The 222,807-nt window shown below is 68.0% G+C and carries 207 protein-coding genes, 1 tRNA gene, 1 pseudogene and 1 riboswitch (1 of these 210 only partly in view); of the genes and pseudogenes, 107 read left to right on the top strand and 102 right to left on the bottom strand.

Going from position 1 to position 222,807, the window contains the following annotated elements; all coding sequences use genetic code 11:
- The 10 genes and pseudogenes from PIGHUM_RS01370 to PIGHUM_RS01330 all read left to right on the top strand — a co-directional run.
- Positions 1-686, top strand: the 3' portion of a protein-coding gene (locus PIGHUM_RS01370) for a Rieske 2Fe-2S domain-containing protein (RefSeq protein WP_160142093.1). Its footprint begins 520 nt before the window's first position; 686 of the gene's 1,206 nt are visible here — the last part of the coding sequence; its start codon lies beyond the left edge, outside the window; its stop codon occupies positions 684-686.
- Positions 687-921: 235 nt separating this feature from the next.
- Complete coding sequence (locus tag PIGHUM_RS01365; protein ID WP_124077450.1) at positions 922-1,872, top strand: acetaldehyde dehydrogenase (acetylating); 951 nt, start codon at positions 922-924, stop codon at positions 1,870-1,872.
- Between the two features lie 10 nt (positions 1,873-1,882).
- Positions 1,883-2,890, top strand: coding sequence for a 4-hydroxy-2-oxovalerate aldolase (gene dmpG / locus PIGHUM_RS01360; RefSeq protein WP_124077449.1), 1,008 nt, complete (start codon positions 1,883-1,885; stop codon positions 2,888-2,890).
- A 233-nt stretch (positions 2,891-3,123) separates the two neighbouring features.
- The gene (locus tag PIGHUM_RS01355; RefSeq protein ID WP_187697738.1) at positions 3,124-3,636 is read left to right on the top strand and encodes a sigma-70 family RNA polymerase sigma factor; all 513 of its coding nucleotides are present in this window, start codon (positions 3,124-3,126) and stop codon (positions 3,634-3,636) included.
- A 4-nt stretch (positions 3,637-3,640) separates the two neighbouring features.
- Positions 3,641-3,817: pseudogene (locus PIGHUM_RS24310) on the top strand (FecR/PupR family sigma factor regulator); the annotation flags it as partial.
- A gap of 192 nt (positions 3,818-4,009) precedes the next feature.
- A complete protein-coding gene (locus PIGHUM_RS24110; protein WP_246012879.1) occupies positions 4,010-4,666 on the top strand; it encodes a FecR domain-containing protein in 657 nt (218 codons plus the stop codon).
- A 94-nt stretch (positions 4,667-4,760) separates the two neighbouring features.
- Positions 4,761-7,310, top strand: a complete 2,550-nt coding sequence (locus PIGHUM_RS01345; protein ID WP_124077447.1) for a TonB-dependent siderophore receptor — start codon at positions 4,761-4,763, stop codon at positions 7,308-7,310.
- 11 nt (positions 7,311-7,321) lie between these two features.
- Positions 7,322-8,536, top strand: coding sequence for a PepSY-associated TM helix domain-containing protein (locus PIGHUM_RS01340; protein ID WP_124077446.1), 1,215 nt, complete (start codon positions 7,322-7,324; stop codon positions 8,534-8,536).
- Positions 8,537-8,791: 255 nt separating this feature from the next.
- The gene (locus PIGHUM_RS01335; protein WP_124077445.1) at positions 8,792-9,034 is read left to right on the top strand and encodes a helix-turn-helix domain-containing protein; all 243 of its coding nucleotides are present in this window, start codon (positions 8,792-8,794) and stop codon (positions 9,032-9,034) included.
- Positions 9,035-9,036: 2 nt separating this feature from the next.
- The gene (locus tag PIGHUM_RS01330; protein ID WP_124077444.1) at positions 9,037-10,374 is read left to right on the top strand and encodes a type II toxin-antitoxin system HipA family toxin; all 1,338 of its coding nucleotides are present in this window, start codon (positions 9,037-9,039) and stop codon (positions 10,372-10,374) included.
- A 32-nt stretch (positions 10,375-10,406) separates the two neighbouring features.
- Here the strand turns inward: PIGHUM_RS01330 and PIGHUM_RS01325 are convergent, their stop codons facing one another.
- Together PIGHUM_RS01325 and PIGHUM_RS01320 are read right to left on the bottom strand one after the other, a co-directional pair.
- Complete coding sequence (locus PIGHUM_RS01325) at positions 10,407-10,892, bottom strand: cupin domain-containing protein (RefSeq protein ID WP_124077443.1); 486 nt, start codon at positions 10,890-10,892, stop codon at positions 10,407-10,409.
- Positions 10,893-11,056: 164 nt separating this feature from the next.
- Entirely contained in the window at positions 11,057-11,962 is a 906-nt protein-coding gene (locus PIGHUM_RS01320; RefSeq protein ID WP_246012853.1) for a LysR family transcriptional regulator, read from the bottom strand.
- A 77-nt stretch (positions 11,963-12,039) separates the two neighbouring features.
- Here PIGHUM_RS01320 and PIGHUM_RS01315 point away from each other — a divergent pair, with 77 nt between their 5' ends.
- From PIGHUM_RS01315 to PIGHUM_RS01300, 4 genes are read left to right on the top strand one after another with little or no spacing between them, the layout of a single operon-like run.
- Entirely contained in the window at positions 12,040-12,978 is a 939-nt protein-coding gene (locus PIGHUM_RS01315) for an alpha/beta hydrolase (RefSeq protein ID WP_124077441.1), read from the top strand.
- Complete coding sequence (locus PIGHUM_RS01310; protein ID WP_124077440.1) at positions 12,975-13,583, top strand: cupin domain-containing protein; 609 nt, start codon at positions 12,975-12,977, stop codon at positions 13,581-13,583. The genes PIGHUM_RS01315 and PIGHUM_RS01310 overlap by 4 nt, the downstream gene beginning before the upstream one ends.
- Positions 13,564-14,220, top strand: a complete 657-nt coding sequence (locus PIGHUM_RS01305) for a flavin reductase family protein (protein WP_222929191.1) — start codon at positions 13,564-13,566, stop codon at positions 14,218-14,220. Before PIGHUM_RS01310 ends, PIGHUM_RS01305 begins: the two co-directional genes overlap by 20 nt.
- Positions 14,221-14,249: 29 nt before the next feature.
- Entirely contained in the window at positions 14,250-15,224 is a 975-nt protein-coding gene (locus tag PIGHUM_RS01300) for a Bug family tripartite tricarboxylate transporter substrate binding protein (RefSeq protein WP_124077439.1), read from the top strand.
- A gap of 46 nt (positions 15,225-15,270) precedes the next feature.
- Here the strand turns inward: PIGHUM_RS01300 and PIGHUM_RS01295 are convergent, their stop codons facing one another.
- The 3 genes from PIGHUM_RS01295 to metE form a co-directional block, all read right to left on the bottom strand.
- A complete protein-coding gene (locus PIGHUM_RS01295) occupies positions 15,271-15,939 on the bottom strand; it encodes an epoxyqueuosine reductase QueH (protein ID WP_124077438.1) in 669 nt (222 codons plus the stop codon).
- A 14-nt stretch (positions 15,940-15,953) separates the two neighbouring features.
- Positions 15,954-17,075 carry a 5-methyltetrahydropteroyltriglutamate--homocysteine S-methyltransferase gene (locus PIGHUM_RS01290; protein ID WP_124077437.1) on the bottom strand — a complete coding sequence of 374 codons (1,122 nt, stop codon included), beginning with the start codon at positions 17,073-17,075 and terminating at the stop codon, positions 15,954-15,956.
- A gap of 151 nt (positions 17,076-17,226) precedes the next feature.
- Complete coding sequence (gene metE, locus PIGHUM_RS01285) at positions 17,227-19,521, bottom strand: 5-methyltetrahydropteroyltriglutamate--homocysteine S-methyltransferase (RefSeq protein WP_124077436.1); 2,295 nt, start codon at positions 19,519-19,521, stop codon at positions 17,227-17,229.
- Positions 19,522-19,645: 124 nt separating this feature from the next.
- Here metE and PIGHUM_RS01280 point away from each other — a divergent pair, with 124 nt between their 5' ends.
- Complete coding sequence (locus tag PIGHUM_RS01280) at positions 19,646-20,554, top strand: LysR family transcriptional regulator (protein ID WP_124077435.1); 909 nt, start codon at positions 19,646-19,648, stop codon at positions 20,552-20,554.
- Between the two features lie 45 nt (positions 20,555-20,599).
- On the opposite strand, the gene PIGHUM_RS01275 is transcribed toward PIGHUM_RS01280, so the two are convergent.
- On the bottom strand, positions 20,600-20,866 hold the full coding sequence (locus tag PIGHUM_RS01275) for an accessory factor UbiK family protein (protein ID WP_124077434.1): 267 nt from the start codon (positions 20,864-20,866) through the stop codon (positions 20,600-20,602).
- A 263-nt stretch (positions 20,867-21,129) separates the two neighbouring features.
- Here PIGHUM_RS01275 and PIGHUM_RS01270 point away from each other — a divergent pair, with 263 nt between their 5' ends.
- The 9 genes from PIGHUM_RS01270 (at position 21,130) to PIGHUM_RS01230 (ending at position 29,297) form a co-directional block, all read left to right on the top strand.
- On the top strand, positions 21,130-21,852 hold the full coding sequence (locus PIGHUM_RS01270; protein WP_124077433.1) for a TorF family putative porin: 723 nt from the start codon (positions 21,130-21,132) through the stop codon (positions 21,850-21,852).
- Between the two features lie 57 nt (positions 21,853-21,909).
- A complete protein-coding gene (gene glnK, locus PIGHUM_RS01265; RefSeq protein WP_124077432.1) occupies positions 21,910-22,248 on the top strand; it encodes a P-II family nitrogen regulator in 339 nt (112 codons plus the stop codon).
- A gap of 163 nt (positions 22,249-22,411) precedes the next feature.
- Complete coding sequence (gene amt, locus PIGHUM_RS01260; RefSeq protein WP_246012878.1) at positions 22,412-23,590, top strand: ammonium transporter; 1,179 nt, start codon at positions 22,412-22,414, stop codon at positions 23,588-23,590.
- A 185-nt stretch (positions 23,591-23,775) separates the two neighbouring features.
- Entirely contained in the window at positions 23,776-24,561 is a 786-nt protein-coding gene (locus PIGHUM_RS01255) for a GntR family transcriptional regulator (RefSeq protein ID WP_124077431.1), read from the top strand.
- 99 nt (positions 24,562-24,660) lie between these two features.
- Positions 24,661-25,836 carry an ABC transporter substrate-binding protein gene (locus PIGHUM_RS01250; RefSeq protein ID WP_124077430.1) on the top strand — a complete coding sequence of 392 codons (1,176 nt, stop codon included), beginning with the start codon at positions 24,661-24,663 and terminating at the stop codon, positions 25,834-25,836.
- Between the two features lie 123 nt (positions 25,837-25,959).
- Entirely contained in the window at positions 25,960-26,820 is an 861-nt protein-coding gene (locus PIGHUM_RS01245; RefSeq protein ID WP_124077429.1) for a branched-chain amino acid ABC transporter permease, read from the top strand.
- A 44-nt stretch (positions 26,821-26,864) separates the two neighbouring features.
- Complete coding sequence (locus tag PIGHUM_RS01240) at positions 26,865-27,836, top strand: branched-chain amino acid ABC transporter permease (RefSeq protein WP_425466661.1); 972 nt, start codon at positions 26,865-26,867, stop codon at positions 27,834-27,836.
- Positions 27,833-28,597, top strand: a complete 765-nt coding sequence (locus PIGHUM_RS01235) for an ABC transporter ATP-binding protein (protein WP_124077427.1) — start codon at positions 27,833-27,835, stop codon at positions 28,595-28,597. The genes PIGHUM_RS01240 and PIGHUM_RS01235 overlap by 4 nt, the downstream gene beginning before the upstream one ends.
- Entirely contained in the window at positions 28,590-29,297 is a 708-nt protein-coding gene (locus tag PIGHUM_RS01230; RefSeq protein WP_124077426.1) for an ABC transporter ATP-binding protein, read from the top strand. The genes PIGHUM_RS01235 and PIGHUM_RS01230 overlap by 8 nt, the downstream gene beginning before the upstream one ends.
- Before the next feature lie 84 nt (positions 29,298-29,381).
- Here the strand turns inward: PIGHUM_RS01230 and PIGHUM_RS01225 are convergent, their stop codons facing one another.
- The 3 genes from PIGHUM_RS01225 to PIGHUM_RS01215 are packed head-to-tail and all read right to left on the bottom strand — an operon-like array spanning position 29,382 to position 32,790.
- Entirely contained in the window at positions 29,382-30,122 is a 741-nt protein-coding gene (locus PIGHUM_RS01225) for a GntR family transcriptional regulator (RefSeq protein ID WP_124077425.1), read from the bottom strand.
- Positions 30,123-30,124: 2 nt separating this feature from the next.
- A complete protein-coding gene (locus tag PIGHUM_RS01220) occupies positions 30,125-31,747 on the bottom strand; it encodes an AMP-binding protein (protein ID WP_124077424.1) in 1,623 nt (540 codons plus the stop codon).
- 2 nt (positions 31,748-31,749) lie between these two features.
- On the bottom strand, positions 31,750-32,790 hold the full coding sequence (locus PIGHUM_RS01215) for a cyclase family protein (protein WP_124077423.1): 1,041 nt from the start codon (positions 32,788-32,790) through the stop codon (positions 31,750-31,752).
- 114 nt (positions 32,791-32,904) lie between these two features.
- On the opposite strand from PIGHUM_RS01215, the gene PIGHUM_RS01210 reads away from it, so the two are divergent.
- The gene (locus tag PIGHUM_RS01210) at positions 32,905-33,639 is read left to right on the top strand and encodes an SDR family NAD(P)-dependent oxidoreductase (RefSeq protein WP_124077422.1); all 735 of its coding nucleotides are present in this window, start codon (positions 32,905-32,907) and stop codon (positions 33,637-33,639) included.
- A 31-nt stretch (positions 33,640-33,670) separates the two neighbouring features.
- On the opposite strand, the gene PIGHUM_RS01205 is transcribed toward PIGHUM_RS01210, so the two are convergent.
- From PIGHUM_RS01205 to PIGHUM_RS01195, 3 genes are read right to left on the bottom strand one after another with little or no spacing between them, the layout of a single operon-like run.
- Complete coding sequence (locus tag PIGHUM_RS01205; RefSeq protein ID WP_124077421.1) at positions 33,671-35,251, bottom strand: acetolactate synthase large subunit; 1,581 nt, start codon at positions 35,249-35,251, stop codon at positions 33,671-33,673.
- Between the two features lie 33 nt (positions 35,252-35,284).
- Positions 35,285-36,148 carry an amidohydrolase family protein gene (locus tag PIGHUM_RS01200; protein ID WP_124077420.1) on the bottom strand — a complete coding sequence of 288 codons (864 nt, stop codon included), beginning with the start codon at positions 36,146-36,148 and terminating at the stop codon, positions 35,285-35,287.
- A gap of 56 nt (positions 36,149-36,204) precedes the next feature.
- Entirely contained in the window at positions 36,205-37,200 is a 996-nt protein-coding gene (locus tag PIGHUM_RS01195) for a Bug family tripartite tricarboxylate transporter substrate binding protein (protein WP_124077419.1), read from the bottom strand.
- A 203-nt stretch (positions 37,201-37,403) separates the two neighbouring features.
- On the opposite strand from PIGHUM_RS01195, the gene PIGHUM_RS01190 reads away from it, so the two are divergent.
- Positions 37,404-38,396, top strand: a complete 993-nt coding sequence (locus tag PIGHUM_RS01190; protein WP_246012877.1) for a LysR substrate-binding domain-containing protein — start codon at positions 37,404-37,406, stop codon at positions 38,394-38,396.
- Here the strand turns inward: PIGHUM_RS01190 and PIGHUM_RS01185 are convergent.
- The 3 genes from PIGHUM_RS01185 to PIGHUM_RS01175 all read right to left on the bottom strand — a co-directional run bounded on the left by PIGHUM_RS01185 (position 38,371) and on the right by PIGHUM_RS01175 (position 41,506).
- Positions 38,371-39,504 (bottom strand): CobW family GTP-binding protein, encoded by a 1,134-nt coding sequence (locus tag PIGHUM_RS01185; RefSeq protein WP_124077417.1) that lies wholly within the window; start codon positions 39,502-39,504, stop codon positions 38,371-38,373. The two genes, PIGHUM_RS01190 and PIGHUM_RS01185, sit on opposite strands and share 26 nt — an antisense overlap.
- Entirely contained in the window at positions 39,501-40,463 is a 963-nt protein-coding gene (locus PIGHUM_RS01180; RefSeq protein WP_124077416.1) for a DUF6282 family protein, read from the bottom strand. Before PIGHUM_RS01180 ends, PIGHUM_RS01185 begins: the two co-directional genes overlap by 4 nt.
- A gap of 62 nt (positions 40,464-40,525) precedes the next feature.
- Positions 40,526-41,506 (bottom strand): tripartite tricarboxylate transporter substrate binding protein, encoded by a 981-nt coding sequence (locus tag PIGHUM_RS01175; protein WP_124077415.1) that lies wholly within the window; start codon positions 41,504-41,506, stop codon positions 40,526-40,528.
- A 276-nt stretch (positions 41,507-41,782) separates the two neighbouring features.
- Here PIGHUM_RS01175 and PIGHUM_RS01170 point away from each other — a divergent pair, with 276 nt between their 5' ends.
- Genes PIGHUM_RS01170 through PIGHUM_RS01140 form a run of 7 tightly spaced genes read left to right on the top strand, consistent with a single transcriptional unit; the run spans position 41,783 to position 49,456 of the window.
- The gene (locus PIGHUM_RS01170; RefSeq protein WP_124077414.1) at positions 41,783-42,757 is read left to right on the top strand and encodes a tripartite tricarboxylate transporter substrate binding protein; all 975 of its coding nucleotides are present in this window, start codon (positions 41,783-41,785) and stop codon (positions 42,755-42,757) included.
- Between the two features lie 6 nt (positions 42,758-42,763).
- On the top strand, positions 42,764-43,999 hold the full coding sequence (locus tag PIGHUM_RS01165; protein WP_124077413.1) for a CaiB/BaiF CoA transferase family protein: 1,236 nt from the start codon (positions 42,764-42,766) through the stop codon (positions 43,997-43,999).
- Positions 43,996-44,796 (top strand): enoyl-CoA hydratase/isomerase family protein, encoded by an 801-nt coding sequence (locus tag PIGHUM_RS01160; protein WP_124077412.1) that lies wholly within the window; start codon positions 43,996-43,998, stop codon positions 44,794-44,796. The genes PIGHUM_RS01165 and PIGHUM_RS01160 overlap by 4 nt, the downstream gene beginning before the upstream one ends.
- 10 nt (positions 44,797-44,806) lie before the next feature.
- Positions 44,807-45,901, top strand: a complete 1,095-nt coding sequence (locus tag PIGHUM_RS01155) for a beta/alpha barrel domain-containing protein (protein ID WP_124077411.1) — start codon at positions 44,807-44,809, stop codon at positions 45,899-45,901.
- Between the two features lie 43 nt (positions 45,902-45,944).
- The gene (locus PIGHUM_RS01150; protein ID WP_160142091.1) at positions 45,945-46,769 is read left to right on the top strand and encodes an IclR family transcriptional regulator; all 825 of its coding nucleotides are present in this window, start codon (positions 45,945-45,947) and stop codon (positions 46,767-46,769) included.
- A 34-nt stretch (positions 46,770-46,803) separates the two neighbouring features.
- Entirely contained in the window at positions 46,804-47,667 is an 864-nt protein-coding gene (locus PIGHUM_RS01145) for a class I SAM-dependent methyltransferase (RefSeq protein ID WP_124077409.1), read from the top strand.
- 16 nt (positions 47,668-47,683) lie between these two features.
- The gene (locus PIGHUM_RS01140) at positions 47,684-49,456 is read left to right on the top strand and encodes an ABC transporter ATP-binding protein (protein WP_124077408.1); all 1,773 of its coding nucleotides are present in this window, start codon (positions 47,684-47,686) and stop codon (positions 49,454-49,456) included.
- A gap of 27 nt (positions 49,457-49,483) precedes the next feature.
- Here PIGHUM_RS01140 and PIGHUM_RS01135 read toward each other — a convergent pair whose 3' ends face one another.
- Complete coding sequence (locus tag PIGHUM_RS01135) at positions 49,484-51,205, bottom strand: CocE/NonD family hydrolase (protein ID WP_124077407.1); 1,722 nt, start codon at positions 51,203-51,205, stop codon at positions 49,484-49,486.
- A gap of 47 nt (positions 51,206-51,252) precedes the next feature.
- Positions 51,253-52,242 (bottom strand): Bug family tripartite tricarboxylate transporter substrate binding protein, encoded by a 990-nt coding sequence (locus PIGHUM_RS01130; RefSeq protein WP_124077406.1) that lies wholly within the window; start codon positions 52,240-52,242, stop codon positions 51,253-51,255.
- Between the two features lie 119 nt (positions 52,243-52,361).
- On the opposite strand from PIGHUM_RS01130, the gene PIGHUM_RS01125 reads away from it, so the two are divergent.
- From PIGHUM_RS01125 to PIGHUM_RS01075, 11 genes are all read left to right on the top strand, one after another.
- On the top strand, positions 52,362-53,288 hold the full coding sequence (locus tag PIGHUM_RS01125) for a LysR family transcriptional regulator (protein WP_124077405.1): 927 nt from the start codon (positions 52,362-52,364) through the stop codon (positions 53,286-53,288).
- On the top strand, positions 53,285-54,694 hold the full coding sequence (gene guaD, locus PIGHUM_RS01120; protein ID WP_124077404.1) for a guanine deaminase: 1,410 nt from the start codon (positions 53,285-53,287) through the stop codon (positions 54,692-54,694). Before PIGHUM_RS01125 ends, guaD begins: the two co-directional genes overlap by 4 nt.
- 184 nt (positions 54,695-54,878) lie before the next feature.
- Entirely contained in the window at positions 54,879-55,853 is a 975-nt protein-coding gene (gene gshB, locus PIGHUM_RS01115) for a glutathione synthase (RefSeq protein ID WP_124077403.1), read from the top strand.
- Entirely contained in the window at positions 55,850-56,263 is a 414-nt protein-coding gene (locus tag PIGHUM_RS01110) for a PTS sugar transporter subunit IIA (RefSeq protein WP_124077402.1), read from the top strand. Before gshB ends, PIGHUM_RS01110 begins: the two co-directional genes overlap by 4 nt.
- Before the next feature lie 2 nt (positions 56,264-56,265).
- The gene (locus PIGHUM_RS01105; protein ID WP_124077401.1) at positions 56,266-56,535 is read left to right on the top strand and encodes an HPr family phosphocarrier protein; all 270 of its coding nucleotides are present in this window, start codon (positions 56,266-56,268) and stop codon (positions 56,533-56,535) included.
- Between the two features lie 2 nt (positions 56,536-56,537).
- Positions 56,538-58,274 (top strand): phosphoenolpyruvate--protein phosphotransferase, encoded by a 1,737-nt coding sequence (gene ptsP / locus PIGHUM_RS01100; RefSeq protein ID WP_124077400.1) that lies wholly within the window; start codon positions 56,538-56,540, stop codon positions 58,272-58,274.
- Positions 58,275-58,416: 142 nt separating this feature from the next.
- Complete coding sequence (locus PIGHUM_RS24305) at positions 58,417-59,196, top strand: helix-turn-helix transcriptional regulator (protein WP_281279035.1); 780 nt, start codon at positions 58,417-58,419, stop codon at positions 59,194-59,196.
- A 129-nt stretch (positions 59,197-59,325) separates the two neighbouring features.
- Entirely contained in the window at positions 59,326-60,558 is a 1,233-nt protein-coding gene (gene metX / locus PIGHUM_RS01090; protein ID WP_425466653.1) for a homoserine O-succinyltransferase MetX, read from the top strand.
- Positions 60,555-61,166 (top strand): methionine biosynthesis protein MetW, encoded by a 612-nt coding sequence (metW, locus tag PIGHUM_RS01085; RefSeq protein WP_124077398.1) that lies wholly within the window; start codon positions 60,555-60,557, stop codon positions 61,164-61,166. The genes metX and metW overlap by 4 nt, the downstream gene beginning before the upstream one ends.
- A gap of 117 nt (positions 61,167-61,283) precedes the next feature.
- Positions 61,284-62,438 (top strand): metallophosphoesterase, encoded by a 1,155-nt coding sequence (locus PIGHUM_RS01080; RefSeq protein WP_124077715.1) that lies wholly within the window; start codon positions 61,284-61,286, stop codon positions 62,436-62,438.
- Positions 62,435-62,743: an I78 family peptidase inhibitor gene (locus PIGHUM_RS01075; RefSeq protein WP_222929190.1), complete on the top strand. Its 309-nt coding sequence runs from the start codon at positions 62,435-62,437 to the stop codon at positions 62,741-62,743. Before PIGHUM_RS01080 ends, PIGHUM_RS01075 begins: the two co-directional genes overlap by 4 nt.
- A gap of 87 nt (positions 62,744-62,830) precedes the next feature.
- On the opposite strand, the gene PIGHUM_RS01070 is transcribed toward PIGHUM_RS01075, so the two are convergent.
- Entirely contained in the window at positions 62,831-63,775 is a 945-nt protein-coding gene (locus PIGHUM_RS01070; protein ID WP_124077397.1) for a LysR substrate-binding domain-containing protein, read from the bottom strand.
- 169 nt (positions 63,776-63,944) lie between these two features.
- Here PIGHUM_RS01070 and PIGHUM_RS01065 point away from each other — a divergent pair, with 169 nt between their 5' ends.
- From PIGHUM_RS01065 to PIGHUM_RS01055, 3 genes are all read left to right on the top strand, one after another.
- Positions 63,945-64,910, top strand: a complete 966-nt coding sequence (locus tag PIGHUM_RS01065) for a Bug family tripartite tricarboxylate transporter substrate binding protein (protein WP_160142090.1) — start codon at positions 63,945-63,947, stop codon at positions 64,908-64,910.
- Between the two features lie 143 nt (positions 64,911-65,053).
- Positions 65,054-66,208 carry an iron-containing alcohol dehydrogenase gene (locus PIGHUM_RS01060; RefSeq protein WP_124077395.1) on the top strand — a complete coding sequence of 385 codons (1,155 nt, stop codon included), beginning with the start codon at positions 65,054-65,056 and terminating at the stop codon, positions 66,206-66,208.
- A gap of 10 nt (positions 66,209-66,218) precedes the next feature.
- A complete protein-coding gene (locus PIGHUM_RS01055; RefSeq protein WP_124077394.1) occupies positions 66,219-67,685 on the top strand; it encodes an aldehyde dehydrogenase in 1,467 nt (488 codons plus the stop codon).
- Between the two features lie 19 nt (positions 67,686-67,704).
- Here PIGHUM_RS01055 and PIGHUM_RS01050 read toward each other — a convergent pair whose 3' ends face one another.
- Together PIGHUM_RS01050 and PIGHUM_RS01045 are read right to left on the bottom strand one after the other, a co-directional pair.
- A complete protein-coding gene (locus PIGHUM_RS01050) occupies positions 67,705-68,370 on the bottom strand; it encodes a DUF502 domain-containing protein (protein ID WP_124077393.1) in 666 nt (221 codons plus the stop codon).
- A gap of 129 nt (positions 68,371-68,499) precedes the next feature.
- Positions 68,500-69,558, bottom strand: coding sequence for an MBL fold metallo-hydrolase (locus PIGHUM_RS01045; protein WP_124077392.1), 1,059 nt, complete (start codon positions 69,556-69,558; stop codon positions 68,500-68,502).
- Between the two features lie 237 nt (positions 69,559-69,795).
- Here PIGHUM_RS01045 and PIGHUM_RS01040 point away from each other — a divergent pair, with 237 nt between their 5' ends.
- The 6 genes from PIGHUM_RS01040 to cls all read left to right on the top strand — a co-directional run bounded on the left by PIGHUM_RS01040 (position 69,796) and on the right by cls (position 75,183).
- Complete coding sequence (locus PIGHUM_RS01040) at positions 69,796-70,977, top strand: acetyl-CoA C-acetyltransferase (RefSeq protein WP_124077391.1); 1,182 nt, start codon at positions 69,796-69,798, stop codon at positions 70,975-70,977.
- 10 nt (positions 70,978-70,987) lie between these two features.
- Complete coding sequence (locus tag PIGHUM_RS01035) at positions 70,988-71,848, top strand: IclR family transcriptional regulator (protein ID WP_124077390.1); 861 nt, start codon at positions 70,988-70,990, stop codon at positions 71,846-71,848.
- A gap of 40 nt (positions 71,849-71,888) precedes the next feature.
- A complete protein-coding gene (locus PIGHUM_RS01030) occupies positions 71,889-72,299 on the top strand; it encodes a sirohydrochlorin chelatase (protein ID WP_124077389.1) in 411 nt (136 codons plus the stop codon).
- Positions 72,300-72,354: 55 nt separating this feature from the next.
- Positions 72,355-72,981, top strand: coding sequence for a glutathione S-transferase family protein (locus PIGHUM_RS01025; RefSeq protein ID WP_124077388.1), 627 nt, complete (start codon positions 72,355-72,357; stop codon positions 72,979-72,981).
- 135 nt (positions 72,982-73,116) lie between these two features.
- Positions 73,117-73,650, top strand: coding sequence for a peptide deformylase (gene def, locus PIGHUM_RS01020; protein ID WP_124077387.1), 534 nt, complete (start codon positions 73,117-73,119; stop codon positions 73,648-73,650).
- A 96-nt stretch (positions 73,651-73,746) separates the two neighbouring features.
- A complete protein-coding gene (gene cls, locus PIGHUM_RS01015; RefSeq protein ID WP_124077386.1) occupies positions 73,747-75,183 on the top strand; it encodes a cardiolipin synthase in 1,437 nt (478 codons plus the stop codon).
- Positions 75,184-75,257: 74 nt separating this feature from the next.
- Here the strand turns inward: cls and PIGHUM_RS01010 are convergent, their stop codons facing one another.
- From PIGHUM_RS01010 to PIGHUM_RS00995, 4 genes are all read right to left on the bottom strand, one after another.
- Entirely contained in the window at positions 75,258-75,680 is a 423-nt protein-coding gene (locus PIGHUM_RS01010) for a hypothetical protein (RefSeq protein WP_124077385.1), read from the bottom strand.
- 119 nt (positions 75,681-75,799) lie between these two features.
- The gene (locus PIGHUM_RS01005) at positions 75,800-76,939 is read right to left on the bottom strand and encodes an alpha-hydroxy acid oxidase (RefSeq protein ID WP_124077384.1); all 1,140 of its coding nucleotides are present in this window, start codon (positions 76,937-76,939) and stop codon (positions 75,800-75,802) included.
- A gap of 75 nt (positions 76,940-77,014) precedes the next feature.
- On the bottom strand, positions 77,015-77,347 hold the full coding sequence (locus PIGHUM_RS01000) for a helix-turn-helix domain-containing protein (RefSeq protein WP_124077383.1): 333 nt from the start codon (positions 77,345-77,347) through the stop codon (positions 77,015-77,017).
- Positions 77,328-77,711: a type II toxin-antitoxin system RelE/ParE family toxin gene (locus PIGHUM_RS00995; RefSeq protein WP_124077382.1), complete on the bottom strand. Its 384-nt coding sequence runs from the start codon at positions 77,709-77,711 to the stop codon at positions 77,328-77,330. The genes PIGHUM_RS01000 and PIGHUM_RS00995 overlap by 20 nt, the downstream gene beginning before the upstream one ends.
- A 224-nt stretch (positions 77,712-77,935) precedes the next feature.
- Between PIGHUM_RS00995 and PIGHUM_RS00990 the strand changes: the two genes are divergently transcribed.
- Positions 77,936-78,214 (top strand): hypothetical protein, encoded by a 279-nt coding sequence (locus PIGHUM_RS00990; RefSeq protein WP_124077381.1) that lies wholly within the window; start codon positions 77,936-77,938, stop codon positions 78,212-78,214.
- 63 nt (positions 78,215-78,277) lie between these two features.
- Here PIGHUM_RS00990 and PIGHUM_RS00985 read toward each other — a convergent pair whose 3' ends face one another.
- Both PIGHUM_RS00985 and PIGHUM_RS00980 read right to left on the bottom strand, forming a co-directional pair.
- Positions 78,278-78,502, bottom strand: a complete 225-nt coding sequence (locus PIGHUM_RS00985; RefSeq protein WP_124077380.1) for a hypothetical protein — start codon at positions 78,500-78,502, stop codon at positions 78,278-78,280.
- A gap of 375 nt (positions 78,503-78,877) precedes the next feature.
- On the bottom strand, positions 78,878-79,975 hold the full coding sequence (locus tag PIGHUM_RS00980) for a hypothetical protein (RefSeq protein ID WP_124077379.1): 1,098 nt from the start codon (positions 79,973-79,975) through the stop codon (positions 78,878-78,880).
- A 206-nt stretch (positions 79,976-80,181) separates the two neighbouring features.
- On the opposite strand from PIGHUM_RS00980, the gene PIGHUM_RS00975 reads away from it, so the two are divergent.
- On the top strand, positions 80,182-82,428 hold the full coding sequence (locus PIGHUM_RS00975) for a sensor histidine kinase (protein WP_160142089.1): 2,247 nt from the start codon (positions 80,182-80,184) through the stop codon (positions 82,426-82,428).
- Entirely contained in the window at positions 82,425-83,051 is a 627-nt protein-coding gene (locus PIGHUM_RS00970; protein ID WP_124077377.1) for a response regulator, read from the top strand. The genes PIGHUM_RS00975 and PIGHUM_RS00970 overlap by 4 nt, the downstream gene beginning before the upstream one ends.
- A gap of 114 nt (positions 83,052-83,165) precedes the next feature.
- On the opposite strand, the gene PIGHUM_RS00965 is transcribed toward PIGHUM_RS00970, so the two are convergent.
- From PIGHUM_RS00965 to PIGHUM_RS00955, 3 genes are read right to left on the bottom strand one after another with little or no spacing between them, the layout of a single operon-like run.
- A complete protein-coding gene (locus tag PIGHUM_RS00965; RefSeq protein ID WP_124077376.1) occupies positions 83,166-84,131 on the bottom strand; it encodes a tripartite tricarboxylate transporter substrate binding protein in 966 nt (321 codons plus the stop codon).
- Between the two features lie 52 nt (positions 84,132-84,183).
- Entirely contained in the window at positions 84,184-84,744 is a 561-nt protein-coding gene (locus PIGHUM_RS00960; protein WP_124077375.1) for a VOC family protein, read from the bottom strand.
- 32 nt (positions 84,745-84,776) lie between these two features.
- A complete protein-coding gene (locus PIGHUM_RS00955; protein ID WP_124077374.1) occupies positions 84,777-85,526 on the bottom strand; it encodes an SDR family NAD(P)-dependent oxidoreductase in 750 nt (249 codons plus the stop codon).
- A 202-nt stretch (positions 85,527-85,728) separates the two neighbouring features.
- On the opposite strand from PIGHUM_RS00955, the gene PIGHUM_RS00950 reads away from it, so the two are divergent.
- Positions 85,729-86,526, top strand: a complete 798-nt coding sequence (locus PIGHUM_RS00950; protein ID WP_124077373.1) for an IclR family transcriptional regulator — start codon at positions 85,729-85,731, stop codon at positions 86,524-86,526.
- A 12-nt stretch (positions 86,527-86,538) separates the two neighbouring features.
- Here PIGHUM_RS00950 and PIGHUM_RS00945 read toward each other — a convergent pair whose 3' ends face one another.
- Genes PIGHUM_RS00945 through PIGHUM_RS00930 form a run of 4 tightly spaced genes read right to left on the bottom strand, consistent with a single transcriptional unit; the run spans position 86,539 to position 90,947 of the window.
- Positions 86,539-86,859, bottom strand: coding sequence for a DUF3325 family protein (locus tag PIGHUM_RS00945; protein WP_124077372.1), 321 nt, complete (start codon positions 86,857-86,859; stop codon positions 86,539-86,541).
- Complete coding sequence (locus tag PIGHUM_RS00940; RefSeq protein ID WP_124077371.1) at positions 86,856-88,505, bottom strand: PepSY-associated TM helix domain-containing protein; 1,650 nt, start codon at positions 88,503-88,505, stop codon at positions 86,856-86,858. Before PIGHUM_RS00940 ends, PIGHUM_RS00945 begins: the two co-directional genes overlap by 4 nt.
- Entirely contained in the window at positions 88,502-88,807 is a 306-nt protein-coding gene (locus PIGHUM_RS00935; protein WP_124077370.1) for an iron transporter, read from the bottom strand. The genes PIGHUM_RS00940 and PIGHUM_RS00935 overlap by 4 nt, the downstream gene beginning before the upstream one ends.
- Positions 88,794-90,947 (bottom strand): TonB-dependent receptor domain-containing protein, encoded by a 2,154-nt coding sequence (locus PIGHUM_RS00930; RefSeq protein ID WP_124077369.1) that lies wholly within the window; start codon positions 90,945-90,947, stop codon positions 88,794-88,796. Before PIGHUM_RS00930 ends, PIGHUM_RS00935 begins: the two co-directional genes overlap by 14 nt.
- Positions 90,948-91,189: 242 nt before the next feature.
- Here PIGHUM_RS00930 and PIGHUM_RS00925 point away from each other — a divergent pair, with 242 nt between their 5' ends.
- Positions 91,190-91,900 carry a response regulator transcription factor gene (locus tag PIGHUM_RS00925; RefSeq protein ID WP_246012851.1) on the top strand — a complete coding sequence of 237 codons (711 nt, stop codon included), beginning with the start codon at positions 91,190-91,192 and terminating at the stop codon, positions 91,898-91,900.
- Positions 91,897-93,297 carry an ATP-binding protein gene (locus PIGHUM_RS00920; RefSeq protein ID WP_124077368.1) on the top strand — a complete coding sequence of 467 codons (1,401 nt, stop codon included), beginning with the start codon at positions 91,897-91,899 and terminating at the stop codon, positions 93,295-93,297. Before PIGHUM_RS00925 ends, PIGHUM_RS00920 begins: the two co-directional genes overlap by 4 nt.
- Here the strand turns inward: PIGHUM_RS00920 and PIGHUM_RS00915 are convergent.
- Positions 93,290-94,126 (bottom strand): NAD(P)-dependent oxidoreductase, encoded by an 837-nt coding sequence (locus PIGHUM_RS00915; protein WP_124077367.1) that lies wholly within the window; start codon positions 94,124-94,126, stop codon positions 93,290-93,292. The two genes, PIGHUM_RS00920 and PIGHUM_RS00915, sit on opposite strands and share 8 nt — an antisense overlap.
- 130 nt (positions 94,127-94,256) lie before the next feature.
- Here PIGHUM_RS00915 and PIGHUM_RS00910 point away from each other — a divergent pair, with 130 nt between their 5' ends.
- Positions 94,257-94,754, top strand: coding sequence for an acyl-CoA thioesterase (locus tag PIGHUM_RS00910; RefSeq protein WP_124077366.1), 498 nt, complete (start codon positions 94,257-94,259; stop codon positions 94,752-94,754).
- Between the two features lie 76 nt (positions 94,755-94,830).
- On the top strand, positions 94,831-95,778 hold the full coding sequence (locus PIGHUM_RS00905) for an aldo/keto reductase (protein ID WP_124077365.1): 948 nt from the start codon (positions 94,831-94,833) through the stop codon (positions 95,776-95,778).
- Between the two features lie 127 nt (positions 95,779-95,905).
- Here PIGHUM_RS00905 and PIGHUM_RS00900 read toward each other — a convergent pair whose 3' ends face one another.
- Positions 95,906-97,099, bottom strand: coding sequence for a 3-hydroxybenzoate 6-monooxygenase (locus PIGHUM_RS00900; RefSeq protein WP_124077364.1), 1,194 nt, complete (start codon positions 97,097-97,099; stop codon positions 95,906-95,908).
- A gap of 114 nt (positions 97,100-97,213) precedes the next feature.
- Between PIGHUM_RS00900 and PIGHUM_RS00895 the strand changes: the two genes are divergently transcribed.
- Positions 97,214-98,167, top strand: a complete 954-nt coding sequence (locus PIGHUM_RS00895) for a LysR family transcriptional regulator (protein WP_124077363.1) — start codon at positions 97,214-97,216, stop codon at positions 98,165-98,167.
- Here PIGHUM_RS00895 and PIGHUM_RS00890 read toward each other — a convergent pair.
- Positions 98,127-98,450, bottom strand: coding sequence for a 2Fe-2S iron-sulfur cluster-binding protein (locus PIGHUM_RS00890; RefSeq protein WP_246012850.1), 324 nt, complete (start codon positions 98,448-98,450; stop codon positions 98,127-98,129). The genes PIGHUM_RS00895 and PIGHUM_RS00890 overlap by 41 nt on opposite strands.
- A 152-nt stretch (positions 98,451-98,602) precedes the next feature.
- Here PIGHUM_RS00890 and PIGHUM_RS00885 point away from each other — a divergent pair, with 152 nt between their 5' ends.
- Complete coding sequence (locus PIGHUM_RS00885) at positions 98,603-100,279, top strand: hybrid sensor histidine kinase/response regulator (protein WP_222929189.1); 1,677 nt, start codon at positions 98,603-98,605, stop codon at positions 100,277-100,279.
- On the opposite strand, the gene PIGHUM_RS00880 is transcribed toward PIGHUM_RS00885, so the two are convergent.
- Genes PIGHUM_RS00880 through PIGHUM_RS00860 form a run of 5 tightly spaced genes read right to left on the bottom strand, consistent with a single transcriptional unit; the run spans position 100,276 to position 105,385 of the window.
- Positions 100,276-101,508, bottom strand: a complete 1,233-nt coding sequence (locus PIGHUM_RS00880) for a cystathionine gamma-synthase family protein (RefSeq protein WP_124077361.1) — start codon at positions 101,506-101,508, stop codon at positions 100,276-100,278. The genes PIGHUM_RS00885 and PIGHUM_RS00880 overlap by 4 nt on opposite strands.
- 40 nt (positions 101,509-101,548) lie before the next feature.
- Complete coding sequence (locus PIGHUM_RS00875; RefSeq protein ID WP_124077360.1) at positions 101,549-102,505, bottom strand: LysR family transcriptional regulator; 957 nt, start codon at positions 102,503-102,505, stop codon at positions 101,549-101,551.
- A gap of 37 nt (positions 102,506-102,542) precedes the next feature.
- Positions 102,543-103,319, bottom strand: a complete 777-nt coding sequence (locus PIGHUM_RS00870; RefSeq protein ID WP_246012849.1) for a maleate cis-trans isomerase family protein — start codon at positions 103,317-103,319, stop codon at positions 102,543-102,545.
- A 26-nt stretch (positions 103,320-103,345) separates the two neighbouring features.
- Positions 103,346-104,320, bottom strand: a complete 975-nt coding sequence (locus tag PIGHUM_RS00865) for a Bug family tripartite tricarboxylate transporter substrate binding protein (protein WP_124077358.1) — start codon at positions 104,318-104,320, stop codon at positions 103,346-103,348.
- 27 nt (positions 104,321-104,347) lie between these two features.
- The gene (locus tag PIGHUM_RS00860) at positions 104,348-105,385 is read right to left on the bottom strand and encodes a glutamate cyclase domain-containing protein (protein ID WP_124077357.1); all 1,038 of its coding nucleotides are present in this window, start codon (positions 105,383-105,385) and stop codon (positions 104,348-104,350) included.
- A 149-nt stretch (positions 105,386-105,534) separates the two neighbouring features.
- Between PIGHUM_RS00860 and PIGHUM_RS00855 the strand changes: the two genes are divergently transcribed.
- The 7 genes from PIGHUM_RS00855 to PIGHUM_RS00825 all read left to right on the top strand — a co-directional run bounded on the left by PIGHUM_RS00855 (position 105,535) and on the right by PIGHUM_RS00825 (position 113,650).
- Positions 105,535-106,476 (top strand): LysR substrate-binding domain-containing protein, encoded by a 942-nt coding sequence (locus PIGHUM_RS00855; RefSeq protein WP_124077356.1) that lies wholly within the window; start codon positions 105,535-105,537, stop codon positions 106,474-106,476.
- A gap of 78 nt (positions 106,477-106,554) precedes the next feature.
- Positions 106,555-107,529, top strand: coding sequence for a Bug family tripartite tricarboxylate transporter substrate binding protein (locus tag PIGHUM_RS00850; RefSeq protein ID WP_124077355.1), 975 nt, complete (start codon positions 106,555-106,557; stop codon positions 107,527-107,529).
- A 46-nt stretch (positions 107,530-107,575) separates the two neighbouring features.
- Positions 107,576-108,247, top strand: a complete 672-nt coding sequence (locus PIGHUM_RS00845; RefSeq protein WP_124077354.1) for a dienelactone hydrolase family protein — start codon at positions 107,576-107,578, stop codon at positions 108,245-108,247.
- Complete coding sequence (locus PIGHUM_RS00840; RefSeq protein ID WP_124077353.1) at positions 108,244-109,554, top strand: M28 family peptidase; 1,311 nt, start codon at positions 108,244-108,246, stop codon at positions 109,552-109,554. Before PIGHUM_RS00845 ends, PIGHUM_RS00840 begins: the two co-directional genes overlap by 4 nt.
- Positions 109,551-110,837: an NAD(P)/FAD-dependent oxidoreductase gene (locus tag PIGHUM_RS00835; protein ID WP_160142088.1), complete on the top strand. Its 1,287-nt coding sequence runs from the start codon at positions 109,551-109,553 to the stop codon at positions 110,835-110,837. Before PIGHUM_RS00840 ends, PIGHUM_RS00835 begins: the two co-directional genes overlap by 4 nt.
- A 9-nt stretch (positions 110,838-110,846) precedes the next feature.
- Positions 110,847-111,587 carry a sulfite exporter TauE/SafE family protein gene (locus tag PIGHUM_RS00830; protein ID WP_124077351.1) on the top strand — a complete coding sequence of 247 codons (741 nt, stop codon included), beginning with the start codon at positions 110,847-110,849 and terminating at the stop codon, positions 111,585-111,587.
- A 113-nt stretch (positions 111,588-111,700) separates the two neighbouring features.
- Positions 111,701-113,650, top strand: a complete 1,950-nt coding sequence (locus tag PIGHUM_RS00825; protein WP_124077350.1) for a BCCT family transporter — start codon at positions 111,701-111,703, stop codon at positions 113,648-113,650.
- 45 nt (positions 113,651-113,695) lie between these two features.
- On the opposite strand, the gene PIGHUM_RS00820 is transcribed toward PIGHUM_RS00825, so the two are convergent.
- From PIGHUM_RS00820 to fdnG, 10 genes are all read right to left on the bottom strand, one after another.
- Positions 113,696-115,285 carry a hybrid sensor histidine kinase/response regulator gene (locus PIGHUM_RS00820; protein WP_124077349.1) on the bottom strand — a complete coding sequence of 530 codons (1,590 nt, stop codon included), beginning with the start codon at positions 115,283-115,285 and terminating at the stop codon, positions 113,696-113,698.
- A gap of 109 nt (positions 115,286-115,394) precedes the next feature.
- On the bottom strand, positions 115,395-116,594 hold the full coding sequence (locus PIGHUM_RS00815) for an MFS transporter (protein ID WP_124077348.1): 1,200 nt from the start codon (positions 116,592-116,594) through the stop codon (positions 115,395-115,397).
- Between the two features lie 100 nt (positions 116,595-116,694).
- On the bottom strand, positions 116,695-117,753 hold the full coding sequence (selD, locus tag PIGHUM_RS00810; RefSeq protein ID WP_124077347.1) for a selenide, water dikinase SelD: 1,059 nt from the start codon (positions 117,751-117,753) through the stop codon (positions 116,695-116,697).
- Positions 117,754-117,884: 131 nt separating this feature from the next.
- Positions 117,885-117,977 (bottom strand) — tRNA-Sec (locus PIGHUM_RS00805).
- Positions 117,978-118,041: 64 nt separating this feature from the next.
- A complete protein-coding gene (gene selB / locus PIGHUM_RS00800) occupies positions 118,042-119,931 on the bottom strand; it encodes a selenocysteine-specific translation elongation factor (RefSeq protein ID WP_124077346.1) in 1,890 nt (629 codons plus the stop codon).
- A complete protein-coding gene (selA, locus tag PIGHUM_RS00795) occupies positions 119,928-121,346 on the bottom strand; it encodes an L-seryl-tRNA(Sec) selenium transferase (RefSeq protein ID WP_124077345.1) in 1,419 nt (472 codons plus the stop codon). Before selA ends, selB begins: the two co-directional genes overlap by 4 nt.
- Entirely contained in the window at positions 121,339-122,268 is a 930-nt protein-coding gene (gene fdhE / locus PIGHUM_RS00790) for a formate dehydrogenase accessory protein FdhE (protein WP_124077344.1), read from the bottom strand. The genes selA and fdhE overlap by 8 nt, the downstream gene beginning before the upstream one ends.
- A 478-nt stretch (positions 122,269-122,746) precedes the next feature.
- Complete coding sequence (locus tag PIGHUM_RS00785; RefSeq protein WP_124077343.1) at positions 122,747-123,385, bottom strand: formate dehydrogenase subunit gamma; 639 nt, start codon at positions 123,383-123,385, stop codon at positions 122,747-122,749.
- A complete protein-coding gene (gene fdxH, locus PIGHUM_RS00780; protein ID WP_124077342.1) occupies positions 123,378-124,277 on the bottom strand; it encodes a formate dehydrogenase subunit beta in 900 nt (299 codons plus the stop codon). Before fdxH ends, PIGHUM_RS00785 begins: the two co-directional genes overlap by 8 nt.
- A 10-nt stretch (positions 124,278-124,287) precedes the next feature.
- Complete coding sequence (fdnG, locus tag PIGHUM_RS00775; RefSeq protein ID WP_148087252.1) at positions 124,288-127,356, bottom strand: formate dehydrogenase-N subunit alpha; 3,069 nt, start codon at positions 127,354-127,356, stop codon at positions 124,288-124,290.
- Between the two features lie 207 nt (positions 127,357-127,563).
- Here fdnG and PIGHUM_RS00765 point away from each other — a divergent pair, with 207 nt between their 5' ends.
- From PIGHUM_RS00765 to PIGHUM_RS00740, 6 genes are all read left to right on the top strand, one after another.
- Positions 127,564-128,118, top strand: a complete 555-nt coding sequence (locus tag PIGHUM_RS00765; protein ID WP_124077339.1) for a molybdopterin-binding protein — start codon at positions 127,564-127,566, stop codon at positions 128,116-128,118.
- A gap of 135 nt (positions 128,119-128,253) precedes the next feature.
- Positions 128,254-128,874, top strand: a complete 621-nt coding sequence (locus PIGHUM_RS00760; protein WP_124077338.1) for a hypothetical protein — start codon at positions 128,254-128,256, stop codon at positions 128,872-128,874.
- Complete coding sequence (locus tag PIGHUM_RS00755; protein WP_124077337.1) at positions 128,855-129,460, top strand: hypothetical protein; 606 nt, start codon at positions 128,855-128,857, stop codon at positions 129,458-129,460. Before PIGHUM_RS00760 ends, PIGHUM_RS00755 begins: the two co-directional genes overlap by 20 nt.
- A gap of 182 nt (positions 129,461-129,642) precedes the next feature.
- Entirely contained in the window at positions 129,643-131,871 is a 2,229-nt protein-coding gene (locus tag PIGHUM_RS00750; RefSeq protein ID WP_124077336.1) for an NADP-dependent isocitrate dehydrogenase, read from the top strand.
- 191 nt (positions 131,872-132,062) lie between these two features.
- Positions 132,063-132,680: a glutathione S-transferase family protein gene (locus PIGHUM_RS00745; RefSeq protein ID WP_124077335.1), complete on the top strand. Its 618-nt coding sequence runs from the start codon at positions 132,063-132,065 to the stop codon at positions 132,678-132,680.
- 69 nt (positions 132,681-132,749) lie between these two features.
- On the top strand, positions 132,750-133,514 hold the full coding sequence (locus PIGHUM_RS00740) for an SAM-dependent methyltransferase (protein WP_124077334.1): 765 nt from the start codon (positions 132,750-132,752) through the stop codon (positions 133,512-133,514).
- Between the two features lie 12 nt (positions 133,515-133,526).
- Here PIGHUM_RS00740 and PIGHUM_RS00735 read toward each other — a convergent pair whose 3' ends face one another.
- The 8 genes from PIGHUM_RS00735 to PIGHUM_RS00700 form a co-directional block, all read right to left on the bottom strand.
- A complete protein-coding gene (locus tag PIGHUM_RS00735; protein WP_124077333.1) occupies positions 133,527-135,152 on the bottom strand; it encodes a choice-of-anchor tandem repeat GloVer-containing protein in 1,626 nt (541 codons plus the stop codon).
- A 74-nt stretch (positions 135,153-135,226) separates the two neighbouring features.
- Positions 135,227-137,122: a choice-of-anchor tandem repeat GloVer-containing protein gene (locus tag PIGHUM_RS00730; RefSeq protein WP_124077332.1), complete on the bottom strand. Its 1,896-nt coding sequence runs from the start codon at positions 137,120-137,122 to the stop codon at positions 135,227-135,229.
- A 14-nt stretch (positions 137,123-137,136) separates the two neighbouring features.
- Positions 137,137-139,680: a TonB-dependent receptor gene (locus PIGHUM_RS00725; protein ID WP_124077331.1), complete on the bottom strand. Its 2,544-nt coding sequence runs from the start codon at positions 139,678-139,680 to the stop codon at positions 137,137-137,139.
- Positions 139,681-139,819: 139 nt separating this feature from the next.
- Positions 139,820-140,797, bottom strand: a complete 978-nt coding sequence (locus PIGHUM_RS00720) for a FecR domain-containing protein (RefSeq protein WP_124077330.1) — start codon at positions 140,795-140,797, stop codon at positions 139,820-139,822.
- Positions 140,798-140,810: 13 nt separating this feature from the next.
- Positions 140,811-141,329 carry a sigma-70 family RNA polymerase sigma factor gene (locus PIGHUM_RS00715; protein WP_124077329.1) on the bottom strand — a complete coding sequence of 173 codons (519 nt, stop codon included), beginning with the start codon at positions 141,327-141,329 and terminating at the stop codon, positions 140,811-140,813.
- Positions 141,330-141,425: 96 nt separating this feature from the next.
- Positions 141,426-142,607, bottom strand: coding sequence for a Gfo/Idh/MocA family protein (locus PIGHUM_RS00710; protein ID WP_124077328.1), 1,182 nt, complete (start codon positions 142,605-142,607; stop codon positions 141,426-141,428).
- 61 nt (positions 142,608-142,668) lie between these two features.
- Positions 142,669-143,991 (bottom strand): Rieske 2Fe-2S domain-containing protein, encoded by a 1,323-nt coding sequence (locus PIGHUM_RS00705; RefSeq protein ID WP_124077327.1) that lies wholly within the window; start codon positions 143,989-143,991, stop codon positions 142,669-142,671.
- Between the two features lie 162 nt (positions 143,992-144,153).
- Complete coding sequence (locus tag PIGHUM_RS00700; RefSeq protein ID WP_124077326.1) at positions 144,154-145,155, bottom strand: Bug family tripartite tricarboxylate transporter substrate binding protein; 1,002 nt, start codon at positions 145,153-145,155, stop codon at positions 144,154-144,156.
- A gap of 180 nt (positions 145,156-145,335) precedes the next feature.
- Between PIGHUM_RS00700 and PIGHUM_RS00695 the strand changes: the two genes are divergently transcribed.
- Together PIGHUM_RS00695 and dosP are read left to right on the top strand one after the other, a co-directional pair.
- A complete protein-coding gene (locus PIGHUM_RS00695; protein WP_124077325.1) occupies positions 145,336-145,932 on the top strand; it encodes a MarR family winged helix-turn-helix transcriptional regulator in 597 nt (198 codons plus the stop codon).
- 156 nt (positions 145,933-146,088) lie between these two features.
- Positions 146,089-148,635, top strand: a complete 2,547-nt coding sequence (gene dosP / locus PIGHUM_RS00690; protein ID WP_124077324.1) for an oxygen-sensing cyclic-di-GMP phosphodiesterase DosP — start codon at positions 146,089-146,091, stop codon at positions 148,633-148,635.
- 30 nt (positions 148,636-148,665) lie between these two features.
- Here dosP and infA read toward each other — a convergent pair whose 3' ends face one another.
- Both infA and glmS read right to left on the bottom strand, forming a co-directional pair.
- Positions 148,666-148,935: a translation initiation factor IF-1 gene (gene infA / locus PIGHUM_RS00685; RefSeq protein WP_124077323.1), complete on the bottom strand. Its 270-nt coding sequence runs from the start codon at positions 148,933-148,935 to the stop codon at positions 148,666-148,668.
- Positions 148,936-149,416: 481 nt separating this feature from the next.
- Positions 149,417-151,249, bottom strand: a complete 1,833-nt coding sequence (gene glmS / locus PIGHUM_RS00680) for a glutamine--fructose-6-phosphate transaminase (isomerizing) (RefSeq protein WP_124077322.1) — start codon at positions 151,247-151,249, stop codon at positions 149,417-149,419.
- Between the two features lie 225 nt (positions 151,250-151,474).
- Here glmS and PIGHUM_RS00675 point away from each other — a divergent pair, with 225 nt between their 5' ends.
- Positions 151,475-151,936 (top strand): Lrp/AsnC family transcriptional regulator, encoded by a 462-nt coding sequence (locus PIGHUM_RS00675; protein ID WP_124077321.1) that lies wholly within the window; start codon positions 151,475-151,477, stop codon positions 151,934-151,936.
- 36 nt (positions 151,937-151,972) lie between these two features.
- Here PIGHUM_RS00675 and PIGHUM_RS00670 read toward each other — a convergent pair whose 3' ends face one another.
- Entirely contained in the window at positions 151,973-154,783 is a 2,811-nt protein-coding gene (locus PIGHUM_RS00670) for an HD domain-containing phosphohydrolase (RefSeq protein WP_246012848.1), read from the bottom strand.
- 197 nt (positions 154,784-154,980) lie between these two features.
- The gene (glmU, locus tag PIGHUM_RS00665) at positions 154,981-156,360 is read right to left on the bottom strand and encodes a bifunctional UDP-N-acetylglucosamine diphosphorylase/glucosamine-1-phosphate N-acetyltransferase GlmU (RefSeq protein ID WP_124077319.1); all 1,380 of its coding nucleotides are present in this window, start codon (positions 156,358-156,360) and stop codon (positions 154,981-154,983) included.
- Positions 156,361-156,425: 65 nt separating this feature from the next.
- Between glmU and PIGHUM_RS00660 the strand changes: the two genes are divergently transcribed.
- Positions 156,426-157,355, top strand: a complete 930-nt coding sequence (locus tag PIGHUM_RS00660) for a DUF6279 family lipoprotein (protein ID WP_124077318.1) — start codon at positions 156,426-156,428, stop codon at positions 157,353-157,355.
- A 23-nt stretch (positions 157,356-157,378) separates the two neighbouring features.
- On the opposite strand, the gene PIGHUM_RS00655 is transcribed toward PIGHUM_RS00660, so the two are convergent.
- From PIGHUM_RS00655 to PIGHUM_RS00640, 4 genes are read right to left on the bottom strand one after another with little or no spacing between them, the layout of a single operon-like run.
- Complete coding sequence (locus PIGHUM_RS00655; RefSeq protein WP_124077317.1) at positions 157,379-158,005, bottom strand: glutathione peroxidase; 627 nt, start codon at positions 158,003-158,005, stop codon at positions 157,379-157,381.
- Positions 158,006-158,030: 25 nt separating this feature from the next.
- Positions 158,031-159,215, bottom strand: coding sequence for an FIST signal transduction protein (locus PIGHUM_RS00650; protein ID WP_124077316.1), 1,185 nt, complete (start codon positions 159,213-159,215; stop codon positions 158,031-158,033).
- Complete coding sequence (locus tag PIGHUM_RS00645) at positions 159,212-159,940, bottom strand: PhaM family polyhydroxyalkanoate granule multifunctional regulatory protein (protein WP_124077315.1); 729 nt, start codon at positions 159,938-159,940, stop codon at positions 159,212-159,214. The genes PIGHUM_RS00650 and PIGHUM_RS00645 overlap by 4 nt, the downstream gene beginning before the upstream one ends.
- A gap of 18 nt (positions 159,941-159,958) precedes the next feature.
- Positions 159,959-160,948, bottom strand: a complete 990-nt coding sequence (locus PIGHUM_RS00640; RefSeq protein ID WP_124077314.1) for a fumarylacetoacetate hydrolase family protein — start codon at positions 160,946-160,948, stop codon at positions 159,959-159,961.
- A 203-nt stretch (positions 160,949-161,151) separates the two neighbouring features.
- Here PIGHUM_RS00640 and PIGHUM_RS00635 point away from each other — a divergent pair, with 203 nt between their 5' ends.
- From PIGHUM_RS00635 to PIGHUM_RS00600, 7 genes are all read left to right on the top strand, one after another.
- A complete protein-coding gene (locus PIGHUM_RS00635; RefSeq protein ID WP_124077313.1) occupies positions 161,152-161,889 on the top strand; it encodes a DUF3108 domain-containing protein in 738 nt (245 codons plus the stop codon).
- A gap of 151 nt (positions 161,890-162,040) precedes the next feature.
- On the top strand, positions 162,041-162,319 hold the full coding sequence (locus PIGHUM_RS24100; protein ID WP_124077312.1) for a hypothetical protein: 279 nt from the start codon (positions 162,041-162,043) through the stop codon (positions 162,317-162,319).
- 81 nt (positions 162,320-162,400) lie between these two features.
- Positions 162,401-162,685 carry a helix-turn-helix domain-containing protein gene (locus tag PIGHUM_RS00620; protein ID WP_124077310.1) on the top strand — a complete coding sequence of 95 codons (285 nt, stop codon included), beginning with the start codon at positions 162,401-162,403 and terminating at the stop codon, positions 162,683-162,685.
- A gap of 123 nt (positions 162,686-162,808) precedes the next feature.
- Positions 162,809-163,915: an enoyl-CoA hydratase/isomerase family protein gene (locus PIGHUM_RS00615; RefSeq protein WP_124077309.1), complete on the top strand. Its 1,107-nt coding sequence runs from the start codon at positions 162,809-162,811 to the stop codon at positions 163,913-163,915.
- On the top strand, positions 163,899-166,046 hold the full coding sequence (locus PIGHUM_RS00610; RefSeq protein WP_160142087.1) for an acetate--CoA ligase family protein: 2,148 nt from the start codon (positions 163,899-163,901) through the stop codon (positions 166,044-166,046). The genes PIGHUM_RS00615 and PIGHUM_RS00610 overlap by 17 nt, the downstream gene beginning before the upstream one ends.
- Complete coding sequence (locus PIGHUM_RS00605) at positions 166,043-166,642, top strand: 2-hydroxychromene-2-carboxylate isomerase (protein ID WP_124077307.1); 600 nt, start codon at positions 166,043-166,045, stop codon at positions 166,640-166,642. The genes PIGHUM_RS00610 and PIGHUM_RS00605 overlap by 4 nt, the downstream gene beginning before the upstream one ends.
- A 19-nt stretch (positions 166,643-166,661) precedes the next feature.
- Complete coding sequence (locus tag PIGHUM_RS00600) at positions 166,662-167,645, top strand: Bug family tripartite tricarboxylate transporter substrate binding protein (RefSeq protein ID WP_160142086.1); 984 nt, start codon at positions 166,662-166,664, stop codon at positions 167,643-167,645.
- Between the two features lie 3 nt (positions 167,646-167,648).
- Here PIGHUM_RS00600 and PIGHUM_RS00595 read toward each other — a convergent pair whose 3' ends face one another.
- The 8 genes from PIGHUM_RS00595 to PIGHUM_RS00560 all read right to left on the bottom strand — a co-directional run bounded on the left by PIGHUM_RS00595 (position 167,649) and on the right by PIGHUM_RS00560 (position 173,798).
- Positions 167,649-168,548 carry a LysR family transcriptional regulator gene (locus PIGHUM_RS00595; RefSeq protein WP_124077305.1) on the bottom strand — a complete coding sequence of 300 codons (900 nt, stop codon included), beginning with the start codon at positions 168,546-168,548 and terminating at the stop codon, positions 167,649-167,651.
- A 23-nt stretch (positions 168,549-168,571) separates the two neighbouring features.
- Positions 168,572-169,567 carry an ABC transporter substrate-binding protein gene (locus PIGHUM_RS00590; RefSeq protein ID WP_124077304.1) on the bottom strand — a complete coding sequence of 332 codons (996 nt, stop codon included), beginning with the start codon at positions 169,565-169,567 and terminating at the stop codon, positions 168,572-168,574.
- A gap of 42 nt (positions 169,568-169,609) precedes the next feature.
- Positions 169,610-170,377 carry an ABC transporter permease gene (locus tag PIGHUM_RS00585; protein ID WP_124077303.1) on the bottom strand — a complete coding sequence of 256 codons (768 nt, stop codon included), beginning with the start codon at positions 170,375-170,377 and terminating at the stop codon, positions 169,610-169,612.
- Positions 170,378-170,417: 40 nt separating this feature from the next.
- A complete protein-coding gene (locus tag PIGHUM_RS00580; protein WP_124077302.1) occupies positions 170,418-171,164 on the bottom strand; it encodes an ABC transporter ATP-binding protein in 747 nt (248 codons plus the stop codon).
- Positions 171,161-172,144 (bottom strand): tRNA 2-thiocytidine(32) synthetase TtcA, encoded by a 984-nt coding sequence (ttcA, locus tag PIGHUM_RS00575; protein WP_246012847.1) that lies wholly within the window; start codon positions 172,142-172,144, stop codon positions 171,161-171,163. Before ttcA ends, PIGHUM_RS00580 begins: the two co-directional genes overlap by 4 nt.
- Positions 172,145-172,261: 117 nt before the next feature.
- Complete coding sequence (gene folB / locus PIGHUM_RS00570) at positions 172,262-172,645, bottom strand: dihydroneopterin aldolase (protein WP_124077301.1); 384 nt, start codon at positions 172,643-172,645, stop codon at positions 172,262-172,264.
- Between the two features lie 8 nt (positions 172,646-172,653).
- The gene (locus PIGHUM_RS00565; protein WP_124077300.1) at positions 172,654-173,475 is read right to left on the bottom strand and encodes an SDR family oxidoreductase; all 822 of its coding nucleotides are present in this window, start codon (positions 173,473-173,475) and stop codon (positions 172,654-172,656) included.
- 62 nt (positions 173,476-173,537) lie between these two features.
- Complete coding sequence (locus PIGHUM_RS00560) at positions 173,538-173,798, bottom strand: BrnA antitoxin family protein (RefSeq protein ID WP_222929197.1); 261 nt, start codon at positions 173,796-173,798, stop codon at positions 173,538-173,540.
- Between the two features lie 445 nt (positions 173,799-174,243).
- Between PIGHUM_RS00560 and PIGHUM_RS00550 the strand changes: the two genes are divergently transcribed.
- Positions 174,244-175,401: a class I SAM-dependent methyltransferase gene (locus PIGHUM_RS00550; protein ID WP_124077298.1), complete on the top strand. Its 1,158-nt coding sequence runs from the start codon at positions 174,244-174,246 to the stop codon at positions 175,399-175,401.
- 79 nt (positions 175,402-175,480) lie between these two features.
- Positions 175,481-176,419 (top strand): 2-hydroxyacid dehydrogenase, encoded by a 939-nt coding sequence (locus PIGHUM_RS00545; RefSeq protein ID WP_124077297.1) that lies wholly within the window; start codon positions 175,481-175,483, stop codon positions 176,417-176,419.
- 1 nt (position 176,420) lies between these two features.
- Here PIGHUM_RS00545 and PIGHUM_RS00540 read toward each other — a convergent pair whose 3' ends face one another.
- From PIGHUM_RS00540 to PIGHUM_RS00525, 4 genes are all read right to left on the bottom strand, one after another.
- On the bottom strand, positions 176,421-178,259 hold the full coding sequence (locus PIGHUM_RS00540; RefSeq protein WP_124077296.1) for an ABC transporter ATP-binding protein/permease: 1,839 nt from the start codon (positions 178,257-178,259) through the stop codon (positions 176,421-176,423).
- A gap of 69 nt (positions 178,260-178,328) precedes the next feature.
- Positions 178,329-179,459, bottom strand: coding sequence for a tRNA nucleotidyltransferase/poly(A) polymerase-related protein (locus tag PIGHUM_RS00535; RefSeq protein ID WP_124077710.1), 1,131 nt, complete (start codon positions 179,457-179,459; stop codon positions 178,329-178,331).
- Positions 179,460-179,536: 77 nt separating this feature from the next.
- Entirely contained in the window at positions 179,537-180,496 is a 960-nt protein-coding gene (locus PIGHUM_RS00530; RefSeq protein WP_124077709.1) for a complex I NDUFA9 subunit family protein, read from the bottom strand.
- A gap of 22 nt (positions 180,497-180,518) precedes the next feature.
- Entirely contained in the window at positions 180,519-182,417 is a 1,899-nt protein-coding gene (locus PIGHUM_RS00525) for a lytic transglycosylase domain-containing protein (RefSeq protein ID WP_124077295.1), read from the bottom strand.
- Positions 182,418-182,484: 67 nt separating this feature from the next.
- Here PIGHUM_RS00525 and PIGHUM_RS00520 point away from each other — a divergent pair, with 67 nt between their 5' ends.
- Entirely contained in the window at positions 182,485-183,153 is a 669-nt protein-coding gene (locus tag PIGHUM_RS00520) for a 5-formyltetrahydrofolate cyclo-ligase (protein WP_124077294.1), read from the top strand.
- 85 nt (positions 183,154-183,238) lie between these two features.
- On the opposite strand, the gene metF is transcribed toward PIGHUM_RS00520, so the two are convergent.
- The 6 genes from metF to PIGHUM_RS00490 form a co-directional block, all read right to left on the bottom strand.
- The gene (gene metF / locus PIGHUM_RS00515; protein ID WP_124077293.1) at positions 183,239-184,117 is read right to left on the bottom strand and encodes a methylenetetrahydrofolate reductase [NAD(P)H]; all 879 of its coding nucleotides are present in this window, start codon (positions 184,115-184,117) and stop codon (positions 183,239-183,241) included.
- A gap of 25 nt (positions 184,118-184,142) precedes the next feature.
- Positions 184,143-184,481, bottom strand: a complete 339-nt coding sequence (locus tag PIGHUM_RS00510; protein ID WP_124077292.1) for a phage holin family protein — start codon at positions 184,479-184,481, stop codon at positions 184,143-184,145.
- 63 nt (positions 184,482-184,544) lie between these two features.
- Entirely contained in the window at positions 184,545-185,963 is a 1,419-nt protein-coding gene (gene ahcY / locus PIGHUM_RS00505) for an adenosylhomocysteinase (RefSeq protein ID WP_124077291.1), read from the bottom strand.
- A 76-nt stretch (positions 185,964-186,039) separates the two neighbouring features.
- A riboswitch (S-adenosyl-L-homocysteine riboswitch) is annotated at positions 186,040-186,158 on the bottom strand.
- Positions 186,159-186,257: 99 nt separating this feature from the next.
- On the bottom strand, positions 186,258-187,304 hold the full coding sequence (locus tag PIGHUM_RS00500; protein ID WP_124077290.1) for a glycosyltransferase family 4 protein: 1,047 nt from the start codon (positions 187,302-187,304) through the stop codon (positions 186,258-186,260).
- A gap of 87 nt (positions 187,305-187,391) precedes the next feature.
- Positions 187,392-187,607 carry a DUF1289 domain-containing protein gene (locus PIGHUM_RS00495; protein ID WP_124077289.1) on the bottom strand — a complete coding sequence of 72 codons (216 nt, stop codon included), beginning with the start codon at positions 187,605-187,607 and terminating at the stop codon, positions 187,392-187,394.
- Positions 187,608-187,656: 49 nt separating this feature from the next.
- Positions 187,657-188,586: a LysR substrate-binding domain-containing protein gene (locus PIGHUM_RS00490; RefSeq protein WP_124077288.1), complete on the bottom strand. Its 930-nt coding sequence runs from the start codon at positions 188,584-188,586 to the stop codon at positions 187,657-187,659.
- Between the two features lie 167 nt (positions 188,587-188,753).
- Here PIGHUM_RS00490 and PIGHUM_RS00485 point away from each other — a divergent pair, with 167 nt between their 5' ends.
- Complete coding sequence (locus PIGHUM_RS00485) at positions 188,754-189,785, top strand: aromatic ring-hydroxylating dioxygenase subunit alpha (RefSeq protein ID WP_124077287.1); 1,032 nt, start codon at positions 188,754-188,756, stop codon at positions 189,783-189,785.
- 37 nt (positions 189,786-189,822) lie between these two features.
- Here the strand turns inward: PIGHUM_RS00485 and PIGHUM_RS00480 are convergent, their stop codons facing one another.
- The 3 genes from PIGHUM_RS00480 to PIGHUM_RS00470 form a co-directional block, all read right to left on the bottom strand.
- Complete coding sequence (locus PIGHUM_RS00480; RefSeq protein WP_246012845.1) at positions 189,823-190,635, bottom strand: amidohydrolase family protein; 813 nt, start codon at positions 190,633-190,635, stop codon at positions 189,823-189,825.
- Between the two features lie 14 nt (positions 190,636-190,649).
- Complete coding sequence (locus PIGHUM_RS00475) at positions 190,650-191,648, bottom strand: Bug family tripartite tricarboxylate transporter substrate binding protein (protein ID WP_124077285.1); 999 nt, start codon at positions 191,646-191,648, stop codon at positions 190,650-190,652.
- 114 nt (positions 191,649-191,762) lie between these two features.
- Entirely contained in the window at positions 191,763-192,677 is a 915-nt protein-coding gene (locus PIGHUM_RS00470; RefSeq protein ID WP_160142085.1) for a LysR family transcriptional regulator, read from the bottom strand.
- A 228-nt stretch (positions 192,678-192,905) separates the two neighbouring features.
- Between PIGHUM_RS00470 and PIGHUM_RS00465 the strand changes: the two genes are divergently transcribed.
- Positions 192,906-193,910 carry an aldo/keto reductase gene (locus PIGHUM_RS00465; RefSeq protein ID WP_124077283.1) on the top strand — a complete coding sequence of 335 codons (1,005 nt, stop codon included), beginning with the start codon at positions 192,906-192,908 and terminating at the stop codon, positions 193,908-193,910.
- Between the two features lie 42 nt (positions 193,911-193,952).
- Here PIGHUM_RS00465 and PIGHUM_RS00460 read toward each other — a convergent pair whose 3' ends face one another.
- The 5 genes from PIGHUM_RS00460 to PIGHUM_RS00435 all read right to left on the bottom strand — a co-directional run bounded on the left by PIGHUM_RS00460 (position 193,953) and on the right by PIGHUM_RS00435 (position 198,747).
- Positions 193,953-194,363, bottom strand: coding sequence for an OsmC family protein (locus PIGHUM_RS00460; protein WP_124077282.1), 411 nt, complete (start codon positions 194,361-194,363; stop codon positions 193,953-193,955).
- Positions 194,364-194,421: 58 nt separating this feature from the next.
- Positions 194,422-195,741, bottom strand: a complete 1,320-nt coding sequence (locus PIGHUM_RS00455; RefSeq protein WP_124077281.1) for an LLM class flavin-dependent oxidoreductase — start codon at positions 195,739-195,741, stop codon at positions 194,422-194,424.
- A gap of 8 nt (positions 195,742-195,749) precedes the next feature.
- Complete coding sequence (locus tag PIGHUM_RS00450; RefSeq protein ID WP_246012844.1) at positions 195,750-196,817, bottom strand: tripartite tricarboxylate transporter substrate binding protein; 1,068 nt, start codon at positions 196,815-196,817, stop codon at positions 195,750-195,752.
- A gap of 54 nt (positions 196,818-196,871) precedes the next feature.
- Complete coding sequence (locus PIGHUM_RS00445) at positions 196,872-197,546, bottom strand: LysR substrate-binding domain-containing protein (protein WP_160142084.1); 675 nt, start codon at positions 197,544-197,546, stop codon at positions 196,872-196,874.
- A 244-nt stretch (positions 197,547-197,790) separates the two neighbouring features.
- A complete protein-coding gene (locus tag PIGHUM_RS00435; RefSeq protein ID WP_124077278.1) occupies positions 197,791-198,747 on the bottom strand; it encodes a LysR family transcriptional regulator in 957 nt (318 codons plus the stop codon).
- 88 nt (positions 198,748-198,835) lie between these two features.
- Here PIGHUM_RS00435 and PIGHUM_RS00430 point away from each other — a divergent pair, with 88 nt between their 5' ends.
- Genes PIGHUM_RS00430 through PIGHUM_RS00410 form a run of 5 tightly spaced genes read left to right on the top strand, consistent with a single transcriptional unit; the run spans position 198,836 to position 203,655 of the window.
- Entirely contained in the window at positions 198,836-199,816 is a 981-nt protein-coding gene (locus PIGHUM_RS00430; RefSeq protein ID WP_124077277.1) for a Bug family tripartite tricarboxylate transporter substrate binding protein, read from the top strand.
- The gene (locus PIGHUM_RS00425) at positions 199,813-201,249 is read left to right on the top strand and encodes an MmgE/PrpD family protein (RefSeq protein ID WP_160142083.1); all 1,437 of its coding nucleotides are present in this window, start codon (positions 199,813-199,815) and stop codon (positions 201,247-201,249) included. The genes PIGHUM_RS00430 and PIGHUM_RS00425 overlap by 4 nt, the downstream gene beginning before the upstream one ends.
- On the top strand, positions 201,239-201,928 hold the full coding sequence (locus PIGHUM_RS00420) for a DUF2848 family protein (protein ID WP_124077275.1): 690 nt from the start codon (positions 201,239-201,241) through the stop codon (positions 201,926-201,928). Before PIGHUM_RS00425 ends, PIGHUM_RS00420 begins: the two co-directional genes overlap by 11 nt.
- Positions 201,929-202,315: a cupin domain-containing protein gene (locus PIGHUM_RS00415; protein WP_124077274.1), complete on the top strand. Its 387-nt coding sequence runs from the start codon at positions 201,929-201,931 to the stop codon at positions 202,313-202,315. It abuts the gene before it with no gap.
- Positions 202,316-202,317: 2 nt separating this feature from the next.
- Positions 202,318-203,655 carry an amidase gene (locus PIGHUM_RS00410; protein ID WP_124077273.1) on the top strand — a complete coding sequence of 446 codons (1,338 nt, stop codon included), beginning with the start codon at positions 202,318-202,320 and terminating at the stop codon, positions 203,653-203,655.
- A 39-nt stretch (positions 203,656-203,694) separates the two neighbouring features.
- Here PIGHUM_RS00410 and metK read toward each other — a convergent pair whose 3' ends face one another.
- Positions 203,695-204,861: a methionine adenosyltransferase gene (gene metK, locus PIGHUM_RS00405; RefSeq protein WP_124077272.1), complete on the bottom strand. Its 1,167-nt coding sequence runs from the start codon at positions 204,859-204,861 to the stop codon at positions 203,695-203,697.
- 216 nt (positions 204,862-205,077) lie between these two features.
- On the opposite strand from metK, the gene PIGHUM_RS00400 reads away from it, so the two are divergent.
- The 5 genes from PIGHUM_RS00400 to PIGHUM_RS00380 all read left to right on the top strand — a co-directional run bounded on the left by PIGHUM_RS00400 (position 205,078) and on the right by PIGHUM_RS00380 (position 209,016).
- Positions 205,078-205,923 carry a lysophospholipid acyltransferase family protein gene (locus tag PIGHUM_RS00400; protein ID WP_124077271.1) on the top strand — a complete coding sequence of 282 codons (846 nt, stop codon included), beginning with the start codon at positions 205,078-205,080 and terminating at the stop codon, positions 205,921-205,923.
- Positions 205,924-206,090: 167 nt separating this feature from the next.
- Positions 206,091-207,293, top strand: a complete 1,203-nt coding sequence (locus PIGHUM_RS00395; RefSeq protein WP_124077270.1) for a CaiB/BaiF CoA transferase family protein — start codon at positions 206,091-206,093, stop codon at positions 207,291-207,293.
- On the top strand, positions 207,290-207,739 hold the full coding sequence (locus PIGHUM_RS00390; RefSeq protein ID WP_124077269.1) for a hotdog family protein: 450 nt from the start codon (positions 207,290-207,292) through the stop codon (positions 207,737-207,739). Before PIGHUM_RS00395 ends, PIGHUM_RS00390 begins: the two co-directional genes overlap by 4 nt.
- A 7-nt stretch (positions 207,740-207,746) precedes the next feature.
- Entirely contained in the window at positions 207,747-208,079 is a 333-nt protein-coding gene (locus PIGHUM_RS00385; RefSeq protein WP_124077268.1) for a MaoC family dehydratase, read from the top strand.
- 148 nt (positions 208,080-208,227) lie between these two features.
- The gene (locus tag PIGHUM_RS00380; protein WP_124077267.1) at positions 208,228-209,016 is read left to right on the top strand and encodes a citryl-CoA lyase; all 789 of its coding nucleotides are present in this window, start codon (positions 208,228-208,230) and stop codon (positions 209,014-209,016) included.
- 39 nt (positions 209,017-209,055) lie between these two features.
- On the opposite strand, the gene gcvA is transcribed toward PIGHUM_RS00380, so the two are convergent.
- Positions 209,056-209,985, bottom strand: a complete 930-nt coding sequence (gene gcvA, locus PIGHUM_RS00375) for a transcriptional regulator GcvA (protein ID WP_124077266.1) — start codon at positions 209,983-209,985, stop codon at positions 209,056-209,058.
- A gap of 128 nt (positions 209,986-210,113) precedes the next feature.
- Between gcvA and PIGHUM_RS00370 the strand changes: the two genes are divergently transcribed.
- Complete coding sequence (locus tag PIGHUM_RS00370) at positions 210,114-211,097, top strand: Bug family tripartite tricarboxylate transporter substrate binding protein (protein ID WP_124077265.1); 984 nt, start codon at positions 210,114-210,116, stop codon at positions 211,095-211,097.
- Between the two features lie 20 nt (positions 211,098-211,117).
- On the opposite strand, the gene PIGHUM_RS00365 is transcribed toward PIGHUM_RS00370, so the two are convergent.
- The 7 genes from PIGHUM_RS00365 to PIGHUM_RS00335 form a co-directional block, all read right to left on the bottom strand.
- On the bottom strand, positions 211,118-213,088 hold the full coding sequence (locus PIGHUM_RS00365; RefSeq protein WP_124077264.1) for a hybrid sensor histidine kinase/response regulator: 1,971 nt from the start codon (positions 213,086-213,088) through the stop codon (positions 211,118-211,120).
- Entirely contained in the window at positions 213,081-213,962 is an 882-nt protein-coding gene (locus PIGHUM_RS00360; protein WP_124077263.1) for a sensor histidine kinase, read from the bottom strand. Before PIGHUM_RS00360 ends, PIGHUM_RS00365 begins: the two co-directional genes overlap by 8 nt.
- Complete coding sequence (locus PIGHUM_RS00355; RefSeq protein WP_124077262.1) at positions 213,963-214,961, bottom strand: SpoIIE family protein phosphatase; 999 nt, start codon at positions 214,959-214,961, stop codon at positions 213,963-213,965.
- Between the two features lies 1 nt (position 214,962).
- The gene (locus tag PIGHUM_RS00350; RefSeq protein WP_246012874.1) at positions 214,963-215,343 is read right to left on the bottom strand and encodes an anti-sigma regulatory factor; all 381 of its coding nucleotides are present in this window, start codon (positions 215,341-215,343) and stop codon (positions 214,963-214,965) included.
- A 16-nt stretch (positions 215,344-215,359) separates the two neighbouring features.
- Positions 215,360-215,734: an STAS domain-containing protein gene (locus PIGHUM_RS00345; RefSeq protein ID WP_124077260.1), complete on the bottom strand. Its 375-nt coding sequence runs from the start codon at positions 215,732-215,734 to the stop codon at positions 215,360-215,362.
- A 7-nt stretch (positions 215,735-215,741) separates the two neighbouring features.
- On the bottom strand, positions 215,742-216,596 hold the full coding sequence (locus tag PIGHUM_RS00340; protein WP_124077259.1) for an STAS domain-containing protein: 855 nt from the start codon (positions 216,594-216,596) through the stop codon (positions 215,742-215,744).
- A 149-nt stretch (positions 216,597-216,745) separates the two neighbouring features.
- A complete protein-coding gene (locus PIGHUM_RS00335) occupies positions 216,746-218,392 on the bottom strand; it encodes a DEAD/DEAH box helicase (protein ID WP_124077258.1) in 1,647 nt (548 codons plus the stop codon).
- 75 nt (positions 218,393-218,467) lie between these two features.
- Between PIGHUM_RS00335 and dapF the strand changes: the two genes are divergently transcribed.
- The 4 genes from dapF (at position 218,468) to PIGHUM_RS00315 (ending at position 222,442) form a co-directional block, all read left to right on the top strand.
- A complete protein-coding gene (gene dapF, locus PIGHUM_RS00330; RefSeq protein ID WP_124077257.1) occupies positions 218,468-219,367 on the top strand; it encodes a diaminopimelate epimerase in 900 nt (299 codons plus the stop codon).
- 56 nt (positions 219,368-219,423) lie between these two features.
- The gene (locus PIGHUM_RS00325; RefSeq protein WP_124077256.1) at positions 219,424-220,077 is read left to right on the top strand and encodes a DUF484 family protein; all 654 of its coding nucleotides are present in this window, start codon (positions 219,424-219,426) and stop codon (positions 220,075-220,077) included.
- Positions 220,078-220,199: 122 nt separating this feature from the next.
- Positions 220,200-221,204, top strand: coding sequence for a tyrosine recombinase XerC (locus PIGHUM_RS00320; protein ID WP_124077255.1), 1,005 nt, complete (start codon positions 220,200-220,202; stop codon positions 221,202-221,204).
- A 41-nt stretch (positions 221,205-221,245) separates the two neighbouring features.
- Positions 221,246-222,442, top strand: a complete 1,197-nt coding sequence (locus PIGHUM_RS00315; RefSeq protein WP_124077254.1) for a class I SAM-dependent rRNA methyltransferase — start codon at positions 221,246-221,248, stop codon at positions 222,440-222,442.
- The last annotated feature ends 365 nt before the right edge of the window (positions 222,443-222,807 follow it).

Here is a 222,807-nt window from a genome sequence, read left to right as displayed (position 1 = left end):
GGGATCTCTATCATGCGGCCTGGACCCATCGTACCGGCGGGCTGCACATACCCGTCGATCCCGCGCGCATCACGTTCGAAGAAACCGCCTATGGCGTGGTCATGCGAAGCGTGCGCGAGACCGGGCTGTCTTCCACGTCCGTGTTGCTCCTGCCCGCCGCGATACGTCTGCCGGTGCCTACGCACAATGCGCTTGCGTACAGGAAAGCCGGTCCGGCATGGCGCGATACCTATCTTTTCCACGTGCCGACGGATGACGAAAACCACCTGGTATTCGTCACGCAAGAGGTGCGCATCAGCGACGACGAACTGCCGACATATCGCCGGCACTATGCCGACTACCTGGCCGAGCGCACAGCCATGCCTGTCAAGGAGTACGGGGAGCGCATCGTTTCTGGCGAGCTCTACCTGGCCGACGCGCTGAATCATCCCAATCTCGTCACCCTGGAAGACTACATTGCCCAGGTAGGGCAGGGCAGGATCGTCGATCGCTCGCAAGATCACTTGTCGCGCACCGACAAAGGGGTGATGCTGCTGCGGCAACTATGGCTGAGAGAGTTGCGCGCGCTCAAGGAAGGGAAACCCGTGAAGAATTGGGAACCCATGGGTGAAAGGCCCGACGCGGAAGCGGTCGAGGCGGTGTTGAGGCATGAGGGAACGGGGGTGCGCAAACCCATTGGGGTGTGAGCCGCACGGCAGGCCGGCGGCGCCCGGCACGACCGGAGCTTTGAGCGGCATGGATCCGTCCTCCGCCATGGAAGCCCCTCCTTGCGAAGGGTTTTCTTTTCAATATTCCATGGATTCAGAAAGAATCAACCATTGATCGTAGGTCGGGAGTCAAAAAAAGCAAGGTTATTTCCCGCTACCTGGAAGATACTATCGGTCGAATCCGTATCAGCATCACCACACTCAGGAGCGGCTCATGGGGCGGCAAGACGACAACAAATCCAAAGTGGCGATCATCGGCTCGGGCAATATCGGCACCGACCTGATGATCAAGATCATGCGCTATGGCAAGCACCTGCAAATGGGCGCCATGGTCGGCATCGACCCGAAATCGGACGGCCTGGCGCGCGCCGAGCGCCTGGGCGTGCCCATCACCGCGGGCGGCATCGACGGCCTGCTGGCCATGCCCAACTTCGACGAGATCCGCATCGCCTTCGACGCGACCTCGGCCGGCGCCCACAAGCGCCACAATGAACTGCTGCAGGCCAAGGGCGTGCAGGTCATCGACCTGACCCCCGCCGCCATCGGCCCCTACGTGATCCCGGCGATCAACATCGACGAGCACCTGGATTCGCCCAACATCAACATGGTCACCTGCGGCGGCCAGGCCACCATTCCCATGGTCAACGCCGTGTCGCGCGTGGCCAAGGTGCACTACGGCGAAATCATCGCGTCGATCTCCAGCAAGTCGGCCGGCCCCGGCACGCGCGCCAACATCGACGAATTCACCGAGACCACCTCCAAGGCCATCGAGGTGATCGGCGGCGCCGCGCGCGGCAAGGCCATCATCATCCTGAACCCGGCCGAGCCGCCGCTGATCATGCGCGACACCGTGTTCACGCTGTCGGAAATGGCCGACACCAAGGCCATCGAGCAAAGCATCGCCGACATGGTCGCCAAGGTGCAGAGCTACGTGCCGGGCTACCGCCTGAAGCAGCGCGTGCAGTTCGACGAGATCCCCGCGTCCGCGCCGCTGAACGTGCCGGGCCTGGGCAAGCTGTCCGGCCTGAAGACCTCGGTTTTCCTGGAAGTCGAGGGCGCCGCCCACTACCTGCCCGCCTACGCCGGCAACCTGGACATCATGACTTCCGCCGCGCTGGCGTGCGCCGAGCGCTTCGCGCAGACCCACCTGGTGGAAGCCGCCTGAGGACCGAATCATGAGCAACAAGAAACTCTACATCTCCGACGTCACGCTGCGCGACGGCAGCCACGCCATCCGCCACCAGTACAGCCTGGACAACGTGCGCCAGATCGCCAAGGCGCTCGACGACGCCAAGGTCGACAGCATCGAGGTCGCGCACGGCGACGGCCTGTCGGGCTCCAGCTTCAACTACGGCTTCGGCGCCCACACCGACCTGGAATGGATCTCGGCCGTGGCCGAAACCGTCACGCACGCCAAGGTCGCAACCCTGCTGCTGCCGGGCGTGGGCACCGTGCACGACCTGCGCAGCGCTTATGACGCCGGCGCCCGCATCGTGCGCGTGGCCACGCATTGCACCGAGGCCGACGTTTCCAAGCAGCACATCGAATACGCCCGCGAACTCGGCATGGACACCGTGGGCTTCCTGATGATGAGCCATATGAACACGCCCCAGAAGCTGGCCGAACAGGCCAAGCTGATGGAAAGCTACGGCGCCACCTGCATCTACGTGGTGGACTCGGGCGGCGCGCTCAACATGAACGACGTGCGCGACCGTTTCCGCGCGTTCAAGGACGTTCTCAAGCCCGAGACGAACACCGGCATCCACGCCCACCACAACCTGAGCCTGGGCGTGGCCAACTCCATCGTCGCCGTCGAAGAAGGCTGCGACCGCATCGACGCCAGCCTGGCCGGCATGGGCGCGGGCGCGGGCAACGCGCCGCTGGAAGTGTTCATCGCCGCCGCCGAGCGCCTGGGCTGGAACCACGGCTGCGACCTCTACACCCTGATGGACGCCGCCGACGACATCGTCCGTCCGCTGCAGGACCGCCCCGTGCGCGTCGACCGCGAGACGCTGGCGCTGGGCTACGCCGGCGTGTACTCCAGCTTCCTGCGCCACGCCGAAGCGGCCGCCTCCAAATACGACCTCAAGACCGTCGACATCCTGGTCGAACTGGGCCGCCGCAAGATGGTGGGCGGCCAGGAAGACATGATCGTCGACGTGGCGCTGGACTTGAAGAAGTAATCCGATTTCGCAGTAAGCACGTGGCGCCGCAAGGCGCATTTGCAGGCCCGGAGCATATTCATGCTTCGGGCTTTTTTTCGTACGCGCCGCACGGCATGCCAGAATCGATACGCGAGGCACGCGCCGGCCTGCTTCGCCAGCTTATCCAGCAATCGGTCCGATTGCTTGCGGATTTTTGTTCGAACACCTAAAATGAGATTAATTCTCATTTGATCTTTCCCCTTTTCGCCCTGATGCCCGCCCCGGATCTACCGCTTGCCGATGATTTGACCGGCCTGTACGCCGAGCACAGCACTTGGCTTCAGGGCTGGCTGCGCAGGCGCATCGGCGACACATTTACGGCGGCTGATGTGGCGCAGGACACTTTTCTAAGCCTGCTGGACCGTAAAACCGCGACCGGGGAGATCCGCGAGCCGCGACCGTTCCTGGCGACGGTCGCCAATCGGCTGCTTGCGCACCGGCATCGTCGGCAACTGCTCGAAACCGCCTATTTCGAGGCCATCGCGAGCCTGCCTGAAGAAGTGGCCCCTTCGCCAGAGACGCGACTTATCGCGGTCCAGAGCCTTCAGGAGATCGACCGCGTGCTTGATGGATTGCCTCCCAAGGTGCGGGAAGCTTTTCTGTTGGCACACTTGGCCGAACTGAGCTACGCCGATATCGCCAAGCGGCTGGGGGTCTCGGCCAGCTCGGTCAAGCAGTATCTCGCCAGGGCCAACCGCGAATGCCTGTTCGCAATGACGCTCTGACGCCGTGGCCACCCATAGCGACACGTTGACGCTGCCCAGCGGTCGGGTGATCAGCCGGGCCACTGCGGATGCTGCTGCAGATTGGCTCACCCTGCTGATGTCCGGTGAGGCTGATGAGGAGCAGCAAATACAGTGGAGTCAGTGGCGCCTGGCGCATGCCGACCATGAAGCTGCCTGGCAGCACGTCGAGTCCGTCACGGGTCGAATGAAATCCTTGGGGCCGAGTCCAGCGTACAGGGCTCTGTCATCCTATGGTGCGAGCGGCCGGCCGTCCTCCGTTGCTCGTCGACGGACTACGCAGGCACTCGTGTGGGGCGGTCTGGCCATCGGCGCCGGGCTTCTCGCTTCACGCACCGGTCCCTGGCAAGCCAATATGGCCGACTTCCGGAGCGCTACAGGCGAGCAGCGCAGCTTTGCATTGGAGGACGGCACGCAGCTCATGCTCAACACGGGCAGCGCGGTGAATCTTCGATTCGATGCCAGTGAGCGTCGCATCCTGCTGGTGGCGGGCGAAATCATGGTTGCTACTCGTCATGGGCCGGGTTCGTCCGCTGATTCCCGGCCGCTGCTGGTGCAGACTGCCGAAGGCACCATCCGCTCGCTGGGCACCCGTTTCACCGTACGCCAGCGCCCCGAACGCACCAGTGTGGCGGTTCTGGAGAGCGCCGTTGAGATCTCTTCCCAGGGGGCGCCAGGCAGCACGCGTGTGCTGCACGCTGGCGAGCAGACGCAGTTCAGCCGCGAGACGGTCGAGGCACCCGGCTCGACCGATGAACAGACGGACGCGTGGACGCGGGGCCAGCTCTTGGCTGACGAGCAACGCCTCGACGACTTCCTGGCCGAGTTGGATCGCTACCGGCCGGGCATGCTGCGCGTCGATCCGCGGATCGCGGGTCTGCGCCTGTCAGGCGTCTTCCCGTTGGCGGACACCGATCGCATCCTGGCCACACTGCCCAGCGTGCTGCCGGTACGCGTGCAGTGGCGTACCCGATACTGGGCGACGGTTGTACCTGCGGATCGGGGCCGCTGAAATTTTTTTGCGCATTGACTGCCCGATTGGCGTTCTCGCGGCACCTACCTCATGAGGGACCGGAATTTCCGGGGGTCCGATCAAGAGGAACGACATGTCGAATTTGCAACGCGGCCGCCATTGGGGGGGAGCGCATCCATCCCCTGTCGCGCTCGCCGTCCTGGCTCTGGCCCTGAGCTTTACGGCCGGCGCACCGTCTCTCGCGAGGGCGCAGGGCGCTGCGCAAGCGTCCGGTACGGCCGTCACCGACTTCCGCATACCCGCCGGGCCATTGGCCCCGGCGCTGCGCCAGCTGGCAAGCACGGCCAACATCATGTTGAGCTTCACGGCTGAGCAGAGCGAAGGCAAGCGCACGACCGGCGTGAACGGTCGTTATCCGGTCGCCGGCGCCTTGGGCTTGTTGCTGGCCGGGACCGGCCTTCGGGCCGTGCAATTGGACAACGGCGCATTCGTGCTGCGCGCCGACAGCACTCCCGCCGCCCCGCCGCCGGCTTCGGCTGCCGAAGCGCCCGCGGCCGGCACGCTGCCATTGATCACTGTGACCGGCACGGCTGCCGCCGACAGTACCACCGAGGGCACGCACTCGTACACCACGGGCAGCATGAGCACGGCCACCCGGCTCAACCTGTCGATGCGCGATACGCCGCAGGCCGTCACCGTCATCACCCGCGAGCGAATCCAGGACCAAGGCCTGGCGACGGTCAACGACGTGGTGCAGACCGCTCCCGGCCTGACCTTCCGGCGGTTCGGGCCGGAGCGCGCATCCTTCTATTCGCGCGGCATGTACGTAGACAACATCATGTACGACGGCCTGCCGGTGAGCCTGGACAGCTCCAACCTGTCGCAAGACCTGCTGGCCACCGACATGGCCATCTACGACCGCGTGGAGATTGTGCGTGGCGCCACCGGCCTGGCGCAGGGCGCGGGCAATCCGTCGGCCGCCATCAACCTGGTGCGCAAGCGACCGACCAAGGTTCCGCAAATTTCCGCCGGCGTGAGCGCCGGCAGTTGGGACCGCTATAGGGCAGAGCTGGACGCCTCCGGTCCGCTGTCGGAGGACGGCAGTCTGCGCGGTCGCACGGTGATTGCCACTCAGGACTACGGAAGCTACAAGCGCGGCGAAAGCAGCAACGGCCAGACGCTCTACGGGATTCTGGAAAAGGATCTGGATGCCTCCACCACGGTCACGCTCAGCGCGCTGCACCAGGAGAACCGGCTGCACGGCAACGGCTTCACCGGCCTTCCTGTGGCGAGCGACGGCAGCGATCTGAGACTGCCCCGGTCCACGTCCTACGCCAATGACTGGGAGCATTGGAACAAGACCACCGACTCCGCCTTCGTGGGGCTGGACCACCGGTTCGACAACGGTTGGCGCATGCACCTCTCGGCCTATTACGCGCAGGCCGATGTCGACATGCAGGGCCACTACATCAGTCACAGCGTCACCAACGGCAGCTACAGCCAGCTGGGTGCGCGCAACGCCCACCGGGAAAAGCAGAGCAGCGTAAATCTGTATGCCAACGGCCCCTTCGAACTGTTGGGCCGCAAGCACGAACTCGTACTGGGCGCCAGCTACCGCAACATCGATTTCGACGGCAACAGCCGCCAAGGCTTGGTACTCAACAGCAGCCTCGACCCGTACAACTTCGATCCCGGCGCCGTAGCCGACCCGAACATCCCTTTGCGCGACTGGATGGACGCGAAGATCACCCAGCAAAGCGTGTACGCCACGACGCGCCTGAATCTGGCCGACCGGCTGAAGCTGATACTGGGCGGGCGGGTGGACTGGTTCGACTACAACGACACCGTCAACACGTACCCGAACTTCGCCTCCAATACACCTTCCGTCAGCGCTCATAACCGCTACAGCGTCAACAATCATCTGACGAAGTACGCCGGGCTGGTCTACGACCTGAACGATCAGCATGCCATCTACGCGAGCTATACCGACATCTTCAAGCCCCAGAACTATCGGGATGCCAGCAACAAGCTGCTGGATCCGGTGGTGGGCCGCAACTACGAAATCGGCATCAAGGGCGAATACTTCGACGGCGCGCTGAATGCCTCGGCGGCCGTGTTCCGCATGGACCAGAAAAACCGCGCCTACCGCAGCGCCGACCAGACCCAGTGCGCCGACTACCCGACCGTCACCTGCTATTCGGCTGCCGGCGAGGTTCGAAGCCAGGGCATGGAGTTTGAGGTGCAGGGCGCCATCACGCCCAACTGGCAGGTGGGTGCCGGCTACACGGTGGCCATCGCGCGCTACCGCAAGGATGCGACCGCCAGCAACGTAGGCGCGCTCTTCGACACCGACACGCCACGGCACCTGTTCAAGCTGTCTACCATGTACCGGCTGTCCGGTGACCTGCAGGGCTGGCGCATCGGTGGCTCGGTCTATCGCCAGGGCTTCATCTACAACAAGGGCACCACGAGCGGCGTCCCCTTCAACATTACTCAAAGCGCTTACGTCGTGGTCGACCTGGTGGTGGGCTGGCAGGCCACACCAAAGCTGGACCTGCGGCTCAACATCAACAACGTATTCGACAAGAAGTACTACAACGCGCTGTCCGGCAGCGCGAGTTTCCCCAGCAACGTCTATGGCGAGCCGCGCAACGTGATGCTGTCGGCGCGCTACCGGTTTTGAAGCGCGGCGGCATGCGTGGCGCGCTGGTGGTGCTGCACCGCTGGTGCGGCCTGTTCATCGCCGGTTTCCTGTTCATCGCCGGCTTGACGGGCGCGGTGATCGCCTGGGACCACGAACTCGACGAGTGGGCCAATCCCCGACTGTTCCAGGCCGCCTCCGGTGCGACGGATACGCCGCTTGCGCCCCTGGAACTGGCGCGCCGCGCCGAGGCAGCCGATCCGCGCCTGCGGGTCAGCTTCCTGCCGCTGACGCTGGAGCCCGGGCACACGGCGATGCTGGGCGTGGCCGCGCGCATCGATCCCGCCACCGGCGCGCCATACGCCCTCGGCTTCAACCAGTTGGCGATGGACCCGGCCACCGGCGAGGCCCAGGGCCGCCGGCAATGGGGACGCATATCGCTGTCGCGCGAGAATCTGCTGCCCTTCCTCTATAAGCTGCACTACACCATGCACATTCCCAAAGGCTGGGGCATCGAATTCGGGGTGTGGCTGATGGGGGTTGTGTCGGCGGTGTGGATCGCCGACTGTTTTCTTGCGCTCTGGATTTCCTTTCCCAGTGCGCGCACCTGGCGCAAGTCGCTGAGCTTCCGGCTGCGCCAGGGCGGCGCCAAGCTCAATTTCGATATCCACCGCTCCGGCGGCGTGTGGGTATGGGGTTTGCTGCTGATGCTGGCCGTGACCTCGGTGTCGCTGAACCTGGGGACTCAGGTGATGCGGCCGCTGGTGTCGGTGCTCTCGCCGCTGACGCCCTCGCCATTCCAGTCGCGCCAGGGCAGCCGCGAGCGGGAACTGGCCGACCCGCTGCTGAGCCGGGAACAGGCCATCGCAGTGGCAGAGGCCGAGGGCCGCCGCCGCGGCTGGACCGCTCCCGCGGGATCCATCTTCTATGCCCAGCGCTTCGGCATCTATGGCGTGGCGTTCTTCACGCCCGACAACGACCGGGATGACGACGGCATGGGCAACGAGGTTCTCTACCTGGACGGGGACACGGGCGCGGTCGTCGGTGAAAAGGTGCCGGGTCAAGGCACCGCGGGCGACGTCTTCATGCAGGCCCAGCTGCCGCTTCACTCCGGCCGGCTGCTGGGCACGCCGGGGCGCGTACTGATGTCGTTCATGGGGGTGTTCGTCGCCGCGTTGAGCGTGACAGGCCTGGTGATATGGGTGCGCAAGCGCCGCGGCCGGATGGCGAACAAATTGCGCTCGCAAGCATTGCGCTGCCCGAAGTGAGGCCGGCGACGATGGGCGAACTCGATCGTTTCTATCAGGAGGAAAAATTGACGCGCGGCGGCAGAAGGCTCGGGAAAGCGCTGCGGAGCTAATGGATAAGCTCGGCGTGATGCTGAGGAGCCGGACAAGGGCCACGAAAAGCGGTTTTCCAAATTATCGATAACACCGATATTCATGAATTATCGGCAAAATCGATATTTTTTATTTTATCGATGTTGGCGATAAACTGATTTCATCGGTAATGGCGATGAAATCATGCCTAGAGTCTCTACACCTTCCCAAGTCGGCATCCTGCTGGCTGCCCGGCGCAAAGCCTTGGGACTGTCCCAGGCGGCGGTGGCATCCCGGCTGGGCATCAGCCAGAACCGCCTGTCGGAACTGGAATCCAGGCCGGAGAGCTTCACCCTCGACCGACTGCTGGCATTGGCCGGTTTGCTGGGCCTGGACCTGCTGCTGCAGGACAAGGCCGAGGCACCCGCGTCCAAGAGCGAGTGGTAGCCGTGGGCCGGCGCGCGCATGCCCGTGCTCTGGACGTATGGGCCAACGGCATCCGTGTTGGTCGATGGCGGGTATCGGCCCGGGGCGCAGACGAGTTTTCATACGATCCGGCGTGGGCGGCGTCGCCCTCGGGCCGTCCGCTGTCGCTCTCCCTGCCTATCCCGGTGGATCAGGAAGCGCTGAAAGGCGATTCGGTCCGCAATTTCTTCGACAACTTGCTGCCCGATAGCGACCGGATACGGCAGCGCCTTCAGGCACGCTTTCGCACGCGCGGCACGGACGCCTTCGAATTGCTGGAAGCCATCGGCAGGGATTGTGTGGGCGCGGTCCAATTGTTGCCGGAAGGGGCGCTGCCGCCGGACATTCGCCGCATCGAGGCCGAGCCGTTGGACGAGGCCGGCATCGAACGTATCCTGCAGGGAACCGTGGCGGCGCCCGAGGCGCTCGGCCAATCCGACGGAAATGAAGACTTCAGGATCTCGATCGCCGGCGCACAGGAAAAAACCGCACTGCTCTGGCACGAGGGCCGCTGGTGCCATCCGCTGGGCGCTACCCCCACGACGCATATCTTCAAGCTGCCGCTGGGATTGGTGGGGAATCGCCAGGCGGACATGCGCACTTCGGTGGAAAACGAATGGCTGTGCATCGAATTGCTGCGGGCTTTCGGCTTGCCGGTGGCCCAGTGTCAGATCGCCCGGTTCGGCAGCCAGAAAGTGCTGATCGTCGAGCGTTTCGATCGCCGCCTTGCCCAAGACGGTTACTGGCTGCGCCTGCCGCAGGAGGATTTCTGCCAGGCGCTGGGCGTCGGGCCCGATGCGAAGTATGAGGCGGACGGCGGGCCGGGATTGACGGAGATCGCCGCAATCCTGGCGGGTTCCGAGACGCGCGAGGCGGACCTGCGCACGCTCTTGCAGGCCCAACTGCTGTTCTGGCTGCTGGCCGCCACCGATGGGCACGCCAAGAACTTCTCCATCCATCTGCTGCCGCAAGGCCGGTATCGGCTGACGCCTTTGTACGACGTGTTGTCGGCATGGCCGATCATCGGCAAGGGGGCCAGCCAGCTGGACTACAAGAAGCTGAAGCTGGCCATGGCTCTGCGGGGCAAGAGCAAGCACTACAAGCTGGCGGAAATACAGCGGCGTCATTTCGACAGTACCGCGCGCGAGTGCGGCTATGGGGCGGATATGGAAGAGCTGCTCGAGGAGACCTTGGCGCGGGTCGAAGGCGCGATCGAGGAAACCGGAGGACGACTGCCGGCGGAGTTTCCGGAAGACGTGTTCGCGGCGATTGCCGCAGGTATGCGGACGTCAGCGGAAAAGCTGAGGAGTGCGGCGCGCTGAAAGGGCGCGCCAGCGATCGCGCCGGAAGAACCTCAGAGTAAAGCCGGATCGAGCGCCGCGGGCCGCTCGCCGGCGGACAGGTCGCGCGCCATGGCGAAGTCGGCGAAGTCGAAGCCGGGGCCGACGGTGCAGCCTACCAAAGCATAGTCGCCCAGCGGGCGTGCGGCCTGCCAGGCATCGGCTGGAACGACCCGCGCGGGCAATGCCCCGGGGTGGGCATCGCCGATGGGGCCGAGCAGCCAGGCCTCGGCCTGCGCGGCGCCCGGCAGCAGCACATGCAGGGCAACGGGAGCGCCCTCGTAGTGGTGCCACGCCTCGTCCGCATGCGCCACGCGATGCCAGCAACTGGTCGCGCCGCGCGGCAGCAGGAAGAAGATGGAGGTGAGCGCGCTGCGCGCCAGGCCGTCGGGCTGGCGCAGCACTTGCCGCCCGGAGCGGAAGACCTCGCCGTAATAGCCGCCCTCGGGGTGGGGCTGCAGGCCGAGCTGGGTGATCAACGCTTGGGCGCGCGGGTGCATGTTCGGCTTCTCGTGAAGAAGTGAAGCCCGTAGCTTACCGCTCGGGCGTCGTGCGCACATGATGGCGCATCTGGAAAAACCAGCCTGGGTTGCTGCAGTCCCGTTGCGCGCAGCGGCAATCCCCGGCGGTAGATCCATGATGAACGCCGGCTGATACGCAGCGTTCATTTTCTGGCGAGCTCGCGCGCCGCCTGCTGAAGCATGGTCCGCAGCCAGCGATGCCCCGGATCCTTCTGGCTGCGTTCATGCCAGTAAGCGGCGTAGCGGATGCGCGGAAGGCGCAGGGGGACTTCCAGGAGCTGGAGCGGGTACTGGGCGGCGAATGCCCGGGCGAGCATGCGCGGCAGGGTCGCCAGCATGTCGGTGCGGGACACGATGGCGGGTATGGTCAGGAAGTTCTGCACCAGGAAAGGCCGTTCGAACTTCCGGCCTTCCCGGGCCAAGGCTTCGTCCAGCACGACGGCCGTGGTCGGCCTGCCCGTGCCCAGCGGACGCACGTGCGGGCATCCCAGAAAATCGTCCACCGTGAGGCTGTCTTGAATCGAAGGATGGGCGCGGCTCGCCAGGCAAACGACCTGATCCTGGAACAGGGGCATGGACCGCAGGGTCGGCGTAGGCGCCAGCAGCCAGGCGATGCGCAGGTCCAGGTCGCCCGTTTCCAGTTGCTCGATGGCCCGGGCCGGCTGGGGAGGGCGTACTTCGATGCGGATGTCGGGCGACTCCCGGCGCAGGCGCTCCAGCAGCGGAGGCATCAGCATGTGCTCGGCATACTCGGGGATGGTCACGACGAAACGCCGGCGCGAGGTGGCGGGATCGAAGTGGTCGGCCGGCGAGATCATTCGGTCGTATTCGGCGAGGATCTGCCGCGCGGATCGCTCCAGTTCGCGTGCCCGGTCGGTGGGCACCATGCCGCCGCGCGTGCGGACGAGCAAGGGGTCGTTGAAGTGCTCGCGCAGCTTGCCGAGGGTCTGGCTCAACGCCGGCTGGCCTATTCCCAGGAGGTTTGCCGCGCGGGTCACGTTTTTCTCGGTGACCAGGACGAGCAGGGCGCGCAGCAGCCGGAAATCCATATTATCCATGGACGGTGATTTTAGAGATTAGCGGTTGCCTATGGCAATGGGCCAGTGTGCTGGAGTCTAATCCGGTCGTGATCAACGACTTTCCGGCGACCATGTATCGGACGTTCCAGCAGGCGCAGCAGACACTGGCAGGGCAACGCTCCGGCGATCCCCTGGCCATGTCCATCGAGGATGCCAGGCAGCAGCAGTCGCGCTATTTCCAGGCGCTGAACCGCCTGGTTCCGGACGTGGCCCGGTCGGACGACCACACCGTGTCCGGACCGCATGGGGACATCCCGGTGCGGCTGGTGTCCGCCCGGGTCCAGGAAAACCTGCCGTGCCTGGTTTTTCTGCGGGGAGCGGGCTTCTGGGCCGGCGGCATCGACTCGCACCTGGGCACCATTCACCGCCTGGCCGTCCTGACCGGCTGCGCGATCGCGGCCATCGACTATCGCAGGACGCCGGAACACTGCTATCCCGTCCAGCAGGAGGAAGTGCTGTGCGTGCTGGCATGGCTGGGCCGCCACGGCGCGGAACTGGGGCTGCGGGCGGGCGCATGGGCATTCTTCGGCGAGTCCGCCGGCGCGACGCTGGCGCTTTCGGCCACGCTCGCGCTGCGCGACCAGGGGCAAATGCTGCCGGCCGGCCTCGTGCTGTTCTATCCGAATTGCGGCGGACCCAAGGCCGGGGCCAGGCCCTATTCACTATGGGTCTGGCGCAGCTATCTCGGCGGCGCGGATCCCGAGGCCGTGCCGGGTCCGGTCCCGCTGCGCCAGGATTTGCGGGGACTGCCTTCCGTGTGGCTGGGCTGCGGCGAGGAGGATCCTCTCCTGGCCGATGCCCAGGCGCTCGCCGCGCGCCTGGAGTCCGCGGAGGTGCCTTGCCGGCTCGTGCAATTTCCGGGCATGCCGCACGCATTCGTCATGCATGCGGCCGCGCTGTGGCCGGCGCGCCTTGCCCTGGAGCAGGCGGCGGCGCAAGTGCGGCGCCTGTTCGATTCACCTTCTACGGAAACTTCTCCATCATGAAGCGATACACCCCTACGCAGGAAGAGATGCAAAACCGCATCGCCAGGTTCAAGGACCTGGTCTCCACCAAGGCGCGCATCCAGGAAAAACTGGGCCTGCCTCAAGAGGTCATGGAAATGATCACGGCCAAGGCCACGTTCAACGTTATGTCCCCCGGTCCGCTGCCCGGGCAGATTTCGCCCAAGCCGGCCGTCGAGGGCGGCGACGCCGGCGTCTTCCGGCTGGGCATCGTCACCTGCCCGCCCGGGCAGGGGCCGGGGCTGCACGTGCACTATCACACCCAAGAGACCTTCATGTGCCTGACCGGCCGATGGCTGATCCAGTGGGGCGACCATGGGGAGGAAAGCACGGTGCTGGAGCACCTGGACCTGATCGCGGTGCCGTCCGGCGTCACGCGCCGCTTCGAGAATGCATCGGACCAGGATGCGCACCTGCTCGTGATCGTGCAGGGCGAACGCGACCGGTTCGACGACATCGACCGCGATCCCGCCACGGCGGAGAAGATCGCGTCCCGCTTCGGGCCCGAGACCGTGTCCCGGCTGGAGGCGGCCGGCTGGAAGTTCACGATAGGCAAGGAGACGGCCGATGAACATGCCGGAAGCTGACATGGCCTCCTTCGATCCGGATGCGCTGGACCCCAAGCAGCAGTACAAGCTGATGAGCGGCACCATCATCCCGCGTCCCATCGCGCTGGTGACGACGCTGGGCGCCGACGGCGTGGCCAATGCGGCGCCCTTCAGCCTGTTCAACATGATCGGCGTCGATCCGCCCATGCTGATGTTCTCCCTGACGCCGCGCGCCGGGGAGGTCAAGGACACCGGCCGGAACCTCGAGCGCGTGCCGGAGTTCGTCGTCCATATCGTGGACGAGGGCGTGAAGGAGAAGATGAACGTCTGTTCGGCGGATTTTCCGCCGGACACCAGCGAGATCGACTTCGCCGGGCTGCGCACCGCGCCGTCGGTCAAGGTGCGCCCGCCCCGGCTGGTGGAGTGCCCGGCCCAGTTCGAGTGCCGGCTGATCGACATCATCGAAGTGGGCCGCCGGCCCAACCGTCTCGTGATCGGCGAGGTGGTCATGATGCATTACCGCCAAGGCATCGTGGATCCGGCCAGGTTCTACGTTGATGCCGCGCGGCTGGCCCCGATCGGCCGGCTGGAAGGCGCCGGCATGTACACACGCGTGACCGACCGGTTCCAGATGGGGCGCCCCGACATCCCCGGCGTGCCCGCCACCAGCGGTTGACCGGCCGCCATACGAAGAAAGGAGACAACATGAAGATCCCGAATTGCCTGCGCGGCATCGCGTTCGCCGTCGGCGCGGCCGCGGCCCTGTGTACATCCGCGATGGCGCAGACCTTTCCGGCCAGGCCGGTCAAGCTCGTGGTGCCCTATACGCCGGGCGGCGCGGCGGACATCCTGGGCCGCGTCGTCGCAGACGGCCTCGGACGCCGGCTCGGCCAGCCTGTCGTCGTCGAGAACAAGCCCGGCGCCGGCGGCGCCATCGCCGCCAAGTACGTGGCCGACTCGCCGCCGGATGGCTACACCATGCTGCTGGGCGGCACCACTCCCTTGGTGCTCTATCCCTTGCTTTACGATCGCCAGGTCTATGACGCCCGCAAGGACTTCACCGGCGTCGGCATGCTGGCCTATTCGCCGCTGGTGCTGGTGGTGAACGCCCAGTCGCCGGTCCGTTCGGTGGACGAATTCGTCAAAGCGTCCCGCACAGGTTCGCTGGCCTACGGTTCGGCAGGCAACGGCACCGCCATGAACATTGCCGGGGAGCTGTTCAAGGCCCGCGCGAGCGCGGACCTCATGCACGTGCCCTACAAGGGCAGCCCGCCCGCGCTGAACGCGTTGATAGCCGGCGACATCGCCTCGGTGTTCGACCTGGTTGCCTCGGCCAAGCCCTTCATCGCCGCTGGCAGGCTGAGGCCGCTGGCGGTGCTGAGCGGCCAGCGCAGCGGCATCTTGCCGGAGGTTCCCACCTTGCGGGAACTGGGCTACAAAGACTTCGACTTTTCCGTGCGCTATGCGCTGATCGTGCCTGGCGCGACGCCTTCCGGCGTCGTTCGGCGCCTGAACGACGAACTCAATGCCGTCCTGCGCGAGCCCGCCGTGTCCAGCCAACTGGGTGCGCTGGCCTTGGATGTCATGCCCGGGCCGCCGGAGGCCGTCATGGATTTCGCAAGAAACGAGATCGAGCGGCTGGCGCCGGTGATCAAGGCGAGCGGAGTGCGCCTGGATTGAACGCGGAAGGCGCCTGTCGCATCGCCCTGCGCCGACGCGCTTCCGGCTATTCCCCGTCCCCCTCGGCCGGCCCGTAGTACTGGACCCCGATCCGGATCGGCGCGCGGCCGGTGGCTTTGCGGTGCAGATTGGTGTCGCGCAAGGAGTATGCGCAGCCGCAATACTCCTGCTGATAGAACGCCTCGCGCTTGCTGATTTCAATCATGCGCGCCGAACCGCCGCCCTTGCGCCAGTTGTAGTCCCAATAGGCCAGGCCGGGATAGCGCGCCGCCGCGCGTGCGCCGCAGTCGTTGATCTGCTGCATGTTCTTCCAGCGCGAAATGCCCAGCGAACTGGTTATCACGGGAAAGCCGTGCTCATGCGCGTAGAGCGCGGTGCGCTCGAAACGCATGTCGAAGCACATGGTGCAGCGTATGCCGCGCTCCGGTTCATTCTCCATGCCGCGCGCGCGGGCGAACCAGTTGTCGCGGTCGTAGTCGGCGTCGATGAAGGGGATGCCGGATTTCTCCGCAAAACGAATGTTTTCATCCTTGCGAAGGTCGTATTCCTTGCGCGGATGAATATTCGGGTTGTAGAAGAAGATCGTGTAGTCGACGCCCGACGCGAGCATCGCCTCCATGACTTCGCCCGAGCAGGGGGCGCAGCACGAGTGCAGCAGCACCTTGTTCTGGCCGTCGGGCAGCGGCAGCGGTGCGTGCGTCGGAGTCGTCGGCATGGCCTGTCCTGTCCTCAGGCGTCGCCCCAGACTTCGCGCGCCGTATCCAGGACCAGCTTGAGCTTGTCGCGCTGGGCCGCCACCGCGATGTCGTTGCCGTGCACCGTGCTGGCGAAGCCGCACTGCGGCGACAGGGCGAGCTGTTCGAGGGGGGCGTAGCGGGCAGCCTCGTCGATGCGGCGCTTGAGGTCGTCCTTGGTTTCCAGCTCGCCGAACTTGGTGCTGACCAGGCCCAGCACCGCGATCTTGCCCTTGGGCAGGAAGCGCAGCGGGCGGAAGTCGCCGCTGCGGTCGTCGTCGTATTCGAGGAAGTAGGCGTCGAGGTCCATTTCGGCCAGCAGCGCCTCGGCCACCGGTTCGTAGCCGCCGCTGGCGGCGAAGGTGCTCTTGAAGTTGCCGCGGCACAGATGGATGGCGAGCACCATGCCTTCCGGCTTGTAGGCCGCCACCTTGTTGATGAAACGGGCGTAGCGGTGCGGCAGTTCGTCGGGATCGTCGCCCCGGCTGGTCGCCGCGGCGCGCATTCTGGCGTCGCAGAGATAGGCCAGGTTGGTGTCGTCGAGCTGCACGTAGCGGCAGCCCGCCGCCGCCAGCGATTTCAGTTCGTCGCCGTAGGCGCGGGCGACGTCGTCGTAGAAGTCGGGCTCCAGCTCGGGGTAGTGCTGGGCGCTGATGCCGGCACGGCCGCCGCGGAAGTGCAGCATGGTGGGCGAGGGTATGGCGACCTTGCCGACGCTGCCGGGGGCCAGCTGGCTTTGCAGATATTCGAAGTCGGCGCGCTGGATGTCGGCGACGTGGCGGACCTTGTCCACGACCGTGATGACGGGCGGGGCCAGTTCGGCCTTGCCGTCGGGGCGCTGGACGGCCACCGGTTCGCCGCTGGAGACGCCGCCGAGCTGGCGCAGGAAGTCGACGTGGAAGTAGGTGCGGCGGAATTCGCCGTCGGTGATGCTCTTCAGGCCGACGTCTTCCTGGAATTTGACGATTTCGGCGATGGCGCGGTCTTCGACGCGCCGCAGTTCCTCGGCCGTGATCTCGCCCTTGGCGCGGCGCTCGCGCGCGTCGAGCAGGTAGGCGGGGCGCAGGAAGCTGCCGACGTGGTCGGCACGGAACGGGGGATTCAGGGGCAGGCTCATTTCATGCTTGGAAAAAATCGCGACAATGCGCGCAATCTTCCATTATCGGCAGCCGGCCCCGTGGTGACTACTGATTAGACTTCATGAATCCATTAGCGGTGTTCATGCATCGCGCCCGCCGCCCGAGCGGCAGTCGGCAGGCGCGAGGCTCTTACGCCGCCTGGCCGCGCAGCGTCCTGGCGGCCGCGACCATGTTGGCCAGCGCCGGAATGACTTCCTCCCACTGGCGGGTCTTCAGGCCGCAGTCGGGGTTCACCCACAGGCGCTGCGCCGGTACGCGCTCGGCGGCCTTCTGCATCAACTGCACGATGTGCGCCTCGGTCGGGATGTTGGGCGAGTGGATGTCGTACACGCCCGGTCCGATCTCGTTCGGGTACTTGAAGTCGTCGAAGGCGTCGAGCAGCTCCATGTCCGAGCGCGAAGTCTCGATGGTGATCACGTCGGCATCCATGTCGGCGATGGACTGGATGATGTCGTTGAACTCCGAATAGCACATGTGCGTGTGGATCTGCGTTTCGTCGCGCACGCCGTTGGCGGTGATGCGGAACGATTCGATCGCCCAGTCGAGATACTCCTGCCATTGCGCGCGGCGCAGCGGCAGGCCTTCGCGCAGCGCGGCCTCGTCGATCTGGATCACGCTGATGCCGGCGCGTTCCAGGTCCAGCACTTCTTCGCGGATCGCCAGCGCCAGTTGATGGCACGACACCGAGCGCGGCTGGTCGTCGCGCACGAAAGACCAGTTGAGGATGGTGACCGGGCCGGTCAGCATGCCCTTCATGGGCTTGCCGGTGAGCGACTGCGCGTACTCGATCCACTCGACCGTCATGGCCTTCGGGCGGCTGATGTCGCCGAACAGGATGGGCGGCTTCACGCAGCGCGAGCCGTAGGACTGCACCCAGCCGAACTGGCTGAAGGCATAGCCGTCCAGCTGTTCGCCGAAGTATTCGACCATGTCGTTGCGCTCGGCCTCGCCGTGCACCAGCACGTCCAGCCCCAGCGCTTCCTGTTCGCGTACGCTGCGCGCGATCTCGGCGCGCATCGCCGCCCGGTAGCCGGCCTCGTCCAGCTCGCCCGCCTTGTACTGGCTGCGGGCGCGGCGGATGTCGGCGGTCTGCGGGAACGAGCCGATGGTGGTGGTGGGGAATGCCGGCAGCTTCAGCAGTTCGGCCTGCTTGGCGGCGCGGACCGCGTAGGGTTGCTGGCGCCGGCCTAGGGCGGCGGTGACGGCCTGCACGGCTGCCTTGACCGCCGGGTCGTTCACGCGCGGCGAGGCGCAGCGGGCCTGGATGGCGGCGCGGTTGGCCGACAGTTCGGCCTGGACGGCGTCTCGGCCGTTGCGCAGCGCCTGCGCCAGCACGTTCAGTTCATCGAGCTTTTGCAGCGCGAAGGCGAGCCACGACTTCACTTCGGCGTCGAGCTTCTGTTCGCTGGCCAGGTCCACCGGCACGTGCAGCAGCGAGCACGAGGGGGCGATCCACAGGCGCTCGCCCAGTTGCCGGGCGACGGGCTCGAGCCAGTCCAGCACGCCGTTCAGGTCGGTCTTCCAGATGTTGCGGCCGTTGATCACGCCCAGCGACACGACGCGGTCGGCCGGCAGCTGCGCGACCAGGGCATCGACTTCCTCGCGCGCGTTGACGGCGTCCAGGTGCACGCCCTGCACCGGCAGTTCGCAAACCAGCGGCAGGTTCTCCTGCAATTGGCCGAAGTAGGTGGCCAGCAGCAGCTTGGCCGGCCCGCCGGCCAGGGCGGCATACGCGCTGCGCAGCGCCTCGCGCCATTCCGGCGCGAGTTCGGTGATGAGCACGGGTTCGTCGATCTGCACCCATTCCGCGCCCTGTTCGGCCAGCGTGGCCAGCAGTTGCGCGTAGGCCGGCAGCAGGCGCGGCAGCAGCGCGAGCTTGTCGGAGTCGTCCTTGGACTTGCCTATCCACAGGTAGGTGACCGGGCCGACCAGTACCGGCTTGGCCTTCACGCCCTGGGCGCGGGCTTCGGCCAGTTGCTCGACGTAGCGCGACGCGTCCAGCGTGAACGTCGTGTCGGCGGTGAACTCGGGGACGATGTAGTGGTAGTTGGTGTCGAACCACTTGGTCATCTCGCCGGCGGCCACGCCGCCGCAGCATGCGGCGTGTTCGTCCGCGCCCCGGGCCGAGCGGCCGCGGGCGACGCGGAAATAATTGTCGAGCGGATCGCCGTGGAAGCCTTGCACGCGCGCCGGCAGGTTGCCCAGCGTGAAGCTGATGTCCAGCACCTGGTCGTAGAACGAGAAATCGCCGACCGGCACGAGATCCAGGTTCTGCTGGCTGGCCCAGTTGCGCGCGCGCAGCTGCGCGCCCAGCGCCTTGAGTTCGCCGAGCGAGGATTCGCCTTTCCAGTAGCGTTCGAGACCGAACTTGAGTTCGCGCTTCGCGCCGATGCGCGGGAAGCCTAGGTTGTGGGTCGTGGCCATGGGTGCCGCCATTCAAAAAGAAACAGGAATGGCCACGATGATAGAGAGGTCGATCAATGAAATAAAATGGTCTTATTTCATTGTTCCATTAGATTGGTTCATACAAAGCAGGGAGTGCCGCACCATGCTCGAACGCATACACCTGGTCATCATCCGCGAAGTCCATCGCCAGGGATCGCTGACCGCGGCCGCCGGCGCGCTCTATCTCACCCAGTCGGCGCTGAGCCACACGGTCAAGAAGATCGAACAGCAGCTGGGCACGCCCATCTGGGACCGCGAGGGGCGCAGCCTGCGATTGACCCAGGCCGGGCAGTACCTGCTGTCGCTGGCGGAACGGCTGCTGCCGCAGTTCGAGCATGCCGAGGCGCGCATGAAGCAGTATGCCGAGGGCGAACGCGGCACTTTGCGCATAGGCATGGAGTGCCACCCGTGCTACCAGTGGCTGCTCAAGGTCGTGTCGCCCTACCTGGAGCGCTGGCCCGACGTGGACGTGGACGTCAAGCAGCGGTTCCAGTTCGGCGGCATCGGCGCGCTGTTCGGCTACGACATCGACGTGCTCGTCACGCCGGATCCCCTCAAGCGTCCGGGCCTGCGCTTCGACCCGGTGTTCGACTACGAGCAGGTGCTGGTCGTGGCCGAAGGCCATCCCCTGGCCGGCGCGCGCTACGTCGAGCCGGAGCAGTTGCTGGACGAAACTCTCATCACCTATCCGGTCGAGACCGACCGCCTCGACATCTACAACCAGTTCCTGCGTCCCGCGGGCGTGGCGCCGCGCCGGCACAAGACCATCGAGACGACCGACATCATCCTGCAGATGGTGGCCAGCAACCGCGGGGTGGCGGCGCTGCCGCGCTGGCTCGCCGAGGAATACGCCGACCGTCTGCCCGTGGCCAGCGTCAAGCTCGGCAAGGACGGCATCGCCAAGCAGATCTTCCTGGGCACGCGGGAGGCGGATGCGTCGGTCGATTATCTGGCGTCGTTCGTCGCGTTCGCGCGGGACGGGAACGTGCCGAGCCCGCGCCTGCGGGGTTGAGGCGCAGGCAGCCCCCCGCCGCCTGCAATCTCTCCTTCCCGATGGCTACGGCTGGGAGGCCTTGCCTTCCAGCATGATCAGCCGCGCCTCGAGCGCGATCATCTGCGCTTCCAGCGCGTCCACCTTCGCCCGGGTCCGGGCCAGCAGCTCGGTCTGGATATCGAATTCCTCGCGGGTGATCAGATCCAGCCTGGTGAAGGTCTGTCCCAGGAAGCCTTTGACGTTGCGCTCGATATCGGCCGCCGGGCTGCGGGCGATCAGGTCGGAGATGTTTTTCTGCAGGTCTTCGAACCAGTCGTTGCGGTTGATCATGACGTGTTTCCTTGAAAGCGGCTGCCGTCCTCCAGTGTAGTCCGAGCCGCAAGCGTGCGCGCGCCGCGAGATGGTGCGCGCGCACCGCTTCCCGCACCGAAGTGGGGCCTGGAGGCAGGCCATTGGTGCGCCACGAGGCATTCCGGCCTGGCACGGGAAATGCTCGGTAACAACCGGCAGCCTGTGTATAGGCATTCGGCTCCGCGCCAAGACCCGGCGCGCCCTTCGCGCGCTGGCGGACAACCTCGTATCGGACATGCATCATGAAAAAGACTTTGCTTGCGACTGCCCTGGCTATGTGTGCGAGCTCGACGGCTTTCGCCGCCGACCCGGAACCCGACTACACGTTCAGCGGGAACGCCGGCCTGTTCAGCGACTACCGGTTCCGCGGCTTCAGCCAGACCAATCTGAAGCCGGCTTTCCAGGGCGGCTTCGACTTCGCCCACAAGTCCGGCTTCTACCTGGGCAACTGGAACTCCAACGTCGATAGCGGCCTGTTCAGCGGCGGCAGCCTCGAGATGGATTTCTACGGCGGCTACAAGTTCAATTACGAGGATTTCTCCTTCGACGTGGGCGGCCTGTACTACTACTACCCCGGTTCCAAGCTGAACGGCAGCACCATCGACAACTTCGAGCTGTACGGCGCCGTCGGCTACGGTCCGTTCACCCTGAAGTATTCGCACGGCATGACCGACTTCTTCGGCGCGCCCGACAGCAAGAACAACTTCTACCTGGACCTGGGCGCGGCCTTCGACCTGGGCGACGGCTGGGGCGCCAACGGCCACGTCGGCTACCAGAAGCTCAAGAACGACGCCACGGGCCTGAATCACTACGTCGATTACAAGGTCGGCGTGACCAAGGACCTGGATGGCTGGATCGTCGGCCTGTCGCTGGTCACCACCAGCAAGAAGGACTGGATCGTCACCAACCGGGGCAAGAATGCCGGCCGTTTCGGCGGCGTGCTGAGCTTGAGCAAAGCATTCTGACGGCGGCGGCACGGCCGCCCGTCAGCCATTTCGATTCAACGACATGAGGGGTTCATCATGAAACTCATCACCGCCATCATCAAGCCGTTCAAGCTCGACGAGGTGCGCGAAGCCCTCTCCGGCATCGGCGTCCAGGGCATCACCGTTACCGAGATCAAAGGCTTCGGCCGCCAGAAAGGGCACACGGAGCTCTACCGGGGCGCCGAGTACGTGGTCGATTTCCTGCCCAAGGTCAAGGTGGAGATCGCGCTGGAAGACGACCTGGTCGAGCGCGTGGTCGAAGCCATCGAGGAGTCGGCGCGCACCGGCAAGATCGGCGACGGCAAGATCTTCGTATTCCCGCTCGAACAAGTCATTCGCATCCGGACCGGCGAAACCGGCAAAGACGCCCTCTGATAGGACGGTTCAAATGAAAAACGAATATTCCTCCATGATCAAGGCGCTCGGCGCTGGCGCGGCGCTGGCCGCGTTCGCCGGCCCCGCGCTGGCGGAAGAGGCACCCGCCCTGGTGGGCGCCGACGTAGCCTGGCTGAGCACCTCCACCATCCTGGTGCTGTTGATGGTCGTTCCCGGCCTGGCGCTGTTCTACGGCGGCCTGGTGCGCAGCAAGAACATGCTGTCGGTGCTGATGCAGGTCATGGTCACGTTTTCGCTGATCGTGGTGCTGTGGTTCGTCTACGGCTATTCGCTCGCCTTCACCGACGGCAACGCCTTCTTCGGCGGGCTGGACCGCCTGTTCCTGAAGGGCCTGTTCGATGCCGAGACGGGCGAGTTCCCGCTCTCGGGCACGGTGCCGGAGATGAGCTTCGCCGCCTTCCAGGCCACCTTCGCCGGCATCACTTGCGCGCTGATCGTCGGCGCCTTCGCCGAACGCGCCCGCTTCTCGGCCGTGCTGCTGTTCATGGTGCTGTGGTTCACCTTCGCCTACATTCCCATCGCCCATATGGTGTGGTTCGGCGGCGAAACCCAGGGTTTCCTGTTCGCACGCGGCGCGCTGGACTTCGCCGGCGGCACGGTGGTGCACATCAACGCCGGCGTGGCGGGCCTGGTGGGCGCGTACGTGATCGGCAAGCGCATCGGCTTCGGCAAGGAAGCGCTGTCGCCGCACAACCTGCCGATGACCATGATCGGCGCGTCGCTGCTGTGGGTGGGCTGGTTCGGCTTCAACGCCGGCTCGGCGCTGACCGCCGGCAACGTCGCCGCCCTGGCCTTCATGAACACCCTGGTCGCCACCGCCGCCGCGGTGCTGGCGTGGATCTTCACGGAATGGGCCGTCAAGGGCCGTCCCTCGATGCTGGGCGCCGCTTCGGGCGCCGTCGCCGGCCTGGTGGGCATCACCCCGGCGGCCGGCGTGGTCGGTCCCGTCGGCGCGCTCATCATCGGCCTGATCGCCGGCGTGATCTGCGTGTGGGGCGTCACCGGCCTGAAGCGCATGCTGAAGGTCGACGACTCGCTGGACGTGTTCGGCGTCCACGGCGTGGGCGGCATCGTCGGCGCGCTGCTGACCGGCGTCTTCAACGCCAAGGTCCTGGGCGGCCCGGGCGTGGACGGCATGACCATCCTGTCCCAGCTGTGGGTGCAGGTCGAGGCCGTGGTCATCACCATCGTATGGACCACCATCGTCGCCCTGATCGCCTACAAGATCGCCGACGCGCTGCTGGGCCTGCGGGTGTCCGAGGAAGACGAGCGCGAAGGCCTGGACATCACCAGCCACGGTGAAAGCGCCTATCATTCGTAGACCCCGGAGTTTCCCTAGAGTCGGTGGAAAGCGCTTGTGGTTCTTCGTCGAGTCTGTATACAGTCTGTATCCAGAGTTCGCGGCAAGACGGAGACGATGAGCGATTCCCGCTTTTACCGACCAGGCTGTCCGGCCGGTCGGGTTCATGCATTCTGTATCCCGGCCGTCGGCCGTGGCATGCGGCCATGAGCACCGACCGTTTCAACAGCCTGCGGTCCACGGAGGCCAGGACCAAGCCGGGCGGCGCTCAGACCACCGCCGCTGAACTGGGCCTGCGCGAACTGATCCTCTCCGGCGAACTGACGCCGGGCAACCGGCTGTCAGAGCCCAGCGTGGCCGACCGGCTGGGCATTTCCCGCACCCCCATCCGCGCCGCCATGGCTCGCCTGGAAGATGAAGGCCTGCTCGAGCTCATTCCCTCGGGAGGCTACGCGGTCAAGGCGTTCACCGAGGCGGAGATCCGCGATTCGGTCGAGGTGCGCGGCACCATGGAAGGGCTGGCGGTGCGCATCGCGGCCGAGCGTGGGGTGGCCGCCGGCGATATCGAGGCGATGCGCGATTGCCTGGCCGAGATCGACACGGTGCTGAAGGGATCGGGCCGGAGCGTGGCCGACCTGTCGCGCTACATCGAGCTGAACCGCCGTTTCCACCAGATGCTGCATGCGCTGCCCGGCAGCGCCGTGCTGGAGCGCCAGATCGCGCGCGCCACCAACCTGCCGTTCGCCTCTCCCAACGGTTTCCTGCAGGCCCAGGCCGATAGCGAGGAAGCCTGGCTCAGCCTGATCGTGGCGCAGGACCAGCACTGGATGGTGCTGAGCGCCATCGAGGACCGCGAAGGCGCGCGCGCCGAGGCCATCATGCGCGAGCACGCGCGCATTGCTTTGCGAAATATGCAGTCAGTATTGCGTAATCAGCATATGTTCGAACGGATACCGGGAGCGCGCCTCATCAGAAGACGCATCCTGCGGTAATGTGCAGCGTTTGCGCGATGGCACGACCGCCGCCATGCCGCGCTCGGGCGGTTAGCGCTTTTCAATGACTTCAACCAGGTGAGTACGCAAGGAGACACCATGAACAACAAACGCAGTCTGCTCAAACTTGCCGCCGCGCTGATGCTGGCTGGCACCAGTGCAATGCCGGCCTATGCCCAGAGCGTGGTCAAGGTCGGCCTGATCCTGCCCATGACCGGCCCGTTCGCGTCCACCGGACGCCAGATCGAAGCCGCCGTGCGCCTTTACATGGCCGAACACGGCACGACGGTCGGCGGCAAGAAGATCGAGCTGATCATCAAGGACGACGCCAACGTCGCCGACACCACCAAGCGCCTGGCCCAGGAACTGGTCGTGAACGACAAGGTCGCCGTGCTGGCCGGGTTCGGCCTGACGCCGCTGGCCTTGTCGACCACGCCCATCGCCACCCAGGCCAAGGTTCCCATGGTCGTGATGGCGGCAGCCACCGCGATGATCACCGAGCAGTCGCCCTACGTCGTGCGTTCCGGCTTCACGCTGCCGCAGGCCACCCTGGGCATCGCCCAATGGGCGCCCAAGAACGGCATCAAGAAAGTCGTGACCCTGGTTGCCGACTACGGCCCCGGCATCGACGCTCAGAACTCGTTCAAGAAAGTCTTCACCGCCAACGGCGGCGAAGTCATGCAAGAACTGCGCGTGCCGGTGAACAACCCGGACTTCGCTCCCTTCCTGCAGCGCGTGAGCGACGCCAAGCCGGACGCCGTGTTCGTGTTCGTTCCCTCGGGCATGGGGTCGGTGGTCATGAAGCAATTCGCCGAGCGCGGCCTGGACAAGGCCGGCATCAAGATGATCGGCACCGGCGACGTGGTCGATGACGATCTGTTGAACGACATGGGCAACGTGGCGCTGGGCGTGGTGACGTCCATGCACTACTCCGCCGCGCTGGACAACCCGGCCAACAAGTCCTACGTGGCCGGCATCGCCAAGGCCAACAAGGGCATGCGTCCGAACTTCCACAGCGTCGGCGGCTACGACGGCATGCACCTGATCTACAAGGCGCTCGAAGCCACCAAGGGCGACACCAACGGCGACAAGCTGCTGGCGGCCATGAAGGGCCAGAAGTGGGACAGCCCGCGCGGTCCGGTCATGCTCGACCCGCAGACCCGCGAGATGGTGCAGAACGTCTACATCACCAAGGTGGAACGAGTGAACGGCGGCCTGTACAACGTGCCTTTCGATAAAATCGAAGCCGTCAAAGACCCTGCAAAAATCAAGTAAACGCTTTCTGTAACCCAGAACCGCGATACGGCGCCCGACCCAGGGCACAGCGGATCCGGCTTTGCCGGTCCGCCAGTGCCGCCCCCTGGGGGGCGCGCGTAAGCGCGTAGGGGGGGACTTCCCTTGTTGACTATTCTTTTTGACGGCATTGCCTACGGCATGCTGTTATTCGTGCTGGCCTGCGGGCTGGCGGTGACGCTGGGCCTGATGAATTTCATCAACCTGGCGCACGGGGCGTTCGCGATGGTGGGCGGCTACGTGACCGTTCTGGCCATGCAGCGCCTGAATGTCCCCTTCCTGCTGTGCCTGCCGCTGGCCTTCATCGTGTCGGCGCTGCTGGGCGCGATACTGGAGCGCACGCTGTATAAGCGGGTGTACGGGCAGTCGCACCTGAACCAGGTGCTGTTCTCGATCGGGCTGACCTTCATGGCCATGGCCACGGTCGATTTCTTCATGGGGTCGCAGCAGCAGCTGCTGCACCTGCCGGAGTGGCTCAGCGGCCGCTCCGTAGTGGCCGGCGTCGGCATCGGGCACTACCGCTTGTTCGTGATCGCGATCTGCGTGGTGCTGGTGATCGCGCTGCAACTGATCCTGAGCAAGACCCGGTTCGGCAGCCGCCTGCGCGCGGCGGTGGACGATCCGCGCGCGGCCAGCGGGCTGGGCATCAACATCAACCTGGTGTTTCTGTCGACGTTCGCTTTCGGCTCCGGCCTGGCCGGCCTGGGCGGCGCGCTGGGCGCCGACCTGCTCGGCATGGATCCGACCTTCCCGGTCAAGTTCATGATTTATTTCCTGATCGTGGTGGCGGTGGGCGGCACGTCTTCCATCACCGGTCCGTTGCTGGCCTCGCTGCTCCTGGGCGTGGCCGACGTCGCCGGCAAGTACTACATCCCCACTGTCGGAGCATTCATCATCTATTGCGTCATGATCATCACGCTGATGTGGCGCCCGCAAGGCCTGTTCGCCCGGGCGGGAGGCAAGTAATGAAAGCCACGACCGCAACCCGGGGCGGCGTGTCCGCCCCCGCCATGCCGCTGCGCGCCGCCGGCGCGCGCTGGTCGCGCATCCGGCCCGTCGAGGTCGCTTTCTGGGCGGTGGCCATTGCCGCGGCCTTCGTGCTGCCCAGCGGTTTCCTGCTGCTCAACGAACTGGCCATCCTGGCCTTGTTCGCCGTTTCGCTCGACCTGATCCTCGGCTACGCAGGCATCGTTTCGCTGGGCCATGCCGCCTTCTTCGGACTGGGCGCCTACTGCGCCGCGCTGCTGGCCAAGCATTTCGGCATCGATCCCATCCTGGGGCTGGGCATTTCGGCGGCGCTGAGCGCGCTGCTCGGGCTGGTGACCAGCGTGCTGGTGATGCGCGGCTCGGACCTGACCCGCCTGATGGTGACGCTGGGCGTCGCGCTGATCCTGTACGAAATCGCCAACAAGCTCAACTGGCTGACGGGCGGCGCGGATGGCCTGACGGGCGTGACCATGGTGCCGCTCTTCGGCACTTTCGAGTTCGACCTGTTCGGCCGCACCGCCTATACCTACTCGATCATCGTGCTGGCGGTGCTGTTCTTCATTGCCCGCATCGTCGTGCATTCGCCGTTCGGCATGTCGCTGCAGGTGGTGCGCCAGAACCCGCTGCGCGCCGCGGCCATGGGCGTGGCCGTCAACCGCCGCCGCGCCGCCGTCTATACGCTGGCGGCTGCCTATGCGGGCGTGGCCGGCGCGCTGCTGGCGCAGACCACGGGATTCGCGTCGCTGGACGTGCTGGCCTTCCACCGCTCGGCCGACGTGATGCTGATGCTGGTGATCGGCGGCGTGGGCTATCTCTATGGCGGCATCATCGGCGCCATCATCTTCAAGGTCATGCAGGACTGGTTGTCCGGGATCACGCCGCAATATTGGGAGTTCTGGATCGGCCTGCTGCTGGTCGTCATCATTGTCGTGGGCCATGAAAAGCTGACCCGTCCCTGGACCTGGTTCCGCCGCGGCCAAGGAGCCAAGCCATGACCACGGTACTGCAGACCTTCAACCTGACCAAGCGCTTCGGCGGCCTGGTCGCCACCAACGACGTGTCGCTCACGGTCGAACGCGGCGCCCGCCAGGCGCTGATCGGCCCCAATGGCGCCGGCAAGACCACGCTGATCAACCTGCTCACCGGGGTGCTGACCCCGACGGCCGGCCGCATCGAACTGGAAGGGCACGACATCACCGGCCTGCCGGTGCATGCGCGCGCCCGCCGGGGCCTGGTGCGGACTTTCCAGATCAACCAGCTGTTCGCCGAAATGACGCCGGCCGAGTCGCTCGCCGTGGCCATCTCCGAACGTGAGGGCCAGGGCTGGCGCTTCCTGCGCGCGCTCGGCCGCCATGGCGAGATCATGGACGAATGCGCGCAGCTGCTCGAACAGTGCAACCTGCTGGACGTGATGAACCGCAAGACCGCGGTGCTGCCTTACGGCAAGCAGCGCCTGCTGGAAATCGCGCTGGCGCTGGCCGCCAAGCCGCGCGTGCTGCTGCTGGACGAGCCGGTGGCCGGCGTGCCGGACGGCGAGCGACGCGAGATCCTCAATACCGTGGGCGCCCTGCCCGAGGACGTCACCATCCTGCTGATCGAGCACGACATGGACCTGGTATTTTCCTTCGCCAGCCGCATCTCGGTGCTGGTCAACGGCGGATTGTTCGTCGAAGGCGCCAACGCCGAAATCGCCCGCGATCCGCGCGTCAAGGCGGTCTACCTGGGCGAGGAAGTCATCGGGGGCGCGCATGGCTGACCTGCTCAAACTCGAAGGCATCGTCGCAGGCTACGGCGAGGCCAGGGTGCTGATGGGCGTCGATCTGACCCTGGGCGAAGGCCAGGCCCTGGCCCTGCTGGGCCGCAACGGCACGGGCAAGACCACCCTGATCAACACCATCGTCGGCCACACCCGCCGCTTTGCCGGCCGCATCGAACTGGCGGGCCGGGACATCACCGGGCTGCGCCCCGACCAGCGCGCCCTGGCCGGAATAGGCTGGGTGCCGCAGGAGCGCAACATCTTCAAGTCGCTGACGGTCGAGGAGAACCTCACCGCCATCGCGGTGCGGGGGCCGTGGAACGTGCAGCGGGTGTACGCGATGTTTCCCCGCCTGCAGGAACGCCGAGCCAACATGGGCAACCAGCTCTCGGGCGGCGAACAGCAGATGCTCGCCATCGGCCGCGCGCTGATGCTCAATCCGCGCGTGCTGCTGCTGGACGAGCCGCTGGAGGGTCTGGCGCCCATCATCGTGCAGGAACTGATGGCCGCCTTGCAGCGAATCATCCGGGACGAAGGCATGTCCGCCATTCTGGTGGAGCAGAACGCCCGCAAGGCCCTCGCCATCACGCACGATGCCGTCGTGCTGGAGCGGGGGAGCGTGGTGCACCGGGCATCCGCGCAGGAACTGCTGGCCGACGCGGCGACGCTGGACGGGCTGCTGGGGGTGTCCAAGCACTGAGCCGGCGGCGCGCGAGGCCTGCTGCGCACAGGCCTTGCCGGTCCGCTCCGCGCGGCCTGTCTGCCGGGCGCCTCCCCGGGTCCGTCAATGCGCCAGCAGGTCGAACTCCATGGTCATGTTGTGGAACGGGAATTCGAGTCTGGCGTAATACACGATCCGGTCGCCCAGGCAGGCGCAGCGGCGAAGCTCGACCACCGGGGAGGAAACGGGGATCTGCAGCGCTTCGGCCGACTCTCTGCCTGCTTCGATAATGTTCAGCACCTGGCGCGCTTCCGTCAGGCGCGATCCGTAGAACTGGTCCAGCACCGGCGCCACGGTGCTTTTCTGGATGCGGGCGCGATGCTTGCGAAACAGCCCGCTTTCCAGGTAGACCTCGCTATAGCAGAACGGCGCAGAGGCCGTGGTGTGGACACGGCGCAGGTACTGGAAGCTCGTGCCGCGCCGGGCGTCGCAGCGGACGCCCAGCGCGTCCGGCAGCGGCATATCGGCATCGGACTGCACCAGCGATACCGTGCCCAGCTGATTGCTCAGTTCGACCGTCTCGGCCCAGGTCTTGGGAATTCTCAGGACGGGCTTTTCCGGCAGGGACTCGTTGACGAAGGTGCCCGCTCCGCGCGACCGGCGAATCAGGCCCTCCGCTTCCAGCAGCCCGAGCGCCTGGCGCAGCGTCGCCCGGGATACGCCGTAAGTCGTCATCAAATCTTCGAGCGGCGGAATCCGCTCTCCGGGACACCAGCTGCGGTTGTGTATATTGCCGCGAAAAATCGATGCGGCCTGCAGGTACAGGGGCTGCAGGCTGCGCGAAAAAATCTTATCGGATGACATGGTCAGGGGTCGGGTGCAGGAGAAGAAGCATCTCGCAATATCGCGTCGGCCAGCTCACGCAGCTTGTTTTTCTGTATTTTGACGGAGTTGGCGCTTTGCACCGAGGGGAACCGGTCGAGCACGGCAAAACCGGCGGGGACTTTGAAGCCTGCCATTCTAGTCCGGCATGCCGCATGCCATGCCTGCTCGTCCGCGTCCGATCCCGGCTCCAGCAGGACGAAGGCGAAGGGGACGGTCTTGCCGTGGCGGTTCGCCCCGACCACCTGGCAGGCCCGCACGCCGGGCAGCGCCGCGACCACCGATTCTATTTCCGCGGGATTGACGAGGAATCCCGCCAGTCTCAGCGAGTCGCCCATGCGCGCCTGGAAAACGAACTGGCGGACGCTGACGGTATAGCCCAGATCGCCCGTGCGGAAATAGCCGTCGTGCGTCAGCGCCTTGCGCGTTTCCTCCGGCTGGTCCAGATAGCCGAGCATCAGGCTGGGCGAACGAATCTCGATCTCTCCGGATTGCCCATGAGGCAGCAGCGCCCCGGTTTGCGGATCGCGGGCGCGCACCAAGGCGCGCGGATGCACCAGGACGCCGCCTGGCTGGCGGCGCAGCGTGACGTCGCCCTGCGATGCATCCGCCGGCTGCACGGCCAGCAGGGCCTGCAGTTCGCTCGAACCGTACAGGCCGGCCAGGGGCAGGCCGGCCGCGTCGGCCAGCGCGAACAGTTGCCCGGAGTCTGGCGCGAAGCTGGCGAAGCCGAATAGCCGGGCCGATGCCAGATCTCCCGGCGACGCTGCCTGCAGGATGTGCATCAGCGCCTCGTTATTGGCGTAGGTATGCGTGATGCCGTAGCGGCGGATGGCCTGGACCGAGGAGACGGCGCTGAACACGGGTTCGAGCGCCAGGGGCACGCCGCCGGCCAGGGCGCCCGCCAATGTCGCGAAGCCGAAGGCGCCGCAGAACGGCGCGCTGGCAAGCACGCAGCTGCCGTCGCCGTAGCCTGCCGCATGTCCTACTGCATCGCCGTGCAGCAATAGGGTGCGCTGATCGTGCAGGACGAATTTCGGCAGGGAGGTCGTGCCGGAAGTGGTGAAGCATAGGACGCCGGCGTTGGGCTGTGCAGCCGGCGCGGCGCCGCCGCCCGCCGCCAGGAGCCGGAAGGCGTGCTGCCTATGGCCGCGCCAGGCGGGTGCGAGGGGTTCGCCCGGCTCTGTCCAGGCGACCAGGCCGCGCAGCCGCGCGGTGCTCGCCGACGGCACTTCGTCCAGGATCGCAGGAAAATCGATGCCCTTGAAGGTAGGCCAGAACAACAGCCAGTCGGCCTTGCCCCGGCCGAGGATGTCGGCCACTTCGGCCGAACGGAAGCGGGTGTTGACGGCCAGCACCACGGCGCCCAGCCGCGCGCAGGCGAGGAAGGACACCACCCAGGCCGTGCAATTGGGCAGCCACAATGCCACGCGGTCGCCGGGCCGCATGCCGGCGCCCGCCAGCCCGGCTGCGAGGGCCTGGACCTGGTCCTGCAATTGGCGGAACGAGAGCCGCTGGCCGCGGTCGATCAACGCGCAGGCATCGGGCCGGCTGGCGACGAGGTCTTCCAGCCGCTGCGCGAAAGTATGGTCCGGCGATGCGCCCATGGCTATACGGTGGCGATGGGAGTGACGGGCGAGCCCGCCGCGCCGGGCATGCGCAGCGGCGGGGCGGTGAGCAGGAAGCGGTTGCGGCCGTGCTGGTGCAGCCAGTCGGCCAGCGCCTGCAGATACCACAGCTCGGCGAGCGGCACCCCGAGCTTGAACAGGCAATGGTGGTGCAGCGGCAGCATGGAGTGGCCCGGGCCGGAAGTCCGGGCGGGATAGGCTTCGACCGCGTAGTTGTCGGCGCAGATCGCGGCGATCCCGGATTCGCTGATCCAGTTCAGCAGCAGGGCGTCCGCGCCGTCCAGCACCGCGCCGGTCCGTTCCAGTTCGTGCACGTCGGGCTCGCCCCCCATGGCGACGACGGCCTCGGCAAAACCCGTGCGCAGCACCAGCATGTCGCCCGGCTCGATCTCGACGCCCGTCGCGCGCATGACGGACTGGAGCACGTCATGGCCGACCACGGTGCGTCCCGGCCCCAGATGGCGGGCCAGATCGACCAGCACGCCGCGGCCCTGCATGCCTTTTTCCGCATAGCGCCGTACGCTCAATTTGTGCGCGTACGAGCCGCCGGCTGCGCAGCACCCGGCATGGCCGTCGCCCGCATCCTCGCCGCCGAGCACGTCCACGCCCGCTTCGTAGCCGTTGTAATAGACCCGGCGCAGCACGCCGTCGCCTTGCGTGTCGAACCATGCGCCGACGTGGCACAGGCCGTCCCATTGCGTGGAGTACTGCATGCACAGCGTGACCTGGTCGTCCGACAGCACGTCGATGGCCGATTCCTGCATGCGCGACATGGGAAAGTTCATGTACGGCACGCCGTCGCGCAGCGTCGGCGACAGCACCGGAGGATGGCGGCGCGCGTTCAGCGCGTTTCCTCCCGGCAGGTCGAGCGGCAGCGACAGGCAGAACACCTTGCCGGCGCGCACTTCGGCAACGGCGTCGAGCACCTTCTCTTCCGTCAGCAGGTTCAGCCGGCCCAATTCGTCGTCCTGTCCGAAGTCCCCCCAGGTGGAACCTTCCGGGCGCCGTCTCCATCGAGTCATTCCGCTTGCCTCCATACTGGTGGTTCTCTTCGTAAAAACATAATATACGTATTTACGTACTTTTAAAAGAAAGCGGCCCGCGTTCGAACCGCGCCGGACTACAGGAGCAGCATCGTGAATTCAACTGTTGCAGAGAAACCCGCCGCCCTGGTGACGGGCGCCAGCCGAGGCATAGGGCGCGCCATCGCGGCGCGCCTGATCGACGACGGGTACGAGGTGTTCAACTTCAGCCGGCGCGCGCCGGCGTCGCTGCTGCCGGGCGAAGTCTTCGTGTCTGTCGACCTGGCCGACGGCGACGCCACGCGGCGCGCCGTGGACGGGCTTGCCGCCCGCCGCCAGGTGCTGCATCTGGTGAACAACGCCGGCATGATCGAGGTCAACGAGATCGAACGCATCTCGGCCGATCAGATGGCGCGTACCCTGGCGCTCAACCTCATTGCGCCGCTTGTTCTGCTGCAGGGGCTGCTGCCCGCCATGCGGGCCGCGGGCCGCGGACGCGTCGTCAATATCGGCAGCCGGTCGGCGCTGGGCAAGCCCGGCCGCAGCACGTACAGCGCGTCCAAGGCGGGCATCGTCGGCATGGGGCGCACCTGGGCGCTCGAATTGGCGCCGCATGGCATTACCGTGAACACGGTCGCGCCCGGCCCGGTGGCCACCGAACTGTTCAATGAGGCCAATCCGCCCGGGGACGCCCGCACGCGCAAACTGGAAGCCACCATACCGGTAGGCCGCTTCGGCCGTCCCGACGAAGTCGCCCATGCCGTGGCCATGTTCATGGATCCCCGGGCCGGATACGTGACCGGCCAGGTCCTGTACGTGTGCGGCGGCCTGACTGTCGGCACGGCATGACCCGGGCCGGGCGCCGGCGGGGCCGGCGCGCTTACCCTGGCGCCAGGACGGCTTCGATCAGGAACGGCCCCGGCCGTTTCATCGCCATGCCCAGCACATCGACGAAGGCCTCGACGGTGTCCACGGCGGCGGCTTCGACGCCCAGGCCGTTGGCCAGCTTCACCCAGCCCAGCGCCGGATCGTCCAGGTCGAGCATCCGGCGCGCATTGCGGCCGGCCGTGCCGGCTCCGACTTTGCGCAGTTCGCCGTGCAGGATGGCGTAGCTGCGATTGGAAAGAATGACGGTCACGATATCGAGCCGCTCGCGGGCCTGGGTCCACAGCGCCTGCAAGGTGTACATGCCGCTGCCGTCCGCTTGAAGGCACACCACTTTGCGGCCGGGGCAGGCGACGGCGGCGCCGATGGACAGGGGCAGGCCGAGGCCGATGGCGCCGCCGGTAATGGGCAGGAAATCATGCGGCGGCGCGCCCCGCGTCCAGGCGAACAGGTCGCGGCCCGAGCTTACCGATTCGTCGCACACGATCGCGTGGTCCGGAAGCATGCGGCCCAGCGTGACGATCGTCGACCTGGCCGTCAGCGCGCCCGTGGGCAGGTCCGGCGGCGGCGTGGCGTCCAGCAGGGGCCGGGTCGAGGCCGGTATCGCCAGCTCGTCGGCCAGCCAGTCCAGCGCCTGGACCAGGTCGGTGTCCGGCGACGCCAGCTCGACGATCCGGCATGCGGGCGGCAGCAAGGTGCTGGGCTTGCCGGGATAGGCGAAGAAGGCGACCGGCACCCGGCTGCCTACCAGCACGATCTGCTCGGTTCCCGCCAGGTCGTCGATCGCGGCATCCACGTTGAATGGCACGCGATCGACGATCACCCTGCCGGCGCCGCGCTCCATGCGCCCGTTGGCCTGCTGGGCCAGCAGCCGGGCGCCGCTGGCCTGCGCGATGCGGCTGGCGGTTTCGAGGGGCCGGGCGCGCAATGCGCTGCCGGTTGCCAGGATCACCGTCTTCTTGCCGTTGCGCAGCGCCGCGGCGGCCGCGCGCACGGCGTCGCCGGAAGGCGAGGCGGGGGGAGGGATCTTCGCCTTGGCCACCCTGCCGCCCTTGGTGTCGCCCCAGGAAACGTCGGCGGGCAGGATCAGCGTTGCGATGTGGCCGGGCGCGCTGCACGCGGCGGCGATGGCGTCCGCCGCATCGGACGAGACCGCGTCGCTCGCGGCGATGGTCCTGACCCAATGGGACATCGGCGCGGCAAGCGCTTCGATGTCCGACGTCAGCGGTGCGTCGAACTTCACATGGTAGGTGGCGTGTTCCCCGACGACGTTGACGACGGGGGTCTGGGCACGCCGCGCGTTGTGCAGGTTGGCCAGGCCATTGGCCAGCCCCGGCCCGAGGTGGAGCAGGGTGACGGCAGGCCTGTCGGCCATGCGGGCGTAGCCGTCCGCAGCCCCCGTGACCACGCCTTCGAACAGCCCGAGGATGCAGCGCATCTGCGGCTTGCGGTCCAGGGCCGCGACGAAGTGCATCTCCGATGTGCCGGGGTTGGCAAAACAGACGTCGATGCCGTTGTTCAGCAGGGTGTCGCACAGGGCGTCCGCGCCTGTGGTGGATGAAGGGATCGGTGCCATGCCCGGGAATTCCTCGTGATTGCAGTGCCGTCCTTACTTTCCCGCATTCCTCAAGGCGGGATACAGGGTTTCGGCGGTTCCGCCGAAGATGCGCGCGCGATCGGCGTCCGGCAGGCAGGACAAGGCCCGGACCGCTTCGCCGACCATCTCTTTCAAGCTGCCTTCGGATGCCGGGAAATTCGAACCCCAGGCGATCCGGTCGGCGCCGAAATGCTTCACCAGTTCGGGAAAGAAGGTGTCCGGCGCGGCGGGGGCCGTGCCGGCCTTGCGCACCGAGCTGGTCGTCAGTTTGAGAAAGACGTTCTCGTGCTCGGCCAGGCGGAACAGCACGCCGGCGGCGGCATAGGGAGGGCCGTCGTCCATGGCGACGAACATCAGGTGATCCAGGATCACGCGGACGCCGGGAAAACGTTCGAGCAGGACCTCGAGCTGCGGCACGCCTTCCGGACGCATCTGCACGCAGACCGGGATGCCCAGTTCCGCGGCGCATTCCCATGCGGGAAACGACCGCGCGTCCGCCAGCCAGTCGGCCTGTCCCGACATGGTGCTGCCCGTCGTGAAGAGCCGCAGTCCCGACAGCTTCCGGTCCACCCAGTGGCGGATCTGCCGAGGGGCGTCCTCGGCCAGCACGTCGATGGAGAACACCCCCGTGAAGCGGTCGGGGTGGGCCGCGACCGTATCGGCGACATAGGCGTTGTCGTAGCCGTAGCAGGTGGAAGACTGCACGATGGCGGCGCCTGCCACGCCCGCCTCTTCCATTGCCGCGACCAGCTGTTCGGCGGTGGCCGGTCTTGCGCGGGACCACCCCGATGCGTTGCCGCCCAGCGGCGCCCGCGGATACTTGTCCGTGTCCGGCGAGATGACGTGAGGGTGGATGTCGAGTATGCGCTGTTGCATGAAGTGCTCCATACGGGGGCCGGCGAGGGAGGAAACGGGAGGCTGCCGTGGCGCCGTCACTGCTGCGGGATGCCCGCCTCCATGATGACGGTCCGCCACTTCCCGATCTCCGCCTTCATGTGCTCGCACATTTCATCGGACGTGCTTCCGAGCGGCGTAATGCCGAGTTCTTTGAGCTTTTCCGCGACCGCGGGATCGGCAAGGGCCAGGTTGATCTCTTTGCTCAGGCGGTCGACGATGGGGCGCGGCGTTTGAGCCGGCACCGAAATGCCGTTCCAGGACGACGCCTCGTAACCTTGCACGCCGCTTTCGCTCAGCGTGGGAACCTCGGGCAGCCCCGCAAAGCGCTCCGGAGAGGTAATGGCCAGTGCCCGCATGGTGTGCGCCCGGAGCTGGCTGAGGACGGGCGGCACGATTTCGAACGCGAGGTCGACCTGGCTGCCGCGCACGGCGTTGACCACCTCGGCGGTCGACTTGAACGGCACGACCGGCGCCTGTATGCCGGCCATGGACGTGAAGAGCACTGCGGACAGGAACTGCGTGCTGCCCGCGGTGACGGTGCCGATGTTCAGTTTGCCCGGATTGGCTTTCGCGTACGCGATGATGTCGGCGATCGATTTGAAGCGCGACTGGGCATCGACCAGCACGACGAGGTCGAAGCGTCCCATGGTCGAGACGCAGACGAAGTCTTTTTGTACGTCGTAGGGCAGCGACTTGAATAGCGAAGCGCTGATCGCGCTGCCGTTGCCGTTCAGCAAAAGCGTATATCCGTCGGGCTTGGCGTTCTTCACCGCCACCGACGCCACCGCGCTGGCGGCGCCGGGACGGTTCTCCACCACGACGCTCTGGCCGACGCTCTCGCTGACCTTCTGCGCGACCATGCGCGCGGTGATGTCCGCCACGCCTCCCGGTGCAAGCGGCACGACGAGCGTCAGGGCACGGGACGGAAACGACGCGTGCTCTCTTTCCTGCGCCGAGGCGCTCGCCGCCGTGGCGGCGAACAATGCCAGGGCACTCCAGATCCATGAACGATTGCGTTTCTGCCATTGCATAGCATGTCTCCTCGTTGGTCGTCCGCGTGCCGGACCGGAGTCCGGCCTCGCGGCGCTTCCTTGCGCCCGTCGGGGGGCGTCTTCCGCGCATTATGAGACCGGGGGGGAATGAGTACCCATTGAATAAAACCGTGTTTTTGATAACCTTTTGGTTATCGCCGCCCGCTTCGCGGATCGGTTGGCATACGGGGGATCGGAACTTGGTGCAGCTCGACGCTTACCTACGCACGAATCTGAAGACCCGCCACCTCCGGCTGCTCGTCGCGCTCGACCAGTTCCACGGCATTCGGCTGGTTGCCGACCACCTTCACGTCACCCAGCCCGCCGTGTCGAAGGCGCTGAGCGAGCTGGAAAAAGGGCTCGGCGTCATCCTGTTCGAGCGCACGTCGATGGGGCTGAGCCCCAATGCATACGGGAAATGCCTGATCCGCTATGCAAAGAACATCCTGAAAGAGGTGCACCAGGCCAACGACGAACTGCTCGATCTGGTGCAGGGAACGTCCGGCAGGGTTTCGATCGGCGCGATGCAGGGCGTCATCTCCACGCTGCTGCCCGCGGCGCTGACCAGGATGAAGGCGCTTTCCCCGGCCACCACGGTCAGCATCAAGGAAGGCACCCTCAACGGCCTGATTCCCGATCTGCGCAAGGGGGATCTGGACATGGTCGTCGGCCGGCTGCCCTGGATCCGTTCCGACTACGAGCTGAAAGAAAAAATCCTGATCGAACGGCCCGTCATGCTCGTCGTTCGCCGTACGCATCCGCTGGTCGGCAAGGAGAATCTCGGCTGGCGCGACCTGCAGGGCTATCCCTGGGTCCTGCCGCCGCGGGGAGCCCTGCTGAGGGATCCGCTTGAGCGCGAGCTGGAGCGCCACGGGGTGCCCATGCCCAACGACTACATCGAGACCCTGTCCGTGCATCTGACCCTGGCCTACCTGCAGAGCACCGACGCCATCGCCTGCCTGGCCGGCCACGTCGCCAACACGCCGGCGACGCCCGACCTCGTGGACATCCTTCCCCTGCGCATGCCGGCATTGATCGGCCGGGTGGGCATTACCTGGAACGGCAAGCACACTCTTTCTCCCAGCGCCCGGCTCCTGTTCGAATGCCTCGAAGCCTCGGTGCAAGACGCCGGCAAGGCGGGCGCGCGCAAGCGCCGGGATGCCGCCGGGCCTACTCTTCCCGGCTCGACGACGTGAAGCAGGCATCCGGCAGCGCCTCCGACAGCTCGGCCGGCCCGGGATCCAGGCACCGGGCGAGGCTGTCGAGAATGGCATCTTCCGGAAGATCGCGCCCGATGAATACCAGGCGGCTGCGCCGCGGGCCGGCGCCCCATGGCTGCCCCCGGTCGATGGCGATCGTCAGCTGCACCGCCTGCACGACGACCTGGCGCGCCTCGCCCGCCACCCACAGGACGCCCTTGCAGCGATAGAGGTCGGTGCCCAGTCCTTCGGCCAGGGCCGACAGCAACTGTTCCAGGCGGCCCGCGTCGAAGGGGCGGTCGGTGGCGAAGGCGAAGGAGCCGACGTCGGGCGTGTGTTCCGCGGCCGCCGCGGCCACGGCGTGGCCGTGGGCGCCGTGGCCGTGGTGGCGGCAATCGCCGTGGTCATCGCCATGCAGGCGGTCTTGCGCCGCATGGTCGTGCAACACCGCCGCGGCATCGAAGGCGCCCACGTCGAGCAGGGCGTCGAGGTCGGTCAGGCCCCGGCGCATCCAGGCAATGGGCACGCGCGGATTGATGCGCGCGAGTGCGTCGGCCAGGGGCGGCAGTTCGGCGCCGTCGACCAGGTCCACCTTGGAGACCAGCAGGCGATCGGCATAGCCGACCTGGGCGCGCGCTTCGGGATGGGCGGCCAGGGTGCGCACGCCGTGGCAGGCATCGACGACCGTCAGAATGGCGTCGAGCCGGTAGGCGGACGCTACGCCGGGTTCGAGAAATATCGTCTGGGCCACCGGGCCGGGATCGGCCATGCCGGTAGTCTCGATGACGACGCGTTCGAACCGCAGGCTGCCCTGTTCGCGGCGCCGGGCAAGCTCCTCGAGCGCGCGGGCGAGATCGCCGCGCATCGAGCAGCACAGGCAGCCGTTGCTCATTTCGACGATTTCCTCGCTGGCCTCGCGCACCAGCAGGTCGGTGTCTATGCTTTCCGGTCCGAACTCGTTTTCGATGACCGCGATGCGCTGGCCGTGGCGTTCGGTCAGGATGCGGTTGAGCAGGGTGGTCTTGCCCGAGCCGAGGAAACCCGTCAGGACGGTGACCGGCACGCGCGCCGCGCGCCCTTCGGCCGGCCCGGCGGGCGCGTTCATGCCGCCGCTCCGCGCGCGGGCGGGCCGAGCGGCGCCCTGTCGGTGAGGGCCGCCAGCTCGGTGGGGTTGTCGCGCATCATGCGGTAGATGTCCCCCAGCGATACGTCGTAGCCTTGCAGGCGCTGGCCGAACATGCGGAATTGTTCGTCGGGGAACAGCCCCGAGATCATGCCGCCGCCGTCGGTGGACATGACGCAGCGCGCCGCGCCCACGCGCTTGATGGTCTCGGCCATCAGCTCGTAGTCGTAGCGCAGTTCCTTGCGGTGCCGCGACGGGATGAGCAGCGTCGAGCACAACTCGACGTAGGCGCCCCGCCGGGTGATGTCCTCGGCATAGTCGATGTCGACCCGTGGAAAGTAATAGATGTGGTTGACCAGGACGCGCGCGCCGATCTGCGCGCAGCGGTCGACGATGAGCGAGATCTCGTCGGGGCTGAGGTGGGCGGTGCAGAAGAGGGCGTCGTACTGCTTGACCAGGTCCAGGATGTCGAGGATCTCGGGCGTCAGCCGGCCGTCGGCGCCGAGGACGGTGACGCCGCCCCGCTCGCTGCCCGGCAGCACCATGCCCGGCACGCCCCATTTGCCGAATTCGCCGGTGATGGTGCCGTGGTAGCAGGCGTGGCCGGTCGGCCCCCAGACGATGCGGCCGCCCAGCATGAAGGCCGCTTCGACGGCCGCCGGGTTGACGCCGCCCACGCATTGATTGAGCGTGACGCCGCCGATGACCTGCAGGCCCGGCACCGCCGTCTGGGCGTGGTAGGCGCGCGAGACGGTGTTTTCGTGGTGGCTCTTGAGCGCAATGGCCCGCATGCCGGCGTCGCGCGCCCGCCGTGCCATGTCGAGGTCGTCGCCCAGGCGCGGGAAAAGGCAGGGCGCCGAGTGCACGTGCAGGTCCACGCAGTCGGTAAGATCGAAGGGGCCTTGCACGTAGCGGCCGTGCAGGGTGGAGTCGTCGGTCATGCTTGCCTCCTGGGCGCGGTGTGGTTGGCAGGCGGCCGGACCGGGCCTGGTCCGGCGCGGCGTCAGTTCTGCGGCGGGATCGCGAGCCGCTTGACCAGCGTGCCCTTCTCTTCGTAGTCGCGCATCACGCTGGCGGTGAAAGCCTTGCGGTCCTTATAGACGATCTCGTCGCGCAGCATCTTGACCGCGGATTGCATGACGTCGGTCTCCACGGCCTTCTTGCACGCTCCCTCCAGCTTCGCCAGCACCGGCGCGGGCGTGCCCTTGGGCGCCATCAGGCCGACCAGGGCAGGCTGCAGCGACGGCAGCCCGAGTTCCTTGAGCGTCGGCACGTCGGGCATTTCGGGGTGGCGGCGGTCGCTGATGACGGCCAGTATGCGCACCGGACGCGAGGTGGCCAGGGTGTTGCCCACGGTGACGATGCCGAAATCGAGCCGCGCCGTCTGCAGGTCCAGGAACATCGGGGTCTCGCCACGGTAGGGTACGCCGGTGACCGAGAAGTTGCGGCCTTGTATTGCCGTTTCGAGCGAGAGATGCGTGATGCTGCCCACGCCCAGATGGCCGTAGCTCAGCTTGCCCGGCGAGGCCTGGATGGCGGCGTACAAGTCCTGCAGGGTCTTGTAGGGCGAGTTCTGCGGGACGGCGATCGCGAAGCGGTTCTCGAAGACCTGGCAGACGTACTCGAGCGAGTCCACGCCGTAGGCGGGCTTGCTCATCAGGTGCAGCGCGTTGGTGATGGGCGTGATGGGGCCGAAGTTCAGCACGTAGCCGTCGGGCGGAGCGGACACCGTGGCGGCAGTGCCTATCATGCCGGAGGCGCCGTCGCGGTTCTCCACCACGACCGATTGGCCGAGCTCCTGGCTCATGGCGCGGGCGAAGCCGCGCGCCATGGTGTCGATGCTGCCGCCGGCCGCCCACGAGACGATGATCTGCACCGGCTTGGCGGGGTAGGAACCCTGGGCGAATGCCGCGACGGGCAGGAGCAGGGCGGCGAACAGCGCGGCGGCGTACCGCGGCGCGGACGATAGGGGGTGGCGGTGCATGGTGTCTCCTGTAGATTTTCTGGGAAGAACCTCGGCGCCGGCGCGGACGGAACGGCCGGTCACGGCCTGGCAGGCACGCTGGGGAGATCGGGACTGTAGATCGACAGCCGCCGCCGTGGACCGGATTGGTGCGGTGCAGCGGGTGAAATCACATATGTGATTTCGCGGCGGACGGAGCGGTTTTGCATTGTCCCCGGCGCCGGGGGATTCTTATGATCCGCTCCACGGCAGCGGCGATGCACCGGCCGCGGCGAATCACACGACAGGGAGGCACACATGTTGAAACAGACCTTGGGCGTCATGCTGGCGGGGCTCTCGCTCACGTTCGGCGGCCCGGCGGCCGCCGCGGACGCGGCGGCGGATTTCCCGTCGCGGCCGTTGCGCCTGCTGGTGGGCTCGCCGCCCGGCGCCTCGACCGACACCTATGCGCGCATCATCGCCGAGCCGCTGGGAAAAGTGCTCGGCCAGAACGTGGTGGTGGAGAACCGCACCGGCGCCAGCGGCATCGTGGCCACCAGCGCCATGCTGAATTCGGCGGCCGATGGCTACACGCTGCAGTTCGTCTATACGTCCTACACGCTCGCGCCCAGCCTCTACAAGGATCTGCCCTACGACGCCAACAAGGATGTGGCCGGAGTCTCCATGGTGGTGACCTCGCCGCTCACATTGGTGGTGGGCGCCTCGTCCTCGCTTTCCAGCATCGACGATCTGGTCAAGCTATCGCGCAAGCGGTCGCTGAACTACGGTTCGGCGGGCGTGGGCAGCGGCGGCCACCTGACCGCCGAAATGCTGCGCCTGGCGGCCGGCATGCCGGCCGTGCATGTGCCCTATCGCGGCGCCGCGCCCGCCGCGGCGGCGGTGGCGGCGGGCGACGTCGATTTCGCCTTCGTGGCGCAGGTCACCGCCCGGGAATTGATGCAGGCCGGCAAGCTGCGCCCGCTCGCGGTCACCAGCACGCAGCGCACGCCGATGCTGCCCGATGTGCCCACCATGCAGGAGCTCGGCGTCAAGGACTACGAGTTCTTCAATTGGTTTGGCGTGGTGGCCTCGGCCAAGACGCCGCCGGCCATTCTCGATAAGATCAGCCGCGGCATCGCCCAGGTGCTCAAGAATCCGGACGTGCGCGCGCGCCTGACTTCGGACGGATCGGAAGTGGTCGGCAATACTCCCGCCGAGTTCAATCGCTTCCTCCTGGCGGACATCAGGAAGTCGGGCGAACTGGTGCGGCAGATCGGCATCAAGCAGGAATAGGAAATCATGGAAGCAACGAAGACTGCGGAACAGGGGCCGCTCGCCGGCGTGCGGGTGGTGGACCTGTCGACCGTCGTGGTCGGGCCGGCATGCACGCTGGCGCTGGCCGACCATGGCGCGGAGGTCATCAAGGTCGAGGCGCCGGACGGCGACCTGATGCGCCAGCTCGGCGGCGGCGCGCGCCACCGCGGCATGACCGGCAAGTTCATGAACTTCAACCGCAACAAGCGCTCGGTCTGCATCGATCTCAAGACCGAAGGCGGCCGGGCGGTATTGCGGCGCCTGCTGGAAAGCGCCGACGTGTTCATTACCAACATGAGGGCGAGCGCGCTGGACAAGCTCGGGCTGGACTGGGAATCGCTGCGTGCGGTCAATCCCCGGCTCATCCACTGCCTGGTGCTGGCTTTCGGCCGCAAGGGGCGCTATGCGGGACGCCCCGCCTACGACACCGTCATCCAGAGCGTCTCCGGCGTGGCCGGCGCGTTCGAGGCGTCGAGCGGCGAACCCCGCTTCGTGCCTTTCGTCATGACCGACCACATCACCGGCCAGATCGCCGCGCAGGCCATCGGCTTCGCGCTGTACCGGCGTACGCGGACCGGCGTGGGCGAGTCCATCGAAGTGCCGATGTTCGAAACCATGGCGGCCTTCGTCATGCGCGAGCACATGGGCAATCTGACGTTCGACCCGCCCATCGGCCCGGTCGGCGACGCCCGCATCCTCAATGCCGACAACCGGCCGGTGCCGACCAAGGACGGCTACATCGCCATTTCCCCCAATACCGACGCCCAGGCCTTCGCCTTCTTCGACGCCATCGGACGGCCGGAGCTCAAGACGGATCCGCGCTTTTGCAGCGTGGCCGCGCGCACGGCCAACAGCCTGGACTACTACTCGCTGCGCGCGAGCGCGCTGCGGGACAGGACCTCGGCCGAATGGCTGGAAATCCTCGAGCGCATCGACGTGCCGGCCATGCGCTACAACACGCTGGAAAGCCTGCTCGACGATCCGCACCTGGAGGACGCCGGCTTCGTCTCCCGCGTGGATCATCCCAGCGAGGGGGCGATCCGGCAGATCGGCCTGCCCAATGCCTTCTCCGGCGGCAACCGGCCGGAAACGCGGCCCGCGCCGCGGCTGGGCGAGGACACCGTCGCGGTACTGAGAGAATGCGGCTTCGGCCAGGATGAAATCGATGCGGCCCTGCGCGACGGCATCGTCCATGGCGTCGAACGGGAGGAACGGCAATGAACCAGGTCCATGCCGCCGGCGAGGCGGAATTGGTCGTATCGACCGACGGCCACGTGCGGCTGCTGAGGTTGAACCGCCCCGAACGGCGCAACGCCTTGTCGCGCTCGCTGATGATGGCCGTCATCGAGGCGGTGCTGGACGCGGAGGAAGACGACGAGGTGCGCGTCATCGTGCTGACCGGCACCGGCGATGCGGCGTTCTGCGCCGGCGGCGATCTCAAGGAGATGCGCGGCAACGACGAGGCCGGGGCGCGTTTCCGTTCGCCCATGAACCGGGTCGAGCGCAATGTGTTCGAGGTGGTGCTGGAAGCGAAGAAGCCCACCATCGCGGCGCTCAACGCCAGCGCGGTCGCCGGCGGCTTCGAACTGGCGCTGGCTTGCGATCTGCGCATCTCGCATGCCGGGGCGCGCTTCGGCCTGCCCGAGACCAAGATCGGCATGGGCGCGAATTTCGGCTCGGTGCTGCTGCCCCGGCGGGTGGCGCCGGGCATCGCGCTGGAAATGCTGTTCACCGGCGAATATATCGACGCGGCCGAAGCGCACCGGATCGGGCTGCTCAACCGCGTGGTGGCCGAGAGCGAGGTGCTGCCGGTAGCGCTGGAGATGGCGCGCAAGATCGCCGAGAATGCGCCGATCTCGGTCCGGCGCGTCAAGGCCGTGGCGCTGCGCGGGCTGGAACTGCCGGTGGCGGCGGCGCTGCGCCAGGACCCCGGCGCCAATCCCTACCTGAGCGAGGATCGCAAGGAAGGCATACGCGCGCGCCTGGAGAAGCGCAAGCCGGTATGGCGTAATCGATAGGAGCAGACAGATGAAGACCGCATGGCCCAAGGTGTTGATCACCGACGAAACGCTGCGCGACGGATTGCAGATCGAACGCGAAGGCGTGACCGTCGACGAAAAGCTGGAACTGCTGGAGATGCTGGTCGGCGCCGGCATACGGCGCCTCGTCGTGGGGGCTTTCGTCAATCCCAAGTGGAGTCCGCAGATGGCCGACACGCTGCGCCTGGTCGAGCGGCTGCGGCCGGTGCCGGGCGTGGAGTTCTTCGCGCTGGCGCTGAACGAGCGCGGCCGCGAGGACCGCAAGCGGCATGTCCCCCCGCTGAGCGTGGAGCCCTTGCCGGCCACGCATTTGCACATGTGCGAAGTATTCCTGCAGCGCAATACCAACCAGACCATGGAGGGGCAGGAGCGGATCTGGCGCGCGCCGGTGGAGAAGGCCCGCGCGGCGGGCGCGACGCAGGCGGCGGTCGGGCTGAGCGCCGGCTGGGGATCGAACTGGAGCGGCAAATTCACGCAGTCGGCGCGGCTGGATACGCTGCAGCGCCAGGTCGACGCGTGGCAGGAGGCCGGCATCGAGGTCAGGCGCGTGGATCTGGCCGACCCGATGGCGTGGAACACCCCGCTGGAGGTGGCGGGCGATCTGGAAGCGATCAAGCGGCGCTTTCCCTCCATCGACATCTTCCACCTTCATCTGCACAACGCCCGGGGCATGGCGATGCTGTCCATGTACGAGGCGCTCAAATTGCTCGACGCCAGCGACACCCTGGTGGCGGATACGGCGCTGGGCGGCATAGGCGGGTGCCCGTACTGCGGCAACGGCCAGGCCACCGGCATGATCCCGACCGAGGATTTCGTCCAGTTGCTGCAGGTGCTGGGCGTGGACTCGGGCATCGACCTCGACCGCCTGGTCGATGCGTCGGCGCGGCTGTCCGAGATACTGGGCCGGCCCTTGCATTCGCAGGTGGCGCGCAATGGCCCGCTGCCTTCGGCGGACCGTCTCTACAGCCCGGAGGTCCCGGTGGTCTACACTTTCCAGGAGGCCCAGCATTTCCGGCTGGGGCCCTCGGTCTATGAAGGCAACGCGCGGCCCTGGATCAAACCGGCCGCGCCGGCCGGCAAATAGTGGCCCCGAGCCGCCACGCCGGACGGTACGAGGCGTGGAGACAATGGAAGGGACGATCAAGTCGGCGCGGCGGGTGCTGGAAATCTTCGAGTTCTTCGCTCAGACCCACGCCGCCGCGACGGTCAAGGAACTGTCGCAGTGCCTGGGCTATCCGCAGTCCAGCACCTCGCTGCTGCTCAAGAGCCTGCTGGCGCAGGACTACCTGCGCTACGACCCGTCCACGCGCGCTTACTACCCGACCCTGCGGGTGATGCTGCTGGGTTCATGGGTGCACGACGAGATCTTCGGCAACGGCAGCCTGATCTCATTGCTCGAAGGGCTGCGGCGCGAATTCGGGCATTCGGTGCTGCTGGGCATGCGCCAGGGCATCTACGTGCGCTACATCGTGACGCTGTGCGCCGAAACCACCGGCCTGCCGCCTTATGCGACCGGCATCCTGCGGCCGGTGTGCCGCGCGGCAGTGGGCAAGATACTGTTGGCCGGGCTGCGCAATGCCGAGATCTCGCTGATCGCCCGCCGCGCCAATGCGCAGGAGGCCGATCCCGCTTGCAAGGTGGCGGTGCCCGAACTGCTGGCCGACATCGAGGTTTGCCGCCAGCGGGGTTGGGCCGAAAGCCGGGGGCGGGTCGTGCCCGGGCGCAACGTCATCGCCATGGCCCTGCCGCCGGTGCCGGGCCAGATGGACCTGGCCATCGGGCTGGGCGGCCCTGAAGACGAGATCGTCCGCCAGCGCGACCAACTGGTCGAGCGCCTGCGGCAGATAGGCGTGGCGCTGCAGGGGCGCGCAACGCTCCAGGCCGTCATGGCGCCTGCGCCGCGGCCCGTGCTTGCCGATGGAAACAAGGCGGCGCCGGGCGCGCGGCTATGATGGCCGGAGCCTGCCCATTTCCGGACCGACGACCATGACCGAGCGATTCGACGAGGTTCCCGACAGCACCGCGGCACGCGTGGCGTTGTGGCGGGCCCTGCACGCGCGGGCGGATGCGCCGCCGCACGTGCTCGAGGACGAGATCGGCCTGCAGCTGCTGGCGCCCGACGCGGGCTGGGAGCAGCGCGGCGACATGGATCCTGCGTTCACCCGGCCGTTCCGCGCGTCTATCGTGGCGCGCGCCCGCTACATCGAAGACCTGGTGGCGGAGCAGGCCGGCCAGGGGCGGGTAGACCAGTACGTGATCCTGGGCGCGGGCCTCGATAGCTTCGTCCAGCGCCGGCCGGAGCTGGCCTCGCGCCTGCGGGTGTTCGAGGTCGATCAACCGGGCCCCCAGGCCTGGAAGCGGCGGCGCCTGATCGAACTCGGCTGGGGCGTGCCGGACTGGCTGCGCTTCGTGCCGGTGGATTTCGAGGCTGGCGGTTCCTGGCGCGAGGGCCTGCAGGCCGCGGGTTTCGACGCCGGCAAGCCGGCCGTCGTGGTTTCCACCGGCGTCAGCATGTACCTGACGCGCGAGGCGAACCGGCAGACGCTGCGGCAGGTCGCGGCGCTGGCGCACGGCTCGACCTTCGTCATGACCTTCCTGCTGCCGCTGGACATGGCGGACGACGACGTGCGCCCGGGCCTGGAGATGGCGGAGCGGGGCGCGCGGGCGAGCGGCACGCCCTTCGTCAGTTTCTTCCGGCCGCCGGAGATCCTCGGCCTGGCCCGCGAAGCGGGCTTCGCCGAGGCTCGCCACGTATCGGCGGCGGATCTGGCCCGGCGCTATTTCAAGGACAGGGCCGACGGCCTGCGGCCGCCGAACAACGCCGAAGAATTGCTGGTCGCGTCGATCTAGGCCCCCGAGGCGTTCCATGCACCTCCTGTGGACCTATCTCAAGCCCCATCGCTCCCTGGCCCTGCTGGCCTTGCTGCTGGCCGGCGCCTCGCAGATCCTGGCCCTGGTCGACCCCATCATCTTCGGCCGCATCATCGACGAGTACGCCGTCCATCGCGCCGGCAAGACCGAACACGAACTCGTCACCGGCGTGCTCGCGCTGCTGGGCCTGGCCGTGCTGATCGCCGTGCTGTCCCGCCTGGCGCGTGCCGTGCAGGAATACCTGACCCGCCTCATGGTGCAGAAGCTCGGCACCCAGCTTTTCAACGACGGCCTGCGCCAGGTGCTGCGGCTGCGCTTCCAGGAGTTCGAGGATTTGCGCAGCGGCGAGGTCCTGTCCCTGCTGCAGAAGGTCCGCGCCGATTGCGAGCGCTTCATCAACACCTTCGTCAACACGGTGTTCGCCGCGGTGGTGGGCGTGGGTTTCCTGGTGTGGTATTCGTTCGCCAAGAGCTGGCTATTGGTGCCCGTGTTCCTGGTCGGCGTGCTGGTGCTGGGCGGGCTGACCGGCTTGCTGAGCCGCGAGATCAAGGGCCAGCAGCGCTCCATCGTGCGCGAGACCAACCGCAATTCGGGGTTTATCACCGAATCGCTGCGCAACGTGGAGCTGATCAAGAGCCTGGGGCTGACCTATCCCGAGATCCGCCGCCTGCAGGCGCGGACCATGGCGATCTTCGCGCTGGAGATGGAGAAGGTCAAGCGCATACGGATGCTGTCTTTCCTGCAGGGGATGACGCTGAGCCTCCTGCGGCTGTCCATCCTGTTCGCGCTGCTGTGGCTGATCTTCCGCGACGTGCTGAGCACGGGCGAGTTGATTGCGATGCAGTTCATCTCGGTGGCGATCTTCGCGCCCTTGCAGGAGCTGGGCAACATCATCCTGGCCTACCGGGAGGTCGATGCATCGCTGTCGAACTTCGCCGCCTTGATGGAAAAGCCGGTGGAGCGGCGCGCGCCCGGCGCGGTCGACGTCGGGCCTTTGCACGACGTGCGGTTCGAGGGCGTGAGCTTTCGCCACAACGGCGCCGCGGATTGGGCGCTGGCGGACGTCAGCTTCGGCGTCGAGGTGGGCCGGACCGTCGCGTTCGTGGGGCCGTCGGGTTCCGGCAAGTCCACCCTGGTCAAGCTGCTGGTCGGCCTGTACCACCCGGACCGGGGCACCGTGCGCTACAACGGCCAGCCCACCACGTCGCTGCGCTTCAACCGGGTGCGGCGGCAGATCGGCTTCGTGACGCAGGAAGCGCACATGTTCGCCGGCACGATCCGCGAGAACCTGCAACTGGTCAAGTCCGACGCCTCGGACGAGGAGATGGTGGCCGCGATGGAGCAGGCCTCGTGCGCCTACCTGCTCGAGAAGTCGTCCGCCGGGCTGGACACCACCATAGGCGAGATGGGCATGAAGCTGTCCGGCGGCGAGAAACAGCGCCTGTCGATCGCGCGCGCGCTGATCCGCCAGCCGCGGCTGCTGATCTTCGACGAAGCCACCTCGGCCCTCGATTCGCTGACCGAGGAACAGATCAACGAGACGGTGCGGCGCATCTGCGAGCGCCGCACGCAGATCACGATAATGATCGCGCACCGGCTATCGACGGTGATGCAGGCCGACACCATCTTCGTGCTGGAGAAGGGCCGCATCGTAGAGCAGGGCAGCCATGACGAACTGCTGGCCGGCAAGGGCCTGTACTACGCGATGTGGCGCCAGCAGATCGGCGAGCGGCCGGGGTCTCCCGCCGCGGCATCGAGCGGGCTGTGAGCGGCCGCGGCCTCGCGGCGCCGGCGTTCAGCGTTTCGTGAACGGCAGCACCAGCCTCGATGGATGCAGGGCGTCGCGATAGACCTGGTGCGTGACCGGACGGCCCACCGGCAGGTGGTAGGCATCGGGCGGCAGCAGCGCGTTGTGGTCGTCGATCAGCGGCTCGTCGTTCATCAGCTCCACCACGAGGCGATGGCCCGGCAGCAGGGTCGCGGCGAAGGGGTAGAGGCGCAGTACGTACTCTTCGATCTTGCCCGGCGTCACCGGCACGGCCCGGGTGTGCGGATGATAAGGATTGCCTTCGGTCGTGCGCGGGTCCAGCTCGCGGTGCGACGCCTTCAGGAAGCCCGTGGTGAGGAGCTGGCGCTTGCCGCCCGGCACCTCGTCCCACACGCGCATGATGAGGTTGGTGTCGTCCTGGTCGATCGCCACGAACAGATGCGCGGCGCCCGTGCCTATCATCTCGACCGCCTCGGTGAACGGTTCGGTGCTCCAGGACAGGATCTCGACCTTGTCGGTGACGGTGAGCGGCGCCTGGTGGAAGCCGTCGGGCGTCGCGTGTTCCGGACCCATGAGCTCGGGCTCGGGCGCGAGCTTGCGGCGCGTGCGAAGGTAGAGCGGCTGGTAGTCCACCTCCTTCGGCGGCCATTGCTGCGCGCCGATCACCTGGCGCGAGCCCTCGACATAGACGCTGACATCCGGTTCGTCCATGATGCCGTTGTCCTTGCCCTTGAGCCAGTAGTCGTACCAGCGGAACATCTTGTCGTGCTCCTCGATCCAGGGGCGCGACTGCATGGGCGGGTAGGGGCCGATGTCGAGCTTCTTCGGTCCCTTGAGCACCTCGAACAGTTCGATATGGCCGTCCACCGTCCAGCCGCGCCCCTGGTTGATCTGCAGGTACACCGGGATGTCGATGTTCCTGGCCAGCGTGACGGGGTTGCGTTCCTCGTACCAGGGGCCGTCGAACTGATTCATGACGATGTCGAACCAGAACTCGCGGTTCTTGGGGTACTTGAGGACGTGGAGCAGGTTGGGCCAGGCGGCCACGTCCGGATCCCGCAGCCGAGCATCGACGAGCTTTTTCAGCTCCTCGGGCGAGTACACCTCCTGCATGCGCGACTTGACGTTGGTGTGGGCGATGCCGGAGTCGCCGCCGCGCCCTTCGCGCGCGGCGCGCGGCATGAACCACATGATGCCGCCATGGTAGGTGGTTTCGTAGAAATCGAAATGCCCGCCGCTGACAAATATGGCCTTCAAATGCGGCGGCCGCTCGGCCGCCGCCAGCACCTGCATGGAGCCGAAGTAGGAAATGCCGATCATTCCCACATTGCCGTCGCACCACGGCTGCGCGGCCACCCACTCGACGAGGTCGTAGAGGTCCTGCCCCTGCGAGACGCCGCCGAAGTTGTAGTTCCCGATCATCACGCCGCCGGAGTCGCCCGTGCCGCGCATGTCGCCGATGACGTGGACGTAGTCTTCCTTGACCACGCGTGCGATATCGCCGGCTTCGATGCAGCCGTCCCACATGGGGCTGGGCCGCCGCTGCGGCGGCATGGTCAAGGCCAGCGCCTGCAATTCCTTGCCATAGGCGCTCATCGCGATCAGCGCGGGGCGCGGTTTGTCCTCCACGCCATGGTAGGCGTCGATGGCCAGTTCGACCCCGTCGCGCATCGGCACGCGGATGTCTTTGCGCACGGCGATGGTCAGATCGCCCGCCTGCCGCGTTTCACGTGTTTCTTGTGTGCTCATGTCTAGCTTCAATCGCGTGTCTTCGGTTGGATATTTCGTCGTGAGGTTCAGTCCAGCGTCACGCCCATCTTGCGCACCAGTTCGACCATGCGGACGGATTCCTTCTTCACGAAATCCGCGAATTCCTTGCGCGGCATGGCGGCCAGCATGTAGCCGCGTTCGCTCATGGCCTGGCGGAATTCCGGATTGCCGACGGCGGTGGCCACGATGTCGTGCAGCCTGTCCAGGCGCGCGGCGGGAGTGCCCTTGGGGGCGAACATGCCGTCCCAGGAGAAGATTTCATAGCCCGGCACCGTGTCGGCCAGCGGCGGGGCGTCGGGCAGGGCGGGGACCGGCTGCTTCATCGATACGGCCAGCGCGCGCAGGTTGCCGTCCTTGATCTGCGGCATGAGCGGGGGCGTGACGTCGATCATGAAGGACACCCGGCCCGCCCGTATGTCGACGTAGGCCGCGGATGAGCTGCGGTAGGGAACATGGCTGAGCTCGATGCCGGTCATCTGCTGCAGGAGCGCGCAGGCCAGGTGGGAAACCGTGCCATTGCCGCCGGAAGCGCAGCTCAGCTCGCCCGGATGCTGCCTGGCATGGGCAATGATGTCGGCGGGCTTGCGGAATGGCGAGTCCTTGCTGACGACCAGCGCGAGCGGGGTGCTTCCGAACAGGGCGACGGGTTCGAAGTCGCCGATCGAGAAGCCGGGATTCTTGTAGAGCGCGTGGTTCGTGCCCATCGTGCCCATGGTGCCGAAAACGACCGTGTTGCCGTCCGCCGCGGCGCGGGCCACGGCGGCCGTGCCGATGTTGCCGCCGGCGCCGGGCCGGTTTTCCACGATGAATGGCGTTCCCGTGACCTTGTTGAGTTCATTGCCGAACAGGCGTGTCAGGGAATCCCCGCCGCCGCCGGGCGAGAACGGCGCCACGAAGACGATCGGGCCCTTGGGCCAATCCGCCGGCTGGCTGAAACTGGTCGATGCGGTGGTAGCGGCGGCCAGGGCAAATGCGGCCCGGCCCAGGAAATGCGCGAGAGAAAAACGGCGTTCCATGGTGTGTCTCCGGCAATGTGGTCGAATAGGCCCGCATGGTAGAGAGCGTTTCGATATGAGTCCAACAGATAGTTGTCATATCGGGTATGGTTTGAATTCATGAATGAGCGCGTGTTTCCATGAATCTCGATAACTTCGACCTCAACCTGATCCGGGTGTTCTTGGCCATCGCCAAGCATCGCAACGTCACGGAAGCCAGCAAGCAGCTGCACCTGACGCAATCGAGCGTGAGCCATTCGCTGGCGCGCTTGCGCACGCTGTGCAAGGATGCGTTGTTCGTGCGTTCCAGCGGCGGCATGGTTCCCACGGCGGCGGCGCTGGCGATGGTCGAGCCGCTGGAGCAGGCCCTCAAGACGGTGCGCAGCAGCCTGAGCAGCGCCACGCCCTTCGACGCCGCCACGAGCGAACGCCGCTTCACCCTGTTGCTGACCGACGTCGGACAATTGAGCTATCTGCCGCCCTTGCAGGAGTACCTGAGCACGCATGCCCCGCAGCTCGGCATCGACGTGCTGCACCTGCCGTTCGACGGCTATCCCGAGGCTTTCATCAACGGCGTGGCGGATATGGCCATCGGCTATCTGCCCACGCTGTACAGCGGCTTTCACCACCGTAAACTGTTCGAAGCGCAGCACGTCTGCATGGTGCGCGCGGACCATCCGCACATACGCGATTCCATTTCACTGGAGCAATACCTGGCCGCCACGCACATCGTGGTCGATCCCCCGGGGCGCGGGCCCGGGGTCGTGGAAAAAGCCCTGGCCCGCGCCAGGCTGCAACGCAATGCGGTGATGCGCCTGCCGAACATCTTCGCGGGTCCGCTCATCGTGCGCCGTACCAACCACATCATGTCCGTGCCTGCGCACACGCAATTCCTGCAAGGCGAACTGGCCGGGGTGAAGTTCCTGCCCCTGCCCTTCAAGGCGGAGGTCATGGATATTCGCCTGCTCTGGCACGAGCGCACGCACCATGATCCCGGCAATCAATGGCTGCGCGATACGATCGCCGAAGTGCTGTCCGGCCCGCCGCCGGTCCGAGGATGCCCATGACGCCACGTTCCACCCAGGTCCACGCCAGCACGCCGCCCTTCGGCCCCGGCCGCCACGCGCTGCGCGGCGCGATGCTCAGTTTCCATGCCGATCCGTTCCTGGCGGATCCGCAGTCCTCGTATACGCACTGGCCCGATGCGCTGGTGGTGATCGAGGATGGCCGCATCGCGGAAGCCGGCCCCTATGCGCGGCTGCGCGGCCGGGTGGAGGGGGCGATGCCGCTGGCGCATTATCCCGATGCGCTGATCCTGCCCGGCTTCATCGATACCCACATCCACTATCCGCAGACGCAGATGATCGGCGCGTTCGGCGAGGAATTGCTGGATTGGCTGAACAAGTACACCTATGTGGCCGAGCAGCAGTTCGCCGACCGCGCGCATGCGGAAGCGGTGAGCGGACTGTTCCTGCGCGAGCTGCTGCGGGCGGGAACGACGACGGCGGCGGTGTATTGCACGGTGCATCCGCAGTCGGTGGACGCGTTCTTCGAGGCGTCGGAGCGTTTCGGCACGCGCATGATCGCCGGCAAGGTGATGATGGACCGGAACGCGCCTCCCGCGCTGCTGGACACCGCGCAGAGCGGCTACGAGGAATCCCGGGCTTTGCTCGAGAAATGGCATGGGCGCGGCCGGCAGCTCTATTGCGTCACGCCGCGCTTCGCGGCGACGTCGACGCCGGCTCAGCTGGAAGCGGCGGCGCGGCTCTGGCGCGAGCATCCCGGCACCTATATGCAAACGCACCTGAGCGAAAACCTGGGCGAGGTGGGCTGGGTCGAGGGTCTGTTCCCGGCATGCTGCGACTACTTCGACGTCTACCGCCAGGCCGGGCTGGCGGGGCCGCGCGCGATTTTTGCGCACGGCGTGCACCTGTCGGAAAGCGAATTGTGCGCCTGCCATGCCGACGGCGTGGCGCTGGCGCATTGCCCGACGTCCAACCTGTTCCTGGGCAGCGGGCTGTTCAAGCTGTTCGAGGCCAGGCGGGCCGATCGGCCAGTGCGGGTGGGGCTGGGGACCGACATAGGCGGCGGCACGTCGTTCTCGCCGCTGCAGACGCTGAACGAGGCCTACAAGGTAGCGGCGCTGAACCGCACGCGCCTGACCGCCGCCCACGCCTTCTACCTGGCCACGCGCGGCGGCGCCCACGCCCTGTACCTGGACGACAGGCTGGGGGCGATCGAAGCCGGCTACGAAGCCGACCTGACGGTGCTGGACCTGCACGCCACGCCGCTCTTGAAATTCCGCATGAGCCATTGCGCGGACCTGATGGAGCGCCTGTTCGTGCTGATGACCCTGGGCGACGACCGGGCGGTGCGCGCCACCTACGTCGCCGGCCGCCCCGTCTACGACCGGACCCTCGCCCAGCCGTTCCGCTATGCCGATGGCAGTCAAGACCCGATTCCGCATGACTGAGCCGGCCACATCCAACTCAGAATGCCGTGGATCCAGCCCCCACCCCGGAGGCGGTGGATCCGGTTCCGCCGGTCCACCCGCCTCGCCCCGGGGGGGCGCGCGCCAGCGCGTAGGGGGGACCTTCCTCTTGTTAGAATCGGTGTCTCTTTCCGCATCCGCATTCTGCGGATAGTCAAGGCCATCCATGCACGTACTTTTCATCGTTGATCCGCTCCCCGGCCTGAAGGCCTACAAGGACACTTCCGTGGCCATGATGCGCGCGCTGGTCGCGCGCGGGCACAGCCTGAGCGTGGCGCTGCAGGGCGATCTCTACGTCATCGACGGCGCGGTGCGCACGGCCGCGGTGCCGGTTTCGCTGGTGCCGGGCGCCGACCTGCACGGCCATGCCTGGTGGGAAGAGGGCGCGTCCGGCGACTTCCCGCTCACCGCCTTCGACGCGGTGCTGATGCGCAAGGATCCGCCGTTCGACATGGAATACGTGTACGCCACCCACCTGCTGGAACGCGCCGAGGCGCAAGGCGCCCGCGTGTTCAATTCGGGGGCGGCGATCCGCAACCACCCCGAGAAGCTGGCGATCGCCGAGTTCCCCCACCTGACGGTGCCCACGCTGGTGACGCGCGACCTGGACCGGCTCAAGGCCTTCCATGCCGAGCACCACGACGTCATCGTCAAGCCGCTGGACGGCATGGGGGGAACCGGTATCTTCCGCCTGGCGCCGGCCGAGCGTAACCTGAATGCCATTCTGGAAACCCTGACCGACGACGGTCACCGCAGCATCATGGCGCAGCGCTATATTCCCGAAATCCTGCAGGGCGACAAGCGGGTGCTGCTGATCGCCGGCGAGCCCGTGCCGTATTGCCTGGCGCGCATTCCGCAGGCCGGCGAGACGCGCGGCAACCTGGCGGCCGGCGGCCGGGGCGAGGCGCGGCCGCTGTCCGGACGCGACCTGGCGATCGCGCGCGAGCTGGGGCCGACCCTGGCCGCGCGCGGGCTGCTGCTGGTGGGGCTGGACGTGATCGGCGACTACGTGACCGAGATCAACGTCACCAGTCCGACCACCTTCTGCGAAATTACCGAACAAACGGGATTCGACGTCGGCGCGATGTTCGCCCAGGCGCTGGAGCGCGCGGTAGCCGGGCCGGAGGCGGCTATCGCATGACCGGGGTAGTCATCGTGGCGCATGCACCGCTCGCTTCTTCGCTGCTGTCCTGCGCCACGCATATCTTCGGGGAACTGCCGGGCGTGGTGGCCTATGACGCGCAGAGCGACCTGGATCCCGACCAGTTGTGCCGGGAGGTGCTGGCGCGCATCGAGTCGGCCGAAGGGGAGGGAGGCGTGCTGGTGCTGACCGACGTCGTGGGCGCCACGCCGGCCAACCAGACGGGCCGCGCGGCGCGCGCGGCGGCGCGGCGCGGCGCGGCCGTGACGGTGCTCTCCGGGGTCAACGTCCCGATGCTGCTGCGAACCCTGCCGTACCGACATCTTTCCCTAGACGACCTGGCGCAGCGCGCGCTGGCCGGAGGCACGCAGGGCATCCTGCGTATCGATGGCGAACCTGAAGAATCATGACCATGCCGAGCATCGACATCGCCGTTATCAACAAGCTGGGCCTGCACGCGCGGGCATCGGCCAAGCTGACCCAGCTCGCCAGCAAGTTCCGCAGCGAGATCCACATCGCCCGCGGCGCGCGCCGGGTCAACGCCAAGAGCATCATGGGCGTCATGATGCTGGCGGCCGGCATGGGTAGCAAGGTAACCGTGGACGCGGTCGGCGAAGACGCCCAGGAGGCGCTGGACCAGATCGAGGCGCTGTTCGCGCAGAAATTCGGAGAGGCCGAGTAATCATGGAAACCTCGATGCTGGCCCTGCACGGATTGGGCGTATCGCGCGGCTACGCCATCGGGCGGGCCGTGGTCATCGGCGCGGCGGCGCTCGAGGTTTCGCACTACCGGATCGCCGAAGAGGACGTCGAAGCCGAATGCGCGCGGCTGCGGGCGGCTTTCCGCGCGGCCGCCGATGAACTGGCCTACCTGGAATCCCACTTGCCGGCCGACGTGCCGCGCGAGTTGGGCGCCATCCTGCAGGTGCACGGCATGATCCTGGCGGACGCGATGATCTCGCAGGAGCCGCTCGGCATCATCCGCACCCGCCACTACAACGCCGAATGGGCGCTGACCGCCCAGGGCCAGGCGCTGGCCGAGCAGTTCGCGCAAATGGACGACGAGTACATGCGCGAGCGCGGCAGCGACGTGCGCCAGGTGATCGAGCGCGTGCTGCATGCGCTGGCCGAGGCGGACGGCAAGCCGCGCAGCCTGCGCGCCTCCACCCTGGCCGAGCATGGCGACCCGCTGGTGGTGGTGGCGCACGACATTTCCCCGGCCGACATGCTCAAGCTGCGCGGCGCGCGCTTTGCCGCGTTCGCCACCGACCTGGGCGGGGCGACTTCGCACACGGCGATCGTGGCGCGCAGCATGGGCGTGCCGGCAGTGGTGGCGCTAGGCGTGGCGCGGCCGCTGCTGCGCGACGGCGACGTGGTGATCGTCGACGGCGAGCAGGGCGTGCTGCTGGTCAACCCGCCCGACCGGGTGGTCGACGAGTATCGCGCCCGCCAGGCCGACTACGCGCGCGAGCGCGCCACGCTGGCGGCGCTGCGCGACGTGCCGGCGATCACGCTGGATGGCGTGATGGTCTCGATGCTGGCCAACATCGAGCTGCCGGAAGAGGCCGAGGCGGCCATGCAGGCCGGCGCCGAGGGCATCGGCCTGTTCCGCAGCGAATTCCTGTTCATGGGCCGCAACGACCTGCCTGGAGAGGACGAGCAGTACGAGGCCTATGCCTCGGTAGTGCGCACCATGGCGGGCCGGCCGGTGACGATACGCACGCTGGACATCGGCGCCGACAAAGAACTGGACGGCGAGGCCACGGTGGCGACCAATCCCGCGCTGGGCCTGCGCGGCATCCGCTATTGCCTGGCGCATCCCGAGCTGTTCGCCACGCAGCTGCGCGCCATCCTGCGCGCATCGGCGCACGGCCCGGTCAAGGTGCTGATCCCCATGGTGGCCCACCTGCGCGAGGCGCGCGCGGCCTGCACGGCGCTGGCCGCAGCCAGGCACGAGCTGACCGTGCGCGGCCAGGCCTGCAGCCAGAACATCCAGATCGGCGCCATGGTGGAGGTGCCGGCGGTGGCCATCGCCATCGAACCCTTCGTGGAAGCGTTCGATTTCCTCTCCATCGGCACCAACGACCTGATCCAGTACACGCTGGCCATCGACCGCGCCGATCCCGACGTGGCGGGGCTGTACGAATCGCTGCATCCGGCCGTGCTGAGGCTGGTGGCCAACACCATCAACGCCGGCGCGCGTTCCGGCAAGCCGGTCTCGGTATGCGGCGAAATGGCCGGCGACACCGAATTGACCCGGCTGCTGCTGGGTCTGGGCCTGACCCAGTTCTCGATGCATCCGCAGCAATTGCTGGACGTCAAGCGCGAGATCCTGGGGGCGCATTCCAATGCGCTGCGCACCAGGGTGGCGGCGGCGCTGAACCGTGCCGCGGAAATCGACCTGTCGCTGTTGAACCAGTAAATCCGGGCGTCGGCGGGCGGCGATCCGCGGGCGCATTGGCGGGAAAGCACTCGGACATAATGGGTGCACGCCCGTCAATCGATGGTTTCGCATCCACATTACCTGTCATAGAATGTTACGCGACATCATCACGACAGGCGGCATGGCCAGAACACCGATCGCTTCTCCGCCGCTTTCCCCCGACGCGCCGGTTCCGTCCGGGAACGAGCAGCAAATGGTCGTCGGCGCGCTACGGGCGTTGCGCCCGCTCATGGATGCCTCGTCTTTCCAGGAAGTCGGCCAGGTCGTACGGGATTTCTCGCGGGCTTTCGGCGCGATCCATCATGCGCTCGGCATCGTCGAGCGCGGGCCGGCGCAGAACACAGTGCATAGCCTGTTCGAGGACGAGCAGGGCTGGTGCCGGGCGTTCCGCGACTCGTGCCGGCAATTGCTGCGCCCGCAGGCGCCGGGGGTGGGCGGCGCCATCCGGACCGCCCTGCATACGGTGGACGACTTGCCGAAAGGGCGGGTCCAGGAAGAATTGCGCCGCCTGGACGCCCATTCCCTGCTGCTGCTGGTGGCCGAGATGCGCGAGCCGGGCGATACGGCAGCGTGTTTCGCATTGTTGTTCGAGCGCGGCCGGGGCGCCGCCCGATTGTCCTGGCAGCGCGGCCTGGCGCGCCTGTGCCACCATGCCGCCTCGCTCGTGCTCGACGCCTGTTTGCGCCTGGAGGATCCGCCGCAGGCCAGGACCCGCCTGTCGGCGCGCGAAGCCGAATGCCTGCGCTGGGCCTCGGTGGGCAAGACGAGCTGGGAGACCGCCCACATCATCGGCGTGAGCGAGCGCACGGTGAATTTCCACCTGGGCAACGCCTTTGCCAAGCTCAACGTGAACAACAAGCAGGCCGCGGTGGCGCAGGCCATCCTGCAGGGCTTGCTGTAGCGCAGCCAGGCGCGGGCCCCCGCAGGGCCGGGAGGGCGCGGTGCTACAATTCCAAGACTTTCATTGGCGCCGATTTGCCTGGTCCGCTTGCGGGCGCCCGATAAATCCTGCTAAAGAGTTCCGTCCATCGTGTCTTCCGCCCAGCCCTTCGACGCGGCGCCGTCCGCCGTTATCGATGCTTCTCCCGCAGTGTCTCTTCTTCCCGGTTCCGTAGGCGTCGTCCGTCCGCAGTGCATGGTGTTCGATGAGCCGCTGCAGCTCGCCAGCGGCACCGCCTTCGGGCCGTACCAGTTGACGGTCGAGACCTACGGCACGCTCAATGCCGAGCGTTCCAATGCCGTGCTGGTCTGCCATGCGCTCAATGCCTCGCATCACGTGGCGGGCGTCGCCGCCGACGATCCCTCCGATATCGGCTGGTGGGACAACATGGTGGGCCCGGGGAAGCCGCTGGATACCGACCGCTTCTTCGTGATCGGCGTGAACAACCTGGGTTCGTGCTTCGGCTCCACCGGGCCGGCCAGCATCGACCCGTCCACGCAGCGCCCGTATGGCGCGGCATTCCCGGTGGTCACCGTCGAGGACTGGGTCCATGCCCAGGCGCGCGTGGCCGACCGGCTCGGCATCCGGCGCTTTGCCGCGATCATGGGCGGATCGCTGGGCGGCATGCAGGCATTGAGCTGGGCCGTCACTTATCCCGACCGGCTGGCGCATTGCATCGTCATCGCCAGCACGCCGCGGCTGTCGGCCCAGAACATCGCGTTCAACGAGGTGGCGCGGCGCGCCATCATCACCGACCCGGAATTCCACGGCGGCGATTTCTACGCCCATGGCACGGTGCCGCGCAACGGCCTGTCGGTGGCGCGCATGATCGGCCACATCACCTATCTGTCGGGCGAGGACATGGCCGAGAAATTCGGCCGCGCGCAGCGCGAGCCCTCGGCCGACGGGGCGTTCCGCTATGGCTATGACGTCGAGTTCGAGGTGGAGTCCTACCTGCGCTACCAGGGCGAGAAGTTCTCGCGTTATTTCGACGCCAATACCTATCTGCTGATCACCCGCGCGCTGGATTACTTCGATCCGGCCAAGCGCACCGGCGGCGACCTGGCCAAGGCGCTGGCGCCTGCCCAGGCCGAGTTCCTGCTGGCTTCGTTCACGACCGATTGGCGTTTCCCGCCTTCGTGTTCGCGCGAGATCGTGCAGGCGCTGCTGCGCAACCACCGGCCCGTGACCTACGCCGAGATCGAGGCGCCGCACGGCCACGACGCCTTCCTGCTCGACGACAGCCGCTACCACGCGGTGGTGCGCGGCTACTACGAGCGCATCGCCCGCCAGCTGGGGCTGGGCGAAGGGAGCGCGCCATGACGGCAACGAGGCAGAACCTGCGTCCCGACCTGGCGCGCATCGCCGGCTGGATCGCCGACGGCTCGCGCGTGCTCGACCTGGGCTGCGGCGACGGCACGCTGCTGGCGCACCTGCGCGATGCCCGCCGGGCGCGCACCGTAGGCGTGGAGATCAGCGACCAGCACGTGATCGAATGCGCGCGCAAGGGCGTCAACGTGATCCAGCAGAACCTGGAAGACGGACTGGCGCTGTTCGAGGACGGCCAGTTCGATACCGTGGTGCTGTCGCAGACGCTGCAGGCGGTGCACAACACCGAACGCATCCTGCTGGAGATGGCGCGAGTGGCGCGCGAGGGCATCGTGTCCTTCCCCAATTTCGGCCACTGGACGCACGGCCTGTCGATCCTGCGCGGGCACATGCCGGTGACCGGGCAGATGCCCTACCAGTGGTACAACACGCCCAACATCCATTTGTGCACCATGAAGGATTTCGAGGCGCTGGCCGCCAAGCTGGGGCTGCGCATCCTGACGCGCGTCACGTTCGCGGACGGCCGGGAAGTATCCTGGCTGCCGGGATGGCGCAGCACGCTGGCCGTCTACCGCTTCGCCTCGCCGCGCGAAGCGGCCTGAGCGCGCGCTTGGCTGCGGCGGCGGAGTCGGGGCGATGAGCGCGTTCTCCCCCGGGGAGGAGTCGCGCAGCGACAGGAGGGTCCACCAGTGAGCCAGCGGCGCCGTCTGCATCGCTCCATGTTCTTCGGGCTGATTGGCCTGGTGCATCTGTACGTTGGCGTACGGCTGGTGCCGGCCTTGCTGTCGGCGCCGTGGCTGGCGGGCCTGCTCGGCGCGTTCCTGCTGGCGTCGGTGGTGCTGATGCCGGCCAGCATGCTGCTGCGGCGCCAGTCGGGCAGCGGCCGGGCACGGCTGGCGGTGTGGGCCGGCCTGCTGTGCATGGGCCTGTTCTCTTCCCTGTTCGTGCTGACCCTGGCGCGCGACGTGGCGTTGCTGGCGCGCGCGGGCGTATTCCTGCTTTCGGGCTCGCTGTGGGGCGGACCGGGCCTGGTGCCGGTTTCGGCCTATGCGGTCGTCGCGGCCGCGCTGGCCATGTCCGCCATCGGGTTCTTCATGGCGCGCCGGCCGCCGGCGGTGCTGCGGGTGGACGTGCCCCTGGCGGGGCTGCCGGCCGAACTCCACGGTTTCCGTATCGCCCAGCTCAGCGACGTGCACGTGGGGCCGACGATACGCGCGCGCCAGGTGCGGGCCATGGTGAACGTGGTGAACCGCCTGGAGGCGGACATGGTGGCGCTGACCGGCGACCTGGTCGACGGTTCCGTGGAGGATCTGGCCGACCACGTGCGGCCGCTGGCGCAGCTGGTTTCGCGGCACGGCACGTTTTTCGTCACCGGCAACCACGAGTACTATGCCGGCGCGCAGGCGTGGGTCGACTTCCTGCGCGAAGCGGGGCTGCGCGTGCTGCTCAACGAACACGCGGTGCTGCGCCACGGCGGCGCGCCGCTGGTGGTCGCGGGCATCGCCGACTACGGCGCGCATCACTTCCTGCCGGCGCATCGCAGCGATCCGGCCGCGGCGCTGGCGGGCGCGCCGCCCGGCGCGCCGAAGCTGCTGCTGGCCCACCAGCCGCGCAGCTGCGTGGCCGCCGCCGAGGCCGGCGCCGACCTGCAGCTTTCCGGCCATACGCACGGCGGGCAATTCTTGCCCTGGAATTTTTTCGTGCCGCTGCAGCAGCCTTTCGTCGCGGGCCTGCACCGCGTGGGGCGCATGTGGCTGTACATCAATCGCGGGTCCGGCTATTGGGGGCCGCCGACGCGCTTCGGCGTGCCGTCGGAAATCACCCTGTTGCGGCTGGTGCCGGCCGGACCCGATCAAGGCAAGGAGCAATCATGAAGCACGGAATAGCCATGGCAATCGTGTCGGCGGCGCTGGCCGCCGGCTGCAATACGGTGCCCGCGCCGGCCCCCGCGGCCGACACGCCCGCGCCGGTGGCCGGCGCATGCTCGGCCCAGCCGGCCCAGGTCCTGGTGGGCCAGAAGCTGACCTCGGTGCTCGCGGAAGAAGCCCGCCAGCTTTCCGGCGCCAAGGCGGCGCGCGTGATGCGGCCGGGACAGGCCGCCACCATGGAGTTCAACAGCCAGCGCGTCAACGTCACCGTGAACCGCGCCGACACCGTCACCGCCATCCACTGCGGCTGACGCGGCGAAGCGGGCCGGGTTTTACCCAGGGCGCCGCGGATCCGGCTCCGCCGGTCCGCTGGCGCCGCCCCCTCGAGGGGGCCCGCGTCAGCGGGTAGGGGGTGGGATCGGCCTATAGCCGCGCAGCGCGGCGGCGGCTTCTTCGATGTAGTCGGCCAGCGCGCGCGCCTCGGGGCTCAGCGGCCGTATCGAGGAATAGTAGATCTCGGTCCACAGCTCGATGCGCGGCCGGAAGGGCCGCGTGACGATGTCGGGAAAGATGCCGGTGGACAGCAGCATGGGATTGATCAGGCCGATGCCCACGTTCTGCTGCACCAGCGCGCACACGCCCATCGACGTGCTGGCGACGATGTTCTTGGGCAGGACGACCCCGGCTTCCTGCAGGGTGGCGCGCACCAGGCTGGAGGTGGGCGACTCTTCGGGCAGCGCGATCACCGTGTGATCGACCAGATCCGCGGGGCGGACCACCGACTTGGCCACCAGCGGATGGCGGCGGTGCAGGACCACGACCAGCAGTTCCTCCGAAATGGTGTAGCGCTCGCAGAGATCCACCGCGCTGACGGTATTCGGCGCGGGCGGATTCGTGACGCCCAGGTCCACCTCGTGGTGGGCGACCGACTCCAGCACCTTGGGCGGCCCCTCTACGCGCAGGTGCACGTTGGCATCGGGGTGCGTCTGGCGAAAACGCTGGATGGCGCTGGGCAGGATGGCGATCAGCGGCGGCGCGTGCGCCGCCACGATGACGCTGCGCGCGGAGCCCTGGTCGAGCGTGTAGGCTTCGTCCAGCGCCCATTCCAGGTGCTTGGCGGCCTGCTCGGCGCGCGGCAGCAGGCGGCGGGCCGCGGCGGTGGGTTCCAGCCTGCCGCGCGCCAGCGTGAACAGCGCCACGCCGGTCTCGCGCTCCATCAGGCTCAGGGCCTTGCTCACGGCCGCCTTGGAAATCCCCAGCTTGAGCGCCGCTTCGGCCATGCCGCGGCTATGCATGACGGTAGTGAAGATCTGGAAATGGCGGCTGTTGAGCAGTCGGGACATGGGGGGCAAGCGAGCGAATCGTTAACCTGAGGTTAACAAGAAACCCCATTGTCACATAACGTCGATGCCTACAATTTTCAATATGGACGGGCCGGCCGGCAGGCGGCGCCGGTCCCGAGTCAATCGATCCGATATACCCCTTATCCCAATACCCCCGAGGTTTAGTGTGATGATGCGCAAGCTGCTTCCCGTGCTGGTCCTGTCCGCACTCGTTCCGTCGGTCGCCGCGGCGGCCGACGCCTTCCCGTCCAAGCCGGTCACCATCGTGGTGTCGGTGCCGGCCGGCGGTACCATCGACGCGATCGCGCGCATGGTCGCCAAGGACATGGGCGAATCGCTGGGCCGGCAATTCGTGGTCGAGAACCGCCCGGGCGCCAACGGCAACATCGCCGCCGACTACGTGCGCCGCGCCCCCGCCGACGGCTACACGCTGCTGATGCTGGCGTCGAGCACCCTGACGCTGGGGCCGTACGTGATGCAGAACGTGCCTTTCGATCCGGTCAAGGATTTCGCGCCGGTGGCCATGACCGCCGGCCTGAACATGGTGCTGCTGGCCAACCCCAAGGTCGGCGTGACCGACCTGAAGGGCCTGGTCGCCAAGATGAAGGCCAATCCCGACAAGCTGAACTATTCGTCCACCGGCAACGGCTCGTTCCCGCACGTGGCCGGCGCGCTGCTGAACCTGGACACCGGCACCCACGCCGCCCACGTTCCCTACAAGGGCCTGGCGCCGTCCATCCAGGACCTGCTGGCCGGCCAGGTGGATTTCACCTTCGATTCGGGCAGCGCGGCGCACGTCAAGTCGGGCAAGCTCAACGCGTTGGCCGTGATCGGTCCCAAGCGCTCGAGCGCGCTGCCCGAAGTGCCGACCTTCCGCGAACTGGGCCTGCCCGAGATGGAGAAGGTGACCGGTTGGCACGGCGTGTTCGCCCCGGCCGGCACGCCCGCCGACGTGATCAAGCGCCTGAACGCGGAGTTCAACAAGAGCCTGAAGAAGCCCGAGTCCATCGAGAAGGTCCAGGCCATGGGCTTCGAAAGCGTGGCCACCTCGCCCGAGGAGCTCGGCAGCGCGCTGCGCACCGAGTACAAGAACTTCGGCGAGCTGATCGCCAAGACCAAGATCTCGATCGACTGATCGTGTCCCGAGGGCGGTTGGCGTTGCGCCGGTCCGCCCTCTCTTCGCTTCCCTCGAATCGACTTGCATCACTGCGCGAGCGGTGAGGACGGCGTTCGCCTTTTCCAGCCGCGCCGTGTAGCCCCTGACGGAGCCGATGCCCCATGCCTAGCTTCCAATTCGAAACCACGCCTCGCATCGTTTGCGAGCGCGGGGCCGCGCTCAAGCTGGCCCAGACTCTCCAGGCGGGCGGACAGCGCCGCGCCTTCATCGTGACCGATCCCGGCCTGGTGCGCGCCGGCCTGGTCGAGGCGCCGGCCGCAGCCCTGCGCGCCGCCGGCCTGCACGCTACGGTCTACGACCGCGTCGAGGCCGATCCGCCCGAGCACGTGGTGCTGGAGGCGGCGCAGGCGGCCCGGGACGACGGCGCCGACTGCGTGATCGGCCTGGGCGGCGGCAGTTCGCTCGACACCGCCAAGCTGGTCGCGCTGCTGGCTGCGCGTCCGCAGCGCCTGGAGGACATCTATGGCGTCCAGCGCGCCGCCGGGCCGCGCCTGCCGCTGATCCAGGTCCCGACCACGGCGGGCACCGGCTCGGAGGCGACGCCCACCGCGGTGGTCTCCACCCCCGATCACCAGAAGCGCGGCGTGATCAGCTCGCTGCTGTATCCCGACCTGGCCGTGCTGGACGCGGAACTGACCGCCGCCCTGCCCGCCGGACCCACGGCGATGACCGGGATAGACGCCATGGTCCATGCCATCGAGGCCTATACGACGCGGCACAGGAAGAATCCCATCTCGGACATGTTGGCGGTGCGCGCGCTGCAATTGCTGCATGCCCACCTCGGCCGCGCGGTGGCCGACGGCAGCGACATCGCGGCGCGCGAGGCCATGCTGCTCGGCTCGCTGCTGGCGGGCATGGCCTTCGCCAACGCGCCGGTAGCTGCCATCCACGCTCTGGCACATCCGCTGGGCAGCCACTTCCACGTACCGCACGGATTGGCCAACGCGCTGGTGATGGCGCCCACGCTGGTGTTCAACCTGCCGGCGGCGGGCCATCTGTATGCCGAGCTGGGCCGCGCGCTCGACCCGGCGCTGCGCGATGCCGCCGATGCGGAGGCCGCCCAAGCATTCATCGCGGCCATGCGCGGGCACGTGCAGGGTTCGCCGATTCCGCAGCGCCTGCGCGAGGTGGGGGTGGGCGAAGCCGACCTGCCGGTGCTGGCCGAGGCCGCCATGACCGTGGACCGGCTGCTGATGAACAATCCGCGCGAACTGGCGCAGCGCGACGCGCTCGCCATCTACACCCAGGCATTCTAGGAGCCATTCCATGGAACACATCGAGACTTTCATCGCCGGCGCCTGGCGCAATGCCTCGGGTCCGAAGTACGCCACCGAATACCCGGCCGACGGCAGCCAGGTCGCCACCTTGCACGCGGCCACCGCCGCGGACGTGGACGAGGCCGTCCAGGCCGCCGAGCGGGCGCGCCTGCAGCCCGCCTGGGCCGGGCTCAAGCCGCACGAGCGCGCCGGCATCCTTTACCGCATCGCCGCCGGCATTCGCGCGCGCGCCGAGGAACTGGCCCAGCTGCAGCGCCTGGACAACGGCAAGCCCGTCAACGAGACGCGCGCGCTGGTGGCCAGCGCGGCGGGCACCTTCCAGTTCTTCGCCGCCGCGGCCGAGACCCTGGAGGACAGCATCACGCCTTCGCGCGGCGACTACGTCAGCATGAGCGTGCACGAGCCGCTGGGCGTGGTGGGCGCGATCACGCCCTGGAACTCGCCCATCGCCAGCGAAGCGCAGAAGCTCGCGCCGGCGCTGGCCGCCGGCTGCGCCGTGGTGTTCAAGCCGGCCGAGATCACGCCGCGCATGGCCATCGAGCTGGCCCGCATCGCCCAGCAGGCGGGCGTGCCCGACGGCATCATCAGCGTGCTGCCCGGCAAGGGCTCGGTGGTGGGCGATGCGCTGGTGCGCCATCCGCTGGTCCGCCGCATCGCCTTCACCGGCGGCACCACCGTCGGTTTGGGCATCGCCCGCCTGGCGGCCGAACGCCTGATGCCGGTGTCGCTGGAACTGGGCGGCAAGTCGCCCACCATCGTCTGCGCCGATGCCGACCTCGACCATGCCGTGGCCGGCGTGCTGTTCGGCATCTTCAGTTCCTCGGGCGAATCGTGCATTGCCGGCTCGCGCGCCTTCGTGCATGCCAGCGTTTACGAGGAATTCAAGCGTCGCCTGGTGGCGGCGGTAGGCCAGCTTCGCGTGGGCGACCCGGCCAGCGAACAGACCCAGATGGGTCCGCTGGTCAGCCGCTCGCACCGCGAGTCGGTGGAGCGCTACGTGCAACTGGGCGTGGACGAGGGCGGCAAGGTGCTGGCGGGCGGGCAGCGGCCCGTGGGCGGCATCTACGACCGCGGCAGCTATTACCTGCCGACCATTATCGAGGGGCTGCCCAATCAGGCGCGCATGTGCCAGGAAGAAATCTTCGGCCCGGTGCTGGCGCTGCTGCCCTGGACCGACGAAGCCGACCTGATCGCCCAGTGCAACGACAGCGCCTACGGCCTGGCCTCGGGCATCTGGACCAGCGACTACAAGGCCGCCTGGCGCCTGGGCGCCGCCCTGCAGACCGGCACGGTGTGGATCAACACCTACAAGCTGTTCTCGGTCAGCACGCCGTTCGGCGGCGTGAAGATGAGCGGCGTCGGCCGCGAGAAGGGCCGGCTGGGCATCCTCGAGTACATGAACCAGAAGAGCTATTACTGGGGGACGAACGCTGCGCCGCTGCCGTGGAGCCGCTGAGGGCCGGCCGGAGCGCTCCCTAGGCCCGTCCCTGGTCCTGGGGCGCGGCCGGCGCAGCGGCGGGAGGGGTGTCGTCCACGCTCGCTCCAGGCGCCGGTTCCGTGCGCGCCATCCAGGCGATCAGGGACGACCGCATGGCTTCCTCGACCGACATGTCGATCGGGGTGAGCCAGGAGGAGGGCACGAACACGGTATACCCGCCTATCATGTAGCCCATCGGCAGGTAGACGGCGACCCGGTCGCCGGGCAGAAAGCCTTCGGGCAGCCCCGCCGTGCTGCGGCGGGTGACCAGGCCCACCACTTCCATTTCATTGCCGGGCATGCGCAGGATCACGACCTGCTGCGCGCTTTCCCGCGTCGCGTTGGCCGGCGAGAAATAGTCGGCGAAGCTCTTGAGCGAGGAATAGATGCTCTTGATCACCGGGATGCTGGTGAAAGGCCATTCCACGTAGGACATCAGCCGGCGTACGCGTTCTTTGGACAGCATCATGCCGACCGCGACGATGGCCGCCACGGCCAGCACCAGCCCCATCCCCGGGAAGTAGAAGCTGCCGATGAACGGATGCAGCACGCCCAGCGCCAGGGATTCCATCCAGGCGACGATGACGTAGAGCACGTACAGCGTGAGCACCAGCGGAAGGATGGCGATCAGGCCGCGGAAAAAATACTTGTAGAGGGATTTCATCGGGGACTCCTGCGGCCGGAACGGTGCTGCGGCGCGCGGCGCCAAGCATAGCAGCAGTACCGGGTCGTGGCGCGGCCTGGCGCCGCAACACGGTTGTACAGATGTGAGGGGGCGTATCCCGCCTGGACCCTAGCCCGCCGCGCGGAAGCGGACGATGCCGTCTTCTCCCGTCTCGCGGACCACGTCGCCGCGGTAATAGAGCATGTGCAGATGCGCGATGGCTTCGCCCAGCGCGAAAGTCATCTGGTGCAGGTCGAGCTTGCGCCTGAACAGCACCGGCACGATGTCGTAGCCGGAACGGGGCTGCTCGGCACAGGCCCGCCTGACGCGTTCCAGGTGGTCGGCATGGTGGGCATGCTGCTGGGCGATGCGGGTATGGATGCCGACGAAGGGCCGGCCGTGCGAAGGCAGCACCAGCGCGTCGGCCGGGACGTGGCCATAGCCGCCCAGCGAATCCAGGTAGAGCTGCAGCGGGTTGCTGTCCGGGTCGATGTCGGTGACGCTGACGTTGGTGGAAATGCGCGGCAGCACCATGTCGCCGGAAATCACGATGTTCAGGCCGGGGCTGTACAGCGAGATGTGCTCGGGCGCGTGCCCGTAGCCGGTGATGGCCTGCCAGTCGTGGCCGCCGATGCGCAGCGTGTCGCCGTGGAGGATGCGGCCGAAATGGGCCGGCACCTGCGGCACGAGCTGCGAATAATAGCGGGTGCGGGCGCGCACGCCGGCCAGGCCCTGCGGGTCGGTCATGCCGTTGCGTTCGAAGTGCGCCGCCATGCGCTCGCCGCCCGAGATGGCCCGGCCTTCGACGAACAGGTGGGCGGTCAGGAAGTCGGTCGCGCTCATCTGCAGCGGCGCGTTCCATTTCTCGGTCAGCCAGTGGGCCAGGCCGATGTGGTCGGGATGCATGTGGGTGACGATCACCCGCACCACCGGCAGTCCGTCGAGCTGGGTCGCGAACACCTCTTCCCAGAGCGTCCTGACCTCGTCGCGGGCCACGCCGCAATCGACGATGGTCCAGCCTTCGCGGCCCGCCCAGGTGTCGCGCATCAGCCAGAGGTTGATGTGGTCCAGGGCGAAGGGCAGGGGCATGCGCACCCAGCGTATGCCCGGGGCGACGTCCAAGGCCATGCCGGCCGCCGGCAGGGTGTCGCCCAGCGGGTATTGGAGTTGGTGTTCGAGAGGATTCATGGCTGGTTCGTGATGTCGGGCGCGGCTCGTGCGGCCCGGCTTGCGGCGGACTAAAATGGACGCGCGACTTATTGTTACAGTTGCCTGGCGCGCGGCCCCCGCTCATCCGCCGGACTGCGGGGAAGACGCTCTAGTTTACCCATGTGCCCGGCAAGCGCGTTGCCGCCGTTCCGGACGCGCGATCGGCGGAGCTTTCCGGACGCCGCCAGAAGATCATTCCAGAACCAGGAGTCGAAGATGTCGGATCCCGTAGTCGTTGTATCGGTCGCCCGCACCCCCATGGGTGCCATGCTGGGCGAACTAGCCGGCTTGTCCGCCAATCAATTGGGCGCCGTCGCGATCAAGGCGGCGGTCGAGCGGGCGGGCCTGAAACCCGAACAGGTTCAGGAAGTCATCATGGGCAACGTCCTGCAGGCGGGCCAAGGCCAGGCGCCTGCCCGCCAGGCCGCGCTGGGCGCGGGCCTGCCGCTGAACGTGAGCTGCTCCACCCTCAACAAGATCTGCGGTTCCGGCATGAAGGCGGCGATGCTGGCGCACGACCTGTTGGTCGCCGGCAGCATCGACATCGCCGTGGCCGGCGGCATGGAGAGCATGACCAACGCCCCGTACCTGCTGCCCAAGGCCCGCCAGGGCTATCGCTACGGCCACACCACCATGTACGACCACATGGCGCTGGACGGCCTGGAAGACGCCTACGACCGCGGCCGCGCCATGGGCGTGTTCGCCGAGGATTGCGCCGCCAAGTACAGTTTCACCCGCGAACAGCAGGACGCCTTCTCGCTGGAGTCGCTGCGCCGCGCCAAGGCCGCCATCGAGAGCGGCAGCTTCGAATGGGAAATCGCGCCGGTCACGGTCGCCGACCGCAAGGGCGAAAAGGTCATCGCCCGCGACGAGTCGCCGTTCAAGGCCATGCCCGAGAAGATTCCCTCGCTCAAGCCGGCCTTCAAGAAGGACGGCACCGTCACCGCCGCCAATTCGTCGTCGATTTCCGACGGCGCCGCCGCGCTGGTGCTGATGCGCGCCTCGACCGCCGAGAAGCTCGGCCTGAAGCCGCTGGCCCGCGTCGTCGGCCATGCCCAGCACTCGCAAGAGCCGCAGTGGTTCACCACCGCGCCGGTGGGCGCGATGGCCAATCTGTTCGCCAAGACCGGCTGGAAGCCCGAGGACGTCGATCTCTACGAGATCAACGAAGCCTTCGCCGTGGTGACCATGGCCGCCATGGCCGACCACAAGCTGCCGCACGAGAAGGTCAACGTGAACGGCGGCGCCACCGCGCTGGGCCACCCGATCGGCGCCAGCGGCGCGCGCCTGATCGCCACGCTGATCGGCGCGCTGCGCGCCCGCCAGCTCAAGCGCGGCGTGGCGTCGCTGTGCATCGGCGGCGGCGAGGCCGTGGCCATGGCGTTCGAGCTCGTCTAAGCCCGGCTGCATGACGCAAGCTCCCACGGCCGGCGCCCGTCCGGCGGGCACGGCCGCGGCGGGCCACCCGCCCGCGCGCGCCGGGGCGGACGAAGCCGCCGGCGCGGTCAAGCCCGGCGACGCCTACGTGCAGTCGTTCGCGCGTGGGCTGGCGGTGATCCGCGCCTTCAATGCCGACCGGCCCGCCATGACGCTGACCGAGGTGGCCGAGGCGGCAGGCCTGACCCGCGCCGGCGCCCGCCGCATCCTGCTGACCCTGGTGCAGCTGGGCTACGTGGCGGCCGAGGGGCGCCTGTTCCGGCTGACGCCGCGCATCCTCGAGCTCGGCTTCGCCTACCTGACTTCCATGCCGTTCTGGGACCTGGCCGAGCCCATCATGGAAGACCTCGCCAACGAGGCCCATCAATCCTGCTCGGCCACGGTGCTGGACGGCACCGACATCGTCTACGTGCTGCGCATTCCCACCGGCCGCATCATGTCCATCAACCTGGGCATAGGCAGCCGCTTGCCGGCCTATTGTTCGGCCATGGGAAGGGTGCTGCTGGCCGGGCTGGCCGACGCGGAGATCGACGCGGTGCTGGCGCGCTCGGAGCTGCGCGCGCATACGCCGCTGACCGTCACCGACCCCGTCCAGCTCAAGCGCATCGTGCTCCAGGTGCGCGAACAGGGCTGGTCGCTGGTGGACCGCGAACTGGAAACGGGACTGGTGGCCATCGCCGCGCCCATCCGCGACCGCAGCGGCCGCACGGTGGCGGCCCTGAACCTGAGCGGCCAGGCCCACCGCGTCACGGCCGCGCAGATGCAGCAGGAACTGCTGCCGCTGTTGTGCCGCGCCGCCGAGCGCATCAACGATCTGATGCGGCGCGTGTAAGCTTGGAGGATTCCTGCATGCCCAGCTACCGGGAGGGCCCATGAATCCGTCCTGCGCGCCGTCCGCCCGCGAGGCCCGCCGCGGCGTCGTCCTGTTCGCCCACGGTTCGCGCGACCCGCAGTGGGCGCGTCCCATGGAACACCTGGCCCAGGCGCTGCGCGCGCGCGATCCCGGCACGCCGGTCGCGGCCGCGTTCCTGGAGCTGATGTCGCCCACGCTGCCCGAAGCCATCGCGGGCCTGGCCGGCCAGGGCATGGCCGAGATCGCCGTGCTGCCGGTATTCTGGGCGGCGGGCGCGCATGTGACGCGCGATCTGGCCCGCCTCCTGGACGAGGCGCGGGCGGCGCATCCCGCCGTGCGGTTCGCGGCGCTGCCGGTGCTGTCCGAATTGCCCGGCGTGCTGGATGCCATCGCCGCGGCGGCCCTCCCGCCGACGGCGGACCCGAGTTAGTACCTTCTCTTCCCCTTCATTCGAGTTGCTCGATACGCATACGGAGACTTCCATCATGATGACCATCTGGGGCCGCCTGACTTCCATCAACGTGGCCAAGGCGGTATGGGCGGCCCGCGAGCTGGGCCTGCAGTTCGAACGCATCGACGTCGGCGGCCCGTACGGCGGGCTCGATACGCCCGAGTACGGCGCGCTCAACCCCAACCGCCGCATTCCGACCCTGGACGACGACGGCTACATCCTGTGGGAATCCAACAGCATCGTGCGCTACCTCGCGGCCCGATACGGCGCAGCCGGCACGCTATGGCCCGCCGATCCGCGCGCCCGCGGCCTGTCCGACCGCTGGCTGGACTGGCAGGCCACCTCGTTCGGCCCGGCCATGGGTCCGGCTTTCGTCGGGCTGGTGCGCACGCCCGAGGCGCAGCGCAACCCGCAGGCCATCGCCAGCTCGGTCGAGCAGGTCGGCCGCCTGCTCCTGCTGCTGGAGGGCGTGTTCGCCGATGGCCGCACCTTCATCGCCGGCGAGAGTTTCACGATGGGCGACATTGCCGTCGGCTGCGCGGTGGACCGCTGGTTCCTGCTGCCGGTGGAACGCCCCGAGACGCCGGCCCTGGCGGCGTGGCACCAGCGCGTGGCGAGCCGCCCGGCGGCGCAAGGCATCCTCGGGCAACCGCTGCAATAGAGACCGTCCCCCCTATGCCCCCACAGGGGGCAAAACCGGCGGACTGGCAGGGCCAGATCCGCGGTTTCCTGGGTGCAATACGATGAATGATGGCGCGATGAGTGCCGGAAGAAATCAGCATGAGAGACGCGCGGAATGATTCGTGAAATTTTAAAGATGGGCGATGCCCGGCTGCTGCGCGTGGCGCAGCCGGTGGAGCAGGTGGGGACGTCGGAACTCGATGCGTTGATCGCCGACATGTTCGACACCATGGAGGCGGCCGGCGGCGTGGGGCTGGCCGCGCCGCAGATCGGGGTGGACCTGCAGCTGGTCATCTTCGGCTTCGACAGCAGCGAGCGCTATCCGGACGCCCCGGCCGTACCGCGCACCATATTGCTCAATCCGGTCATCACGCCGCTGTCCGAAGCGCGCGAGGAAGGGTGGGAAGGCTGTCTGTCGGTGCCCGGGCTGCGCGGCGCGGTGCCGCGCTACGTGTCCATCCGCTACCAGGGGCTGGATCCGCAGGGCAATCCGATCGACCGGGTGGCCGAGGGCTTCCACGCGCGGGTCGTGCAGCATGAATGCGACCACCTGATCGGACGGCTGTATCCCTCGCGCATCGAGGACTTCTCCAAGTTCGGCTACACCGAAGTGTTGTTTCCGGGGCTCGATCCCGGCCGCGACGACTAGCCAGGCACGCTTTCCGGGTAAACCCGGGGCAGAAGACGATAAGATTGAGGCCGGGCCAGTTACATTACGGGCGGCATAGGGGGAGGTCGGCCAGGCATGGCGGAAACACTGCTGTCGATCGGTCTGGAAGTCGCGGCGCTGCACGTGCTGGGCATCGTCGCCGCATGCCACGCGATCATGAATACGCGTACCTCGCAGGGGGCGGTGGCGTGGGCCGTGGCGCTGGTTTCCGCTCCCTACCTGACGCTGATTCCCTACCTGTTCCTCGGCCGCAGCCGTTTCGCCGGCTATGTGGACGAGCACCGCTTCAACCAGGCGCGCGCCCAGGTGCGCAGCGATGCAGACCTGAACCGCTCCGACGTCATCGCGGGCTTGCGCCGCGACGCGTCGGCCGTGCCGGAACTGCGCCGCTTCCTGGCCCTGGACCAACTGGTCGGACGCCGCTTCCTGGCCGGCAACGAGGTGCGCCTGCTCAAGGACGGCACGGCCACCTTCGAGGCGATCTTCCGGGCCATCGACGAGGCCAGGCACTACGTGCTGGTGCAGTTCTTCATCGTGCGCGACGACGCGCTGGGGCAGGAACTGCAGCGCCGCTTGCTGGCGCGCGCGGCCGAGGGGGTCAAGGTGTACTTCCTCTACGATGGAATCGGCAGCCATGCGCTGGCGCGCCGGTACGTCGAGACGCTGCGCGCCGGCGGCGTGCAGATCCATGCCTTCGCCATACGCCGCGTCAGCAACCGCTTCCAGCTCAACTTCCGCAATCACCGCAAGATCGTCGTGGTCGATGGCCAGACCGCCTTCGTCGGCGGGCACAACGTCGGCATCGAGTACCTGGGCGACAATCCGCGGCTATCGCCGTGGCGCGACACGCACATCCGGCTCTGCGGGCCCATCGTCGCGCAGGTGCAGCGCGCGTTCGCCGAAGACTGGTACTGGGTGACCGAGTCCATGCCGGCGCTGCGCACGCCGGTATCCGCGCCCGGCGACATGAGCTGCCTGGCCTTGCACAGCGGTCCGGCCGATCTCCAGGAGACCGGATCGCTCATCATCGTGCAGGCCATCCACGCCGCGCAGCGGCGCATCTGGCTGACGTCTCCGTACTTCGTGCCGGATTCGGCGGTGCAGTCCGCGCTGCGGCTGGCGGTGCTGCGCGGCGTGGACGTGCGCGTGCTGCTGCCTTGCCGGCCCGACCATTTCATGGTCTATCAGGCTTCGCTGCTCAATACCTACGATGCGGTGCGCGCCGGGGTCAAGGTCTACCGCTATCAGCCCGGCTTCCAGCACCAGAAGGTGATCCTGATCGACGAGGACGCCGCCGCGGTGGGCAGCGCCAACCTGGACAACCGCTCGTTCCGCCTCAATTTCGAACTGACGGTGCTGACCGTGAGTCCGGCCTTCGCCGCGGACGTGGAGGCGATGCTGCTGGCCGACTTCGCGCAGTCGATCGAAGTCGACCGCGGCGAATGGGGCTCCATCCCGCTGCTGCAACGCGTGGTCATGCACGTGGTGCGGCTGTTCGCACCCGTGCTCTGAGCTCAAAAAGGGCCCCCACGCTTCGCTGCCCCCGAGGGGGCGTTTTGCCTTGGGGCGGCCCGGCGGCAAAAGCCCTAGCGTCCTTCGAAGACTTCGGCGCAGCGCGAGAAGCTGAAGCCCGCCCCCGACGATTCGCGCTGGGTCTGGATGGCGGAGATGCGGCCGCCGGCATCGACGTTGATCTGCAGCTCGCAGAACAGCTCCACCGTGCGCGCCGGAGCGACCATCACCCGGTCGGTCTTCTTGGGATCCTTGTCGCGCGGGACGTCGCGGTACTGCGCGGCATGCTGGATGGACTTCTCGCCGCCGCGCCAGTTGTAGACGGCGCTGCCGTCGGCGAGCTTGTACGAGCGCTGCGGCGGGCCGTATTGGGCAAAGAACACGTCGCTGGGCTGTCCTATCCAGCGCGTCCGTATGGCCGTATTGGTTTCTTCGGTGGTGGCGCAACCGGCCACCAGCAGCAGCGCGGCAGCCAGGCCGGACAACAAAACCTTCATGGGATGCTCCAGAGCGGATGGGAGGCCTCGCAAGCGCCGGCCTTCCCCCGGCCGCGCCTCGAACCGCCGCCATTATCCGGCGCTTTGCCGCCGCAGGGCAACCGTGGCGGGCCTTCCCTTCAGCGGCCGGCCAGGATGTGGGGGCCGATCTCGCCGATGGTTCGGGTGCCGGTCAGCGCCATGCTCACGTCGAGCTCTTTCTGGATGATGTCGAGCGCGGCCGACACGCCGGGCTTGCCCATCGCGCCCAGCCCGTAGAGGAAGGCCCGGCCGATCATCGCGCCGCGCGCGCCCAGCGCCAGCGCCTTGAGCACGTCCTGGCCGCTGCGCACGCCGCCGTCGAACAGCACCTCGGTCTGGTGGCCGACCGCCTCGACCACGGCGGGCAGCGCGGCGATCGAGGACAGCGCGCCGTCCAGCTGGCGGCCGCCGTGGTTGCTCACCACGATGGCGTCGGCGCCGCAGGACGCGGCGATGCTCGCGTCCTCGGCGTCGAGGATGCCCTTCATGATCAGCTTGCCGCCCCATTGTTGGCGGATCCACTCCACGTCCTTCCACGACAGCGTGGGATCGAACTGGCGGGCGGTCCAGCGGCCCAGGCTGTTGATGTCGCTGGCGTCCTTGACGTAGCCCGCCAGGTTGCCGAAGGTCTTGCGTTTGGCGCCCAGCATGCGCAGCGCCCAGCCGGGCTTGCCGGCCACGTCCAGCAGGTTGGCCAGCGTGGGCCGCAGCGGCACGGTCATGCCGTTGCGGATGTCCTTGTGGCGCTGGCCGAGGATCTGCAGGTCCAGGGTCAGCACCAGCGCCGAGCAGCGCGCGGCCTTGGCGCGCTGGATCAGATCGGCGATGAACCCGCGGTCGCGCATCACGTAGAGCTGGAACCAGAACGGCCGGGTGGTGGCCGCCGCGACGTCCTCGATCGAGCAGATGCTCATGGTGGACAGCGTGAACGGGATGCCGAACGCTTCGGCCGCCTGCGCGCCCAGTATCTCGCCGTCGGCCCACTGCATGCCCGCCAGCCCGGTGGGCGAGATCGCCACCGGCATGCTGACTTCCTGCCCCAGCATGGTGGCGCGGGTCGAACGGTCCTCGACATTGATCGCCACGCGCTGGCGCAGCTTGATGGCCGCGAGGTCGTCGGCGTTGGCGCGATAAGTGCACTCCGTGTAGGAACCGCTGTCCGCGTAGTCGTAGAAGGCGCGGGGCACGCGCTTCCTGGCGAGCTGGCGCAGGTCTTCGATGCAGGTAATGGCAGGCATGGGCAATCCGGAAAAACGGGAAAACGGCGGCGGACCGCCAGCCTCTATTTTGCCCGACTCTTTTTGGGCAGCGGCTCAAGAAAGCGCGGCGATTCCCTTGCGCCGGATGATGTTCAGCAGTGCCAGAGCCGGACCTTTGGCCTGCGTTGCACCGCGCTCGAGCTGCGATACATAACCAGCCGTCATGTTGAGATAGCGCGCCAGTGCTGCTTGGCTCAGGCGGGCGTTCTCGCGCACTTCGCGCACCTGTTGGGCCGTGATGGGTTCGGCCGTCGGCAATGCAGCCGTTCCGAGATGGCGAGCGGTGATTTTTTCGTGTGTCGCCTGGTCCATGATTCCCAACCGGCGCTGCGCGTCCGCCATCTCTACGAGCTCATTGGAAAGGCGGCTACGCTTGGTCGTCGTCATCGTCAATCTCCTGCAGGTCGCCATCGCTCAGCGCTTGCCGAATCACCGAGGCTGATGCTGCGAGCCAATTTGCCCCGATGGTGCGCAACGTTTGCAATTCGTCGCCGCTGATGTTTTCGCGGTCATTCTTGGCAAATCCGTACAAAAATACCGCCCGATCGGCTTCGCGGTAGGCCACGACCATACGAAACCCACCGGAGCGGCCTTGTCCGGGACGCGCGACGCGTTGTTTGATGAGTCCGCTACCCAGATCTGCGTCGATAGCGCCTTGGCGAGCCCGTTCGATGGCCAGTCTCAGGCTGGCATCGGTGATGTGTTCACGGCGGGCGAATCGCTTCACACCCTTGGTCTTGAATACCCGCACGACGCCTTTTTATAGTACAGGAAACTATAGTACACAGACATATATTTAAGAACGATCTGCCTCTGCTGGATCGTCGCGCCCTGATTTCACCGCATGCCGGGGGCGGCAAGTGCGTTGCCCGGGATGAAAATGTCACGCTTTCTGGATCGCGCATCTGTGGATGCGCACTGCTGCGCAGGCATGAAAGCTGCTGCCTCGGAGCGCCAATCGAGCAGGAGCCGACCATGAAACCCACTCCAGATCCGAATGCCGGCGCGCCGCGCCCGAAGCATGTTTCCTCCGACGACGCGCCGCGTCCCGACATGGACCATCCCCCCGGCCCGCCGGGCGCCACGACCGAATTCGACCAGGGGACGGCAGAGGCCAGCCGCGAAGCCAGGACCGGGACGCTGCCCGGATCCGACGATTTCACCCCCGCGCAGCGTGGCCAGCAGGGCGCCGACGTGGAAGTGCGCAGCGACGGCGCGGCGGGCAACGAGCGGCGCAACGGGGAAGAAGAATAGGCACGACGGCGCGACCGAACCGCCCCTTTGGGGGCGCGGCTCGGTGCGCAAGGAGGCTGGATGTCAGGCCAGGTCCGGATCGCGTCCCGGATGCGATGGAGGCTTGCCCCCGGGCGGCACTTCACCCGGCATCTTCCTGCCCACGTCGGCAGGCTCAACGCCGGTTTGAGGTTCGACCCGCTCGCGCGGCGGGTCTTCGGACCCGACGCCCAGCCAGTTGGGATCGGCGGGACGTTCGCGTATGACGGTGCCCGGCTTGGCGGCGGGCTCGGACGGGCGGCTGGTCATGGGAAGTCTCCTGAAAATACTTCCCTCAGCAAGACCCGTGCCTCTTACGTGCCTAGTAGCTGCCCGCGGACAAAAAGGCCCCCACGCCAAGCCTCCGGCTACGTTACCCCCGAGCGGCGTTTTTGCCTTGGGGCGGCCCGGCGGTAAAAAAACCCACGCTACGTCTTCGACTACGCTACCCCGAGGGGACACCTTTTGCCGTAGGGCGTCCGAGCAAAAAAAAGCCCAGCCTCCGGGGGATTGCCAGGCCGGGCATAACACTACGCTACGCACGCTTGTGTTCCCCAGGATGCGGTGGATCCGGCTCCGCCGGTCCACCCGCATCGCCCCCTGGGGGGCGCGCGAAGCGCGTAGGGGGGGGCTTACCTCGTGGGCCTACTTCACGCGTTTATAGGTATAGGTGTAGTCGAAGTCGCTGCTCTGGTTGACCGGGAAGCCGTTGACCGTGCCGGACACCGTGATGCTGCCCTTGACCTTCATGACGATGGTGCTGCCCACGCCGCAGCTGCCGCAGCCTTGGTAGCTGCTGCTGCCGAGGTTGTACTTGATGGTCATGTCGGGAGTGGTCACCGTGCCGCCCTGGCCGCCGAACTGCGCGACCGCGCTCTGCGCGCCGTCGACCGAGGTCGGCACCGCGGCGAGTTCGATGTTCTGGATCGTCTGGTTGATCGACTGGCCGCTGGCCGTGCCAGACAGGGTCAGGTCCCAGGTCGATCCGGCCGGGATCGTCGAGGTCGCGCCGCCGGAGCTGCCGCCGCCGGACGTGAACGAGATGCCCGTGGTGTCGATCGTGAAGTTATAGGTGTAGACCGTATCGCCGACCTTGATGGTTTCCGAGCAGGAATTGGTCGAGCAGCTCAGTGAAACCGAGATGCCGTCGAGCACCGCGTCGAAGCCCTTGCCGTTGGCGGAGAAGGCGCTGCCGAAGAAATCGAAGGTCTTGTAGTCGACGCCTTGGGCGGTATAGCTTGCCTGGAAGTTGGCGTTGACCCGCTTGGCGGCAGCGGTGACCGCGTCGGCGGCCAGGCGCGTGCTCTTCCAGCCTTCGAACAGCGCGGCCAGCGGCTTTTTCCCGTTGGCGTCGTGCAGCGCCAGCGTGGTCAGCGGCGTCAGGTTGGCCCGGCCGCCGGCCGAGGCGAACGAGTACAGCGTACCGCTGGCGGTCGTGGTGATCTTGAGCAGGTAGGGGGGAGCGGAGCCTATCGTCAGTTCGTAGTCGCCATTGTCCTTGGTCTTGGCTTCCACGGTGTTGCCGTTGGCGTTGATGGCCACGACGGTGCCGCCCTTGACCGGCGCGCCCGTGGCCGCGGTGCCGGAGAGGGTGACGGTCTCGGCAGAGCCGCCGGAACCGCCGCTGCCGGCGGCGGGGGTGCTCGAACCGTCGCCGCCGCCGCAGGCGCTGACGGCCAGTGCGATACAAGCTGCCGCGGCGTAGCGGGCCAGGCGCGGCAGGTCGAAGGGAATCGTGATCATGGAGGTCCTCGGGTGCTGGGTGGAAGGTAGCCTCGCGCCCTCCTGGTCCGGGGGAGCGCCGGGTGGGCCAATTCTTCCCGCGGCCTGCGGCCCGCACAATCCCGCGAATGCGGGGTTGCCGCGGACGCAGCAATGGCTTGTACTGCGCATCGGCTTTGTTCATCATCGTGCGATACGCTGCCGCGATTCCGCTCCCCAGGCCCTCCATGTTCGCCACCCGTTTCCTGGCTGTTCCCGCCCGTCTCCTGCTGGCAGCGCTGGCACTATGCCTGGGCGCCGCCGGCGCGGCCATCTGGGGCGCGCTGCAGACGCCTTGGCTGGGCGTGGCGTTCACCGTGGCCGAGCCGGGCGGCGCGATCATGGCTGCCGGCCGCTCCGATGCTCCGGCGCAACAGCTCGGACCGGATGCCGCGCGGCTGGCGCTGGCGCGGCCGGACGGCCAGGGACGCGTGGAGATCGAAGCGCAGGACCTGATCGAGGAGCCGGATTTCTTCGACGAGTTCGCCGACATGAATCGCTTCTTCGCGCGCCAGTCCGCGTTGCGCAGTCTGCTCGACGGGCCGGTGCAGGCGAGCTGGCTGGACGCGGACGGCAGCGTCCGCGAGGCGACCTGGACGCCGCAGGCGCGGCCGCTGCCATCGCTGCCGCTGACCTTCTGGTTCCAGCTCGTGGTCAGCTGCACCGGCTGCCTGATCGCGTGCTGGGTCTGGGCGCTGCGGCCGGGCGACCTGGGCGCGGCGATGTTCGCGCTCACGGGCATCGCCTTCCCGGCATTCGCGCTGCCCGCCGCGGTCTACAGCAGCCGCGAGCTGGCGCTCGACGGCGGCCTGTTCCGCGTCCTGTCGGCAATGAACCACGGCGGCGCCTTCCTGTTCGGGTGCGCCTTGCTGGCGGTGTTCCTGAGCTATCCGCGCCGGCTGGTGCCGGCCTGGACGCTGGCGCTGCTGCCGCTGTTCTACGGCGCGCTGTGGGCGGCCGACGCGCTGCAATGGGTGCCCGACCAGAACTGGAGCCGCCTGGGCATCCTGTCCGAGATGGTCGGGGCCATGGTGCTGGCCGGCGTGCAGTGGCGCGCCAGCCGGGGCCGGCCGCTCGACCGCGCCGCGCTGCGCTGGCTGGCGCTGTCCATGCTGGTGGGCAGCGGGCTGTTCGTGTTCTCCACGATCGGCTCCAAGGTCCTGGGCTTCTTCCCGCCGATCGCCCAGGGCTACGCCTTCGGCTATTTCCTGATCATCTACATCGGCCTGGCGTTCGGCCTGCGCCGCTACCGGCTGTTCGATCTCGACCGCTGGGCCTACCGGATCCTGCTGTGGATGGCCGGCGCGCTGGCGGTGGTGCTGATGGACGTGGCGCTGATCGTCTGGATGCGCTGGAACCCGGCGTTTTCGCTGGGCGTGAGCCTGTTGGTGTGCGGCTGGCTGTACTTCCCGTTCCGGCAGTGGCTGTGGCGGCGCCTGACCGGTTCGCGCGAAGCGCGGGTGGAAAGCACCTTGCCGGAGTTGATCCGCATTGCGTTCTCGGCGTCGCGGGGGGAGCAGGAACAACGTTGGGACGCGCTGCTGGCGAGCTTGTTCGATCCGGTGGAAACCCGCCGCGCGGACGGCGCCGCCCCCGGGGATGCCGCGGCCTGCCTGATGGAGTCGGGACAGGCGCTGTGGGTGCCCGCCTGCGGCGGCATGGCGGGCCGCACGCTGCGGCTGGCCGACCGGGGGCGCAGGCTGTTCGCGCCGCGCGACGCCGAGCTGGCCGATTCGCTCGCCAGCCTGATGCACAAATCCAGCGAGGGGCGCGATTCCTACGAGCGCGGCGTACGCGAGGAGCGCCACCGCATCGCCCAGGACATGCACGACGACATCGGCGCGCGGCTGCTCATGCTGATCCACCATGCCTCGCGCGCCGGGGACGGGGTGGCCGCCGACGTGGCGCGGGCCGCCATGGGCGACCTGCGCACCACGCTGTCCGCGCTGGAGGGCCGCAGCCTGCCGCTGGCCGACGCCCTGGCCGACTGGCGTGCGGAGATGGCGGCGCGCTGCGAGGCGGCCGGGGTCGCTTTCGAATGGCAGGGCACGCTGTCCGCCCGTGGCTGGACGGACACGCAGCCGGCCATTCCGGCGCGCATGAAGGCGACGCTGGAGCGCGCCTTGCGCGAGGGCTTGTCCAATGCGCTCAAACACGGCCGGCCGGAACGGGTGTCGGTGCAGGTCCTGGCCGGCGAGCAGGGGCTGGACATCGTCATGCTCGACGACCGCCTGGCCGGCGATCCCGGACAGGCCGCCGTGGTGCCGGACGGCACGGCCGGGGTAGGCCTGGGGCTGACGGGAATGAAGCGGCGCCTGGCCGAGTATCGCGGCAGCGTGGTGCTGGAGCGGACGGGCAGCGGCTGCAGGCTGCACCTGTCGCTGCCGCTTGCGGGCGCGCCGGTCGGCGTGCCGGCACTGGAGGGCGGTGCATGAAGGACGTGCTGATCGTCGAAGACCTGCCCGAGGCGGCGTCGCTGTTGATCGAGGCCGTGGCGATGGCCTTTCCCGAGGCCTGTGTCCGGGTGGCGTGCGACCTGGCGCAGGCCGCGGCGGCGCTGGCCGAGCGGGTGCCCGACCTGGCGCTGGTGGACCTCGGGCTGCCGGACGGCGACGGCACCGAGCTGATCGGCACGCTGACGCTGCGCCACCCGCGCTGCACCGCGGTGGTGTCGAGCATCACCGGGGAGGACAGCAAGCTGTTCGCGGCGCTCCAGGCGGGCGCCCAGGGCTACGTGCTCAAAGAGCACCCGCCGGACCAGCTCGCCGCGCTGCTGACCGGCATCGCCCAGGGTCAGCCGCCGCTCTCGCCGGCGATCGCGCGCCGGCTGCTGGGGCATTTCCGCCAGCAGCCGGCCACCATGATCAGCCCGCTGTCGGCGCGCGAGAACGAGGTGCTGGTGCTGCTGGCGCGCGGCCTGCGGCTCAACGAGATCGGCGTGGAGCTCGGCATTTCGCGCTATACCGTGGGCGACCACGTCAAGCACATCTACGAAAAGCTCAACATCGCCTCGCGCGCCGAGGCGGCGCTGCGGGCGAAATCGCTCGGGCTGATCTAGCCCCACCTGCGCGCTTACGCGCGCCCCCAGGGGGCGGCGCTGGCGGACCGGCGGAGCCGGATCCGCGGCGCCCCTGGATTGTAGGTGGCGCGCAGCGCCATGGAAAACTGAGTTTCAGTCCACCGAGATCTGGCGGGCCTTGATGACGCCGTTCCAGCGTTCGATCTCGGTCCGGACCCGGTCCTGCATCTCGGCCGGCGAGCTGGGCGTGGCCAGGCTGCCCACCCGGCCCAGCGCCTGCTGCACGTCGGCGCTGGCCAGGGCCTTGCGCGTCTCGGCATTCAAGCGCTGCACGATGGGTTCGGGCGTGCCGGCCGGCGCCGCCAGCCCCAGCCACGAGCGCACCTCGAAACCGGGCAGGGTGGCCGAGACCGGCGGCACGCCGGGCATCGAGGGCCATTCGGCCGCGCTGGTCACCGCCAGCGCGCGCAGCTTGCCCGATTCGATGTGCGGCGTGGCCACCGTCAGCGTGTCCGACAGCACGTCGACGTCGCCCGCCAGCACGGCCTGGATGGGCGCGCCGCCGCCGCGATACGGAATATGCTGCAAGGGCACGCCGGCGGAGGCGCCGAGCAGTTCGCCCACCATGTGCTGCGTCGATCCCACGCCCACCGACGAGAAGGTGACTTGGCCCTTCTTGGCGCTGTCCAGCAATTCCTTGAGCGTGCGCGCCGGATGCTCGGCCCGCACCGCCACCACGAAGGGGAAGGACGACACCGTCGAGATGAAGGCGAAGTCCTTGACCGAGTCGTAGGGCAGGTTCTTGCGCAGCGCGCCCGTGACCGTGTGCGCGCCGGTGAGCATGACCAGGGTGTAGCCGTCCGGCGCGGCCTTGGCCGCGTAGTCGGTGGCGATCGCGCCGCCCGCGCCGGTCTTGATCTCGACCACCACGGGCTGGCCCAGGGCCTCCTGAAGTTTGCGCGCCATCAGGCGCGCCACGACGTCGGCGTTGCCGCCGGCGCCGAAGCCGTGCACCAAGGTGATCGGCTTGGCGGGATAGGCCGGCTGGGCGGCCGCGGCAGAGGTCGCCAGCAAGGCGGCTGCGGCCAGGGCCGCGCGGATAAGGGAAGTGGAAGGCATGGTCGTCTCCTATCGTGTTCTGGATGGTGGGGTGAAACCGCGCGGGGCCGTCTCAGGCGTCCTGCCGCGCGTAGCCGGACTGCGCGCCGAATAGTTTTTCCCGCTGCGACCAGTCGTGGGTCTGGTTCCAGAGGGCCAGGACCTGCGGCGCCTCGTCGGCGAAATGCCGGAGCCGCACCGGGTCGAGGCAGGTGCGCACGGTCAGTTCGAGACGATGGCCGGACGGGTCGAAGAAGTAGATCGACGTGATGAAGTCGTCGTGGTTGGTGGGGCCGACCACGTTCAACCCTTTCGCCTGCAGCTCCTGCCTGGCCCGCAGCAGCGTTTCCATGCTGTCGACCTCGAAGGCGAAGTGCTGGACCCAGCCGGGCGTTTTCGGATCGCGTCCGGAGGGCTCGCCCTCGTCCAGCGGGCATTCGAAGAAGGCGATGTGGCTGCCGTCTTCCATTTCGAAGAAGATGTGCACGTGCGGGCTGTACTTGCCGGTGGACGGCACGTGGTCCTCGCCCATGGCGTGCGTGAACTTCAGGCCCAGCACCTCGGTGTAGAACTTGACGGTTTCGGCCGCATCCTTGCAGCGGAAGGCGGCATGGTGGAGTTTCTTGCACAGCATGGCGGGGCTCCTCGAGGGTTGCGGGGACGGGGTCACAGCGTGTGTCCGCCGTCGATGACGATGCGCGTGCCGGTGGCCGTCTTCAGGTGCGTGGCGCAGGCCAGCACCGCCATCGCCACGTCTTGCGGCGTGACGACGCGGCCCAGCGGCGTCTGCGCCGCTTTCTTCTGCAGTTCCTCGCGGCTGCGCCCCGCGACGAATTGCGTGTCCACCGAGGCCGGCGACACGCTCAGGCAGCGCACCTCGGGCCCGAAGGCCCGGGCCATCGAGATGGTGAGCGTGTCCAGCGCGGCCTTGGCGGCGCAGTAGGCGACGTTGCTGCCCGAGCCGGTGAAGGCCGACACCGAGGAGACGTTCACCACCAGGCCGTCGCCGCTCTGGCGCAGCAGCGGCAGGAAGGCGCGGATGATGGAGAACGGGCCGACGGCGTTGGCGTTCAGGATCTCGCCGAAGGCGGCCGCGTCCATGCGGTCGAGGTCGTCGTGGGGAATGCGCCGCGTGTAGCCGGCCGAATTGACCAGGATGTCCACGCGGCCGAGCTCGCGGCCGACCTGCTCGGCGATCCGGCCGTGCTCGTGGATCTCGTCGAGCGCGATCCGGACCGCGAAGTGGCCCTGGCCGGGCAGTTCGGCCAGCAGCGCCTCGGCGCGTTCGCGGCCGGTGTGGTAGCCCACGGCCACGCGCGCGCCTTCGGCCGCGAGCGCTTGCGCGCAGGCGGCGCCGATGCCGCTGCTGCCGCCGGTGACGACGGCGGTTTTTCCATTCAATGCTTTCGAGTTCATGTACTGGCGAGTTCGCGGGGAAAAGAGGTCGAAGCGATGTCCTGGGCCGAACTCTAAAGAGTCCGTGAGGTTTCGTCGCCGGCTTGTCCGTTAATCGGACATGAACTCGCCGCGCCGGGGGTGTTCCGTTGCGTGACGGTTTATCTGCACCGCCGGTTATGGCACGCTTGGGATTTCCCGAATAACTGTTCTTTTAACGGACATGCCTGCTACGTCTTCTTCCGATGCCGGATCCCTCAAGCGGGGCGTATTGATACTCAAGCTGCTGGCCACGGCCGGATCGCGCGGATTGCCGCTGACGGAGATCGCCGCCCATGCCGACCTGCCGCACCCCTCCGTGCACCGCGTCCTGAAACAGCTGGGCGCAGAGCGCCTGGTGGAGCGCCACCCCGAACTCAAGCGCTATCGCCTGGGCCCGCTGGCATTCGAGCTGGGTGTCGCGGGTTCGACGATGCACGACATCCGCGATCTGTGCGGGCCGGCCATGGATACGCTGGCCAGGCTGACCGAAGACACGATCTACCTGGTCATACGCAGCGGCTTCGACGCGGTGTGCATGCACCGGCACGAAGGTTCGTTCCCGATCCGGACGCTGGTGCTGGAGGTGGGCAGCCGGCGGCCGCTCGGGGTCGGCGCCGGCGGGCTGGCGATCCTGGCGGCGCTGGGCGACGAGGAGCGCGCCGAAATCATCGAGCGCGTGGGACCGAACCTGGAGGCGTTCGGCCACCTGAGCGCCGAAGCCCTGGCCGAGGCGTGCGCCGCGACGCGCGAACGCGGCGCGGCAGTGATCGACGGCACGATCAACCTGGGCGTGACCGCCGTCGGCCACCATTTCCGCGACGGCATGGGCCAACCCGTCGGCGCACTGAGCGCGGCAGCCTTGTCGCAGCGAATGACGGCGCCGCGCATCCGCGCCATTGCGGAATTGCTGCGCACCGCCTGCGGCGAGGTGGAGCAGCGCATGCGGGCGCGCAAGCGCGCCGGGTGGCTGGCGGGCTAGGGCCGGCCTGGTTCAGGCCAGCGCCAGGCCGGGCAGTCCGAGCAGCAAACCCGCCAGTCCGGCCCACGGCACCCAGCGGGGCCGGAAGCTGATCAGCAGCGTGCAGCAGAAGGCGGCGAGACCGATCGCGCCCAGCCACAGGGACACGCCGATGGACGGCCCCCATCCCCACACGGCGGGCAGCGCGGCCAGCGCGAGCAGTGCCCATCCGGCCGCGCGCAGCCACGGCGAGGCGGGCCGGCCGCCGGCCATGTCGTGCCGGTAGCGTTCGGACGCCATGGCGAGCAGGCTCACGGCGGCGTAGAGCAGGGCGGCAAGCGCGAACAGTTTCACGATGCGGCCTCCCCGGCGGCGGGGGCAAGCGCCTGCGCGCGCGCAGGCTGGCGCGCGGGTTTGCCGGCACGGGGCTTGCCTATGCGCACGGCCGCCCACGCCAGCAGCAGGCCGGTCAGGAGCGCGGCCAGGTCGAAGCCGGCCACCGCCCACTGCCCGGCCGGGATGCTGGCCGCCAGCCCTTGTCCGCCAGTCCAGGCATTGAGCAGCGGGATCGCCGCGAACAGCGCGGTGGCGGCGCCCAGCTGCTCGCGCCAGGCGCACCGGTCGGGACGCACCGCCGCGTGGGCCAGCGTCAGGGCCCAGACGATGAAAAAGCCGTTGATCTCCCAGTCGGCGCGGCCGGCCAGGCCGGTGGGCAGCAGCCGGTTGAGGAAGAAGTAGGCGGCGGTCGCCACGGCCATGCCGGCGATGGCGGCTACGTTCAGGACCTCGACCAGGCGGTGTCCGGCCGGCGTGCGGCCCAGCTTGGCCCGCTCGGGCAGGCGCTTGGACACCCACAGCATCATGCCGGTGGCGACCATCAGCGTGCCCAGCACGCCAGACAGGAACAGCGCCCAGCGCACGATCGGATCGGCGAAGCGTCCCAGGTGCAGGCTGGCCATGGTGTTGTAGGTGGCGCGCACGGCGCTGACCGCGGGCGTGGCGGGGGATTCCAGTTCGCCGCCGCTGACGCCGTCGAAGCGCAGCCGGCGCGGCTGGCCGCGGTTGGCGAGGCTTTGTCCGTGCTCTTCGCGCAGCTCCAGAATGGGCTGGCTGCCCTGGCGGGTCATGACGATGGCGCCCACCGGCGAACCGTCCCAGCGTGCGTGGGCCTGGGCCAGCAGGGCGGCGACGTCGGCCTGCACCGCTTGCGGCGCGCCGCCGTTCCGACCGGCGCGGCCACCCGCGCCGCCGCCTGCCGGCGCGGCGCTCGCGTTCATGCCGCGCAGCTCGGCGATGAAACGGCCTGCGTTCTCGGTGCCGTACAGCGCCTCCCGCGGCGATGGCATCAGCGTGCCCATCAGCAGCAGCAATCCGCTGAAGGTGATCACCAGGTGGAAGGGCAGCGCGAACACCGCCGTGGCATTGTGCGCGTCCAGCCAGCTGCGCTGTCCCTTGTTGCGGCGGAAGGTGAAGAAGTCCGCGAAGATCTTGCGGTGCGTGATGACGCCGCTGATGATGGCCGCGAACATGAACATGGTCGCCGCGCCGACGATCCAGCGGCCCCAGATGCGCGGCATCCCGTACAGCTCGAAGTGGAACCGGTACAGGAAGTTGCCGGCACGCGTGTCGCGCGTTTCGATGGTGTCGCCGGTCGCGGCATCGAGGTAGGCGCGCTGGATGCCGGCGCGCCCCTGTGCGGCGCCCGGCGGCCGCCAGGAGGCCTGGACCTCGGCCTGGCGCGCGCCCGGCAGCGTCACTGTCCAGGTGCTGGCGTCGGGCGCGAGCCGCTGCATGGCGTCGACGGCCGTCTGGGCCGTGCCGGGGCCGGCCACGGAACGATGCAGCTCGGGCCGCATCCATTGGTTGATCTCGTCGAGGAAGAAGCTCAGGGTGCCGGTCAGGAACACGGCGTAGAGCAGCCAGCCCAGCACCAGGCCCGACCACGTATGGGCCCAGGCCATGGACTGGCGCAGTCCTTCCTGCTTGCCGTCCGGTCTCATTGGAGGATTCCTTCGGCGACTCGGGCGAGCGCCAGGCAAAGGCCGTAGAGCACGGCCGTGACAATGCAAAGCTTGGTGGCGCTGCGGCAGCGGAATGCCCACAAGGCGAGCCAGGCGTAGACCGCAAAGGCCAGCATGGCGGCCGCCAGGACGGCGTCCACCGGCGTCAGCGGCAGCGCGAGCGCCGCCAGCCGCCCGGCCGCCAGCGCCAGGAAATATCCCCCGGCGATGGCGACCGTGCTGCGCAATGCGATGTCCACCCGGTAGCCGGGGGTTACCGCGTTGCGGTTAGAAGTTGACATTCATCCCCACCCACAGGCGGCGGCCGTCCAGGTACAGGTTGGCGACGTCGTAGTCCAGGCGCTTGTCGGCCAGGTTGTAGATCGCCGCGTGCAGCGTGACGGTCTTGTTGACCCGGTACGAGCCGCCCAGGTCCACCTGCACGTATCCCGGCGACATCGTCGGCACCGCGCTGGTGCGGTTCAGCTTCATCTGCCTGTCGTAGGCCCAGACGCGGGTCCAGCCGGTCACGGCCTGGTTCGGCTTCCACTCCAGCGTGCCGCTGAAGATCTGCTTGGGCGTGCCCGCCAGTTGCAGGCCGGTCTGGCCGTTGACCGGATCGTCGGTGATCTTCGAACGCAGGTAGGTATACGTAGTGCGCAGCGAAAGCGTGTCGGTAAGCGCCCACTTCAGGTTGCCTTCGACGCCGCGGATGACGGCCTTGCCCACGTTCACCCGCGAACGGATGGTGGCGCCCGGGAAGTTGGGGTCTTGCACGCCGGGCAGCGTCACTTCGGTGATCTTGTTCTTGAAATCGTTGTTGAACAGCGTCACGCCGCCGCTCAACCGGCCGCCGTCGCCGTATTGCAGGCCGATTTCCTGGTTGATGCTGGTTTCGGGCTGCAGGTCGGGGTTGGAGCGGATCACGATGGAGCCGCCGCCGTTGCCGCCGCCCGAGGACAGCGCGTACCCGGGCAGGATGTCGCGCGCGGAGGGGGCCTTGTAGCCCTTGGAGACGCCGCCCTTGAGCGTCCAGTTGTCGGTCAGGTTGTAGACGGCGTAGGCGCGGGGCGTCCATTCGCGGCCGAAGACTTCGTGGTCGTCCAGGCGCAGGCCGCCGGTCAGGGCGAGCTTGTCGGTGACGCGCCATTCATCTTCGATGAACACCGCTTTCATGACGGTCGAGAGCTTGGCGTCGGCCACGCTGACGGCGCGCCAAGAACTATTGTTGTTGGGCATGCCGGGGAACGGATCGCCGTTGGCGTCGACGCAGCCATAGTACGGGTCGGACGGATTGGTCCGGATGCATTCGCGGCCGACGTAGTTGCTGGCGGTGAAGGCTTCCTTGCGGTATTGGCCGCCCAGGGTGACCAGGTGGTTCTTGACCGGCAGCGTCCACTTGCCGTCCAGCACGGTGTTGCGCAGAACGTTGGGGTCGGCCGGCACCGCGTCGGTTTCGAGGTTGAAGTTGCGGCGGAAGGCCTGCTCGTGGGCCAGGCTGATGGTGGACGTGCCCCACTGGCCCCAGCGGCCGGTATGCGTCAGCGAGACGTTCTCGCGCTCGTTCATGCTGCGCGTGGAGGCGGTGGTGGCGTTGACGGACTGGTCGCGGTGATAAATGCTGTCCTGGCGGCCGCGGCCGAAGTCCAGCACGATGTCGTGGTCGCGGGTCGGCGTCAGCGCCAGGCGGCCGTTGAGGTTGTAGTTGCGGGCGCCGTTGAAGCCGTTGACGATGGCGTCTTCGGATCGGTGGAAATAGCCGCCGTAGATGGCAATTCCCAGCATGTCTTCCTTGATCGGGCCGCTCAGGTAGAAATTGGTGCCGTAGGAATTGCCGGCGCTCGAACGCTCCTGGAGCGTGCCGTCGACCTTGACCGAGCCGCCCCAGCGGGTGGCGACCTTGCGCGTGATGATGTTGATCACGCCGCCCATGGCATCCGAACCGTACAGCGAGGACATCGGGCCGCGGATGACCTCGATGCGGTCGATCGCCTCCAGCGGCGGGATCCAGCCCTGTTCATAGCCGGCGTTGCCGTTGGTGCGGGCCTCGCGGGTGCTCTGGCGCTTGCCGTCGACCAGGATCAGGGTATATGCGCCGGGCATGCCGCGGATGCTGATGTCCTGCCCGCCGCCGCCGGCCTGCGCCGCCGCGCCGGTCACGCTGACGCCCTCCACCGAGCGCAGCGCGTCGGTCAGGTCGCGGAATGCGCCCTGCTCGAGTTCTTCGCGCGTGATGACGCTGATCGAGGCGGGCGCTTCCTTGATGTCCTGCTCGAAGCCCGAGGCGGTCACCACCACGGTGTCCAGGGTTTGCGAGCCGCCGCCGGCGGACTGGGCCGCGGCGTTTGCGGAAAAGCCGGCCGCCAGGGCGGCGCAGAGGGTGGAAAACGCGAATAAGCTGGTGCGGGACATGCGTGCCGCCGGGAAGGAGTCGTGGGTCATGGGAGGTTTGTGGCAAGCTGCCCGGTTTCTGCGCAAGCCAGGATCGGGCATGTATCGAGGGAATGAATGAGAATGATTGCTATTGACTATAATTGCCCGGCGACCACGATCCGGCATCAAGGTTTGGATCTTTGGATTTCTTGACGTTTCTTTGGCTATCTTTGGATAAATAGGGAGGAACTGTGCGGTACAGGCCACATCCAGGCGGACTGCCTTCAGGCGGAACTTTTTCCGCCGACGCCGTGCAGGTCCATGCGCAGCCGGCCGTCCTGCTGGCCGATGACGACGCCGAATTGGCGCAGATGCTGGCCGAATTCTTCGCCGACGAGCCCTTCGACCTGCATTTCTCGCAGGATGGAACGGCAACGGCCGGCCTGCTGGCGCAGCGCGACTTCGACCTGGTCCTGCTGGACGTGATGCTGCCGGGCATGTCCGGGTTCGAGGTGCTCAGGCAGGTGCGGCGCTCGTGCGATACGCCGGTCATCATGATGACTGCGCGCAGCGCGCAGGAAGACCGCATCCAGGGGCTGGAGTCCGGCGCCGACGACTATGTCTGCAAGCCTTTCAGCCCCGCCGAGCTGCTGGCGCGCATGCGCGCCGTCATGCGCCGCTCGGCCGGCCGCGCGCCGCAGGCCGAGGCCGGCCTGGCGATCGGGCCGCTGCGCCTGCTGCCCCAGGTGCAGCAGGCGTTCGTCGATGGCCGGCCGCTGGCGCTGACCTCGGCCGAACTGCGCGTCCTGGAGATACTGATGCGCCATGCCGGCACGGCGGTCACGCGCGAGCACCTGACCGAGGCCGCGCTGGGCCGCCAGCTGGAAGCCTACGACCGCAGTCTCGACACCCATGTCAGCAACCTGCGCCGCAAGCTGCGGCAGGCCGCGGCGGGCGCCGGCGCGCCCGCGATCCGCGGCCTGCGCAACCTCGGCTACATGCTGCTGGCGGGCAAGGCGTGAAGTCCCTGTTCCTGAGGATTTTCCTGTCGTTCTGGATCGCGATGGGGCTGATTCTCGCGGGCGGCATGGCAATCGTCGGGACCGTGCTGGCCTACCACGTCAAGAAGCTCTACGACGTCAATCCCGACGATCTCACGCGCGAGGCGCGCGCCGCGGCGCTCCAGGGCGAGGCGGCCCTGCGCGAATGGGTGCTGCGGCTCCATCGGCGCCATCCGGCGCTGGGCGCGTACATCGTCGACACCCAGGACCGCGAGATCGCGGGGCAGACCCTGTCGGCGCTGAGCGCCGACAGGTTGGGCTTCTACCGCGCCCGCGCCCCCTTGCGCATAGCCCAGGCGCAACAGCGTGCCGAGGCGACCGCCGAGCCGCCGTCCGAAGCGTCGGCCTATCGCCCATCCTGGTGGAACATTCGGCGGATCGTACTGGAGGACGGCACCCGCTACGAGCTTTTGTTCGATCCTTTTGCGCTTTCCGAGCTGGACGTATTCGATCATCCCCAGACTTCGTGGTTCTTACTGCTGTTCTGCTTTGCGGTGAGCGCCCCGATATGCTGGCTGCTCGCGCGCAACATCAGCGGCCCGGTCGGCCTGCTGCGCGACGGCGTGCGCAAGCTGGCCTTCGGCGACCTGGCCGCGAGGGCGGAGCCGGGGCTGGACAGGCGCAGCGACGAACTCGGCATGCTGGCGCGCGATTTCAACACCATGGCCGATCGCATCCATGGGCTGGTGGTGCTCAAAGAGCGGCTGCTGCGCGACGTGTCGCACGAATTGCGTTCGCCGCTGGCCCGGCTGCGCGTCGCGCTCGACCTGGCGCGCCGCGGCGGACCGCGCCAGGCGACGCAGCTCGACCGCATCGAGCGGGAGTGCGAGCGGCTCGACCAGATGATCGGGCAGATTCTGGAGGTCGCCCGGCTGCGCGGCCAGCCGCCGCATGAAATGGAGGACGTCGTGCTGGGCGAGCTGGTGCGCGAAGTGGTGGAAAATGCCCGTTTCGAGGCGCAGGCCAAGCAACTCCGGATCCGGGCTGCCGGCTGCGACAGCGCAGCCGCCGTGCGCGCGGACCGGGCGGAACTGGCGAGCGCGCTCGACAATGTCTTGCGCAACGCGCTGCGTTTTTCGCCGCGGGGAGGCGAGGTGGACGTGACGCTGACGCAAGCCGACGGCACCCTGCGCATCGCCGTGGCCGATCGCGGGCCGGGCGTGCCCGCGGCGGTCTTGCCGCATCTGTTCGAAGCGTTCTTCCGTCTCGGCGATGCGCGCGACCGCGAGAGCGGCGGAACCGGGCTGGGGCTGGCGATCACCGCTGCCGCGATGCGCCGCCATGGCGGACGGGCCGAGGCGGCGCTGCGCCCCGGCGGCGGCCTGCTGGTCAGCCTCCACCTGCCGATGGCTATTTGAGCAGCCGCTCCACCACGCCATCCATGGGCGGCGCCTGCTCCGCATCCTTGTAGGGCTGGAGCCGGGTATAGATGTCCGCCGCCGCGAGGTGGAAGCCGTCCGGCAGCCCGGCCTGACGGAACGTCGCCGCGATTTCTTCCATTTCTCCCACCCAACGCCAGGCTTTTTCGGCCTTCTGCGCGATTTCTTCTGAGCGCGCCACCAGGCCGGGATTGGTCCGTTCCCATTCCGCGAGCAGCGCCTGCTCGGCCCCTTCGTGCCGCGCCAGGGCGCGGATGGCGCCCAGCAGCGCCGTCGAGCCCTTGCTCCATGCGGCAAAGCATATCTTCAGCGCCGATGCGCTGCCCGGCGGCCCGTCCAGCGCGACCGCGTGCAGCAGGCCGCCCTCGAACAGCGCCGCCGTGGCGGCGGCGTCCGGGCCGGCCAGGAACAGCCGGGTGGTGCCCGGTTTGCGCGGCGGCAGGCCGATGATGCCGCCGTCCAGGAAGCGGGCGCCCGCGCCTTCGGCTACGGCGCGGATCTCCTGCGCGGTGGAGGGCGAGACCGCGTTGGCGTCGGCATAGATGCCGCGAAAGCCGAGCCCTGCCACCGTGCGCGCCAGGTCGACGGCATTGTGCGGCGGGCAGATGGAGAACACGATGTCGGCGGCGCGGACCGCCGCTTCCAGGGTGCCCAGGTCTTCCAGCCCGGCGGCCTGGGCGCGCTGCACGGTGGCGGCGCTGCGGCCCGCGCTGGCCCACACCACGCGGCGGCCGGCCGCGCGCAGGCTGGCGCCGACGGCGGCGCCCATGGCGCCGGGATGTAGGATGGCGAGTGTCGGTGACGTCATGATCCTTCCTTGCTGTGGGCACCGGATCCTGCCGGCGCGGGGAGCGCCCCGGAATCCGGGCCGCAGCGGCCCATCTTACGCCATCGCGGCGGCTACAATTTCCGCATCCCATTTCGCGCGCGGGTGCGCCATGAACGATTCCCAGCACCAGCTTTCCATGACCATCCTGATGACGCCCGACATGGCGAACTTTTCGGGCAACGTCCACGGCGGCACCGTTCTCAAGTACCTGGACCAGGTCGCCTACGCCTGTGCCAGCCGGTACGCGGGCCGCTACGTCGTCACGCTGTCGGTGGACCAGGTCATGTTCCGCCAGCCCATCCACGTCGGCGAGCTGGTGACCTTCTATGCATCGGTCAACTACACCGGCCGCACGTCCATGGAGATCGGCATCAAGGTCGTCGCCGAGGACATCCGCAATAAATCCGTGCGCCACGCCAATAGCTGCTACTTCACGATGGTGGCGGTGGACGACGACGGCGTCCCGGCCGCGGTTCCGCCGCTCCAGCCGCGGACCGCGGAAGAGCGCCAGCGCTTCGAGGCGGCGCAGTTGCGGCGCGAACTGCGCCAGGAGATGGAGCGGCGCCAGCAGATGATCAAGGAAATCAAGACGCCGCCCGCCGCATAAGGAAAGCAGGAGACGGGCGAGCGCCCCGCTCCCTGCTATCGTCGGGGTTCTCCACTCTTTTTCCGCAGAGGCAGCCATGACTTATCGACCGCTCGGCACGACCGGGCTGCAGGTGTTTCCCGTCGCCTTCGGCGGCAACGTATTCGGCTGGACCTTGAACGAGGCGGCGTCGTTCCGGATCCTGGATGCGCTGGCCGAGCGCGGCATGAATTTCATCGACACGGCGGACGCCTATTCGCGCTGGGTGCCGGGCAACCAGGGCGGCGAGTCCGAGGCGCTGATCGGCAAATGGCTCAAGCGCTCGGGCAAGCGCGACAGCGTGGTGCTGGCCACCAAGGTCGGGACGCCGGCGCTGGGCAGCCAGGGCGGGCTGGATCCGGCCTATATCGCCAAGTCGGTGGAAGGGTCGCTCAAGCGCCTGCAGACCGACTATATCGACCTCTACCAGGCGCACCGCGACGATCCGGACACGCCGCTGGAAGCCACGCTCGAGGCGTTCGACAAACTGGTCCGCGCGGGCAAGGTGCGCGCCATCGGCGCCTCCAACTATTCGGGCGCGCGGCTGCAGCAGGCGCTCGACGTGAGCCGGGCTAACGGCCTGGCGGCCTACGCCACGCTACAGCCCGAATACAACCTGGTCGAACGCCAGGCTTTCGAGACCGATCTTGCGCCGGTGGTACAGCGGAACGGCCTGGCGGTGATCAATTACTACGCGCTGGCGAGCGGCTTCCTGAGCGGGAAATACCGCACCGCCGCCGACCTGGAAGGCAAGGCCCGCGGCGGCCGCGTGGGCGGCTACCTGAACGAGCGCGGCATGGCCATCCTGGCGGCGCTGGACCAGGTCTCGTCGCGCCTGGGCACGACCCAGGCCGCCGTGGCCCTGGCCTGGCTGCTGCACCAGCCGGCGGTGACGGCGCCCATCGCCAGCGCGACTTCCGAAGCCCAGCTGGACTCCCTCCAAGCCGCCGCCAACCTGAAACTGGACGCGGACGCCCTGTCCCTGCTGGACCACGCCAGCCGCTGAACGAGCGGGCTGGGCAGGAGGACCCCCCCTTCAACGCAGCGCGCATAGCCCCAGAAAACCGCGGATCTGGCTTCGCCAGTCCGCCAGTTTTGCCCCCGGGGCGCGCGCGAAGCGCGTAGGGGGGGGCTTAACTCAAGCAGGTCTCCACCCGCCATCCATACAGCCATTGCATCGCGTCGTAATACTGCTCCTGCGTGCGGCCGACCCATAGCGAGTTGCGCACCAGCCGCTCGACGCCCTTGGCGTGGTACAGCGTGCCCATGGCGCGGGTGGAGAGCACGACGCGGGCGGTGCGGGTGATGCGGGAGTTTTCGTAGAGACGGAAGGCCGCTTCCAGATCGCCCTGGGTGTGGCGCACCGCGGCGCCCAGGGTGGCGGCGTCCTCCAGGGCCATGCAGGCGCCCTGGGCGAGGTATTGGGTCATGGGATGGGCGGCGTCGCCCAGCACGGTGGCGCGGCCCCGGCCCCAGCGCGGCTGCGGATCACGGTCGGCGGTGGCCCAGCGCTTCCACGACGTGGGACGGTGCAGCATCTGGTGCGGGCGAGGGTGGATGCCTTCGAAGTAGGACAGCACTTCTTCCTTGCTGCCTTCGCGCACGCCCCAGACTTCGACGTCGCGGCTGTGGAAAGTGACCACCAGGTTGTATTGATGGCCGCCGCGCAGCGGATAGTGGACCAGGTGGCAGTCGGGGCCGGCCCATACCACCGGGGCGTTGATCTTCAGGTCGTCCGGCATGTCGGCCTCGTCGACCACGGCGCGATAGACCACGTGGCCCGTCACGCGCGCTTCGTCGCCGATCACCGTGTCGCGTATGACCGATTTGACGCCGTCGGCGCCCACCACGGCGTCGGCGGTGTGGCGGCCGCCTCGCTGGTCGATCACGGTGGCCTTGCCGTCGCCCAGTTCCAGCGCGGCCACCCGGGTGGAGGTCTTGAAGCGGATCAGCGGATGGCCTTGCACCGCCTCGAGGATGGACAAGTGGATGTCGGCCCGGTGGATGACCGCGTAGGGATTGCGGAAGCGCTGGCGAAACGCCTCGCCGACCTCGAAGCCGCCGATTTCGGTGGCATCGACCGCATCCATCATGATCAGGCGTTCGGTGAAAACGGCGCGGCGGCGCGCCGCCTCGCCCGCGCCCAGCGCGTCGAGCGCGGCGAAGGCGTTGGGGCCGAGCTGGATGCCCGCGCCGATCTCGCCTATGGTGGGGCTCTGCTCCAGCAGTTCGACGGCCACGCCTTCCCGGGCCAGCGCGAGCGCGGCCGCCAGGCCGCCGATGCCGCCGCCGACCACGATGGCGGTGGGGTGGGTTGGTGTCGTCATGGTATGTCTCCTCCTGAAGCGGGATGGCGGCCATCTTAGTGAGCCCGCGCGCTTGACTCCATGGAACGGCATCGATAGCCTGAATCGATATTTTCGATTCGGGCCGCCAGGAAATTGCAGAACATCGATACCAAACTGTTGCGGGTGTTCGACGAGATCCGCCGCACCGGCAGCGTCTCGGCGGCGGCCGAGCGCATGGGCATGAGCCAGTCCACCATGAGCTTCTTCCTGGCCAGGCTGCGCGCACTGTTCGACGATCCGCTGTTCGTGCGCACGAGCGCGGGCATGGAGCCCACGGCCCGCGCCAGGGAACTGGAGCCGCCGGTGGCCGCCGCGCTCGCGGCCATGCAGGCGCTGATGGCGCCCACTGTCTTCGATCCCGCAACCTCCGCGCGCGTGTTCCGCCTGTGCATGACGGACATCAGCCACATCGTGCTGCTGCCGCGCATCGTCAACCGGCTGCGCGAGGCGGCGCCGGCGGCGCGCATCGAGGTCCAGCGCATCGGCCCCGACACGCCGGCGCGCATGGAGGAAGGCGAGGCCGATCTTTCCATCGGTTTCATGCCGCAGCTCGACGCCGGTTTCTATCGCCAGCGCCTGTTCGAGCAGGATTTCGTGTGCGTGGCCGCGCTGCGCCATCCGCGCATCGGCAAGGTCCTCACCGCCGAGGATTTCGCGCGCGAGGGACATATCGACGTATCGCCGTCCACCACCAGCCAATTGATCGTCGAACAGGCCATCCGCCGGGCCGGGCTGGCGCGCGAGGTGGTGCTGCGCCTGCCCAGCTACCTGGGGCTGGCGGCGGTGCTCGCGCAGACCGACCTGGTCGCCACGGTGCCCGGGCTGCTGGGCGAGATCTGCGCGCGGCAGGAAGGTCTGGCGCTGTATGCGCCGCCGATCGCCATCGAGCGCTACGCGGTCAACCAGTACTGGCACGCGCGCTGGCATCGCGACCCCGGCCATGCCTGGCTGCGCCAGATGCTGGCCGAGCTGTTCCTGCAGGGCGGCGCGCCGGCCGCGGCGGCGGTCAGCCGGCCGCGCCGTCCAGCCGCTCGGCGTGCGGATTGACCATGACGATGGGCGCCGTCGCTACCGCCACGCAGGGCAGGATGAAGCCTTCCGCCTTTTCCTGCGCGCTCAGTCCGGGCCGCTCCACCAGGTAGCGCACGCTGCCGCTTTCCAGGCGCGAGAAGCAGGTGCGGCAGGTGCCGTTGCGGCAAATGGTGGGCAGGCGTATGCCGGCGCGGCGCGCGGCCGCGACCAGGCTTTCCTGGTCGCCTGCGGTGAAGGTCCATTGCTGCGGCAGCAGCGTGACCGCATGGATCGCGGCGGGGGAGGCGGAATCGGTCAAGGCAAGGTGGGTACGGAAAGCGGGGCGGCGCGCCGCGGATGCGATCCTAGCATCTCCTGCGCCGCCGGCTCGACATGCCTTGATACAACTAGGCGGGAATGCTCTCGGTACACTGCCGCTTCCAACGTCGATCCGCAGGAGGAGCATCCGCTATGCAGCCCAGCGAGCCGGCGGCCCCGCGGACCGAATGCCTGATGGCCGACGATGCTTCCGCGGCCCGGATCCTGCAGCGCAGCGAGGACCGCTACCGCTTGTTGTTCGAGTCCACCGACCAGGGTTTCTGCGTCGTGCAGATGCTGTTCGAGCACGGCGAGCCGGTCGATTACCGATTCCTCGAAATCAATCCCGCCTTCGTGGTGCAGGCGGGCTTGCACGATGCGCTGGGCAAGCGCATACGCGAACTGGTGCCCGATCACGAGCGGTACTGGTTCCAGATCTACGGCCAGGTCGCGCTGACCGGCGAGCCGGTGCGCTTCGACCATTGCGCCCAGGCCATGGGCCGTTGGTTCGACGTGTATGCCTGCCGCTGCGGCGATCCACGCGACGCCACGGTGGCCATTCTTTTCAGCGACGTGACGGCGCGCCATGCCATGGAGGCCCAGCGCGAGCAGCTGCTCGAGGCCGAACGCGCCGCGCGCCAGGCGGCGGAAACGGCCACGCGCCTGAAGGACGAATTCCTGGCGACGCTGTCCCATGAACTGCGCACGCCGCTGTCGGTAATCGTCGGCTGGGGCCAGTTGCTGCTCAAACGCGCCGACCCGGACAACGAGGCGCTGCGCAAGGGGCTGTCCACCATTCTGCAAAGCGCGCATACCCAGGCCACGCTGATCTCCGACATGCTGGACATGAGCGCGATCTTCCTGGGCAAGGTCAAGCTCGACCTGGCGCCGGTCAATGGTTTCGCCTACGTCGCCCAGGTCGTGCAGTCGGCCGGCCCGTCCATGCAGGGCAAGGGCATCAGCCTGGCTTTCCAGCCCAGTTTCGAGGTTTGCCTGGTGCGGGCCGACTCCTCGCGGCTGGAGCAGATCCTGTGGAACCTGCTGTCCAACGCGATCAAGTTCACGCCCTCGGGCGGACGTATCGGCGTGTCCGCGCGCCGCGTGGGCGCGCGTTTCGAGATCGAGGTTGCCGACACCGGCGTGGGCATCGATCCTGAGTTCCTGCCCTATCTGTTCGAGCGCTTCCGCCAGGCCGACGGCTCGATCTCGCGCCGCCACGGCGGGCTGGGCCTGGGGCTGTCGATCGTCCAGCAACTGGTGGCGATGCATGGCGGCGAGGTCTGGGCCGAAAGCGAGGGCGAAGGGCTGGGCGCCTGCTTTACGGTGAGCCTGCCCGTTCATGAACATGCCGTCGGCGACATACCCCTGCACGACGAAGCCTGGGGCGAACCGCAGCACGCCGGCTGCCTGGCGGAACTCGGCATCCTGGCGGTGGAAGACCAGCCGGACATGCTCGAACACCTGGTGCGGCTGCTGCAGGAGTATGGCGCCGAGGTGACCGGCGTGACCTCGGCCCATGCCGCGCTCGAAGAACTGGCGCGGGCGCAGCCGGGCCGCTATGCGGTGATGGTGGCCGACGTCGGCATGCCGGACATGGACGGCTACCAGTTGATGGAGACGGTGCGCCGCGACATGGGCCTGGATGCGCAGGCGCTGCGCGCCGTGGCGGTGACGGCCCTGGCGCGCGACGACGATCGGCGCCGCGCGTTGGAAAGCGGCTTCCAGGCGCACGTGAGCAAGCCTTACCGGCCGGTCGCGCTCATTGCCGCGATACGCGGCTGGCAAGGCGTTGCCGGCCAGCCCGTACCGGCATCCGGGACGGGAAGCTAGACCGCGTCGCAGGCCCGGGCGAAGTCGGCCAGCAGGTCTTCGGGCTCCTCGATGCCGACCGAGACGCGGATCAGCGAATCGGCGATGTCCATCTCGCGGCGGCGTTCCGGGCCCATTTCCCAGTAGATGGTCTGCGCCACCGGAATGGCCAGCGTGCGGTTGTCGCCCAGGTGGGTGGCGGAAATGACGACACGCAACTGGTTCTGGAAACGCACCGGATCCAGCCCGTCCTGCAGCTCGAAGCTGAGCAGCGCGCCGCCGCGCTTGAACAGGGCGCGGGCGCGTTCGTGCTGCGGATGGTCAGGCAGGCTCGGGTGATAGACGCGCTTGACCTTGGGATGGGCGGCGAGCTGCGCGGCCAGCGCGTCGGCCGTCGCGCACGCGCGGTCCATGCGCAGGCTGAGGGTCTCGGCGCCGGCCGCGATGCGATGGGCGGCTTCGGATCCCAGGGTCGCGCCCATGTCGCGCAGGCCCTTCTTCTTGATCTGCTGCAGGCCCTGCATGGCCGGCTTGATGCCGCGGTACGACGGGCTGATATTGGGATAGGCGGTCCAGTCGAACAGGCCGGTGTCCGTGACCGCGCCGCCCAGCGCGTTGCCGTGGCCGCAGATGTACTTGGTGAGCGAATTGATGCTCAGGTCGGCCTGCACCGCCTTGGGGCGGAACAGGTAGGGCGAGGTCATGGTGTTGTCGACCACGTACAGCACGCCGCGGGCCTTGCACAGCGCGCCGATCTCGGCCAGCGCGGCCACCTGGGTGCGGGGGTTGGCGATGGTCTCGACGAACACCAGGCGGGTGTTGGGCCGCAGCGCCCGTTCGACGTTGGCGGCGTCGGTGGCGTCGACGAAGTCCACGTCCACGCCCAGGCCGTTCATGGTGGCGAACAGGCTGTTGGTATTGCCGAACAGGAAGCCGCTGGAGACGACGTGGTCGCCCTCGCGCAGCAGCGTGGTCAGCACCGCGGCGATGGCGGCCATGCCGGTCGAGAAGGACACGGTGCCGATGCCGTCTTCCATCTCGGTGAGCTTGGTCTCGAGCGCGGCAGTGGTGGGATTGCCCTGGCGGCCGTACGAATATCCCGGGTTGCGGCCCTGGAACACGTCGACCAGGGTTTGCGCGTCTTCGTAGCCGAAGGCGGACGCGGTGTGCATGGGCTTGTGCAGGGCGCCGTGCTCGACCGAGCCGCGGCGGTCGCTGTGCAGGATACGGGTGGTGAAGCCTTCGGACATGATCTGGACTGGGGTCTATCGAAGAAGAGTGGCCCCCATTTTAAACCTTGCCCGTCCGGCGGCGGCCCGCCGCCTGGGGGATCCGGGTTTCCATCTCCCCCAGTTTGTCCGCGACCACCTGCTTGAGCACGCGGGTGAGTGTGGTGGCGGCGTCCGACCTGGGCACGTTGCGCCGGTAAACGGCCGAGAAATCCAGCGATATCGTGGGCGTGAAGGGCCGGATGGCGACCTTGGGCGTCCGGTGGCCGATGATGGCGATGGGATCGATGACCGCGATCCCGATCGCGCGGCTCACGTAGCCGATTACCGAGGAGGAATGCATGGTCTCGACGCGGATGTTGGGCCGCACCCCGGCCGCCAGCATCGCGTTGTTGAGCTGGATGCGCTGGCGGCTGGCCTGGCCGAGCGCGACGAGATCCTGTCCGTCCAGGTCGTTGACCGCGACCCGCTTCTTGCGCGCGAGCGGGTGGGAGGCCGGCATGACGCAGACCGCCTGGGTAGAGGGAAAGGGGTCGTGCTCCAGTCCGTTCGGGTCGGGCGGAAGCGCGCCGAACACGATGTCCAGCTGCGCGTGCAGCAGCATGGAAACGAGGTTGATCGAACTGTCGGGATGGACGGAAACGACGACGTCGGGATGGCGCTGCAACAGCAGGCCGATGGCTTCCGGCAGGCAGTGCGAGGCCAGGTTCGGCATCGTCCCCACGTGCAGGTAGCCCGTCGTCGACAGCCGGATCGCGCGCGCCGCCTCGCGGATCCGGTCGGCACCCGAGAAGTGCCGCTCCACTTCCCGGTATAGCTGCACCGCCGCCTCGGTCGCGATGATTTGCACGCCCTGGCGCTGGAACAGCACCAGCTTCAATTCGTGCTCGAGGTCGTGGATCAGGCGCGAAACCGCGGGCTGAGAAATGGACATGGCATGTCCGGCGCCCGTCATGCTGCCGGTCAGCATGACGGCGCGGAATGCTTCGAGCTGGCGGAAGTTCAGCGGACGTGCCAAGGTGGCGATGCGATTATCGATGCTCGGATGCCGCCGATCATACTTCGAAGGCGGAGTCGTCGATAGGCGCCAGGCAGTTCTCGAGCAGGCTGCCGTAGCCCGGCACCGCGTCGTTCAGGCCGAGGCGCCTCATGCATGCCCAGAAGCAGGCCTGGTTGCTGGCGATGACGGGCTTGCCGAGGTCGCGCTCCAGCGCCGCGATTACGCCGAGCGAGGCCAGATTGGTGCACGAAATGAAGACGGCGTCCGCCTCGGGCCGGTCGGCCATGCGGGCCAGCCGGTAGATGGCCTCGGGGGGAACCCGTCCGATGCCGCGGCGTTCTTCCTGCGTTTCTCCCATTTGCAGGCCGTGCAGCGACGTTACGCCGAAGCCGTACTCCTCCAGGAATTCCCGCTCGCGCCGGTTGACGAGCTCCACATAGGGCGTCGCGACCGCCACCTTGCGTACGCCCAGCGCCCGCAGCGCCGCGACGACCGCGCCCGAGGCGGCGAGCGCCGGCACGCCGGCGCGCGTCCGCAGGTCCGCCACGAGCTCGGACATCGGGCACATGAACGAGCCGGACGTGCAGCCGTAGGCGACGATGTCGACCTCGGCGGTGCCCAGTTGTTCGGCGGCCGAGCGGGTCGCCTCGGCCATGGCGACGTAGGATTCCTGCGTCATGCTGCCCAACAGCATGGCGCGGGCCGCGAACACGCCGACTCCATCGGGCGCCATGCGCCAGAACTCCGGCTCGTTGATGGTGTTGGTGGACGGGACGATCAGGCCGATCTTCGCCTTCCAGCCGTAGGGCGCGTAGAGGGAAACGGCTTTCATGGACATGCTCCTTCCTGGTTCCTGGATCATTCGAGCCGGATCCCCATGCGGCGGATCAGCTCGCCGTATTTCTTTTCTTCGGTCACCAGGATTTCGCCCAGCTCGGCGGGCGTGCTGCCGACCACTTGCGCGCCGGCGTCCTCGAGGCGCTTGCGGACCTCGGGCAGCTTCAGCGCCGCGACGATCTCGCGATTGAGCTGGTCGATGCGCGCGGCCGGCGTGCCGGCGGGAGCCAGCACGGCGCCCCACGATTCGGCGCGGAATCCGGGGTAACCGGCCTCGGCGACCGTGGGGATGTCGGGGTATTGCGGGAGCCTTTCCGCGCCCGCGGCCAGTATCTTGAGATTGCCCGCGGCCACGTGCGGCTGCACGGCGCCCAGCGTATCGAACACGATCTGCGTGCGGCCGGCGATGAGGTCCATGTGGGCGGCCGCGCTGCCCTTGTAGGGAACGTGGGTCATCTTGAGCCCGGCCAGGTCGGCGAACCATTGGCCGAAGACGTGGACGTTGCTGCCGTTGCCCGCCGAGGCGAAGGCGAGCTGGTTCGGCCGCGCGCGCACGTAGGCCACCAGTTCCGGCACGTTGTTCACCGGCAGCGAAGGCGAGGCCACCAGCACCATCGCCGTGCGCGTCGCCAGCGTGACGGGCGCGAAGTCCTTGATGGGGTCGAACGGCAGGTCGGGGATGAGCGCGCGCCCGAAGACGTGGGAGCTGACGACGTAGACCAGCGTATTGCCGTCGGGCGCGGCCTTGGCGACCTGGGCCGTGCCGATCGCGCCGTTGGCGCCCGGCTTGTTTTCCACCACCACGGGCTGGTGCAGCCGCGCGGTCAGGTGCTCGGACAGCAGGCGGGCGGTGATGTCGGCCAGGCCGCCGGAGGCGTAGGGAACGATGATGCGCAGCGGCCGGCCGGAAGACGCCGGCGCCTGGGCGTGGGCCGCGCCGACGGCGCCGAGCGAAACGAACAGGCAGGCAAATATGCGTCTGAGCGATGCAGACATGTCGGACTCTCCTGAGGTAAGAAAAATCTAGTGGTCGAGGTCGCCGTGGGACAGCCCACGGTCGGGTGAAGCGATGTTGACGCGCACCATGTCGCGCAAGAGCTGGACGATCGCCATCGAGCTTTCGCCTTCGGTGCCGTCCACGATGAAGCGCGAGGTGCAATAGCGCATTTCCCAGCCGCCGGCGTCCAGGCAGGCCCGGATCACCTCGCGTTCGACGGCGGGCGTATGCAGCACGTCGAGCCGGCCGCACAGGAAGGCGAGCATGGCGCTCAGGCCGTAGGCGCCCCAGTTGGATATCGATGCCGGGAAGAAGATGTCCGTGGCGACCGTGGTCGGCACGCCGACGCCGCCCTCGTACTGGCAGCGCCGACCATAGGGATGGAAATCCTTCATGAACGGGAAGATGCGTCCGAAGCCGATCTCGTTGCCGTTGTCGCCGATGCCGATCGACAGGATGCGGCGCCGCGCGGCCAGCTCGAAAAGCGGCGCGAGGTCGATGCAGGCCTCGGGGCGCACGCCGGTGGAGTAATGGATCACCCCGTGCTCGTTGGGTCCCAGCCGCTCGATGGCGACGATGGCGCTCGGCCGGTAGGCGTCGAGCAGGCCGGCGGCCCAGGCCGCCACTTCCTCCTGCCGTTCGGGCGAGACCGCGAGCGCCGCGCCCATCCTGCGGTCGTGGCACAGCGCGTAGTCGCGCACCATGATGCCGGCGGCCTGGCTGCTGGCCACTACCGGCGGGGCATGGCAGGGTTCGGTCACGAAGACCGGCACGGCCCGCAATCCCCAGAACAGCGCATGGGCCAGCGCCGCGGCGCCGGGCGGTCCGTCGCTTTCGCCGTTCGGCGCCTCGGGCGCGTAGCCCGCGCCGGTCACGATCAGGACGCGGTCGCCGGGCCGCACGGCATCGACCAGGGCTTGCGCGGCGCGTGCGCTGATCGGCCTGCCGCCGCCCTCCGCGCGCGCCTGCTCGTAGATCCCGCCGATGATGTTGTGGTTCATTGCGCGATTGCGCATTTCAACGGTGACGAGTCGGTCGACGTACTCGCCGATGATGTCCGGCATCGGATGCTCCGCTGTGGCTCTGGATTAGACTGGGAGCGATTCTGGATCGCGCCGGACTCGATCGCATAATCGAATTCTCGGCGCTACCGATAAGCAAATATTATGAAGAGCGGCGCATCCCGCTCGCCTGCCTGCGGCCCCCGGTTCCCATGACCATTCCTTCCATTCCCGTCCTGCGCGCCTTCATCGAGGTGGCCCGCTGCAACAGCTTTACCCGGGCGGCCGATACGCTGTGCCTGACGCAGAGCGCCGTCAGCAAACAGGTCCAGGCGCTGGAGGAGCAGCTCGGCTGCCGGCTGTTCGTGCGGTCGGGAAAAACGCTGGCGCTCACGCCCGCGGGCCATGCGTATCTCGCGCACGCGAGCGATGCGATGGCCATGCTCCAGGAGGGCCGGGCCATCGCCCAGGAGGTGGCGGGAGAGAAAGTCCCCGCCGCCGCGGTCGAGATTTCCGCGTCGCCGGCCTTCGCCTCGTATTGGCTGATCCCGCGCCTGCCGGGCTTTCGCGAGCGCGCGCCGGGAACGCGCTTGATCCTCCGCCCGCGGCTGCCGGATTTCTCTCCCGTGAGCGAACGCTTCGACCTCGAAGTCCGCGTCGGCGCGGGGCGCTGGCCCGACGCCCGCGCCATGCGCCTGTTGGGGCGGGAGATGGCGCTGGTGGCCAGCCCCGGCTTGTTGGGCGATACGCGCGCCACGCTGCGCCAGCTCCAGGGCCTGCCCGTGCTGCATCGCGCGCAGCGCGGCTATGACTGGCGGGAATGGAGCACGAGCGCCGCGCCGGGGTGGAACCCCCGCGCCGGCAGCGGGCTGCTGTTCGAGGGTTTCTCCGTGCTGATCCCGGCGGTGGTCGCCGGACTGGGCCTGGCGATATGCCCGCTGTTCCTCGTGCTGGACCACCTGGAAAACGGCCGGCTGGTGCGGCCGCTGGGCGAATGCGTGCGCACCCGGTATGCCTACCATGCGGTGCTGCCCACCGGCACCAGCCACGGCGGGCCGCGCGACCGGTTCCTGGACTGGATGCTGGCGGAAGCCGAAACGACGCAGATGCGTATACAAAAACACCTGGATTCGTGGCATTCCATGACGGAATGAGGGTCCGCCAGTTTTCGTTTGACCCTCCCGGGGCCCGAACTTAATGTGGCGCTTCCTATTCTTTCGGGCGTCCAAGACATGCGTGCCTCCTCCCTTCTCCGCCTTTTCCTGGCGGGAGCCGCCTGCGCCGCGGCGGCTTCCGCTCCCGCCCGCGCGGACTCCCCCTATCCTTCGCGCCCCATCGAGTTCGTCGTGCCGTACGCGCCTGGCGGCGCCTCCGACATCGTCGTCAGGGCGCTGGCTCCGGCGCTGCAAAAACAGCTCGGCGTATCGGTCGTCGTCATCAACCGCGCCGGCGCGAATACGGCGATCGCCGCCACGCAGCTGGCGCGCTCCGCGCCCGACGGCTACACCATCATGCTGGCCGACGTGGCCCTGGTGCTCAACGCCGCGGTGCGCCATGCGTCGCCCGGCTACGACGTGGCCAAGGATTTCTCCACCATCGCCCAGGTGGGATCCGCGCCGCTGGTGCTGTTCGTGCCGGCCTCGGGCGCGGCCGACCTGCCGTCGTTCCTCAAGCAGGCGCACGATCGTCCCGTGAATATCGCCAATGCCGGCCCCGGCTCGCTGGGCCACCTGGCCGCCGAACTGCTCCAGCTGCGCACCAAGACCACGCTGGTCAGCGTGCCGTACCGTGGTTCGGGACCCGCCATGAACGAGACCATCGCCGGGCAGGTGGATGCCATCTTCACCAGCACCGCGTCGGGCATGCCCCTGGTCAAGAACGGCCGCCTGCGGCCGCTGGCCGTCGCGTCGCCCGAGCCGCTGAAGGACTTTCCCGAGATTCCCACCTTCGACCGCCTGGGAGTGCAGGGCGTGCACGTCCTGAACTGGTGGGGCGTGATCGCGCCGGCGGGGCTGCCCGCCGATATCTCGGCCCGCATCGCGAAGGCGGTGACGGCCGCCATGCGCGATCCTGCCATCGTGGAGCGCTTCGCGGCGCTGGGCATCTCGCCCTCGACGCGCGACGCGGCGGCCTTCGCCGGCCTGATGAGCAAAGAATTCGCCGCCTGGCGCGACGTGGCCGCGAAAGCCGGTATCAAAGTGGATTGATGAACGGCACCTGCGGGTGCTCGTTCGAACAAGGAGGATATGCAAGATGAGCGGTGAACGGATGCGCCTGACAGCGGCGGACGGTTTCGAATTCGACGGCTATGTGGCCAGGCCGCAGGGCAAGTCCCGGGCGGGCGTGGTCATCCTGCCCGAGATCTTCGGCGTGAACAGCCATATGCGCAGCGTGGCCGACCGGTATGCCGAATGGGGCTATCTGGCCATCGCGCCCAGCGTCTTCGATCGCGTCGAGCCGGGGCTGGACCTGGGGTATGGCGACGACGACGTGCGCAAGGGGCAGGCCTTGATGAAGCTGATCGATTGGGACGGCGCGGTCCTGGACATCGAGGCCGCCGGACGCGCCGTGGCCGAGGCCGGCAAGGTGGGCATCGTCGGCTTTTGCTGGGGCGGCACCGCCGCCTGGGTGACGGCGGCGCGCGGAAAGGGATTCGCGTGCGCGGTCTCTTACTACGGCAACGCCATTCCCACCGTGCTCGAGCCGACGCCGCGCATTCCCATGATGCTGCATTGGGGCGAGCGCGACCATTTGGTGTCCAAGGAGAAAATGCTGGAGCCCGCCCGCGTCGCGCCCGCGACCATCGTCCACTTCTATGCCACCGGACACGGTTTCAATTGCGACCAGCGCGATCTCTACCATGCGGAATCGGCCGCCCTGGCCCAGCAGCGCACGCTGGCTTTCCTCGACGAGCACCTGGCATGACGCGGGACGCTGCCGCGGAGCGCGCGGCGTTCGACGAGCTCGGCCGGCGCCTGCGGAACGACCGGGAACTGTGGACGGATTTCGAGGCCTTGTGCCGGCACGGCGGACGCATGGCGGGTACCGCGAGCGAGCGCGCCGCCCAGGAGTGGTGCGAGCGCCAATTGGCGGCGTTCGGTCCGGTGTCGCGCGAACCGACGGCCTACGCCGGATGGCGGTGCGACCATGCTTCTCTGACGAGCCTGCCCGACGGCAGGCAGCTGGAAGCCGTGCCCCTGCTGGGAACGGCCTTTACGCCGGAAGCGGGCGTCGATCTGCCCGTGCTCGACCTGGGGCGCGGTACGCCGGACATGATCGCCGCGGCGGGCGAGGCCGTCCGCGGCCACGCGGTGATGGTCCGGCATGAATATCCTTTTTCCACCCAGACGGTCCATCGCCGCGTCAAGCTCGGCGCCGCGCATCGGGCGGGCGCCGCCGCTTTTCTGGTGGTCCAGCCCGAGGCCGGCGTCGGCCCGGTATCGGGCTCCTCGGGCCGCGCGGGCGGTCCGGGCATCCCCGCCATGGGCATTTCCGCCGAAGCCGCGCAGGCCTTGCAAAAGGCCGGCGCGCGCGTCCGCCTGACGATCAGGGGGGAAGACCTGCCGCAGGCCCGCACCGACACCCTGGTGCTCGATCTGCCGGGCGGGCAGGCCGAGCGGGCCGAAGAGCGCGTGGTGCTGTCGGCGCACATCGACGGACACCCGCTGGCCGAAAGCGCGCTGGACAACGCCACGGGCGCGGCGGCGGCGATCGCGCTGGCGCGCGCTTTCGCCCCGCGGATGCATGCCATGCGCCGCGGGCTGACGGTGTGCCTGTTCAGCGCGGAGGAGTGGGCGCTGAACGGCTCGCGCGAGTGGCTGGCGGCCATGCCCGAGCCGCGCCGCGCGGCGATGGCGCTGAACGTCAACCTCGATTCGCTGGCGGGGTCTCCGCGCCTGACCGCGCTGACCTCGGGATTCGAACGCCTGGGAGAGTTCGCCCGGGCGGGCGCGGGGCTGGCCGGCAACGACGTCGGCATCCACCTGCCGCTGATGGCGAACAGCGACCATGCGAACTTCGCCGCTTGCGGCATTCCCGCGATGCGCCTGATCGCCGGATTCGACGAGCCCGGCAGCGCCCTGCGCCTGCTGCTGACGCCCGCCGACACCCGAGCGCTGGTGGACGAAGGCCAATTGCGCAATGCGGCCGTCGTGGCCGCGGGGGTGCTGTGGCAGGCCTTGCGCGCCGACAGCCTGGCCGAGTTGCGCGATCGCGCCGCGGAGGCCGCGTGAACGCCGTGCCGGAAAGCGCCGCCGCGCCGCGGCAAGCGGGCAGCCCTTTGCGCGGTTCGGTCGTGGTGCTCGGCGCGGGCTTGGTCGGCCTGGCCTGTGCCCATGCCCTGCAGCGCGACGGGTACGACGTGACGGTGATCGATCGCGGCGAACCCGGGAAAGGCGCGAGCTTCGGCAACGCCGCCCATATCGCCACGGCTTCCATCATTCCGCAGTCGACGCCGGGCATTCTTCGGCAGACGATCCGGCTGCTGCGGGATCCTCAGGGTCCGCTGATCGTGCGGTCCGGATACGTCCTCCGGCACCTGCCCTGGTTCGCCCGCTTCATCGCGCAGGGCACCGGCGAGCGCGCCCACGTGGGCACGCTCGCCATGGCGGCGATGATGGCCCAGGCCTGGGACGCCTGGCGGCCCGTGCTGGCCGACATCGGGGGCGAGGACCTGGCGCGCCAGTCCGGCGCGCTGCACATCTTCGGTTCGGCGGCGGCGTTGCGGGCCGCCGAGGCGGCCTACGCGCTGCGCCGCAGCCTGGGCGTGGCGTGCGAGACCCTGGAGCTCGAGCAGGCGCGAGCCATGGAGCCCGCGCTGACCAAGCACGTCGGCGGCGCCGTCTGGATACCCAGCATGGGCTACGTCACCGACACGCTGGCGCTGGCGCGGCGCCTGGCCGGCCGCATCGAGGCGCGCGGCGGCCGCATCCTTCGCGCCGAGGCGACCGGGATAGACGCCCGGGGCGTGCAGACGAAGGAGGGGCGGCTGCCCGCCGACCGCGTGGTGCTGGCGGCCGGGGCATGGTCGCATCGGCTGGCGCGCGGGTTGGGCGTGGACATCCCACTCGTGGCCGAGCGCGGCTATCACGTCATGCTTGCGCCGGGCAGCAGCCCGCTGCGCACGCCGGTGCTGATGGTGGAGCGCAAGGTCGCCGCGACGCCGATGGCGGCGGGGCTCAGAATGGCCAGCGTCGCGGAATTCACGACGGCGGACGCCAGGGCCGACCATGCGCGGGCGGCGCCGGTCTTCCGCGGACTGGAGCGGTTCGTCCAGGGCCTGGACGCCAAGCCGGTGTCGGAGTGGGTCGGCCCGCGACCGTCGGTGCCCGACAGCCGGCCCATTCTGGGCCAGGCGCCGGGCGCGCCCCATGTTCTGCTCGCCTACGGGCACGGCCACCTGGGGCTCAGCCTGGCGGCGTTGACGGGAAGTGTCATCGCCGACGTGGCGAGCGGCCGCGATCCGCGCATAGACATGCGCGCCGTTGCGCCGCTGTGGAACTCGCGGCTCAGATAACGGAAAGATATGTTGGACGTATTGTTGTTGGTGGCGGCCGCCTTCGGCGCGGGCATGCTCAACGCCGCCGCGGGCGGCGGGAGTTTTCTCACGCTGCCAGCCCTGGTCGGCGTGGGCATGCCCGCGGCGGTGGCCAATGCCACCGGCACCCTGGCGCTGCTGCCCGGATACCTGACGGGCGCCTGGGCCTTGCGGCGCGACATCGCGCAGTCCGAGCCCGGCTCGCTCGCGGTCCTGTCGGGCATCGCGCTGGCGGGCGGGGGCGCGGGGGCGCTGCTGTTGCTGTGGACGTCCGGAGGCGCTTTCCGGTTCGTGGCACCCTGGTTGCTGCTGTTCGCCACTGCCCTGTTCCTGTGCGCGCCCGCCATGCTGCGGATGGCGCGCGGGCGGGTGCTGTCTCCCGGCGCCGCGTCGGCGGGCCTGTTTGTCGTGAGCCTGTACGGCGGCTATTTCAACGGCGGCATGGGCATCATGCTGCTGGCCTTGTTCGGCATGTCGAAACGCAGCGATTTCAGCGCCATCAATGGGCTCAAGAATCTGCTTTCCGGGGTGCTGACCGTCGTGGCGGCCGCGGTATACGTGGCGGGCGGACTGGTCGAGTGGCGCGAGGCGGGCGTCATGGCCATCGGCGCGACGGCAGGCGGTTTTCTCGGGGCGCGGCTGGCGCGGCGCGTACCTGTCGCGGCGATGCGCGCCGTGGTGGTGCTGGTGGGAATCCTGATGAGCGCGTTCATGTTCTTGAAGATCTAGGACGCCGTGGGGCGGGGCGCGCGCCCGTGCGTTTGATCCAGGCCCTATGCGAATGGAACAATACGGTTGTCCGGCCCGCGGTACGCTGGCGGGATCACGCATAGGAGAACAATATGAGAACAACCATAGACCGCCCGGTCTTCTTCACGTCGGCGGCGTTCATCCTGGCGCTGGTCGGATGCGCGATCGCCGTGCCGACGGCCGTGCAGGCCGTCTTCGACGCGGTCCAGCGCTGGATCCTCGTCAACGTGAGCTGGTTCTACATCCTGACGGTCGCCATCATCCTGCTGGCGGTGGTGTTCGTGGCCGTGAGCCGCTATGGCGACATCCGCCTGGGACCGGACCACAGCGAACCGGACTACCGCAACTTCACCTGGTTCGCCATGCTGTTCGCCGCCGGCATGGGCATCGGGCTGATGTTCTTCGGCGTGGCCGAGCCGGTCATGCACCTGATCGCGCCGCCGGTGGGCGAGCCGGGCTCGGTAGTGGCGGCGCGCGAAGCCATGAAGATCACCTTCTTCCACTGGGGGCTGCACGCCTGGTCCATCTATGCCGTGGTGGGCATGATCCTGGCGTATTTCAGCTATCGGCACGGCCTGCCGCTGACCTTGCGCTCGGCGCTCTATCCGCTGATCGGCGAGCGCATCCACGGGCCGATAGGCGCCGCCGTCGACATCTTTGCGATCATCAGCACGGTGTTCGGGGTGGCGACCTCGCTCGGCCTGGGCGTGGCCCAGATCAACAGCGGGCTGAACCACCTGTTCGGCATTCCGGTGGGCACGGTGCCGCAGATCATCCTGATCGCGATCGCCTGCGGGCTGGCCACGCTGTCGGTGGCCAGCGGCCTGGACCGCGGCATCCGCATTCTGTCCGAGGCCAACCTCTACCTGGCCGTGCTGCTGATGGCCTTCGTGTTCGCGGTGGGGCCGACCATCTTCCTGCTGCAGAGCTTCCTGCAGAACGTCGGCGGCTACCTGTCGGACATCGTGGCCAAGACCTTCAATCTCTACGCCTACCAGCCCACCGACTGGATCGGCGGCTGGACGCTGTTCTACTGGGGCTGGTGGATCGCGTGGTCGCCATTCGTCGGGCTGTTCATCGCGCGCATTTCGCGCGGCCGCACGCTGCGCGAATTCGTGATGGGCGTGCTGCTGGTGCCTGCGGGCTTCACGCTGATGTGGATGACCGTGTTCGGCGGCTCCGCCATCCACCTGGTGCTGTTCGATCACCTGGACAGCCTGGCCGAAGCGGTGCGCGGCGACAGTTCGCTGGCGCTGTTCGCCTTCCTGGAGCATTACCCGGGCGGCGCCATCATTTCCCTGTTCGCGGTGGCCATGGTGCTGGTGTTCTTCGTCACCTCGGCCGATTCCGGGGCGCTCGTCATGGATTTGCTGGCCTCCGGCGGCGCGGAGGCGTCGCCTGTCTGGCAGCGCATCTTCTGGTCGGTGCTGACCGGCGTGGTCGCGGTGGCGCTGCTGCTGGCCGATGGCCTGCAGGCGCTGCAGACCGCCACCATCGCCAGCGCGCTGCCGTTTTCGGCGATCCTGCTGGTGGCGTTGTGGGGTATGTTCAAGGCGCTCAAGCTGGACGCGACCAAGCGCCGCATCCGCTACCAGGCGCTGGCGCTGTCGGCACCGCAGGGCCGCGGCGATTCCTGGCAATCGCGGCTGCGCAATATGGTGATGATGCCGCGCCGCGCCCACGTGGCGCGCTATATCGCCGACGTGGTGCGGCCGGCCATGGACGCGGTATGCGAAGAAATGCGCCGGCTCGGCTATACCGCGGAGGTGCGCGACGAGGAGGAGGGCGGCATGATCCTGGAGGTGACGCACCCCGACGCGCTCGATTTTTCCTATGGCGTGCGGCCGCACTCGTACGAGCGGCCCAGCCTGACCGCCGACGAAGCCAACGATACCGAGCGCCGCAAGTACTTCCGCGCCGAAGTCCACCTGCGCGAAGGCGGACAGGACTACGACATCATGGGCTGGAGCCGGGAGGCCGTGATCAGCGACATGCTCGACCAGTACGAGCGCCACCGGCACTACCTGCACGTGGTCGGCTGACGTGGAGGGCGGGCGCGCCCGCCGTGCGCCGGTGAGCGGCGGCGTCTAACCCGGCGCCGCGCCGGCGTGCCGAGCGGATTCCTGGCACGGCTGGGCCGCGGCGGCATCGAGCATCTCGTCGAGCAGGGAGATGTCCAGCGGCTTGACCAGATGCCTGTCGAAGCCGGCCTCTGCGGTGCGTGCCCGGTCGTCCTGTTGACCATAGCCGGTCAGCGCCACGAACATCGTTCCGGCGAGCTGCGGCAGGGCCTTGAACGCCCGCAGGGCGGCGAAGCCGTCCATGACCGGCATGGCCAGGTCGATGAAGACGAGCTGCGGCAGGAACTCGGGCGCCAGTTGCAGCGCCGCTTCGGCATCGTAGAGGGGCCGGGCGTCGTGGCCCTGGATCTCCAGCAGCATGGCCAGGCTGTCGGCCGAATCGCGGTTGTCGTCCAGCACCAGCACGCGCAGGGGTATCCGTTGCACGGCGGCAGTCGGAGCACTGGGGGCGGACAGGCGCTCGGGTTCGGCCAGGGGCAGGTGGATCGTGAACGTGCTGCCCAGGCCGGGTCCGCCGCTCGCGGCGGAAATCGCGCCGCCGTGCATACGCACCAGCGAGCGGCACAGGGTCAATCCGATGCCCAGCCCGCTTTCCGTCGGGTTGAGCTGGGGGCTTTCCTGGGTGAACGGCTGGAAAATGGTTTCCAGCGCATGCGCGGGGATGCCGCGCCCCTGGTCGCGCACCGTTATCACGGCGGAGCGGCGGCGCTGGACCAGCGTGACGTGGATGAGGCTGCCTGCGGAGGAAAACTTCGAGGCATTGTGCAGCACGTTCTGCACGACCTGTACCAGCCGCGTCAGATCTCCCCGCACATGGGTCGGCGCGGTGCCCATGTGGGCAACCAGGCGCTGTCCGCGGGCGTCGGTGTGGAAGCGCACTCCCTCGATGCTGCGCTCGATCGCGTCGCGCAGATCGACCGTTTCCAGCCGTAGTTCGATTTTGCCGGAAGTGATGCGGCCGATGTCCAGCAGGTCGTCCACCAGGCGCGCGAGGTGGCCGACCTGGCGGTCGATCATGTCGCGGCAATGCGCCACGATGGGCGTCGGGGCCGGCTGCAGGCGCAGGATGCCGATGGCGTTGCGCACCGGCGCCAGGGGGTTGCGCAGTTCGTGGCCCAGCGTGGCCAGGAATTCGCTCATGCGCCGGTTGGTCAGTTCCAATTCTTCCAGGCGCTTGCGCTCGCTCATGTCGCGCGTGACCTTGGCGTACCCCTGCAAGACGCCCGCATCGTCGTAGAGCGCGGTAATGACGACGTTGGCCCAGAAGGTGCTGCCGTCCTTGCGCACGCGCCAGCCCTCGTCCTCCAGGCGGCCGCGGGCGGCGGCCTGCTCGAGTTCCTGCTGCGGCCAGTTGCGGGCGATGGCGTCTTCCGGATAGAACACGGAGAAGTGCCGGCCCAGGATTTCATCCGGCGCGTAGCCTTTGATCTTGCGTGCGCCGGCATTCCAGGTGGTGACGTACCCGCCTGGATCCAGCATGAAAATGGCATAGTCCTCGATGCTGTTGACCAGCAGCCGGAAGTCTATGGTGGGAGCGGCGCCGGGCGCGGAAGGCGCGCCCGCATCGGGCTCTTCGACGCGCTTTCTTACGTCCATGGGACGCTCTGGGCAAAGGTGGAAAGGATCCAGGCTCGAGTCTATCCAAGCCTGTTGATGCTTGTTGTAACCAGCGGCGTCGGGTTGTGCGCCGTTGCCGCCTGCGTGTTCAACTGCGTTGGCGAATGGGCTTGCGCGGCAGCCAGCGCCAGAAAACCGCCGCGGCGGCCAAGCCCAGCGATCCGACGGCGGCCACGCCGGCAGCCAGCGAGGCCACGGCGGTGATGGCGGAAAGAATGACCGGCCCCAGACTGTTGCCTACGTCGGCGATCAGGCGCCATATACCGAGGAATTCGGTGCGGCCCTGCTTGGGCGAGGCATCGGCCCCCAGCGTCATCACGATGCCGGAACTGATGCCGTTGGCAAAGCCCAGCACCAGCGAGAAGACCAGGAAGGCGGTCAGGTCATGGGTCAGCGAGATGGCCACCAGCGCCAGGCCCATCAGCAGCACCGAAGGCAGCGCCACCCAGAACCGGCCGTGGCGGTCCATTACCGTGCCTGCCGGGTAGAACACCGACATGTCGACGGCGGCCACCAGTCCGTACACGATGGAGGTGGCCGCGGCGGTCATGCCCAGGTGGTCCGCCCACAGCGGCACCACGACCTGGCGCGATGCGCGCAGCGCGCTCACCAGCAGGATGCCCAGCCCGAGCGTCAGGAAAACCTTGCCATGGCTGCGCGCGATGTCCACCACGCGCGGCTTGGCCTGCGGCTGCGCGGAGCGGTTCGCCTCGCCGAAGTCGGGCGCGCGATGGGCGATCCAGCCGGCGCCCATCATGGCGGCCACGGCCACCCAGTAGCCGCCGTCCAGCCCGGAGTAGTGGATCATCGCGGCCCCCGCGAACGGACCGATGAACGTGCCGATGCGGTTGGTGCCGCCCAGCGTGGACAGGGCCCGCGCGCGCAGGTGCGAGGGCACGGCGTCGATCAGGTAGGTCTGCCGGGCGAGCAGGAACACCGACGCCGCCATGCCGACCAGGAACACGCCCAGCGCGAGCATCCAGGTGTGGATCGAGAAGATGCAGAGCAGCAGCGAGAGCACGCTGAACAGCGCCGCGCCCACCATGGAGCGCCGCTCGCCGTAGCGCGAAGTGAGCAGCGCCGCCGGAATGTTGCTGACCATGGAGCCGATGCCGATCAGCGAGACGATGAAGCCGGCCATCGCCACCGAAGCGCCCAGTTCGCGCGCGCTCAGCGCGATGACGGGGAGGATGGCGCCGTTGGCCACGCCATAGAGCACCGCGGGACCGTAGGCCGGAATGGCGATCGTTCGGAGAAGAAAGGGAGGGTCGCTGCTAGGCGGGGTCATCGGGCGGGAAGGGAAAGGCTGGAGGGGCGACAGTCCGCATTGTCGCGCAAATCGGCTTTCGGGCGGCATGTTCCTGCGGAAGGAACGCCGCCCGCCGCTCTCATTCCACGCGGACTTGCGGCGCGCCTTGCGCCATTTCGCCGACGATGCAGGCCCGGTCGAAGCCTTGTTCACGGAAAATATCCAGGACCTGGCGCGCGGTGTCGGGCGCGCAGGCCACCAGCAGGCCGCCGGAGGTCTGCGGATCGGTGAGCAGCGCGCGGCTGGCGTCGTCCACCCGCGCGCCCAGTTCGACTCCCTCGCCGTACGAGGCCCAGTTGCGTCCGGACGCGCCGGTGACGACGCCCTGGCGCGCGAACTCCCGAACCTGCGCGAGCCAGGGCAGCGCGTCCAGGTCCAGGCGCGCGGCCAGGCCGGCGCCGCGCGCCATTTCCAGCGCGTGGCCCAGCAGGCCGAAGCCCGTGACGTCGGTCATCGCATGGACGCCGTCCAGCTTCGCCAGCGCCGCGCCCGGCCGGTTCAGGAGCGTGGTGGCGGCCAGCATGGCAGCGTAGCCGTCGGCGTCGAGCAGGTTCTTCTTGAGTGCCGCGGACAGCACGCCCACGCCCAGCGGCTTGCCCAGGATGAGCACGTCGCCCGCCTTGGCATCGGCGTTGCGCTTGATGCGGCCGGGATGGACCAGGCCCATGGCGGCCAGGCCGTAGATGGGCTCGACCGAGTCGATGGAGTGGCCGCCGGCCACCGGGATCCCGGCTTCGGCGCAAACCGATTCGCCGCCGCGCAGGATCGCGGCGATGGTCTCGTGCGGCAGCACGTTGATCGGCATGCCGACGATGGCCAGCGCCATGATGGGCGTGCCGCCCATGGCATAGACGTCGGACAGCGCGTTGGTCGCCGCGATGCGCCCGAAATCGTAGGGATCGTCGACGATGGGCATGAAGAAATCGGTGGTGGCGATCAGCGCCTGTTCGTCGTTCAGGCGATAGACCGCGGCATCGTCGGCGGTTTCCGTGCCGACCAGCAGATTGGCGTAAGGCGCCGCCGGCGCGTGGCGCGCCAGCAGCGCCGACAGCACGCCGGGCGCGATCTTGCACCCACAGCCGCCGCCATGCGAGAGCGAAGTCAGGCGCGGAGTTTGTTCGGATGAGGTGTGTGTCATGGCGTCTACTGTATGCAGTACCGAGGAGGAATGCCACCGCCCGACCCAGGGCACAGCGGATCTGGCTCTGCCAGTCCGCCAGTGCCGCCCCCTGGGGGGCGCGCGTAAGCGCGTAGGGGGGGACAATACGGCGGAAGACAGCAGGAGTCGAACCTACCTGGGAACGTCTGACGCCCCCAACTGGGTTTGAAGCCCAGCCGTGCCACCGGGCACGCATGCCTTCCTCTCGAGAGAGGCGCCTATGATAGCCGGACCCGCCGGATGGCGCATGCCGGTTTCATGGACAGGTCACCTCATGAGGTGCAGGTCCCCTTGTCGGCGCGTATAGCCGGTGCGGTCGAAATATTCCAGGATCTGGATCGCGCGCTTGCGGCCCAGGCCGGTGGCGTCGCGAAAATGCGTGGCATGGGCGCCGCCGTGTTCCCGGGCCAGGCGGGCGGCCTGCGCCGCCAGTTCGGCCATGCGTTCCGGGTGATAGAACAGGTCTTGCACCACTTGGACCACGCGCCCTTGGCGCAGCAGCTTGCGCAATACGTGGCGCACGCGTTCTTCGGACGTACCGGTGAGGTGCGCCAGGTCGCGCACCCAGGGCGGATCGTAGCGCCCTTCGGCCAGCAGCGGCAGCAGCCGCGCGGCCAGGTCTTCCTCTCCCGCGTCCAGGCCGACAGCGTGCTGCGGCCGATGCAGCCAGGGGCCGTTGCGGACCGCCAGGCCTTGCGCCAGCAGGCTCTCCACGAGCGCCTGCCATAGCGCCTCGTTCATGGCGGGCGCGCACATGCGGCGCAGCCGGCCCGCCTCCAGGCCCGGTTCGTCGGGGGTCTGCGCGTGGTAGGCGTCGAGCCGGCCGAGCACGTGTTCGCCCAGCTCCCGCCACAGGCGCGCATCGATGAGCGTGCGCGATTGCGCCTGCGCGGCGGGGGCCACCCATCGCGCATCCTCGGGCAGGGAGACGGCCTGCGCCGGCAGGCCGGTCAGGCGTTCCAGCGCCTGTTGGCCCAGGCCCCCGCGCGCCTGCGCCAGCAAGGGGCCGATGCCGCGTCCGGCCAGCCAGTCTTCCATGGCGTCCAGCCAGGCGAGCCGCTGGGGCGAACGCCGTTTGCGGTCGGGCGCGCCGGGGTCCAGCACCCGGCCGCCGCCCACGGTGCGGCTGGCCTGGGCATTGCGGACGATGAAGCGATCGCCCGGCACGGCGCATACCGGCCGTTCGAACACCAGTTGTACCCGGCCGCGCTGGCCGGGCGCGAGCGTGTCGGGCGCCAGCGGTACCGCGTGGACGACGTGGTGGGCCGCGCCCAGGTGCACGTGTAGCGGCGCCCAGCCGCGCAAAGGGCCGTCTGCGCTTTCCAGCCAGGACAGGTCCACGTCCACGCGGGTGGTGGGCAGAAAGCAGCGCGCATCGGCGATCCAGTCGCCGCGCGCGAGGTCGTCCTTGCCGACGCCGGCCAGGTTGAGTGCGCAGCGCTGTCCGGCCACGCCTTCCTGGCTGGGACGGTTCTGCGCATGGATGCCGCGCACGCGGACGGGCGTGCCGGCAGGCATGAGCCGCAGTTCGTCGCCGACCCGCACGCGGCCGGCATGCACGGTGCCCGTGGCCACGGTGCCGTGGCCGGCCAGCGAGAACACCCGGTCCACCGCCAGCCTGAACAAGCCCTCCGCGCGGCGCGCCGGCATGGCCGCGGCGGCCTCGTCCAGATACGCCTTCAGGCGGGCGGTGCCGGGGTCGCCGGGTTCGGTGGCGCGGGTGGCATGGATGGGGGCATCCTGCAGGAAGGTGCCTGCCACGAGGCCGGCGATCTCTTGCTCGACCGCGCGCAGGCGGCCGGCGTCACAGCGATCGGCCTTGGTCAGCGCGATCGCGCCGCGCGCGACGCCCAGCAACTGCAGGATGGCCAGGTGCTCGCGCGTCTGCGGCATCACGCCGTCGTCGGCGGCCACGACCAGCAGCCCGAAATCCACCCCGCTCGCGCCCGCGGCCATGGTGTGCACCAGCTTCTCGTGGCCGGGCACGTCGATGAAGCCCAGTACGTCGCCGCTGGCCAGCGGCGTATAGGCGTAGCCCAGCTCGATGGATATCCCGCGCACCTTCTCTTCCTTGAGGCGGTCGGTATCCACGCCGGTCAGCGCCTTGACCAGCGTCGTCTTGCCATGGTCGATGTGGCCCGCAGTGCCGATGATCATGTCTGGAATTGCGTGGTGAACTCGGCTTCGTCGTGTTCTTCCAGGCAGCGCAGGTCCAGCCACAGGGCGTCGTCGCCCTGCCGTCCGATGACGGGGCGGGGCAGTTCGCGCAGCCGTTGCTCGAGCCGGGCGAGGTGGCGGCCGGGGCGGCCCTTGCCGGCGTGGCGGATGCGCAGGCCGTAGCTGGGCAACTGGTCGGTGGGCATGGCGCCGCTGCCGATCTGGCTGGACATGGGAGCGGCCTGGACGTCGTAGTCCGCACCCGCCGCCTGTTGCACGACCGGACACAGGCGTTCGGCGGCCGCCTGGATGCGCGCCGTCGGGCGGGTGAACAAGCGCAGCGTGGTCAGCCGCTCGGGCAGGAATTCCGGGCTGCGATACAGCGCCAGCACCGGTTCGAGCGCGGCCAGGGTGAGCTTGCCCACGCGCAGCGCGCGTTTGAGGGGATTCTTCTTGATCTTGCGGATTAGGTCGGCGCGGCCCACAAGCAGTCCGGCTTGCGGCCCGCCCAGCAGTTTGTCGCCGCTGAAGGTGACGAGGTCCGCGCCTGCCTCGATGGTTTCGCGCACGGTTTCTTCGCGCGGCAGTCCCCACTGGGTCAGGTCCAGCAGCGTGCCGCTGCCCAGGTCTACGGTCAGGGGCAGGCCGTGCGCGTGGGCGATGGCCGCAACGTCTCTGGCGGCGACGCTTTTGGTGAAGCCGGTGACCGCATAGTTGCTGCAGTGGACTTTCATCAGCATGGCGGTGCGCGGCGTGATGGCCTGTTCGTAGTCCAAGGGGTGGGTGCGGTTGGTGGTGCCCACCTCGACCAGACGCGCCCCGGCGCGCTTCATGATGTCGGGAATGCGGAAGGCGCCGCCGATCTCGACCAGTTCGCCGCGCGAGACGATGGCTTCGCGACGGTCCGCCAGCGCGTTGAGCATGAGCAGGACGGCGGCGGCGTTGTTGTTGACGACGGTGGCGGCTTCGGCGCCGGTCAGTTCGCGCAGCAGGTCTTCGACGAGGTCGTCGCGGTCGCCGCGCGCACCGGTGTCGAGGTCGAATTCCAGGTTGGCCGGCGCGCGCAGCGCGCGCATGACGGATTCCACCGCGGCGTCGGGCAGCAGCGCGCGGCCGAGGTTGGTGTGCAAAATGGTGCCGGTGAGGTTGTAGACCGTCCGCAGCCGCGGCCGGGAGGCCTGGTCGAGAATGCGCCGGGAGGCCTGCGCGATGGCGGATGCGGTCACTTCGCCGGCGGCCAGGGTGCCGGCGCGCGCCTGGGCGCGCAGATCGTCGAGGTGGGCGCGCAGCGTGGCGACGACGCGGGTGCGGCCGTAGGCATCCAGGGCGGGCTGCATGTCGGGGGAGCCGAGCAGCCGGTCCAGGGAGGGGATGTCGCCCGGCGCGGCAGGCGCCGGTACCGCGGACTCAGTCATCGCCGCCTTGCCAGAGCAGGGGGTTGCCGCTGGCGCGCGCATAGCCCGCTTCGCCCATCAGCACGTCCAGCGTGAGGCTGGCGAGGTCGTCGGCCACGGGCTCGACGTACAGGTCTTTTTCCTGGTAGAAAATTTTCCGGTAGGTGTGGCAGTTGTCGCAGGATTCGGCCTTGATGCCCTCCGGTCCGCCGTCGACGTTGTGGTAGGCCACGGTCTTGGTATCTTCGCAGTGGGAACAGGTGACGCGCACCATGTGCCATTCGGTGGAGCACAGTTCGCAGCACAGGTAGCGGTAGCCGGCATATTGGCCGCCGACGCGCACGACGCTGGCGACCGGCAGGCTGCCGCACAGCGGGCACAGGCCGAAGGGGCTGACGACGGGCAGATGCCCGGGCGGGAAGCGGATGGCGAGATCGGTCCAGTAGACCTGCAGCGCGCCCATGACGAAGGGGGCGGCGGCGCCGTCGATGTCCCCGCCGGCGCCCAGGACGGCGTCGGCCAGGCTTTCGATGGCGCCGGTCTCCTGGTCGAGCCGGCGCAGCAGGTCGGCGGCGATGCGGCGGGCCTCTTCGGGCACTTTGTCGTTATGGTCGAGGTGCTGCAGGAGTTCGCGCAGCAGGCCGGTCCAGGAGGGGTCGCGCGGCCAGCCGGCGGCTTGCAGGGGCGGCATGCCGTGGGCCTGGGCGCGTTCGATGAGCTCGGGGACGGCGCCGGGCATGTCGCAGCGGGCGAGCACGGCGTGCTGGGCGTCGACCAGTTCGGCCATGAGGGTGAGGTAGCCGCCTACGGGGTGGCCTTGAGCGAGCTGGCGCAGCCGCGTTGCGCGGGTGGCGAACACGGTTTCGCGGCCGGGCATGCGGACCCGGGGAATGGCGGTGTGGTCCAGCGATTCGATTTCGCCCTTGGAGAGGATGCGCTGCAAGGCTTGGCTCCGGGTGCGCCCTCGACTGTTCGTTCGGGGCGGGGTGTGTCTTGTATCTATATGGGGAAAGGATACCCCAGGCGGGGGGCGTACCGGGTTCTTAAGACCGGTCGCAGCCGGGCCGGCGGCAACTCGGAGCGGAAAAGATATCGTCTGGGAAACCGCAGTCGGGGGATACGCTTGCGTCACGGACAATGACGAAGATTCGCCAGACACTGTCTGGCGAATTGACCAGGTCAGAAAGAACGCCCGCATCTGCTGCAGGTTCTGCTTCGACTCTCACCAACTGGCAGCTTGGCGCACCCGATCATCATCGGTATGAACATAGCGCATGAACACTGCCACGGTAGTGTGGGGTGTGAGCATCACGCCCACCTTGACTGACACCGCCCAAGTCGGCAATGTCGGTCCCCAGATCCAGGAAGCGGTGGATCCGGCTCTGCCGGTCCACCCGCTTCGCCCCCTTGGGGGGCGCGCGTCAGCGCGTAGGGGGGAGCCTCCTAAACCAGGCCCGGTGGTGCTTCCATGCCCAGCCGGGCGACACCGTGCCGCGGGTCATGGCGCGCATCGAGCCCTTGACCCAGATGGCGGCGTAGATGTGCACGATGATGGAGCAGATCAGGACCAGGCCGCACAGCGCATGGAGCACCGAGGCCAGGCGGATCAGCCAGATCGGGAACATGAAGGAGAAGTAGGCGCGCCACATCACGATGCCGGTGAGCAGCAGGCCGATCATGCTCAGGATCAGCACGTAAAACAGCAGCTTCTGGCCGGCGTTGTACTTGCCGACTTCGGGCAGCCTGTCTTCGCGGTTGTTGAGCACGTCGGGCATCTGCCTGAGCCACTGGCGGTCGTTCCGGGTCAGCAAGTTGTCGCGGAACATGTGCATCGCGAAGATCGCGAAGCTGACGAACATCACCACGCCGACGAAGGGGTGCAGGATGCGCGTCCACGGGCCGCCGCCGAACAGGTTGGTCAACCAGTAGAAGGCCGGGTGGAACAGGGCCAGCCCCGACAGGGCCAGCAACACGAAGGTGATGGCGGTGATCCAGTGGTTGGTCCGCTCGTTGGCGGTGTAGCGCTGGATCCAGCCGTATTTGCGGTCATGTTCATTCATGGCGCATCTCCTCTCGGGCCCTGCGTTCGTCTTCCTCGTCCGTTTCGTTCGGGCCGATGCGGATGTAGTGGAAGAAGCCTGCCAGCGCGGTGAAGGCCATCACCGCCACGCCCAGGGGCTTGGCCAGCCCCTTCCACAGCGCGACCATCGGGCTGATCTGCGGGTTTTCCGGCAGGCCGTTGTACAGCGTCGGCTTGTCGGCATGGTGCAGCACGTACATGACGTGGGTGCCGCCGACCCCGGCCGGGTCGTACAGCCCGGCGTTGTCGAAGCCGCGCGATTTCAGGTCGTCGATGCGTTCGGCCGCGTGCTGTTTCATGTCTTCCTTGGTGCCGAACACGATGGCGCCGGTGGGACAGGTCTTGACGCAGGCGGGCTCCTGCCCGACCGCGACGCGGTCGGAACAGAGCGTGCATTTGTAGGCCTTGTGGTCCTTCTGGGAAATGCGCGGGATGTTGAACGGGCACCCGGTGATGCAGTAGCCGCAGCCGATGCAGTGCTCTTCGTGGAAGTCGACGATGCCGTTGTTGTATTGGACGATGGCGCCCGGCGCCGGACAGGCCTTCAGGCAGCCGGGGTCTTCGCAGTGCATGCAGCCGTCCTTGCGGATCAGCCACTCCAGGTCGCCCTTGTCGTTCTCGTACTCCGAGAAGCGCATGACCGTCCACGAGTGCTCGGTCAGGTCGGCGGGGTTGTCGTAGACGCCCACGTTGGTGCCGACTTCGTCGCGCAGGTCGTTCCACTCCATACAGGCCGTCTGGCAGGCCTTGCAGCCTATGCACTTGGAGACGTCGATCAGCTTGGCGACGCCGCCGACGGACGGCTCGCGCACGCCGGGCGGCGGCGTGGTGGTGGCCGAGCGGCGTTTGATGTCCAGGGATTGCAGTGACATGGCCTTGCTCCTATACCTTTTCCACCTTCACCAGGAACGACTTGAATTCCGGTGTCTGGCTGTTGCCGTCGCCCACGAAGGGGGTCAGGGTGTTGGTCAGGAAGCCTGGCTTGGCAATGCCCACGAAACCCCAGTGGATGGGAATGCCGACCTGGTGCACGGTCTTGCCTTCGACCGTGAGGGCCTTGATCCGCTTGGTGACCAGCGCGACGGCCTTGATGTAGCCGCGGTTGGACGAGACCTTGACCTGGGACCCGTTGGCGATGCCCAGCTCCCTGGCCAGCGATTCGCCGATCTCGACGAACTGTTCCGGCTGCAGGATGGCGTTGAGCCGCACGTTCTTGGTCCAGTAGTGGAAGTGCTCGGTCAGGCGGTACGTGGTGGCCACGTACGGGAAATCCTGCACCTTGCCCATGGCTGCCAGGTCGCCCTTGAACACGCGCGCCGCCGGGTTGCTGGTGACGCCTTGGGCCTTCGGGTAGAGCGGGTTGTAGCCCAGCGGGTTCTCGAAGGGTTCGTAGTGTTCGGGGAAGGGGCCTTCGGTCATGCCGCCGCGCGCGAAGAAGCGCGCCACGCCCTCGGGGTTCATGATGAAGGGGCCCATGCCCTTGGCGGGATCCTCGTCGGCCTTGTAGTCGGGCACGTCGGCGCCGGCCCAGGCCTTGCCGTTCCACCAGACCAGCCTGCGCCTGGGGTCGTAAGGCTTGCCTTCGAGGTCGCAGGAGGCGCGGTTGTACAGCACCCGGCGGTTGGCCGGCCAGGCCCAGGCCCAGTTCAGCGTCTGGCCGATGCCGGTCGGATCCGCGTTGTCGCGGCGCGCCATCAGGTTGCCGGTCGGGCCCCAGGCGCCGGCGTAGATCCAGCAGCCGCTGATGGTGGAGCCGTCGTCGCGCAGCTCGCCGAAGCCGGCGAGCGGCGCGCCCGCCTTGCGCAGCATCTTGGTCGGGTCGTTGGGGTCGGCCAGGTCCTGGAGCGCCCTGCCCGAATATTCCTTGGCCAGTTCGGCCGCGGTCGGGCTGGCCGGCGTGGCGTAGGGCCAGGACAGGTTCACGACGGGATCGGGATAGGCGCCGCCTTCCTTGCGGTACTGCTCGCGCAGGCGCAGGAAGAGCCGCGACATGATTTCGATGTCGCTGAGGGCCTCGCCCGGGGGCTCGGCGCCCTTCCAGTGCCATTGCAGCCAGCGCCCGGAGTTGACCAGCGCGCCTTCTTCCTCGGCGAAGCAGGTGGTGGGCAGGCGGAAGACTTCCGTCTGGATCTTGGCGGGATCGACGTCGTTGTGCTCGCCGTAGTTGCGCCAGAATTCCGAGGTCTCGGTGGCCAGCGGGTCCATGATGACGAGGAACTTGAGCTTGGAGAACGCCTCGGTCAGCTTGGCCTTGTTCGGCGCCGCGGCCAGCGGGTTGAAGCCCTGGCAGATGTAGCCGTTCATCTTGCCCTGCTGCATCAGGTCGTAGGCCTGCAGCATGTCGTACAGCTTGTCGAGCTTGGGCAGGTAGTCGTAGCCCCAGTTGTTCTCGGCCGAGACGGCATCGCCCCACCAGGCCTTCATCAGGCTGACGTGGAACTTCTTGTAGTTCTGCCAATAGCTGAGCTGGTTGGGGCGAAGCGGCTTTTGCGTGCGCGCCGCGATGTAGGCGTCGAAGTCCTGTTCCGGCTCGTTGGGCAACGTCAGGTAGCCCGGCAGCAGGTTGGACATCAGCCCCAGATCGGTCAGGCCCTGGATGTTGGAGTGGCCGCGCAGCGCGTTCATGCCGCCGCCGGCCACGCCGATGTTGCCCAGCAGCAGCTGCAGCATCGCGCCGGTGCGGATGATCTGCGAGCCGATCGAATGCTGGGTCCAGCCCAGGGCGTAGAGGATCGTCATCGCGCGGTCGGTGCCGGCGGTGGAGGCCATCATTTCGCACACGCGCAGGAACTTGTCCTTGGGCGTGCCGCAGATGCGTTCGACGGTCTCGGGCGTGTAGCGCGAATAGTGCTTCTTCAGCAGCTGGTAGACAGTGCGCGGGTTCTCCAGCGTGGGGTCGGTGCGGACGTAGCCGTCCTCGCCGCGCTCGTAGTCCCAGCTCGATTTGTCATAGCTGCGCTTCTCGGCGTTGTACCCCGAGTACAGGCCTTCGTCGAACGAGAAGTCTTCGCGCACGATGAACGAGAAGTCCGTGTAGTTCTTCACGTACTCGTGCTGGATCTTGTCGTTCTCCAGCAGGTAGCGGATCACGCCGCCCAGGAAGATGATGTCCGTCCCGGTGCGTATGGGCGCGTAGTAGTCCGCCACGGATGCCGAGCGCGTGAAGCGCGGATCCACGACGATCAGCTTCGCCTTGTTGTGCGCCTTCGCCTCCGTGACCCACTTGAAGCCGCAGGGGTGCGCCTCGGCGGCATTGCCGCCCATGATCAGGACCAGATCCGCGTTCTTGATGTCGACCCAATGGTTCGTCATCGCTCCACGGCCAAACGTCGGGGCAAGACCTGCCACCGTCGGGCCGTGTCAGACACGCGCCTGGTTGTCGAATGCGAGAATGCCGAAGCTGCGGACGACCTTGTGGGTGATGTAGCCGACCTCGTTGCTGCTGGCCGACGCGGCCAGCATGCCGGTGGTCAGCCAGCGGTTGACGGTCTTGCCGTCGGCCGTCTTGGCCACGAAGTTGGCGTCGCGGTCCTGCTTCATCAGCGCGGTGATGCGCGTCAGGGCTTCGTCCCAGGAAATGCGCTGCCACTTGTCGGAGCCGGCTGCGCGATATTCCGGGAACTTCAGGCGGTTGGGGCTGTGGATGAAATCGATCAGCGCAGCCCCCTTCGGACAGAGGGTGCCGCGATTGACCGGGTGGTCGGGGTCGCCTTCGATGTGGACGATGCTCGCCTCGGCATTCTTGGCCCCGTCGCCGAGGCCGTACATCAGAATCCCGCAGGCGACCGAACAGTACGGACAGGTATTGCGCGTTTCGGTCATCCGCGCCAGCTTGTACTGACGGACTTCCGCCAGGGCGATGTCGGGGGCGACCCCCAACAGCGCGAGGCTCGATCCTGCCAGCGTGGCTCCTGTCACCTTGAAGAATTGGCGCCGGTTCATGCTGACCATGAAAGCACTCCTTTCCCGTTGGTGGAGATCCCGTCCGCCTGCCGCCCGGGGGGCGAGGGCAATGCGGGCGGGTTGTCGATTACTAGGGATGAGTATAGGACCCGAAATCAATAGGCACAAACTTTGTGCGGGAATTTCTGCGTTATATTTAATAGAACATAACGAAAGTTGGCTGCACGTTAGGCGCAGTCGGCGCAAGGAACCCGAATGTCCGATTGGCTGGTGAGCAGGGATTCTCCATCTTGGGGCGGCCGGGCGACGGAGAGCGCCCCTTCCGCGGACGGCGGCGCCGGGGAGCGAGGGCTGCGGGGCGGGCATTTCTCGGATTCCCTGGTGGTCGAGGGGCCGGGGTCCACGCTGCGGCTGGACGCCGCCGAACTGGTCCGCCTGGCGGATTTCCAGACCGGCCCGGTGCAAGTGTGCTGTTTCTCGGGCCGGCCGATCCGCGAAATCGGCCGGCTGCGCGGCGTGCCGCTCGCCAAGCTGCTGGACCTGGCCGGCATGGCTGCGCTGCCGCGTTCGCGGTCCAAGCAACTGGTCGTGGCGGCCGAGGCGCGCGATGGCTACGTCTGCCTGTTCAGCTGGCACGAGCTCTACAACACCGCGCTGGGCGCCGGCGCGGTGGTCGCGGTCGAGCAGGACGGCGTGCTGCTGCCCGCCGCCGCCGGCGGACTGCAACTGCTGTCGCTCGGCGACCGGACGCTGGGGCCGCGCCAGGCATCGGCGCTATGGCGGGTGGCGGTGCGCAGCTGGGGCGAATAAGCAGGCCAATTAATTCGCTGCGCCCATATTCTACGGATGAGCTAGCATGCGTGGCGCGCCGCATTGGGGAACCAATGGCATTCATGGGGAATGCTGCTCCGGTGCAATGGCGCAGTTCGGTGACGCTCATCAAATATGAAAAACAGTCGGAATATCCGTAGCTGGTTCGGCAAGTCCATTATTGCCCCGATGTTGGCGGCTGCGGCGCTATTGTCGGGGTGCACGAGCTTCTACGTCGATACGGCAACCAAGGAGGTGCCGGTGACGGCGTTCAAGCGGGTGGAAACTCCCAAGCCTGTCCAATTGGTCTTCGAATTCCAGACCAAAGGCGCGCCCAACAAGGCCGCGACGGAATATCTGAAGACCCAGATCGCCAAACAGGTGGAGGATAGCGGCCTGTTCTCATCGGTGGAGTCGGTTGCGCGGCCGGACCTGGCGATGCTTACCGTGACGATCGACAATGTCGAGGTGACGAAGGACGCAGCGGCGCAGGGCTTCGTGACCGGTCTGACCTTCGGGCTGGCAGGCAGCGCCGTGACTGACGGATATATCTGCACCGCCAGCTACCTCGCACCGGGACAATCGGCTCCCGTGGTCAAGACGGCCCGGCATGCGCTCCACGCTACGATCGGCAACGCGTCGGCCCCTGCTGGTGCGGTCAAGGCGGCCAGCGCGGACGCCGCCATCAGGCAAGTGACGCAGGAGGTGTTGAGCAATGTGCTGAAGGAACTGTCCGATGATCCGGCGTTCAACTGAACGGGAGGCCGGTTGGCGTCGCGCGGTTCGGAGCCTGGGCCTGGCGGCGCTCCTGCTGCTGGCCGGCTGCGCGCAAATGGACATGGGGCAGCCGCAGGTTTCCATGGACAACCAGCTCCTGGTGCGCAACAGCCGCTTGGCTCCCGTCTCTGTGGGGTCATTTGCGGCCGACCCTCGCGCCCGAGCGGAACTGGACGAGGGCGTGAAAATTCGGACCAACGCTCTTCGATCGCCGTTCAACGGTTCGTTGGCCGCGTATCTGCGCGAGACTTTGCTCGTGGAACTCAAGGCGGCGGGCCTGTTCTCCGCCGATTCGCCGCGTACCGTAACGGGCGTGCTGCTGGAAAGCTCGGTCGATTCCCCCGTGGGCGTAGGCAAGGCCACGTTGGCGGGCAGGTTCACCGTGCAGGAAGCGGGGAGAGCGACGTTCGAGCGGACGCTGCGGGCGGAAGCTTCATGGGATTCTCCTTTCGTCGGCGTGGTGGCGATTCCGATCGCGGCCGGCCAATACGAAGCCCTATACCGCAAGCTGATCGGAATGCTGTTGGCCGATCAGGATTTCCGCAAGGCACTGACCGAGGGCTGACGCGCGCTCAGGCGGGATTGGCTCCCGTCTGCGGTGCTAAAATCCCGAGTTGCATTTTGAAAGCCGCGGCTTCGGGCCCCCAGGGCCTCGCCTGCGGCGCACCGCCGGTGCGCCGGCTCACGTCGACGACCCCGAGCAGCTCGAGAGTTTCCGCCAATTTCCAGAGTGAGTATCAAGACAGCATGACTACCGCGTCCAAGATCATCTATACCCTCACCGACGAAGCGCCGGCCCTGGCGACCTACTCGCTGCTGCCCATCGTCCAGGCTTTCACCCGCTCCGCCGGCGTGGCCGTCGAGACCCGCGACATCTCGCTGGCCGGCCGCATCGTTTCGCAGTTCCCCGATTACCTGACCGACGAGCAGAAGATTTCGGACGATCTGGCCTACCTGGGCCAGCTGGCCACCACGCCCGAAGCCAACATCATCAAGCTGCCCAATATCAGCGCCTCGGTCCCGCAGCTCAAGGCCGCGATCAAGGAACTGCAGCAAAAGGGCTACAAGCTGCCGGACTACCCGGACGAAGTCAAGAACGACACCGACAAGGACGTCAAGGCCCGCTACGACAAGGTCAAGGGCAGCGCCGTGAACCCCGTCCTGCGCGAAGGCAACTCCGACCGCCGCGCGCCGCTGTCGGTCAAGAACTACGCCCGCAAGCACCCGCACAAGATGGGCGCCTGGAGCGCCGATTCCAAGTCGCACGTGTCCCATATGGACAATGGCGACTTCTACGGCAGCGAGAAGTCGGCCCTGGTCGAGAACGCCGGCAGCGTGAAGATCGAGCTGGTCGGCAAGGACGGCGCCGCCAAGGTGCTCAAGGAAAAGACCGCGGTCAAGGCCGGCGAGGTTCTCGACGCCTCGGTCATGAGCAAGAACGCGCTGCGCAGCTTCCTGGCCGCGCAGATCGAGGACGCCAAGAAGCAGGGCGTGCTGTTCTCGGTGCACCTGAAGGCCACCATGATGAAGGTCTCCGACCCCATCGTCTTCGGCCACGTGGTCTCGGTGTTCTTCGCCGACGTGCTGGCCAAGCATGCCGACGCGCTCAAGCAGGTCGGCTTCGACCCGAACAACGGCCTGGGCGATCTGTACGCCAAGATCAAGGAACTCCCGGCCGACAAGCAGGCCGAGATCGAAGCCGACATCAAGGCCGAGTACGCCAAGCGCCCCGAACTGGCCATGGTCAACTCCGACAAGGGCATCACCAACCTGCACGTGCCCAGCGACGTGATCATCGACGCCTCGATGCCCGCGATGATCCGCGAATCCGGCAAGATGTGGGGCCCGGACGGCCAGCTGCACGACGCCAAGGCGGTGGTCCCGGACCGCTGCTATGCCGACATCTACCAGGTCGTCATCGAAGACTGCAAGAAGAACGGCCCGTTCGACCCGGTCACGATGGGCACCGTCCCCAACGTCGGCCTGATGGCCCAGGCGGCCGAGGAATACGGTTCGCACGACAAGACCTTCCAGATCCCGGCCGACGGCACCGTGCGCGTGGTCGACGAAGCCGGCAAGGTGCTGCTGGAGCAGCCGGTCGAGGCCGGCGACATCTTCCGCATGTGCCAGACCAAGGACGCCCCGGTGCAGGACTGGGTCAAGCTGGCCGTCAGCCGCGCCCGCGCCACCGGCACGCCCGCCGTGTTCTGGCTGGACAAGAACCGTGCCCACGACGCCCAGATCATCGCCAAGGTCGAGAAGTACCTGAAGGACCACGACACCAGCGGCCTGGACCTGCGCATCCTGTCGCCCGTCGACGCGACCAAGCTGTCGGTCGAGCGCATCCGCAAGGGCGAGGACACCATCTCGGTCACCGGCAACGTGCTGCGCGACTACCTGACCGACCTGTTCCCCATCATGGAACTGGGCACCAGCGCCAAGATGCTGTCCATCGTCCCGCTGATGGCGGGCGGCGGCCTGTTCGAAACCGGCGCGGGCGGTTCTGCGCCCAAGCACGTGCAGCAGTTCCTGGAAGAAGGCTTCCTGCGCTGGGACTCGCTGGGCGAGTTCATGGCGCTGGCCGCTTCGCTGGAACATCTGGCCGACGCCTACAAGAACGGCAAGGCCAAGGTACTGGCCAAGACGCTCGACCAGGCCACCGGCAAGTTCCTCGACACCGACAAGTCGCCCGCCCGCAAGGTCGGCGGCCTGGACAACCGCGGCAGCCACTTCTATCTGGCGCTGTACTGGGCCCAGGCGCTGGCCGAGCAGACCGAGGACAAGGAACTGCAGGCCATCTTCGCGCCCGTCGCCAAGGAAATGTCCGACAACGAAGCCAAGATCGTGGCCGAACTGGGTGCGGTGCAAGGCAAGCCGAACGACATCGGCGGCTACTTCCGTCCCAATGTCGAGGCCACCGGCAAGGCCATGCGTCCCAGCTCCACGCTGAACGCCGCCATCGCCAAGCTGGGCTGAGGCAAGGATGAACCGGGCGCGCCGCAGCGGCGGGCCCGGTTCGTTCTGTCCGAAATACCGGAACGCGCTCGCACGAGCGCGTTTTTTTTCGCCATGAGCGCTCGTCCCTGCGCACATGCCAGCTTTGCCTGCCGGCGCGGGGGCGCCGATATACTGGGGCTTGCCCCGCGCTATCCACTGATGGAAAAAGCATGAAACTGCATTGGTCCACGCGTTCGCCCTACGTGCGCAAAGTCATGATCAGCGCCATCGAGACCGGCCTGGACGGTTCGATCGAGCCGACGCTGTCGATCGTTTCCCAGACCGCCGTCAATCCGGACGTGCTGCGCGACAATCCCCTGGGCAAGATCCCCGCGCTGGTGGCCGACGACGGCCGCTGCCTCTACGACTCGCTGGTCATTTGCGAGTATCTCGACCACCACAGCCGCAAGGCGCGGCTGATCCCCCAGGATTTCCCCGAGCGCCTGGAGGCCATGCGCTGGCACGCGCTGGGCAACGGCCTGACCGACATCCTGATCCTGTGGAACAACGAGCGCCGGCGCGGGCCCGCGCTGCAGTCCGAGCCGCACCTGGCCGCATTCCGCGCCAAGAGCGAGGCGGCGCTGGACGCGCTGGAGGCCGGCGTGGACGTCCTGGCGCAGCGGTCTTTCGACATCGGCCACATCGGCGTCGGCGTGGCGCTCGGCCACGCGGATTTCCGCTTCGGCGACCTCGCCTGGCGCGCCACCCGTCCACGCTTGAGCCGCTGGGCCGACGAGATCGGCGAGCGCGAATCGTTCCGCCGCACCGTCCAGTTCGATCCGCAGTAGGGCGGCGCCCGCGTCCGTCCGGGGCGAGCCGGGCGATACACTTGCCCCACTTCAAGCGATGGAACGGCAATGGCGACACACGGCAAGCTCTATCTGGTCAGCCTGGGCGTAGGCGATGCCGACCACCTGACCTTGCGCGCGGACCGCGTCATGCGCGAGGCGGAACTGGTCCTGGGGCCGGCGGGCGCGCCGGCGCGGTATCCCGCCCAATTGGCCGGCAAGGCGTTCATGGAAGCGGGCCATGGCCTGTATACCCCGATGGCGCGCCGGCGCGCAGCCGATGCCGAGGTCCGGGCGGAAGAGGACGCGCGCAGCCAGGCCATACGCGCCTGCATTGCCGCCGGGGGCAGCGTGGCGGTGCTCAGCTACGGCGACCCGACGCTGTACGGTCCGCAGATCGGCTACCTGGAGGCGTTCCGCGACCTGGCCCCCGAAGTGGTGCCGGGCGTGTCGAGCTTCGCCGCGGCCAATGCGGCGCTGGGCTGCGCCGTGACGGGCGGCGGCGCCAGCCAGTCGGTAATTCTGAGCCTGGGCAAGAACGCCAATGCCGGCTATGCGGGCAGCGACCGCCTGCCGGTGCTGGCGCAAAGCCGCAGCGCGCTGGTGCTGTTCACGATGAAGACCGATCTGGCGCGCGTGGCGGACGAACTGCGCGCGGCCTATCCCGGCGGGACGCCGGCCGCCATCGTCTGCCATGCCGGCGACGCGGCGCGCCAGCAGGTCCTGCACGCCACGCTGGACACGCTGGTGGACGTGGCGGCCCGCCAGGCTTTGCCGTTCGAACACCTGGTCTACGTCGGCGATTTCCTGGCGGGGCCGGCCGGCGACTACTGACCGCCGGCTTTTTTATCCCCTGGCGCGGCGCCGGAAAGGAAGCGCAAGCAGCCCCAGTGCCAGCAGCAGCCAAGCCTGCAAGGCGCCGCCGCCTCCGCCCCCGCCCTGGGAGCCGTTGTCCGGTTCGACCGGCTTCTGGACCAGCACGGTGCGCGAGGCGCTGACGGAGCCGCCCCGCCCGGTGCACGTCAGGGTGAAGTCGAGCCGGCCTTCCGTGGCCGGCGCCGACAGCGTCTCGTCGTGCGTGCCGGCCGAGGCGTCTTTTTCGCCGGCCCAGAGGCCGCCGTTGGCGCCGTCCGCGCTGCACAGTTCGGCGTCGGTCGCCTGCCAGCTCACGGCCAGCGCCGCGCCGGGAACGACGGTGAGGGAGTCGGCGCCGCTGCCGTTGAACTGGAAGCGGGCGATGGTCGGCGCGGCGGGCGCGGCGACGGTCAGCTTGAAGAGGCTGCCCTGGGTCTTGCCGGCGATCTCCGGCGGATCGTAGAAGATTTCGCCGCGTTCGCCGCCGCGAAAAGTCGCGCCGTACAGCGTGGTGCCGGCCGGGTCCGCGATCAGGCCCCAGGGCTCGATGCCTTCGTTGCGGGTGGCCAGGTCGAAGGAGTGGACCTGTTCGTAGACCGGCCGGCTGCCGCGCACGGGATCGAGCACGAGCCTGAATACCGTGCCCTGGTTGGCGGCGCCGCCCGCCCACGTGACGCCGTACAGGCTGTGGTCGGCGCCCAGCGTCAGCCGGCCCGCGGGCTGGCTGCCGTCATCGGCGACGCCGGCGCCGAAGGTGTGCAGCGGGGTGTAGGCCTTGTCGGCGGGCGATAGCTGGAACAGCCCCTTGGCGCTGACGCCGTACAGCATGCCGTCGTGGAACAGCAGGCCGGTGCCGGCGCCGTCGTCGGCCGCAGACAGGGTGTGCAGGACTTCGAACCCGGTGCCATCGGTACGCACGCGCCAGATGGTGCCGGCCGGGGCGTCGCCCGTGCCGCCCGCGCTGCTGATGCCGTAGAACCAGTTGCCGGTGTCGTCCAGTGCGAACCATGCCGGCGACGCGCCTTGCGGCTGCGCGGCGCCGGAGGCGAATTCATAGACTGGCGCGAAGCTCGTCAGGTCGGCCGACAGTTTCCAGATCGAGCCGTTGCCCGTGGCGCCCTGGCCGTCGTTGCGGCTCAGCACGTAGACGTTGCCGGCGGCGTCGGCCAGCAGGTTGCCGGCCAGGGCCAGCCCTTTGTTCTCGGTGACGGCGATGTATTCTGGCGCCAGCGTGGCGCTGTAGCGGAACAGCTTGTTCTGGCGTTCGTTGTTGCCGATGACCACGCTGCCGACGGCCAGCAGCTGGCCGCGCTGGGAGCCTTGCGAGATCTGGTAGTTGGTGCCGGCGAAGCCCACGGCGGGATAAGCCATCGTGTACTTGCCCGTGGCGGCCGCGGGGTCGAAGCGGTAGACGCCGGTGTTGTACGAGTTGCCCCAGAGCACGCCGCCGATCAGGACCGGCGTCTGCATGGGACGGCTGGTCAGGCCGCTTTCCAGTATCGGCGTGTCGAACAGGTGGGTGAATACGGCAGGCGCGACGGTGGCCGCGCCGGCGGCGTTCGCGCCGGCCAGCAGTCCGGCGCAAAGCAGGCTGGCGTGAAGACGGGTGAGCATCATGATCGGGTTTCCTTGGAGAAGGGGAAAAACGGCACTGCCTCGCCGGCCGTCGCCCCGAAGGGCGACTTGGGCGCTTAGTTTCGTGAGCGGGAACGCATGGCGGCGCGCGTGCTCGGCGCCGGCGCGCGGCGGGCGCGCAGCGCCCAGGCCAGCAATGCCAGGCCGGCGAGGGTGGCCAGCCCGGCCGAGCCGCCGCCGTTGCCGAAGCGGGGAACCTCGTCGTCGCCTTCCTGGGGAACCTGCTTGACTTCGATGGTGAGCGTGCGCTGGATTTCTCCCTGCGGGCCGACGCAGCGCAGCGTGTAGGCATACGCGCCGGTGTTGCGCAGAATGAAGATGTAGCGGCCCGAGGTGGGTTTGGGGCCGCTCCATGTCTGGGGCGTTTCGATGGGGTGGGCGCCGTAGCGGCTGCCGTCGCCGCTGGCCAGGCCGCTTGCCGCGTCCGGTTCTACGGTGGTTTCTCCGGTGCACTGGGTGACGCCCAGCGTGCTCCAGTCCACGGCCGCCACGAAGCCCGATTCCAGCCAGACGGTTCCCGCGGGCTGGTCCCAGCTTTCCGCGTACAGGTAGACCAGTCCGCCGGTATTCGACAGGTGCGTGGACATCAGGTTGGCGTCCCAGCGCGCGATCTGCGGCGCCCGCACGTCATCGTCGCCCGGGACGACCCGGTAGACCGTGCCCAATCCCTGCGCGCCGCCGTGCGAGGCCACGCCGAACCATGCGTTGCCGTCGCCCCGCACCAGCGCGCCCTTGGGAAACGCGCCGGTGGCGTTGGGCGTGACGTCGTTGACGGGCACGGCCGCGCCGGTCTGCACCGGCTTCGTATAGGGAAAGGCGTACTTGATTTCCAGGCGTCCGCTGTCGGGCGCGAAGCGGAAGATCGTGCCGTTGGACGCGGCCCCGCCCTGGGTCGCGGTGCCCAGCAGCGTGCCGTCGCCGGCGTCGGCCAGCCCGTCGGGATTGCGGCCTTCGAGATTGGCGTAGGTCGCGTCGTCGTTGCTGCTGACCTTGATCTCGGGGTCGAACGAATGCAGCACCGTGTAGGCGGGCGCCGCGTCGATATCGAGCGCGAGCAGCGCGCCCGTCTGGTGGGCGCCGCCGCTGGCCGTGCCGTAGAAACCGCCGCCCGCGCGAGGCAGCAGGGACGGCGTGCCTATGCCGGTTCCGCCGGCGGGCGGCGCGACGCCGATGGCGCGGATGCCGCCCGTGGGGAACAGCTCGAACGGCGTCGTGCCGGCCAGGCCGATCAGGCGGCCGCGGGAATCGATGTGCAATTGGCGCGGCCGCGACAGGGCGTCGGACACGCCGAAGGTGTGCAGCAGACTGAATGTGCCGCTGGCCAGCTCGAACTTGAACGCGGTGCCGGCGCCCTTGCTGCCGCCCCGGCTCGCCAGCCCGTACAGCACGCCGTCTCGCTCGACCAGGCCGCTGGGATTCAGGCCGGCGCCATTGGGGGCATTGTTGTTGAAATAAGGGTCGGCCTCGGCGGCCGGGAAGGCGTACAGCACACTGACCGCGCCGCTGGCGGGCGCGATCCTGAACAGCATGCCCATGTTGTTGACGGCGGTCGCGGCCGTCTCGGTTCCGGTCAGCGAGGAATAGCCATAGAGATTGCCGTCGCTGCCGGCCACCAGCTCGATGGCCGTGCTGTAGGCGCTGCGGTAGGCATGCTGGAACTGATGCAGGACCTGGTAGTTGCCGCCGTCGCGGTCGATGCGGAACACGGTGCCGAAGTTGGCGCCGTTGCCGCTGGAGCGGCTGCCGGTGCTGCCGTACAGCTTGCCGTCCGGTCCGGCGATGAGCATGGCGGGACGCTCGCCCAGTTCCTGGCCGGCGAAGTCGTGGATGGCTTCGACGCTGGTGGCCGCGGCATGCGCGGTGCCGCTGGCGGCGAAGGCGAGGAGGGCGGCCGCGGCGGCATGGCGCGCGCCGCCGAGCCGGCGCGAAGCGAAGGTCGTGAAGATGGGCATGGGGCGGATCCGGGCTAGAAGTTCATCGTCAGCAGCGCTTTGAACACGCGGCCCGGCCCGGGCACCAGATCGGAGCCGAGCGCGTCGATGTAGTAGGTGTCGCGCAGGTTCTCGATGCTGAATCCGAGCTGGGTGGAGCGGTTCAACTGCACGCTGCCGAACAGGTCGTAGACGGTGTAGGCGGGCCAGAAGGTCTGGACGTTGCCGAAGCCCGCGGAGTCGTCGTTGGCGGCGGCGCGGCGGCCGTCGCGCCGCACGCGCGCGCCCAGCGTGACGGCGCGGTCGAACAGCCGGACGCCCGCGGTGAGCGCCATTTTTTCCTTCGACGGGATGAAGGGCGAACCCATGATGCCGCCGACGTTGTCGCTGCATACGCCCGCCGTGCAGAAGCGCAGCACGCTGAAGTAGGTGTAGCTGGCCTGCAGGAACGCGCTGCCGTTGTCGTAGGACAGCGACCATTCCGTTCCCTGGAAATAGGCGCGGTCCAGGTTGACGAAAGTGGTGTAGGTGCCGAGGTAGTTGCTGACTTCGCCGTAGTCGATGAAGCCGTCCACGCGGTTGGCGAAGTACGCGGCCTTGGCCCGCAGCTTGTCCCTGGCGCTCAGCACGCCGTCGAAGGTGAAGCTGGCGCCCAGCTCGCGGTTGCGCGCGTACTCGGGCTTGAGGTTGGGATTGGGGTTGAACTGCAGCACGTTGCCGTGCGTGCCGCTGAGCATGGCCTCGGCAATGGCCGGCGGGCGGAATCCTTCGTGGTAGGCGGCATAAAGCTGCACGCCCGAGGCGGGCATGACCGCCAGCGTCAGCCGCGGACTGACGTGGGTCTCGCGGTTCTTCAGCGTGAAGAACGCCTTGCCCTGGCCGGATACCGGGCTCATGTAGTAGCCGTCGCCCTGCATGTTGTAGATGTCGCGGCGCAGGCCGCCGGTCACTTCCAGCCAGTCGCCGTGCATCAGCGTAAGCTCGGTGAACAGGCTGCCCACGCGGCGCTTGCCGGAACCGGTCAGTTCGCCGGCCCATGCGTTGATCGCGACATCGGGATTGCGCGTCAGGTCGGTCTTGAGCGACTCGGTGCCGCCGTCGTCCTCGAAGTATTCGGTCCCGTAGGTCAGGCGCGCGCTGCCCAGCACGGGCACGTCGAAGCGGCTGGTGTTGTAGAGCTCCATGCCCCAGCTCGTCGTCTTGTACGCGGTGTCGTACTCGGGGCGCCGCACGTGGGTGGACGAGCGCCACAGGTTGGCGCGCAGGTCTATCCACGGGTTGCCGGCGGGCGTCCACGAGTACTTCGCGGTGTAGGTGGTCGCGCGGGCCTGGTTGTCGCGGCCGCGCGTCTGCATGCGGCCGCGCGGCGGCCCGCCGTCGGTGCCCGTGCGGTCGGGGTCGTTGCTGGCGAGCGCGCGGTTGGCGCCTTGCTGACCATAGGTATTCTCGTAGTAGGTCGCGCCCAGCTTGATCTGGTGTCCGCCGTCGAGCCGCAGGCCGGCCTTGAACAGGCCCGACCACAGGTCTTGCGAGGTGCCGTAGACTTCGTCGCCCGGCCGCACGCGGCTGCGGTCCAGCGTGCCGTCCACGCTGTACAGGCCGGGGTCGCTGGTGCCCGCTTTATAGTCGTCCGAACGGCGCCGGCTGACGGCGGTGGCGAGATCCCAGCGCTCGTCGAGCCGGAACGCCGCGGCGGCGCTGCCGGAGGCGCCGTAGCCGCTGTTGCCGACGGTGCCGCGTACGCGGAAAGCCTGGGTCTGGCCGTCGCGCAGCAAGTCGTCGGCCTCGAGGGTGCGCAGGTCGACCACGCCGCCGATCTGGGCCGCCCCGTGGGCGCCGGAAGTCGGCCCCTTGGCGATCGAAACGTCGGCCAGCAGTTCGGGGTCGACGAACACGAACTGGTTGACGCCGCTGTGGCCGCTGACGATCTGCAAGCCCTGGCGCGCGCCGTCGACCATCATGTTGATGCGGGTGGAGTCCTGCAGGCCGCGGATGTTGACGTTCAGCGACGGGTTCTGGCGTCCGTTCATGACCCACACGCCAGGGGTCTCGGCAAAGATGTCGCGCGCCGACGTGGCCTGGACGCGATCCATCTGTTCGCGCGTGATGACGTGCTCCGATGCCGCCGCATGGTGGGCGTCCTCGGTCTTGTCGCGCAGGCCCACCACCAGCACCGGCGCCAGCGGCGCGGGCGCCGGTACGGGGGGAGGCGGCCTGCGTTGCAGCCGATAGCCGCCTCCGGCGGGCACGGCTTCGAGGCCGCGGTCGGACAGCAGCTTTTCCAGGCCTTCGGCAACGGTGTAGTTTCCGCGCAGGCCGGGGCTGCGCGCATCGAAGGTCAAGGCCGGATCGGCGGCGATCATGACGCCGGCCAGTTCGCCGAAGCGGCCCAGCACTTCGTTCAGGCTGCCGGCTTCGATCGCATAATGGCGCCGGGCCTGGACGTCGGCCTGCGCCCAGGTCGGCGTGCCGGCCGCATGGGCAAGGACCAGCGCGCCCAGGCCGAGGCGAGCGGCAAAAGCGGCGGGGCGCAGGCGTCTGTGTAGGGCTGCGGAAAGAGGGCCGGCGAGGCGGGGCATGTCGAACGCGCTCCTGGATCGGAGGTGGAAAGGGCATGCGCCGCGCACGGCGCTTACCTGTCTTTACGCACGAGGCCGCGGGATCCGCCGTTTCTGTTACAAGTTTTCCGGCGGTCCGCGCCTTGGCGCGGCATTCCGCTCAGGCGGGCAGCACGCGCACCCAATAGCGGGTGTGCCGCGCCAGGCGCAGCGGCAGCGTCTGCGCCAGCAGGGCCAGCGAGGCGTCGGTATCGTCGATGGAGAACGCGCCGACGACGGGCAGCTGCGCGACGGCATCGTCACAGGCCAGGATGCCTGGACGGTAGCGGCCCAGTTCGTGCAGGAACGCCCGCAGCGGCATGCGGTCCGCCACCAGCATGCCGTTGAGCCAGGCGGCGGCCGACCGGCCGAGCGCGACGGACGCATCGATGGCGCGCGCGGAAAAATCGGCCTGCCGGCCCGCCGCGATGCGGACGCTGCCGTGGTCGGGCCGGATATCGACGGCGCCTTCCAGTACGCCGAGCCGGACCGCCCCGCCGTCGTCGAGTTCGCGGACCAGGAAGCGCGTGCCCACCGGCGCCAGCGTCCCTGCGCGCGTCTGCACCCGGAACGGCCGGCCCAGGCGGTCGGCGGCGGTCTGGACGTGGATCTCGCCGGCGCGCAGCACGACCGAACGCTGCGCGTCATCGAAGCGGATGTCGACGGCGCTGCCGGTATTGAGCGCCAGCCGGGTGCCGTCGGGCAGGACGTGGTGCGACCGTTCTCCGGTCGCGGTGCGGTAGTCGGCGAGTTGGACGCGCACCGCCCGTTCGCCGCCGAGCGACCAGGCCAGCGCGCTGGCGCCGGTGATGCCCAGCAGCCGTTTCAGGTTGCGCCGGCGGCCGTCCCGAGCCGTGGCGCGATGCAGGGTGTCGCTGGCCACCGCCGGGTCCATGGGCGTGCCGCGCGCGCTGAACTGGCTGGAAAGCGCGTTCATGCGTTGCCATGCGAGCTCGTGTTCCGGCCGCGCGCGACGCCAGTCCAGACAGGCTTCGAGGGCGGCCGGCGACCGATCCGCCTGCAGCCGCGCCAGCCAGCGCGCCGCTTGGCGGATGGCGGCCAGTTCGGGTTGGCCGTCGGGCGCCGTGCTGTCGTTCATCGGCGAGGCGGGCTCACGCGGCGGACGGGTAGATGGCGAGATAGCAGTGCTCCAGGGCGCGCGCGACCGCCTTTTGCACGGCGTTGGGCGTGATGCCCAGCTGTTGCGCGATCTCGTTGTGCGGCAGGCCGTCGAACTGCGCGAGCAGGAAGATCCGGCGGGTGCGCAGCGGCAGTCCGTCGAGAACGTCCAGGACGGCCAGCAGCGACTGCTGGAATTGCAGCTGCTGTTCGGGTGACGGCGCGATGGCCTCCGGACGGGCCGCGAGCGCTTCCTGGAAGGCCCGGCTCACGGCGGCCCGGCGGAAATGGCTGGCCGCCAGGCGCTGGGCGACCGTGGTGAGGTAAGCACGGGGCGCCGCCACCACCGGACCCAGGTCGGCCCGCATGATGCGTTCGAACGTGTCGTGCGCCAGGTCCGCGGCATGCTCCATGTCGCCCAGCTTGCGGCGCAGCAGCTGCACCAGCCAGGCATGGTGTTCACGGTATAGCCGATGTACGGTGTCCTGGGGATGGGGCTGTGAGGGAGTCATGGATGCCGGCGGCATCGGCCTATGTGTTGATGAAAATGATTCTCACTCAATTATAGGCACAACCTGCCATGCCGCGGCAAGACCGGCGGGGACGGGTCAGGCAGGCTGATGGCGCAACGCCACATCGGCCCGGCGCGCGCCCGAATCCAGCATCGCCAGGCAGATCTCCAGCGTGCCCTTGGCCCACCGGCCATCGTGGCGCGGCGCGACGCCGAGGCGGATGGCGTCCACCCATTCGTCGATCACCTCGTGCCGCGGCACGGCCGGCGCCGACAGCGGGACGCGGCGGCGCTGTTCGTCGCCATAGACCAGGATGCCGTCCGCCATGGGCCGCAGATCGGCCCGTTCGCACGACACGATGATGGGTCCGAAGTGCTGGTAGCGCCGGCGCGCCTCGTCGGCAGCGGGCGCCCGGTAGGCCGGACCGCCATAGGTCGCGGCGGCCTTGGCCCGGGCCTCTTCCTCCGGCGAGGCGGCCGCGGCCAGTTTGCGGCGCGCGCCGCCGTAGTCCTCGGGCGATCTGCGGTTGCCCATCTCGCCGGTCCAGTCCATCCATTCGTCGGAATCGAAATGCCCGTAGCCGCTATAGGAAAGCGAGGCATAGGCGCCGGACTCGAACCACAGCATGGCCGAATAGGCGCCTTCGGTCGGCCGGCGCGGATCCCAGCTGCCCAGCGCCGCGCGCAGCACGGTGGGGCGCGAGCCGGCCAGCAGCCTGACGATGTCCACCTGGTGGGCCGCCTGGCTGAACACCGCGCCGCCGCCCTCGGCCGTATCGAGTTCCTCGGGCCGGCGTGGACGGTACAGGTAGTCGGTGTAGTTCAGCGCGTGGATCATGCGCACCGCGCCGAACTCGCCGCGGTCTATCAACTCGCGCGTTTTGAGGTAGGGCAGGTCGAAGCTGTGACAGTGGCCCACGATCAGGCATACGCCGGCGCGCTCGCACGCGGCGATCATCCGGTCGCATTCGTCCAGGCTCAGCGCCATCGGTTTTTCCACCAGCACGTGCTTGCCGTGGGCGGCGGCAATCTCGGTGTGGCGGGCATGGAACTGGTGCGGGCTGGCAATGTAGATCGCGTCGATGGATGGGTCGGCGGCCAGCGCCTCGACGTCTTCGTGCACCGGCGCGCCGAAGTCGCGCGCGAACTGCTCGCGCGCCGTGGCGCGCGGGTCGCAGGCGGCCGCCAACGCGACGCGGGCGTCGGCCAGGAAGGTGGGCAGCATCAGCGAAAAGGCGCGGCCCAGGCCGGCTATGCCCAGTCGCAGCTGTGGGGGCATGCGGAATCTCCTTGGGAAAGTAGGTGCGCCGGGGAGGGCGCAGCGGCGGGACGCGCCGGTTTCAGCGCATGCCCGTCTGGTAGTTGCTTTCCAGCTGGCGGCCGTCCGGCAGGTCGTCCCAAACGTAGCGGGCGCGGTACGCCCGCCAGTCTATCGATTTGGGCACGATGGCCTGGAAGGAACAGACTTCGGGCGAAACCGTATTGCCGCCCAGCGCGACCGGTTCGGCGCCCGCCGCGAATTCGTCCAGCGCCGACAGCATGCGGCGCCGGAACTCGACGATGGCCAGGTCGCTGGAGCCCAGCCGTTCCTCCGAGCGGTCGGCCAGCGGCCCCATGGTCACCCACATGGCGATGTCCTGGTTGGGAAAGCCGGTGATCCCGGTGAAATTGCCCGCCTTCATCGCTTGGCGGTCCTGCCAGAAGCGATTCTCGTGGTTGCGCCGCGGGCGATAGCGTTCGTCGAGGTCGGCGCCGGTCTGCGCGCCCAGGAAGCGGCGCCAGGTCTCGGTGTCGGGCGTCTTGGCCGGATGGCCCCAGGCCAGGAAATAGAAGGCCGTGGAGGTATCGTCCATCGGCACGTTGACGTTGGCGACGTTGTAGAGGTTGTTGGGCGGCACCAGCACGGTGAAGGGCGCGACGAATACGGTCGAGCGCACGTAGTCCTGGGTGTCGGCGTCTTCGATGGGGCGGCGGATCGCCGCGTAGCGGAAGCCGTAGGAAGTGCGGTCCACCTGCATGCGCGGCGCCTTGTCGGTACTGGGGCGCAGCCAGTTCTTCGCGGTCGCCTCCGCGCCCGCGACCTTGGCCGGCACGAAGTCCGACGAATGCAGGCTGGAGCTGTGCGCCGAGTCGATCGCGCCTTCCAGTATCTGGGCCCAGTTGCAGGGCAGCAGGATCTTGGCGATGGCGACCTTGGTGTCGCGCGTCGGCGCCCATGGCGGAGGGGTGAACGCCGGAGCATCTTCTTCCTTGCCCAGGAAGGTCCATACCATGCCGCCCCATTCCTGTACCGGGTAGGCCGTGGTGCGGACCTTGGACAGCATGGGCGTGGCCGCGGGCTCGGAGGCCATCTCCAGCACCCGGCCCTGCACGTCGATCTTCCAGCCGTGGTAGAGACAGCGCAGGCCGCCTTCCTCGTTGCGCCCGTAGACCAGCGAGACGCGCCGGTGCGGGCATTTCTCGTCCAGCACGCCGACGCGGCCCTCGCTGTCCCGGAACACCACCAGATCCCGGCCGAGCAGGCGCGCATGAACCGGCGCGCCGTCCGGCTCGGCCACTTCCTCGGCCAGGCAAACCGGCAGCCAGAACCGGCGCATCAACGCCCCCATCGGCGCCTCGCCCTCCACGCGGCACAACCGCTCATTCTTCTCGCGCGACAACATACTGCTCTCCTTCTCTACAGCACATTTCTTTTCCCTGCTTCCCAATCCAGCAATCGAATCAACCCACGAAGCGCGTTGAGTCCCCAGGGCACAGCGGATCCGGCTCCGCCGGTCCGCCAGTGCCGCCCCCCGGGGGGCGCGCGTAAGCGCGTAGGGGGGGCCCTATATACCCGCAGCCTTGATCGCACCCACGTAGCGGCGCGTTTCCTCGTCGATGGCCTGCCGGTAGGCGGCCGGCGAACCGCCCACGGGTTCTATGCCCAGGCCCTGCAACTGTTTGACGACCTCCGGCTGCCGGACGGCCTTCGCGACTGCGTCGCTGATCTTCTGCACGATCTGCGGCGGCGTGCCGCTGGGGGCGAGCACGCCGACCGTGACGGCGAAGTTGAAATCGGGAATGACTTCCGAGATGGCCGGCACGTCGGGGGCCAGCGCCGAACGCTTGAGCGAATTGGTGGCCAGGATCTTGGCCTGGCCCTTCTGGGCGAAACCCGAGAGCGAGGGCAGCGCCGCCACCACCAGGTCCACCTGCTTGCCCACCAGCGCCGGAACGGCCTGGCCGGAGCCGCGGAACGGCACGTGGTCCAGGCGCAGGTCGAGCGCGCTGCGCATCGCCTCCATGGTCAGGTGGTGGCTGCTGCCCACGCCCGACGAGCCGTAGGTGATGCGCGAGCCGTCCTTCTTGGCGAGCTCGACGAACTCCTGCAGCGTATTGGCGGGGAAGTCCGGCCGCGCAGCGATGAACAGCGGCGAGGTGGCGACCAGCGATACCGGCATGAAGTCGCGGTTGGGCTCGTAGGACAGGTCTTTGTAGATGGACGGGTTGATCGACATCATCGAGCCGTCCGTCACCAGGAAGGTGTAGCCGTCGTGCGGGCTGCCCATCATGGCCTGCGCCGCGACCACGCCGTTGGCGCCGGGCTTGTTCTCGACCACGAAGGATTTGCCGGTGCTTTCGGTGAGCCGCTGGCCGACGATGCGCGCCACGGTATCGGGCAGGCCGCCGGTGGCGTAGGGGACGATGAAGCGCACGGGGCGCGAAGGATAGTCGGCCAGGTCTTCGGCCGATGCGGGCAGCGATGTACAGGCCAGCAGGCCGGCCGCCGCCGCCGGGGCCAGCGAGGCGAGCGCGCGGCGCAGGCCGCCGTGGATGCAAAAGTTCATGTCGTCTCCTTGGTCGGTGCGCCTGTCCCGGCGCCAGTGCTCGCCGTCGCGGATATCGCCCGGCAATTTAATTAGATCTCTAAGATGAGAGAATATTAAAGCGCTAAGTATTTTTCAAGAGGCGGTCCCATCCGGGCTTACCCGGGTATCATTGGTCTCTGCACCGGCTTTCCCCACACCATGAGTTCCCCCGAAGACACCCGCAAGATCCTGGAGCACTGGCAGAGCGCTGCGCCGGGCGACCGGCTCGCGCATCTCGTCAAGGACGCCACCCGGGCGTTCATCCGCGCCTTGCAGATGCGGCTCAACGAACACCACGTCTCGTTCGGCCACTGGGCGTTCCTGCGCATTCTGTGGGTGCAGGACGGCCTGACTCAGCGCGACCTGAGCGACCAGGCCGGCGTCATGGAGCCCACTACCTACAGCGCGCTCAAGGCGATGGAGGCTCTGGGCTATGTCGAGCGCCGCCACCGGCCGGGCAACAAGAAAAACATCCACGTCTACCTGACCGAGCGAGGCCGCCAGCTCGAGAACGTGCTGATTCCGCTGGCGGAAGAGGTGAACGGCATCGGCGTGCAAGGGCTTGCAGCCGGCGAGATCGAGGTGGCGCGCAAGGTGCTGCTCAGCATCATCGCCAACCTGGCGCAGGACGAGGCGCGCGCCGATGCGCGCAGCCTGCGCATCCCGTCCACCCGCGAACTGTCGCGGCGGGTGTCGGAGCGGGCGGCCAGGCAGGCCGCGCCGGGCCGGATAGCGAGCACGGCCGTGCCGGAATAGCGGCCCATCGCGCTGCTTTCATGTCTATGACGTTACTGACGCAGTCGCTGCTGCAATGTAACGATCGATCGCATTAGAATGCATGCTAGAGCAGGTCGATGTGCACGAGCCAGGGTTTGCCGCCGAACGCCCCACCAGGACCAAAGGAGGCCAGGCATGGAAAAGTTGGGCGTTGCGATCGGAGATACGTTGATAGCCGCGCTGGAACAGTCGACCGTCGCCTCGGTGCTGGTCGGAGAAGCCGGCGAGGTCTTGTTCTTCAATGACGCCGCGGAGCGGCTGTGGGGGTGTGGCCGCGGCGAGATGCTGGGGCAGCCGGCGGGCACGCTGTTTCCCGCCGACATGCCGCTGCTCGAGATCGGAGCCGCCGGCCGGCATGCCGCCAGCGTAGGCAGCGACGTCAGGCTCGAACGCAAGGATGGCCAGCCCGCCTGGGCCAACGTGGCGATGTGGCGTGTTTCGTGTGCGGGCCGGGACTACCGCATCGCCTTCGCCCGCGACGTTTCCGAGGAAATCGCCCAGCGCGAGGAAAAGCGCCTGCTGCAAATGGCGGTCGATTGTTCCGATCGCCCCATTCTGGTGCTCGATGCGCAGCGCCGTATCGTCCGCGTCAACCGCGCCTTTACCGATCTGCTCGGCTACGAAGCCCATGAAATGCTGGGCAAGGAACCCATTCCGCTGCTCAGCGGGCCGATCCTGCACCGAGACGAGCTGGAGCGTTTCGTTGCCCTGCCCTGGGGGCGGGAGCGCGTGCTCGCCGAACAGCGCGCGCGCTGCAAGGACGGGCACGAGATATGGGTGCGCATCTCCAGTTCGCCCATCGCCGACGGCGAGCAGGACAGGCTGAACGGCTATTCGGTGGACGTGCTCTACGACATCACCGAGGAACGCGTGGTGCGCGACCTGGAACGCAACGTACTGGCCGCGCTCAACAGCAGCCTGCCGTTCGCGCAATTGGGCGCGTACCTGTGCCGGCAGGCCCGCGAGGCTGCCCGCGACGTGCTGCCCTCCATTCTGCGGGTCGACCAGGAAGGGAAGCTGCGCTCCTGGGCGGTGGCCTACCTGCCCGCCGGCTACAACGTCCTGGTCGACGGCCTGCCCATCGACGAGGGGGCGGGCAGTTGCGGCACCGCGGCCGTGCGCGGCACGCAGGTGATCGCCGCGGACATCGAGCACGACCCCCTATGGGCGCGCCACGCCGACGTCGCCCTGGCGCACGGCCTGCGGGCATGCTGGTCGTACCCGATCAAACGGCGCGACGGCAGCGTGGCGGGCACGTTCGCTTTCTATGCGACCGAGCCGCGCGAGCCCACGGCGCTGCACGAGCGCATCATCGAAGTCTGCGCGCACCTGTGCGCCCTGGCCATCGAGCGCGAAGAACATCGCTTGAGCACCGAACGGCTGGTGAAGTTCGATTCGCTTACCGGCCTGCCCAATCTCCACAACCTGTCGCGTTACGTCGATGACCTGCTGGCGACCGCGGCGCTCCGTCCCATCGGCTGCTTCGTACTCGGGCTGGACCGCTTCAAGGACATCAACGATGCCCTGGAGCACGCCACGGGGGATTCCGTGCTGGTCACCATGGCCAACCGCCTGCAGGAGATGCTCGAACCGGGAGATTTCCTGAGCCGTACCGAAGGCGACCAGTTCGTGCTCGTGGCGCGCGACTGCAACGCGCGCCGCGCCTCCGTGGTGGCGCAGCGCCTCCTGCAATGCGTGAGCTGCGCGGTCGAGATCGACGGACTCGCGTTGAGCCTGAGCGCCAGCGTGGGAATCAGTCTCTATCCCGAGAACGGGCGCGAGGGCAATGCGCTGCTGGCCAACGCCAAACAGGCCATGCACCGCGCCAAGGAGGCGGGCGGGGCCAGTTACCAGTTCTTCAATCCGGCGATGAACGGCGCCGTGCAAGAGCGGGTATTGCTGACGGCGGCGCTCAAGCGCGCCATTGCGGGGGAAAGGCTGACGCTGGCCTACCAGCCGCAAGTCGGCGTTGCCGATGGGCTGCTGCATGGCATGGAGGCGCTCGCGCGCTGGCAGGACGAGACATTCGGCGTCGTCTCGCCCGCCAAGTTCATCGGCCTGGCCGAGGAATTCGGGTTGATCGAGGATCTCGGGCGCTGGGCATTGCGCGAGGTGTGCCGGCAACTGGCGCAATGGCGCGCCGAGGGGCTGGAGGTGCCGAAGATCTCGGTCAATCTGTCGCCGGTCAATTTTCGCAGCGGCAGTCTGACCGCGTACATCGAGGAACTGCTGCAGGAGTTCGCGCTGCGCGGCGACAGCCTTACCCTGGAGCTTACCGAGAGCACCATGGTGGCGCTCACGCCCGAGATGATGGGCAACATCCATGCGCTGCGCGCGCTCGAGGTGGGATTGTCGGTGGACGATTTCGGCACCGGATTCTCGAGCCTGGCCAACCTGATCAATCTGCCGGTGACCGAACTCAAGGTCGATCGCAGCTTCATCCGCAAATGCCTGGAAGAAAGCCGCCATCAATCCCTGGTGGCAACGGTGATCGGCATGGGACGCAACCTTGGCCTGACCGTGGTGGCCGAGGGTGTGGAGCGTGAAGACCAGCGCCGGTGGCTGGCCAGGCAGGGCTGCCCGGTGATTCAGGGTTATCTGTTCTCGCGGCCGCTCACGCCGCAGGATGCCACCGCATGGCTGGCCGCGGGCGGACCGTTCCAGCCGGCGAGCGTGCACTGAGCGCGCGTTCCGGCTACGGCATGCCGCGGATCAGCGGCGCGAGCGATACCCGCCGGGAGGCGGCGTGCCCGCGCCGCGCTTGTCCAGGTGACGGAAGGTGATGCGGCCCTTGCTCAGGTCGTAGGGCGACATTTCCAGCGAAACATTGTCGCCGGCCAGGATGCGGATGTGGTGCTTGCGCATTTTGCCGCCGGTGTAGGCGACCAGCTCGTGGCCGTTGTCCAGCTTCACGCGAAAGCGCGAATCCGGCAGGACTTCGTTGACGACGCCATGCATTTCAATGAGTTCTTCTTTGGCCATGTGACCATTCTCCTGGGCGCGGTGGGAAAGCGGGACGGCAGGTGCGAACGCGTATCGCCAAGCCGGCGCCCGGACGGTGGCAATGTGGAGCGGCGAAGGCGCGCGGCGCCTTCTGGACTGCCGCGCGGCAGTTCGTGGACATCCCCCCGTAGCCGAGCCTGCCGGCATGGAGGCCAGCCTGGTCTCGTGGCGCGCTCCGCAAGCTCGCTCTTTGCGAGGCCCAGAAGGCCGGAGGAGCGTGGAGGATGCGCCGCCGTGGGGGCGGGAAAGGCACGCGCCCCGGGTACGGGTGGGATGGCTGGATGCTGTGGAAATAGTGTGTCCGCAATAAGGACGACTGTCGTTATTCTACCACTTCCAGCTGTTTTGTGCGATGCACTAACCGGTTGGGGCCAATTTGCAACGCCCTTGCCGCAGGGCCGGATTGCACCGGGGCGGCGGCCGCCCATCGGTGCGAATGTCCGTGCTGCAACGGCTCGCGCTACTCCACCGTCACGCTCTTGGCCAGGTTGCGCGGCTTGTCCACGTCGGTGCCGCGCGCGCATGCGGTGTGGTAAGCCAGCAACTGCATCGGCACCACGTGCAGGATGGGCGAGAGCCAGCCGTAGTGCTCGGGCATGCGGATTACGTGGACGCCCGGTTCGCTGCGGATGTTGCTGCCGGCATCGGCGAATACGTACAACTGGCCGCCGCGCGCGCGAACTTCCTGCATGTTGGACTGCAGCTTCTTGAGCAGCGCGTCCTGGGGCGCCACCGTAATCACGGGCATCTGGTCCGTCACCAGGGCCAGCGGGCCATGCTTGAGTTCGCCGGCGGGGTAGGCCTCGGCGTGGATGTAGCTGATTTCCTTGAGCTTGAGCGCGCCCTCCAGGGCGATCGGATAGTGCATGCCGCGGCCCAGGAACAGGGCGTCTTCCTTGCGCACGAACTCCTCGGCCCAGGAAATGATCTGGGGCTCCAGCGCCAGCACGGCCTGGATCGCCACGGGCAGGTGGCGCAGCGAGCGGATCAGGTCGGCTTCCTGTTCTTCGGGCAGCCGGCCCTTGGTCTTGGCCAGGGTCATGGCCAGCAGGAACAGGCCCACCAGCTGGGTGGTGAAGGCCTTGGTCGAGGCGACGCCGATTTCCACGCCCGCTCGGGTGAGGAAAGCGAGCTTGCATTCGCGCACCATGGCGCTGGTGGCGACGTTGCAGATCGTCAGAGTCTGCTTCATCCCCTGTTTCTGTGCGTGCTTGAGCGCGGCCAGCGTGTCGGCGGTCTCGCCCGACTGCGAAATGGTGACCACCAGCGTGCGCGGGTTGGGTACGCTGGTACGGTAGCGGTACTCGCTGGCGATCTCGACGGCGACCGGAACCTGCGCAATGGCTTCGATCCAGTATTTGGAGGTCAGGCCGGCGTAGTAGCTGGTGCCGCATGCGAGGATCAGCACCGAGTCGATGTCGCCGAAGACGTCTGCGCCCTCTGCGCCGAACAGCTCGGGACCGACCGTTTCGACGTCGAGCAGCGTGTCGCCGATGGCGCGCGGCTGTTCGAAGATCTCTTTCTGCATGTAGTGGCGATAGGGTCCGAGATCGGCCGCGGTGGTGTGGGCCACTACGGAGCGCACGGGCCGGTCGGCCGGCTGGCCGTCCACGTCGACGATCCAGATGCGGTCGATCTGGAGATCGACGACGTCGCCGTCTTCCAGGTAGATGATGTTGCTGGTTGTGCCGGTGAGCGCCATCGCGTCCGAGGCGAGGAAGTTCTCGTTCTCGCCTACGCCGACGATCAGCGGCGAGCCGTGGCGCGCGCCGACCACGCGATGCGGTTCGTCGCGGCAGAAGGCGGCGATGGCATAGGCGCCCTGCAGGCGCTTGACGGTCTGTTGCATGGCGGCGAACAGGTCGCCGTCGTAGAGGTGGTTGAGCAGGTGGGCGATGACTTCGGTGTCGGTCTGGCTCTCGAATTCGTAGCCGGCGGCTTGCAGTTCGGCGCGCAGTTCCTCGTGGTTCTCGATGATGCCGTTGTGTACCAGCGCGACGTGCGCGCGGCCGTTGCGGTCGGGCGAGAAGTGCGGGTGGGCGTTGTTGGTGGCCGGCACGCCATGGGTGGCCCAGCGGGTGTGGGCGATGCCGGTGTAGCCGCCCAGTGTCTCGCTGGCGATCTGCGCTTCCAGCTCGGCTACGCGCGAGGTGCTGCGCGTGCGGCGCAGTTCGCCGTCCAGGTGCACGGCCACGCCGCACGAGTCATAGCCCCGGTATTCCAGGCGCTTGAGGCCTTCGATCAGGACCGGAACGATGTCGCGCTTGGCGACGGCGCCAACAATGCCACACATGATGAGTCTGCCCTATGGAAAAGGAACGGGGGAAACGCCCCCAAAGCTCGCTGCCTGGCGATGCGGTGCCAGGCGGTAAAGAAGATGCGCGAATTTTCGGCTTTTCAGCGTGAAATGTAGAATCTATTTTCGATATGTTTTTGTCTTTTATTTCATAAAAAAACGGTAATGAAATAAAATGACAAAGATAGAGAATATATTTCCACAAATTTCTGATGCGTGAATATGGAAGAGCTGGATGAGATCGATCGGCGCATCCTGGCCATCCTTCAGAACGATGCCACGCTGACCAACCAGGAACTGGCCGGCCGCGTGCATGTGTCCGCGCCCACCTGCCTGCGCCGGGTGCGCCGCCTGGTCGAGGCCGGGGTGATCGAGAAGCAGGTGGCCATTGTTTCGCCGGAGAAGGTGGGCGCGGGGCTGACTGGCATCGTCGAAGTCACTCTCGACGTGCAGGCGGCCGAGCGGCTCGCCGACTTCGAAGCCGCCATGGCGGGCGAGCGCGCCGTTACGCAGTGCTATCGCGTCTCGACCGGACCCGATTTCGTGCTGGTGGTGCAGGTGCCGGACATGGCGGCCTATCACGAGCTCGTGCACCGCGCTTTCACGGCGCAGCGCAACGTGCGCAACGTGCGGACTTTTTTCTCGGTGCACCGGAGCAAATTCGATACCCGGGTCGCGCTCTGACGGCGCGCCGGCGGGATGGCGGCTCCGGGAGCGCGGTCATGACGCAGGCTCCGGCTGCGCGGCGCGGGCGAGCGCCTCGATGTCGACGTCGTCGATCTGGCCCGGATCGATGAACTGCCGGGCATAGTCCAGCCAGACGCGGCTGCGCAGGAAGTACTGGTACAGCTCGGTATCGAGGTGGCGGCCGCGGCACATGGCGGCCATGATGCCGAGCGACTCGGACAAGGTCTTGGGCGGCTTGTAGGGGCGGTCCGCCGCCGTCAGCGCTTCGAAGACATCGACCAGCGCCATGACGCGCTCCGTGACCGGCAGGTCTTCGCCGCGCAGCCGGCGCGGGTAGCCGGTGCCGTCCATTTTCTCGTGATGGTTGGCGGCGATGTCCGGGACCCGCGCCAGGTGCTGCGGCCACGGCATTCCCTTGAGCATGATCAGCGTCTGCACGATATGGTCGTTGACCGCGAAGCGGTCCTCGTCGGTCAGCGTGCCGCGCCGGATGGCGAGATTGTGCAGTTCGCCCATGTGCTGTCGGTGCGCCGGAAGCGTCATGTCGAAGCCATGCACGTTGCGCGGGTCGCCGCGCTCGACGGGCGGCCGGCGCGCCTCTTCCCACTGCACCCTATGTTCCGGCTTGTCGGCCAGCAACTGCTCGGAGGCAGGCAGTTCCGGCGGCATCGGCCGGCTCTGCGCCAGCCGGCTGCTTTCCTGCGCGGACAGGCCGAGGCTGTCGTCGAAGTGGCGCTGCCAGGTTTGCGCACCGATGCGGTGCAGGCGCTCGATGGCCGCGTCCGGCAGGAACTCGCCGCCGATGTTGGACGCGGCGACGAAGCGGAAATCGTCCAGCAGTTCGGCGCGCCGCGCATCGCGGCGCGCCGCCGCGGCCTGTTCGTCCTGGCCGGCCAGCCGCGCTTGCAGGTAGTCTATGTCGGCATCGCGCCACAGCACTTCGAAGCGCATGCGGATCTCGTGGATGCGGTTGTAGATGACTTCCAGCTTGGTCGCCTTGTCCACGATGTGCTCGGGACTGGTGACCTTGCCGCAGTCATGCAGCCATGAACCGAGGTAGAAGGCATAGCGCCCGTCTTCGTCGAGATGGAAGCCGGCATACGGTCCGCTGTTTTCCGCCGCCATGCGGTCGACCAGCATCGTGGCCAGGCGCGGGACGCGTTCGCAGTGGCCGCCGGTGTAGGGACTCTTGGCGTCGATGGCGTCGGCCAGGATGCGGATCATCGCTTCCAGCAGGTTCTGCTGCGCCTCGATCAACTGGCGGGTTTCGATGGCCACGGCGAGCATGCCGGTCAAGCGGTTCGTGAATGCGAGGAACTCCGGCGCGGTGTGTTCCTGGTCCGGCAGGTGCGCCAGTACGAGCACGCCTTCCAGGGTGCCGCGGCGGCCGCGCAGCTCGAATTCGGTGTGGCGCGCGTCGTCCCGGCTGCCCCGGGCGCTTTCGCGCGCCGGATCGGCGGACGCTTGCCGAAGCTCCGGCAGGGTTTCCTGGTCGCCGACGGCAGCCACCCGTGTCAGCGCGTCGCCGCCCGGATGCCGCAGATAGACGGCTCCGCCCAGGCTGCGCGTAGCGCTGACCAGGTGCTCGAGCACCTGGGTGAGCATGGTTTCGATGCGCGGCTCGGCGCCCAGCACGCGGCTGATCGACAGGAACGCCTCCACCGCCCCGGCGACGTTGTCCATTACCCAGTTGAGCGCGTCGATTTCGCTCAGCCTGGACGGCGCCGGCGCCTTGCTGCGGCGGAAATCGAAATGGGACATCGGCTTGGCTTGCGCGGTCAGGCGTTCGAGCGCCTGGCCCACCGCGCTGCCGACTTGCCAGCCCAGCGGGAAGCACAGCAGGATCAAGGCGATGGAGATCAGGACCATGCGCGTGCGAAAGCGCTCCAGGTCGCCCAGGAGCTCGCCGGTGGGCGCCGTCATCAGCAGCCGCAGGTCCATGCCGGCGATGCCGTCGATCGGCTGCACGATCCCGAACCATTCCCTGCCGGCGGCATGGTAGGGCACCGCCTTGCCTTCCTCGGCGACGCCGAGCAGCCGCGAAAGCGGTTCGATCGCCAGCGTTTCCAGCGTTCGCACCCCGAGTTCGCCGGAGCCGGGCTGGCGCACCAGCACCGCGTCCATGTCGTGGTAGCCGACCACCGCGCCTTGCGCGTCCACCAGGGCGAGTTCGGCGCTGGGCGTCATCCGGAGTTCGTCCAGCCTGGTTCCCAGGTCCTTCAAGGTGACGTCCAGCGCCACTACGGCGCGGCCGCCCTGGGCCAGTCTGGACAGGGTGATGCCGACCTCGCCGGTCGAGAAGAAGACATACGGTCCGGACGTGACCGGACTGACCGTATCGATGGCCTTGGCGTACCAGGGCCGCTGCCGAGGATCGATCAGGTAGCCGGGCTCGGCCCGGTGCAGCACCAATTCGTGCCCGTCATCGTAGAAAAAGGCGTCTGCCGTGCGCGTGCCGTCCGGCCCGTGGGTGACGGTCTGTACCATGTAGTCGGCCTGAGGCGGCGCCTGCACGCTCTGCCGGATGTCCCGCCTATCGAGCGGGCTGACTCGCACGTAGTCGCCATTCTCGTAGCCGACGAGGATCGCCGAGACCAGCGGATTGTCGGCCAGCTCGGTCATCAGGACGCCGCGTCGCGCCAGGCGGTCTTCGAGCCGGCTGGCGTCCGTTATCGGGTCGAAAGTGAGCATGCGCAGCGAGGCGGTGCCCGGTCCGAGCATTCTGTGGATGCGCTCCGCGACGATCTGGCCGGTATCGCGCGCCACCACGGCCGCCGTATCCAGCAATACCGTCCGGAAGCCGTATCCGCTCAGCGTGATCAGCGTCACCGCGACGAACATCATCGCCGTTACCGTGATGCCCGCGATAACGACCCGGATCGGCCATGCGCGTGTCGAACCAGCGGGCTGCCGCATCATCAGATTCCCGAAAAAATCCGGTTACATTGTGCAACGGGTTCGGGTGCGGCGCATAGCTTCCCGTGCGGATCGCCGGCCCCCGGAACCAGGGGACGCGGCCTGTCGTCGGATGTCTGCGGCAGCTAGGTCTTTTTCGCCGGACGCTGCCAGGTGTCGAGCGACTTCTGCGGCGCGCGCGACAGCGTCAGCTTGTCGCCCGGCGCATCCTTGGTCAGGGTGGTGCCGGCGCCCAGCGTGGCGCCCGCGCCCACGGTCACCGGGGCGACCAATTGCGTGTCCGAGCCGATGAACACGTCGTCGCCGATGATGGTGCGGTGTTTGTTCACGCCATCGTAGTTGCAGGTAATGGTGCCGGCGCCGATGTTCACGCGCGCGCCTACGGTGGCATCGCCCACGTAGCTCAGGTGGTTGGCCTTGGAGCCCGGGCCGAAGCTGCTGTTCTTGATTTCGACGAAGTTGCCGACGTGAGCGTCGTCGGCCAGCGTGGTGCCGGGCCGCAGCCGCGCGTAGGGGCCGATGCGGCCGTCCGCGCCCACGCTGGCGCCGTCGAGGTGGCTGAAAGCCGCGATCGTCGTGCCCGCGCCTATGCGCACGTCGCGCAGCACGCAGTGGGGGCCCACGCTCACGCCGTCGGCCAGTTCCACCGTTCCCTCGAACACGCAGCCGACGTCGATGAAAACGTCGCGGCCGCAGGCGAGCGTGCCGCGCACGTCGAAGCGCGCCGGATCGGCCAGCGTGACGCCGGCTTCGAGCTGGAGCCCGGCCTGGGCGCGCTGGTAGATGCGTTCCAGTTCCGCCTGCTGGACGCGGCTGTTGACGCCAAGGGTTTCCCAGTCGTGGTCGGGCGCGGCGGACAGCACCGGCGCGCCGTCCGCGACCGCCATGGCGATGATGTCGGTCAGGTAATACTCGCCCTGGGCGTTGTCGTTGCGCAGCGCCGCCAGCCAGCGCTTGAGCGAGGCCGTGGGCACGGCCAGGATGCCGGTGTTGACCTCGCGGATGGCCAGTTCTTCGGCGCTGGCGTCTTTGTGCTCGACCACGCGGACAATGGCACCGCCGGCTTCGCGCACGATGCGGCCGTAGCCGGCGGCGTCGGGCAATTCGACGGTGAGCACCGCCACGGCGTCCGGTTGGGACGCCTGCGCCGCCAGCAGCCGCGCCAGCGTGGCGCCGCCGACCAGCGGCACGTCGCCGTACAGCACCAGGGTGACGTCGTTCCCGCCGCCGCTGGCCAGCTCTGGTACGGCTTGTTGCACAGCGTGGCCCGTGCCGAGCTGGGGTTGTTGTAAAACGAAGCTGAGCGCCGCATCGCCCGCATAGTGGCGCCGGACCGTCTCGGCGCCATGGCCGACCACGACGACCACCCGATCGGGATCCAGAGTCCGGGCGGCGTTCAGCACATGGGTCAGCATGGGGCGTCCGGCCAGGCCGTGCAGCACCTTGGGAAGATCGGACTTCATGCGTTTGCCCAAGCCCGCGGCCAGGATCACGATGTTGAGCATTGCGGAACTACTCCGTCGAGTGGTGTGGAAAGCGTGGCAGTTTAAGGCAGTTGCGAGGCAAACAGATGATTCGAAGTGTACTCATCGTCGTCGTGCTGGGCCTGTTGAGCGCTTGCAGCGCGATCAGGCTGGGCTACGACCATGCCGACAAACTGCTGGCGATGCGCATGGACGACTGGTTCGACCTGGCCGATCCGCTGCGCGCATCCGCCCATGAGCGCATGCACCGGGTGCTGGCCTGGCATCGGCGCGAAGAGCTGCCGCGCTATGCGGCCATCCTGAACGAGGCGGAACGCCGGCTTGCCGATCCGGCGCCGCTGCAGGCCGCCGAGCTGCTGGCCCTGCAGCGGCGCGTCACGCAACGGCTGCTGGTGCTGGGCGGGCAGGTGGCGGACGAGTTCGCCGACGTGCTGGCGCAGGCCGGGCCGGAGCAGCGCAAGCGGCTGCTGGCGCGTATCGCCGAGAGCAACGAAGATTTCCGCGAGGATTTCCTGGACGCTCGGCCGGCGGCGGTGCGCAAGCGCCGTATCGGCCAGACCACCGAACGCTATGAATTCTGGCTGGGCCGGCTGGACGAGGCCCAGCATGCGCGCATCGAGCAATGGGTCGATGCGCGTCCGCTCGACGCGTCCTGGCGGCTGGGCGTCCGGCAGGCACGCCAGCAGGCTTTCGTCGGCATCCTGGAGCAGGCCGCCGGCAACCGGTCCGGGCCGCAGGCGGCCACCCGCCTGAAGGCATTCTTCGCCGACCTGGAAACCCCCGCGGCTCCCGCGTTGCTGGAGCGCCATCGCATGGACGAACAGGCGCGCAGCCAACTGACCGCTGACCTGTTCAACATGGCCAGCCCCGCGCAGCGCGACAAGGCGCGCGCCCGGCTCAAGGGCCTGGCGCGGGATTGCATGGAACTGGCGGCCAAGGCGCCGGCGCGCCAGGCGAACGACGAGGCGGCGCGCGCGCGCCTGGCGCTGGCCGCCGCGATGCTGGCCGGCGAATGACGAGCTAGGGCGGCGCTGGCGGCTCAGCCTGCGAGCAGCTTCTCGATTTCGCGCGTCAGCCGGCCATCGTTGGGCTCGACCGCGCTGGGGAAGGCCGCCACCGGACTGCCGTCGCGGCCGACCAGGTATTTGTGGAAATTCCACTTGGGCGGCTGCCCCGTGCTGCGGGCCAGCGTGGCGAACAGCGGGTTGGCGTCCTTGCCCGACACCGCGGTCTTGGAAAAGATCGGAAACTTCACCCCATAGGTATTGAAGCAAAGCTCGGCGATCTGCTCCTTGGAGCCCGGTTCCTGCGAGAAGTCGTTCGAGGGGAAGGCCAGCACCACCAGGCCGCGGTCGCGGTACTTGGCGTAGAGCTGCTCGAGTCCTTCGTACTGGCGGGTGTAGCCGCAATAGCTGGCGGTATTGACCACCAGCAGGACCTTGCCGCGATACTGGCACAGGTTCTGCGGCGCCTCGTCCTGCAGGCGCGGGAAGCTGACGTCCAGCATGGCGGGGCAGCCGGACGCGGCCGGCCGATCCGGCCCGGCGGCAGCGGCGGGGCGCGTCCAGCCGAGCGCGGCGGCGGTGGCCAGGGCCGCGCCCAGGAGGGCGGCGCGGCGCAGCGCGATGGAATGCGGGACGGCTTGCAGGCGGCTGGCATGCTTCATGGTGCGGCTCCCGGCGGGTGCGGCGTCAGAGAAAGACGGCCAGTACGCCCGCGTACCAATATAAACGGTCCTTGAAGATCTCGCCGTTGGCGTACAGGCCGATCAGCGGCAAGTCGCCGAGCTGCTGCTGGACCAGATGCATCTCGGCCGATGGGCCGCCGAACAGCGTGCCGGTACGGCCCAGACAAGAAATATAGAGCGCGCCGCGCACCCGGTCCATGCCGCCGTGCGCGGATTCGATGGTCTCGCGCAGCGCGGTGCACGCGCGGATCAGGTCGGCCTGGGCCGCGCCGCGGTCGCGGCGGCAGAACACCACGTGGTCCGCCTCTTCGAGGTCGGTGCCGATGGCCAGCGCCCCGGCGCGCGGATCGACGCCGATCAGCGGGCGGATCTGGTAGTCGCCATGCGCGAAAGCCTGGCCGCTGCCCATGCCGACGAACGTGCCTTGCAGCATCTGGATCGCCGCCGAGGGCTGGCCCGGCGCGGCGGCGCGCGCCGGAGGCAGGCCCTCCGGCATGCCCATGTCGTGCAGCAGCACGTCCAGCGCCGGTTCGCCGTCGAGCCGGTTCAAGCGGCGCCCGGACGATTCGGTAATGCGGTGCGCCGGACCGATGGGTCGGCAGCTCTGGCTGACCCGGCTGGCGACGGCGACGTTTTCCGAGAAGACCACGCCGGACAGTCCGCCCGACAGCACCGTGTCGGCGATCATCGCCTGGGGATGGCGGCTGCTCGATACGCCGCCGAACACGGTCGCGCCGGCGAGCTTGCCGCACATGTCTTGGATCAGGTCGGGCAGGTCGGGCGTGGCGGAGTCGGCATGGACCAGCGCGGTCCAGGCCGCGCGCCGGCCGTCGGGCGTGCGCGCCTGCGGGCCGGGCGGCCGCGCCGCGCCGGAAAAGACCTGGAAATCGTCCGGCGCGAAGTCCGCCAGCATCAGCGCCATGGCTGGTTCGTCGATGTATTCGGCCATGCCGGCGGCGATGCCGACGCCGATCGCGCCGGTCCAGTGCGTCACGCCGGTGCGCTCGCGCAGAAAAGCCAGGATTTCGCCGGCCTCGGCGGCATGGTGGTCGGTCAGGTACAGAAAGCCCAGCGTCGCGGCGGCGCCGGCGCCGCTGCGGCTGGCTTGCTCGATCTGGGCCAGGCACAAGGATGCCGACATGCGCCAGTCCGGATGGGTGGCGTGGGCCCAGGGGAACTGCCCGCTCATGACGGGGCCTTGCCCTTGCGCGCGGCAGTAGCTGTTTTGCCGGCGCGCTTGGCCGGGGCCTTGCGGGCGCGCGCAGGCTTGGCCGCTGCCGCCGGCTTGGCGGCAGCGGGGGTGCTGGGCATCGAAGCCGAGGCGGCGGCGGTCATGCGGTTGAACTGGTCCTGCATCATGTTCCACCACAAGGCGGCCGACGGCGCATCGCTGGTCTTGGCGTCTTCGCCGCCTGCCGGGGCGCTGCCGCCGGAGGCGGCGCCAGCCTCGGGCGCGGGTTCGGGCGACGGCGCCGCGGCGGCCTGGGCCGGCTGGGCATCGGCCGGCGCGCGGCGCAGGCCCAGCACGACCTCCAGCGGCGAGGGCGCCGCGTCGCTGCCCGCGCCGACGCCGTAGGCCTGGCTGGCGGTCTGGGCGAACGAGCGCAGCGTGGAAATCGTGGCGCGCTGTACTTCCAGCCCCTGGATGGTTCCGCGCAGCATGGTCAGGTTCAGGTTGAGCCAGTTCTCCACCGCACGCAGGTCGGTGATGCGGCGATCCAGCTCGTCGATGCCGGCGGCGGGGGAAGCCGGCACGGTATGCGACAGCGCGCCCAGGCTGGTCCAGGCCTGCCGCATCATCTCCATGCTTTGCAGCACGGGGTTGGCGATGTTGCCGCTATCGCCGGGAAGCTGCAGGCCCGGGATGCCGAACGGGTTGCCGGAGGCGAAGGGATTGCCGGATTGGGATGCCATGGCGGGTTCCTTGGGACGCTATACGCTGGTGGGAATGGCAACGGCCTGGTCGATGGCGCCGAACAGGCTGGCACCGGATTCGTCGAGCATTTCGATATGGATAGTGTCGCCGAATTTCATGAATCCGGTGCTGGCCGAGCCCGTGGCGATGGTCTCCAGGCAGCGCTTCTCGGCGATGCAGGCATAACCCGCGCCGGCATCCTTGTTGGAGACGGTGCCCGAGCCGACGATGCTGCCGGCGCGGCAATTGCGCGTCTTGCAGAGATGCGAGATCAAGCGGGGGAAGTTGAACACCATGTCGGTGCCGGCGTGCGGGCGGCCCACCACCTGGCCGTTCCAGGTGATCACCAGCGGCAGGTGCACCATGCCGTCGCGCCAGGCCGGGCCCAGTTCGTCGGGCGTGATCGCCACCGGCGAAAAGGCCGTGGCGGGCTTGCTCTGGAAGAAGCCGAAGCCTTTGGCCAGTTCGTTGGGGATCAGGTTGCGCAGCGACACGTCGTTGGCCAGCATCAGCAGCCGTATGCCGTCGGCGGCCTCGGCCGGCGTCGCGCCCATGGGCACGTCGCCGGTGACGACCGCGACTTCGGCTTCGAAGTCGATGCCGAAGGCTTCGCTGCCGCAGACGATGTCGTCGGTGGGGCCGAGGAAGTCGTCGCTGCCGCCCTGGTACATCAGCGGGTCGGTCCAGAAGGTTTCCGGCATCTCGGCACGGCGGGCCTTGCGCACCAGCTCGACGTGGTTGACGTAGGCCGAGCCGTCGGCCCATTGGTAGGCGCGCGGCAGCGGCGCGGCGCATTGCGCGGGCGAGAACTCGAACGGCCGTGCCGCGCGGCCCGCGTTCAAGGCGTCGTACAGGTCCTGCAGCTGCGGCGCGATGAAATTCCAGTCGTCCAGCGCGCGCTGCAGCGTGGGCGCGGCGTCGGTGGCGAAGTGGGCGGTGCGCAGGTCGCGCGAGACGACGATCAACTGGCCGTCGCGCGAGCCGTCGCGGAAGGAGGCGAGTTTCATGGCGGGTGGAAAAATGGGGACTATGGCCGAACAGTAACATGAGCCGTCGGGCCCTCCGGAGCGGTCCGCGTAGCAGTCGCTTACCGACGGTGGCAGGCCGGCCGCCGGCGCTCCGTTACGATAGGGAGATCGTGCCGACCCCTGGCCCTCCGGCTTGTGCGAGGCTTCTTTCAGCGTGAACGGGCCCTGGCGCCATTCCCATCATGAATCCTCCTTTTCTTTCCGCTCGCCGCGCGCTGTTGCGCGGCGGCGCACTGATCGCGTTCGCCGCGGCGGCGCTGCCCCTGCACGCCGCCGACAACATGTCGCCGCCTTCCGCCGCCTTGCTGACCTACAAGCTCGGGGCCCTGGCCAAGGGCTTCAAGATCAACGTCGACAGCACGCTCGACTGGCAGCGCAGCGGCGACGACTACAAGATCGTCAACCGCGGCAGCTTCATGTTTTTCAGCTTCGTCTGGGAAAGCACCGGCACGGTGGGCCCGAACGGCCTGCAGCCGGCGCGCTACCAGGAGACCCGCAACAAGCGCGTCAAGGTGGCCGAATTCGATGCCGCCGCCGGCCGGCTGCGCCTGCCCAGCGGCAACGAAGAGCCTCTGCAGGCCGGCACGCAGGACCGCATGTCGGTGCTGCTGCAGCTGTCGGCCATGGGCCGGGCCGACAGCGGCGCCTTCGCCGACGGCAAGGTGCTGCCATTCCGGGTGGCGGGCTCCAGCCGCTCCGACAACTGGCGCTTCCGCGTCGCCGGCAGGGAGAAACTGTCCACGCCCATGGGCGAACTGGACACCATCCACCTCACCCGCGAGCGCGACCACGACGACGGCCAGAAAATCGAGGTCTGGCTCGCCCCTGGCCAGGACTGGCTGCCGGTGCGGGTGCTGTCCAAGGAAGCGGACGGCGACTACCTGGACCAGGTGATCGCGAAGATCGAGCCTGCGCGCTGAAGGGCCGCCCTTCATGCATACGCTGCAAGTTGGGTGAGTCTTCGAAGATTGCGGTAACTACGTGGGATCTCTCTATCCCGATGCTCATCGCCCGGTGGTTAGGCGAGGGTAAGGTTGGTTCATCTTTGATGGACTAATCCATTGGATTACAATGAGCCACGAGCAAGGTCTGCACAGCATTGCGGAGTTGCCTACGTATATTCGATTGGCCGACAAGCTTTTGAGCAGGGAAGAGCGCCTTGCATTGATTGGCTATCTGGCCGAGCATCCCAAGGCAGGAACAATTCTGGAAGGCGCCGGCGGCGTGCGCAAGCTGCGCTGGCGCCGCGGCGGGCAAGGCAAGAGTGGAGGCGTACGTGTTATCTATTACTACCTACCACGACGACCGTATGCCTTTGTATCTGCTGACACTATTTGCCAAGGGCGATAGAGCCAATCTGACCAAGGCCGAACGCAATGAGTTGGCGGACTTGGTCGCCATCTTGATCGGCATCTGGAAAGGAAGGTCATCATGAACGAGGCATTCGAAGGCATCAAGCAGGGACTGCGGGAAGCCATCGCCCACGCCAAAGGAGATGAGCGCGGCGTGCGTGTGCATCGCCCCCGCGAGATCGACGTAAAAGCCGTGCGCGCCAAGGTGGGCATGACCCAGGAGCAATTTGCCGCGCGCTTCGGTTTTTCGACGGCGACTCTACGACACTGGGAGCGAGGCGACCGTACCCCGCGCGGTCCCGCCCTGGTGCTGCTCAACGTGATTGAACGCAACCCGCAGGCCGTGATCGAGGCCTTGGCCTGATCGGCCGAAGCCGAGGCTTGCCGCACCGTTGCCCCCAGCGGAACGTAGTGTTCCCCCGCGCGCGATTGTTCCGCGTATCCGTCGTCTTCAGAATGGCCGCCATGGTTTTCTCACGGCGGCCGGATGCAATCTCCCTTCGTTCACTTCATTGTTAGCGGCGACGTCGCGATCCTGGGCATCGACCATCCTCCGGTCAATGCTTTGGGAGCCGCGCAGCGGGCGGCGCTCGACCAGGCGCTGTCGCGGGCCGAGCAGGATCGCGGTATTGCCGCCGTCGTGATCGCCGGTTGCGGCCGCATGTTTTCCGGCGGCGGCGACATACGCGAGATCGGCCGGCCCGATGCGCCCGGCACGGTCGGCATGGCGGCGCTCGCGCGCCGCGTCGAGACTTTCTCCAAGCCCGTGGTGGCGGCCTTGCATGGCCGGTGCATAGGCGGCGGCGTGCTGTTGTCCATGGCGTGCCACGCGCGCGTGGGCGCCGGCGACAGTGTATTGATGCTGCCGGAACTGAACCTGGGGCTGGTGCCCGGCGCGGGCGGGACGCAGCGCCTGCCGCGCCTGGTGGGGCTGGAGAACGCGCTCGACATGGTGATCCGGGCCCAGGCCTGGGATGCGCCGACGGCGCGCGAACGAGGGCTGCTCGACGAGATCGCGGCGTCGGGGGAAGGCGAGGACGCGCCGGCCATGCTGGCCGCGTCGCCCGTTGCTGCTGCCTGCCGCCGGGCCCGCGCCATCGCGGCGGGCGTCCTGCCATGGCGGCGCACGGCGCAACTGGCCGTGGCGCCGGCCCGGGACGGCCTGCGCGAGCAGTATTGCCGGGTCGCGGCCGCGTGCTTTCCGGAGCGGCAGGCCGGCGGGGAGGCCGTGGATCTGATCCTGGCGGCCGCGCGGCTGGCGTTCGAAGACGGCATGCAGGCAGAACGCGAATGCTTCGCGCGCCTGGCCGGCGGCAGCCAGGCGCAATCCCTGATCCACCTGTTCTTCGCCGAGCGCGCGCTGGCCAAGGCCGACGACGCGCCCGGTCCGGATGCGCGCCGCGCGATCGCCGCCCGGTTCTTGCAGGCCGCGGACGATACCCGTCCGCCATTCGCGCGCTGGGTCGGCATCGCCCGGAGCTGCCTGGCCGAGGGCTTGGCCACGCGCGCCGAGTTCATCGATGCCATCGCCGTCAAGGATTGCGGTTTTCCCGCTTTACATGGAGGTCCCCTGCACTATGCCGGGCAACACTGATTCGCCGGACCGCCTCGCGGCGGCCCATGCTCTGGACCCGCTGTTCGCGCCCGCATCGGTCGCGGTGCTGGGCGCGTCGGGCGATCCGCTCAAGATCGGCGGCCGCCCGATCAAATTCCTCAAGTCGCACGGCTATGCGGGCACGATCCATCCGGTCAATCCCAAGGGCGGCGAGATCCAGGGCCTGCCGGCGCTGCGCAGCGTGGGCGAGCTGCCGCGGGGCGTCGATCACGCCATCGTCGCGCTGCCGGCCTCGGCCGTGCTGGACGCCGCCGCCGCCTGCGCTGAGCGCGGCGTCAGGGCCATGACGATCTTCAGCGCGGGTTTCGCGGAAACCGGGCCGGAAGGGGCCGCCATGCAGGCGCGGCTGTCGGCGCTGGCGCGCGACAGCGGCATGCGCATCATCGGCCCCAATTGCATGGGCGTCATGAACTTCCGCATCGGCATGATCGCCAGCTTCGCCTTCATGGTGGACCTGGGGCTGCCGCGGCTGGGCCGCACCGCGCTGGTCAGCCAGAGCGGCGCGTTCGGCGGCCAGGCGCTGGTGATGGCCAACCGCCGCGGCCTGCCGCTGGGGGCGTGGGTCACCACGGGCAACGAGTGCGACGTGGAGATGGCCGACTGCATCGCCTACTTCGCCGGCGACGACCAGACCGACGTCATCATGGGCTACATGGAAGGCTGCCGCAGCCCCGGCAAGCTGGTGGCCGCGCTGGCGCTGGCGCGCGAGCGCGGCAAGCGCGTCGTCATGGTCAAGGCGGGCAGCTCCGACGTCGGCAAGGCCGCGGCGCAATCCCACACCGGCGCGCTCGCCGGCAACGACCGGGTCTACGACAGCCTGTTTCGGCAGTATGGCGTCTACCGCGCCGATTCGATCGAATCGTTCTTCGACGCGGCCTATGCGGCCGGCAGCGGCAAGCGCATGCCGCAAGGCAAGGTCGGCGTGTTCACGGTGTCGGGCGGGGTGGGCGTGCTGATGGCCGACGTGGCCGAGCGGCAAGGGCTGGAGCTGGCGCCGCTGCCCCAGCCGGCGCAGGACACGCTGCGCGCGCTGCTGCCGCTGGCGGCGGTGCGCAACCCGGTCGACGGCACGGCGCAGATCTGGAGCGACATGGCGCTGTTCCGCCGCTTCGTGCGCACCATGCTGAGCGAGGGGCGCTACGAGGCCGTGGTGTTCTTCCTGACGGCGATGCCGTATTCACCGCCGCTGCAGCAGCCCATCATCGACATCTTCACCGAGCTGCGGCAGGAGTTTCCCGATCTCGCGCTGGTCCTGTCCATGCTGGCGCCGCCCGCGCTGCAGGACACCCTGGCCGAGCGCGGCTATCTGGTGATCGACGACGCCTCGCGCGCCATCGAGGCGCTGGCGGCGCTGCACGTCCTGTCGCAGCCCAGCGCCGGTCCGGTGGACCGCACGAAGTTGCCCAGGCTCGCGCACATGGCGGAACTGACGACGGGCAACGAACATGCGGCCAAGCAGGCCCTGGCGCAGGCGGGCATACCGATGCTGCCGGAGCGGGCGGTGGCCGACCCCGACGAGGCTTGCCGCGCGGCGCGCGAACTCGGCTATCCGGTGGTGCTCAAGGCCTTGTCGGCGGACATCGTCCACAAGAGCGAACTGGGCGCGGTGGAGCTGGGCATCGCCGACGAGGCCGGCCTGCGCGCCGCCTGGGACGCCATCGCCGGACGGGTGGCGCAAGCCGCGCCGCAGGCCCGCCTGGACGGCATGCTGCTGGCGCCGATGGCGCCCCCGGGCGTGGAGATGATATTGGGCGTGCAGCGCGATCCGGTCTTCGGGCCCGTGGTCATGGTAGGCATGGGCGGCATCTATGCCGAGCTGCTGGACGACGTCGCGCTGCGCATCGCGCCGGTGGACCACGACGCGGCCCGCGCCATGGTGCGGGAACTGAAGGCCTTCCCCTTGCTGGACGGCGCGCGCGGCCGGCCGCGCGCGGACCTGGAGGCGCTGGCCGACGCCATCGTCCGCCTGTCGGTATTCGCCGGCGTGCATGCCGACCGGCTCGAATCCATAGACATCAACCCCTTGCGGGTCTTCGAGGCGGGGAAGGGAGCCGCGGCGCTGGATGCCGTGCTGCTGGCCCGCGCGGCACGCGAAGAGGAGACCGCATGAGCAAGACCGTGACCTTTTATTTCTCGCTGTTGTCGCCCTGGGTGTACATGGCGGGGCCGCGCTTGCACGAGATCGCGCAGCAGGCGCATGCGAACGTGGCCTACCGCCCCATCGACCTCTTGCGCGTATTCCGCGAGACCGGCGGCACGCCGCTGGCGGCGCTTTCCCCCGCGCGGCGCGAATACCGCGCCGTCGAGCGGCGGCGCTGGTCGCGCTACCTCGGCATGCCGATCAGCGAACAGCCGCGCCACCATCCGGTGGACGAATCGCTGGCCGCCGGCACGGTGCTGGCCGCCGAGCGCGCGGGCCTGCCGCCCTGGCCGCTGGCGCAGGCCGTCCTGGCGGGCGTGTGGGTGCGCGACCTGGACATATCCGACCCGGCCGCGTTGGCGCGGATCGCCGACGAGGCGGGGTATCCGGGCAAGGAGTTGGTGGCGGACGGCGCCGGCGCGGAGTGCCAGGCCTCGTTCGACGCCCATACCCGCAAGGCGCTGGCCGGCGGGATATTCGGCGTGCCGAGTTTCGTGGTCGACGGCGAACTGTTCTTCGGACAGGACCGCCTGGACTTCGTGCGGCGCGCGTTGACCGATGATTGAGACCCAAAGGAAGCTATCCATGAACTCCGCAAAGAAGCTCTTCGCCCTCTTCCTGTCCATCGCCGGGCTGCCGGGCGGGCAGGCGGCCCATGCCCAGGCGCAGGCCTATCCGTCGCGGCCGATCACCTGGGTTTCGCCGTGGACCGCCGGCGGCGGCAACGACATTCTCTCGCGTGCGCTGGCTGAGCAATTGTCGTCCCGGCTGGGCCAGACCGTGGTCGTGGAGAACCGGCCCGGCGCCACCGGCACCATAGGCACGGCCCAGGTCGCGCGCGCCGCGCCCGACGGCTATACCCTGACGCTGGCCAGCGCGGCGACGCATGCCACCGCGCCGGCGATCTACAGCAAGCTCAGCTACGATCCGGTCAAGGACTTCACGCCCATCACGCTGGTGGCGACCGTGGCCAACGTGCTGGTGGTCCATCCCTCGGTTCCCGCCGCCAACCTCAAGGAACTGATCGCCTACGCCAAGGCGCATCCCAACCAGCTGAACTATTCGTCGGTGGGCGCGGGCTCCATCCAGCACTTGTCGGGCGTCATGTTCAACCAGCTTGCCGGCGTCGAAACCGCGCACGTTCCCTACAAGGGCACGGCGCCGGCCGTGGTTGACTTGCTGGCCGGGCGCGTACAGATGGCCTTCGAGAGTCTGCCCACCATGCTGCCGCACATCCGCAGCGGCGCGCTGCGCGCCATAGGCGTGACCACCTCCGCGCGCTCCCAGGTGCTGCCCGAACTGCCGACTCTGGCCGAGGCGGGCCTGCCCGGGTTCGACGCCTCGCTCTGGTACGCCGTGATGGGGCCGGCCGGCATCCCCGAGCCGGTGGTCAAGACCTTGCACGACAGCGTGGTGGCCAGCCTGAAGACGCCGGAAGTCATGCGCCGCCTCTCGGAGCAGGGCGCCGATCTGGCGACCAGCACGCCCGCCGAACTGGCCGCCTTCGTGCGCAAGGACACCGAGAAGTGGGCCGGCTTCATCAAGCGCGCCGGCGTGAAGCTGGATTGAACGCTAGCGCGCCCGACCGTCGAGGTGGGCGCGCAGGTGGCGCAGGTAGGCGTTGACCGCGGGCGCCAGGCGGCGTCGGCCCAGCACGCAGACATCGATCGTGGTGCGGCCCAGCAGCGGGTCGGACAGCGGAATGCCGACCAGTTGCCCGGCGGCCTGGTGCTGGCGCAGGGACACGCTCAGCAGGATGGCGACGCCGCCGTGGCCGCATACGAAGGTCTGCATCGCCGCGATCGAGCTGGTGACCAGCACCGGCGCCAGGTGCAGCTTCTCGATCCGGGCCACGGCGTCGATCAGGTGCCGCACGCCGGTATCGGTGGCGGGCAGCGCCATGGGATAGTCCAGCAGTTCGGCCAGCGCGACCGAGGCGCGCCCGGCCAGCGGGTGCCCCGGCCAGACCACGGCGCACAGCGGCGCGGCGATCCGCGCCGCGCATTCCACGCCATGGGAGGCGCGCGGCGAGAGCGCGATGCCGATGTCGGCCTGGCCGGTTTCGATGGCGGCCAGGATCTCGTCGCTGCCGTCCATGGCCAGTTCGAAGGTGATGCCGGGATACTGCTGGCGGAACTCGCCTATCGTGGCGGCGGCCAGTTCGGCGGCGTAGCCTTCGATGCTGCGCAGGCGCACGTGCCCGGTGCGCAAGCCCTTGAGCGCGTCGAGTTCTTCCAGCACCAGCCGCTTGCCTTCGCGCAGGCCCTCGACATAGTTCAGGTAGATCTCGCCGGCCGGCGTCAGCGTCATGCTGCGGCTGTTGCGGTCGAACAGCTTGATCTGCAGTTCGGCCTCGAGGCGGCCGATGTGCCGCCTCACCACGGAGGGCGCCAGGTCCAGCCGTTCGGAGGCCTTGCGCAGGCCGCGGCACAAGGCGACCTGGTAGAAGCACTCCTGTTCGTCGCTATGCATGGTCGGCCTGGGAGGGCGCCGCCCTAGGGCAGCACCTTTACCTGGTCGACGATCTCGGTGGTGAATGCCGCCTTGTAGTCGACCTTGGGGTCGAGCAGCTTTTCCTGGACCATGAAATCGTAGGTCTGCTTCCAGCGCGCGTCGGTCATGGTCAGCAGGCCGCGCGTGCGGGCGTCGCCGCCGTCGACTACCTGCGCGTCGCGCAGCGCCTTGACGCCGTAGTCCAGCAGGGCCTGGGCCATCTGCGGATTGTCCTTGCGGATCAGCGCGTTGCCGGGCGCGGGATTCTTCAGGTAGCTCTTCCAGCCTTCGGCGCTGGCCAGGACGAAGCGGCGCAGCGCGTCCTGCTTGGCGGCCAGCGCGGCCTTGGTGGTGACCAGGGTCTGCGCATAGGGCGGGTAGCCTTCGGCGCCCAGCAGGAACACGGTGGGGGTGAAGCCGCCCTGGGTCTGGACGGTATAGGGCTCGGAGGCGAGGTAGCCTTGCGTCGCCGAGTTCTTGTCGACCAGGAAGGGCTGGACCGAGAAGGTGTAGGGCTTCTTCTGCGCCTCGGTGAAGCCGTACTTGGTCTTGAGCCAGGGCCAGAAGGTGGTCTCGCTGGCCTGGCCGATGAACAGTGTCTTGCCCTTGAGATCGGCCAGGGTCTTGGGGCCCGGGTGCGACACCAGCACCGTGGGCGACTGCTGGAACGTGGTGGCGATGGTGACCAGCGGCAGCCCCTGCTCCACGCCCTTGTAGGTCTGCAGGTCGTCGCCCATGGCCAGGTCGTACTGGCCGGCCAGCAGCAATTGCAGGACGTTGACCTGCGGGCCGCCCATCTTGATGGTCACGTCCAGGCCGTGTTTCTTGTAGATGCCTTCGGCCACGGCCTGGTAGAAGCCGCCGTGCTCGGCCTGGGCGTACCAGTTGGAGCCGAACACGATGCGCGCGGGCGCCTGGGCCTGGGCCTGGCCGGCGGCGCCCAGCGCCAATGCGGCCGCCAACAGCGAGAGGTTGAAGGAACGGCGGGTAGAACGCATGGTGGGGGCTCCGTAGCAGGAAAGACAGGCCGCGCCGGCCGGTCAGAGATCGTCGGACCAGCGCGCCAGCACGGCCCGCGACAGCAGCGTCATCGCGGCAAAGAGTATTACCCCCGCCGCGGTGATGAGCAAGAGCGCTGCGAACAGGCGCGGGATGTTGATCTGGTAGCCGGCCTGCAGGATCTGGTAGGCCAGGCCGGTCTGCGAGCCGCCGGTGCCGGCGACGAATTCGGCCACCACCGCGCCGATCAGCGCCAGCCCGCAGGCGATGCGCAGCCCGCCGAAGAAGGCGGGCAGGGCGGAGGGCAGCCGCAGCCGCCACAGGATCTGCCAGCGTCCGGCGCGCTTGAGCCGGAAGAAATCGAGCAGGCCGGGGTCGATGCTGCGCAGCCCCAGCACGGTGTTGCTGATGATGGGGAAGATCGCCACGATGGTGGCGCACAGCGTCAGCGCCATCAGGGTGTTCTCGACCCAGATGATGATGAGCGGGGCCACCGCCACGATGGGCGTGACCTGCAGCAGCACCGCGTACGGGAACAGGCTGGCCTCGATTACGCGGCTCTGCACGAACAGGAAGGCCAGCAGCACGCCCAGCGCCGTGGCGGCCAGCAGCGCCAGCGCGGTGATCTGCAGCGTGACCCACAGCGAGGCGGATAGCAGCCCCCAGTCCTGCACCAGCGTGCGGGCCACGTCCACCGGCGACGGCACCAGGTAGACGGGCACGTCGAAGGCGCGCACCAGGCCGTGCCACAGCGCAACCACGATCAGCGCGACGATGAGCGGGGCGACCAGGCGCAGGCTCCTGCTCATGCGCGCTCCCCCGGCGTGGCCGGATGGGGAAGGGAGCGGATCATCGCTGTCCCTCCACCAGCGCCGCCTGCAGCCGCGCGGCCTGCATCGCGAACTGGGGCGACACGCGGAAGGCCGCATCGCGGCGCGTTGCCTCGATGGCGATGTCGGCGACGATGCGCCCAGGCCGGCGCGACATCACGATCACGCGGTCCGACAGGTAGACCGCCTCGAAAATGCTGTGGGTCACGAACACCACGGTCAGGCCTTGCGCGGCGGCAAGCGCCAGCAACTCGTCGTCCAGGTGCTGGCGCGTGATGTCGTCGAGCGCGCCGAAGGGTTCGTCCATCAGCAGCAGCGCGGGTTCGGTCACCAGGGCCCTGGCGATCGAGACGCGCATGCGCATGCCGCCCGACAGCTCGCGCGGCAGCGCGCCGGCGAAATCGGCCAGCCCGACCCGCTCCAGCGCCTGCATGACGCGCGCGCGCCGCTCAGGCTTGCCGCCGCGGCGCTCCAGGTCCAGCGGCAGGCGCACGTTGGCCGCCACCGAGGCCCAGGGCATCAGCGTGGCGTCCTGGAATACATAGGAAAGCCGGGAGTCGTCGACCTCCCGGCGCAATGTCCCGCAGGTCGGCGCATCCAGGCCGGCGCAGATGCGCAGCAAGGTGGTCTTGCCGCAGCCGGACGGCCCGAGCAGCGTGACGAATTCGCCGGCGCGCACGTCCAGGTCCAGCGGCGCCAGCGCCTCGACGCCGTTGGGAAAACGGCGTCCGACGCCGCGCGCCTGCAGGACCGGCGCGATGTTCAATGCGCGGCGCCGTGGCGCAGGAAGCGCACGGTGTGCTCGGCCATGCCGTCGTTCGCGTCGTCGCGGCAGGCCGGAGCCGACGGTTCGGGATCGACGTGGTCGAAGGCCGTGTCGCCGTTCGGATCCGGCACGCCCGTGGGCCGCAGGCTGGCGAAATCGAACAAATCCCGGTCGAGCAGGTGCGAGGGCGTCACGCGCGACAGTGCGTTGAAGATGTTCTCCACGCGGCCCGGAAAGGCCCGCTCCCACTCGTCTATCATCCGGCCGGCCTCCTGGCGCTTCAGGTTTTCCTGCGAGCCGCACAGGTTGCACGGAATGATGGGGAAGGCCTTCCATTCGGCGTAGGCCACCAGGTCGTCTTCCTTGACGTAGGCCAGCGGCCGGATCACGGTGTGGCGGCCGTCGTCCGAGACCAGCTTGGGCGGCATGCTCTTCAATTGCCCGCCGTAGAACAGGTTCAGGAAGAAGGTGGCGAGGATGTCGTCGCGATGGTGGCCCAGCGCGATCTTGGTGGCCTTGAGCTCGTCGGCGACGCGGTACAGGATGCCGCGGCGCAGCCGCGAACAGAGCGAGCACATCGTCTTGCCTTCGGGGATCACCCGGGTGACGATGGAATAGGTATCCTGCGTCTCGATGTGGAAAGGCACGCCCAACCCCGCCAGGTAGCGCGGCAGCACGTCGTCGGGAAAGCCCGGCTGCTTCTGGTCCAGGTTTACCGCGACGATGTCGAAGTCGATGGGCGCGCGCTCGCGCAGCTTGAGCAGCAGGTCCAGCATCCCGTAGGAATCCTTGCCGCCCGACAGACAGACCATCACGCGGTCGCCCGGCTCGATCATGTTGAAATCGCCGATCGCCCGGCCGGTCTCGCGCATCAGGCGCTTTTCCAGCTTGTTGCGCTCGCGCTCGAGCTTCAGCCGCGCCCGGCCCGCCTCGGGAGTGCTCGTGGCAAGTGAAACGACGGCATTCATATCTTCTTTCATCCAAAACCTCCCCCGAAGGGTACGGCGGCTTCAAACCGCCTACAACGGTGCTCACCCCGGGCACAGCGGATCCGGCTTTGCCGGTCCGCAAGTAGAGCCCCCCCGGGGGGGCGCGCGTCAGCGCGTAGGGGGGGGAACTGCCATTCGGTTCGCGGTGACTTCGATGCCTACCGCCGCGCAGTCCGCGAAAGCCTGCGGCTTGGCCACGCGCAGGCGCACGCTGGCGATCTCGGCGAACTGGTCGAGCAGCCGCTGGGCCAGCCGGTCGCACAGCGTCTCGAGCAGGTTCACGTGGGCGCGCGTGCATTCGTCGATGATGCATTCGCGCAGGCGGCGGTAGTCCAGCACTTCCTGGATGCCGTCGTGGTCGGGCTTGTCCACGCCTTGCAGGTCGATCTCGGCATCGACGTGCAAGGGCTGCGTGGCGCCACGCTCGTGGTCCAGTATGCCTATCTGCGCATCGATGGCCAGGCGGTTGAAGAAAATGCGGCGTGTGCCCATGGTTGTGCTCAAGTCTTCTGGCCGGCGGCAATGGCGTCCGCCGGCGGGTTCATCATGCTGAAATCGCGGTCGAAACCGACCAGGTGCTGCCCGCCGTCCACCAGCAGCGTCGTGCCCGTGATCGACGCGTTCTGCGCCGCGAACAGCACGGCCTGGGCGATGTCTTCGGGACGGCTGGCATGGCCCAGCGGGGCCATCGCGTGGGTCTGGGCGAACTGCTGCGGCGTCTGCAGGTGGCTGATCATGGTCAGCCCGGGCGCCACGCCCACCACCCGCACGGCCGGCGCCAGCGCCTGCGCCAGCATGGTCGTGGCCGCTTCCAGCCCGGCCTTGCTCAAGGTGTAGGAAAAGAAGTCCGGGTTGTAGTTCCAGAGTTTCTGGTCCAGCAGGTTGACCACCGCGCCGCGCGCCGGCGCGCCGCGCCGGGCCACGTCGGCCGCCAGCGCCCGCGCCAGGATCACCGGCGCCACCAGGTTGGGCAGGAAGTGGGCCTGCAGCATCGCCGGGCCGAACGAGGCCACGTCGTCGTATTCGAACGTGGACGCATTGTTCACCAGCGCGTCCACCTGCCCGAACGCCGCCTGCACGGCCGGCACCAGCGTCTCGGCGGCGGCGGGGTCGGCCAGGTCGCAGGCGAACAGCTCCGCGCGCGCGCCCAGCGCCTGCAGCGCCTCGCGCGTCTCCTGCGCGGCGTCGCGCGAGGTCGAATAGTGCACCGCCACGTCCCATCCCGCCCGCGCGAACGCCAGCGCGATCTCGCGGCCGATGCGGCGGGCGGCGCCGGTGACCAGGACGACGGGACGGATGGAGGCAGGGCGCGCGTCGCTCATGGCGAGTCGGGTCCGGGGAAACGGCAAAGCGGGGATTTTAGCAAGGGCGGGATGGCCAAGTCCTAGTTGGGCGAATGCGTCTTGAGCCAGTCCTTGAGGGCGTTGTTCATCCGTGTTTGCCAGCCCCTGCCGGTGGCTCGGAAGGCGGCCAATACTTCTTCGTCAAACCGGATGGTGGTTGCCGATTTGTTGCTGCCAGCCGGCCGACCACGGCGTGCACGGGCTTCCGCTATCCCCGCTTCCATTTCCTGCTTGGTCAGCGGACGCTCATCTTCATCTTTGCCGTCCCATACGAAATAGCCACCCGCGGGCGGTTGTTTCATGGCAAGCAGGGCTTTCTCACGATTAGTCCGGGTCTTCGAGCCAGGCATGATATTCCTCCGATTCTTCCTTGCCGGCGGGGCGGAAACTGATCACACGCGTTGTGTTATCACGACCCATATGCACCAGCGTTAGCACCATTAATTGGTCGAACACGTAGGCGAAAGACTGAGTGCGATGCTCGCCATTGCGTACAACGGCAATGTCCAACCTGATATCGCTATCCAAAACCCAGGCGCATCAGCGAAGTCCAACCCGTGCTTTTCCAGGTTTTTCTTGCGCTTGTCTTCGTCCCAGGTAAGATACGATCCATGTGAATTATTGTACTAACAAATAATCGAGAGGCAAGAAATAACGGGATTCCCGTCTAGTGAATCTCAAGCGATCATTCCCCCGGAGCCTGCTGAAGCCGGAGCAAGCCATGCCACCGTGGGAAAATCCCTTCCCATGAAGAATCTTCCCGAACTCGATCCCCTGGCCCGCGCGCACGCCGACCGCGTCGCCGACCACCTGGCCGCGCAGATCCGCGCCGCCGGCGGCTGGCTGCCGTTCGACCGCTGGATGGAACAGGCCTTGTACGCGCCCGGCCTGGGCTATTACGCTGCCGGCAGCGCCAAGCTCGCGGAAGGCGGCCGGGCGCCTTCGGGCGATTTCGTGACCGCGCCCGAATTGACGCCGCTGTTCGCGCGCACCCTGGCACGGCAGGCGGCCCAGGTGCTGCAGGCGTGCGGCGGCGCCGAGGTGCTGGAATTCGGCGCCGGCACGGGCGCGCTGGCCGACGGGTTGCTGGCGGAACTGGACGAACTGGGCCTGCGCGTGCGCTACCGCATCGTCGAAGTCTCCGCCGACCTGCGCGAGCGTCAGCGCGCGCGGCTGGCGCCGTATGGAGACCGGGTCGAATGGCTGGATGCCCTGCCGGTGTCCTTCACCGGCTGCGTGGTCGCCAACGAGGTGCTGGACGCCATGCCGGTGCGGCTGTTCCGCTGGGGCGAGGCGAGCTTGCTCGAGCGCGGCGTCGCGCTGGGGGAAGGCGGCCAATTCGTCTGGCAGGACCGCGCCGCGCCGGCCGACCTGGCCCGCCTCGTCGCGGCTCGCATGCCGCCCCTGCCGGGCTACGTATCCGAGGTCAACCAGCAGGGCGAGGCCTTCGTGCGCGGCATGGGCACATGGCTGAAGGCGGGCGCGGCGCTGCTGATCGACTACGGCTTCGCGCGCGCCGAGTACTACCATCCCCAGCGCGCGGAGGGCACGCTGATGTGCCACCTGCGGCACGTCGCCCATGCCGACCCGTTCGTTGCCGTGGGCGTGCAGGACATCACCGCCCACGTCGATTTCACCGCCATGGCGGAAGCGGCGGTCGAGGGTGGACTGGAGGTGCTGGGCTATGCCTCGCAAGCCAATTTCCTGATGAATGCCGGCCTGATGGACTTGCTCGCGCGCATGGACCCGGCCGACGCGGCGGCCTATGCGCAGGCCGTCGCCCCCGTGCAGAAGCTGCTGTCGCCGGCCGAGATGGGCGAACTGTTCAAGGTGCTGGCGGTAGGACGCGGCGTGGACGAGCCGTTGATCGGGTTCGCCCGGGGCGACCGCAGCCACACGCTGTAGTCCGCGCGAGCCGTTTGCCGCGTCCGGGCGCGCGGCCTATGCTCACTGCTGTTCTTGCAATCCGGCGAGGCGGGGCATCATGGACATTCTCTTGGCAACGGCCGGCGTGGACGAGGCGCCCTGGCTGCTTGCGCTGCGCGAGGCGCTGCCGGCGGCGCGGGTGCGCAGTTGGCAGCCGGGCGACGATGCGCCCGCCGATTACCTGCTGTACTGGAAAGCGCCCGAGCAGGCGCTGGCCGACCGGCCCGGCCTGAAGGCCGTCTTCAACCTCGGCGCGGGCGTGGACGCCTTGCTCGCAGCCATGCGCGAGCATCCCGGCCTCGTCACGCATCGCGTGCCGGTGGTGCGCCTGGAGGATGCGGGCATGGCGCGGCAGATGGCGGAGTACGCGCTCTACTGCGCGCTGCGCTACCAGCGCCGCTTCGATGCGTATGAGGAGCAGGCGCGCGAGCGGGTATGGCGGCCGCTGGAGCCCTACCGGGCCGAGGCGTTCACGATAGGCGTGCTCGGCGCCGGCCAGCTCGGCCTGCCGGTGGCGCAAGCGCTGGCGGCGCAAGGGTTTCCGCTGCGGCTCTACAGCCGCACCGAGCGGTCGGTGCCGGGAATCGAGACCTACGCCGGACCCGACGCGCTGATCCGTTTCGCCTCCGGCGCGCGCATGCTGGTCAATCTCCTGCCCGACACGCCCGCCACCGCAGGCGTGCTGTCGGCCCGGGTGTTCGACGCCATGGCCGAGGGCGGCTACGTGGTGAACCTGGCCCGCGGTCCTCACCTCGTCGATACGGACCTGCTGGAGGCGCTCGCCCGCGGCAAGCTCGCCCGCGCGGCGCTTGACGTGTTCCGCGAAGAGCCGCTGCCGCAAGACCATCCGTTCTGGCGCCATCCCCGTATCGACATCACGCCGCACATCTCGGCACTGTCCCTGGTGGACGAGAGCGTGGCGCAGATCGCCGGCAGGATTGCCCGCCATGAAGCAGGCGAACCGCTTCGGGGGCTGGACTGGCGGCGGGGATATTGAATCAGGCGCGCATGCCTGCCGGCATGCTTTCCTCCGTGGGCAGGTAGCGCGGCTCCGAACCCGGCTCGCGGACCGGCCGGTAGCGCAGGTGGCGGTCATGCCAACGCGCCACCGTGCTGCGGTGGGCGATGCTGACGATGGCCGCCCGGGGCAGGCGTTCGACCAGCAGCGCGTACAGGGCGGCCTCGGTTTCTTCGTCCAGCGCCGAGGTGGCCTCGTCCAGGAACAGATAGTCCGGCTGCTGCAGGATGGCGCGGGCGAAGGCCAGGCGCTGTTGCTCGCCGGGCGACAGGCGCATCGCCCAATTGTCGCGCTCCTGCAGCTTGTCCGTCAGCCGGTCCAACCGGCAGTCGCGCAGCAGGTCGGCCAGCGCCGCGCCGCCGTGAGTGCCGGGCGGCGACGGGTAGTTCAGGGCGGCGGCCAGGGTGCCCGCGGGGATGTAGCTGCGCTGCGGCAGGAACAGGGTGCGCGCGCCGGCGGGCACCGCGATGCTGCCGCCGCCGTAGGGCCAGATGCCGGCCATGGCGCGGAACAGCACGCTCTTGCCGGCTCCGGACGGGCCCGTGACCAGCAGCCGCTCGCCCGGTCGCACGGTCATGGAGAAGGGCGCCGTCAGCGTGCGCCCGCCGCCTTGGCCGGGCAGCGCCAGCACCAGTCCGGCGGCCTCGATGGCGCCGGGCGCGGTGGAACCGGCGCGTTCCGTCACCGCGATGCCATGCTCGCCATCGCGCATGCCGTGCTCGGTTTCGGCCGATTGCAGCGCCGAGCCGAAGTCGAGCAGGCGGTTGGCGGCCGCCTGCCAGTTCACCAGCGAGGCATAGCCGTCCACGAACCAGGACAGCGCGCCCTGTACTTGTCCGAATGCGGAGGCGATCTGCATCAGCACGCCCAGCGTGATGGCGCCCGAGAAATAATTCGGCGCGGCCACGATCAGCGGAAAGACGATGGCGATCTGGCCGTAGCCGGAATTGACGAAGACCAGCCGGCGCGTATAGATCATCAGTCCGCGCCAGTTCTCGCGTATGTGGCCGAACGCGCCGTGCAGCCCCGCCCGCTCGGCGGGCTCGCCGCCGTACAGCGCGATGCCCTCGGCATTCTCCCGCAGCCGCATCAGCGCGTAGCGGAAGTCGGCCTCGGTCTGTTCCTGGCGGAAACTCAGGCCGATCAGCGGCTTGCCTATCTTGTGGGTCAGCCATGAACCGGCGGCGGCGTACAACACCGCGAACCACACCATGTAGCCGGGGATGGCGATGGTCCGGCCGCCCAGCGCGAACACCAGCGGCCCGGATATCATCCACAGCAGGGTGACGAAGGACAACAGCGTCACCACGGAATTGAGCAGTCCCAGCGACAGGGTCAGGCTGCTGCCGGCCAGCGTGCGCAGGTCCTCGGCGATGCGCTGGTCGGGGTTGTCGGCGCCGTGCGTCTGTTCGACCCGGTAATACGCCTGCCCCGTCGTCCAGCGGCGCAGCCATTGGCCGGTCAGCCAGGTGCGCCAGCGCATCTCCAGCATCATGGTGTAGTACTGCTTCATGATGGCGATGACGATGAACGCCGCCGCGATCGCGCAGAAGTGCGCCAGCTGCAGCTTGAACGCCGCGAAATCGCGCACCTCCAGTGCGTTGTAGAAGACGCGATTCCAGTTGGTTAGCCAGACGTTGGCCGCCACCAGGGCCAGGTTCAGCCCGACGACCAGGGCGAGCAGGCCCAGCGCCGCCTTGCGATCCTCGGAGACCCAATAGGGCTTGAGCAAGCGCCACGTGGCGCGCAGACGCAGCCGGCCGCGGATGTCGTTCGGGGAAAGCGGGGCCTGGGCGGATGAGGAGGTGTCTGCAGACATGGCCGGTGCTCGTGGAAGGCAGTCCGGCCATGCTAGCCATGCGAACTTAAAAAAGGCTTAAGAGGTCTCTCACGGAGCCAGGGCGGCCAGGCGGGCGGCTCGTACGGCTTCGCGGATGCCCTCGGGTTGGCCGGCGTGCCGGGCCGCGATGGCGCCGGCATCGACGGCCTTGACCGCGTCGCGCGCGGCGAGCCAGTCGTCCACGTCCACCGGTATCCGCCGCCGCGCAGCATGGAGCAGTTGTTCGAAGCGCTCGGGTTTGCGCAGGGCGTCCGTGCGTTCCAGCAAGGCCAGCACGCGCTCCGGATCCTTGCCCGCGCGCGGCAAGTCGGCCAGGACCTGTTGCAGCAGCCGGGCCATGTCGTTGCAGTCGTTCGAGGCCCGCAGCCGCTTGCCCAGGCCGGCCGGATCGGCGCTGTCCGAGCACAGCAGCGCATAGCGCGAGGCCAGCGGCAGCCCGGCATCGGCGGCTTCGTCCAGGATGTCCAGCAATTTGCCGTCCACCGCGAGGCCCGGCGCGATGCGGGACAGGGCGTCGGTGTCGGCCAGCACTTGCAGCATGCGGGACGGCCGCTCCTGCATCAGTCCGCGCGACAGCTCGCGCCAGACACGTTCGGGCACCAGCGCGTCGACTTCGCCGTCGGCGGCCATGCGGCGGCACAGTTCCAGGGTCTCGGGAACGACCGTGAAGTCGTGGAAGCGCGCCGCGAAGCGCGCCAGCCGCAGGATGCGCACCGGGTCTTCGGCGAAGGCGGCGCCGACGTGCCGGAAGCGCCTGGCGCGCAGATCGGCCTGTCCGCCGTAAGGGTCGACCAGTTGGCCGTCCGGCGTCCGGGCGATGGCGTTGATGGTCAGGTCGCGCCGCCCCAGGTCGTCTTCCAGCGTGACGTCGGCGCCGGTATGAAACGTGAATCCCTTGTAGCCCCGCCCCGATTTGCGCTCGGTGCGCGCCAGCGCGTACTCCTCGCGCGTGACGGGATGCAGGAACACGGGAAAATCGCCGCCCACCGGCACGAAGCCGCGCGCCGACATCTGCTCCGGCGTAGCGCCCACGACCACCCAATCGCGATCCCCCGCAGGCAGCCCCAGCAAGGCATCGCGCACCGCCCCGCCCACGACATAGACCTCCAGGCCTTCGGTCGCCGGGTCATCGCGCCTACTTTCTTGCACTGCCTCTCCAAAAAACGCGTTGATTTCCATCCAGGGCACAGCGGATCCGGCTCTGCCGGTCCGCCAGTGCCGCCCCCGGGAGGGCCCGCGTGAGCGGGTAGGGTGGGTCACCTTCTTCTGAAGCGGTCATAGCGGGTGTGTTCGCGCGGCCCGAGGTAGTCGGGCGCGATGGCTTCGAGCGCGGTCGGGTGCACGTCCAGCTCGGGCGCCAGCGGTTCGTCCAGCACGTTGTCGCTCTTGAGGGTGTCGAGATTGTCGCGCGAGATCAGCGGCGCGCCGGGCAGCATCTCCATGAAGGCGGCCTGCAGCCTGCCCAGTCCCATGGGCAGCGGCAGCACCCGGCGCGAGCGGCCGCTCCAGGCCGCGGCTTTTTCGATCAGGTCTTTCAGCGTGTAGGCCTGCGGGCCGGCCAGCGAATACGTCCTGCCGTAGGTGCGGTAGTCGTCCAGCGCATTGGCCATGGCTTGCGTCAGGTCGCCCACGTAGATGGGCTGCAGCCGCGTCGAACTGGCCGCCACCGGCAGCACCGGGAAGCATCGCGCCAGGGCGGCGAACGTGTTCAGGAAGCGGTCTTCCGGTCCGAACACCACCGAGGGCCGGAACACGGTCAGTTCTCCTTCGGGCCAGGCGTCGAATACGCGGTGCACGGCGGCCTCGCCGTCGCCCTTGGAGCGCCGGTACATGCTGGAGCCGCCGGAGTCCGCGCCCAGCGCGCTCATGTGCAGCAGCCGGGGCACGCGATGGGCCACGCAGGCGCGGGCCACCCGCTCGGGCAGTTCGACGTGCAGCTTGCGGAAGGTCTTGCCATAGGGCGTGCCCGAGTCGCCGTGCAGTACGCCCACCAGGTTGACGACGGCGTCGCGCCCTTGCACCAGGCGGTCCAGCGCCGCGTCGTCGAACAGATCGGCCTCGACGATGTCCACGGTCGGCAGGGGCAGCAGGTGGCGGGCGCTGATGTAGCGTCGGGTCGGCACCAGCAGCTTGCGGCCTTGCGCGGCCAGGCGAGCCACCAGGTGGCTGCCGATGAAGCCCGAGCCGCCCAGCACCAGGACGCGGGAATGAATCATGTTCATGGCGTAGCTCTGCCTCTCAAGGAATGGTGGTGGTCTCCGCCATCTGCGGAGCGACCACGCCCAGCCGCGCCTTGAGCGACTGGGGTTGGCCGGTGAACAGGGCCGCGTAGTACGTGGCGTTCGACAGCACCTTCTTCACGTAGTCGCGGGTCTCGGTGAACGGGATGGTCTCGGCGAAGATGGCGCCTTCCACCGGCCCGGGCAGCGTCGAGCGCCAGGTGTGCGGACGGCGCGGCCCGGCGTTGTAGCCGGCCGAGGCGAGCAGCGGCGACCCGCCCAGATCGTCCAGCACGATGCGCAGGTAGCTGGTGCCCAGGGTCAGGTTGGTGTCCATGTCGTTGACCCGATGGTGGCCGTATTCGGTCATGCCGATGCGCTTGGCCACCCATTTGGCGGTGGCGGGCATCAATTGCATCAGGCCCGAGGCGCCGACGCTGGAGCGGGCGTTCATGACGAAGCGGGACTCCTGGCGGATCAGGCCGTACACCCAGGTCGGATCCACGCCGATCTCGCCGGCCTTGTCCACCAGTTGGTCGCGGAACGGCGTCAGGAAGCGCAGGTTGAAATCGTGCTGGTCGCGGGTGCGCTCGGCAGTGTTGACGGCGCGGTCGTAGAGGTTGTCGCGGTGGGCGAGCTGGGCCGTCGCCAGCAACTGGCGATCGTTCATCCCCCGCAGCGCATGGTTCCACTCGCGCACGCCCTCGGTGCGCCAGCCCAGTCGCAGCAGCGCGATGGCGCGCTGCAGGGCCGGATCGTATTGCGCCCGGGCCAGTTCTTCGGGCGTGACCGGCGCGGCGGAGGTGGGGATCGTGGTCGATATGCCCAGTTCTTCCGCGGCCAGCTGCCCGTAGAAGTTGAACTGGCCGGCGATGCTGCGGAACTCCTCCTGGCCTTGCTGCACGGCGCCCAGCGCGACCAGGCCGCGGGCGTGCCAGTAGACCCAGGTGGGGTCGTCGCGCAGCGCGGGCGGCATCTGCTCGATATAGCGGTTCAGCGCGCGCCAGTCCACCGGCTGCTGGCGCAGCACCATGCGCGCGCGCCAGGCCTGGTTGTATTCGGTCAGCGTGCCGCCTTCGCCGGCCCGGTACCATTCCACTGCGACCGGATCGAGCTTGAACGACGCGAGCAGCGCGAACTGGTTGCGCACCCAGTTCGCGTCGTCGGCAGGCAGTTGCCGGGCCCAGTTGCGCTGGAAATACTCGTAGCCGACCTGAAGGTCGTTGCGGCCCAGCCGGCTGAGCGCGACCACGATCAGTTCGCGCGCCGCGCGGTCGCGCGGCAGCGGATTCTGCCGCGCCAGCCAGGCCATGGGCTGGTCCAGCGCGGCGTTGAGCGTCTTCAACTGGGCCGGCTCGAACACGTAGCGCGCCATGCGCTTGGCGTTGGCGAGCGCATTGGTTTCCAGCATGTCGCGCATCTGCGTGGAGAAATCCTGCCATTGCAGGACGCCGTCGGCCTGGAGCCGGTCGTACAGCGCCCAGCAGACGTCGCCCGGCTGGAATTTCTCGATGGCCTGGCGCGCGGTGACGCGCTGGCCGCGCGCCTGCATGGCCGCCAGGATGGCGCAATCGGCCTGCGGGGTGGTGACGGTGGTGTCGGCCAGCGTGCGCACCGTGGCGTAGTCGGCCTGGCGATAGGCCGCGAGCAGCCATTCGCCGCGCAGGCGCTCGGCCAGGTAGGTGCCCCGGTGGGCGTCGACGAATTCGTTCAGCTCGACTTCGGGCAGCGGCTTGCGCGTATCGTTCAACTGCTGGCGCAGCCACCAGTATTGCGGATAGGCGGCCAGCACGTGGCCCTGCACGCGCGGCACCAGGGCGCGCAGGGTGTCCCAATTGCCGGTTTGCGCGGCGGTGCGGGCGGCGATCAGGGCGTCGTCGGCGGGCGGCGCGGAGACCTGGGCACACGCGGTGCTCATCGCAGCACTTGCCAGCACGGCGGCAAATGCTGTAATCCGCATTCTGGAAAGCAGAGCTAGTGTAGCCATGACGTCAAGCATAGCATCGGGAAAACCCAGAGAAGACAGGGCGGCGGGCCAGGATGCCACGCCGGCGCGGCCGCAAGGCGAGGGGCTGCGAGCCCGGCTGCGGGCGCGGCGGGCCGCCATGGCGCCGGATGCGCGCGCTCGCGCCGACGCCCGCATCGTTGCGCTGCTGCAGGCCAGGATACACGAGGGCCTGGCCCGCAGCGCATGGGGCGGCGAGCCCGTGGTGCTGTCCGCGTTCTGGCCCATAGGCGGCGAGCCAGACCTGCGGCCGGCGCTGCACGGCTGGGCGGTCGATCCGCGCCTGCAACTGGCGCTGCCCGTGGTGGAGGCCATCGCGGCGCCGCTCGTGTTCCGTGCCTGGACCCCGGATACCGCGATGGCGCCGGGCGCCTACCGTATTCCCGAGCCTCAGGGCACGCCGGTCCGCGTGCCTCGCATCGTGCTGGTGCCCACGTTGGGTTTCACCGCGGAAGGGGATCGCATCGGCTACGGCGGCGGCTACTACGACCGAACCCTGGCGTCGCTGCGCGCCGCCGGCCCGGTACTGGCGCTGGGCGTCGCCTATGCCTGCAGCCGCCTGCAAGCCGGCGAACACGCGCCCGAGCCGCACGACATACGGCTGGACGACATCATTACGGAGGAGGGCCTCCCTCTACGCGCTGCTTAGTCCCACGCAAGCGAATGTCTCGACCCAGGGCACAGTGGATCCGGCTCCGCCGGTCCGCCAGTGCCGCCCCCCTGGGGGGCGCGCGTCAGCGCGTAGGGGGGGGACCCACCTCTTTCCAGATCGCCAGCGTCGCCTCGGCCTGGTTCATGGTGTAGAAGTGCAGGCCGGGCGCGCCGCCGTCGAGCAGGTCCTGGCACAGGCCCGCCACCACGTCGTGGCCGAAGGCGCGGAGGGAGGCTTTGTCGTCGCCGTACGAAGCCAGGCGCAGCTTGATCCAGCGCGGGATCTCGGCGCCGCACATGTCGGAGAAGCGCGCCAGCTGCGTGTAGTTCGTGATGGGCATGATGCCCGGCACGATGGGCGCCAGCACGCCCTTGGCCGTGGCGCGGTCGACGAAGTCGAAATAGGCGTCGGCGTTGAAGAAATATTGCGTGATGGCGCTGTTCGCCCCGGCTCGCATTTTCTCGACGAAGTGTTCCAGGTCGGCATCCGGGCCCGAGGCCTGCGGATGCATTTCCGGGTACGCCGCCACTTCGATGTGGAACCAGTCGCCGGTTTCGCGGCGCACGAAATCGACCAGGTCGCGGGCGTAGCGCAGCTCGCCCATGTCGCCCATGCCCGAGGGCATGTCGCCGCGCAGCGCCACCAGGCGCCGGATGCCGGCCTGCCGGTAGGCGGCGAGGATCTCGCGCAGGCTCTCTTTGGTGGAGCCTATGCAGGACAAATGCGGGGCGACCTGGTAGCCCAGCTTTTGCAGAATGTCCACGGCCAGCATGGTGCCGTCGCGGGTGGAGCCACCGGCGCCGAAGGTGACGCTGGCGAAATGCGGTCGCAGGCCATGGAGCTGCTGGGCGCTGCGAACCAGCCTGTCCTGCGCCGCGGCATCGCGCGGCGGGAAGAATTCCAGGCTGAAGACGGGCGCGGCGTCGGCCGGCGCCGCGCCGTAGGGAACGGACGAACTCACGTGAGGAAACCTGTTGAAAGAAGGGTCAGTTGGGCACGATGGCCGACAACAGGCCCGAGATCAGACTGTAGAGGACCGCGCCGATGACCGCCCACCAGAAACCGTTGACCTGGAAGCCCTTCAAGATGGAGCCGGCGAACCAGAACAGCAGGGCATTGAGCACCAGCAGGAACAGGCCCAGCGTGACCACGGTGATGGGCAGCGTGAGCAGCACCAGCACCGGCTTGACCAGCGAGTTCAGCAGGCCCAGCACCAGCGCGGCGACCAGCGCCGAGCCGAAGCTGGCAACGGTGATGCCGGGCAGCAGGTAGGCCACGACCAGCAGCGCCACCGCATTGAGCAACCAGATCAGTAACAGCGTCATTGCACACTCCTAGCCAGGTGGGGGTGCCCCGCGATCCGGGATGGGCGGGGCGGGAGGAAGCGGTCAGTAGCGGTAGTGTTCGGGCTTGTACGGGCCCTCGACCGGCACGTTGATGTAGGCGGCCTGGTCGGCACGCAGCTGCGTGAGCTGGACGCCCAGCTTCTTCAGGTGCAGCTTGGCGACCTTCTCGTCCAGGTGCTTGGGCAGCACGTAGACCTGGCCCCGGGTGTACTTCTCGTTATGGCTCCACAGCTCGATCTGGGCGATGGTCTGGTTGGCGAACGAGGACGACATCACGAACGAGGGATGGCCGGTGGCGCAGCCCAGGTTCACCAGCCGGCCCTGGGCCAGCAGGATGATGCGCTTGCCCGAGGGCAGGACGATGTGGTCGACCTGCGGCTTGATCTCTTCCCACTGGTATTGCTTGAGCGAAGCGACGTCGATCTCGTTGTCGAAGTGGCCGATGTTGCAGACGATGGCCTCGTCCTTCATCGCGACCAGGTGCTCGTGCGTGATCACGTGGTAGTTGCCGGTGGCGGTGACGAAGATGTCGGCCTTGTCGGCCGCGTATTCCATGGTCACGACCTTGTAGCCTTCCATCGCGGCTTGCAGCGCGCAGATGGGATCGACCTCGGTCACCCACACCTGGGCGCGCAGCGCGGCCAGTGCCTGGGCGCAGCCCTTGCCCACGTCGCCGTAGCCGCACACCACCGCGACCTTGCCCGCCACCATGACGTCTGTGGCGCGCTTGATGCCGTCCACCAGCGACTCGCGGCAGCCGTACAGGTTGTCGAACTTGGACTTGGTGACCGAGTCGTTGACGTTGATCGCCGCGAAGGCCAGCTCGCCCTTCTTGGACATCTGGTAGAGGCGGTGCACGCCGGTGGTGGTTTCCTCGGTCACGCCCTTGATCTGCGCCAGGCGGGTGGAATACCACTTGGGATCGCGCGCCAGCGTGGCGCGGATCGAGGCGAACAGCGCGGTCTCTTCCTCGCTGCCCGGCTTGGCCAGCACGGAGGGATCCTGCTCGGCCTTGCTGCCCAGGTGCAGCAGCAGCGTGGCGTCGCCGCCGTCGTCCAGGATCATGTTGGCATGGGCGCCGGCCGGCCATTCGAAGATCTGGTGGGTGTAGTCCCAGTAGTCGGCCAGCGATTCGCCCTTGACCGCGAACACCGGCGTGCCCGAGGCGGCGATGGCGGCGGCGGCGTGGTCCTGCGTCGAGAAGATGTTGCACGAGGCCCAGCGCACGTCCGCGCCGAGCGCCTTGAGCGTTTCGATCAGCACGGCGGTCTGGATGGTCATGTGCAGGCTGCCGGCGATGCGGGCGCCCTTGAGCGGCTGGATGGCGGCGAATTCTTCGCGGATCGCCATCAGGCCCGGCATCTCGGTCTCGGCGATGCCGATTTCGCGGCGGCCCCAGGCGGCCAGGGCGATGTCGGCGATGCGGTAGTCGGTGGAGGTGTCTTGAGGTACAGCGTTCATGGGGGCTCCAGGTTGCTTGTCCTGTGACGCCGCGGCATGAGCGGAAGGCTCGCCGCACGGCCTGCACAGGCAGGATCAGGGGCGAGCGCCGTTGCCGGGGAGCGGCGGCGCGCCTGGTGCGCGGCTCGACCGATCCGTAACCTGAGCCTGGCGGCCGGGCAAGAAATGCCGGTCGTCGCAACGCTCCTCAGGTCGAAGGCATTGTAGCGGGTTCCGGCCCGCCGTGGCGGCCCCGGATGCGGGTGCGGCGGACAGGATGCAACCGGAATTTGCCGCGGGATGCGGGCCCGGGCGTCAGGCCGCCCCTTGCGGATACCAGTCCAGTTCCTCGCGGGCCAGCGCCGGGTTCGCCGGAACCTGCAATTCCAGCAGCCGGTGCGCGATCGCGGTCCAGCCGTGCCGCAAGGCTTCCTGCCGGACCGCTTCACGGGGCAGTTCGAGCGCCCGCAGGCAGGCCTGGCGCAGGTCTTCGTGCAGGATGCCGGTGAGTCCTTCGCGCACGACGGCCAGCGGCGCTTCGCTGCGGTAGGCCGCGACCGGCGTGCCGCATGCGATCGCTTCGAGCATGACCAGGCCGAAGGTGTCGGTCAGGCTGGGAAAGACGAATACGTCGGCGGCCGCGTAATAGCGCGCCAATCGATCGTGGGGCGTCATGCCCGCGAACACCGTGTCCGGATACTTGCGGCGCAGCCGGGCCTCGTCCGGCCCGCCGCCCACCACCAGCTTGGTGCCGGGCAGGTCCAGCGACAGGAAGGCGTCCAGGTTCTTTTCTTTCGCCAGCCGACCCACGCTCAGGAAGACAGGGCCGGGATAGGGCAGCGGCTCGCGCTTGCCGGGCCGGAAAGCCTCGGTATCGACGCCGCGCGCCCAGACGTGCAGATTGCGCAGGCCGTGTGCGGCCAGCTTGTCGCGCACCGTGGGCGTGGGCACCAGCACGCGCTGCGAGGGCCGGTGGAACCAGCGCATGAACCGCCAGGTCAGGCTGGCCGGAATGCCCAGGCGCGCCTGCAGGTAGTCCGGGAACATGGTGTGGAACGAGGTCGTATGGTGCCAGCCGCGCTGCCGCGCCAGCCGGCGGGCCGCCAGGCCCAGCGGGCCCTCGGTGGCGATGTGCAGCGTGTCCGGCTCGCGGCCGTCGAGCGTGCGCAGCAGGTGGCGGCGCGGCTCGATGCACAGGCGCACGTCGGGCTCGGAAGGCGTCGGGACGGTGCGGCTGCCGGCCGGGCTGACGATCAGGAGTTCATGCCCCCAGGCCGTCAGGACCTGCTGCATGTAGGTCCAGGTATGGACGACGCCATTGACCTGGGGATGCCAGGCATCCGAGACGAGAACGATGCGCATGGGCGGCCGGATGTCGGTGCGATGCCGACATTTAGCCGCCCGGATGTGACACGGCCAAGACAGTCATGACCGCGGGGCGCGGTACCGTCAGCCCTTGCGCCGCGGATAGCCCTGCGCCCGTATGCGTTTCCACACCACCTGCTTTTCCTCGGGGCTCAGGAACACCCAGTTCGCCACTTCCATGGTGGTCCTGCCGCAGCCGCGGCAGATGTCGTCGAACAGCGTGGAGCACACGGCGACGCAAGGCGAATCGGCGGTCTCGGGGGGCGGGGGCGCTACGGGGAGGTCGGGCTTGTCGGTCATACCGGGCCAGTGTAGCGCCGATGGGGCCGGCTGCCGGCCTGGCCCGATGTCAGGCCGTCCTGCGCCGGCGGGCCGGGCGTCCGCCGCCGATGGGCAGCCCTGGCAGGGCCGGCGGCTTGCGCGCCTCGAACTCCCGTTGCAAGTGTTCCACCGCCAGCCTGACCTTCCGCGGCACGTGGCGCCGATGCGGATAGACTGCCCAGACCGCCTCTTCTTGCGGACGGTGCGCGGCCAGCAATTCCACCAGAGTGCCGGCGCGCAGGTGTTCTTCGACGTAGAAGTCGGGAAGCTGGCATAGGCCCAGTCCCAGGCGCACCGCGTCGATCACGGCATAGCCGCTGTTGCAGCGGAAGCGGCCGCTGGGCCGGTAGGCGCACGGCTGCCCCGCGAGCGTGAAGTGCCAGAATTCGTCCGCGCCGCAGATGCTGTCGTGGCTGTCCAGTTCCTCCAGCGTGCGCGGCGCGCCGCGCGCCTCGATGTAGGCGGGCGCGGCGCACAGGTAGCGCGTGCGGGACCCCAGCCGGCTCGCCACCAGCCGCGAATCGCTCAACTGGCCGAAGCGGATCGCCAGATCCATGCCTTCGTCAACCAGGTCCAGATGTTCATTCCACAGCAGCACATCGACCTTCAACTGCGGATGCGACAGCATGAAGCGATTGATCATCGGCACGATGAAGCGCTCCGAGCACGTCATGCGCAGCGTGCCCTGCAGCAGGGCCGATTCGTCCAATATCGCCGCAAGCGCCTCGTCGCGATCTTCCAGCAGCTGCCTGCAGCGCACGAAAAAACGCTCGCCGGCTTCGGTCAGGCTGACGCGCCGGGTCGACCGGTACAGCAAGCGCTGGCCCAGGCGGTCCTCCAGGCGCGCCACTTCGCGGCTGACCTGCGAGGCGGACAGGCCCAGGCGCCGTGCCGCCTGGGTGAAGCTGCGTCCCTGCGCGACGGTGTAGAACTCTTCGATACCTGCCCAATGACTCATGGTTGACCGCGTCGAAATAGCGGGAAGAGAACCGGAAACGATAGGATTATGCCGGCATGGCAATAGTATTTTCTTGATGAGGTGGATTATCTCTGGGCGGCATCATTTTTACACTCTCGCCAGAGGCGGGACGGGTTCGCCCCGCCGACTTGAACAGGAGATCCGCCATGGGGAACTATGTCCTCAACCACTGGTACGCCGCCGCCTGGAGCAGCGAGATCGGCGCCGGACCGCTGGGCCGCCGCCTGCTGGACGAGCCGGTGGTGCTGTTCCGCCAGGCCGACGGCAGCGTCGCGGCGCTGGCCGATCGCTGCCCGCATCGGCTCGTGCCCCTGTCCATGGGGACCTGTGTGGAAGGCAGGCTGCAGTGCACCTACCACGGCCTGCAATTCGATGGCGGCGGCCGCTGCGTGCACATTCCCGGCCAGGCCACGATTCCACCCAAGGCGAGCACGCGCAGCTTTCCGGTGGTGGAGCGCTATGGCGTGGTCTGGATCTGGATGGGGGAGGCCGAGCGTGCCGACCCTGTGCGGCTGTTTTCCATCTCCAAGCACGGGCAGGCGGGCTGGGACGTGATCGACGGGGGCTACCAACGCCATCCGTCCAACTACGTCAACATCATCGAAAATCTGATGGACCCGGCCCACACCACCTTCCTGCACTCGGGCACCATCGGCAACCCGCTGGCCGGCGAACAGCCGGTCGCCACCGAGCGCACCGACGATTACATCGTCGCGTATCGATGGCTGGAGAACACCTCGCCGTCGCCGCACGACCGGCGGCGCCTGAACGTGGGCGACGTCCCGGTCGACCGCGGGCAATTCTTCTATTTCCACCTGCCCTCGACTTCGCGCGTGGAAACCATCGTGCTGCCCGCCGGCGCGCCGCGCGATACCGACGAGCAGCTCTGCGCGGGGCTGCGCACCTACAGCTATAAGTTCCTGACCCCCGAGACGGCGTCCAGCACGCATTTCTTCTGGATGCACGTGCGCAACTATCAAGTGGGCGACGATCAGGCGGCGGCGATGCTGCGCGCGGCGCTCGAACGGACCTACCAGGAGGACCTGGAAATCGAGCTGGCCATGCAGCGCGCCCAGGAGGAAACGGGCCTGCGTCAATTGGTCTCGCTGCGCATCGACCATGCTCCCGTGATGGCGGCACGGATGCTGGCGCAAATGGTCGAGGACGAGCGGGCGTAGCCGGCGAGTAGGCCGGGGCGGCGGACACCGCGCCGTTTCAGGAAAAATAGAAACGCAAGGCGTTGTCGGCAAAAATCCGGCGGCGCGCGTCGGGATCGGGGACGGTGTCCGCGAGCCAGTCTATGGCTGCCTGGTAGCTCATGGTGGATTCCGCTCCCACGAAGGGGCAGTCGCTGGCCCACATCAGGCGGTCGGTGCCGGCTTCCTTGCACAATACCTGCGCGCATTCGCGGGCATGGGAGCCGAGCCGGTAGGCGCCCGACATCTTGACCCACGCGCGCCCGGACTGCACCGACCGGATCATGGCCTGGAAGCCCGCGCCGCGCCAGCTGTCCTCGGGGCCGGGCCGGCCGATGTGGTCGATGACGATCTTCACACCGGAGGCTTCCAGCGCGGGCAGCACTTCGGGGATGCGCGGCCCCTCGATGTGCAGGTGCACGTGCCAGTCGAGGTCCGCCAGGCGCCGCAGGAACTTGCGGTAGTTCCACGAATCGAGATCGGGCAGTTCGCGCATGCTGATGAAAGGCAGGCGCACGCCCCGCACGCCCGCCGCGTGCATGTCTTCGAGGATCAGCCTTTCGATGCCGGGGTCGACGATGACGGTACCGCGCAGCCGCGGCGATTTGCGCAGCGACTCGATCACGTAGTCGTTGTAGTCGCCCCATGGGCTGGCGGCGGCGATGACGGCGAATTGCACGCCGTGCGCGTCCATGGTTTCCAGCAACTGCTCCACGGTAAAGCTGTAGCCGGGCGTGTGGCGCGGATTGGGCACCAGCGGCATGTCGCGCGTGAAGACGTGCACGTGGGCGTCGACCAGCAGCGGGCCGGCAGAAGGGGAAGAAAACGTCACGAAGCGGGCTCCTGCTAGTTCTGTTGTACGGGGATGCCGGCCTGGCGGATCACGCCGGCCCATTTTTCGACGTCGCGCCGCAGCACCTGCCCCAGTTCGGCCGGGGTGCTGCCCCGCGCTTCGGTGCCGAGCGATTCGAGCCGCTTGCGGATGTCGGGTTCCTGCAGCACCTGGTTGACGGCCGCGTTCAGACGGGCGACGCGGTCCGGCGGCGTGCCGGCGGGCGCGAACAGCGCGTTCCAGCCTTCCACCTCGTAGCCGGGCACGCCGCTTTCCGTGACGGTCGGGACCTTGGGGAGCCAGCTCGAGCGCTTGTGGCCGGTCGCCGCGACCGCCGTGACCTGGCCCGAATCGATGGCGCCCTTGAGCGCCGCATAGGACTCGAACATGACGTCGATGTCGCCGCGCAGCAGGGCCGTGAGCACTTCAGGCGTGCTCTTGAACGGCACGGTCATGGCCTGGATGCCGGACATGGACTTGAACAGTTCGGCCGACAAGTGTTGCGTGCTGCCCGGATTGATCGTGCCAAGGACGATCTGGCGCTGCTTGCCTGCTTCCAATAGCGATGCCAGGGTGGGGTATTTGCCCTGGGCCTTGGTGAGCAGCACCAGGTCGAAATAGGCCGCCGTCGAGATAGGCGTGAAGTCTTTCTCGGCGTCGAAAGGCAGCTTGAACAGGGTTTTGCTGATGGCGGTGCCGTTGGCGAACACCGCCAGCGTATAGCCGTCGCGCGGCGCGGTCAGGACGGCGTTGGCGGCGACCACGCCGCCCGCGCCGGGCTTGTTCTCCACGATCACCTGCTGGCCCAGCCGGTCGGAAAGTCGCTGGGCGACCAGGCGCATGGAGATGTCGGCGAGCCCGCCCACGCCGAAGGGAATGATCATGCGCAGGGGCTGGCTGGGAAAGCTGCCCGACTGGGCGCCGGCCGGGCCCGCCATGGGCAAAGCGAGCAGGGCGGCCAGGGCCAGGCATGCGGGCGCTCGTGCGAGCAGCCGGCGGCGGGGGTGGTGCATGTGCGTCTCCTTGCGAAACGGCCCTGGCCTGCGCGCTCGGCGCGGAGGGCCTTTATTGCAGGGAGCCAGTCTATGCAGGGGGCACGGCCGGGACAAATGAATTGTTTGGCGGATTCATGCGCCGTATTCATCGAGGTCCGCAAGATTGCGCCGGATGCCTTCCGCCAGCAGTTCGCGCATCGCCTGCGCGGGCGGCGCCAGCCGAGCGCCGCGTCGCGTCACGATGGCCAGTTCGCGCGCCACGTGCGGCGCTTGCAGCGCGCAGGTGCGGATGCCGGGCACGTTGCGGGCGCTCAGGGCCGGAACGATGGTCAGCCCCAGCCCGTTGGCCACCAGATCCAGGGCGATCGAGGTGTGCTGAGTCTCGTAGATCCAGCGGAACGAGAGCCGGCGCTCGCCCAGCGCGTCGTCGATGGTGGCGGCGTTGCCCGCCGGCAGGCTGATCCGTATCAGGGTTTCGCCGCGCAGCTGTTCCCACTCCACGCAGCGGGACCGCGCCAGCGGATGATCGGGCGGGCAGGCCAGCACGAAAGGCTCTTGCGCGAAAACTTCCATGTCCAGGCCGTAGCGGTTGGAGCTGGCCAGCGATACGCCGAAGGCGGCGGCGCCGTTGTGCACGTGTTCGGCGATTTCGCTGATGGAGTCGTCCATGATGCGCACCGCGACTTCGGGATAGCGCCGGGCAAAGGCCCGCAGCACGGGTGCGAGCTGCGATATCGCCAGCGTCGGCAGGCAGCCGACCACCAGCCAGGGCGGCGCATCCAGAGTGTGCTGCCTGACCGTGTCGTAGGAACGCTCGAGCTCCTGCATGGCGCTGCGCACCCGCGGCAGCAGTGCGCGGCCGGCGTCGGTCAGCGTGATGCTGCGCGTGGTGCGCGTCAGCAGCTTCATGCCCAGGCTGTCCTCCAGCTTGCGCAGGCGATGGCTGACCGCCGTTTGAGAAAGATTCAGGTGCGTGGCGGCCGGCAGGAAACCGCCGTGCTCGACGATGCAGAGGAAGGCCTGCATGCCGAGAAAATCGATCTGCATGGATGTCTCGGGAAAAATCGACAAGCGGCCATCATCGGCAGCGGGCCGGCTGCATGCAAGAGATTCATCGACCGGTGCAAAACAAGTCCATGGCGCTTTCGGGCGGCAAAGTCCGGGCTGAACGGCGCATTTCCCGCCGCGGCAGGTGTTTATTCGAAATCGCTTGTTCCCCCGGCCGGCATGCTGTTCTAGCATAGACGTTTCCCCATTTTTTTCAGCGGCGCGCAGATGACACTGACCACCACTCGCCTCGGCCGTACCGGCCTGACCGTGAGCCGCCTGGCGCTCGGCACCATGACCTTCGGCCTGCAGACCGACGAATCCGCCGCTTGCCGGATCCTCGACAAGGCGGTCGAGGGCGGCATCAACTTCCTCGATACCGCCGACGTCTATCCGCTGGGAGGCGGGTTGCGAACCGTCGGCGCCACCGAGGAGATTCTCGGCCGCTGGCTGCGCGCCGTCCCCGGCAGGCGCGAAGGCCTGGTCGTGGCGACCAAGGCGTTCGGCCGGGTCGGCCCGCATCCCTGGGACCAGGGAGCGTCGCGCAAGCACCTGCTGGCCGCGGTCGATGGCTCGCTCGAGCGCCTGCAGACCGATTACGTCGATCTCTACCAGCTGCATGGCGACGATGCGAACACGCCGCTCGACGAGACCCTGGAGGCGCTGGACACGATCGTGCGTTCCGGCCGGGCCCGGTATGTCGGCGTCTCCAATTTCCTCGCCTATCGCCTGGCCCGGGCGATCGGCCGCTCGGAGCTGCACGGACTGGTCCGCTTCGTTTCGGTGCAGCCGCGCTATAGCCTGCTGTTTCGGGAGATCGAGCGCGAGCTGCTGCCGCTGGCGCAGGAAGAGGGCTTGGGCGTGATTCCCTACAACCCCCTGGCCGGCGGGCTGCTGACCGGCAAGCATCGCCGCGGCGCGCCGACCGAGGGCACGCGCTTCACCCTGGGCAATGCGGCCGAACGCTATCAGGAGCGCTACTGGTCCGACCGCTACTTCGATACGGTGGACGCCTTGCAGGAAATCGCGCGCGAAGCGGGCGTGCCGCTGACGACACTGGCCATCGCCTGGGTGCTCGCCAATCCTGCGATCACCGCGCCGCTGCTGGGGGCCAGCCGGCCCGAGCAACTGGCCGATACGCTGGCCGCGGCCGACTACGCGCTCGATCCGGAACTCAAGCGCAGGCTGGACGACCTGACCCAGGTCTACCGCTGGGGCGACGCGGCGCGTTGAACGGAGCCCGGGGCTGCCCTTGCGCGGCCCGTGGCCGACTCATCATTCGGTCGTCCGGATGTCGACGCGCACCGGGGCGCCGCGCGACAGCGTGCCGTAGATCGGGCAGGTGGCCTGGAATTCGGCCACCAGGGCTTCGGCCTCTTGCCGGCTCGGCCCCTCCAGGTCGAACGCCAGCGTGATGGCAGCGTACCGGCCGGGCTCGTCCGGGTCGCGTTCCGAGCTGGCCGAGACGCTCAGGTAGTGCAGCGCCAGGCCGCGGCCGGCGGCGGCGTCGGCCACGATCGAGGTCGCGCAGCTGGCCAGTGCCGCCACCAGCAGTTCTCCGGCCAGCCACGGTTCGCCGGTCCCGCCGCGTTCGGGCGTGGCGCCGGACACCAGGTAGTTGTGGCGGGAACGGAGCAGCCAGGTGCCGGGCTGGCCGGTGGTGGTCGCTAGGGCTTGGTTGGGCATGAAAAACTCCTGCTGATGGGTAAGGCTGGCGTTGCGGCTGCGGCGGCGCACCGCCGCCTTAGGGCCGGGGCAGGCCGAGCCGGTCGCGCAGCGTCGTGCCTTCGTAGTCCGTGCGGAACAGGCCGCGGCGCTGCAGCTCAGGCACGACGAGATTGGCGAAGTCGTCCAGGCCGCCGAACAGATACGGGATCTGGATCATGAAGCCGTCGCAGGCGGATTGCGTGAACCATTGCTCGATCCGGTCGGCGACTTCCTTGTAGCCGCCGATGAAATCGCGGTTCGTCTTGATGGCGTACTGCTTGCCGATCTGCGCCAGCGACATGCCGTGCTTGCGGGTGAGTTCGGCCACTTCCTTGTAATGTCCGTGGATGCCCGGCTGCTCGATCTCGGGCAGCGGCGTGTCCTGCGGGAACCGTGACAAATCGATGTCCAGGTGGTAGGCCAGGGTGGACAGGCCGGCCTTCGCGTCCGCCAGGTCCGTCAACAGCGCATCCTTGGCCCGGGCGATCTCGCCGGTTTCTCCCGTCAGCGGCGCGATGCCGGGCAATATCTTCAGTCCGTCCGGGTCGCGGCCCTGCGCCGCGGCGCGCTGTTTCATCTCCCGGTAGAAGGCCTGCGCCGATTCGAGCGAGGCATGCGTGACGAAGATGACGTCGGTCCAGCGGGCGGCGAAATCCTTGCCGCGGCTCGACGCGCCGGCCTGGACGAAGACCGGCCGGCCCTGCGGCGGCCGGCTCACGTTCAGCGGGCCTTCCACCTGGAACCAGCGGCCGCGGTGGTCGATGGGGCGGACCTTGGACGGGTCGGCGAACAAGGGGGCGGCGGCATCGCGCACCAGCGCGCCGTCCTCCCAGCTGTTCCACAGCTTGCAGGCCACTTCCAGGAATTCGTCCGCGCGATCGTAGCGTTCGTCGTGGCTGATATGGTCCTCGCGGCCGAAGTTGCGCGCCTCGGCGTGCTGGAAAGAAGTGACGATATTCCAGGCGGCGCGGCCGCCGCTCAAGTGGTCCAGCGTGGCCAGCGAACGCGCCACGTCGTAGGGCTCGAAATACGTGGTGGATATCGTTGCCGCCAGGCCCAGGTGTTCGGTATGGCCGGCGATCAGCGACAGCACCGACAGCGGCTCCAGGCGCAGCGCGCCCAGCGCGCCGTAGCGCAGCTGGCTGTCGAGGCTGTTCTCCAGGCGCGTGGGAATGGCGAGGATGTCGGCGATGAACAGCAGGTCGAAGCGCGCGGCCTCGAGCTTGCGGCCCAGCTTGCGGTAGTAGCCGGCGGACAGCAGGTCGAGGTCGGCCCCCGGGTAGCGCCATCCGCCGTGGTTGCCGGATACGGGACCGGCGGCCGCGAAAGCGGCCAGGTGTAGCGTGCGGTCGGACATGGTTTCTCTCAGTCCGCCTTGATGCCGGCCTGTGCGACCAGGTTTTTCCAATGCGCATAGTCCTGCGCGACGAAGGACTGGAACGCGGCGCCCTGCTGGGTCATGGACTCGGTGCCCAGGTCGGCCAGGCGCTTGCGCGTGTCGGGCTGGGCCAGCACGGCCGAGAGCGCCTGCGCCAGCCGCTGCCGGATCTCGGCGGGCAGCCGCGCGGGCGCGAAAATGCCGAACCATGCGGTGATCTGAGCACCGGGGACGCCGGCTTCGGCGGCGGTCGGCACGTCGGGCAGCACGGCGCTGCGCTGCGCGGCGGTGACGGCGAGCGGCGTCAGCTTGCCGGCGCGGATGTGCTGCTGCGCCGTCGGCGCCAGATCGAACATGAAGTCGACCTGTCCGGCCAGCAGGTCGTTCAGCGCGGGGGCGCTGCCCTTGTAGGGAATGTGGGTGATCCGGATGCGCTCGACCGAGCCCAGCAGCTCGCCGCCAAGGTGGTTGGACGAGCCGGTGCCCGCCGAGGAATAGTTCAGCTCGCCGGGATGGGCGCGGGCGTAGGCCACCAGGTCCTTCAGGATGCGGAATCCCCGCTTGGGATGGGAGACGATGACGTAGGGCACCTCCGCGATCGCCGCCACCGCCGTGAAGTCCCGTACGGGGTCGTAGCCGATGTCGGCCTGCAAGGCCGGGTTGATCGCATGCGAGGTGCTGGTGCCGACGAACAGCGTGTAGCCGTCGGCGGGCGCGGCGGCCACATAGCGCGCGCCGATGGCGGTGCCGCCGCCGGCGCGGTTCTCGACCAGTACCGTTTGCCCCAGCTCGGGCGGAAGGCGCTCGGCCAGCAGGCGTCCCAGAATGTCGGCCGTGCCGCCCGGCGGGTAAGGCACGACGAGACGGATCGGTTTGTCGGGATACGGTTGCTGGGCAAACGATGCGGAGGCGGCGGCGCCCAGGACCAGGGCTGCGCCCAGGCGCGTCAGGAAACGAAACAAAGTGGGGGCCATGTTGCGATGGCCGGCGGCCATGCCGATGGCGCCGGCGACAGGAACGCGCAGGACGAGCCGCTGCGCAGTCGGCCCTGCCATCCTAGGCGAGCGGGCCGGCGCGGCAAACGAACAAAAAGAAGGATGCTTATTCGATCAGGAGGCGGATGCGCGGCGGGGCGTCTTGAACGGCGCCAATAGCCTGGGCACGCTTTCCCGTAGGAAGCTGGTGAACGCATCCGCGCAGGGGGGCAGCACCCTGGCTTTATCCCGCAGTTCGAAATAGTCCATTTCCACGGTCGGATCGACGATCGGCTCGAGCTTGACGGGCCAGTTCCGGCACGAGTTGATCGCCGTGGTGGGGATGATCGCGACCCCGCGGCCGGCGGCGGCCATGCTGATCTGTGTATCGATGAAATTGACCAGGTCGCGCGGGCCTTGGGAGCGGCCGGCTTCCGCCAGATGGCCGGCCACGATCTGCTGGAACGGGTAGTCGGCGGGCAATCCGATCAGCGGCGCGTCGACCAGGTCGGCCCAGCGTTTGGGCGTGCGTCCGATCTGGAAGCGCGGCGCGGCCGACGCCAGGACGAGAGTGAATTTGAAAAGACTGGTCCGGATCGATCCGGTCGGCCTGACGAACATGCCCAGGCCGATGTCGATGCTGCCGGCCTGCACCAGCCTGTCGATGTTGCCGAGGTCCGTATCGACCACGTGGACGTGAACGCGCGGATTGGCTTTCTCGAACTCCGCGATGAGGGGCACGATCAGGTGCGCGCACGCCGTGGGCGGCGCGCCGACGGTCAGGCGCGTCGTCTGGTCGCGGGCGAGCACCGCCAGCCGGCGATCCGGTCCACAGCCGCGTGTGGACGCTGCTTGGCCTGCCGTGCGTGAACGTGCCGGGCATGACAGGCCCGACCGGCATGCCGGTGGGCATTCAACTGGTCGGCCGGAAAGGCAGCGAACGGCGCCTGCTCGCGATTGCCGGCGCCGTCCACCGGATCATCGCGGAAGGATAAAACTGATCCTTGCGTTCGGGCGGTGCGAGCCGGGTACGCCGACTCAAGGCCAGGGGAGGTCATTGATCGCGCACGCGTCTTCGAGGCGAGGCGCCGAGCGCGTCATTGATCATTTGTTCCCAGAGCGGTTGTTTAGGAACCAAGTCGACCAGGAAGTTGATCAACGCGCGGGCGGGAGCCGACGTCCGGTTCTGCGGAGGATAGACGATCGAAATATCCGGCCCTACCGTCGTATAGTTCTTGAGCACGATGACCAGATGGCCGGAGGCAACCGATTGCGCCGCCACGAACGTCGTCATCGTCGCGATGCCGCAGCCGTTCAAGGCCGCGTCGAGCAGACCGTCCGCGGTGCTTATATTGATCGGTCCGTGCACGGGGCGCCAGCGCTCGACTGCGTCTTCGACATAGCCCCATTCTCTGTATCGGCCCGTTTGTGCGTTGAAGTACCCAATGCATCGGTGGCCGGATAGCTCGGCCGGTGAGCTCGGTTCGCCATGGCGAGCCAGGTAATCCGGCGAAGCGCAAGTGATGAATCGGGTGCGGCAAAGCCGCTTGGCGACGAGCTTGGTATCCCTCACGTGTCCGACGCGGATCGCGACGTCGATATTTTCTTTCGTCAGATCGTATTGCCTGTCGTCCAACTGGAGATCGATCACCAGTTCGGGATAGCGCTGCATGAAGGCCGGCAGGGCTGGGATGACGACGTGCTTGCCGAAGCCGACGGGGCACTGCAGCCGCAATCGCCCGCGCGGCGTAGTCCGTCCCTTGCTGACGGTCGAGACAGCCATTTCCATGTCGGCGAGCAATTGTCTGCAGCGCACGTGGAATTCCGCGCCATCCGAAGTCAGTTTGACCCCTCGTGGCGATCTGGTCATCAGCTTCACTCCCACCCGGCTTTCGAGCCGGGTCAGCGCGCGGCTGACGCCGGATGCCGTCAGGCCGAGGCGCGACGCGGCTTCGGATAGGCTCAGATGGTCCGCCACCTGCACGAATATGGCTATTGTTGAGAAATCCATGGTTGCTCGTTAGGCAATTCTTAGTTGCTTGGCAGTCTATGGCTATAGGCCGGCCCGAAAAGTATTCTGCATCAAACGGGAGGTCATCATGAATCTGACACGTCGCAGTACTTTGCTGGTCGCCGGGCTCTTCGCAACCACGATGGGATTCGCCGCGCATGCCGAGGAGTCCTATCCCTCGCGTCCCATTCGAATGGTGGTGCCCTGGCCAGCCGGAGGGGGAGTTGATGCCGTAGCGCGGCTCCTTTCCCAGAAGCTGGCCGAGGTGCTGCGTGTTTCCGTCATCGTGGACAACCGGGCTGGCGCCGCCGGACTGATCGGCACCGATCAGGTCGCCCGTTCCGCGCCGGATGGCTACACGCTGCTGATGGGCAGCCTCGGACCCAATTCCGTAAACGCCAGCCTTTATAAGAGCATTCCCTACGACGCCATCAAGGACTTCACGCCGATATCGCTGGTAGGAATCGGCCCCTATCTGGTTGCCGTCAACACGGATTTGCCTGCCAAAAACCTAAAGGAATTGGTGGACGTTGCGAACGCGAATCCCGGCAAGTTCAACTACGGTAGCGGCGGACTGGGCTCCCCCACGCATCTGGCTGCGGAGCTTTTCAAAGTGGTTACCAAAACAGACCTGTCCCATATCCCCTACAAAGGCTCTGCGGGGGTGACGACTGCCTTGAGGGCTGGCGAGGTCCAGGCCGGGTTCATCAGTCTGCTGGAATACTTGCCGTTGCGGCAGGCCAGCAATGTGCGCGCCTTGGCCATCGCCTCCTCCGCAAGGAATGAGTTGCTTCCCGACCTGCCCACCTCAGCGGAGGCCGGAGCGCCTGGTTATGAGTTCGGCACCTGGTGGGGAGTGATGGCTCCGGCAGGGGTGCCACCGCAGATCGTGACAAAACTGAACTCGGCGGTGCGGCTGGCGCTGGACGATGCGGAACTCAAGCAGAAGTTCGTCAAGATGGGAGTGATGGCGAATGGCAGCACGCCCGAGGAGTTTTCCTCGTTCCTGAAGAAAGACATCGAGAAATGGGCGAATGTCATTCGTACGGCCAAGATCGACAAGCAATGATGCAGTCCAGTTTTTCGCCCGCAGAGGGTTTCGGCAAAGCCGTCTGCGGCAGCTTCGCGGCGCTTCGCTTCGACGACATTCCTGACGATGTCATGGCCCGACTCAAGCTGTTCCTGCTGGACTCTATCGGCACTGTGGCGGCCGGCGTCTTCGCTCCCGGCGTCGAGGAACTTGCCCGGCGCCTCGCGAGATGGGAGTCATCGGGCAGCGCGACCGTCCTGGGGCGGGGCCGTCGGGTTTCTCCTCCGTCCGCAGCCATGGTGAATGCCGCCGCTGCGCATGCATTGGACTTCGACGACCAACACGATCCCACTCGAGTCCATTCGTATTGTTGTGTCGTTCCTGCGGTGCTGGCGACCGCCGAGGACCTGGGCAATGTTTCGGGCGAGGCGATATTGGAAGCCGTCGCCTGCGGCGTGGAATTCCATGCGCGTCTCGGCGATGCCTGCATGGAGAGTTTCGAGCGCGGCTGGATGCCGACTGTAACCTTCGGTACGCTGGCCTCTGCAATGGCCGCCGGAAAGATCCTCGGGCTGGATGCCGACGGCTTGGCGAACGCCGTGGGGCTTGCTTACCACCAGGCCAGCGGCAATGGCCAGGCGCGAACGGACCAGACCCTCGCCAAGCGCCTGGGGCCGGGCTTCGCTGCGCGATCAGGTGTGCTGTCTGCCTTTCTCGCCGCGGACGGCGTGACGGGACCTCACCGCGCCCTGGAGGGGAGGGACGGCCTGTTTCGGCTGTACCTGGACGGGCGAGCGGACGCCTCAAGATTGCAGGCCGGCCTGGGAACGCGATGGTACGTCAGCGAGTTCAGCATGAAACCGTATCCGGGCTGCCGCTGCAATCATACGGTGATCGACATGGGTACTCGATTACATGCCGAAAAGCTCGACCCCGAGGCTATTGAGCGCGTGCAGATATATCTGGGCGAGGTCAACTACAGCACGGTCCAGGGTAAGTACGATCCGGAACTTGGATCCCAGGTTCATGCCCAGTTCAATGCCGCCTATAACCTCGCCCGAGCCATCATCGACGGCGGCGTGAGCCTCGCTTCTTTCTCGGACGAGGCTATCCGTGACGAGCGTGTGGCGTCGCTGGCGGCTCGCATCGACGCGTTCGTCGACCCGGGCATCCCCGTCAACGCCACGGGGCCGGCGCGTTTGAAGGTATTTCTGCGGGATGGCGGAGAGATCGAGTTATCCCGCGACACGATGCCCGGCAGTCCCGCTCGCCCGCTTTCCGTCAACGCGGTCAGACGGAAATTCGAAGATTGCGTCGTTCATGGGCTGGGCGCCGATACGGACAAGGTGCAAGAACTTGCTTCGTGCATTCTCGATATTGAACATTCGAACATTGAGTGTCTCGTGGCGGCGTTTCCCGCGGGACAGAACGAAGCAGGCAAAGGAGGTGAGTTTGAGATCCATGCGGTTTGAATTGATCCGTGCGGGACGGTCGGAATTCCGCACGCTCGACCTGTGTCGCGTGGTGATCGCCGGCTGGACTGGAAGGGATCCGGCCAAGGTGCGGGAACACATCTGGGAACTAGCCTCCCTGGGCGTGGCGCCCCCGCGCGCCACCCCGTGCTTCTATCGCGTCGGGCTGGAGTTGCTGTCTACAGCATCCAGCATCGATTGCATTGGCGACCAGTCGAGCGGAGAGGCCGAGTTCATCATCGTCGTGGACGAAGCCGGCGCCTGGTGGGTCGGATTGGGTTCGGACCATACGGATCGCCATGTCGAGACTTACTCGATTCCTGTCTCCAAACAGATCTGTCCCAAGCCGGTGGCGAGTGCGCTGTGGGCATACGAGGAAGTCGCCGACCATTGGGATGCGCTCGAGTTGCGTTCCTGGGTCGACGACGGCGCGGGTCTCACGCTGTACCAGGAAGGCACTCTTGCCGGCATGCTCGATCCCCGGCAGACGGCCCGGGCCTACGTCGAGCAGGGCCATGGCGAGATTGGCCCCGGCACGCTCATGTTCGGCGGCACGTTCGCGGCACTCGGAGGCATCCGTCCTCGGCAGCGCCTCAGGATGGAGTTGCGCGATCCGATCCACGAACGCGGTCTCGTGCTCGACTACGAGACGCGTTGGCTACCTTTCCAGGAGAGCTGAATGGCCGTGACCAAGGTTCACAATGAATTCCATACGCTCGATATGAGCGATGGCTGGCGACTGCCGGCGGGCTACGATCCGGCCTCGGGCGCCGTCGAGAAAATCCTGTCCGGCTCGCTGGACGAGCTGAACAAGCTGGGCAGCCGGACGCGGCTGCTGCGTTTTCCTCCGGGTTTCCACACCAGTGAGGCAATCGTCCACGACTATTGGGAAGAGGTATTCCTGGTTTCCGGCGATTTAACCGTTGGAAATGATGCGGATGGAAGCGGCGGCACGCCCTTTGCTGGCTACACCTATGCCGTGCGTCCTCCCGGGGCCTGGCATGGGCCCTTCAAGTCGACGGGCGGGTGCCTGCTGCTGGAAATCCACTACTACGATCCAGCTTAGCCATGCCGAATACCATTCGCGGATTCGGGGCGCTGTTGCGTGCAAGGCAATGCTCCAGCCTTGAGCTGGCCGGCGCATGTATCGACCGCATCCACGATCCTGCCGGCGAGGGGCCGAGGGCGTTCATCGGCGGGCCGAGCGTCCGGGCCATGGCCCAGGCGGAGGCCGCCGATCGCCTCATTCGAGATGGCAAGGGCGGGCCTTTGTCCGGCATACCTGTGTCCGTCAAGGATTTGTTCGATGTCGAAGGGGAAACAACCCGAGCCGGATCGCGTGTGCTCGATCGCGGTCCCGCGATTCAGGACAGCCCGGTGGTGGCGCGTTTGAAAGATGCGGGAGCCGTTATTGTCGGCCGTACCAACATGTCGGAGTTCGCGTTTACGGGTGTAGGAATCAACCCCCACTACGGAACGCCCCGCAATCCCTGGGACCGGTCGGTCGGCCGTATCCCCGGGGGCTCGTCTTCAGGAGCGGCCGTAGCCGTCGCCGACGGTATGGCGGTCGCATCCATCGGCACCGATACGGGAGGTTCCTGCCGCATTCCGGCGGCATTGTGCGGGCTGGTCGGCTTTAAACCTACCGCTGGCGCCATACCGGACGCAGGCATGGTGCCGCTTTCCAGGAGCTACGACGCCGTGGGGTCGCTGTGCCGTTCGGTGGACTGTTGCGACTTGCTCGACCAGGTGCTGCGTGGCGAGACGCCCGCGCCGTTGGAGGCCGTCGCATTGGGCAGCGTGCGCATCGGTATTCCTCTTGGCTTGGCGCAGGACGAACTCGACGAGGAGGTCTCCGACGCTTTCATGCAGTGCCGCGCTGCGCTGCTACGGTCGGGTGCGCAGCTTGCCGACTTGCGCCTGGCCTCGTTCGATCGTTTGAATGAACTGGCCGCGCATGGTGGAATCGTTGCCGTGGAAGCCTTCGCCTGGCATCGCGATCTGCTCGTCGACCGTGGCGCAGATTACGATCCGCTCGTGCTCCGCCGGCTGACGGCTGGCGCGGCGTGCTCGGCGGCAGATTATTGCTGGTTGTTGCGGCGTAGGGAGGAGCTGCGTACCGCCTACCTCCGGGAGATGGCCGACTACGACATTCTGGCTATGCCCACCGTTCCCATGGTGGCTCCCCGCATCGACTCGCTGGAGGACACGGACGAGTTCTATCGAGTCAATCGGCTGTTGCTGCGTAATACGTCGCCGGCGAATGCCTTCAATACCTGCGCGATATCGCTGCCGATGCCGCGTGGCAGGGCCCAGGCGCCGATCGGCATGATGCTGATGGGAAAGCCTGGGCAGGATCGCCGGATGCTTGCCATTGCCCAGGCTGTGGCTCGGGTGATCGGTTGAGCGCACCGTAGTGTTGAACTGGTGGGGTCCCGTCCTCGATCAGCGCGCGGTCGACCGCAGCAGCGCGGCCTTGTCGGTGGCTTCCCAGCTGAACTCCGGCTCCGAGCGGCCGAAGTGGCCGTAGGCGGCCGACTTCTGGTAGATCGGGCGCAGCAGGTCCAGCATGTTGACGATGCCCTTGGGACGCAGGTCGAAGTGCTCGCGCACCAGCCTGGCGATCTGCTCGTCGGGGATGACGCCGGTGCCGTAGGTATCCACCGTGATGTTGATCGGCTCGGCCACGCCGATGGCGTAGCTGACCTGGATCTGCGCGCGCGTGGCCAGGCCGGCGGCGACGATGTTCTTGGCCACGTAGCGCGCGGCATAGGCTGCCGAGCGGTCTACCTTGGAGGGGTCCTTGCCCGAGAACGCGCCGCCGCCGTGCGGGCATGCGCCGCCATAGGTGTCGACGATGATCTTGCGCCCGGTCAGCCCGCAGTCGCCCTGCGGGCCGCCGATGACGAAGCGGCCGGTGGGGTTGACCAGGTAGCGGGTCTTGTCGGTGACGAGGCCTTCGGGGAAGGTCTTCTTGATGATCTCTTCGATGACGGCTTCGCGGATGGTTTCCTGGCTGACCTCGGGCGAGTGCTGCGTGGACAGCACCACGGTGTCGACCTCGACCGGCTTGCCGTCGGCGTAGCGGAACGTGACCTGCGACTTGGCGTCGGGGCGCAGCCACGGCAGCCGGCCGTCCTTGCGCAGTTCGCTCTGGCGCTGCACCAGGCGGTGCGAATACCAGATCGGCGCGGGCATCAGGTCGGACGTTTCGCTGCACGCATAGCCGAACATCAGGCCCTGGTCGCCGGCGCCCTGGTTCAGGTAGTCGTCCGAGGCGCGATCCACGCCCTGGGCGATGTCGGGCGATTGCTTGTCGTAGGCGACCAGTACCGCGCAGCCCTTGTAGTCGATACCGTAGTCGGTATTGTCGTAGCCGATGCGCTTGATGGTGTCGCGCGCGACCTGGATGTAGTCGACGTTGGCGCGCGTGGTGATTTCGCCGGCCAGCACCACCAGGCCGGTATTGCAGAGCGTTTCGGCCGCGACGCGCGACGTCGGGTCCTGCTCCAGGATGGCGTCCAGGATGGCGTCCGAGATCTGGTCGGCGACTTTGTCGGGGTGACCTTCGGAGACGGATTCCGAAGTGAAGAGGTAAGAGTTGTTTGCCACTCGATAGTCCTTTGAAAGCTGACCGGCGCACACGCCGGCTATCGGTTCCGCGGCGTGTTGCACGTAGGGTCCAGGACCTGTTGCGAGCAGCGACGCTTTAGCGGCATTTATGCGCGCACCGGAAAAACCCGGCACCGCGATCGCCCCGCAAGTTGTCTGTTAACTCGGCGATCTCTTCCATTTTAGGGGAAAATACGGAGAGCAGGGGGTTTCCGCATGTTATTGACGCTTTATCGATTGCTGGCGCGGCTGCCGCTCGGGTGGCTGCATGGAATGGGCCGGATGCTGGGGCGGGTGGTCTACCGAAGCTCCGCCGAATATGCCGAGCGGCTGCGCGCCAATGCCGCGCTGGCCGGCTACCGGGACGAGGAATTCGCCCGCCGCGCCGCCGAGTCCGCCGGCGAGGGCGCGCTGGAGATCCCGCGCGTCTGGTTCAAACCCGACCAGGCTCTGGCCCAGTGCCGCTCCGACGACTGGGACGTCGTGCAGCAGGCGCACGACGAAGGCAAGGGCATCCTGCTCCTGACGCCGCACCTGGGCTGTTTCGAAGTGGCGGCGCGCTACTGCGCGCATCGTGGCGGCCCGATTACCGTGCTGTACCGCCCGCCGCGCAAGGCCTGGATGGCGCAATTGGTGGAAGGGGGCCGGCGCGGCCCCAATCTCGACACCGCGCCCGCCAACCTGCAGGGGGTGCGCCAATTGGTGCGCGCGCTGCGGAGGGGCGAAGCCATCGGCATCCTGCCCGACCAGGTTCCCGGCAACGGCGAAGGTGTCTGGGCGCCGTTTTTCGGCAAGCCGGCTTTCAGCATGGTGCTGCCGGGGCGCCTGGCGGCCCAGACCGGGGCGGCGGTGGTGCTGGTGGCGGCCGAGCGCCTGTCCGGCGCCCAAGGCTGGAAGATCCATTTTGCGCGGCTGCCCGGGCCCGTGCCCGAGACCGCCGAGGATCAGGCGACCTGGGTCAATGCCGGCATGGAGGCCATGATCCGCCGCTGCCCCGAGCAATACCTGTGGGGCTACAACCGCTACAAGGCCCCAAAAGGGGAGCCTCCCCCTATGCGCTGACGCGCGCCCGGCATGGTGGACCCCCAGCCGCTGCGCCCTGGGTCGGGCAGCGCGTTGTCTTGTGAGTTTTCCTCACAGTCCTCCCCGACTTATTCGATTGAGCGCGGCTCGCGCCGTGCGCATGATCTCTCCACCGGCAAGCCATCGCGCCGGACCACGGAGAGAGCATGCTTTCATCATTCACTGTCCTGGATTTGACCTGGGTGCTCGGCGGCCCGTTCGCCGGCCAGTTGCTGGCGCAACTCGGCGCCGAGGTCATCAAGATCGAGCCGCTCGAAGGAGACCTGTCCCGCCAGGTATCGCGGCATGCCATGGAGTTCGAGGGCGATCCGGGATTTTTCCTGTCGGTCAACCGCGGCAAGTCCAGCCTGGCGCTGGACCTCAAGCACCCCCAGGGCCGCGAGGTGTTCTACGACCTGGTGCGGCGCAGCGATGCCGTGCTCTACGGTTTCGCGCCCGACGTGCCCAAGCGGCTGGGGCTGGACCGCGACACCTTGTTGTCCATCAATCCCAAGCTCTGCATCGCCCAGCTGATCGGCCTGCATGACCAGCCGCCGTATGCCAGCGCCCCGGCCTTCGACCTGATCGTCCAGGCGCTCAGCGGCCTGATGAGCGTGACCGGCGAGCCCGGCGGCCGGCCGGTGCGGGTGGGCTACCAGATCGCCGACCTGGCCGGCGGGTTGTACCTGGCGCTGGCCTGCGTGGGCGGCATGCTCAAGGCGCTCAAGTCGGGCCGCGGCGACCTGGTGCAGGTCTCGCTGCTGGATTGCCAGCTCGCGCTGCTGACCTGGCAGGCGCAGAACTATTTCCTGTCGGGCGAGGTGCCCACCGCCAACGGCGCGCGCCACCCGGTCATCGCGCCCAGCGACATCTATCCCTGCCTGGACGGCCGCTTCATCGCGGTCTCGCCTACCGGCCAGCAGTTCTGGCAGACCTTTTGCGCAGCCATCGGCCGCACCGACTTGGCCGAGGATCCGCGCTTCCGGCTGGCCAAGGACAGGGTGGAGAACGTCGAGGCGCTGACCGCCATCCTGAACGAAGTATTCGCCGCGCGCGCCTCGACCGACTGGGCCGAACACCTGTTCGCCTCGCGCGTGCCGGCGGCGCCGGTGAACAGCGTGGCCGACGCGGTCGAGCAGCCGCTGGCCCGGCTGCGCGCCATGGTCGAGGAGATCGGGCATCCGCATTCGGGCCGGACCATGCGCTTCCTGGGCAATCCGTTCAAGTACGCGGGGGCCGAGCCCCTGTCCTATCCCCCGGCGCTGGGCGCGGATTCGCGCGCCACGCTCCGGCGCCTGTGCGGCTACGACGATGCCGCCATCGACCAGCTCGTTCAACAGCGTGTCATTTCCGAAGGAGGACCAGCATGACGCGACCCAGCGAAGTCAAGCCCCGCGAAGGGGATCTGCCCGCCGCCCTGTTCAAGGATTGGCAGATCGGCGCGGAGTTTCCCGAACTGCACTTCACCATCACGCCGGAGGTGATCGACGAATATCTCTCGGTGGTGAGCGGCACGCCCGGGGCCTACGTGATCGACGGCCGGCGCGCCGCGCCGCCCAACGTGGTGGCGGTCTATCTGATGGCGGTGATGTACCGCAAGTATCCGCCGCAGCAGGGCGGCATCATGATAGGCAATACCTTCTCTTTTCATCACCCGATCTGGGCCGACGAAGAGACCGAGGTCATCGGCTCGGGCCGGCTCGAAGACAAGTACGAGAAGAAGGGCCGCAAGTACATCTGCTATTCGGTCGAGTTCCGGCGCGCCGACGGCCAGAAGCTGACCAGCATCGTACACACCTCCGCTTTTCCCGAATGAGGACGCCATGGAACGCACCATCCCGCAGACCCAGGAAATGTTCGACGCCTACGGCCGCCTCAACGGCGACAACGACATCCTGCACTACGACGACGACTATGCGCGCGAGCGCGGCTTTCGCGGCACGCTCGGGCATGGCCTGATGTACCTGGGCTACGTGGCCGACCTGGCCGCGCGCAAGTACGGCAAGGACTGGCATTATCGCGGCGAGATCTCGGTCAAGTTCATCGCGCCGGTCTGCCCGGGCGACGAACTGAAGGTCTCGATCGACGACGACGGCCAGGCGCAGTGCGAATCGCAGTTCGGCAAGACCTTGGTGGGCTACGCCAAATTGGTTTAGCCCCCCCTACGCGCTTACGCGCGCCCCTCAAGGGGCTCTACTTGCGGACCGGCAAAGCCGGATCCGCTGTGCCCTGGGTCAAACCCAACGCGCTTGGTGGGTTAGGGCGTGGATAATGGGGAGGTTGAAGGTACATGAGGGAGTCGCGATGGCTGACCAAGCTGCTGAGGGGCCTTATACGCATACGGGATACTCGGATGCGACGTCGGTGCGGGTGCGGGGCAAGGACCTCGTCAATGAGTTGGTGGGGCATTGCAGCTTTACCGAGATGCTGTATTTCCTGACTTGCGGACGCATGCCGCAGGCGGGGCAGGTGCGGGTGCTGGATGCGTGCCTGGTGACGCTGATGGAGCATGGGCTGACGCCCAGCGCCGTGATTGCGCGCCTGATGGCCGATAGCGTGCCGGAGGAGCCCCAGGTGGCGGTGGCGAGCGGGCTGCTGGCCATCGGCAGCGTGTTCGCCGGCACGACCGAGAATTGCGCGCGCCTGTTGCTGGAGATCGAGGCCGCGGCGCCGGCCGAGGGGCTGGAGCAGGCCATGGAGACGCGGGTCGGCCAGTTGAGAAGCCAGCGCCTGCCGGTGCCGGGTTTCGGCCACGCCACGCACAAACCCGACGATCCGCGCACGCCGCGGCTGCTGCAGGTCGCGCGCGAGGCCGGCCTGGCCGGCCGCTACGTGGCGCTATTGGAGCAACTGAGCGCCGTGGTCGATCGCGTCTACGGCCGCCACCTCACCATCAACGCCACCGGCGCGATGGGCGCGCTGTTCCTGGAGATCGGCATTCCGATCGAGGCGATGCGCTGTTATTCGGTGGTGTCGCGCGCCGGCGGCCTGGTCGGCCATCTGCTCGAAGAGCGCGCCGTGCCGTCGGCGCGCAAGATCTGGCAGATGAGCAAGCAGGTCGCGCCCTATCGCGAACCGCCCGAGAGCGCGTAGCGGTTCCGGACGCCCGCGCCAGGGCCGATGCGGGCGGCCTCAGCGGCGGTGGCGCGCGCCCAGCACCTCGACGCAGAGGCGGTCGGATTCGTCGCCCTGCTCGCACAGCCAATCGGTGAAGTCGTCCAGCAGCGCGCGGTGCGTGGTGTGCGGCGATGCGATCAGGTAGTAGCTCGGATCGTAGACGCGCGGCGCGCCCAGCGGCGCCTCCAGCCGTCCCGCGGCAATGTCGTCGATCGCCAGCGGCTCCGGGACCAGCGCGATGCCCAGCCCATCGACCGCGGCCTGCTGGGCGAAATACATTTCTTCGAACATCAGCAGCCCGGCCGGCGTCACGGCTTCCAGGCCGGCCGCGGCGAACCATTGTTCCCAGGCATGCGGATGCGTGGACGCGTTGATCAGCGTGTGCCGAGCCAAGTCATGTCCGCCGCGGATGGGCGCGCGTTCCAGGATCTCGGGCGCGCACACCGCCACGAGGTTGGTGCGCAGGAATTCGCGGCTGTCGAAGCGGGCCAGCGGCACGGGCAGACGGCGGATCACCGCATCGAGCTCGGGCAGCGCCATGGACTCCACCGGCGCGATGCTGGTGGTCAGGCGCAGCTCCACTTCGGGATGCTGGCGCTGGAAGCCCGACATGCGCGGAAGCAGCCATTTCATCGTGAACGTGGGTGGGGCATTGATCGCCAGCACCACCCGGCCGGCCTTGCGCGTCAGCGCGTAAGTGGACAGGGCGATGCGGTCGAGCGCCGGGCCGACCTCGGCCAGCAGCGTGCAGCCTTCGTCGGTGAGCTGCACCTGGTGGTTGAGCCGGCGGAACAGCAGCAGGCCCAGATGGTGTTCGAGCGCCGCGACCTGCCGGCTGACCGCGCCGTGCGTGACGCAAAGCTCACTGGCGGCCTTGGTGAAGCTCAGGTGCCTGGCGGCGGCTTCGAAGGCGCGTATGGCGTTCAAGGGGGGTAAACGGCGCATTGTTTGTGATGAAAACTCACACTCCCATGAGATTAAATGGATTGTGCCCGCATCGCTTCTTCAACACATTAGGGGCTGACCCTCCCAGGCGGGTTGCCCCGATAACAACCATTCCGGAGACACCGATTATGACGGTCCGCGCTTTTCTCGCCAGGCGAGCCTGCCTGCTTTCCGTGTGTGTGTTCTCGTTCGCGGCGCTGCCCGCGGCGGCGGCGTATCCCGACAAGCCTCTGCGCATCATCTGCGCCCATGCGCCCGGCGGGGCGGCCGACCAGCTTTCGCGCATCGTCGCCGATCGCCTGGGCCATGAGCTGCACCAGACGGTCATCGTCGAAAACCGGCCGGGCGCCAGCACCATGCTCGCGGCCGAGCAGGTCGCGCGCTCGCCCGGCGACGGCTACACCCTGCTGATGGCCACCGTGACGACGCTGTCGATCAACCCTTATCTGTACGGCCAGCTGCGCTACGACGCGGTGCAGGATTTCGAGCCCGTCACCGTCGTGGCCTCGACCCCGTTCTTCCTGGCGGTCAACGCCGGCGTGCCGGCCGCCACCGTGCCGGAACTGGTGGCGCTGGCCAAGCGCGAGCCGCGCAAGCTCAACGTCGGCTCGTCGGGCAACGGCACCTCGTCGCACCTGGCGGCCGAACTGTTCAACGACATGGCGGGCGTGCAGACCGTGCACGTGCCCTACAAGGCGACCGCCACGCGCAACAACGAACTGGCCGCGGGCGTGATCCAGATGGTGTTCGGCAACGATGTCATGCCCATGGTCCAGGCAGGCAAGGCGCGGGCCTTGGCGGTGACCTCGGACAAGCGCCTGTCCGGCTACCCCGACATCCCCACCGTGGCCGAGAGCGGGGTGCCCGGCTTCGAGGCCAGCGTCTGGTACGGGCTGGTGGCGCCCAAGGGCACGCCGGCCGCCATGGTGCAGACATTGCACGCCGCGCTGGCCAAAGTCCTGGCCAAGCCCGAAGTCAAGCGGCAGGTCATGACCTCGCTGGGCGGCGACGTCGTGGCCAACACGCCCGAGGAGTTCGCCACGCTGATCCGCAGCGACGGGGAAAAGTGGAGCAGGGTGATCCAGCGGGCCGGAATCAAGGTGACGGAATAGGGCGTGCGCCGAGGGCCGCATTACTGCGGCGTGGCCGACCTTCCCAGCGCATCCTGGATGGCCGTCATCAGCGAGCGGACCCGGATGGGTTTGGCGCAATGGGCATCGAAGCCGACCTCCATCGCCATCTGCAGATCCTGCTGGCGGGAAAATGCGGTCAGCGCGACCGTGGGCAGGCGGACGCGGCCTGCCTCGCGCTCCTGCTGGCGCAGGTCGCGCAATAGCTGGTAGCCGTCTTTGCCGGGCAGCCCGATGTCGCTGATCAGCAGGTCCGGCCGGCGCTGGTTCAATTGCGTCCAGGCGTCTTCGTAGCTGACCGCCATGCGGGGCCTGGCGCCGCGCTCCTGCAGCAGGATGCTCAGCACCTCCCGGGCGTCGTCATCGTCCTCCACGACCAGGATGTCCAGGTTGGCGAGGTGCCGATGCGTGTCGGCCCGGATGTCCGGTGCCGGTTCGTCGGGCTGTTCGCTGCGTGCGGCGCCGGAGGGCGCATCCAGCGCGGGCAGACGGATGGAGAAGGTGGCGCCCAGACCTTCGCCGGCGCTGTAGACCGATGCCGTGCCGCCATGCAGTTCGGCCAGGTGCCGCACGATGGACAGGCCGAGTCCCAGGCCGCCGTGCTTGCGGTTGTTGGGCGAGGCGTCCTGCGTGAAGCGGTCGAACACGTGGGGAAGGAAATCGGCGGAAATGCCCTTGCCCTGGTCGCGCACCGACAACGCCAGTTCGTCGTGGGCCAGGGTGGCCGACAGCACGACTTCGCCGTGGTCGGGCGAGAACTTGATGGCGTTGGACAGAAGATTCCACAGTATCTGCTGCAACCGGTCTGCGTCGAGCCAGAACTTGCGGCCGCCGTCCGGCGGCAGGTCCAGGGTGAGGCGCACGTGCTTCTTCTCGACCAGCGGCTGAACGCTCTGCACGGCTTCGCGCGCCACCTCCAGCGGATCGGCCATGCTGCGCTCCAGCGTCATCTTGCCGACGTTGAGCATGGAGACGTCCACCAGGTCGGATATGAGCCGCTGCTGCAGCTTGATGTTGTGGTCGATGCTTTCGATGCCGCGCCGGGTCTCGGGCGTCTTGGCGCGCAGGCCCAGGAACTGGGTCCACATGGCGATCGCGTTCAGCGGCGTGCGCAATTCGTGCGACAGGATGGCGATGAAGTCGTCCTTCATCCGGTTCAGGCGCTCGATGCTGCTGCGCGCCGCCTGTTCGCGTTCCAGCAGCTTTTCGCGGTGGGCTTCGAGCTGCACGCGTTCGGTCACGTTGGAGATCACCGCCACCTTGGTGCCGTTGTCCAGCGGCGCCGAGATGTTCCATTCGAGATGGACGACCGCGCCGCCGCTGTCCAGCAGCGGCAGCGTGCCCTGCCACCCCGATGGATGCACGGTGCGGGTGGCGGTGCGTACGCGTTCCGCCCATTCGGCCGGAGCGAACTGCGCTACTTCGTGATTCAGAAGCTGTGCGGCGGTGCGGTCCAGCAGCGACAGGAGCGCAGGGTTGACCTCGGCGAGCCGGCCCTGCGGATCGAGCAGGCAGATGCCGCCCACTGCCTGGTTGTAGATGGCGCGAAAGCGCGCCTCGCTTTGGCGCATTGCCAGTTCCGCATCGCGGGCGCGCAGCAGGGCGGCCACGGTGGCCAGCAATACGGCCGGCTCGGCCGGGTGGGTCAGGTAGGCATTGGCGCCTGCCTCCAGTCCCTGGACCTTGTCGGTATCGCGGACGTGAGCGGCGGACAGGTGCACGACCGGCAGGCTGGCGGAGTCGGGCTGGGCGCGCAGCGCGCGACAGACCTCGAAGCCGTTCATGTCGGGCAGGTGCACGTCCAGCACGACGGCCGAGATGCCCGACTGGGCGAGCTGCAGGGCCTGGGCGCCGGTCTCGGCCTCCGCGGTGCCGAAGCCCGCCGTACGCAGCGTCCGCGCGGTCGCATAGCGCGTGACGGGATTGTCGTCGACTACCAGCACGGTGTAGACCGCGGATGCGTGGTCAGCCATGTTCCGGACCTCCGGCAGCATCGCGGTCCGGCTTCAATCGCATCGGCACCGTGGCGCGAAAGACCGAGCCTTTGCCCGGTTCGCTCTGGAAACTCACCGAACCGCCCAGGGCCTCGGCCAGGCGTTTGCTCAGCGCCAGCCCCAGCCCCGTGCCGCGGAAACGCTTCTGCAACGGCGAGTCGATCTGGACGAAGTCGTGGAAGACGGCGCCTTGCAATTCTTGGGGAATGCCGATGCCGGTGTCCGCGACGGCGAAGGTGGCGGTGCCGTTGCCTTCATTGCGGGCCGACACGCGGACCTCGCCGCGAGGCGTGAATTTCAGCGCATTGGAAATGTAGTTGCGCAGGATCTGCGACAGCTTCCGGTCGTCGCTGAACAAGGGCGGAAGTCCGGAAGGCTCCTCGAAAATCAGGGCGACCTCCTGGTTGGTCAGCACCGGCTTGAACATGCCCCGCAGCGCGCTGAACAGGTCGACCAGGTCGAACCACGCCGGCGAGATGTCGATGCGGCCGGCCTCCATCTTCGCCAGGTCGAGCAGGTCGTCGACCATGTCGGAAAATTCCGCGGTGGTGGACTGGATGAACCGGACCTGCCTGGCCTGTTCCTCGGTCAGCGGGCCATCCACGCGATCCGCCAGAAGCCGGGCGATGCTCTGGATCGACACGATGGGGGTGCGGAACTCGTGGCTCATGTACGCGAGGAAGCGGCTTTTCAGTTCCGTGGCCTGGCGCAATTGCTCGGCCTGGGTGTCCAGCTCCGCATAGAGCGCCAGCACGCCGCGGTTGGTTTGCTCCAGCTCGGTGCGCAAGGCGTCGCATTCCGCCGTCTTGGCATCCAGGGCCGCTCGCAGGCCGGGGGTCTCGAGAGGCTCCATTCAATGCTCCTGTAGCCGTATGACGATGAGGGTGGTGTCGTCCCGGCCCCGCGTGTACCCGCGCAGGATGAAAGCGGCGATGATGGCCGGATGGTGGTGCAGGATGTCGGGCTGTCCGTCCAGCGTCCAGCGCGACGTGATGCCGTCGGAGTACAGGACCAGCACCGCATGCGGCGGCCAGGCCGCGCGCTGTTCGGCGACGGTGCGGATCTGCAGGCCGACCGTGCCGTTCTGCGAGACCAGGGATTTGTCGTACAGCCCCGAAACGAAGCGCGCGGTGACGTTGCCTATGCTCGCGTAGCGGACCTCCCGGGAGCCGGCGTCCGCATCCAGGGCCGCGGCCGCCGCGCCGCGGGTGGTTCGCAGCGCCGCATGGGCGCGGGTCAGATAGGAGGCGGGGCCGCTCCAGGCTTGTTCCGCAAAGCAGTCCAGCGCCGCATCCGATGCCTTGGCGGCCTCGATGCCGTGACCCAGGCCGTCTGCCAGGACGGCCCGCACGCCGCGGCCATCGGCAAGAACGCGCCAGCCGTCGCCGCTGACCCGTTCGCCGGGAGCGGCTACGCACAGTCCCGCTGCGATGAATCCGGCCGTCGGCGTGCCCGAGATGTGGAAGCGGGCGAACACGATCGTGCCCTCCGCGGCGCTGGAATGCAGGTCGAAGACGTGGGCGAGGCGGCGGATCGCGCCCAGGCCGCCTCCGAGCGTCCCGGCGGTGGAGTAGCCGTCGCGCACGCATGCTGCCGCATCGCTTATCCCGGGGCCTTCGTCCATCGACAGGATATCGAGGCAGATGCCCCCGCCCAGGTCGGCCAGCCCCATCAGCAGCCGGCCCTGGCGGGCGTGCTTGACCAGGTTCGAGCCCAGTTCGGTGACGACCAGCGCGACCTGTCCGGCCAGCACGTCGTCCGCGCCTTGCGCGACGGCTTCGGCCACGGCCCAGCGCCGCGCCTCTCCGACCCGGCTGGCGTCCGTCACCGGAAAGACGGCATGGGGCCTCATGTCATTTCCAGCGCGTGATGGAGACGCGCGTGCCCTCGCCAAGCCTCGAGTCGATGTCGAATTCGTGGACCAGGCGCTTGCTGCCGGACAGGCCCATGCCCAGTCCGGCGCCGGATGTCCAGCCGTCGGTCATGGCCAGCTGGATGTCGGGTATGCCCGGACCGCTGTCCTCGAAGTGCAGGCGCAATCCCTTGCGCAGGCCGTTCGTCAGGATCTCCCAGCGCATGTCGCCGCCGCGGCCGTAGACGATGGCGTTGCGCGCCAGTTCGCTCGCGGCCGTGATGAGCTTGGTCTGATCCACCAGCGAGAACTTCAGGTCGGCTGCCAGCCGGCGCACCGTCTGCCGGCTGAGCACGACGTCGCGCTCGTCGTGCAGCGGCATGCTGCCGGAGGTGTCGTCATCGGCCAATTGGGCGCCCCTTGTCAGCGGCCTGCAGGATCTGCATGCCGCGCTCGACATTCAGCGCGGTGCGCACGCCGTCGAGCGACAGTCCCAGTTCGACCAGGGTGATGGCGACCGCGGGCTGGATGCCCACCACGACGGTCTGGGCGTCCAGCAGCCGCGAGATGCCCGAGATGCCGATCAGCATGCGGCCGATGAAGGAATCGACCATGGTCAGCGCCGAGATATCGATCAGCACCCCCGATGCGCCGGTGTCGACGATGCGCGACGCCAGGTCGTCCTGCAACTGCAGGGCGGTCTGATCGTGCATCTCGACCTGGATGGTCACCAGCAGGATGGCGCCCATCCGCAGGATAGGGATTCTATCCATGGGCGGCTCAATCCTGGACGCGGGCGATGGTATGCCCGGTCATGCGCAGCGCGACGGCCAGGGCATCGGCCAGGGTGGCCTTGGTGGCGATGCCTTGCAGGTCTATGCCCAGGTGCACGATGGTCTGGGCGATCTGGGGCCGGATGCCGCTGATGATGCTCTCGGCGCCCATCAGGCGCAGCGCGGTGACGGTCTTGAGCAAGTGCTGGGCGACCAGCGTGTCGACGGTGGGAACGCCGGTGATGTCGATGATGGCCAGTTCCGAGCCGGTCTGCACGATGCGTTCGAGCAGCGATTCCATGACCATCTGGGCGCGGCTGCTGTCCAGCGTGCCGATGATGGGAACGGCCAGCACGCCTTCCCACAGCTTGATGACGGGCGTCGACAGTTCGAGCAGTTCGTCCTGCTGGCGCGAGATGATGTCTTCGCGCGTTTGCTGGTAGACGGCGAGGGTCCATTGCGCCATGCGGTCCACGATGGCCGAAATATTCCACAAGGCCTGGATCTGCTCATTCTTGCCGAGTTCTTCGCGTTGCAGCAGGTCGAACAGCGGACGCTTGAGCGACAGGACGAAGGCGCTGGTATCGGCCGCGGTGCTGCTTTGCGCGGCGCGCGAGGCGGACAGGCGGGCCAGGCTGTCGCGCAGTTCGGCCCAGGTCGCGTTTTCGAAATCGGCGGCATCGCCGTCCTCGCGCAGTGCGCGCAGCAGATGGCCGTAGAGTTCGGCTTGTTCGCCTTGCAGGGACGCCGCCGTGCGGCGCGAGCCTTGCGCGATCGCCGCGTACTCGGTTGCCCAGCCCTGCACTATTTCGTCCTGTTTCTGTTCCAGGAAGCGAATGATCGTGGCATTTTCTTGACGCATGTGGAATCCCGGAAAAGTGGCAGATCATTCTACGCCGACGGCCCTCTGCCGGCGGCGGAGAGCGGAAACAAAACGAGTGATTTGTTACGGTTTTCCGAAGCGGCCGCCGGCGCGGGCGCGCAGGGCTGCTTCGGAGGGGCGGGCGGGGGTTACGCTGCGTCCTGCAGCAGCGCCCCCAGCCCGTGTTCCATCGCGTGCTGCGAGACGACCAGCTCCAGCCGCAGCATGGCCCGGGTCGCGCCTACGAACAGCTTGCGCGCCGTACGTTCGTCGAGCTGGTCGAAGTCCACCTCGGTAAATACGACGGCCGGCGCGGCCTGCCCCTTGAAGCGGTAGACCGAGTCCATGAGCACTTCCCCGGCCGAGAACTCGGGCTTGCCGAACAGGTCGTAGCGGCCGGTGAAGGTGCGCATGGCATGCGGACCGAGTTGCGGCTGGCTCAGCAGCGCGGAACTGTCGCGCCCGCGAAAGCTGACCACGGCGATGTCCGAGCGCTGGAAGCCCGCGGCGAGGCATTGCGAGATGGCCTTCTTGGTCTGGGCCAGCAGTTCCGCTTCATTGCCGTAGACCTGCACATGCAGGCCGCCGGCCGCAATGGGGCCGCGCGCTTCGATGCGCTGCGCGTCCGGCACGAGCCGGTTCAGCAGCTTGATGATGCTGCGCGGGCTGCGGTAGTTGCGGTCGGCGCGCAGCGCGACCCACCCCGGCAGGTGCACGGGCGGCTTGCCATACAGGTTCTGCATCGGGTCTTCGAGCCAGATCATGCGGGCGTGGGGACGCGCGTGGCGCAGCACCTGGTCGCGCCATTCGTCGGTGAAGTCCTGGCCTTCGTCGACGATGATGGTGTCGAAGCGCAGCGAGTCGGGCACCTGTTCGCGGGCCGCGCGCGCCACGAGGGTGGCGAAGGCGTCCGGACCGGTGAAATCGACCGGCTGGCCGGCGGCGTGCAGGACCTTGTCGCACAGCGTGTGGAAGGTGCAGGCCAGGCCGCCTTCGGGCGCGATGCTGTTGAAATGATCGGCCAGCGGCCGGTTGAAGCAGACGTACAGCGGCCGGCGGCCGGCGTCGATCGCCGCGCGGAATTCGGCTTGCGACAGCTGGGTCTTGCCCGAGCCCGCCGTACCTACCACGCGCAGCCGGAACGGCTCGAACTCCAGCCGCCGCGCCCAATGGGCCAGGCCGCCCGAGATCCGGGTCACCATGGCGCGGGCCTGGCCGATCAGCGCATTGGCGTCCGGCTCGAGCTGGATGATGTCGTCCAGGAAGCGTTTGACTGGCGCTGCCGCCGGCGTCGCCGCGGCCTGCGGCAGCGCCAGCTGGATCACGGCGCACAGCCGGTCGCGCTCGCTGGCGTCGACGATGCGTTCGGCCGCCAGTCCCGCGGTCTCGGGATGGCGCACCGTGTAGTCGGGACAATAAAGCAGGTACTCGACCCGGACCGCGTCCAGGTGCGGCCGGCGCGCGAGCCGGCCGCGCAGCACCGCCAGCTGGCGGCCGATCTGCACCGGCACGTTGGTGCTGTGGCTGGGGTATTTCTTGAACAGGCCTTCCGGCGTTTCTTCCAGGAAACCGCTCAATTGCTCCACCAGCAGCAGGTCGCCTGCGGCATTGACGACGGCGAAGTCGATGTCGCCGTATACCGAGAAGCCGCGCTCCACGTTGGTCCAATGGACGGCGTGGTAGACGGTGTACGAATCGGGCAGCCCCCGTTCGAGCACCGCCAGGGTCTCGATTTCGCGTCGGGCGGCGCCGGTGGCGCTGACCTCGCGCCAACCGTCGGGGACGATCCTGGCCATAGTGGCAAATTCCAGTAAAGCGGCGGATCGCCAGGATACCAAGCCTTGGCGGCCCGGCACGCGAGGCTTCGGGCGATGGGGGAGCGATATAATCCATCCATGACTTGGCACTTCACCAAAATGCACGGCGCGGGCAACGATTTCATCGTCCTGGACGGCGTGCGGCAAGAGATTAGGCTGACTGCCGAGCGCGCGCGCAAGCTCGCGCATCGGCAGTTCGGCATCGGCGCCGACCAGATTCTGCTGGTGGAGCGGCCCACGCGCGCCGATGCGGATTTCCGCTATCGCATCTTCAACGCCGACGGCGGCGAGGTCGAGCATTGCGGCAACGGCGCGCGCTGCTTCGTGCGCTTCGTGCACGAGCAAGGGCTGACCGACCGCAACCCGGTGCGCGCCGAGATCTGCACCGGCATCATCGTGTTGAACGAGCAGGACGACGGCGAAGTCAGCGTGGACATGGGCCGCACCAGCTTCGAACCGGCCGCCGTGCCGTTCGATCCGACCGGCCTGACGCCGCGTCCCGACGGGCAGGACAGCCTGTGGCCGCTCGACGTGTCGGTGCCCGGCGAGCCGGAGAAAACGGTGTGGGTGTCGGTGGTCGGCATTTCCAATCCGCATGCGGTGCAGGTGGTCGATAACGTCGACACCGCGCCGGTCGCCGGAATCGGACCCCGCGTCGAGAGCCATCCGCGCTTCCCGCGCCGGGTCAACGCCGGCTTCATGCAAATCGTCGATCGCCACGACATCCGCCTGCGCGTGTACGAGCGCGGCGCGGGCGAAACCCTGGCCTGCGGCACGGGCGCGTGCGCGGCGGTGGCCGCCGGCATCCGCCGCGGCCTGCTCGACTCGCCGGTGCGGGTGCAGACCCGCGGCGGCGTACTGACCATCGCCTGGGACGGCGAACAACTGCTGATGACCGGCCCGGCCGTCACCGTGTTCGAAGGCACGATAGACATCGATCGCCTGCTGGGCTGACCGCGCTGCGGGCCGCCCGGCCCTGGCCATACGCAACGACATATTCCGGAAGATCCATGGACGCCAACGAAGTCGCGCAATACCTGCGGGAAAATCACGATTTCTTCGATCGCCACGCCGAGCTGTTCGCCATCATGAAGGTGCCGCATCCGCACGAGGGACGGGCGGTATCGCTGGCCGAGCGCCAGGTGCTGACGCTGCGCGAGCGGACGCGGAGCATGGAGCAGCGCGTGTCGGAACTGGTTCGTGCGGCTTCCGAGAACGAGCATATTTCCGATCGCCTGCTGCTCTGGAGCCGCAGCCTGCTCAAGGCGCGCGATCCGCTGGAGCTGCCCGGGCTCGTGACGGCGGGGCTGGCCGAGACGTTCAGCGTGCCCGACGTGACTTTGCGGATCTGGGGCGAATCGGGTGTCGAAGCCGATGCGCAGGCGCCGTGGCGCGCCGAGGTCTCGGCCGACGCCAAGGCCTTCGCCAATGGCCTGATGTCGCCGTACTGCGGCCCCAACTCGGGCTTCGAGGCGGCCGGCTGGCTGGAGCGCGAAGTGCGTTCGATGGCCCTGATCCCATTGCGCATCGGCATCGCGCCCGAGGCTTTCGGCCTGCTGGTGCTGGCCTCGCCCGATGCCGAGCGGTTCACGCCTTCCATGGGCACCGCCTTCCTGTCGCGCATCGGCGAACTGGCCAGCGCGGCGCTCTCCCGCCTATTGTAATGAAGCCCCCCCCTACGCGCTCCGCGCGCCCCCCAGGGGGCGGCGCTGGCGGACCGGCGGAGCCGGATCCGCTGCGCCCTGGCTGGGATACGGAGCGCGCAGGGGGGGCGCTCATTCCAGCCATGGGGGAATGGCTGGGGCATCTGGAATCGGGGCGGCGGTATTCGGTCCATACGTTGGCTGCCTATCGGCGCGACCTGGGCTGGCTGGTCGAATTGGCGGACGGGCTGCCGCTCGAACATGTGTCGCAGGGCCATGTGCGGCGCTATTTGGGCTTGCTGCATGCGCAGGGCTTGAGCCCGCGCAGCCTGGCGCGCATCCTGGCCACCTGGCGGGGGTTCTACCAGTGGTGGGCGCCGCGCGCGGGCATGGCGGCCAATCCGGCGGCGGGCGTGCGCGGGCCCAAGGTGCCGCGCGGCCTGCCCAAGGCCTTGTCGGTGGATCAGACCCAGGCGCTGCTCGACCACGAACCACCGCAGGCCGGCGAGCAGCGCGGCCAGACCGACGCGCAGCGCTGCGCCATCGCCTTGCGCGACACGGCCATGTTCGAACTGTTCTACTCCAGCGGCCTGCGCCTGGCCGAGCTGGTGGGATTGGATACCGCCTACGTACGCGCCGCCGGCTACGAATCCGCGAGCTGGCTGGACCTGGAGCAGGCCGAAGTCAGCGTGCTGGGCAAAGGCGGCAAGCGCCGCATCGTGCCGGTCGGCAGCCAGGCCTGCACGGCCTTGCGCGCCTGGCTGGAGGCTCGGCCGGTGCTGGCCGCGGCGGCGGGCGCGGATGTCCATGCGCTGTTCCTGGGCCTGCGCGGCCGCCGCGTCTCCACCCGTGTGGTGCAGGCCCAGTTGGCGCGGCGCGGCCAGTCCGCCGGCGTGCCGACCCACGTGCATCCGCACGTGCTGCGCCACAGCTTCGCCAGCCACGTGCTGCAGTCCGCCGAGGATTTGCGCGCCGTGCAGGAAATGCTGGGGCACGCCAACATCTCCACTACCCAGATCTATACCCGGCTGGATTTCCAGCACCTGGCCAAGGTCTACGACAAGGCCCATCCCCGCGCGGGACGCGACAAAAAAAACCCCCACGCTACGCCTTCGGCTGCGCTGCCCGACGGCAAAAAACCGGACTAGCCCGGCGCACTCCCTGCACAACTCCAATCAAGAAATTTTCCATGAGCGACATCGTCCTGAAGCCCGGCAAGGAAAAGTCCCTGCTGCGGCGCCATCCCTGGGTCTACGCCACCGCCGTGGCGCAGGCCGTCGGCCGGCCCCTCGCGGGCGATACCGTGCGCGTGGTCGACAGCCGCGGGAATTTCCTCGCCTGGGGCGCCTTCAGCCCGGACTCGCAGATCCGCGTGCGCTGCTGGAGCTTTCACGAAGACGAGCGGATCGACGCGGCCTGGATGACGGCGCGCGTGCACGATGCGGTCGCGCGCCGTGCCAGCCTGGCGGCGCGCACCGACGCCGTCCGGCTGGTGTTCGGCGAGGCCGACGCCCTGCCCGGCTTCGTGGCCGACCGCTATGCCGGACAACTGGTCGTGCAGTTCCTGGCCGCGGGCGTGGAACGCTGGCGCGAAGCCCTGATCGACGCGCTGGCGGCCGCCACCGGTTGCGCCGACGTCTACGAGCGTTCCGACGCCGCCGCGCGCGAACGCGAAGGCCTGGCTCCCCGTACCGGCGTGCTGCGGGGAACCGAGCCGCCCGCCGAGGTCGAGATCGTCGAAGACGGCGTGCGCTATGGCGTGGACGTGGCCCGCGGCCACAAGACCGGTTTCTACCTGGACCAGCGCGAAAGCCGCCGCCGGGTGGCGGAACTGGCGGCCCGGGTCGGACCGGGCGCCGCGGTGCTGAATTGCTTCTCTTATACCGGCGGCTTTTCGCTGGCAGCCCTGAGGGCGGGCGCTGCCCATGCCGTATCGGTCGATTCCTCGGCCGATGCCCTGGCTATGGCGGCGCGCAATGCCGTGCGCAACGGCTTGCCCGAAGCCGCTTTCGAATGCCGGGTCTCCAAAGTGGCCGATGCGCAGAAGGCGCTGGCGGCCGAAGGCCGGATGTTCGACATCGTCGTGCTCGACCCGCCCAAGTTCGCGCCCTCGGCCCATCATGTGGACAAAGCCGCGAGGGCCTACAAGGACGTCAATCTGAAGGGCATGAAGCTGGTCAAGCCGGGCGGCTACCTGCTGGCCTTTTCCTGCTCGGGCGCGATCGGCGTGGACCTGTTCCAGAAGATCGTGGCCGGCGCGGCCATCGACTCCGGCCTCGAGTTCGTCCTGCTGGAACGACTGGCGGCCGGCATCGACCATCCGATGCGCATGACCCATCCCGAAGGCGAGTACCTGAAGGGGCTGCTGCTGCAAAGAGTGGCCTGACCGCGAGGCGATGGCGAACGCGCGGAGCACGCGCAGGATGGTCGGACAAGCGCGAGGCCTGTCCTGCCGGACCCCATGCCGCGGAAGCAGGTATGACGAAACTATCCTGCAGGACAATTTCGCCTAGCTTCGCAACGGATCGAGGATGGGTAGAGTCGTGCTTCCGCCGCATGCCTTTCCGCCGAGTCTTCCGTGTCCCGCCACGACAGCGCCTACCGCAGCCTCTTTTCCCATCCGGCCATGATGGCCGAACTGCTGCAAGGCATGGTGCGCCAGGAATGGGTCGCCCAGGCCGACTTCGCCACCCTGGAGCGGCTCAACGCCGAACACGTGGCCCCGCGGGGCAGCCGCCGCCGGGCCAGCGA

This window comes from Pigmentiphaga humi (assembly GCF_900606115.1).
In the GTDB taxonomy this organism is placed as follows: domain Bacteria; phylum Pseudomonadota; class Gammaproteobacteria; order Burkholderiales; family Burkholderiaceae_B; genus Pigmentiphaga; species Pigmentiphaga humi.
The sequence above is the reverse complement of the archived record's forward strand: the minus strand, read 5'-3'. Positions and strand labels throughout refer to the sequence as shown.

Bases quoted from the DNA above. Each gene is read 5' to 3' on its own strand.
- PIGHUM_RS01365 (WP_124077450.1), top strand. From the start codon at position 922: ATGGGGCGGCAAGACGACAACAAATCCAAAGTGGCGATCATCGGCTCG.
- dmpG (WP_124077449.1), top strand. From the start codon at position 1,883: ATGAGCAACAAGAAACTCTACATCTCCGACGTCACGCTGCGCGACGGC.
- PIGHUM_RS01355 (WP_187697738.1), top strand. From the start codon at position 3,124: ATGCCCGCCCCGGATCTACCGCTTGCCGATGATTTGACCGGCCTGTAC.
- PIGHUM_RS24110 (WP_246012879.1), top strand. From the start codon at position 4,010: ATGGCCGACTTCCGGAGCGCTACAGGCGAGCAGCGCAGCTTTGCATTG.
- PIGHUM_RS01345 (WP_124077447.1), top strand. From the start codon at position 4,761: ATGTCGAATTTGCAACGCGGCCGCCATTGGGGGGGAGCGCATCCATCC.
- PIGHUM_RS01340 (WP_124077446.1), top strand. From the start codon at position 7,322: ATGCGTGGCGCGCTGGTGGTGCTGCACCGCTGGTGCGGCCTGTTCATC.
- PIGHUM_RS01335 (WP_124077445.1), top strand. From the start codon at position 8,792: ATGCCTAGAGTCTCTACACCTTCCCAAGTCGGCATCCTGCTGGCTGCC.
- PIGHUM_RS01325 (WP_124077443.1), bottom strand. From the start codon at position 10,892: ATGCACCCGCGCGCCCAAGCGTTGATCACCCAGCTCGGCCTGCAGCCC.
- PIGHUM_RS01320 (WP_246012853.1), bottom strand. From the start codon at position 11,962: ATGGATTTCCGGCTGCTGCGCGCCCTGCTCGTCCTGGTCACCGAGAAA.
- PIGHUM_RS01310 (WP_124077440.1), top strand. From the start codon at position 12,975: ATGAAGCGATACACCCCTACGCAGGAAGAGATGCAAAACCGCATCGCC.
- PIGHUM_RS01305 (WP_222929191.1), top strand. From the start codon at position 13,564: ATGAACATGCCGGAAGCTGACATGGCCTCCTTCGATCCGGATGCGCTG.
- PIGHUM_RS01300 (WP_124077439.1), top strand. From the start codon at position 14,250: ATGAAGATCCCGAATTGCCTGCGCGGCATCGCGTTCGCCGTCGGCGCG.
- PIGHUM_RS01295 (WP_124077438.1), bottom strand. From the start codon at position 15,939: ATGCCGACGACTCCGACGCACGCACCGCTGCCGCTGCCCGACGGCCAG.
- PIGHUM_RS01290 (WP_124077437.1), bottom strand. From the start codon at position 17,075: ATGAGCCTGCCCCTGAATCCCCCGTTCCGTGCCGACCACGTCGGCAGC.
- metE (WP_124077436.1), bottom strand. From the start codon at position 19,521: ATGGCCACGACCCACAACCTAGGCTTCCCGCGCATCGGCGCGAAGCGC.
- PIGHUM_RS01280 (WP_124077435.1), top strand. From the start codon at position 19,646: ATGCTCGAACGCATACACCTGGTCATCATCCGCGAAGTCCATCGCCAG.
- PIGHUM_RS01275 (WP_124077434.1), bottom strand. From the start codon at position 20,866: ATGATCAACCGCAACGACTGGTTCGAAGACCTGCAGAAAAACATCTCC.
- PIGHUM_RS01270 (WP_124077433.1), top strand. From the start codon at position 21,130: ATGAAAAAGACTTTGCTTGCGACTGCCCTGGCTATGTGTGCGAGCTCG.
- glnK (WP_124077432.1), top strand. From the start codon at position 21,910: ATGAAACTCATCACCGCCATCATCAAGCCGTTCAAGCTCGACGAGGTG.
- amt (WP_246012878.1), top strand. From the start codon at position 22,412: ATGGTCGTTCCCGGCCTGGCGCTGTTCTACGGCGGCCTGGTGCGCAGC.
- PIGHUM_RS01255 (WP_124077431.1), top strand. From the start codon at position 23,776: ATGAGCACCGACCGTTTCAACAGCCTGCGGTCCACGGAGGCCAGGACC.
- PIGHUM_RS01250 (WP_124077430.1), top strand. From the start codon at position 24,661: ATGAACAACAAACGCAGTCTGCTCAAACTTGCCGCCGCGCTGATGCTG.
- PIGHUM_RS01240 (WP_425466661.1), top strand. From the start codon at position 26,865: ATGCCGCTGCGCGCCGCCGGCGCGCGCTGGTCGCGCATCCGGCCCGTC.
- PIGHUM_RS01235 (WP_124077427.1), top strand. From the start codon at position 27,833: ATGACCACGGTACTGCAGACCTTCAACCTGACCAAGCGCTTCGGCGGC.
- PIGHUM_RS01230 (WP_124077426.1), top strand. From the start codon at position 28,590: ATGGCTGACCTGCTCAAACTCGAAGGCATCGTCGCAGGCTACGGCGAG.
- PIGHUM_RS01225 (WP_124077425.1), bottom strand. From the start codon at position 30,122: ATGTCATCCGATAAGATTTTTTCGCGCAGCCTGCAGCCCCTGTACCTG.
- PIGHUM_RS01220 (WP_124077424.1), bottom strand. From the start codon at position 31,747: ATGGGCGCATCGCCGGACCATACTTTCGCGCAGCGGCTGGAAGACCTC.
- PIGHUM_RS01215 (WP_124077423.1), bottom strand. From the start codon at position 32,790: ATGACTCGATGGAGACGGCGCCCGGAAGGTTCCACCTGGGGGGACTTC.
- PIGHUM_RS01205 (WP_124077421.1), bottom strand. From the start codon at position 35,251: ATGGCACCGATCCCTTCATCCACCACAGGCGCGGACGCCCTGTGCGAC.
- PIGHUM_RS01200 (WP_124077420.1), bottom strand. From the start codon at position 36,148: ATGCAACAGCGCATACTCGACATCCACCCTCACGTCATCTCGCCGGAC.
- PIGHUM_RS01195 (WP_124077419.1), bottom strand. From the start codon at position 37,200: ATGCAATGGCAGAAACGCAATCGTTCATGGATCTGGAGTGCCCTGGCA.
- PIGHUM_RS01185 (WP_124077417.1), bottom strand. From the start codon at position 39,504: ATGAACGCGCCCGCCGGGCCGGCCGAAGGGCGCGCGGCGCGCGTGCCG.
- PIGHUM_RS01180 (WP_124077416.1), bottom strand. From the start codon at position 40,463: ATGACCGACGACTCCACCCTGCACGGCCGCTACGTGCAAGGCCCCTTC.
- PIGHUM_RS01175 (WP_124077415.1), bottom strand. From the start codon at position 41,506: ATGCACCGCCACCCCCTATCGTCCGCGCCGCGGTACGCCGCCGCGCTG.
- PIGHUM_RS01170 (WP_124077414.1), top strand. From the start codon at position 41,783: ATGTTGAAACAGACCTTGGGCGTCATGCTGGCGGGGCTCTCGCTCACG.
- PIGHUM_RS01165 (WP_124077413.1), top strand. From the start codon at position 42,764: ATGGAAGCAACGAAGACTGCGGAACAGGGGCCGCTCGCCGGCGTGCGG.
- PIGHUM_RS01160 (WP_124077412.1), top strand. From the start codon at position 43,996: ATGAACCAGGTCCATGCCGCCGGCGAGGCGGAATTGGTCGTATCGACC.
- PIGHUM_RS01155 (WP_124077411.1), top strand. From the start codon at position 44,807: ATGAAGACCGCATGGCCCAAGGTGTTGATCACCGACGAAACGCTGCGC.
- PIGHUM_RS01150 (WP_160142091.1), top strand. From the start codon at position 45,945: ATGGAAGGGACGATCAAGTCGGCGCGGCGGGTGCTGGAAATCTTCGAG.
- PIGHUM_RS01145 (WP_124077409.1), top strand. From the start codon at position 46,804: ATGACCGAGCGATTCGACGAGGTTCCCGACAGCACCGCGGCACGCGTG.
- PIGHUM_RS01140 (WP_124077408.1), top strand. From the start codon at position 47,684: ATGCACCTCCTGTGGACCTATCTCAAGCCCCATCGCTCCCTGGCCCTG.
- PIGHUM_RS01135 (WP_124077407.1), bottom strand. From the start codon at position 51,205: ATGAGCACACAAGAAACACGTGAAACGCGGCAGGCGGGCGATCTGACC.
- PIGHUM_RS01130 (WP_124077406.1), bottom strand. From the start codon at position 52,242: ATGGAACGCCGTTTTTCTCTCGCGCATTTCCTGGGCCGGGCCGCATTT.
- PIGHUM_RS01125 (WP_124077405.1), top strand. From the start codon at position 52,362: ATGAATCTCGATAACTTCGACCTCAACCTGATCCGGGTGTTCTTGGCC.
- guaD (WP_124077404.1), top strand. From the start codon at position 53,285: ATGACGCCACGTTCCACCCAGGTCCACGCCAGCACGCCGCCCTTCGGC.
- gshB (WP_124077403.1), top strand. From the start codon at position 54,879: ATGCACGTACTTTTCATCGTTGATCCGCTCCCCGGCCTGAAGGCCTAC.
- PIGHUM_RS01110 (WP_124077402.1), top strand. From the start codon at position 55,850: ATGACCGGGGTAGTCATCGTGGCGCATGCACCGCTCGCTTCTTCGCTG.
- PIGHUM_RS01105 (WP_124077401.1), top strand. From the start codon at position 56,266: ATGCCGAGCATCGACATCGCCGTTATCAACAAGCTGGGCCTGCACGCG.
- ptsP (WP_124077400.1), top strand. From the start codon at position 56,538: ATGGAAACCTCGATGCTGGCCCTGCACGGATTGGGCGTATCGCGCGGC.
- PIGHUM_RS24305 (WP_281279035.1), top strand. From the start codon at position 58,417: ATGGCCAGAACACCGATCGCTTCTCCGCCGCTTTCCCCCGACGCGCCG.
- metW (WP_124077398.1), top strand. From the start codon at position 60,555: ATGACGGCAACGAGGCAGAACCTGCGTCCCGACCTGGCGCGCATCGCC.
- PIGHUM_RS01080 (WP_124077715.1), top strand. From the start codon at position 61,284: ATGTTCTTCGGGCTGATTGGCCTGGTGCATCTGTACGTTGGCGTACGG.
- PIGHUM_RS01075 (WP_222929190.1), top strand. From the start codon at position 62,435: ATGAAGCACGGAATAGCCATGGCAATCGTGTCGGCGGCGCTGGCCGCC.
- PIGHUM_RS01070 (WP_124077397.1), bottom strand. From the start codon at position 63,775: ATGTCCCGACTGCTCAACAGCCGCCATTTCCAGATCTTCACTACCGTC.
- PIGHUM_RS01065 (WP_160142090.1), top strand. From the start codon at position 63,945: ATGATGCGCAAGCTGCTTCCCGTGCTGGTCCTGTCCGCACTCGTTCCG.
- PIGHUM_RS01060 (WP_124077395.1), top strand. From the start codon at position 65,054: ATGCCTAGCTTCCAATTCGAAACCACGCCTCGCATCGTTTGCGAGCGC.
- PIGHUM_RS01055 (WP_124077394.1), top strand. From the start codon at position 66,219: ATGGAACACATCGAGACTTTCATCGCCGGCGCCTGGCGCAATGCCTCG.
- PIGHUM_RS01050 (WP_124077393.1), bottom strand. From the start codon at position 68,370: ATGAAATCCCTCTACAAGTATTTTTTCCGCGGCCTGATCGCCATCCTT.
- PIGHUM_RS01045 (WP_124077392.1), bottom strand. From the start codon at position 69,558: ATGAATCCTCTCGAACACCAACTCCAATACCCGCTGGGCGACACCCTG.
- PIGHUM_RS01040 (WP_124077391.1), top strand. From the start codon at position 69,796: ATGTCGGATCCCGTAGTCGTTGTATCGGTCGCCCGCACCCCCATGGGT.
- PIGHUM_RS01035 (WP_124077390.1), top strand. From the start codon at position 70,988: ATGACGCAAGCTCCCACGGCCGGCGCCCGTCCGGCGGGCACGGCCGCG.
- PIGHUM_RS01030 (WP_124077389.1), top strand. From the start codon at position 71,889: ATGAATCCGTCCTGCGCGCCGTCCGCCCGCGAGGCCCGCCGCGGCGTC.
- PIGHUM_RS01025 (WP_124077388.1), top strand. From the start codon at position 72,355: ATGATGACCATCTGGGGCCGCCTGACTTCCATCAACGTGGCCAAGGCG.
- def (WP_124077387.1), top strand. From the start codon at position 73,117: ATGATTCGTGAAATTTTAAAGATGGGCGATGCCCGGCTGCTGCGCGTG.
- cls (WP_124077386.1), top strand. From the start codon at position 73,747: ATGGCGGAAACACTGCTGTCGATCGGTCTGGAAGTCGCGGCGCTGCAC.
- PIGHUM_RS01010 (WP_124077385.1), bottom strand. From the start codon at position 75,680: ATGAAGGTTTTGTTGTCCGGCCTGGCTGCCGCGCTGCTGCTGGTGGCC.
- PIGHUM_RS01005 (WP_124077384.1), bottom strand. From the start codon at position 76,939: ATGCCTGCCATTACCTGCATCGAAGACCTGCGCCAGCTCGCCAGGAAG.
- PIGHUM_RS01000 (WP_124077383.1), bottom strand. From the start codon at position 77,347: ATGACGACGACCAAGCGTAGCCGCCTTTCCAATGAGCTCGTAGAGATG.
- PIGHUM_RS00990 (WP_124077381.1), top strand. From the start codon at position 77,936: ATGAAACCCACTCCAGATCCGAATGCCGGCGCGCCGCGCCCGAAGCAT.
- PIGHUM_RS00985 (WP_124077380.1), bottom strand. From the start codon at position 78,502: ATGACCAGCCGCCCGTCCGAGCCCGCCGCCAAGCCGGGCACCGTCATA.
- PIGHUM_RS00980 (WP_124077379.1), bottom strand. From the start codon at position 79,975: ATGATCACGATTCCCTTCGACCTGCCGCGCCTGGCCCGCTACGCCGCG.
- PIGHUM_RS00975 (WP_160142089.1), top strand. From the start codon at position 80,182: ATGTTCGCCACCCGTTTCCTGGCTGTTCCCGCCCGTCTCCTGCTGGCA.
- PIGHUM_RS00970 (WP_124077377.1), top strand. From the start codon at position 82,425: ATGAAGGACGTGCTGATCGTCGAAGACCTGCCCGAGGCGGCGTCGCTG.
- PIGHUM_RS00965 (WP_124077376.1), bottom strand. From the start codon at position 84,131: ATGCCTTCCACTTCCCTTATCCGCGCGGCCCTGGCCGCAGCCGCCTTG.
- PIGHUM_RS00960 (WP_124077375.1), bottom strand. From the start codon at position 84,744: ATGCTGTGCAAGAAACTCCACCATGCCGCCTTCCGCTGCAAGGATGCG.
- PIGHUM_RS00955 (WP_124077374.1), bottom strand. From the start codon at position 85,526: ATGAACTCGAAAGCATTGAATGGAAAAACCGCCGTCGTCACCGGCGGC.
- PIGHUM_RS00950 (WP_124077373.1), top strand. From the start codon at position 85,729: ATGCCTGCTACGTCTTCTTCCGATGCCGGATCCCTCAAGCGGGGCGTA.
- PIGHUM_RS00940 (WP_124077371.1), bottom strand. From the start codon at position 88,505: ATGAGACCGGACGGCAAGCAGGAAGGACTGCGCCAGTCCATGGCCTGG.
- PIGHUM_RS00935 (WP_124077370.1), bottom strand. From the start codon at position 88,807: ATGTCAACTTCTAACCGCAACGCGGTAACCCCCGGCTACCGGGTGGAC.
- PIGHUM_RS00930 (WP_124077369.1), bottom strand. From the start codon at position 90,947: ATGACCCACGACTCCTTCCCGGCGGCACGCATGTCCCGCACCAGCTTA.
- PIGHUM_RS00915 (WP_124077367.1), bottom strand. From the start codon at position 94,126: ATGACGTCACCGACACTCGCCATCCTACATCCCGGCGCCATGGGCGCC.
- PIGHUM_RS00910 (WP_124077366.1), top strand. From the start codon at position 94,257: ATGAACGATTCCCAGCACCAGCTTTCCATGACCATCCTGATGACGCCC.
- PIGHUM_RS00905 (WP_124077365.1), top strand. From the start codon at position 94,831: ATGACTTATCGACCGCTCGGCACGACCGGGCTGCAGGTGTTTCCCGTC.
- PIGHUM_RS00900 (WP_124077364.1), bottom strand. From the start codon at position 97,099: ATGACGACACCAACCCACCCCACCGCCATCGTGGTCGGCGGCGGCATC.
- PIGHUM_RS00885 (WP_222929189.1), top strand. From the start codon at position 98,603: ATGCAGCCCAGCGAGCCGGCGGCCCCGCGGACCGAATGCCTGATGGCC.
- PIGHUM_RS00880 (WP_124077361.1), bottom strand. From the start codon at position 101,508: ATGTCCGAAGGCTTCACCACCCGTATCCTGCACAGCGACCGCCGCGGC.
- PIGHUM_RS00870 (WP_246012849.1), bottom strand. From the start codon at position 103,319: ATGAAAGCCGTTTCCCTCTACGCGCCCTACGGCTGGAAGGCGAAGATC.
- PIGHUM_RS00865 (WP_124077358.1), bottom strand. From the start codon at position 104,320: ATGTCTGCATCGCTCAGACGCATATTTGCCTGCCTGTTCGTTTCGCTC.
- PIGHUM_RS00860 (WP_124077357.1), bottom strand. From the start codon at position 105,385: ATGCCGGACATCATCGGCGAGTACGTCGACCGACTCGTCACCGTTGAA.
- PIGHUM_RS00855 (WP_124077356.1), top strand. From the start codon at position 105,535: ATGACCATTCCTTCCATTCCCGTCCTGCGCGCCTTCATCGAGGTGGCC.
- PIGHUM_RS00850 (WP_124077355.1), top strand. From the start codon at position 106,555: ATGCGTGCCTCCTCCCTTCTCCGCCTTTTCCTGGCGGGAGCCGCCTGC.
- PIGHUM_RS00845 (WP_124077354.1), top strand. From the start codon at position 107,576: ATGAGCGGTGAACGGATGCGCCTGACAGCGGCGGACGGTTTCGAATTC.
- PIGHUM_RS00840 (WP_124077353.1), top strand. From the start codon at position 108,244: ATGACGCGGGACGCTGCCGCGGAGCGCGCGGCGTTCGACGAGCTCGGC.
- PIGHUM_RS00830 (WP_124077351.1), top strand. From the start codon at position 110,847: ATGTTGGACGTATTGTTGTTGGTGGCGGCCGCCTTCGGCGCGGGCATG.
- PIGHUM_RS00825 (WP_124077350.1), top strand. From the start codon at position 111,701: ATGAGAACAACCATAGACCGCCCGGTCTTCTTCACGTCGGCGGCGTTC.
- PIGHUM_RS00820 (WP_124077349.1), bottom strand. From the start codon at position 115,285: ATGGACGTAAGAAAGCGCGTCGAAGAGCCCGATGCGGGCGCGCCTTCC.
- PIGHUM_RS00815 (WP_124077348.1), bottom strand. From the start codon at position 116,594: ATGACCCCGCCTAGCAGCGACCCTCCCTTTCTTCTCCGAACGATCGCC.
- selD (WP_124077347.1), bottom strand. From the start codon at position 117,753: ATGACACACACCTCATCCGAACAAACTCCGCGCCTGACTTCGCTCTCG.
- selB (WP_124077346.1), bottom strand. From the start codon at position 119,931: ATGATCATCGGCACTGCGGGCCACATCGACCATGGCAAGACGACGCTG.
- selA (WP_124077345.1), bottom strand. From the start codon at position 121,346: ATGACTGAGTCCGCGGTACCGGCGCCTGCCGCGCCGGGCGACATCCCC.
- PIGHUM_RS00785 (WP_124077343.1), bottom strand. From the start codon at position 123,385: ATGAATGAACATGACCGCAAATACGGCTGGATCCAGCGCTACACCGCC.
- fdxH (WP_124077342.1), bottom strand. From the start codon at position 124,277: ATGTCACTGCAATCCCTGGACATCAAACGCCGCTCGGCCACCACCACG.
- PIGHUM_RS00765 (WP_124077339.1), top strand. From the start codon at position 127,564: ATGTCCGATTGGCTGGTGAGCAGGGATTCTCCATCTTGGGGCGGCCGG.
- PIGHUM_RS00760 (WP_124077338.1), top strand. From the start codon at position 128,254: ATGAAAAACAGTCGGAATATCCGTAGCTGGTTCGGCAAGTCCATTATT.
- PIGHUM_RS00755 (WP_124077337.1), top strand. From the start codon at position 128,855: ATGATCCGGCGTTCAACTGAACGGGAGGCCGGTTGGCGTCGCGCGGTT.
- PIGHUM_RS00750 (WP_124077336.1), top strand. From the start codon at position 129,643: ATGACTACCGCGTCCAAGATCATCTATACCCTCACCGACGAAGCGCCG.
- PIGHUM_RS00745 (WP_124077335.1), top strand. From the start codon at position 132,063: ATGAAACTGCATTGGTCCACGCGTTCGCCCTACGTGCGCAAAGTCATG.
- PIGHUM_RS00740 (WP_124077334.1), top strand. From the start codon at position 132,750: ATGGCGACACACGGCAAGCTCTATCTGGTCAGCCTGGGCGTAGGCGAT.
- PIGHUM_RS00735 (WP_124077333.1), bottom strand. From the start codon at position 135,152: ATGATGCTCACCCGTCTTCACGCCAGCCTGCTTTGCGCCGGACTGCTG.
- PIGHUM_RS00730 (WP_124077332.1), bottom strand. From the start codon at position 137,122: ATGCCCATCTTCACGACCTTCGCTTCGCGCCGGCTCGGCGGCGCGCGC.
- PIGHUM_RS00725 (WP_124077331.1), bottom strand. From the start codon at position 139,680: ATGCCCCGCCTCGCCGGCCCTCTTTCCGCAGCCCTACACAGACGCCTG.
- PIGHUM_RS00720 (WP_124077330.1), bottom strand. From the start codon at position 140,797: ATGAACGACAGCACGGCGCCCGACGGCCAACCCGAACTGGCCGCCATC.
- PIGHUM_RS00715 (WP_124077329.1), bottom strand. From the start codon at position 141,329: ATGACTCCCTCACAGCCCCATCCCCAGGACACCGTACATCGGCTATAC.
- PIGHUM_RS00710 (WP_124077328.1), bottom strand. From the start codon at position 142,607: ATGCCCCCACAGCTGCGACTGGGCATAGCCGGCCTGGGCCGCGCCTTT.
- PIGHUM_RS00705 (WP_124077327.1), bottom strand. From the start codon at position 143,991: ATGTTGTCGCGCGAGAAGAATGAGCGGTTGTGCCGCGTGGAGGGCGAG.
- PIGHUM_RS00700 (WP_124077326.1), bottom strand. From the start codon at position 145,155: ATGAACTTTTGCATCCACGGCGGCCTGCGCCGCGCGCTCGCCTCGCTG.
- PIGHUM_RS00695 (WP_124077325.1), top strand. From the start codon at position 145,336: ATGAGTTCCCCCGAAGACACCCGCAAGATCCTGGAGCACTGGCAGAGC.
- dosP (WP_124077324.1), top strand. From the start codon at position 146,089: ATGGAAAAGTTGGGCGTTGCGATCGGAGATACGTTGATAGCCGCGCTG.
- infA (WP_124077323.1), bottom strand. From the start codon at position 148,935: ATGGCCAAAGAAGAACTCATTGAAATGCATGGCGTCGTCAACGAAGTC.
- glmS (WP_124077322.1), bottom strand. From the start codon at position 151,249: ATGTGTGGCATTGTTGGCGCCGTCGCCAAGCGCGACATCGTTCCGGTC.
- PIGHUM_RS00675 (WP_124077321.1), top strand. From the start codon at position 151,475: ATGGAAGAGCTGGATGAGATCGATCGGCGCATCCTGGCCATCCTTCAG.
- PIGHUM_RS00670 (WP_246012848.1), bottom strand. From the start codon at position 154,783: ATGATGTTCGTCGCGGTGACGCTGATCACGCTGAGCGGATACGGCTTC.
- glmU (WP_124077319.1), bottom strand. From the start codon at position 156,360: ATGCTCAACATCGTGATCCTGGCCGCGGGCTTGGGCAAACGCATGAAG.
- PIGHUM_RS00660 (WP_124077318.1), top strand. From the start codon at position 156,426: ATGATTCGAAGTGTACTCATCGTCGTCGTGCTGGGCCTGTTGAGCGCT.
- PIGHUM_RS00655 (WP_124077317.1), bottom strand. From the start codon at position 158,005: ATGAAGCATGCCAGCCGCCTGCAAGCCGTCCCGCATTCCATCGCGCTG.
- PIGHUM_RS00650 (WP_124077316.1), bottom strand. From the start codon at position 159,215: ATGAGCGGGCAGTTCCCCTGGGCCCACGCCACCCATCCGGACTGGCGC.
- PIGHUM_RS00645 (WP_124077315.1), bottom strand. From the start codon at position 159,940: ATGGCATCCCAATCCGGCAATCCCTTCGCCTCCGGCAACCCGTTCGGC.
- PIGHUM_RS00640 (WP_124077314.1), bottom strand. From the start codon at position 160,948: ATGAAACTCGCCTCCTTCCGCGACGGCTCGCGCGACGGCCAGTTGATC.
- PIGHUM_RS00635 (WP_124077313.1), top strand. From the start codon at position 161,152: ATGAATCCTCCTTTTCTTTCCGCTCGCCGCGCGCTGTTGCGCGGCGGC.
- PIGHUM_RS24100 (WP_124077312.1), top strand. From the start codon at position 162,041: ATGAGCCACGAGCAAGGTCTGCACAGCATTGCGGAGTTGCCTACGTAT.
- PIGHUM_RS00620 (WP_124077310.1), top strand. From the start codon at position 162,401: ATGAACGAGGCATTCGAAGGCATCAAGCAGGGACTGCGGGAAGCCATC.
- PIGHUM_RS00615 (WP_124077309.1), top strand. From the start codon at position 162,809: ATGCAATCTCCCTTCGTTCACTTCATTGTTAGCGGCGACGTCGCGATC.
- PIGHUM_RS00610 (WP_160142087.1), top strand. From the start codon at position 163,899: ATGCCGGGCAACACTGATTCGCCGGACCGCCTCGCGGCGGCCCATGCT.
- PIGHUM_RS00605 (WP_124077307.1), top strand. From the start codon at position 166,043: ATGAGCAAGACCGTGACCTTTTATTTCTCGCTGTTGTCGCCCTGGGTG.
- PIGHUM_RS00600 (WP_160142086.1), top strand. From the start codon at position 166,662: ATGAACTCCGCAAAGAAGCTCTTCGCCCTCTTCCTGTCCATCGCCGGG.
- PIGHUM_RS00595 (WP_124077305.1), bottom strand. From the start codon at position 168,548: ATGCATAGCGACGAACAGGAGTGCTTCTACCAGGTCGCCTTGTGCCGC.
- PIGHUM_RS00590 (WP_124077304.1), bottom strand. From the start codon at position 169,567: ATGCGTTCTACCCGCCGTTCCTTCAACCTCTCGCTGTTGGCGGCCGCA.
- PIGHUM_RS00585 (WP_124077303.1), bottom strand. From the start codon at position 170,377: ATGAGCAGGAGCCTGCGCCTGGTCGCCCCGCTCATCGTCGCGCTGATC.
- ttcA (WP_246012847.1), bottom strand. From the start codon at position 172,144: ATGAAAGAAGATATGAATGCCGTCGTTTCACTTGCCACGAGCACTCCC.
- folB (WP_124077301.1), bottom strand. From the start codon at position 172,645: ATGGGCACACGCCGCATTTTCTTCAACCGCCTGGCCATCGATGCGCAG.
- PIGHUM_RS00565 (WP_124077300.1), bottom strand. From the start codon at position 173,475: ATGAGCGACGCGCGCCCTGCCTCCATCCGTCCCGTCGTCCTGGTCACC.
- PIGHUM_RS00560 (WP_222929197.1), bottom strand. From the start codon at position 173,798: ATGAAACAACCGCCCGCGGGTGGCTATTTCGTATGGGACGGCAAAGAT.
- PIGHUM_RS00550 (WP_124077298.1), top strand. From the start codon at position 174,244: ATGAAGAATCTTCCCGAACTCGATCCCCTGGCCCGCGCGCACGCCGAC.
- PIGHUM_RS00545 (WP_124077297.1), top strand. From the start codon at position 175,481: ATGGACATTCTCTTGGCAACGGCCGGCGTGGACGAGGCGCCCTGGCTG.
- PIGHUM_RS00540 (WP_124077296.1), bottom strand. From the start codon at position 178,259: ATGTCTGCAGACACCTCCTCATCCGCCCAGGCCCCGCTTTCCCCGAAC.
- PIGHUM_RS00535 (WP_124077710.1), bottom strand. From the start codon at position 179,459: ATGGAAATCAACGCGTTTTTTGGAGAGGCAGTGCAAGAAAGTAGGCGC.
- PIGHUM_RS00530 (WP_124077709.1), bottom strand. From the start codon at position 180,496: ATGATTCATTCCCGCGTCCTGGTGCTGGGCGGCTCGGGCTTCATCGGC.
- PIGHUM_RS00525 (WP_124077295.1), bottom strand. From the start codon at position 182,417: ATGAGCACCGCGTGTGCCCAGGTCTCCGCGCCGCCCGCCGACGACGCC.
- PIGHUM_RS00520 (WP_124077294.1), top strand. From the start codon at position 182,485: ATGACGTCAAGCATAGCATCGGGAAAACCCAGAGAAGACAGGGCGGCG.
- PIGHUM_RS00510 (WP_124077292.1), bottom strand. From the start codon at position 184,481: ATGACGCTGTTACTGATCTGGTTGCTCAATGCGGTGGCGCTGCTGGTC.
- ahcY (WP_124077291.1), bottom strand. From the start codon at position 185,963: ATGAACGCTGTACCTCAAGACACCTCCACCGACTACCGCATCGCCGAC.
- PIGHUM_RS00500 (WP_124077290.1), bottom strand. From the start codon at position 187,304: ATGCGCATCGTTCTCGTCTCGGATGCCTGGCATCCCCAGGTCAATGGC.
- PIGHUM_RS00495 (WP_124077289.1), bottom strand. From the start codon at position 187,607: ATGACCGACAAGCCCGACCTCCCCGTAGCGCCCCCGCCCCCCGAGACC.
- PIGHUM_RS00490 (WP_124077288.1), bottom strand. From the start codon at position 188,586: ATGAGTCATTGGGCAGGTATCGAAGAGTTCTACACCGTCGCGCAGGGA.
- PIGHUM_RS00485 (WP_124077287.1), top strand. From the start codon at position 188,754: ATGGGGAACTATGTCCTCAACCACTGGTACGCCGCCGCCTGGAGCAGC.
- PIGHUM_RS00475 (WP_124077285.1), bottom strand. From the start codon at position 191,648: ATGCACCACCCCCGCCGCCGGCTGCTCGCACGAGCGCCCGCATGCCTG.
- PIGHUM_RS00470 (WP_160142085.1), bottom strand. From the start codon at position 192,677: ATGCAGATCGATTTTCTCGGCATGCAGGCCTTCCTCTGCATCGTCGAG.
- PIGHUM_RS00465 (WP_124077283.1), top strand. From the start codon at position 192,906: ATGACACTGACCACCACTCGCCTCGGCCGTACCGGCCTGACCGTGAGC.
- PIGHUM_RS00460 (WP_124077282.1), bottom strand. From the start codon at position 194,363: ATGCCCAACCAAGCCCTAGCGACCACCACCGGCCAGCCCGGCACCTGG.
- PIGHUM_RS00455 (WP_124077281.1), bottom strand. From the start codon at position 195,741: ATGTCCGACCGCACGCTACACCTGGCCGCTTTCGCGGCCGCCGGTCCC.
- PIGHUM_RS00450 (WP_246012844.1), bottom strand. From the start codon at position 196,817: ATGGCAGGGCCGACTGCGCAGCGGCTCGTCCTGCGCGTTCCTGTCGCC.
- PIGHUM_RS00435 (WP_124077278.1), bottom strand. From the start codon at position 198,747: ATGGATTTCTCAACAATAGCCATATTCGTGCAGGTGGCGGACCATCTG.
- PIGHUM_RS00430 (WP_124077277.1), top strand. From the start codon at position 198,836: ATGAATCTGACACGTCGCAGTACTTTGCTGGTCGCCGGGCTCTTCGCA.
- PIGHUM_RS00425 (WP_160142083.1), top strand. From the start codon at position 199,813: ATGATGCAGTCCAGTTTTTCGCCCGCAGAGGGTTTCGGCAAAGCCGTC.
- PIGHUM_RS00420 (WP_124077275.1), top strand. From the start codon at position 201,239: ATGCGGTTTGAATTGATCCGTGCGGGACGGTCGGAATTCCGCACGCTC.
- PIGHUM_RS00415 (WP_124077274.1), top strand. From the start codon at position 201,929: ATGGCCGTGACCAAGGTTCACAATGAATTCCATACGCTCGATATGAGC.
- PIGHUM_RS00410 (WP_124077273.1), top strand. From the start codon at position 202,318: ATGCCGAATACCATTCGCGGATTCGGGGCGCTGTTGCGTGCAAGGCAA.
- PIGHUM_RS00400 (WP_124077271.1), top strand. From the start codon at position 205,078: ATGTTATTGACGCTTTATCGATTGCTGGCGCGGCTGCCGCTCGGGTGG.
- PIGHUM_RS00395 (WP_124077270.1), top strand. From the start codon at position 206,091: ATGCTTTCATCATTCACTGTCCTGGATTTGACCTGGGTGCTCGGCGGC.
- PIGHUM_RS00390 (WP_124077269.1), top strand. From the start codon at position 207,290: ATGACGCGACCCAGCGAAGTCAAGCCCCGCGAAGGGGATCTGCCCGCC.
- PIGHUM_RS00385 (WP_124077268.1), top strand. From the start codon at position 207,747: ATGGAACGCACCATCCCGCAGACCCAGGAAATGTTCGACGCCTACGGC.
- PIGHUM_RS00380 (WP_124077267.1), top strand. From the start codon at position 208,228: ATGGCTGACCAAGCTGCTGAGGGGCCTTATACGCATACGGGATACTCG.
- gcvA (WP_124077266.1), bottom strand. From the start codon at position 209,985: ATGCGCCGTTTACCCCCCTTGAACGCCATACGCGCCTTCGAAGCCGCC.
- PIGHUM_RS00370 (WP_124077265.1), top strand. From the start codon at position 210,114: ATGACGGTCCGCGCTTTTCTCGCCAGGCGAGCCTGCCTGCTTTCCGTG.
- PIGHUM_RS00365 (WP_124077264.1), bottom strand. From the start codon at position 213,088: ATGGCTGACCACGCATCCGCGGTCTACACCGTGCTGGTAGTCGACGAC.
- PIGHUM_RS00360 (WP_124077263.1), bottom strand. From the start codon at position 213,962: ATGGAGCCTCTCGAGACCCCCGGCCTGCGAGCGGCCCTGGATGCCAAG.
- PIGHUM_RS00355 (WP_124077262.1), bottom strand. From the start codon at position 214,961: ATGAGGCCCCATGCCGTCTTTCCGGTGACGGACGCCAGCCGGGTCGGA.
- PIGHUM_RS00350 (WP_246012874.1), bottom strand. From the start codon at position 215,343: ATGCCGCTGCACGACGAGCGCGACGTCGTGCTCAGCCGGCAGACGGTG.
- PIGHUM_RS00345 (WP_124077260.1), bottom strand. From the start codon at position 215,734: ATGGATAGAATCCCTATCCTGCGGATGGGCGCCATCCTGCTGGTGACC.
- PIGHUM_RS00340 (WP_124077259.1), bottom strand. From the start codon at position 216,596: ATGCGTCAAGAAAATGCCACGATCATTCGCTTCCTGGAACAGAAACAG.
- PIGHUM_RS00335 (WP_124077258.1), bottom strand. From the start codon at position 218,392: ATGGCCAGGATCGTCCCCGACGGTTGGCGCGAGGTCAGCGCCACCGGC.
- dapF (WP_124077257.1), top strand. From the start codon at position 218,468: ATGGGGGAGCGATATAATCCATCCATGACTTGGCACTTCACCAAAATG.
- PIGHUM_RS00325 (WP_124077256.1), top strand. From the start codon at position 219,424: ATGGACGCCAACGAAGTCGCGCAATACCTGCGGGAAAATCACGATTTC.
- PIGHUM_RS00320 (WP_124077255.1), top strand. From the start codon at position 220,200: ATGGGGGAATGGCTGGGGCATCTGGAATCGGGGCGGCGGTATTCGGTC.
- PIGHUM_RS00315 (WP_124077254.1), top strand. From the start codon at position 221,246: ATGAGCGACATCGTCCTGAAGCCCGGCAAGGAAAAGTCCCTGCTGCGG.